The organism is Methanosarcina acetivorans C2A (assembly GCF_000007345.1).
In the GTDB taxonomy this organism is placed as follows: domain Archaea; phylum Halobacteriota; class Methanosarcinia; order Methanosarcinales; family Methanosarcinaceae; genus Methanosarcina; species Methanosarcina acetivorans.
The window spans coordinates 3,633,302-3,863,987 of the sequence record NC_003552.1 but is presented as its reverse complement, the minus strand read 5'-3'; the positions used below and the strand labels follow the sequence as shown (position 1 = coordinate 3,863,987).

Annotated in this window: 200 protein-coding genes and 4 pseudogenes (2 of these 204 cut by a window edge); 92 read left to right on the top strand and 112 right to left on the bottom strand. The window is 42.7% G+C overall.

What is annotated here, in order from left to right:
- On the top strand, positions 1-1,110 hold the 3' portion of the coding sequence (locus MA_RS16260; protein WP_011023047.1) for a cation:proton antiporter. It extends 876 nt beyond the left edge of the window; 1,110 of the gene's 1,986 nt are visible here — the last part of the coding sequence; the start codon falls outside the window, past its left edge; it ends in the stop codon at positions 1,108-1,110.
- Positions 1,111-1,470: 360 nt separating this feature from the next.
- Here the strand turns inward: MA_RS16260 and MA_RS16255 are convergent, their stop codons facing one another.
- The 3 genes from MA_RS16255 to MA_RS16245 form a co-directional block, all read right to left on the bottom strand.
- A complete protein-coding gene (locus MA_RS16255) occupies positions 1,471-1,713 on the bottom strand; it encodes a DUF2795 domain-containing protein (RefSeq protein WP_011023046.1) in 243 nt (80 codons plus the stop codon).
- Positions 1,714-2,241: 528 nt separating this feature from the next.
- Positions 2,242-2,481 carry a DUF2795 domain-containing protein gene (locus MA_RS16250; protein WP_048065613.1) on the bottom strand — a complete coding sequence of 80 codons (240 nt, stop codon included), beginning with the start codon at positions 2,479-2,481 and terminating at the stop codon, positions 2,242-2,244.
- Positions 2,482-3,850: 1,369 nt separating this feature from the next.
- Positions 3,851-4,855, bottom strand: a complete 1,005-nt coding sequence (locus MA_RS16245; protein WP_011023043.1) for a phosphate signaling complex PhoU family protein — start codon at positions 4,853-4,855, stop codon at positions 3,851-3,853.
- 1,031 nt (positions 4,856-5,886) lie between these two features.
- Here MA_RS16245 and MA_RS16240 point away from each other — a divergent pair.
- On the top strand, positions 5,887-6,351 hold the full coding sequence (locus MA_RS16240; RefSeq protein ID WP_011023042.1) for an arsenate reductase ArsC: 465 nt from the start codon (positions 5,887-5,889) through the stop codon (positions 6,349-6,351).
- Between the two features lie 297 nt (positions 6,352-6,648).
- Here MA_RS16240 and MA_RS27315 read toward each other — a convergent pair whose 3' ends face one another.
- The 4 genes from MA_RS27315 to MA_RS16220 all read right to left on the bottom strand — a co-directional run bounded on the left by MA_RS27315 (position 6,649) and on the right by MA_RS16220 (position 14,399).
- Positions 6,649-6,816 (bottom strand): PKD domain-containing protein, encoded by a 168-nt coding sequence (locus tag MA_RS27315; RefSeq protein WP_157860285.1) that lies wholly within the window; start codon positions 6,814-6,816, stop codon positions 6,649-6,651.
- Between the two features lie 772 nt (positions 6,817-7,588).
- Positions 7,589-8,407, bottom strand: a complete 819-nt coding sequence (locus MA_RS16230; protein ID WP_011023041.1) for an A24 family peptidase C-terminal domain-containing protein — start codon at positions 8,405-8,407, stop codon at positions 7,589-7,591.
- A gap of 104 nt (positions 8,408-8,511) precedes the next feature.
- Positions 8,512-12,924 carry a NosD domain-containing protein gene (locus MA_RS24730; RefSeq protein WP_052279190.1) on the bottom strand — a complete coding sequence of 1,471 codons (4,413 nt, stop codon included), beginning with the start codon at positions 12,922-12,924 and terminating at the stop codon, positions 8,512-8,514.
- 365 nt (positions 12,925-13,289) lie between these two features.
- Positions 13,290-14,399, bottom strand: coding sequence for a hypothetical protein (locus MA_RS16220; protein WP_011023039.1), 1,110 nt, complete (start codon positions 14,397-14,399; stop codon positions 13,290-13,292).
- 121 nt (positions 14,400-14,520) lie between these two features.
- Between MA_RS16220 and MA_RS16215 the strand changes: the two genes are divergently transcribed.
- Positions 14,521-15,162: an RAD55 family ATPase gene (locus MA_RS16215; protein ID WP_011023038.1), complete on the top strand. Its 642-nt coding sequence runs from the start codon at positions 14,521-14,523 to the stop codon at positions 15,160-15,162.
- A 248-nt stretch (positions 15,163-15,410) separates the two neighbouring features.
- Here MA_RS16215 and MA_RS16210 read toward each other — a convergent pair whose 3' ends face one another.
- The 11 genes from MA_RS16210 to MA_RS16155 all read right to left on the bottom strand — a co-directional run bounded on the left by MA_RS16210 (position 15,411) and on the right by MA_RS16155 (position 28,644).
- Positions 15,411-16,772, bottom strand: coding sequence for a type II secretion system F family protein (locus MA_RS16210; RefSeq protein WP_011023037.1), 1,362 nt, complete (start codon positions 16,770-16,772; stop codon positions 15,411-15,413).
- Positions 16,769-17,920: a type II secretion system F family protein gene (locus MA_RS16205; RefSeq protein ID WP_011023036.1), complete on the bottom strand. Its 1,152-nt coding sequence runs from the start codon at positions 17,918-17,920 to the stop codon at positions 16,769-16,771. Before MA_RS16205 ends, MA_RS16210 begins: the two co-directional genes overlap by 4 nt.
- Complete coding sequence (locus tag MA_RS16200; protein WP_011023035.1) at positions 17,917-19,779, bottom strand: type II/IV secretion system ATPase subunit; 1,863 nt, start codon at positions 19,777-19,779, stop codon at positions 17,917-17,919. Before MA_RS16200 ends, MA_RS16205 begins: the two co-directional genes overlap by 4 nt.
- A complete protein-coding gene (gene pstA / locus MA_RS16195; protein WP_011023034.1) occupies positions 19,772-20,674 on the bottom strand; it encodes a phosphate ABC transporter permease PstA in 903 nt (300 codons plus the stop codon). The genes MA_RS16200 and pstA overlap by 8 nt, the downstream gene beginning before the upstream one ends.
- Positions 20,671-21,651: a phosphate ABC transporter permease subunit PstC gene (gene pstC / locus MA_RS16190; RefSeq protein WP_157860284.1), complete on the bottom strand. Its 981-nt coding sequence runs from the start codon at positions 21,649-21,651 to the stop codon at positions 20,671-20,673. The genes pstA and pstC overlap by 4 nt, the downstream gene beginning before the upstream one ends.
- A gap of 77 nt (positions 21,652-21,728) precedes the next feature.
- The gene (locus MA_RS16185; protein ID WP_011023032.1) at positions 21,729-22,727 is read right to left on the bottom strand and encodes an extracellular solute-binding protein; all 999 of its coding nucleotides are present in this window, start codon (positions 22,725-22,727) and stop codon (positions 21,729-21,731) included.
- A 595-nt stretch (positions 22,728-23,322) separates the two neighbouring features.
- Positions 23,323-24,198: a formylglycine-generating enzyme family protein gene (locus MA_RS16180; protein ID WP_011023031.1), complete on the bottom strand. Its 876-nt coding sequence runs from the start codon at positions 24,196-24,198 to the stop codon at positions 23,323-23,325.
- Between the two features lie 350 nt (positions 24,199-24,548).
- On the bottom strand, positions 24,549-26,816 hold the full coding sequence (locus MA_RS16170) for a hypothetical protein (RefSeq protein ID WP_011023030.1): 2,268 nt from the start codon (positions 26,814-26,816) through the stop codon (positions 24,549-24,551).
- Positions 26,817-26,888: 72 nt separating this feature from the next.
- Positions 26,889-27,098, bottom strand: a complete 210-nt coding sequence (locus MA_RS16165; protein WP_048065608.1) for a hypothetical protein — start codon at positions 27,096-27,098, stop codon at positions 26,889-26,891.
- Between the two features lie 192 nt (positions 27,099-27,290).
- Positions 27,291-27,728: a hypothetical protein gene (locus MA_RS16160; protein WP_048065607.1), complete on the bottom strand. Its 438-nt coding sequence runs from the start codon at positions 27,726-27,728 to the stop codon at positions 27,291-27,293.
- Entirely contained in the window at positions 27,682-28,644 is a 963-nt protein-coding gene (locus MA_RS16155) for a phosphate signaling complex PhoU family protein (protein WP_011023027.1), read from the bottom strand. The genes MA_RS16160 and MA_RS16155 overlap by 47 nt, the downstream gene beginning before the upstream one ends.
- 1,349 nt (positions 28,645-29,993) lie before the next feature.
- On the opposite strand from MA_RS16155, the gene MA_RS16145 reads away from it, so the two are divergent.
- The 3 genes from MA_RS16145 (at position 29,994) to hacA (ending at position 35,533) form a co-directional block, all read left to right on the top strand.
- On the top strand, positions 29,994-32,678 hold the full coding sequence (locus MA_RS16145) for a disaggregatase related repeat-containing protein (RefSeq protein WP_048066441.1): 2,685 nt from the start codon (positions 29,994-29,996) through the stop codon (positions 32,676-32,678).
- A 436-nt stretch (positions 32,679-33,114) separates the two neighbouring features.
- Positions 33,115-34,014 (top strand): PEGA domain-containing protein, encoded by a 900-nt coding sequence (locus MA_RS16140; protein WP_157860282.1) that lies wholly within the window; start codon positions 33,115-33,117, stop codon positions 34,012-34,014.
- A gap of 244 nt (positions 34,015-34,258) precedes the next feature.
- Positions 34,259-35,533 carry a homoaconitase large subunit gene (gene hacA / locus MA_RS16135; protein WP_011023024.1) on the top strand — a complete coding sequence of 425 codons (1,275 nt, stop codon included), beginning with the start codon at positions 34,259-34,261 and terminating at the stop codon, positions 35,531-35,533.
- A gap of 535 nt (positions 35,534-36,068) precedes the next feature.
- Here the strand turns inward: hacA and MA_RS16125 are convergent.
- The 10 genes from MA_RS16125 to MA_RS16080 all read right to left on the bottom strand — a co-directional run bounded on the left by MA_RS16125 (position 36,069) and on the right by MA_RS16080 (position 47,180).
- Positions 36,069-36,950 (bottom strand): YadA family autotransporter adhesin, encoded by an 882-nt coding sequence (locus MA_RS16125; protein WP_048065604.1) that lies wholly within the window; start codon positions 36,948-36,950, stop codon positions 36,069-36,071.
- 117 nt (positions 36,951-37,067) lie between these two features.
- On the bottom strand, positions 37,068-38,630 hold the full coding sequence (gene flaJ, locus MA_RS16120; protein ID WP_011023022.1) for an archaellar assembly protein FlaJ: 1,563 nt from the start codon (positions 38,628-38,630) through the stop codon (positions 37,068-37,070).
- Complete coding sequence (locus MA_RS16115) at positions 38,627-40,462, bottom strand: type II/IV secretion system ATPase subunit (RefSeq protein WP_011023021.1); 1,836 nt, start codon at positions 40,460-40,462, stop codon at positions 38,627-38,629. The genes flaJ (MA_RS16120) and MA_RS16115 overlap by 4 nt, the downstream gene beginning before the upstream one ends.
- A 53-nt stretch (positions 40,463-40,515) precedes the next feature.
- Positions 40,516-41,304, bottom strand: coding sequence for an ATPase domain-containing protein (locus MA_RS16110; protein ID WP_048065603.1), 789 nt, complete (start codon positions 41,302-41,304; stop codon positions 40,516-40,518).
- Positions 41,305-41,429: 125 nt separating this feature from the next.
- Positions 41,430-41,945, bottom strand: coding sequence for a hypothetical protein (locus MA_RS16105; protein WP_011023019.1), 516 nt, complete (start codon positions 41,943-41,945; stop codon positions 41,430-41,432).
- The gene (locus MA_RS16100; protein WP_011023018.1) at positions 41,945-42,439 is read right to left on the bottom strand and encodes a hypothetical protein; all 495 of its coding nucleotides are present in this window, start codon (positions 42,437-42,439) and stop codon (positions 41,945-41,947) included. The genes MA_RS16105 and MA_RS16100 overlap by 1 nt, the downstream gene beginning before the upstream one ends.
- A gap of 310 nt (positions 42,440-42,749) precedes the next feature.
- Positions 42,750-43,457 (bottom strand): hypothetical protein, encoded by a 708-nt coding sequence (locus MA_RS16095; protein WP_011023017.1) that lies wholly within the window; start codon positions 43,455-43,457, stop codon positions 42,750-42,752.
- A 69-nt stretch (positions 43,458-43,526) separates the two neighbouring features.
- Positions 43,527-44,126, bottom strand: a complete 600-nt coding sequence (locus MA_RS16090; protein WP_011023016.1) for an archaellin/type IV pilin N-terminal domain-containing protein — start codon at positions 44,124-44,126, stop codon at positions 43,527-43,529.
- Positions 44,127-44,572: 446 nt separating this feature from the next.
- Positions 44,573-45,424: a 2-oxoacid:ferredoxin oxidoreductase subunit beta gene (locus MA_RS16085; protein ID WP_011023015.1), complete on the bottom strand. Its 852-nt coding sequence runs from the start codon at positions 45,422-45,424 to the stop codon at positions 44,573-44,575.
- Entirely contained in the window at positions 45,411-47,180 is a 1,770-nt protein-coding gene (locus tag MA_RS16080) for a 2-oxoacid:acceptor oxidoreductase subunit alpha (protein ID WP_011023014.1), read from the bottom strand. Before MA_RS16080 ends, MA_RS16085 begins: the two co-directional genes overlap by 14 nt.
- 437 nt (positions 47,181-47,617) lie before the next feature.
- On the opposite strand from MA_RS16080, the gene MA_RS16075 reads away from it, so the two are divergent.
- Positions 47,618-47,836, top strand: a complete 219-nt coding sequence (locus MA_RS16075) for a hypothetical protein (protein WP_048065601.1) — start codon at positions 47,618-47,620, stop codon at positions 47,834-47,836.
- A 522-nt stretch (positions 47,837-48,358) separates the two neighbouring features.
- Here the strand turns inward: MA_RS16075 and hmgA are convergent.
- Positions 48,359-49,615 carry a hydroxymethylglutaryl-CoA reductase (NADPH) gene (gene hmgA, locus MA_RS16070; RefSeq protein ID WP_048065600.1) on the bottom strand — a complete coding sequence of 419 codons (1,257 nt, stop codon included), beginning with the start codon at positions 49,613-49,615 and terminating at the stop codon, positions 48,359-48,361.
- Between the two features lie 584 nt (positions 49,616-50,199).
- Entirely contained in the window at positions 50,200-50,568 is a 369-nt protein-coding gene (locus tag MA_RS16065) for a DsrE family protein (RefSeq protein WP_048065599.1), read from the bottom strand.
- Positions 50,569-51,382: 814 nt separating this feature from the next.
- Here MA_RS16065 and MA_RS16060 point away from each other — a divergent pair.
- The 19 genes from MA_RS16060 (at position 51,383) to MA_RS27310 (ending at position 70,866) form a co-directional block, all read left to right on the top strand.
- A complete protein-coding gene (locus MA_RS16060; protein WP_048065598.1) occupies positions 51,383-53,380 on the top strand; it encodes a methyl-accepting chemotaxis protein in 1,998 nt (665 codons plus the stop codon).
- A gap of 88 nt (positions 53,381-53,468) precedes the next feature.
- Entirely contained in the window at positions 53,469-53,948 is a 480-nt protein-coding gene (locus MA_RS16055) for a chemotaxis protein CheW (RefSeq protein ID WP_048066438.1), read from the top strand.
- The gene (locus MA_RS16050; RefSeq protein ID WP_011023008.1) at positions 53,945-54,745 is read left to right on the top strand and encodes a CheF family chemotaxis protein; all 801 of its coding nucleotides are present in this window, start codon (positions 53,945-53,947) and stop codon (positions 54,743-54,745) included. The genes MA_RS16055 and MA_RS16050 overlap by 4 nt, the downstream gene beginning before the upstream one ends.
- Positions 54,746-54,763: 18 nt before the next feature.
- Positions 54,764-55,126 (top strand): response regulator, encoded by a 363-nt coding sequence (locus MA_RS16045; RefSeq protein WP_011023007.1) that lies wholly within the window; start codon positions 54,764-54,766, stop codon positions 55,124-55,126.
- A gap of 16 nt (positions 55,127-55,142) precedes the next feature.
- Entirely contained in the window at positions 55,143-56,195 is a 1,053-nt protein-coding gene (locus tag MA_RS16040) for a protein-glutamate methylesterase/protein-glutamine glutaminase (protein ID WP_048065597.1), read from the top strand.
- Positions 56,185-58,833 (top strand): chemotaxis protein CheA, encoded by a 2,649-nt coding sequence (locus MA_RS16035; protein WP_011023005.1) that lies wholly within the window; start codon positions 56,185-56,187, stop codon positions 58,831-58,833. The genes MA_RS16040 and MA_RS16035 overlap by 11 nt, the downstream gene beginning before the upstream one ends.
- Positions 58,826-59,428: a chemotaxis protein CheC gene (locus MA_RS16030; RefSeq protein WP_048065596.1), complete on the top strand. Its 603-nt coding sequence runs from the start codon at positions 58,826-58,828 to the stop codon at positions 59,426-59,428. The genes MA_RS16035 and MA_RS16030 overlap by 8 nt, the downstream gene beginning before the upstream one ends.
- Complete coding sequence (locus MA_RS16025) at positions 59,425-60,087, top strand: chemotaxis protein CheD (RefSeq protein WP_011023003.1); 663 nt, start codon at positions 59,425-59,427, stop codon at positions 60,085-60,087. Before MA_RS16030 ends, MA_RS16025 begins: the two co-directional genes overlap by 4 nt.
- Entirely contained in the window at positions 60,078-60,890 is an 813-nt protein-coding gene (locus MA_RS16020) for a CheR family methyltransferase (protein ID WP_011023002.1), read from the top strand. The genes MA_RS16025 and MA_RS16020 overlap by 10 nt, the downstream gene beginning before the upstream one ends.
- Before the next feature lie 1,400 nt (positions 60,891-62,290).
- Positions 62,291-62,938, top strand: coding sequence for an archaellin/type IV pilin N-terminal domain-containing protein (locus tag MA_RS16015; protein ID WP_011023001.1), 648 nt, complete (start codon positions 62,291-62,293; stop codon positions 62,936-62,938).
- Between the two features lie 11 nt (positions 62,939-62,949).
- Complete coding sequence (locus MA_RS16010; protein ID WP_011023000.1) at positions 62,950-63,522, top strand: archaellin/type IV pilin N-terminal domain-containing protein; 573 nt, start codon at positions 62,950-62,952, stop codon at positions 63,520-63,522.
- A gap of 73 nt (positions 63,523-63,595) precedes the next feature.
- Entirely contained in the window at positions 63,596-64,267 is a 672-nt protein-coding gene (locus MA_RS16005) for a hypothetical protein (protein WP_226990630.1), read from the top strand.
- Positions 64,268-64,351: 84 nt separating this feature from the next.
- On the top strand, positions 64,352-64,825 hold the full coding sequence (locus MA_RS16000) for a hypothetical protein (protein ID WP_011022998.1): 474 nt from the start codon (positions 64,352-64,354) through the stop codon (positions 64,823-64,825).
- Positions 64,826-64,829: 4 nt separating this feature from the next.
- Positions 64,830-65,303: a flagellar protein FlaF gene (locus MA_RS15995; protein WP_048065594.1), complete on the top strand. Its 474-nt coding sequence runs from the start codon at positions 64,830-64,832 to the stop codon at positions 65,301-65,303.
- A gap of 1 nt (position 65,304) precedes the next feature.
- Positions 65,305-66,021, top strand: coding sequence for an ATPase domain-containing protein (locus MA_RS15990; protein WP_011022996.1), 717 nt, complete (start codon positions 65,305-65,307; stop codon positions 66,019-66,021).
- Positions 66,022-66,054: 33 nt separating this feature from the next.
- Complete coding sequence (locus tag MA_RS15985) at positions 66,055-67,908, top strand: type II/IV secretion system ATPase subunit (RefSeq protein WP_011022995.1); 1,854 nt, start codon at positions 66,055-66,057, stop codon at positions 67,906-67,908.
- Positions 67,909-67,919: 11 nt separating this feature from the next.
- Complete coding sequence (gene flaJ / locus MA_RS15980) at positions 67,920-69,542, top strand: archaellar assembly protein FlaJ (RefSeq protein ID WP_048065593.1); 1,623 nt, start codon at positions 67,920-67,922, stop codon at positions 69,540-69,542.
- Complete coding sequence (locus MA_RS15975; RefSeq protein ID WP_011022993.1) at positions 69,539-70,534, top strand: hypothetical protein; 996 nt, start codon at positions 69,539-69,541, stop codon at positions 70,532-70,534. Before flaJ (MA_RS15980) ends, MA_RS15975 begins: the two co-directional genes overlap by 4 nt.
- A 161-nt stretch (positions 70,535-70,695) precedes the next feature.
- Positions 70,696-70,866, top strand: coding sequence for a hypothetical protein (locus MA_RS27310; protein ID WP_157860281.1), 171 nt, complete (start codon positions 70,696-70,698; stop codon positions 70,864-70,866).
- A gap of 973 nt (positions 70,867-71,839) precedes the next feature.
- On the opposite strand, the gene MA_RS15970 is transcribed toward MA_RS27310, so the two are convergent.
- From MA_RS15970 to MA_RS15940, 7 genes are all read right to left on the bottom strand, one after another.
- Entirely contained in the window at positions 71,840-74,449 is a 2,610-nt protein-coding gene (locus tag MA_RS15970) for a valine--tRNA ligase (RefSeq protein ID WP_011022991.1), read from the bottom strand.
- Positions 74,450-75,032: 583 nt separating this feature from the next.
- Positions 75,033-75,686 carry an HAD family hydrolase gene (locus MA_RS15965; protein WP_011022990.1) on the bottom strand — a complete coding sequence of 218 codons (654 nt, stop codon included), beginning with the start codon at positions 75,684-75,686 and terminating at the stop codon, positions 75,033-75,035.
- Between the two features lie 273 nt (positions 75,687-75,959).
- Complete coding sequence (locus MA_RS15960) at positions 75,960-76,838, bottom strand: ABC transporter permease (protein WP_048065592.1); 879 nt, start codon at positions 76,836-76,838, stop codon at positions 75,960-75,962.
- A gap of 1 nt (position 76,839) precedes the next feature.
- Positions 76,840-77,781: an ABC transporter permease gene (locus MA_RS15955; RefSeq protein WP_048066436.1), complete on the bottom strand. Its 942-nt coding sequence runs from the start codon at positions 77,779-77,781 to the stop codon at positions 76,840-76,842.
- Between the two features lie 46 nt (positions 77,782-77,827).
- Entirely contained in the window at positions 77,828-79,378 is a 1,551-nt protein-coding gene (locus tag MA_RS15950) for an ABC transporter substrate-binding protein (RefSeq protein WP_011022987.1), read from the bottom strand.
- Positions 79,379-79,568: 190 nt separating this feature from the next.
- On the bottom strand, positions 79,569-80,480 hold the full coding sequence (locus tag MA_RS15945) for an ABC transporter ATP-binding protein (protein ID WP_048065591.1): 912 nt from the start codon (positions 80,478-80,480) through the stop codon (positions 79,569-79,571).
- On the bottom strand, positions 80,473-81,426 hold the full coding sequence (locus MA_RS15940) for an ABC transporter ATP-binding protein (protein ID WP_226990629.1): 954 nt from the start codon (positions 81,424-81,426) through the stop codon (positions 80,473-80,475). The genes MA_RS15945 and MA_RS15940 overlap by 8 nt, the downstream gene beginning before the upstream one ends.
- Positions 81,427-81,572: 146 nt before the next feature.
- Between MA_RS15940 and MA_RS15935 the strand changes: the two genes are divergently transcribed.
- Together MA_RS15935 and MA_RS15930 are read left to right on the top strand one after the other, a co-directional pair.
- Positions 81,573-82,379 carry a class I SAM-dependent methyltransferase gene (locus MA_RS15935; protein WP_011022984.1) on the top strand — a complete coding sequence of 269 codons (807 nt, stop codon included), beginning with the start codon at positions 81,573-81,575 and terminating at the stop codon, positions 82,377-82,379.
- The gene (locus MA_RS15930; RefSeq protein ID WP_011022983.1) at positions 82,361-83,248 is read left to right on the top strand and encodes a class I SAM-dependent methyltransferase; all 888 of its coding nucleotides are present in this window, start codon (positions 82,361-82,363) and stop codon (positions 83,246-83,248) included. The genes MA_RS15935 and MA_RS15930 overlap by 19 nt, the downstream gene beginning before the upstream one ends.
- A gap of 183 nt (positions 83,249-83,431) precedes the next feature.
- Here the strand turns inward: MA_RS15930 and MA_RS15925 are convergent, their stop codons facing one another.
- On the bottom strand, positions 83,432-84,196 hold the full coding sequence (locus MA_RS15925) for an HAD family hydrolase (RefSeq protein WP_011022982.1): 765 nt from the start codon (positions 84,194-84,196) through the stop codon (positions 83,432-83,434).
- Positions 84,197-84,320: 124 nt separating this feature from the next.
- The gene (locus MA_RS15920) at positions 84,321-85,274 is read right to left on the bottom strand and encodes a phosphotransferase (RefSeq protein WP_011022981.1); all 954 of its coding nucleotides are present in this window, start codon (positions 85,272-85,274) and stop codon (positions 84,321-84,323) included.
- Positions 85,275-85,870: 596 nt separating this feature from the next.
- Between MA_RS15920 and MA_RS15915 the strand changes: the two genes are divergently transcribed.
- Positions 85,871-86,785 carry an aminoglycoside phosphotransferase family protein gene (locus tag MA_RS15915; protein WP_011022979.1) on the top strand — a complete coding sequence of 305 codons (915 nt, stop codon included), beginning with the start codon at positions 85,871-85,873 and terminating at the stop codon, positions 86,783-86,785.
- A 195-nt stretch (positions 86,786-86,980) separates the two neighbouring features.
- Here the strand turns inward: MA_RS15915 and MA_RS15910 are convergent, their stop codons facing one another.
- The 5 genes from MA_RS15910 to ahbC form a co-directional block, all read right to left on the bottom strand.
- Positions 86,981-87,640, bottom strand: a complete 660-nt coding sequence (locus MA_RS15910) for a molybdopterin-dependent oxidoreductase (protein WP_011022978.1) — start codon at positions 87,638-87,640, stop codon at positions 86,981-86,983.
- A 406-nt stretch (positions 87,641-88,046) separates the two neighbouring features.
- Positions 88,047-89,105, bottom strand: a complete 1,059-nt coding sequence (locus MA_RS15905) for a hypothetical protein (RefSeq protein ID WP_011022977.1) — start codon at positions 89,103-89,105, stop codon at positions 88,047-88,049.
- A gap of 194 nt (positions 89,106-89,299) precedes the next feature.
- Positions 89,300-89,476: a hypothetical protein gene (locus MA_RS27305; protein ID WP_157860279.1), complete on the bottom strand. Its 177-nt coding sequence runs from the start codon at positions 89,474-89,476 to the stop codon at positions 89,300-89,302.
- 44 nt (positions 89,477-89,520) lie between these two features.
- The gene (locus MA_RS15900) at positions 89,521-89,748 is read right to left on the bottom strand and encodes a hypothetical protein (protein WP_048065590.1); all 228 of its coding nucleotides are present in this window, start codon (positions 89,746-89,748) and stop codon (positions 89,521-89,523) included.
- 631 nt (positions 89,749-90,379) lie between these two features.
- Positions 90,380-91,579, bottom strand: a complete 1,200-nt coding sequence (gene ahbC, locus MA_RS15895; RefSeq protein WP_011022974.1) for a 12,18-didecarboxysiroheme deacetylase — start codon at positions 91,577-91,579, stop codon at positions 90,380-90,382.
- A gap of 574 nt (positions 91,580-92,153) precedes the next feature.
- On the opposite strand from ahbC, the gene MA_RS29490 reads away from it, so the two are divergent.
- Entirely contained in the window at positions 92,154-92,288 is a 135-nt protein-coding gene (locus MA_RS29490; protein ID WP_282678825.1) for a hypothetical protein, read from the top strand.
- Positions 92,289-93,010: 722 nt separating this feature from the next.
- Positions 93,011-93,238: pseudogene (locus MA_RS27300) on the top strand (hypothetical protein); the annotation flags it as partial.
- Positions 93,239-93,378: 140 nt separating this feature from the next.
- Here MA_RS27300 and MA_RS15890 read toward each other — a convergent pair.
- Both MA_RS15890 and cobA read right to left on the bottom strand, forming a co-directional pair.
- On the bottom strand, positions 93,379-94,218 hold the full coding sequence (locus tag MA_RS15890; RefSeq protein ID WP_011022973.1) for a uroporphyrinogen-III synthase: 840 nt from the start codon (positions 94,216-94,218) through the stop codon (positions 93,379-93,381).
- Between the two features lie 20 nt (positions 94,219-94,238).
- The gene (gene cobA / locus MA_RS15885) at positions 94,239-95,006 is read right to left on the bottom strand and encodes a uroporphyrinogen-III C-methyltransferase (protein WP_011022972.1); all 768 of its coding nucleotides are present in this window, start codon (positions 95,004-95,006) and stop codon (positions 94,239-94,241) included.
- Positions 95,007-95,459: 453 nt separating this feature from the next.
- Here cobA and MA_RS15880 point away from each other — a divergent pair, with 453 nt between their 5' ends.
- Together MA_RS15880 and rnz are read left to right on the top strand one after the other, a co-directional pair.
- A complete protein-coding gene (locus MA_RS15880) occupies positions 95,460-97,343 on the top strand; it encodes an alpha-amylase family glycosyl hydrolase (RefSeq protein WP_011022971.1) in 1,884 nt (627 codons plus the stop codon).
- 139 nt (positions 97,344-97,482) lie between these two features.
- A complete protein-coding gene (gene rnz, locus MA_RS15875) occupies positions 97,483-98,400 on the top strand; it encodes a ribonuclease Z (protein ID WP_011022970.1) in 918 nt (305 codons plus the stop codon).
- 255 nt (positions 98,401-98,655) lie between these two features.
- On the opposite strand, the gene MA_RS15870 is transcribed toward rnz, so the two are convergent.
- Both MA_RS15870 and MA_RS15865 read right to left on the bottom strand, forming a co-directional pair.
- Positions 98,656-98,916, bottom strand: a complete 261-nt coding sequence (locus tag MA_RS15870; RefSeq protein WP_048065588.1) for a hypothetical protein — start codon at positions 98,914-98,916, stop codon at positions 98,656-98,658.
- 646 nt (positions 98,917-99,562) lie between these two features.
- Positions 99,563-100,681, bottom strand: a complete 1,119-nt coding sequence (locus MA_RS15865; protein WP_011022968.1) for an AAA family ATPase — start codon at positions 100,679-100,681, stop codon at positions 99,563-99,565.
- A 737-nt stretch (positions 100,682-101,418) separates the two neighbouring features.
- Between MA_RS15865 and MA_RS15860 the strand changes: the two genes are divergently transcribed.
- The gene (locus MA_RS15860) at positions 101,419-101,598 is read left to right on the top strand and encodes a hypothetical protein (protein WP_162013086.1); all 180 of its coding nucleotides are present in this window, start codon (positions 101,419-101,421) and stop codon (positions 101,596-101,598) included.
- Here MA_RS15860 and MA_RS15855 read toward each other — a convergent pair.
- Positions 101,595-101,870: a hypothetical protein gene (locus MA_RS15855; RefSeq protein WP_011022967.1), complete on the bottom strand. Its 276-nt coding sequence runs from the start codon at positions 101,868-101,870 to the stop codon at positions 101,595-101,597. The two genes, MA_RS15860 and MA_RS15855, sit on opposite strands and share 4 nt — an antisense overlap.
- A 537-nt stretch (positions 101,871-102,407) precedes the next feature.
- Entirely contained in the window at positions 102,408-102,629 is a 222-nt protein-coding gene (locus tag MA_RS15845) for a hypothetical protein (protein WP_011022966.1), read from the bottom strand.
- A 71-nt stretch (positions 102,630-102,700) separates the two neighbouring features.
- Here MA_RS15845 and MA_RS15840 point away from each other — a divergent pair, with 71 nt between their 5' ends.
- Positions 102,701-103,228 (top strand): hypothetical protein, encoded by a 528-nt coding sequence (locus MA_RS15840; protein WP_048065584.1) that lies wholly within the window; start codon positions 102,701-102,703, stop codon positions 103,226-103,228.
- A gap of 119 nt (positions 103,229-103,347) precedes the next feature.
- On the opposite strand, the gene glmU (MA_RS15835) is transcribed toward MA_RS15840, so the two are convergent.
- The 5 genes from glmU (MA_RS15835) to MA_RS15815 form a co-directional block, all read right to left on the bottom strand.
- Positions 103,348-104,541, bottom strand: a complete 1,194-nt coding sequence (glmU, locus tag MA_RS15835; RefSeq protein ID WP_011022964.1) for a bifunctional sugar-1-phosphate nucleotidylyltransferase/acetyltransferase — start codon at positions 104,539-104,541, stop codon at positions 103,348-103,350.
- Positions 104,538-105,842 carry a phosphoglucosamine mutase gene (gene glmM, locus MA_RS15830; RefSeq protein ID WP_048065583.1) on the bottom strand — a complete coding sequence of 435 codons (1,305 nt, stop codon included), beginning with the start codon at positions 105,840-105,842 and terminating at the stop codon, positions 104,538-104,540. The genes glmU (MA_RS15835) and glmM overlap by 4 nt, the downstream gene beginning before the upstream one ends.
- A 108-nt stretch (positions 105,843-105,950) precedes the next feature.
- The gene (gene glmS / locus MA_RS15825; protein ID WP_011022962.1) at positions 105,951-107,807 is read right to left on the bottom strand and encodes a glutamine--fructose-6-phosphate transaminase (isomerizing); all 1,857 of its coding nucleotides are present in this window, start codon (positions 107,805-107,807) and stop codon (positions 105,951-105,953) included.
- Positions 107,808-107,829: 22 nt separating this feature from the next.
- Positions 107,830-109,047 carry a bifunctional sugar-1-phosphate nucleotidylyltransferase/acetyltransferase gene (gene glmU / locus MA_RS15820; protein ID WP_011022961.1) on the bottom strand — a complete coding sequence of 406 codons (1,218 nt, stop codon included), beginning with the start codon at positions 109,045-109,047 and terminating at the stop codon, positions 107,830-107,832.
- Positions 109,048-109,269: 222 nt separating this feature from the next.
- Positions 109,270-110,205, bottom strand: a complete 936-nt coding sequence (locus MA_RS15815) for a calcium/sodium antiporter (RefSeq protein WP_248698051.1) — start codon at positions 110,203-110,205, stop codon at positions 109,270-109,272.
- A gap of 343 nt (positions 110,206-110,548) precedes the next feature.
- Here MA_RS15815 and MA_RS15810 point away from each other — a divergent pair, with 343 nt between their 5' ends.
- The 4 genes from MA_RS15810 (at position 110,549) to MA_RS15795 (ending at position 115,240) form a co-directional block, all read left to right on the top strand.
- On the top strand, positions 110,549-112,387 hold the full coding sequence (locus MA_RS15810; protein ID WP_011022959.1) for a cation:proton antiporter: 1,839 nt from the start codon (positions 110,549-110,551) through the stop codon (positions 112,385-112,387).
- 408 nt (positions 112,388-112,795) lie between these two features.
- Entirely contained in the window at positions 112,796-114,049 is a 1,254-nt protein-coding gene (locus tag MA_RS15805) for a replication protein A (protein ID WP_011022958.1), read from the top strand.
- On the top strand, positions 114,050-114,619 hold the full coding sequence (locus tag MA_RS15800) for an RPA family protein (RefSeq protein ID WP_011022957.1): 570 nt from the start codon (positions 114,050-114,052) through the stop codon (positions 114,617-114,619). It begins immediately after the preceding gene.
- A gap of 399 nt (positions 114,620-115,018) precedes the next feature.
- The gene (locus MA_RS15795) at positions 115,019-115,240 is read left to right on the top strand and encodes a hypothetical protein (protein ID WP_011022956.1); all 222 of its coding nucleotides are present in this window, start codon (positions 115,019-115,021) and stop codon (positions 115,238-115,240) included.
- A gap of 144 nt (positions 115,241-115,384) precedes the next feature.
- Here the strand turns inward: MA_RS15795 and MA_RS15790 are convergent, their stop codons facing one another.
- The 5 genes from MA_RS15790 to MA_RS15770 all read right to left on the bottom strand — a co-directional run bounded on the left by MA_RS15790 (position 115,385) and on the right by MA_RS15770 (position 119,720).
- Positions 115,385-115,933: a metallophosphoesterase gene (locus MA_RS15790; RefSeq protein ID WP_011022955.1), complete on the bottom strand. Its 549-nt coding sequence runs from the start codon at positions 115,931-115,933 to the stop codon at positions 115,385-115,387.
- A 233-nt stretch (positions 115,934-116,166) separates the two neighbouring features.
- Positions 116,167-116,955 (bottom strand): MarR family transcriptional regulator, encoded by a 789-nt coding sequence (locus tag MA_RS15785; RefSeq protein ID WP_193589532.1) that lies wholly within the window; start codon positions 116,953-116,955, stop codon positions 116,167-116,169.
- The gene (locus tag MA_RS15780) at positions 116,955-117,476 is read right to left on the bottom strand and encodes an ArsR family transcriptional regulator (protein ID WP_011022953.1); all 522 of its coding nucleotides are present in this window, start codon (positions 117,474-117,476) and stop codon (positions 116,955-116,957) included. Before MA_RS15780 ends, MA_RS15785 begins: the two co-directional genes overlap by 1 nt.
- 64 nt (positions 117,477-117,540) lie before the next feature.
- Complete coding sequence (locus MA_RS15775) at positions 117,541-118,578, bottom strand: deoxyhypusine synthase (protein WP_011022952.1); 1,038 nt, start codon at positions 118,576-118,578, stop codon at positions 117,541-117,543.
- A gap of 644 nt (positions 118,579-119,222) precedes the next feature.
- Positions 119,223-119,720 (bottom strand): pyruvoyl-dependent arginine decarboxylase, encoded by a 498-nt coding sequence (locus MA_RS15770; protein ID WP_011022951.1) that lies wholly within the window; start codon positions 119,718-119,720, stop codon positions 119,223-119,225.
- Positions 119,721-120,307: 587 nt separating this feature from the next.
- Between MA_RS15770 and MA_RS15765 the strand changes: the two genes are divergently transcribed.
- The 3 genes from MA_RS15765 (at position 120,308) to MA_RS15755 (ending at position 122,745) form a co-directional block, all read left to right on the top strand.
- The gene (locus MA_RS15765) at positions 120,308-120,958 is read left to right on the top strand and encodes a hypothetical protein (RefSeq protein WP_011022949.1); all 651 of its coding nucleotides are present in this window, start codon (positions 120,308-120,310) and stop codon (positions 120,956-120,958) included.
- 80 nt (positions 120,959-121,038) lie between these two features.
- A complete protein-coding gene (locus MA_RS15760) occupies positions 121,039-121,968 on the top strand; it encodes a nitrilase-related carbon-nitrogen hydrolase (protein WP_011022948.1) in 930 nt (309 codons plus the stop codon).
- 150 nt (positions 121,969-122,118) lie between these two features.
- On the top strand, positions 122,119-122,745 hold the full coding sequence (locus MA_RS15755; RefSeq protein ID WP_048065582.1) for a histidine phosphatase family protein: 627 nt from the start codon (positions 122,119-122,121) through the stop codon (positions 122,743-122,745).
- A gap of 260 nt (positions 122,746-123,005) precedes the next feature.
- Here MA_RS15755 and MA_RS15750 read toward each other — a convergent pair whose 3' ends face one another.
- Both MA_RS15750 and fae read right to left on the bottom strand, forming a co-directional pair.
- On the bottom strand, positions 123,006-123,947 hold the full coding sequence (locus tag MA_RS15750) for a hypothetical protein (RefSeq protein WP_048065581.1): 942 nt from the start codon (positions 123,945-123,947) through the stop codon (positions 123,006-123,008).
- A gap of 379 nt (positions 123,948-124,326) precedes the next feature.
- Positions 124,327-124,809, bottom strand: coding sequence for a formaldehyde-activating enzyme (gene fae / locus MA_RS15745; protein WP_048066434.1), 483 nt, complete (start codon positions 124,807-124,809; stop codon positions 124,327-124,329).
- A gap of 388 nt (positions 124,810-125,197) precedes the next feature.
- On the opposite strand from fae, the gene MA_RS25760 reads away from it, so the two are divergent.
- A protein-coding gene (locus MA_RS25760) for an IS1-like element ISMac16 family transposase (protein WP_085984852.1) occupies positions 125,198-125,880 on the top strand; the annotation gives its coding sequence in 2 pieces (ribosomal slippage) (positions 125,198-125,518 and positions 125,521-125,880; 681 coding nt in all).
- Positions 125,881-126,035: 155 nt separating this feature from the next.
- Here MA_RS25760 and MA_RS15730 read toward each other — a convergent pair.
- The 8 genes from MA_RS15730 to MA_RS24715 all read right to left on the bottom strand — a co-directional run bounded on the left by MA_RS15730 (position 126,036) and on the right by MA_RS24715 (position 131,509).
- Positions 126,036-126,326, bottom strand: a complete 291-nt coding sequence (locus MA_RS15730) for a hypothetical protein (RefSeq protein WP_011022943.1) — start codon at positions 126,324-126,326, stop codon at positions 126,036-126,038.
- Positions 126,327-126,606: 280 nt separating this feature from the next.
- On the bottom strand, positions 126,607-127,017 hold the full coding sequence (locus MA_RS29485) for a PGF-pre-PGF domain-containing protein (protein WP_011022942.1): 411 nt from the start codon (positions 127,015-127,017) through the stop codon (positions 126,607-126,609).
- Positions 127,004-127,474 (bottom strand): PKD domain-containing protein, encoded by a 471-nt coding sequence (locus MA_RS29480; RefSeq protein ID WP_282678816.1) that lies wholly within the window; start codon positions 127,472-127,474, stop codon positions 127,004-127,006. The genes MA_RS29485 and MA_RS29480 overlap by 14 nt, the downstream gene beginning before the upstream one ends.
- Positions 127,475-127,629: 155 nt before the next feature.
- Positions 127,630-127,773: a hypothetical protein gene (locus tag MA_RS28865; RefSeq protein WP_226990628.1), complete on the bottom strand. Its 144-nt coding sequence runs from the start codon at positions 127,771-127,773 to the stop codon at positions 127,630-127,632.
- Between the two features lie 1,019 nt (positions 127,774-128,792).
- Positions 128,793-129,584, bottom strand: a complete 792-nt coding sequence (locus tag MA_RS15720) for a helix-turn-helix transcriptional regulator (RefSeq protein WP_011022940.1) — start codon at positions 129,582-129,584, stop codon at positions 128,793-128,795.
- Between the two features lie 240 nt (positions 129,585-129,824).
- Positions 129,825-130,118, bottom strand: a complete 294-nt coding sequence (locus MA_RS15715) for a hypothetical protein (protein ID WP_011022939.1) — start codon at positions 130,116-130,118, stop codon at positions 129,825-129,827.
- Positions 130,119-130,586: 468 nt separating this feature from the next.
- Positions 130,587-130,832, bottom strand: coding sequence for a hypothetical protein (locus tag MA_RS15710; protein ID WP_011022937.1), 246 nt, complete (start codon positions 130,830-130,832; stop codon positions 130,587-130,589).
- 386 nt (positions 130,833-131,218) lie between these two features.
- Entirely contained in the window at positions 131,219-131,509 is a 291-nt protein-coding gene (locus MA_RS24715; RefSeq protein WP_011022936.1) for a hypothetical protein, read from the bottom strand.
- A gap of 89 nt (positions 131,510-131,598) precedes the next feature.
- Here MA_RS24715 and MA_RS15705 point away from each other — a divergent pair, with 89 nt between their 5' ends.
- The 11 genes from MA_RS15705 to MA_RS15660 all read left to right on the top strand — a co-directional run bounded on the left by MA_RS15705 (position 131,599) and on the right by MA_RS15660 (position 141,571).
- Entirely contained in the window at positions 131,599-131,790 is a 192-nt protein-coding gene (locus tag MA_RS15705) for a hypothetical protein (RefSeq protein ID WP_226990627.1), read from the top strand.
- 552 nt (positions 131,791-132,342) lie between these two features.
- On the top strand, positions 132,343-133,380 hold the full coding sequence (locus MA_RS15700; protein ID WP_011022934.1) for a PDDEXK nuclease domain-containing protein: 1,038 nt from the start codon (positions 132,343-132,345) through the stop codon (positions 133,378-133,380).
- Between the two features lie 112 nt (positions 133,381-133,492).
- Positions 133,493-133,909 carry a M48 family metallopeptidase gene (locus MA_RS15695; protein ID WP_157860276.1) on the top strand — a complete coding sequence of 139 codons (417 nt, stop codon included), beginning with the start codon at positions 133,493-133,495 and terminating at the stop codon, positions 133,907-133,909.
- A gap of 292 nt (positions 133,910-134,201) precedes the next feature.
- Complete coding sequence (locus MA_RS15690) at positions 134,202-135,008, top strand: indole-3-glycerol-phosphate synthase (RefSeq protein ID WP_011022932.1); 807 nt, start codon at positions 134,202-134,204, stop codon at positions 135,006-135,008.
- A gap of 205 nt (positions 135,009-135,213) precedes the next feature.
- Positions 135,214-136,425: a tryptophan synthase subunit beta gene (gene trpB / locus MA_RS15685; protein ID WP_011022931.1), complete on the top strand. Its 1,212-nt coding sequence runs from the start codon at positions 135,214-135,216 to the stop codon at positions 136,423-136,425.
- Between the two features lies 1 nt (position 136,426).
- Positions 136,427-137,245 (top strand): tryptophan synthase subunit alpha, encoded by an 819-nt coding sequence (gene trpA, locus MA_RS15680; RefSeq protein WP_011022930.1) that lies wholly within the window; start codon positions 136,427-136,429, stop codon positions 137,243-137,245.
- 25 nt (positions 137,246-137,270) lie between these two features.
- The gene (trpD, locus tag MA_RS15675; protein ID WP_011022929.1) at positions 137,271-138,383 is read left to right on the top strand and encodes an anthranilate phosphoribosyltransferase; all 1,113 of its coding nucleotides are present in this window, start codon (positions 137,271-137,273) and stop codon (positions 138,381-138,383) included.
- On the top strand, positions 138,380-139,096 hold the full coding sequence (locus tag MA_RS15670; protein WP_048065580.1) for a phosphoribosylanthranilate isomerase: 717 nt from the start codon (positions 138,380-138,382) through the stop codon (positions 139,094-139,096). Before trpD ends, MA_RS15670 begins: the two co-directional genes overlap by 4 nt.
- A complete protein-coding gene (gene trpE / locus MA_RS15665; RefSeq protein WP_011022927.1) occupies positions 139,083-140,765 on the top strand; it encodes an anthranilate synthase component I in 1,683 nt (560 codons plus the stop codon). Before MA_RS15670 ends, trpE begins: the two co-directional genes overlap by 14 nt.
- 84 nt (positions 140,766-140,849) lie before the next feature.
- On the top strand, positions 140,850-140,972 hold the full coding sequence (locus tag MA_RS29475) for a hypothetical protein (RefSeq protein WP_281085278.1): 123 nt from the start codon (positions 140,850-140,852) through the stop codon (positions 140,970-140,972).
- Positions 140,969-141,571, top strand: coding sequence for an aminodeoxychorismate/anthranilate synthase component II (locus MA_RS15660; RefSeq protein WP_011022926.1), 603 nt, complete (start codon positions 140,969-140,971; stop codon positions 141,569-141,571). Before MA_RS29475 ends, MA_RS15660 begins: the two co-directional genes overlap by 4 nt.
- A gap of 64 nt (positions 141,572-141,635) precedes the next feature.
- Here MA_RS15660 and MA_RS15655 read toward each other — a convergent pair whose 3' ends face one another.
- Complete coding sequence (locus MA_RS15655) at positions 141,636-142,370, bottom strand: hypothetical protein (protein ID WP_011022925.1); 735 nt, start codon at positions 142,368-142,370, stop codon at positions 141,636-141,638.
- Positions 142,371-143,338: 968 nt separating this feature from the next.
- Positions 143,339-143,938 carry a hypothetical protein gene (locus MA_RS15650; RefSeq protein ID WP_011022924.1) on the bottom strand — a complete coding sequence of 200 codons (600 nt, stop codon included), beginning with the start codon at positions 143,936-143,938 and terminating at the stop codon, positions 143,339-143,341.
- A 110-nt stretch (positions 143,939-144,048) separates the two neighbouring features.
- Between MA_RS15650 and MA_RS29470 the strand changes: the two genes are divergently transcribed.
- The gene (locus MA_RS29470) at positions 144,049-144,183 is read left to right on the top strand and encodes a hypothetical protein (protein ID WP_282678815.1); all 135 of its coding nucleotides are present in this window, start codon (positions 144,049-144,051) and stop codon (positions 144,181-144,183) included.
- A 112-nt stretch (positions 144,184-144,295) separates the two neighbouring features.
- Here the strand turns inward: MA_RS29470 and MA_RS15645 are convergent, their stop codons facing one another.
- Both MA_RS15645 and MA_RS15640 read right to left on the bottom strand, forming a co-directional pair.
- Positions 144,296-145,213: an IS481-like element ISMac4 family transposase gene (locus MA_RS15645; RefSeq protein ID WP_011020628.1), complete on the bottom strand. Its 918-nt coding sequence runs from the start codon at positions 145,211-145,213 to the stop codon at positions 144,296-144,298.
- A gap of 207 nt (positions 145,214-145,420) precedes the next feature.
- Positions 145,421-146,308: a hypothetical protein gene (locus MA_RS15640; protein ID WP_048066431.1), complete on the bottom strand. Its 888-nt coding sequence runs from the start codon at positions 146,306-146,308 to the stop codon at positions 145,421-145,423.
- 1,049 nt (positions 146,309-147,357) lie between these two features.
- Here MA_RS15640 and MA_RS15635 point away from each other — a divergent pair.
- The 3 genes from MA_RS15635 (at position 147,358) to MA_RS15625 (ending at position 150,224) form a co-directional block, all read left to right on the top strand.
- Positions 147,358-147,768, top strand: coding sequence for a hypothetical protein (locus MA_RS15635; RefSeq protein ID WP_011022922.1), 411 nt, complete (start codon positions 147,358-147,360; stop codon positions 147,766-147,768).
- Between the two features lie 15 nt (positions 147,769-147,783).
- Complete coding sequence (locus tag MA_RS15630) at positions 147,784-148,506, top strand: C39 family peptidase (protein WP_011022921.1); 723 nt, start codon at positions 147,784-147,786, stop codon at positions 148,504-148,506.
- Positions 148,507-148,586: 80 nt separating this feature from the next.
- On the top strand, positions 148,587-150,224 hold the full coding sequence (locus MA_RS15625) for a right-handed parallel beta-helix repeat-containing protein (RefSeq protein WP_048065579.1): 1,638 nt from the start codon (positions 148,587-148,589) through the stop codon (positions 150,222-150,224).
- Between the two features lie 47 nt (positions 150,225-150,271).
- Here the strand turns inward: MA_RS15625 and MA_RS15620 are convergent, their stop codons facing one another.
- Positions 150,272-150,472 carry a hypothetical protein gene (locus MA_RS15620; RefSeq protein WP_048065578.1) on the bottom strand — a complete coding sequence of 67 codons (201 nt, stop codon included), beginning with the start codon at positions 150,470-150,472 and terminating at the stop codon, positions 150,272-150,274.
- 25 nt (positions 150,473-150,497) lie between these two features.
- Positions 150,498-150,758 carry a hypothetical protein gene (locus MA_RS15615; RefSeq protein ID WP_011022919.1) on the bottom strand — a complete coding sequence of 87 codons (261 nt, stop codon included), beginning with the start codon at positions 150,756-150,758 and terminating at the stop codon, positions 150,498-150,500.
- 85 nt (positions 150,759-150,843) lie between these two features.
- Between MA_RS15615 and MA_RS28240 the strand changes: the two genes are divergently transcribed.
- Both MA_RS28240 and MA_RS15605 read left to right on the top strand, forming a co-directional pair.
- Positions 150,844-151,071, top strand: a complete 228-nt coding sequence (locus tag MA_RS28240; RefSeq protein ID WP_193589505.1) for a hypothetical protein — start codon at positions 150,844-150,846, stop codon at positions 151,069-151,071.
- Positions 151,072-151,271: 200 nt separating this feature from the next.
- Positions 151,272-151,679: a hypothetical protein gene (locus tag MA_RS15605; protein WP_011022918.1), complete on the top strand. Its 408-nt coding sequence runs from the start codon at positions 151,272-151,274 to the stop codon at positions 151,677-151,679.
- A gap of 13 nt (positions 151,680-151,692) precedes the next feature.
- Here the strand turns inward: MA_RS15605 and MA_RS15600 are convergent, their stop codons facing one another.
- The 3 genes from MA_RS15600 to MA_RS15590 form a co-directional block, all read right to left on the bottom strand.
- Complete coding sequence (locus tag MA_RS15600; RefSeq protein WP_011022917.1) at positions 151,693-152,529, bottom strand: hypothetical protein; 837 nt, start codon at positions 152,527-152,529, stop codon at positions 151,693-151,695.
- A 151-nt stretch (positions 152,530-152,680) separates the two neighbouring features.
- Complete coding sequence (locus MA_RS15595) at positions 152,681-153,529, bottom strand: hypothetical protein (protein ID WP_011022916.1); 849 nt, start codon at positions 153,527-153,529, stop codon at positions 152,681-152,683.
- 351 nt (positions 153,530-153,880) lie between these two features.
- Complete coding sequence (locus tag MA_RS15590) at positions 153,881-154,105, bottom strand: hypothetical protein (RefSeq protein ID WP_048065576.1); 225 nt, start codon at positions 154,103-154,105, stop codon at positions 153,881-153,883.
- A 448-nt stretch (positions 154,106-154,553) separates the two neighbouring features.
- Between MA_RS15590 and MA_RS15585 the strand changes: the two genes are divergently transcribed.
- Positions 154,554-154,799 (top strand): DUF2769 domain-containing protein, encoded by a 246-nt coding sequence (locus MA_RS15585; protein ID WP_048065575.1) that lies wholly within the window; start codon positions 154,554-154,556, stop codon positions 154,797-154,799.
- Positions 154,800-154,937: 138 nt separating this feature from the next.
- Here MA_RS15585 and MA_RS26270 read toward each other — a convergent pair.
- From MA_RS26270 to MA_RS15555, 4 genes and pseudogenes are all read right to left on the bottom strand, one after another.
- Positions 154,938-156,314 (bottom strand): annotated as a pseudogene (locus tag MA_RS26270) (monomethylamine:corrinoid methyltransferase).
- A 19-nt stretch (positions 156,315-156,333) separates the two neighbouring features.
- A complete protein-coding gene (locus tag MA_RS15570) occupies positions 156,334-156,987 on the bottom strand; it encodes a methyltransferase cognate corrinoid protein (protein ID WP_011022912.1) in 654 nt (217 codons plus the stop codon).
- Positions 156,988-157,708: 721 nt separating this feature from the next.
- Positions 157,709-158,059: a Rieske (2Fe-2S) protein gene (locus MA_RS15560; RefSeq protein WP_048065571.1), complete on the bottom strand. Its 351-nt coding sequence runs from the start codon at positions 158,057-158,059 to the stop codon at positions 157,709-157,711.
- Positions 158,060-158,332: 273 nt separating this feature from the next.
- The gene (locus tag MA_RS15555) at positions 158,333-159,787 is read right to left on the bottom strand and encodes a phytoene desaturase family protein (RefSeq protein WP_011022909.1); all 1,455 of its coding nucleotides are present in this window, start codon (positions 159,785-159,787) and stop codon (positions 158,333-158,335) included.
- 377 nt (positions 159,788-160,164) lie between these two features.
- Here MA_RS15555 and MA_RS15550 point away from each other — a divergent pair, with 377 nt between their 5' ends.
- From MA_RS15550 to MA_RS15540, 3 genes are all read left to right on the top strand, one after another.
- Positions 160,165-160,818 carry an HAD family hydrolase gene (locus MA_RS15550; RefSeq protein ID WP_048066430.1) on the top strand — a complete coding sequence of 218 codons (654 nt, stop codon included), beginning with the start codon at positions 160,165-160,167 and terminating at the stop codon, positions 160,816-160,818.
- Between the two features lie 109 nt (positions 160,819-160,927).
- Positions 160,928-161,632 carry a type 1 glutamine amidotransferase gene (locus tag MA_RS15545; RefSeq protein ID WP_011022907.1) on the top strand — a complete coding sequence of 235 codons (705 nt, stop codon included), beginning with the start codon at positions 160,928-160,930 and terminating at the stop codon, positions 161,630-161,632.
- Positions 161,633-162,432: 800 nt separating this feature from the next.
- On the top strand, positions 162,433-163,869 hold the full coding sequence (locus MA_RS15540; RefSeq protein ID WP_011022906.1) for an IS1634-like element ISMac23 family transposase: 1,437 nt from the start codon (positions 162,433-162,435) through the stop codon (positions 163,867-163,869).
- A gap of 126 nt (positions 163,870-163,995) precedes the next feature.
- Here MA_RS15540 and MA_RS15535 read toward each other — a convergent pair whose 3' ends face one another.
- Positions 163,996-164,346 (bottom strand): hypothetical protein, encoded by a 351-nt coding sequence (locus MA_RS15535; RefSeq protein ID WP_011022905.1) that lies wholly within the window; start codon positions 164,344-164,346, stop codon positions 163,996-163,998.
- Between the two features lie 656 nt (positions 164,347-165,002).
- Between MA_RS15535 and MA_RS15530 the strand changes: the two genes are divergently transcribed.
- Entirely contained in the window at positions 165,003-165,521 is a 519-nt protein-coding gene (locus tag MA_RS15530; protein WP_011022904.1) for a 4Fe-4S binding protein, read from the top strand.
- Positions 165,518-167,290, top strand: coding sequence for an aldehyde ferredoxin oxidoreductase family protein (locus MA_RS15525; RefSeq protein ID WP_011022903.1), 1,773 nt, complete (start codon positions 165,518-165,520; stop codon positions 167,288-167,290). The genes MA_RS15530 and MA_RS15525 overlap by 4 nt, the downstream gene beginning before the upstream one ends.
- A gap of 186 nt (positions 167,291-167,476) precedes the next feature.
- On the opposite strand, the gene MA_RS15520 is transcribed toward MA_RS15525, so the two are convergent.
- Complete coding sequence (locus tag MA_RS15520) at positions 167,477-169,036, bottom strand: dicarboxylate/amino acid:cation symporter (RefSeq protein WP_157860275.1); 1,560 nt, start codon at positions 169,034-169,036, stop codon at positions 167,477-167,479.
- 1,265 nt (positions 169,037-170,301) lie between these two features.
- Entirely contained in the window at positions 170,302-172,467 is a 2,166-nt protein-coding gene (locus MA_RS15510; RefSeq protein WP_157860274.1) for a right-handed parallel beta-helix repeat-containing protein, read from the bottom strand.
- Between the two features lie 477 nt (positions 172,468-172,944).
- On the opposite strand from MA_RS15510, the gene MA_RS15505 reads away from it, so the two are divergent.
- Both MA_RS15505 and MA_RS15500 read left to right on the top strand, forming a co-directional pair.
- The gene (locus MA_RS15505; RefSeq protein ID WP_052279173.1) at positions 172,945-173,775 is read left to right on the top strand and encodes a DUF1670 domain-containing protein; all 831 of its coding nucleotides are present in this window, start codon (positions 172,945-172,947) and stop codon (positions 173,773-173,775) included.
- The gene (locus tag MA_RS15500) at positions 173,763-174,512 is read left to right on the top strand and encodes a DUF1670 domain-containing protein (RefSeq protein ID WP_011020881.1); all 750 of its coding nucleotides are present in this window, start codon (positions 173,763-173,765) and stop codon (positions 174,510-174,512) included. Before MA_RS15505 ends, MA_RS15500 begins: the two co-directional genes overlap by 13 nt.
- A gap of 128 nt (positions 174,513-174,640) precedes the next feature.
- Here MA_RS15500 and MA_RS28860 read toward each other — a convergent pair whose 3' ends face one another.
- The 4 genes from MA_RS28860 to MA_RS27285 all read right to left on the bottom strand — a co-directional run bounded on the left by MA_RS28860 (position 174,641) and on the right by MA_RS27285 (position 176,024).
- Positions 174,641-174,832, bottom strand: coding sequence for a PGF-CTERM sorting domain-containing protein (locus MA_RS28860; protein WP_048065568.1), 192 nt, complete (start codon positions 174,830-174,832; stop codon positions 174,641-174,643).
- A 74-nt stretch (positions 174,833-174,906) separates the two neighbouring features.
- Positions 174,907-175,203: a PGF-pre-PGF domain-containing protein gene (locus MA_RS28855; RefSeq protein ID WP_083755946.1), complete on the bottom strand. Its 297-nt coding sequence runs from the start codon at positions 175,201-175,203 to the stop codon at positions 174,907-174,909.
- Positions 175,119-175,538 (bottom strand): NosD domain-containing protein, encoded by a 420-nt coding sequence (locus MA_RS28850; protein ID WP_011022900.1) that lies wholly within the window; start codon positions 175,536-175,538, stop codon positions 175,119-175,121. The genes MA_RS28855 and MA_RS28850 overlap by 85 nt, the downstream gene beginning before the upstream one ends.
- Before the next feature lie 327 nt (positions 175,539-175,865).
- Positions 175,866-176,024: a hypothetical protein gene (locus tag MA_RS27285; RefSeq protein WP_157860273.1), complete on the bottom strand. Its 159-nt coding sequence runs from the start codon at positions 176,022-176,024 to the stop codon at positions 175,866-175,868.
- 405 nt (positions 176,025-176,429) lie between these two features.
- Between MA_RS27285 and MA_RS15485 the strand changes: the two are divergent.
- A pseudogene (locus tag MA_RS15485) lies at positions 176,430-176,804 on the top strand (transposase); the annotation flags it as partial.
- A 62-nt stretch (positions 176,805-176,866) separates the two neighbouring features.
- On the opposite strand, the gene MA_RS15480 reads toward MA_RS15485, so the two are convergent.
- Positions 176,867-178,459 carry an amidohydrolase gene (locus MA_RS15480; protein ID WP_011022897.1) on the bottom strand — a complete coding sequence of 531 codons (1,593 nt, stop codon included), beginning with the start codon at positions 178,457-178,459 and terminating at the stop codon, positions 176,867-176,869.
- 64 nt (positions 178,460-178,523) lie between these two features.
- Positions 178,524-179,468, bottom strand: a complete 945-nt coding sequence (locus tag MA_RS15475) for a class I SAM-dependent methyltransferase (RefSeq protein ID WP_052279188.1) — start codon at positions 179,466-179,468, stop codon at positions 178,524-178,526.
- Positions 179,469-179,674: 206 nt separating this feature from the next.
- Here MA_RS15475 and MA_RS15470 point away from each other — a divergent pair, with 206 nt between their 5' ends.
- Positions 179,675-180,322, top strand: a complete 648-nt coding sequence (locus MA_RS15470) for a TetR/AcrR family transcriptional regulator (RefSeq protein WP_048066429.1) — start codon at positions 179,675-179,677, stop codon at positions 180,320-180,322.
- A 233-nt stretch (positions 180,323-180,555) separates the two neighbouring features.
- Here the strand turns inward: MA_RS15470 and MA_RS15465 are convergent, their stop codons facing one another.
- From MA_RS15465 to MA_RS15455, 3 genes are all read right to left on the bottom strand, one after another.
- Positions 180,556-180,789, bottom strand: a complete 234-nt coding sequence (locus MA_RS15465; RefSeq protein WP_011022894.1) for a MoaD/ThiS family protein — start codon at positions 180,787-180,789, stop codon at positions 180,556-180,558.
- 235 nt (positions 180,790-181,024) lie between these two features.
- Positions 181,025-181,480, bottom strand: coding sequence for a DUF3795 domain-containing protein (locus MA_RS15460; protein WP_011022893.1), 456 nt, complete (start codon positions 181,478-181,480; stop codon positions 181,025-181,027).
- Positions 181,481-181,565: 85 nt separating this feature from the next.
- The gene (locus MA_RS15455) at positions 181,566-182,258 is read right to left on the bottom strand and encodes a TetR/AcrR family transcriptional regulator (RefSeq protein ID WP_011022892.1); all 693 of its coding nucleotides are present in this window, start codon (positions 182,256-182,258) and stop codon (positions 181,566-181,568) included.
- A gap of 713 nt (positions 182,259-182,971) precedes the next feature.
- Between MA_RS15455 and MA_RS29825 the strand changes: the two genes are divergently transcribed.
- Complete coding sequence (locus MA_RS29825) at positions 182,972-183,472, top strand: transposase (protein ID WP_342636700.1); 501 nt, start codon at positions 182,972-182,974, stop codon at positions 183,470-183,472.
- Here MA_RS29825 and MA_RS25735 read toward each other — a convergent pair.
- A protein-coding gene (locus MA_RS25735; RefSeq protein ID WP_085984851.1) for an IS1 family transposase occupies positions 183,469-184,151 on the bottom strand; the annotation gives its coding sequence in 2 pieces (ribosomal slippage) (positions 183,469-183,828 and positions 183,831-184,151; 681 coding nt in all). The genes MA_RS29825 and MA_RS25735 overlap by 4 nt on opposite strands.
- A 114-nt stretch (positions 184,152-184,265) precedes the next feature.
- The gene (locus MA_RS15435; RefSeq protein ID WP_011022889.1) at positions 184,266-185,459 is read right to left on the bottom strand and encodes a hypothetical protein; all 1,194 of its coding nucleotides are present in this window, start codon (positions 185,457-185,459) and stop codon (positions 184,266-184,268) included.
- A gap of 312 nt (positions 185,460-185,771) precedes the next feature.
- Here MA_RS15435 and MA_RS15430 point away from each other — a divergent pair, with 312 nt between their 5' ends.
- From MA_RS15430 to MA_RS15405, 4 genes are all read left to right on the top strand, one after another.
- Positions 185,772-186,239 carry a hypothetical protein gene (locus MA_RS15430; RefSeq protein ID WP_011022888.1) on the top strand — a complete coding sequence of 156 codons (468 nt, stop codon included), beginning with the start codon at positions 185,772-185,774 and terminating at the stop codon, positions 186,237-186,239.
- Between the two features lie 431 nt (positions 186,240-186,670).
- Positions 186,671-186,844: an NUDIX domain-containing protein gene (locus MA_RS28845; protein ID WP_226990626.1), complete on the top strand. Its 174-nt coding sequence runs from the start codon at positions 186,671-186,673 to the stop codon at positions 186,842-186,844.
- A gap of 1,523 nt (positions 186,845-188,367) precedes the next feature.
- Positions 188,368-189,894: a transposase gene (locus tag MA_RS28120; RefSeq protein WP_011022887.1), complete on the top strand. Its 1,527-nt coding sequence runs from the start codon at positions 188,368-188,370 to the stop codon at positions 189,892-189,894.
- 98 nt (positions 189,895-189,992) lie between these two features.
- Positions 189,993-191,546, top strand: coding sequence for an IS1634-like element ISMac12 family transposase (locus MA_RS15405; RefSeq protein ID WP_048065563.1), 1,554 nt, complete (start codon positions 189,993-189,995; stop codon positions 191,544-191,546).
- 173 nt (positions 191,547-191,719) lie between these two features.
- On the opposite strand, the gene MA_RS15400 is transcribed toward MA_RS15405, so the two are convergent.
- Positions 191,720-192,307: a serine hydrolase gene (locus MA_RS15400; RefSeq protein ID WP_157860271.1), complete on the bottom strand. Its 588-nt coding sequence runs from the start codon at positions 192,305-192,307 to the stop codon at positions 191,720-191,722.
- A gap of 275 nt (positions 192,308-192,582) precedes the next feature.
- Between MA_RS15400 and MA_RS15395 the strand changes: the two genes are divergently transcribed.
- Positions 192,583-193,500: an IS481-like element ISMac4 family transposase gene (locus tag MA_RS15395; protein WP_011021141.1), complete on the top strand. Its 918-nt coding sequence runs from the start codon at positions 192,583-192,585 to the stop codon at positions 193,498-193,500.
- 127 nt (positions 193,501-193,627) lie between these two features.
- Here the strand turns inward: MA_RS15395 and MA_RS15390 are convergent, their stop codons facing one another.
- The 3 genes and pseudogenes from MA_RS15390 to MA_RS15375 form a co-directional block, all read right to left on the bottom strand.
- A complete protein-coding gene (locus MA_RS15390; protein WP_011022884.1) occupies positions 193,628-195,457 on the bottom strand; it encodes an ABC transporter ATP-binding protein in 1,830 nt (609 codons plus the stop codon).
- An 853-nt stretch (positions 195,458-196,310) separates the two neighbouring features.
- Positions 196,311-197,420 (bottom strand): annotated as a pseudogene (locus tag MA_RS25730) (IS630 family transposase).
- Between the two features lie 918 nt (positions 197,421-198,338).
- The gene (locus tag MA_RS15375) at positions 198,339-198,680 is read right to left on the bottom strand and encodes a NifB/NifX family molybdenum-iron cluster-binding protein (protein WP_011022881.1); all 342 of its coding nucleotides are present in this window, start codon (positions 198,678-198,680) and stop codon (positions 198,339-198,341) included.
- Between the two features lie 752 nt (positions 198,681-199,432).
- Between MA_RS15375 and MA_RS15370 the strand changes: the two genes are divergently transcribed.
- The 4 genes from MA_RS15370 (at position 199,433) to MA_RS15350 (ending at position 204,054) form a co-directional block, all read left to right on the top strand.
- A complete protein-coding gene (locus tag MA_RS15370; RefSeq protein ID WP_011022880.1) occupies positions 199,433-200,461 on the top strand; it encodes an inorganic phosphate transporter in 1,029 nt (342 codons plus the stop codon).
- A complete protein-coding gene (locus tag MA_RS15365) occupies positions 200,458-201,147 on the top strand; it encodes a TIGR00153 family protein (RefSeq protein ID WP_011022879.1) in 690 nt (229 codons plus the stop codon). The genes MA_RS15370 and MA_RS15365 overlap by 4 nt, the downstream gene beginning before the upstream one ends.
- A gap of 953 nt (positions 201,148-202,100) precedes the next feature.
- Positions 202,101-203,591 carry an alpha/beta hydrolase family protein gene (locus tag MA_RS15355; protein ID WP_011022878.1) on the top strand — a complete coding sequence of 497 codons (1,491 nt, stop codon included), beginning with the start codon at positions 202,101-202,103 and terminating at the stop codon, positions 203,589-203,591.
- 262 nt (positions 203,592-203,853) lie between these two features.
- The gene (locus tag MA_RS15350) at positions 203,854-204,054 is read left to right on the top strand and encodes a hypothetical protein (protein ID WP_048065561.1); all 201 of its coding nucleotides are present in this window, start codon (positions 203,854-203,856) and stop codon (positions 204,052-204,054) included.
- Positions 204,055-204,079: 25 nt separating this feature from the next.
- On the opposite strand, the gene MA_RS15345 is transcribed toward MA_RS15350, so the two are convergent.
- The gene (locus tag MA_RS15345; protein ID WP_011021141.1) at positions 204,080-204,997 is read right to left on the bottom strand and encodes an IS481-like element ISMac4 family transposase; all 918 of its coding nucleotides are present in this window, start codon (positions 204,995-204,997) and stop codon (positions 204,080-204,082) included.
- 71 nt (positions 204,998-205,068) lie between these two features.
- On the opposite strand from MA_RS15345, the gene MA_RS15340 reads away from it, so the two are divergent.
- From MA_RS15340 to MA_RS15330, 3 genes are all read left to right on the top strand, one after another.
- Complete coding sequence (locus MA_RS15340; protein ID WP_011022876.1) at positions 205,069-205,545, top strand: metallophosphoesterase; 477 nt, start codon at positions 205,069-205,071, stop codon at positions 205,543-205,545.
- Between the two features lie 336 nt (positions 205,546-205,881).
- Positions 205,882-206,238 (top strand): hypothetical protein, encoded by a 357-nt coding sequence (locus MA_RS15335; protein WP_011022875.1) that lies wholly within the window; start codon positions 205,882-205,884, stop codon positions 206,236-206,238.
- 386 nt (positions 206,239-206,624) lie between these two features.
- The gene (locus MA_RS15330) at positions 206,625-207,911 is read left to right on the top strand and encodes a transposase (protein WP_011022073.1); all 1,287 of its coding nucleotides are present in this window, start codon (positions 206,625-206,627) and stop codon (positions 207,909-207,911) included.
- Positions 207,912-208,435: 524 nt separating this feature from the next.
- Here MA_RS15330 and MA_RS15325 read toward each other — a convergent pair.
- Both MA_RS15325 and MA_RS27275 read right to left on the bottom strand, forming a co-directional pair.
- Positions 208,436-208,669, bottom strand: coding sequence for a hypothetical protein (locus MA_RS15325; RefSeq protein WP_048065560.1), 234 nt, complete (start codon positions 208,667-208,669; stop codon positions 208,436-208,438).
- A 359-nt stretch (positions 208,670-209,028) separates the two neighbouring features.
- Positions 209,029-209,199, bottom strand: coding sequence for a hypothetical protein (locus tag MA_RS27275; protein WP_157860270.1), 171 nt, complete (start codon positions 209,197-209,199; stop codon positions 209,029-209,031).
- Positions 209,200-209,884: 685 nt separating this feature from the next.
- Between MA_RS27275 and MA_RS28840 the strand changes: the two genes are divergently transcribed.
- The gene (locus tag MA_RS28840; protein ID WP_226990625.1) at positions 209,885-211,870 is read left to right on the top strand and encodes a PKD domain-containing protein; all 1,986 of its coding nucleotides are present in this window, start codon (positions 209,885-209,887) and stop codon (positions 211,868-211,870) included.
- A 51-nt stretch (positions 211,871-211,921) separates the two neighbouring features.
- Here MA_RS28840 and MA_RS27270 read toward each other — a convergent pair whose 3' ends face one another.
- From MA_RS27270 to MA_RS15310, 3 genes are all read right to left on the bottom strand, one after another.
- A complete protein-coding gene (locus MA_RS27270) occupies positions 211,922-212,098 on the bottom strand; it encodes a hypothetical protein (RefSeq protein ID WP_248698050.1) in 177 nt (58 codons plus the stop codon).
- 354 nt (positions 212,099-212,452) lie between these two features.
- Positions 212,453-213,658, bottom strand: a complete 1,206-nt coding sequence (locus MA_RS15315) for a cytochrome-c peroxidase (RefSeq protein WP_226990624.1) — start codon at positions 213,656-213,658, stop codon at positions 212,453-212,455.
- A 355-nt stretch (positions 213,659-214,013) separates the two neighbouring features.
- The gene (locus MA_RS15310) at positions 214,014-214,871 is read right to left on the bottom strand and encodes a nicotianamine synthase family protein (RefSeq protein ID WP_011022871.1); all 858 of its coding nucleotides are present in this window, start codon (positions 214,869-214,871) and stop codon (positions 214,014-214,016) included.
- 308 nt (positions 214,872-215,179) lie between these two features.
- Between MA_RS15310 and MA_RS15305 the strand changes: the two genes are divergently transcribed.
- Positions 215,180-216,130 carry a cache domain-containing protein gene (locus MA_RS15305; RefSeq protein WP_011022870.1) on the top strand — a complete coding sequence of 317 codons (951 nt, stop codon included), beginning with the start codon at positions 215,180-215,182 and terminating at the stop codon, positions 216,128-216,130.
- Between the two features lie 383 nt (positions 216,131-216,513).
- On the opposite strand, the gene MA_RS15300 is transcribed toward MA_RS15305, so the two are convergent.
- The 4 genes from MA_RS15300 to MA_RS15285 form a co-directional block, all read right to left on the bottom strand.
- Complete coding sequence (locus MA_RS15300) at positions 216,514-216,807, bottom strand: ArsR/SmtB family transcription factor (RefSeq protein WP_011022869.1); 294 nt, start codon at positions 216,805-216,807, stop codon at positions 216,514-216,516.
- 69 nt (positions 216,808-216,876) lie between these two features.
- Positions 216,877-217,092, bottom strand: coding sequence for a hypothetical protein (locus MA_RS15295; RefSeq protein ID WP_048065559.1), 216 nt, complete (start codon positions 217,090-217,092; stop codon positions 216,877-216,879).
- A 233-nt stretch (positions 217,093-217,325) separates the two neighbouring features.
- Positions 217,326-217,802, bottom strand: a complete 477-nt coding sequence (locus tag MA_RS15290) for a PepSY domain-containing protein (protein WP_048065558.1) — start codon at positions 217,800-217,802, stop codon at positions 217,326-217,328.
- Between the two features lie 151 nt (positions 217,803-217,953).
- Entirely contained in the window at positions 217,954-218,637 is a 684-nt protein-coding gene (locus tag MA_RS15285) for a hypothetical protein (protein WP_011022866.1), read from the bottom strand.
- Positions 218,638-219,088: 451 nt separating this feature from the next.
- On the opposite strand from MA_RS15285, the gene MA_RS15280 reads away from it, so the two are divergent.
- On the top strand, positions 219,089-219,904 hold the full coding sequence (locus MA_RS15280; RefSeq protein WP_011022865.1) for an alkaline phosphatase family protein: 816 nt from the start codon (positions 219,089-219,091) through the stop codon (positions 219,902-219,904).
- A gap of 42 nt (positions 219,905-219,946) precedes the next feature.
- Here the strand turns inward: MA_RS15280 and MA_RS15275 are convergent, their stop codons facing one another.
- Positions 219,947-221,740 (bottom strand): PKD domain-containing protein, encoded by a 1,794-nt coding sequence (locus MA_RS15275; protein ID WP_011022864.1) that lies wholly within the window; start codon positions 221,738-221,740, stop codon positions 219,947-219,949.
- An 890-nt stretch (positions 221,741-222,630) separates the two neighbouring features.
- Here MA_RS15275 and MA_RS15270 point away from each other — a divergent pair.
- From MA_RS15270 to MA_RS15245, 6 genes are all read left to right on the top strand, one after another.
- A complete protein-coding gene (locus tag MA_RS15270) occupies positions 222,631-223,185 on the top strand; it encodes a helix-turn-helix domain-containing protein (protein WP_011022863.1) in 555 nt (184 codons plus the stop codon).
- A gap of 351 nt (positions 223,186-223,536) precedes the next feature.
- Positions 223,537-225,210 carry an AMP-binding protein gene (locus tag MA_RS15265; RefSeq protein ID WP_048065557.1) on the top strand — a complete coding sequence of 558 codons (1,674 nt, stop codon included), beginning with the start codon at positions 223,537-223,539 and terminating at the stop codon, positions 225,208-225,210.
- Positions 225,211-225,575: 365 nt separating this feature from the next.
- Entirely contained in the window at positions 225,576-225,824 is a 249-nt protein-coding gene (locus MA_RS15260; RefSeq protein WP_011022860.1) for a 4Fe-4S dicluster domain-containing protein, read from the top strand.
- A gap of 22 nt (positions 225,825-225,846) precedes the next feature.
- On the top strand, positions 225,847-226,902 hold the full coding sequence (locus tag MA_RS15255) for a 3-methyl-2-oxobutanoate dehydrogenase subunit VorB (RefSeq protein WP_011022859.1): 1,056 nt from the start codon (positions 225,847-225,849) through the stop codon (positions 226,900-226,902).
- A 2-nt stretch (positions 226,903-226,904) separates the two neighbouring features.
- Entirely contained in the window at positions 226,905-228,347 is a 1,443-nt protein-coding gene (locus MA_RS15250; protein ID WP_048066425.1) for a 2-oxoacid:acceptor oxidoreductase family protein, read from the top strand.
- A 2,136-nt stretch (positions 228,348-230,483) separates the two neighbouring features.
- Positions 230,484-230,686, top strand: partial view of a cytochrome-c peroxidase gene (locus MA_RS15245; protein ID WP_226990623.1) — the beginning only. 865 nt of this gene lie beyond the right edge of the window; 203 of the gene's 1,068 nt are visible here — the first part of the coding sequence; its start codon is at positions 230,484-230,486; its stop codon lies off the right edge, out of view.

The window sequence follows — 230,686 nt, the reverse complement described above, 5'->3', positions numbered from 1 at the left end:
CTGATTCTTACGGCTACGGTCCTGGTTCTTGTCCTGAAAACCTCGGTAAATGCTTTGACCACTTTTTTCATAGGTTTTCCCCTGCATACCATGCTCCTGGTCGGTTTTTCCCTGGCTCAGGTCGGAGAATTTTCTCTGGTCACTGCGCAGGTGGGTTTCGAAAACGGAATCTTTTCCGAGACAATCTACCAGGAGTTTCTTGCCGTTACCGTGCTTTCGATGGTATTAACTCCTTTTATCACGGATCTGGGATATTATTCTGCAGTTTCCAGCCAGCAACTTTCCCTTCCCGGAATTTTGACAACCAACCGCTACAGTCTGCAGGATGAAGGACAGGAAAAAAAGCTTGAGAACCACCTGATTGTAATAGGCTACGGAGTCAGTGGAAGAAATGTAGGAATTGCCGCTCAAAAAGCTTCTATCCCATATATGGTAATCGAGATCAATCCGGAGACTGTCAGGCGGGAAAAACTGAATGGAATAGACATTATTTATGGGGACGCCGCCCAAAAAGCCGTGCTCGAACACGCAGGAATTAAAAATGCCAGATCAATTGTAATAACTGCAGGCAATCCTGTAAGTACCTGGCAAATCATTGAAGTGGCTAAAAGGCTGAATCCTGACATTCATATTATTGCAAGGACTCATTTCCTGGACACAATTGACAGCTTTTATGCTCTCGGAGCTGATGAGGTTATTTCGGATGAATTTGAGTGCTCCATAGAGCTTTTCTCCAGGGTCCTGAACAAGTACATGGTCCCGGTTAAAGAGATTGAAACCATGAACACTCAACTTCGGGCTGATCATTATAGGATGCTGCGCGGGCCTGAAATACAAAGGAAAAGCGTCTCTGCGACGTCTCTTGACTTTTCCGATGTGGAGATCAAGAGCATAAGAGTCGAAAAACACTCCGAAGCTGCAGGAAAAACTCTTGGTGATCTTGATCTCCGAAAAAAGTACGGAGTTACCGTTCTTGCAATTTCCAGAAATCACAGGCTTATGTATGATCTGAGGGCTGAGACGGAACTTAATCCGGATGATATCCTGCTCGTAATCAGTCCTCCAGAACAACTTGAGGAAATTAGGGAACTTTTTGAAAATGGTGCATAACAATACCTTTTTCCTTATTAAGAGTGCTTTCAAAGAAAACGGCTTCAAAAGTTTCACTCCTGGGTTAAGAGGATGCGGGAGAGGAAGAAACGGAAGTTGGGGTCAAGAAACAGGAAGTGGGAGAGGGTAGTAGAAGGGAGAGAGTAGTAGAAGGGAGAGGGTAGACGAAAGAGGATGAGGGCGGAAGAAGTTTTTAGATTAATATTGATTCGGTAAGGGAAATATTTTTTTCCCAGGCTCCGTAGGGTGTGTTTAAAAAAACAATAGAAAAGTACTTAATTGATTTTCGGTTACAGTAATTTCCCAGGTGAAAATTTGAAGTTATTTTTTAACCATTCCTGAAAAAATGAAAAAAATAAGTTACGCTTTTTCGGAGGGGGGCCCCAAGTAAATTATATGAAGTTCCTCGGCGACGTCCTCAGCGCTATTGTATTGTCTGTCCGGAAGCATGCCAAATCCCCGCATTATGTCCGGGATTGCTCCGCTCTTCCTTGCTTGCTCAATAATGTCGTTTCTGTTTACAGGGTAGGCTATATCGTTTAATATTTCCTGAGTTTCCATCGGAAGTTCTGTAATAAATTTGCTTTTACTCTCAGTTCCCATGATATTCCCCCTTTACTTTTGTTCAGTCTCCTTTAAGTTTCCCTTTTTACAGGGAAAATCGATACTTTTTAGAGCTTTCTGAAGGGAGCCGAACTTTTTTGTTAGCATGAATATCAATGATGATTTACTATTTAATCATTAACATGCTCTTTTTAAAATATGTTAATAATTAACACTTTTTGTTAATTTAGTACCGACTTTCTGAGAGAAGGAAGAAAGGAAGAAAAAGAGGTAGGGGTCGGGAAAAGGAAAGGGAAGGGAAGAGAAGAGAAAAGAAAAGAGGAGAAAGATAATAAATTGTGCAAAAGTTGGAAGGTTTGTGAGCTTCTTTTTGACCTCCCGGTATGAGAAATATCGTTTTTCCAGACTTCGCAGAGTACTTTTCAAAAAGCAATAGAAAGAGGATTGTTTTTAAAAAGCAATAGAAAGAGGATTGTTTTTAAAAAGCAATAGAAGAGGATCGTTTTTAAAAAATAAATAGAAAAGGATTGAATTGGTCATCGGTTACTAAAAAAATGAAAAAATTAGTTACGCTTGGGCGGGGACCCCCATGTAAATTATATGAAGTTCCTCGGCAACATCTTCAGCGCTGTTGTATTGCCTGTCCGGAAGCATGCCAAATCCCCGCATTATGTCCGGGATTGCTCCGCTCTTCCTTGCTTGCCCAATAATGTCGCTCCTGTTTACGGGATAGGTTATATTGTTTAATATCTTCTGAGTTTCCACAGGGAGTTCTGTAATAAATCTGCTTTTACTCTCAGTTTCCATAATATTCCCCCTTACTTTTGTTAGTCTCCTTAAATTCCCTGGCGACATCTTCAGCGTTTGTATACTCCTTTTCCGGAGATTATTGCTATTTCACAGATGTCAACCATAACGTTACTATCCTTCGCACTTAACAATATCTTCCTGCTTTGCAGGAAAATCGATACTTGTTAAAGCTTTCTGAAGGACACCTAACTTTTTTGTTAGTATTACTAACATTGATGATCTACTATTTAAATGTTAACATGTTTCTATAAAAGTATATTAAAAATTAACACGTTCTTGTAATTTTGTATCAATATCCCTGATGATGAGGAACGGAAGAAAAAGAGAAAAACGAGGCAGGGACGAGGAAAGAGAAGCGAGAGAAAATGGAGTAAGGGGGGATAAGGGAGTGGAAGGTTTGCGGGTTTCTTCTATCGGTTCGGGATAAAAAGTATCCGTTAATTTAGAGATTGGTGCAAGAATGAAGGGTGAATCAATTCTGGATCTCGTTTTTTAATCTTTTTTCCAAGATCTGTATACCAGGCGCAGTTCAACATCAATACAGTATTTAATTTTTGCGAATTAGAGTATATACTGAATCCTTCTTTTTTCAGAAAAATAGTTCTATTAAAAAAATTATTTATGCATAAAAAGTCAAGGTTTACTGGGGGAAACTGACTGTAATATTTAATTTTCAGACCCTTCGTTTCTCCCGTTTGTGACTGAAAACTATATCGAATCCGGTTCTCCCCTTAGATCTAAACATTGTATGTATTTATCTAGAGATGCACTTCTCATCATCCAAAAAGTTTTTTAATAAGTACGTTATTCTATTACATGGACCAGTTTCAAAACTGAATACTCTCCACCTTCCTTAAATATTCTCCGCCTTTTTTTATTGAAACTGGTCTTATTTTCAATATCTCAAGGTTACTTTCAGCCAGTTTGACGACTTCTTATATGTTTAGGATCTTTTTAACTCTTTAAAAATAAGGTGGTTATTTAATACAGTTTTTTAAAATCCGGTTGTGGTGTTATCAAGCTCAGCTGCAGTATTTTTCTCAGAGCTTAAAAAACAGGGCAACTATGTATGACGTTAAAGCTTTACAGAGGATACAATTTTTCCTGAAAATCAATTCCGTATCTCAAAAAACGCTTTCAGATCCTCTTCTACACTTCAAGCTCTTTTTTCATACTGAATACTTTTTTCTTCAAAAGAACTTTTAACTCACAAATCCATTAATTATTTATATTTCGTTATTTTGAGTTTAAACGCGACATATACTTTTTGTTTGTATCCTCGAAAAGATATCTTCTAATAAGTTTCATGAATGAAGCGAACGAGTATATAAATAAAAAAGAGTCTTGAAACCCAAAATTTTCAGGTTCAGATCTTCTTTACATTCATATTGATTGAAACTTCTGCGATATCGGCGCTATATTCGGCTACCCTGCGCAGGCTCTCCAGAATCATACTGAGTGCAATATCAAGTGTACTTCCATCACCCCGGGACTCCAGGGAAACTCCAAACTGGGAAACATTTTTGGCATCCACAACAATTTTATTGATAGCCTGCAGGTCGTCTTCTGCCATTGAGTCTATTGAACTTTCAAAAACCTTTCGGGAGAGTTCAGCCATTTTAAAGATGGGGTCATCAACGCTTATTCCGGTATCCATTTTCAAGACATTTGAAGCTATCTTGACCGCATGATCTCCTACGCGTTCGATACTCTTTATAATAAGCCTGTATCCCAGGCAATCTTTTGAACTTCGAATCCCTATTTTTTCGGCTAGTTCTACATCATCAAGTGAAGCCTTGAGCTGGCGGACAGCAAGCAGATAAAAGCGATCGACATCATCGTCTCTCTGGATCACGTCCTCTGCAATTTCCATATTGTGGTTGCGAAGAGATGTCATGGAGTCCAGAAGCATGGAAAGCACAAGTCCGTACATGTTTTTGATTACTCTTCCAAGGGGAAGGTCAGTGTAATTAAGTAAACACAAAAAGACAAGTTCATTCCTTGATTCTTCCACAAGTTCGAGGCCTATTAATTTCTGACGCACTGAATCTTTGATAAATTTGCGGTCATAGGCACTGAAACCTTTGCTGGTGGTCAGTTTGAGAGAATCATAACCCGCAAGATAATGAGATATAATAATTCTGAGGTTGTTTTCTGCACTTTCGGTGTGGAGATAATCTATAGATGCCTTAAGGACAGAGCGTTCTTTCGGGAGCACACTTGAGGAAACCAGCAGGGTTTTGTTAGGCATGGATGTAAGGTTCAGTGTGTCTCCAGGTTTAAGCCCTATATCCCGGACCCATTTTATGGGAAGAGACACTATATAGGTAGAATTTCCGGTAAACTGAATTTTTCTTCTATCTTTGGTAATAGATAATCCTCCTGAAGAGGCTCTAATGATTTTAGTATGATCTATATAGACAAGGGCTATATATAAGGTTAACTCTTAGTGTTGTTTTAAATATCTAAAGTTCTTCGTTGTCTATAATCTTTTACGCCGAGAATTTTAAAATAAATCTGGAAGTAATGACTAATTAGCGAATGGTTAACACGTTAAAAGAATATATGAGCGCATACCTGTGTGAGATCTCAAAGTGTACCTTGGGATATGAATTTCAGATATGCGATCAGATTCACGTTAAATAATACCTTTTAGTTTTAAATAGTACTATTTAGAATACCTTCAAAAGATATATAAGTCATGTCTAGTAAGTATGTGTAGGTCAGATCAGCCTCTGATCTCTAAGGATATGAATTGTGGCTTGGCGAGTATAAGTTTGAATGTGAAAACCATATCAACCAATCTACCGACTGTCTTTCTAGGCCTTAATCATAAGTCCTCCCGCAGGCCTGGAAAACCTACTTTTGGTGTCTACTGTAGAACTCTGGATTTTGATATGGTTTCACAGGCAAACTTTGTATTTATGTTCATGAATTACTTTTGAATTTCAACTAAACACAGTTTTACATACCAATTATGGGGCAACTCTTTGTCAGGTTTACCTAAAAATCACTCTTTAGTTCTGGGTAGTACTATTTAGAATACCTTCAAAAGATATATATAAGTTCGCGTCTACTGGTTAAGTGTAGGCCAGATCCGTGGCCTCCACATATGAATCTCGGAATTAAGTGGCTTGGTGAGTATAAGTCTAAAGCGCAAAAACATAAATCCTTACACACTGTCTCTCTGGGCTGCAGGTATAGCTCCCCTTCAGCCTAGAACCTATTTTTTGATGCTTACTGTATAACTTTGGATTTTGATATAATTCCACAGGTAAATCTGTACTTATGATCGCGAATGGTTTCACGAATTCTTATCGTATAACTTCTCAAGAATAACCTAAAAACAGCTTACAGGAAAAGGCATAATGCTGATTTGTTATCATATGCGGTAGTGGTTTAATGACATCAAATAAAAGATCGAAAGAAAAGAAAAAAATTCTATTTCTGTGCACCCACAACTCAGCCAGGTCCCAGATGGCTGAAGGTCTTTTGAGGGCTATTTACGGAGATCGATACGAGGCTTACAGTGCTGGCGTCAAAGCCACAACTGTTAATCCTCACGCTGTTCAGGTCATGAAGGAAATTGGCATCGATATCTCCGGTCAGTACTCTAAAACCCCCAAAGAATTTCAGGATACAATTTTTGACATGGCGGTCACGGTCTGCGATAGGGCTAAAGTGTCCTGTCCTATCTGCAGCACGAATCTGGAACTTCCGACTGAAGCTCCCAGAGCAAGAGAAGTAATTCACAAAAGTTTTGAGGACCCTGCTGCAGCTATGGGATCAGAGGAAGAGCAGCTCAAGGTATTCCGCCGGATCAGAGATGAGATAAAAGACTGGATTTCCCAGACATTTGGGAAATGATGTCAGGGATTTGGCAGCATTGCCTGGCATTTCCTGTTTAAGTATGGCAGGATAAGGGGGACTTCACCAGCATTACCGGTGTTTTGTCTTTTTTCATAAGCATGAGGTTACTTCGTTCGGCACGGATTCGTGAGGGAAGCTATGGAAATTATCCAATTAGAGAAGCATGTGAGTGTTTAAAGGCAATTAATAGAGGTTAAATAAAAATCGTATGATGAGTCTTCTGGCTCAATGGGTCAAAGCCACTCATTTTGTTGGCATCGAAGTCTGCAACAAGTGAAGTTGAAGTGACAGTTATCAACATGTCTTTTGTGGCTGTATGCCCTTTGCCATCACCAACGTTAAGACAACATCGTAACCCTCTGCCCTGGTGAGAACATAGGATGGGTTCTGTTCTGTGGATTTTCCGGAATTGTCTCCGTAGTCCCATTCATAGGTAGTTGCATCGGTTGATGGTAGTTGCATCGGCTGATAAATCTGTGAAAGCTACGGACAACAATGCAACGCCATCTGTGAGGTTAGCTTCGAAGTTTGCTGCAAGAATAACAGGTGTTTCATTGACAGCAGATGTCTTATTAGATGCCGGTATCTCGGTAATGGTTATGGTTATCTCTTTTGTGTCTCCACCTGCAGGACTGTCAGGGTTTGTTACTGTCTGAATAACGTGATAGGTTCCGGGGGTACTATAGATGTGTGAATTGTTTCTATCGCCTCTTGAGCCTTCACTGCTAACCTGAATAGTTATAAATGTTCTATATTGAAAATTGTGAGCAAGAAATATTTTGAATATATAAGGAAATCATGAATCTTAAGAATCGCTGCCTATTTATCAGATCCATAAGGAAAATAACTATTTAGTTAAAGTCATTACTCTATAGAATACTCACAAAAAACATATATACTACTATGTTCATTACTACATCTTGTAGGTCAGTGTAGGTCAGATCCGTAACTGCACTAAATTGGGTTTCGAATAAAACGGTTTAATGCGGTTGTGTGTCTGGATGTGAGAGCTTGTCGACTTTTGAATAGGCCGTTTTTCCAGGCTGCAGGAATCTACTCCCCTGCAGCTAATAAGATCAATTTCGGTTTTTACCATATGTTGACACGAGATTTGTTTTCAAACCTGTGTATTGGACGTTTCATACGTTTCCAGATATAATACGTTTTCATACATTCAGTCTAGTTTTATAAAATAAGACAGTGTAGCCTTCTGTATTCAGATTCAGGATTTAATTCAGCCCAGCATAAGACACATAACAATATAAAATATGAAATCCCCGAAAACAATAGCAGTAATAAATCCCGCTGTAATTGAGAGCATAAAAGGCAGGCCAGGGGTAACCCAGACATCTTTTCCAATAAGCCCTTTTTTCATATATTCTTCAAGTTCAGGTTTTTGATTCGCATCAAAATCAAGGCCTGTCCTTGCAAACCTTTTCATGATACTTCCATGTTCGTCGACTTCAAATTTCTCGAGCAGGGCAAGATATTCTTTGTTTTTCAGGGAAGAGATCTCCGTCCTGTACCCGATGAGCATGTAAAGGGGTTTTTTCAGCATTTCAGGGGAGAAATGAAGGAGGTTGTAACAGAACATTCCGAGAGGGATAAGAGCTGTCAGCAGGAGCGCATTTCCCAGGACTGTTAAGGTAAAAAGCCCTATCAGAGGTCTTCCTAACAGGGGATAGGCCTCTCCCGAGAACTGGAAGATAGGGTACAGTGGGAAAAGGATGGAAAGCACTAGAAGTCCTTTTGCGTCCCCGCCCCCGAAAGCCCCAAGGTGGAAGAGGATATAAACGGAAATAAAAACTACCACTCCAGAAAGGAACAGAGCTTTGAGATAGGGGGTCCCACCAGTAAATAGTTCATAAATTACGAACACCGAACCTGACACCAGCATGTATTTCCAGACCCCGTTTGAGACCCTGCGGGCTTTCAGGTCGGAATAGCACGAGTAGAGCAGAAAGGCCATTGCAAAGAGTATTTTGAGAATTTCAATCATGAAGAACACGTTTAAAATGTTTTTATGAATATTACTCATCTTATTTACGGGCATGCCGAAAAACCCCCGAGGGAGGTTCTTCAGCTTTTTTAGTCTCTCCGGTAGTCCCGTCTTTCGGATTCTTAACGGATTTTTCATCAGGGGGAGTTATCTTCACCTTAAGGCTTCGGTTTATTTAGTTGAGATATAAAATCCCTGTATGACTCTTTTTTAGCTGAAGCTTTCTGTTCTTCAGCAATTCTGTCTATTTCGGATGATTCATCTGATTTTGAAACTGCGGTAGATCCCTGAGCGTTTACCTCCGAGTCCCCTGTTTCAGAGAATTCTCCTTCATCCATTCCGAAACCAAACGATTCTCTTTCTCCGGAAATTATACTTCTGACTTTACCTGTGACTTTGTTCCTGACAGGCCGAACAGCAAGTACCAATCCGATAATTAAAGCCGGGATCGCAAAAATAAAGAGGTTTCTTCCTTTTTCGGAAGGGTTTCCGTTTTCATTTTCTTGAATACCTGCTGCAGTCTCAGGCACTTCATATGCAGACTTTTCTTCCCGGGAAACCGTCTTAATAACGGTTTTAGGCCTTTCATTAAAGGAAACAACTTCTGGCGACTGGAGCTTTTTTTCAGAACCTGTGATTGAAAAAGGCGAAAATCCGGGCGTTTTAGCTTTGAAATAATAAAATGCTCTATCTTCTCTAACCTGGGTTGTAGGAAGTGCAGTCCAGGAACCTTCACCGTACCTGTGTAAAGTGATAGTAGACAGACTTATGTTGTTGTCCCGTATCCAGGCTTTCTCTATTTTAAACTGTATAGACGCATTTCCGATATTATCAGAGGTTACAGCTCCTCCTGAGCCTACCCAGATATTGAGGTTTTTATAGACCTTTCCTTCAGGAAGGGATGTGACTAAAGTTGATTTTCCTTTGAGCATCTCAACGAATGTACTGACCTTGCCAAAAGACCTCCTGGCATCAAGTTCAATAGATGAAACAACGGTCACGCCCCTCGGAAAAGCAAACTTTACATGAGTGCCGCTGATAACAAATTTCTGGCTGAGCTCTTTGATCTCAACGTTATCCTGATCTTCCGGAGAAACACTTCCTCCACCTCCCCCGGAAGAACTCCTACCTGAGGAACTTCCGCCTGAGGAACTTTCACCTGAACTGTCCTCCTCCTCACTTTCTTCTTCGGGTGCCGATGCAAGGGACATAAGCAACGCTACAAAAGAACCTTCGGAAGAGAGCCCTGTGGAAGAAATTCCCGTAAATTCAAAGGACGAATCAGAAGTGTTGCTACCTGTCGTTAACCTTTCTGTTTCCCCATCGCACCAGCTCATAATTATGAATTTTTCAGGGCCACCATCGGTATCGACATAATCCGGAGGGCCGGTCATGACCAGACTTACATCACTTATATCGATCCCTTCTAACCCATTCTTTTCGATGAGAAGGGAGTATGCAACCCTGTTCAGGGAAAGGGACGAGGCATTAAGTGAATCTTGGATAGCCTGTTCTATGCTGCTGTTCGGAGTTCCGGGCACAGGCCCACAGGTAATCCCGGCGTCAGGATTTAAAAGTGCAGAAAGCTGTCCGTTGAGCCTGGCACTGAACGAAAAGCCAGCAGTTAAATTATCCCCGAGTTTTGACGATTCCAGGGTTTTTTCCAGTTTTGCATACTGGTATTTACCTTTCAGGTTGCCGTCTTCATCCTCCTCGAAACCGCTTTCCGAAAATATGTACAGGTTTATTCCTTCAAGCCGGATCAAAACCGTTTTATCCACTACTTCGACATTTTCATACCCGGATTTGATTACGATTTCCTTTGTATCTTCGTCCAGGCTTACAACATATTTTTCTATTGAAAGGGGAGAGACAAAAGGTTCCGCAACAAAGATTCTGGACGTTTTGTATGCAGATGTTTGACCATTGCTAACCGTTAAATTGACGGTATATTCTCCGGCACTGCGGTATATGTGGTCAACAGAGCCGGTATAGGTGCCGTTTATATTATTTTGTCCGCTCTCAACAGAAGTCCCGTCTCCAAAATCCCAGCTCCACTGAACCGGCCAGACTATGCTCGATGAAGACGCCGTAAAGCGAACCGGAAGAGGAGCAAGTCCCCCCGTAAAATTAGCCGAGAATTCAACGTGGGGGGGTACCCCTGCAGGATTGGAAAGTGGAAGATAGTCAATGTTGTTATTGTTGATAGTATATGTCTGTCTGCAGATGTAGTCTTCACCAACATCAGTGCAGGTCTGGCTAAACCCGGTTCCCTCCGGGGTTTCCCAGTAATTCCCGCCAAGCATGGGGCCGCCAATTATGTTTACTCCCGCTGTTGCCGTCGTACTCCAGGTATTCCCGGAATTGTCCGTTCCCAGGTCCACATTGTTGATGTTGTTGAAGTAATTGTTGTAAATCAGGTTGTCCCCGGAAGAACTGAAGCCGATTCCTGAGACTTCATTTTCTGTAATGGTGTTATTGATGACCGTGTTAGAGTCGGAATCGGAAAGGTATATACCCGAGACTTTATTTTCTGTAATGGTGTTATTGATGACCATGTTAGAGTCGGAATCGGAAAGGTATATGCCGTTATTTGCGCTTTTACCGACAGTATTACCGTCCAGGGTGTTTCCGGAAGACGCCTCAAGGGAGATCCCGTCAAAGTTATTCTGGACAACATTATTCAGTATCCTCGAATTTCCGGTATTGTAGAAAGAAATGCCTCTGGGACTGTCCTTCAGGACCAGATCCTTTACTGTAATGTTATTGCAATTGATACAGTATACTGTTCCGGCATTGGAAGAGGAACCGATTTCTACGTCCGATTTTTCACAAAGATAGTAAACGGGTTTTCCTTCAACGGTATTGCCGGTATCGATTTCGTTCTGAAGGGTGCCGCTATCCTTAAAGTTGTATGTATTTGAAGACATACTGTTATTCAGGAGAGTGTTTCCTTCGGAATTGCTCAGGCAAATTCCTACGGAATTTTTTGATACGAGGTTGTTGCCCAGGATACAGTCCGAAACTCCGTCAAGGTAAATCCCGGACGAAGAATCCGTGCCAGTTGCCCCTGTTATAGAAAATCCCCTGATGACCGCCCCGTTTGAGCGCACGTTGAATATATGCGTTTCCGGATTACTTGCAGTGACCACCGTATTTTGGGGCAGTTCTGATATGGCTGCTATGGCAAGTTCCTTTGAAATCTCTACGTTTTCACTGTAAGTTCCCGGATAAACCGCAACCGAATAGCCGCTGGATGAGGCGCTTACAGCGTCCTGAATTCTTGTATATCCTTTTTCACCCGAAGGATCGACTATGACTGTCCGGGCAAGGGGGAGGTAGTCTACATTGCCGTTTGCACCTGTGCCGGTGAGATTGTACTCAACATCAAGGAAACCATCCCCGGTAAGGTCGCGGCTGACCTGGCTGAGCCCCGTACCGTCGGGTCTTGCCCAGAAATTGCCTCCGACAAACGGGCCATCGACTACGTTTACCTGTTCGGCTTTAGTTGTGCTCCAGCTGTTTCCTGTATTCGACCCCTCAAAATAGGTGTTCTCGGTATTACTGAAGTAATTGTTAAATATACGGTTGGAATTGGAATTGCTCAGGCAGATCCCGCGGCTGTTGCTTGTGATCCTGTTGCCTTCAGTCACCCGGTTGTCCCCGGAAGAACTCAGATAAATTCCGTAAAGCGTATTCGAACTTATAGTATTGTTCTTGAGATTATTGCTGTTGCTGGCAGCGCTGAGATAGACCCCGTGACCCCCGTTAGCATCTACTACGTTATTCTCCAGGCTGTTGCCTATGCACTGGTTGTCTAACAGGAAACCCGCTCTGGTATTCGAACTTGCCAGGTTTCCGCTAAGGATATTGGTGTTACTATTGTCTTTCAGCCAGATGCCGTTCCGATAGTTAGAAAAAACCGTATTGTCTGTAAGTTTGTTATTAACCGAACTCAGCAGGCAGATGCCCGTGCCCGAGTTTGAGCTTACCTTATTATTACTCAGAACGTTACTTGCTGAGTTGTCCAGATAGATTCCCGTGTCCGAGTTTGAACTCACCGTATTATTACTCAGGATGTTACTTGCTGAGTTGTCCAGGTAGATTCCATACCAGTTGCCGGATATGATATTGTCTTCTACGGTACAGCTTTTCGCTCTGGTGAGGTAAATCCCGGCGTAAGGAGATTTTTGATTTGCCCCGCTAATAGTAAAACCGCTGATTTTTACATTACTTGCATTCACATAGAAAACGTGGTCTCCCGAAGAAGAAGCTCGGACAACAGTATCAAGAGGATTTCCTGAAGACGACCTGATTGTCAACTGCCTGTAAACGTCCACGTTCTCAACATGAGTGCCGGGATAAACAACTATAGTAGCCCCATCACTCGAAGCGTCGATTGCTGCCTGAATTGTGCCGAAGAACTCCCCTGTATCCAGGTTTTGTACCGAATCGTTGGACCAGGTGCTATTGCTCCCAATATCCGCACCTACGTATTGTACCAGTGGCAGCAACGCCATACAGGTCAGTGCAAATAAAACGAAGTACCTGTTTTTTGCGAAAGAAACCATTAACCATCCACCTACCCATTCCACTGTGTATTTTGAAAGTTTAAGATCAGCATGAAATACAATTTTTTATAAGTCCCATCCCAAATTGACTATATAGTATTATAGCAATTATGAGATCAGTGATAGGTATATATCTTTTAATAAAATATGGCTCTCTATACAAACTAAATCCTTATTTATCACTTTTCTATGGTTAGTTTGATTAAAATATATTGTACTACAATAAGTAATTTACATCTAAATAAATTGATCGTTTCTAACGAAACAAATACCCAGTTGGGTTAATTCTTGAAAAGAAGGAATTTTTTTGAGAACTCAGACCAAAATAAGTAAAAAGCTGTAGGAAACCGATTTACACTAGCAGTTCAGGGAATAGTTATGTTTCCTGAAGTCTCGCTGAGCTTTGAAACCATGCCGGTATCGTCTGTGACTTCAAGGTCAATTGTGAAGGGAGTGTCAAGGAGGTTCAGAGCAGGTCTTACCTTGACCCCTCTCAGAGGCGTATCTCCTTCATCAAAACCATACACCTTTGCACCTGTACCGTTATAGATCGCCCATCCGTAGCCAGTTATAAACCCGTCGGAGTCCGGGTCATAGGAGCCTGAAGCATCGAACAGGAGATACTGATCAACACTGCCATTCGGTCTCAATTCGCTTTTGTACTGTACTTCAGCAAGAGGTACGGGAGGCACAAACATTTTCTTATACACGTTTATCCTGTCCGATATGATTTCAACGGTTATTGGGTCGTTTTTTGACACCTGCATGGGTCCCATGTTACCGTTAAGGAAGGTTGTGTATTCGACGGTATAATTTGTACCGGGTACAAAGCTATCGTTAAGAAGGGTGAGAATAGAACTGTTTTCGTCTACAGTAAAATCGGAACCGTAATTAAAAGAAGCAGTAGAATTGTAAACCTTCACCAGGTAACTGAAGTCTGAGTATGCTTTATCAGGAAAGTTACTTAAAGATACATTTACAGGTGAAGAGGACCCTGGGGTTATATTCTCGGAAGTATGGATACCGCCGATATGTATCTGCCGGGCTTTCCCGGCAGGAATTTCTGCTCTGCGTCTGGAATCAAAGATCATTGGATAATCGGTACCGCTTATCAGGAATGGCTCCATGTTTTCGTCTATGAGGAAATAGTTCATCATATAGTTCCCGTTTATACTGACGGCGCTTACCCTGGAATCGAGGATATCAAGGTTAAGGACGGTAATATTAAGGGAATCCCAGTAGGAAGAGTAGAGAGGGTAATCGGAAGCTTTGGGCTGAATGGATACTATTTTCAGGTTTTCGCTCTCTGAAGCCTCAATTGCGCTCTGCCGATCCATTGCATTTTTTTGTGCCACCGAAATCGAAAGTGCAAGCGCGGATACAACTGTAATTGTCACGAGGATGATGAGCAGCGTTCCGAACACGACAGTTGCCGCTCTCTCGTCCTGAAAAAGCCCTCTACCCTTAAAAGACATGTTTAAAAAAGATATATTTTAAGATTATATATCTTTCCACAATAATCTCTATAGTATACTGAGGTTCTATCATGAATATATGTGAAAAGAATATAAACCAGAAATACATGGAAAAATAACAATGTTGCTCAAAAGTTTAGGATTGGGGGAACTTCCTGACAATTCCTTACTGCTTGTTGAAGAAGACCTTGGAGAGACCAAATCCATCTTTCTTCAGCGGTTAGTACTCGATTACCTGAAAAAAGGACAGAAAGTTCTGTATATTTCCACTAAACGCTCGGCAGAGGAGATACTTGAAGAGATAGGGTTTATCGGGTCGAAAGGTGAGGAAATAGAAGAACTGACTGTTCATGGGGACTTAGAAAGCAGAGAATCCCTTGTTGAGATTTGTAACTCTCTTTCAGCACAGGGTGATGCCGGACCCGTAAATATCTGCGTTGTTGATACATTTTCCTTCCTTTTCATGGAAGAGAGCCTGCACGACCTTATCAATGACCTGAAATTGCTTCTGAAGACGAGCAGAAAATGCAATATCACATTCTATCTCGCTTCGGATATGGGAGTGCTTCAGGGAAGAGAAGAACATATCCTGCGTTCCATGGTAGACGGGATAATCCAGTTCCGGACCGAGTACCCGGCAGGAAAGGTTAACAGGTTCATTAACATCCCTAAAATGAAAAGGGTCCCTCCTATTGAAAGGCTGATACCCTACAAGATAAAAGAGGGCACTATTTCTCCGGATACGAGGGAAAGGGTCGGTTAAGGGTTTACTACCGATGAGGGTTTACTACCAAATAGTTAGGATTTTTTTGCCTTATATGGCTCTTTCAGAAACAAAAAATTGAGTTACAACAATTAAGTTTAAACAAAAGGAGCAACTTCAAAAACTGAAATGGACTGGAAACTGTCCATGCGACGCGGTTTTTGACCACAGTTTTGCGTTATCTTCTCCGTCATTTTTTTTGTCCGGAACTATCTTTTATCTAACTATCTTTTGCCCCTCACTGCACATCAGAGTTGTTGAACTGTCACAGTCGTGGAGTTGTAAGACCTTCCAACCGTGGCTTTAACTATGTAGACTCCTCCCTTTTGTGAGGGGACCGGTTTAACCCTGATTATTCCTTCGTTATTTGTTGTCCCGCTGCTGACCGAACCCGCCGGGGAAATGCTCATTTTGACCTCTACGTTCTTGGCCGGGTTTCCTTCCGTATCGGTGACATTAAAAACTACAGGTTCCCTGGGTGGTATACCTGACATAACTATCTGGTCTCCGCCGGATTCGACTGCAATATTATAAGTCTCAAGAGGAGCCACGGGCAGGATAATCATCACGCAGGCAATATAGCTGGCTGCAAGCAAAAGGTTCGTATGCTTAAGGCCCTGCTTCAGATCTCCTTCGGTGATCATCCCGATAATCATGCCCCCAAAAAGTGCATTAAGGGTGATCATGTGGAAAAAACCCTGCTTGAAGTCAATGTCCGAAACTCCCTGTCCTCCTAGCATTGCCATGCCTGTCCCCTGGATAAGGGGCAGCAGGGAAGTTGAGAGGATGTATACGAGCATGACCATTATACCCTGAGCGAGATAGAAAACTACGGCATACTGCTTCAGGTTGTTTTCTTTTTCCCTTTCAAGCGAAATGACGGCACGCATATCCTCTGAGGTTCTGAAGACAAGGTCAGCTACATTTCCGCCTGTATGTGCTGCTTCGACAATGATATTAATGTACTTCGCAACCAGCTTGCTGCCGATTGCCTCATTCAGCCGGTTCATAGAGTACTCAAGGGAGTGCCCCAGTACCAGAAATGAAGCACAGTCCTGGACTTCCTTTTTGATTGCCCCCAGTTCCCCTCTGGAAAGGGCTATTACTCCTTTGACCGGGTCTATGCCCCCCCGCATCAGCTCGGAAAGTTTGTAGAGGAAATCACTGAAGGCAACTTCCTGTTTTCTAAGCTTTCTTTTTTGCATTAAGACATCAATAGAATAGGGCAACGTTGCAATTATGAAAGCAATGATAAGCATCTGGTCCATATCAGCTTTGGATTTTTCTTCCACAGGCAAAGTTCCTGCTCTCGACACATTTTCTTCCACTACTGCTGTGCTCTCACCATTTTCCTGGGCTTCCATTGCTTCCATTTCTGCTACAAGCTGCTCGTATGCATCCAGTTTTTCCGCAGCTTCCCCGCTTGCAGAACTACCTGTTTCTCCCACAGGAAAAGTGTGCCCTGTAAACAGGGCAAACGAAAGGAAGAGGATTGCGAGAAAAATAGGCAACCCCAGGGTTACATGTTCCCTTTTGATGTTGAACCTGACCTTTGTGACGAAAAGATAACGCTCGATAATCAGTTTTTTTTCCGTGAGATTCAAATTCATACGACACTCCTCGAGTATTTCATCCAGAGCATGAGGATAAACATGAGATTTATGAAAGGCAGTGCGAAGTAGACGAAGAAGTTAAACAACTGGCGCGGGGTCATTATCTTAAGGTCGATCCCGAGGGCGCTGCAGATTACGATCATGAGCACCACAAGCACCACACTCATAACTATGCCGCTGAGGTAGCCTTCCCCATAGATGGAAAGCGAGTCGACAAAAGCCTTCTGGGCCTGCCGGCGCATCTCCATGAGCTCTTTTGATTTCAATTCAAGGTAGGCCTGCAGCCCTCCTCCTGCCTGCATGGCATTGGAAATATCTATGCAGACCGCCCTGAGGTGTTCGGAAGAAGTATTCTGGATCAGGTATGACATCGCAGTATTCCCGTCTTCCCCGAGGGCGTCAATCCTGTACATTACTTTGGAAAGCTCTCTGGAAATTTCCCCGTAGTCCTCCGCAGCTACCCGCCTGATTACGTCCAGAGGAGAGGAACCTCCGCTTGCAAGAACTGACATGTAGCTTAGCGCAAAAGGGATCTCATGCTGGATATTCATATTTTTGTTTGAGACCTTGTTGTATAGAGCAAAAGGAAAACCTCCGAGGCTCAGCCCTAAAGTGAGAAACGTAAGGGAGAAGACGTAAACAAAAGCGTTCGGCATGCCGTAAAACAAAACAGTGGAGATGACGAACATAAAAACCGCGACAAACAGAGAGGTTATGATTGCAAGGGAGATAAACATCCCCGGAGTTATCTCTATGTCTGCCTGATACAGAGACTTTGCAAGGTCAGTATTTGGTTTTCGGTCGAAATAAATCCCGAAACGATAGCAGAAATGTTTATATCTTTCAGCAAGGTTCGGTTTTGCTTTATGGCCTGCAGGCTTACCAACTGAAGTGTTTCCGGTCTGAGATTCCGTGCCTTCGGAAACCCCTTTTTTCTTTTTGATTTTTTTCATGAACCCGAAGGACTTAAAGGGCTTTTTTTGACCTTTTCCCTTGCTTTTTCCGGCATTTACGCCGCCGGTACTTCCAGCGGTGCTTTCAATACCTTCAGAGTGATCTTCAGTACTTTCGGAACTTTTTTCTCCGAAGGCTTCCTTTTCCGGGCCATTTTCGGAAGGGTCGGAAAGTAAACCGGGCTCGTTCACTTCTTATCCTCCTGTGCATTCTGCATCCTTACATAGTCCTTGACTGCACTGGCCACTTTTGCGTAATCTACGATGTCGTTCTCGTGGAGCCATTCAAGCACTCTGGCACGGGTGTACATTTCCTCGACAAGCTCCTCTTCAGGGATCCCGAACTCTTCCTCGATGTCCGCAAACATCGCGCTGCTCCCGCCGAACTCGTACGTATCGTCCGCAGCATTCCACTTGAAGACCGGGTTCGTTACCAGGTCGCCTTTTTCGGGGTCAAGCTCCACGATTTCTACGATGCGCATAACTCTTCTTATGAAGTGCTCCCCGTGCTTGACCATGGCATTGAAGATCACGACGTCCAGACTTGCAAAAAGGTTTCTGGGCACGTTCATTGGCTCGGACTCCACCCTTGAGAGCAGTTCATGAATGCTCCCTGCGTGGATTGTCCCCATGCAGGGGTGCCCAACCGAGATTGCCTGGAAAAGGGTACTTGCTTCCTCTCCCCGGACTTCACCCACGAAGATGTATTCGGGACGCTGCCTGAGGGCGGCTTTCAGGAGGTCATAAAGTTCGATGTCCCCTTTAGCCTTGCCCCCTCCTTCATTTCCTCCGAATCCGATCCTGGTAACGGACTGCGTCCAGTTAGGGTGCATGAGGTTCAGTTCTGCAGTATCTTCTATGGATACTATCTTGTACTCATGGGGAATGAAAATGCCAAGCGCATTGAGGGTGGTGGTCTTTCCCGAAGCCGTCCCCCCTGCTGCAAGGATTGAACGCTTGCGTTCGATAATTACCCAGAGGTAGGCGAGCATGAGGGAGTCAAAGGTTTTGTACTTCATAAGGTCGACACAGGAAATAGGGTTGGACTTAAAACGCCTTATTGTAAAAGTCGAGCCTTTCTTTGTGACCTCCCGCCCAAGGGTCAGGTTTGCACGGCTCCCGTCAGGAAGGGTTGCGTCCCTGATCGGCTGGAGGAGAGAGATGTGCCTTCCCGAAATCTGGGCGATCTTCATGACAAAATTATTGAGCTCTACTTCCTCAAAAGTAACATCGGACTTGATGGACCCGTAGAACCTGTGGTTGATATAAACATAAGTACCGGGCCCGTTGCAGGTGATATCTTCCACATAGGGCTCATTCATAAGGATGTCAATTTTCCCGTACCCCATGTATTTTTTCATAAGGTAGTAGAACATCTTATCCTTCTGGAACTGAGTAAGGTCAAGCCTGTAGATCCTGAGAATCAGCAAAAAACGGTCCTCTAACGCCTTCATCCTCTTTTTTTCATCCACAATCAGAATTTCCGAAGAACTCATCCTCTCAAAGGCCTTTTCGATGATGTCCAGATATTCCTTTTCTCCTTTATTCATAGGGGGTTCGATCCCTTCATGGACGAGCTCCTCTCCATTAAAATAGACCCGAGCATACTGGAAAGGCGCCTTTACCTCGTAAGTCACATCAATTTCCCTGAGAGGGATCCCGTATTTCGGGGTCGAAATTTCTCCCGGATCAAAGCCAGGGTCTTCTGAGTCCTCGAATCCGGGATTCAAAAGCTTCCCGGCACCCTTCTTAAGGTTGACCTCTACCTCCCCAACATCCGTATCAAGCACGACACTCTCAGTCTCGGAGGACTTGCCCTTCTTAGACCCTTTTTTTTTAAACAGGTTTTTCAGACTGAACTTCGGCTTTTTCTTCTGCGAAGGGATACCGGGCTTAATGATTTTTTCGGAAGCTTCCGGCTCAACAGGCTTCATAAGGCCGTTTTCCGAAGAGTCCACAGCCTCGGCTACATCCGAGGAGGTTGAAACTTCCTGGGCAGCAGGCACCTTTTTTTTGAAGAATTTTCCTGCGCCGGCCCCGAAATCAGCCAATCTTTCTCCTCCTCAGAAACATGCGCGTCGTGAAATTGATCAGCATGACTATAAGGATCAATACGAAGGCAGCCCCGAAACTTTCGGAAGGCGATACCATATTCGGGAACTCAAACCCGTGATAAACCGTTATCGGGAGAGCCGCCACAAGGTCCTGGAAAGGATAAATTTTTACCCCGAAGATGAACTTATCATTGGGGACAACTTTCCATTCCGGGAAAAACTGAGAGTAGCCGGCTGTCAGCACAACCACTGCGGACTCTTCGGCAGCCCTCCCGATGCTTAGCAATATACCTGTAATAATCCCTAGGATAGCGTAAGGAAGAGAAATTTTACTGATGGTCTCCCACTTGGTCGCTCCAAGGGCATAGCTTGCATCTTCAAGTTCCAGCGGGACGCTGTCAAGGGCATTTTCAGTTGCTTTTTCCATGACAGGCAGGACAAGTATTGCAAGGGCTATTGTCCCTGAGATTAAAGAAAATCCCCCTGTAAAGTACTTCATCTGGATGGCAAGGAAAAGAAACCCGAAAAGCCCGAGCACAATGGAAGGAGTGCCTGAAAGAACCTCAAGCAAAAAGCTCAGTGAACTGGTAAAAAACCCTTCCTTTGCGTACCTTTTCAGGTAAATTGCAGTCCCTATTGCAAAAGGGATGGCAAGCAGGGGAGAAAGGGTTGATAGCAGGATAGTCCCTACAATGGCATTCCCTATGGCTCCTCCAAAGCCAAAGACTTGGGACTCGGAAGAAAATACAAACTCGGGAGTTAGCGAAGGAATTCCTTTGATTGCTATTATCCCGATTATGAATAAAAGGACCAAGACTACGGTTGCTGCTGAAAAGTAGGATATCCCCATGAAGATATTGCCCTTCAGAATTCTAAAATTCGTGCTGTTCAATACTTACACCTCCTCACAAGTAATTTTGCAAATCCTGCAAGGAGGATTTCAAGCGCAAAAAGGACCGCTGCAATCCCGAAAAGGGCACTCAGGACGTCTGGATTTCCTATATTCTCCCCTACACTTGTTACAATTTTGGTAGTCATGGGGAGGGTGTAGCCAAATATTGAGGACGGGATTCGGTTTATATTCCCAATTAGCATAACTACAGCCATCGTTTCTCCCATAGCTCTCATTATTCCGAGCACGACCGCAGAAAGTATGCCTCCGGAAGCTGCAGGCAGTACCACGTGCCTAATAGTCTCCCACTTCGTTGCCCCTAGGGCAAAGGAGGCTTCCCTATATACTCCAGGGACTGCCCGGATAGAGTCTTCCGAAATTGTAATGATAGTGGGCAATATCATTATGGAGAGTACGACAGAGGATAAAAAGACCCCATCGCCCTGCCCAGGGGTCGTATCTCTCATAAAAGGGATGAAATAAAAAATGCTGCTGATTATGGGGTCTACATGCTTCAGGATGTCTGCAAGGACATAAAGCCCGAATATCCCGTAGACCACTGAGGGAATCCCCACGAGCAGCTCTATAAGAGGACGAAAAACCGAAACTACTTTCGGAGATGCAAACTCTGAGAGGAATATGGCAGTAAAGATGCTGGGGGGCACAGCAAGGATGATGGTAACTGCAGTTATAATGAGAGTCCCCACAATAAAATTTCGAATCCCGAAATTTCCATTGTTCCAGGAGTCTCCGGTAATAAAATTGATTATCCCCTGGCTTTCAAAAACAGGAATTGCAGAGTAAAATATGAAACCAACAAAATACAGGATAAAGACCGCTGTCAGGAGGACGATTCCAAGAAAAAAAGCATGAGGCAGTTCATCAGGAATTTTGTTTCCAGTATATTTTATTTTTTTCTCAAATTTTACGGGAAAGCTATTTTCCGTATATTTTGTTTTTTTCTCAAATTTAACCATTAGAAACCTCAAACAAGTTTTCGGAAAAGAAAAAAAATGGTTTGTGTTCAGTAACACAAACCAGTGGTTTAACAAATTTACTGGTAATCGTATGCGCTGAATGTCCCTGCTTCGTGGAAGAAGTCAATCGCTCCAGGGCTCATGGCGAAGTTGATAAAGCTCTGCTCGGTTGAAGATGGGCTTCCAAGAGTACAGTAGTACAGGTTTCTGCAAAGACCGGTTGGGAAGTCTGCTGTACCTGTTCCGGTTGATTTTACTTTTAATGCAGCTTTGATATTCGTTGGGGTTATTTCAGCCTGTGTGCAGCCAAGACCAATTAAGTGAAGCTCTGTAGAGTCGTCGGAGTTATAAAATCCGTAGTCTACGAAACCGATTGTAGGTGTTGAAGCTGACTTAACCGCGCTATACACATCACCATTTGAAGCTTTGCCGAGTGCTTCTGTACCGTCTATGAATGTTTTGCTACCGTCACCAATGTATTCTGAGAAAGTTTCCTCAGTGCCGCTTGCAGAAGATCTCTGTAAGACTGTCAATGCGGCACCAGTTGAGGCTGTAAGGGTATCGTCATATTCAGCTACACCCTCAACAGCAGCGGTGTAAATTGCTTTCATATTTGCCTGCTGAGCAGCCGCGTCAGCGCCGGGTACTTCAATTGCGGTCACTTCGTTACTACCAATAAGCACCACTGCACTACCACCAATCTCAAAGACCTGTAAATCTGGGTGGTCTGCTTTTGCAATTGCGCTAGAGGAAGAACCAATATCCAGCACTCCTTTCTCTGCACCGGAAACTCCAGCACCGGAACCGCCGCCCTGAACATTGACTTTTATTCCCTTGTGTTCTTCCATGTAAGCATCTGCGAGAACCTCAGAGACTGGCTGGACAGTGGTAGAACCACCAATTAAAAGTTCTGTCGAAGAAGCACCGGAAGTTTCGCCTGCGCTTGCTTCATCCGAGACATCGCTGCTGAATGCACCGAGTAATGCACCGACTGCTGCTGCGCCGATGATTGCGACAACAACCAGTACGAGTGTTGCTACGACTGGAGATACTGCTTTATCGTTCTTAAATACCATAATTTATTACCTATGGGTCCTATTTTTTGATATAATTTTTAGGACTTATGCACTTGAGACCTAAACCAAGCACCTGTGAGTTTTCGAGATATGGTAAATTGATCTGGTTTGGTTTACGTAAATTGAGGGTTTAATGCATTGAGTTCTCAGTTCAACTGCATAGTCCTGAAGGTTCCGTAAGTGTCGAGTTAACAACTGGAGGTTGCTGACCCCCCACTTAGGGAGCTAAATTTTTTGCTCAGTCCTATAATTTTATTGGGTCTATATAACGTTTGCACAAAGGGTATACATAAACGCATTTTTGATATAGAACACACTGATTTCTATATAGGTGTGTATAGGAAGGAATTAGATATGTAAAACAAGAATCCAGAGGCAAAATCAACATCAAAAGAATAGATCATCTTTGGGAAAAAGGGTTTAAAGGCAGGAAAAAATTTGTGTGTTTCATATAGGAAATTCCTGGGGAAATACGGGAAACTCTGTTAAAATTCAGTGGAGAGGGGATGCGGGAAAAAGGCATGAAATAGCCCTTCAACCCACTCCACAAGTAAAAGAAGTTGAAAAATGAGAGAAACATCTTTTCAGATATTTTTCATGCGTTTTTTACCAGGCGGAAACCGAGGCAGCTAACCTTTGCATCTACAGAGTTGCTCCCGCGGAAACTGCTTGTACAGAGGTTGGGACCGTCAAGCCAGCTGCCTCCTCTCCCCACAAAAGCTGTTTGGTTTTTGTCTGACCAGGCGCTGCCGTCGGAGGGAGCACCTTCATAATTGCTGTGCCAGCTGTCCTGGGTCAGCTCCCAGAGGTTGCCGTGCATGTCGTAGAGTCCCCAGGGGTTCGGGAGCTTCTGCCCTACAGGGTGTGAGGTCCCGTTAGCATCATAGCCTGACCAGCCGTATTCGATGAGGTCTTCATTTTCGTCCCCGAAAGAGAAGCGTGTGGTAGTCCCTGCCCTGCAGGCGTATTCCCATTCGGCTTCAGTCGGGAGGCGGTATGTATTCGAGCCTTCTTTGAGGTTTAACTTGAGGATAAACTGCTGTGCTTCGGACCAGAGCACGCTGTCCACGGGCAGGTCTTCGCCCTTGAAATATGAGGGGTTGTAGCCCATGACCTCAGTCCATTCTTTCTGGGTGACCTCATACTTTGACATGTAAAACGGCTCCCGTATGGTCACGTTGTGGACAGGGGAATCGAAATCAAACATTTTTCCCTCATATGAAGGAGATCCCATCCGGAACTCTCCTGCCGGGATAAGTACAAATTCCATGCCGAGAGAATTGGTATAGTTTTTCGGAAGCTCCTGGGGTTCATTATCGATACAACCCGAAAAGCCCACAATACAAACGAAAAGAAGGAAAACCGGAATTAACCTCAATAACTTTCGTTTTGGGGATAAAGACATTGCTTCAACACCTTTTCTGTTGCTATTATTTTGCAGGACCCATATACAGGCACCTGTTAACGTCATGACTCCTTAACCGTCTCCAGAGGCGTAGAGAGCCCGAATAAGAGGTCTACGGAAGCTTCAGGGACATGGATCCAAAAACAAATCAGTTGAATACAAACTAATTAAATCCGAAACTCATCGAATCCAAAACTCATATGTATCTGGACTCTCTGCTATTTATAAAATTTAAAAGTATTTAAAAGTATCAGGTATTATATACTTTTTTATCAATTGTATAGAAAATTCTGACGCGGAAAGGTTTCATACATATAATTTTTCGGCATAAATTTCTTGAAAAAGGAAAAAATAAGGGAAGGAAGGTATGGGAAAGTATACCTTCTGCTCCAGTCCCAGGTTCCGCTCCCTGAGGGTTACTGGGTTTCCCCTTCAGCATCTGTCCCTGTGTCTTTCCCTCCACTAGGTAGAAGCCCTGTAACGAAATTCCTGATTTTAATGATGAGGGGTTCATGCTCGGAAATATCCTCGGTTTCCTCGATGAAGTCTGCAGATTCGGAATTTTCATCCCCGTCGGACAGAATCCCTGTAAGGAAGTCCTTGATTTTATCAAGAGTTGATTTGGGAGCTTCGGGAAGTTCTGCCGGGTAGTCTTCAAGCGTCCCGACAGGTTCGGGCTCTATCTCACTTGCCCAGCGCTTTGCTATGGGGTCCCAGTATTCTTCCCAGTTTTCGGCTGAAGCGTCCCAGTTTTCGGAGGTTACTTCCCAGCTGTTTTCGTAGTAGTTCCATTCCTGTGTGACCTCGGCTCCGGACTTGAAGAAAGAGGAGAAGACAGTCCCTTTGTAGTTATTGCGGTCCTTGAAGTCCACCTCTGCATACGGGAGGTCCATGTTGCTGAGGTTTTCGGGCCGGAGGGAGTATTTCAGGTCATAAGATTCCCCGGGCTGCAGGGGAAAAGTTGTCAGAACGGAGGTAGATTTGTTCTCATCATCGACTTCAAGTTTATACTCTTTCAGAGAAAGAGGAGAGTCCTGCAACGTCTCCTTACGCCATAAACTAACACTGTCCCGGACTAATCCGGCTTCCATGGGGACCCTGTCGGTCAGGCTGGCGGAGGCAACCCTGTCCCCGTCATTCTTAACCGTGACAGCGACATCCACTTTATCTTCCCCGTCCGTTTTCATAGATTTGGTAACAACGATACGGGGGCCGTGTACCGTAAGGGAGATTGCCTCCGATTTTTCAGAAAGGTTGTACCCATAACATTCGGCACTGACGGATAAACCCTCGATCTTATAGGTGCCGGGCCGGGTTGGGACTAGGATATAGTATACATTGTAAGACTCTTTGCCCGGGATGGAGTCGGGGAGGATATCTACGAGCGTAACGGAGTCTGTGTCTTCAGGGATATGGAAAGATACCCTGCCCATGGAGCTTGGTTTATCCCCTGAAATTCTGGCAGGTTTCCCGTTCCTGTAAGCCTCGGCAATTAGCAGGCCCTCCGGTACCGGAGGGAGTACGAAACTCAGGTTCTCCAGGGGATAGCCCTGGAGATTATAGAGTGCTTCTCTGAGCACGCAATAGCCCTTGAGCCCGCGAACCTCGGAGTCCTTTATATACCAGGAACTCATGAAAATTTCCTTATCTTCGGAGAAATGAACGGTTTTTTCGGTGGAATCAGATTTCGATTCCTCCTCGTTGACCTGGGCGACGTCCTCTAGAGTGAAAGAATATGTGTAGAGCTTCCGGACGACGTTAATGTCCGGATCTGGAGAACTGAAAGAATGGGTTTTATTTCCCTCATATTCATACCCGAGAATATCATCACCCGTAGCAATTGCAGTAATGTTACAGGGCTCCATTTCTAAGTGAGAATTAATCTCTTCCCAGGAAGGAGCTCTCACTGTAAAGTTGATTGAACGCTCCTCGCCTTTTGCCAGCCACCCAAGGTCTGCATAGAGGTGGTCACCTTTACTCTGGATGTCCCTTTCCGAAAGGTTCTTCCTGCTGTCCGCAAGGTCGAAGTTTGTAAGGTTCACATCAAGTTTAATGCGTTCAATCCAGGCATCTCCGCTGTTTTTGACCTTGACAACAATTTCCTTTTTTCTTTCCGGGAAATAATCCGCCTCCCCGACAGATACGCCGTCATAAGTCTCGGTGCTTGATTTGATCTCGATTTCCATCTCGGGGTTTCCCCGTTTATAGTATTTTAATTTGGCATAAGGAGTACTCTGGCTGTCTTCGGTTATGTCGGTCAGTTCGATCTTCAGCTCATGGTCAATCTGGCACCAGTTTTCATATTCACCTGTTCCGTCCAGAAAAAGGATCTTATGCACCGGTTTGGCTCCTTCCTCAGCCTGTGCTATGGAGATATCAGCCATTGTACGCCCGAAGTTAAAATCGTTGACCTTAAGGACATAAGGGACAGTCTCATATTCCCCTGACTCGTTAAGGACCTGAACCTCAAGCCTGGTTCCTGAGTACTGGACGAATTCGGTAGTCGTCTTCCAGGCAACTTCCCCGCTTCCGAATTCCACCCATTCTACGTCATCGGCCCCGGAATCTTTCACTGTGTCAGCCGGGGCGTGAGTTTCGTAGGCCGAGACCGATTGTGCCAGCAAAACAGCCACAAATATTAGAACAGGAAGGGCTGAAGCAACCTTTGGTATACAATAACTCATAAGACCAAACTCAACAAAAGTGTGAGTTAATGCAGAATTAATTCAGAGCACAACTATAATTAGCAACTATACTTAAGATACGGTTTCCATAGTCTCTTTTCTCTGAACTCTGTTGGAACGAGCCCTGTACAGCACGAAGACTAAAAGCATGTACATGAAAAGCCCCACAAACACCAGAAGCAGGACGTATGAATAACCTGAATAGGGTGCATACCAGCAGGTAGAGTAGAAAGAGCATAATGCAAGTATTGTTGCAGCTAGCAGACTTAGGATTTTGTTCATCACTTGAAACATATTCTCAGGAAGCTATAAACTTTGCACAAATGAATTTTATAGTGCATAATTGGTTAATTATGGCTATATAGACCTCTTTATTTTCACTCTGTCTCCCCCAAGCTTGATTTAGTTTTATGTAGCACTTTCTCCATTCCCAGGGCTTGATTTAATTTTTATGCAGCACTTTCTCCATTCAGTTCAATTCGCTTTTTTGAGGACTTCGTATCCGAAAGCCAGGAGAGTTGTCAGGACCGAGATCATGGAAAGGGAAATCACGCTGTTGGAATACCAGGGGTTCTGTACATACCAGGAGAGCCCGCCGAGGACGTGGGTTATGCTAATCAGCAGCACTACGGCAACTCCCACAAAGTAAATCTCGGAGTCTATCAGGAGCCTCAACACAAAATACCCGGCAGCATAGTAGAAAAGGACCATTGCTCCCATGTAAGGGACGACAATTCCGTGCTCGACAGCAAAACGCAGAGTCGGGCTGAATTCATACTTGAGGATTAACTCTGTACTTCCCGCAAAATGAAAAGTTAGTAAATAGTCCGTAAGCACGGCTATACAGAGACAGAGGGGGATCAGCTTATAATTGTGATAGATCGATTGTAAGTTTTGCGATATTTCTTGCATAGTCTTTTACCCTGCCAAAGCTGTCGGTAATAATTTCAAGCGCTGGATCGGTTGCAGGTCCGGTCAGTTCAAGCAACTCAGCTCTAAAATTTTCCTTTTCCTGTAATAAATTATTTGCAAGTTCAATATCCAGAAGGCGGAGAGAATTCACACTGTCCTGGACAAACAACCGGGTGAAAAGCCCGAACTCTAAAAGTTTTTCTTTTTCTTCCCCCGAAAAACTGGCTCGTTCAAGGTCGTGCACAATTTTTACTATAAGGTTCCCTATTCTTTCCAGCTCGCCTGCTGCAAGCCTGTAGTAGAAAGCTTCAATAAGCCTGAGGCGGTCTTTTTTCGATGTCTTCCTGAGGTTAAGCCTGGAAATGAAGAGTTTTGAGAGCAAAAAGAATATTTTGTCTACGTCTTCATCCCTTGCTATGATATCCCTGATATTTTCGGGGGTTCTGGTTCGCTGTATCTCCATGAGGTCATTGAACATCAGGAACACAAGGGAAGACATCCTCTTAAACCCGGCTTCAATTGTAAATTCGTCCGTATCAAGGATATCCTGAATCAGGACTCTGGAACCATCGATCTCAATAATCTCAAACCCTATAAGTACCTTGCAGAGCTCCTTGATTTCATTCTTGATTTCCTGTTGATCTCCAATTCCACTTATCTCAAGGAACTGGCAATTCCCCATAATGTAGGTACCTATTATGTTTCTTTTAAGTTCATCCCCACTTTCTTTCATCACCAATCTTCTGGAGGCTGTCGGTTTTCTTATTGTGAGAGGGGAAATCACGAGAGAGCCGTCCTCCTGGTACGAGAGGTTAACTGATGAACCGGCTCCGAGAGCTGATTTCGTTACCCATTTCTTCGGGAGTGTCAAAATATACGTAGACTTCCCTGTGACCTGAACTTTTCTTGTTTCCATGTCCTACCCCTATCCTCAAATTTTTTACATAGAAACTGTCATATTAATTGTATTAACTAATAAAAAATTAACATGTGGATTCCTCTTAATTTCATTTGATTTTCTCTTATCGGTATAAATTTACCTTCCAGATTCCTGAGTAAATTTTGCAAGAATATTCTTAATTCAGCTTTCTTATCACAAAATACTATATAGAACTGATGAAATACATATATAAAGAACATCTTTATATAAAACGATGTCGTATTATTAAATAGTTGGTAGTATCTGAACATAACAGGTATTATCGGCAATTACTGGTAATATCGGGCGGAAATTGTTATTATCAGTAATTTATATATACTTTATTTGTCTGGTAAGCTGAATTTACCCACAACACCAGACAAGTAATTTTTAATGCAAAAACCGATTAGGATGGTTTTTTAATTCAGAGTTCGCAGCAAATCTCTTCGTTTTCAAGGCATTCAATGTTGTAACATGTGATCGGGAACCATAAACCTTTCATCCAAACAGTTATTTATTGGGCTTATCCCATGAATCAAAATTTATTTCTTTCTGCTGGCTGTGGTTGTTACCTCTTTTTCAATAGCAATGCCTCAAAAAAAATCTGTAATTCACCTTTCTCAATCCTGAAAAAGTTTCTCTTTGATGTTTTGTAGTGAAGCAAAGCTTTACTCCATATACTCCCACTTCTGTTTCAATTCTTCTGAGTTTTGGTAGATGCACAACTAAGATTTTTTTTCGCTACATCCTAAAAATATCTCCTGCTATGTCTTGACTTCATAACCGGTTATTGAGTTAGTAGGAGGTACTAAGAAATACTTTAATCTATATACAATTTTTTAATAAAGGTATTTGAAAAAGATTTAAATAGAAAATACTTAAATTAATATTTTAAGCACAAGACTATTATTCTTTGCTATTTCCCCCAAGAATAGGTGAATTTTATGTAGCCCGGCAGGAAAGAGAGTAACAGATTTCAAGGAGGTTAATCTCAACTTTTCCCAGATGTTTTGTTTAAATGAGTTGTGCTGAACTCGGATTAAGTAAAAGTGGAATTCTGGAGTTTGAAAGTCCCCCAACCTCAGATAGAGATTATGGGAGATACACTGTGTATGGGAGACACACTGTAGATGAAAGTCCTGCGCTTGATTGAAGAGAACTTTACTTACGGAATGACTTATTTAAAATTTTGATGACAAAAAAGAAAGACCGCCCTGGCTTTGAAAGAAACAGGATTTTTACCTGTTTTTCGTTCAGAGACTTCCTGGAACAACCTTGTACCCACAAATGAATTTCATTACAGATACATAACCAAAAATCAGATCATTTTAACCCCGGTGAGAGCGATGCTGAAACGGAAACTAGGAACCCTATTCCTGGTAACATGCCTTATTATACTTGGCGTGCCGGCTGTTTTAGGCAGCCCGAGTGCGCCGGTTGTATATGTTTCTGGAGACGGAAGCGGAGACTTCAACTGCGATGGGAAGGACGACCATGTGCAGATAAACCAGGCTCTCAAATATGTCAAAGATAATTCTGCATATACAACTGTTTACCTTAAAGGGCCATTTACATACGTCATTGACAGCCCTCTTCTTATGTATAGCAATACTATCCTGGAAGGAGATTCCAATGCTGTTATCACAATCGAAGATGATAATTCATGGGGGAAGGATATCCCTCTAATAAAACAGGCTTCCCCTAGTAAAACCAACCCCGGTAAAATAATCATTCGAGGCTTTGAAATCGACGGTAACTATGAAGGAAACACTGACAAACCACGCGGGAGCAGTTATCACACTTTAATGTGGTTCTATTATGATGATGTTGAAGTTTACAATATGTATTTACATGATAGTCATAATGACGGACTCAAAATTAAAGAGAGTAACTCTGTCAAGTTCCATGATAACAGGATTTACAAGCTTGGGCATGACGGCTTTTATGCAATCGAATGTGAGAACATTGAGTATTACAACAATACGTGCAGGACTAAAACAAATTCCGCTTGTCGCCTTTACAATTCCAATCACGCAAAAATACATGACAATATAATTTATACTGAGTTTGAGTCGGACGCAGGAGGTCCTGGAATTCAGATACAGTATACTAGAAAAGATGTAGCTCAGCCGATGAATGATATAGAGGTATATAACAACATTATTTATGATACATACGGTCCAGGGATCTGGCTTATAGCTTATGGTAAGTCATACGCAAAAACTGAGGCAGCAAATGTCCACATACACCACAACATATTCTATGGCTGCGGTACAAATCAGAACTACAATTGGGTGTGTGGTATAGAAACAAGCGGGTTTTATGATACCCTTATAGAAAACAACGTTTTTGATGGGAATTACAATGCTGCTATCATGTACATGTATCCGTCTGCCCCCCAGTTCAGCGGGCTTGAGCCAAATGGTATGAGTGATGATTATACAACAATTGTTCGTAATAACATCATTGTAAATACTTTAAAACGTAAGTATAGCTCGGAGGGGACAGGTAAAGGAGTTGTAAACTATTATCCGGAAACTCATAAGTTCATATTACAAAATAACTGCATATATAACAATGCAGGTGGGGCCTACAAGAATGCTGACTCAGACAGCGACATCTATGTAGATCCTCTCTTTGTAGATCAGAAAAACCATGATTATCACCTGAAGTCAACTTCTCCGGCAGCTGGCATGGGCGTATATGCCGGGGCCTCGACCGTGACCGACATTAAGAACACAGTTAACGAAACTCCTGTTACAGAGACTGAGGAAAACGTATCGTTTACTGAGGAGAACGCAACAGGCATTATTGCGGACAACCGCCTCAGGGAAGCATCTCCTTATATTACCTACCAGGAAAAGGCGTATATTGATATAGGAGGCAGGCCCGGAGTAGGAAGATATAGAGACCTGATCCTTTTTGACCTGAGCAAATACGACGATGCAGAGAATATTACCAGTGCAACCCTTTCCCTATACTGGTATTATCCTGACGGACGGGCAAGACCGGAAGATGCGATTGTAGAGATATATAGGCCAGCTGCAGCCTGGGACCCGCAAAGTGTGACCTGGAACAGCAGGGGTGATTGTGTGCCCTGGACATATCCCGGAGGAGACTGGTTCGATAAAGACGGAATTCTTCAAGGAGACGATCCGTATGCCACTATAACCCTGAAAGGATGCAGCCTGCCGGATAACAGGTACTATGAGATAAACGTAACTGAGCTCGTAAAAGAGTACGCCAGCGGCAAGTACGAAAACACAGGGTTCCTGGTAAAAACCCGTACAGAAGATGCGGATTACATAGCATTCTACAGTAACGAGGGAGGGAACGAGTCCCAGAGACCCAGGCTCAACGTAACCAAAAAATTAGCTGAAAGCCCGGTTGAAAACCCAGCTTTAGAAGTAATTATTACCGCTGCAAAGGGCGGCAGCCTAAATGAATGCCACCCTAAAAACATCCAGAACAAGCAGTTTATCGGTGTGGGAGCTATGAGTACTGGAGGCAGGTACAGGGATATAATGTGGTTTAACATGAGTGAATATACAGGTCCGGCAGAGATCGATAATGCTACCCTTTCTCTTTACCTGTTCTATCCTGAAAGCTCAAGGCCCGAAGAAGATACTGTTATTGAGATTTACAGGCCTGCTTCCGCTTGGGACCCAAGCTATGTAAGCTGGAATGGAAAGGATAGATGCACTTCATGGAAAAACCCTGGGGGAGACTGGTATGATAAAAATGGTATACTACAGGGCAGCACTCCATACGCTACATTTACTCTGAGAGCTAGCGACTTATCAGATAACAGCTACTTCGAGCTCAACATAACTGACCTCGTGAAAGAATATGTCAGTGGGAAACACGAAAATACTGGTTTCCTCATCAAAACTCACAATGAAAGCAATGACTATGTAGCCTTTTACAATAACGATGGTGGAGATGGAAAACAGCAACTAACGTTAAGTATCTGTACAAATGGTACAGTTAATGGTACAGTTAATGGTACAGTTAATGGTACAGTTAAATGAGATGAAGGAACAATAAATGATTTCCGTGAACAGAAGGGTGAAAGAAATTTTCACTCTACGTTAAATTTTTGTGATGATGGTTTTAAATAATTTACAGGTAATCTGGAATGATTTTTTTCATTTGATAGTGTCAAACAATATTCTACTGAGTTCTATACATTCTATAAAGGGAAATAGGCATCAATAGACACATTTTTCACCTATTCGTACCCAAAATTTTATATTTACTTACTTATATCTTATACCCAGTCGGCCTGCGCTGCAGGCAGATTTGAGCACAGCCAGAAAGTTCTGGCATCTGAAAATAATCCCTGAGGGAGAAATGAGTATTTACGATACAATCAAAAATGTTTTTACATACACAAAAAAGGAATTAACACCCTCAAAAAAGGTTTTATTGTGTTGTTCTGCTGCCTTATTCCTTTTTCTAATGCTGGTGGCAGCAACAGCATATTACATTCTGCCTATGGAAGCCAGAGGCGGGGCAGATTTTAATTTACGAAGTATCCACCCTCTTACGAGCTATGTGCACAGTGGAGAAATGGTACCTTTAAAATTTAACGTTTTTACCCATTCTCCCGGTCTTTATGAGTTGAAGGTTTATTCCCCCGAGGGGGAATTAGTTTTCAGGAGTCTGAAACCTGTCAGGCAAAGTAATCTGGGAGTCTGGACTGTTACTTCTGAGGTTGAGGTAAGAGAGTTCGGACAGTACGATGTGGAATTGTTTGGACTTTTCAACAAGAATGAAAATAAGTCCTACAGGGCCGCTCTCTGGATAGAAGACCTGAGTAAGAGGCAAGAAAGACTTTCAGAATCTGCAGGTCCCGGACATAATCTTTCCATTTGTACCGTAAATAAATCTTCAGTTTCTGGAACCCTGACCAAAGAGATCGAACCTGCAAGTTTTGAACTTCCGGAAAATAACAGACTGGCACTACTGGGAAATGAATCAGTGTTACCAGCAAAAAATAATTCAACGCCAGCTAAGGGACTCAGCAGTCTTTATATCAACTCAATCCCTGTAGGGAGCACGATCTACCTGAACGAACACGATATAGGAAGAACCCCTCTTACCATCGACGACCTTCCGGTCGGAAACTATTCGCTGATACTTGAGCTGGACGGGTACGAAGCACTTGAGACAAAAGTAGACGTCTTTGCCGGACAAACCACGACGGTTTACCAGCCTTTAGTGAAAATTCAGCCTTCGGATGACAGGAAAAAACCTTTGATAACTGCTCTTCACATAAAAGCTTTCATTATTTTCATGATTGCAGGCTTTTTTGTGTATGTTATAATTGAAATATTGCTAAAAGATGCTAATAAAATCCGATGAAAAGAGACTTTAAGGCGGATTACTGCAAAAACCACGGTATTTGCCTCCTGAAACCTCCTGAAATTACTTTTATAAGAAAGACCTTTTATAAGAAAGACCTTTTGTGATACGGAATAGACGTTCTCTATATATTTTGAATTGACATAAGTGATAACATATTTCTTTATAGTGGGTTCTTTCAGGCATAAAATATATTTCACTATAGTGAGTTCTGAAACCCTAATTTCTTCATCATACCTATTCGTTGTTATTTGATTATCGGAAAGGAGGCTTATTTCTGGGAACAATCAGCGAGAAAATCTTTTCCCGGGCAGCGGGAACAGAGGCAAAAGCTAACGATTTTGTGCTGGCAGATGTGGACTATGCAATGGCGCATGACGGCACATCGGTACTTGCCGTGAATGCTTTTAAGGAAATGGAGATGGAAAAGGTCTGGGACCCTTCAAGGATCGTAGTCCCCTTTGACCACATCGCGCCTGCGAATAATGAGACCTCAGCCACCCTGCAGAGAGAGATCAGGGAATGGGTAAAGGAGCAGGGGATCCCTAACTTCTATGAGGTCGGGGAAGGGATCTGTCACCAGGTCCTTCCGGAAAACGGTTTTGCATTGCCCGGAAAGCTGGTTGTTGGGGCTGATTCGCATTCCTGCACGTACGGGGCTTTTGGAGCTTTTGCAACAGGGGTAGGGGCTACCGATATGGCTGAAATCTTTGCTACGGGAAAACTCTGGTTTAAGGTTCCGGAAAGCTTCAGGATGACGGTTGAAGGGAGCCTTCGGAAAGGGGTCTATGCAAAGGATCTGACTCTTTACCTGATCGGAAAGACCGGAATTGCCGGGGCGACCTATAAAGCAGTTGAGTTTTACGGGCAGGCAATCCGCGAACTTACGGTTGCTGGCAGGATGACGCTCTGCAATATGGCAATTGAGATGGGCGCAAAGACCGGGATCGTCCCTCCGGACGAAAAGACCTTCGAGTTCCTGAAAAACAGGGCAGCAGCTACTTATGAACCTGTCTATGCCGACCCGGATGCTGTTTATCTGGAAGAGTTCACTTATGATGCCGACGATATCGAACCCCAGGTTGCCTGCCCGCATCAGGTGGATAATGTAAAGCCCGTAGGAGAGGTTGAAGGCACTCATGTAGACCAGGTCTTTATCGGGACGTGCACGAACGGCAGGCTTGAAGACCTCGAGGTCGCAGCAGCAGTCCTGAAAGGAAAACAGGTTGCAGTCAGGACAATTGTGATCCCTGCCTCTCGCACCACCCTCCTTGCAGCAATCGAAAACGGGACAATGGAAACTCTGCTGAAAGCCGGGGTAACCCTTGCAACCCCGGGCTGCGGACCCTGCCTCGGTGCCCATCAGGGGGTGCTCGGAGAAGGCGAGGTCTGCGTTTCAACCGCAAACAGGAACTTCAAAGGCAGGATGGGAAAAGGCGGTTTTATTTATCTTGCATCTCCAGCAACTGCAGCAGCCTCGGCCCTGACAGGAGAAATCACCGATCCGAGGACAGTTTGAATATTCAGTCCTTTCCTCTTATATTTTTATTTCCCTTCTCTTCTTTTTTATTTTTTATTTTTTATTTTCTTTCTCTTTATTTTCCGTCTCCTTTTCCGTATCAACAATATGAAAATTCATCTTAAATCCAGCTAAAATTTATACCATGAATTCTATATTCTAAAGCAGGAGGGAATAACTATAACTGAAGAGCTTAGTCACGACAACCTTTCCCATCTAATTGAGCACTGGATCGAACATAACGAAAGTCACATACAGAGTTTTAAAGAATGGGCTCAGAAAGCCAAAAAAGACGGTTTTCTCGAAGCCTCCGAAGATATCCTTGAGGCTGCCAGCAAAGTTGAGGAAGCAAACGAGCTCCTTAGCAAAGCAAAAGAAGGGCTTTTCCATATCCACAGCCACGAATGACTGTAATGGCTAAATGTCCATAACTTTTTCTTAATTATTTATGTGCCGGGCATGTGCCCGCCACCTTTTCTCTTTTGCTTTTGTTTTTTGTTTGCCTCTTCCTGACCTGCTTTATCTCCGGAAGATTTTACCCTGCACGTTCCTCCCGGGTCAGCAGAGCCTTTACATTTTTTAAATCAATGATCAGCTCTTCTACTTCCGGTTCATCCAGATATCTCATAAAACTTTGTTCCCCTTCAGGGTTTAGGTCATCACTATTCAACAGCTCTTCAATCAGATCATTTTCAAGAAGACTCTCTGAGGTGTTATTTTTGCTTTCAGGCTTTTTTTTGTCCCTGGAAATAGGGCTGGAATCCCCGCTGGAAATTATATTTTCATTCAGTTTTGCCGCTGAGAAAGGATAAACATTTTTTCTTTTTTCTTTCTTCTCCGGAAAAGTCTTATCTTTACCTTGTTCTCCTGCTCTGTTTTTCGGGTCAGCTTCTCCTGTTTCGCTTATTATGGTAGTTTCTTTAGTATTGTCTGTTTTCTCTATTATATCTCCGGATTTTTTATCTTCAGAGTTTTTATATTCAGGTTTTTCGACTATTCCCTTGACTACTATCTCCAGTCCCCCGGCTTTTACCTCTGAAACTCCGGGCTCTGCCGCATGAAAAGAATCATTGTTGACTTCAAGAGGTCTGGACATTTTTACATATACTTTTCTGGGAAGCGGAGGGAAAATTTCTTCCCTCCAGGGGAATTCTGATATTTCTTCTATTTTTTCAGTTTCTAATTGCTGGGCCCTCTCAATACGGGCTTCGATCTCCTTTTTTTCTTTCAAAAGTCTTTTGATTTTTTTCTTAACTTCTTTTCTACTTTTTGTCAAATCCTCCATATCCTCGATATTTACGTCAGCTGTTTTCGGCTTGAGTATTAAATCCTTCAACTCGCTCGCTTTCAGGTTCTTTAATCCGCTATCCCTTAGTTCTTTTAACCCCTTAAATCCCAGTTCCTTCAAACTGTTCATCCAATTACCTCCCACAAAGTTTAATTGTTCCAACTTCAATTCTTTTTCAGAAACCTTTTCACAAATTTTTTTGGAAATTTTTCAGAAATTTTTCTTTCTGCCTCAAATGAAAACATTTCATATCTGGAATGTGAATACACTCGATACAACCGGAGGAATAAGGATCATACAGAGTCCTGAAATTCCGGACATCAGGCCCCCATAGAAAAAGAGTTTGTAATCCCCTCCGCCTTCCACGATCTTCACCACAAGCGTGTTTGAAACGGTGAGGATAATTATCACTGAGAAGGTTAACCTGTACAGCATGGGTATGCTTTCGGCTACGTCGAACATGCTCATCCCCATCGCAGAAATTCCTCCTGTTCCTCCTTCCATGGATATATATGATTCGTTCATCTTGGAGACAAGCCAGCTGAATTTGGAAATCATCTCCAATACAAAGACCAAGAGCCCTACCATAACAGCATGCAGGGCTATGGCAAGCCCCCTGAAGCCTGAACTGACCATCTGCCGTTTCATCCTTAGGAGGACGATTGCCAGGCTTGAATTCGAGACTATGTTCCCTATCTCCGCAGGGTCCCCTCCAAGTTCTACTGCATCGGTAAAGATCCTTGAGCACCTGTTGATCAGTTCGGAGCCTGTTTCTCCTATGAATTTTTCCCAACAGAGCTTTGACTTAAACCCCATGGAAAGGCCGGAATGCAGCTCTTCAACTCCTGGCTTAAGACAGCCTATGTTTTCCCTATCAAGTTTTTCCATTGCACTCCGGATAGTGATTCCGGTGGTTCCGGCAAGAGTTCCGAGGGTCTTTATAAAAGTCGGAAAACTACTGTCCCTTTCATTGATTTTTCGATCGTCTTCCATAGCAATAATGCCTATAGGAAGTGTAAAAACGGTCACTCCGAGCAGAATAAATTTCAGTTCAGTTCCGCGCAAAATGAGGGCAATGAGAACAATCGCTCCGATAGGGAGCAGAACCCGACTCAATAGCCTTATTTGCTCCTGTTCCTTTGATTTGAAGCGGAGCGCATGTACCTTTTTTTCGGCAGGAGCTGCCTTATATATTATGTAAAGGGCAAGCCCGCTTATGAAAAAAATTAGAACCTGTAGTAGAAAAGCAATTGCTTCTATATTCGTGACATTATAGATCATGACTGAAACCAGAATTATGGTAACAACGAGGGTTACGGATACCATCAGGGCATTATAGCCGTCGGTCCATTTTTTCAGAGATTCGACACTTCGTTCGTACTCATTGGAGTAGATCTCTTCCCTTATGATTTTCTCCTGCTTCAGGAAATTTTTTTCCTGCTCTCCGGAAGAAAGGATATTTGCCATTCTTACCAAAAATTTTGAAAGATAAACGTCCTTTAATTTCTGAGAAATGTACTGACAGGCTTTTGAATATTCGTACCCCCATTTCGAGGCGAGGATATGGATCTGCCTGAAATATTTCGAAGCTTCGTACTCTTTCTGGCGACCTGCATAATAGAAGATCCTGTCCCTTTCTATATCCGCAGTTGAAATCGCAGCCATGTATATCAGCAGGAAGAGCATATCGTCATTGACTCTTTCAACAACTCTGGTATTTTTCAGCTTTCTGGCAATGTTAAAGTAGCTTTCGGCTCCCTGTTTTGCTGCATTCAGGCTTAAGTTCGGAACTGTTTGCACAAAAGTCATGATATCAGTCCTGCCTCCTCAAGTCGGATCAGGGTATCGAAAATGTCATAAAAATTTGTAATGTTTGCCTGGTGGATCTTCCGGAGGATTTTTGCTCTTCTGTCAAGTTCGGAGTAAATTTTTCGGACCTGGTTTTCAGGAATCCCCATACGAGGAGCAATTTTATGCTCCAGCAGGTAAGAGTTGTTTTTCCCGGTAAACTTGAAGGTATCCGTAGCAGGGTCCCATTTGAAAATGTCCATGAAGTTAAAAGCCTGGCTCTCGGAATCGTAGCCTACGATTTCGTTTATGCTCAGGACTCTTCTTTCAAGCCCTTTTCCCGGGATGTTTACGGCACTCTGGATCAGAACCACATTCAGATTGTCCACATAACTTCTGGGGACATTTATGGAGTCTCCTGTCAACCTCTGGATGAGTTTCTCAACCGAGGCGGCATGGAAGGTGGACATTACAGAGTGTCCTGTTTGCATTGCCTGAAAAGCAATGTTTCCTTCAACCCCCCGGATCTCTCCGATCATAATCTCATTCGGGCGCTGGCGCAGGGCGGCCTTTAACAGATCAAACATGGAGACATCCGAGCCGCTGTCGTCCCTTGTAGTCCTTGTAACCTCCCGGGTCCAGTTCTTATGGGGCACCTGCAGTTCCGGGGTATCTTCAATGGAGACTATTTTGGATTCCGGAGGAAGAAAAGTAGTCGCTGCATTCATCATTGTGGTCTTTCCGGAAGCAGTTCCTCCTGAAATGAAGCAGTTCATTCCTGCCCTGAGCATCATCCACATGTATGCAGCCATTGTGTAGTCGATTGTTCCAAACTCAACAAGTTCGAGGATTGAAATAGGGACTCCCATAAATTTCCTTATGGTAAAATTACTCCCTCGCTTTGATACGTCTTCTCCGAATACGATATTAATCCTTGAGCCGTCCGGAAGCGCGGTATCAACTATCGGGTCCCTATAGGTGATCGGTTTTCCTACTTTTTCGGACATCTGTATGACAAAAGAATTGAGTTCCTCGATTTCCTCAAAAGAGATTGTTGTTTTAAGGGAGGAGAATACCTTATGTTCAACAAAGATCCTGCCAAGCCCACTGCAGCTGATATCCTCTATATTCGAGTCAAGCAGTAAAGGTTCGAGCACTCCCATTCCCACCTTGTCCCTTATCATCATGTATTTGATCGCATCGAATTCCTCAGACGTCACGGGAATTTTCTGCAGTTTTCTCGTTTTGAAGATTTTGCCGGCTTCCCTCAGGCTCCCGAAGATTCCGTTTTTTTCGCTGTAGGTCTCCTCTCCTGGGGAATTTTTTTCTTTCCCTGAAGCGTTTTTCTTTTCCTTTCGTTTTCCTTCCGAGGTCTCGGAATTTTTCTTTAGTTCTTTTCTCACTTCGCAGGTCTTTTCAAGAACTTTTTCGAGGAACCTCTTTTTTTCTTCAGGGTCTTTTGTGGGAATATCCTTGTCATATATCACGTCGATGAGTAACTTCTCTACTTCCTCAAATTTAATATCCAGTTTCTGGAAAAGACAGGGTTCTATGGGAATGTAATAGTTTCTTACGTCTTCCTTATCAGGATATATGTGGACTGCAAGCCCTTTCCCGGCAGGATAAATCAGGTTGGGGTGTTTGATGCTTTTAATGGTTCTCGAAATTCTCGGATAGAATTCCGGAAACCCGATCTCATCCGTCGGAAGCCTGCAGATATAATCAAGGATATGATGGTTTTCTTCCCTGCTGACAAACTCCTGCATTTCCGAAGAAAGGCTGGAGTAAATTTCTTCTCTGGAACGTCCTCCATCCTCCGGTGCAGGCAATGGGTCAAAAGGCAGAGCTTCCATCTCAACTCCTCATTCGGTTTTTTTCTCCAATTGCCATCTTTCCGGATTTTTTCTCAGGCTTTTACCTTTGAAACAGGAATGATCTTCAGTCCGAACTTACTGTCCACATCAAAACTCAGCAAATTTCCTCTAGTTTTCCTGGCACCTCTCAGTTTCTGAATTTCCATAGTCTTTATCCACTGGTCCCCCACCTGCTCTATCCGAAGTTCAAGGCAGACACTGCAAACTGACCTCAGCCTGTAAAGCACGGACTGGGAAAATGCATACCCGTGCACGCTGATAAGAATGGTCTTTCCATTATCGCACAGCTTTACGCATTCGGTAAAGAAGTTTAATACTGCGTTTTCCGAAGCATTCACTGCAAAGATCGTCAGGGAATCTATAAGAATCAATTCTTCTTTACATCTTTTAATGCATTCCAGCAACACCTGAAGCAGGCTCTCACTCAGCTGGGGATTTTCCTCGACATAGCCTGCATTAATTTCAAAGATTTTTGCCCTGCCTATTATGAAGTAGTCCGAAATCCCATGTTTCAGGCTCTCCATCTGGTTTAGAAGTTCTTTTGAGGTCTTTTCCGTTGCTAAAGCAAGGACTCTTTTATCCTGGTTCAAAGCTCCCCACATTATCTGCTGCAGAAAAATAGACTTCCCACTGTCGTTTCCACCTTCTAGCAGGCAGAGCGAACCTACGGGCACTCCCCCTTCCAGTTTCCTGTCTATTTCCAGATTTCCGGAAGATATGAACTCCAGTAATGCTTTTTCTTCCTCTTTCAGGTCGCTGAATACTTCTTCGTAGAACAACTCATTCTTAAACAGTGCTCCTTCGCCCGTCCTTCCTTCCATTTCTCTCTCCGCCCTTCTCCGGGAGTCCCCAGTAAATTCCCATAATTTTTTAGCAGCCGGCCCCCTCTGTTCCGTTTACCGGCCTCTCAGGCTTTTCTTTGATTCCTAATTATCCACCAAAGCAATTATCCACCGAAATACCGTGAAGCCTTTGCTCCGTTGGGAGCAGTTACCATAAGCCAGTTTACACTGGAGTTTCCAATCGGATCTGAGGAATCCAGCCTGACCTGTACCTCCATTTCCTCTCCCGGGTCAAAAACTCCCGGGTTTATAAGGTCCGGAAAAATATCCACTTTTGTCCACCTGTTCTTAGCAAGAATTTCGCTTTCCTGGTAAGGTACCCAGACTGTTTTTATGCTTCCCGATTCACTCTGGTAGGTAACGATTACATCCATGTAAGTGAATTCCCCTATTTTTGTTGAGCCTATGTTCTGCAGGGAGACCAGAATATCCACACTGTCAGTAGAGATGCCTGTGATCTCTATTTCCGTTTTTACCATCTCATTTTTGTTTTCCTGCATCTCAATGACTGAATCTGCAAGCACATCTGCCATGTAGAACCCTCCTTTCGAGCAGACATACGATGCCAGGAGGATGGTTGCGACCGAGATCATTGCTGCAATTATTGACCCGAAACCCATTATGACACCGTGAAATAGGTCTCTTCGGAAACCCCGTTGTACGTACTGAATTTGATAAAGTATTTCTCTCCGCTCACAGGCAGGTCTGCAGGTTTGATTTTTATAAGCAGGGTCTCTCCTTTATCCCAGTCCTCATCTCCGTTCTGTTCTATAAGGTAGCTCCAGCCAGGAACTGAATTTCCATTTTCGTCGTAGGGTATGCGTTCAAAGTTTCCTACCTCCCCGAAAAATAGGTCGGATTCAGGGATCATGCCTGAAGATATTTCCTTGCACCCCACATTTTTTATCCAGACATGAATCTCGGTACCTTCAGCTCCGGTTGTTTCATGCAGGATTTCCATATCTGTCAGGATCTGGTCTCCCATAGCGTCCGATCGGCTCATTATCGGGTCTCCTGCCGAGATTACCGAGGGGTACACCGCTGAAATAAATGCAAATGCACAGATGACGGATGCTGTTGTAAGGATCGCAGAGCTTATCGATTCCCCACTCAAATTTCGACCCCCTCTTTACTTCCAGGTTCTTTCAAACCGGATTAATCGCTGCTGATTTCTGATTAAATAGTTTATCAAATTGGTTAATGTACGATTTTTTATGATCTTATTATGATCTTAAGTTGAATCAAATGAAATAAGTCAGATGATACTCTGATAAAGATGATATTTCCTTATGTATACGATCTGTATTTATGAGGATGATAGTGATTTCTCTTGAATGCGCCAACTATTTTTTCCGCTTAACTCCAGATGACTGGAGGCGGCAAGTTTTGATTTTTCAGTTTTTCTCATTTTTCCCGCTTCAAACTCAGTTGAAGACAAGCCCTGCTTTCTTCTCTTTTTCTTTCCCTTTCCAACCTGAAGAGGCTTCGTAAAATGGCTGAATATTCTTTTTGAAGTCCTCTGGGTTCAGGATCGCACTCAACTGCGAAAGCACCATGATGTTGTCCTTCATACTGACCCCGTCTTCTCCTACGGGCTCTTCAATCGAAAGGTTTGCAATATTTTTTATAATAACTTTAATTTCTTCAGGAAGATGTCCGGTAAGAGTATAGAGGTTCAGCAGTTCTTCGAGGTTGTTGTGTCCTATTGTTCTGACAGCATAATCCACCCAGCGCATAAGTTCAACCAGCGTGAATGTGTCAATTTGTTGGGAATTTTCCGTCTCAGGCCTGTTCATTTCCTGTTTCTGGACATCCTGTACGGGATTTTCCTGACCGGAACTGGCCAATTTTGGAGAATTTTCACTGTTTTTTACATTTTGATCCCCTGCCTCCGAAATTCCTGCCGCAGGCTTCAGTCCGCTTTCTCCATTGCAGGTCACATCTGGCTGCTTATCTACGCATTCTTCTTTTTCCGGTACCTTAAGCTTCAATGCTTCAATGCTCTGGATGTTGCAAAAAGGATTCTCATTTTTATTCACCAGGTCCCTTATGTCCGTGAGTAACTCCTTAATCTCCCCTTTCATTATTTTCAGTTCGGTTTCGATTTCGTTTACTCTTTTGTCCAGCTCCATTCAACCACCTGAATCCGAATATTACTTTTTCCACTAAAAGAAGGAGGAAATATCCCCTTGGATTAGGGATTACTTCAGGTTCATTACAGCATCTATCTGCGGAGGAGTAACTCTGGTAATGGGCACTATTGCACCGACCTTCGGTTTTACCTCAATTCTGAATTCTGTGTTGACTACATCACTTACGGTTCCGCTCTGCAGCTTTGATCCCTCGGGGATCTCGATGGTGATTTGAACTTTTTCGTGCTGTTCCAGTACATCATCCTCATCATTATCTCCTACAAAAGTCTGAGTCCAGACTGTTTCCGGGCTATAGAGAGCGCTGTCGGAATAAGCAATGACCATCATTCCTGCAGTACTGTTAGCTCCTATATCTATCGGAGACTGACCTGCTGTTAATTGAAGGGTAATAGTTATATTATCTACACTAGGGGTATCTCCAGGAGTACCTTTTACAATCACATCCCCTGCAAGTCCAATCGAAGAAGTTGTCTGTTTGACACCTTCATCAATGGTTTTCTTGGCGGTATCAGAGGTAGTAAACCCAGCTCCAAGAACTACATAGGAGAAAACTGCTGCCACCACTACAAAAGCTGTCAGCACTATTGCGGATTCTAGCCCTGTAAAGGCTTTATCGTCTTTTCTAAAGATGCTAAAAATCCCTTTCATTCTGTTTTCACTCCATCTTTTACTTTCGAATGAAAGCATATAGAAAAGTCAAAAGGCTCCATTCCCCAGCGCCTGATTTTCTATGTTTCTGGGTTGTAGTTTGTTATAGGAGATATCTGTTCAGGAGCTGTTGCTTTTGGTTCCTAGTGTAATGACCCCCCTATATACATACAAACAATTTTACAACAGATACTACACTCTTCTAATTTATTAACTTTTACCAAAAAATTTTAAAGTCAATATATTAGTATTTATTTAAAATTTAGCCATAATTTAAACTGCAAAGGTCTCGGGCGGAAAACTTTGAGGAAAAATCAGAATCCATAACTTAGTTTATAAGCTAATAAAAAGATTCTCAGCCCGAATTTAAATATTAAACATGAAAAAATTTTGTACTTTTGTTGGATAAATAAAAAAGAGAGTACAAAACAAAAATTAAGTGAGGTTTAATAAAATTTCTCAATCTCGGACTTTACGTCTTCGATTGAAAACTTTTGCCTCACAAGAGGTTCTTCACGAATTGTCGGGAACATTTCCTCCAGGGTATCTTTATCTTTTTTGTAAAAGATGCCGTTTGGAATCTTTTCTCCCCATTCAAGAACCCTTTCGAAGGCTTTCATGCGGTCGTAAGGGTCGTATTCGGCTTCGAGTTTGTAAACTCTCTCCCGATACCACTTGAAAGTATTCACCTTGTTAAAAGTGACACAGGGCTGAAGAATGTCCAGAAGGGAAAAGCCCTTGTGCGTTATGGCAGCCTTCATCAGCTCTTTGAGATACTCCGGGTCTCCTGCAAATCCCCTGGCTACGAAACTGCAGTCCTGTGAAATTGCCAGAGCAAGGGGGTTCATAGGCTCGGCAGGGACACCTGAAGGCTGGACTTTTGTGCGGGTTCCTTTGGCTGTTGTAGGCGAAGCCTGTCCCTTGGTAAGCCCGTAGATCTGGTTGTCATGCACTATAAGGGTAATGTTCGGGTTTCGGCGGATAGCATGCAGGAAGTGGTTTCCCCCTTCCCCGTAACAGTCCCCGTCCCCGGCAACTGCAATTACGTGCAGGGAATGGTTGGCAAGTTTTGCAGCCGTGGCAACAGGAAGAGTCCTTCCATGCAGCCCGTTGAAGGTGTGGCACTTCATGTAGTGGGGTAGTTTTCCACTCTGTCCGATTCCCGAAACCGCGAGGACTTCCCAAGGCTCTATGCCAAGTTCGACAAGTGCCTGTTTGACGGCCGAGAGGATCTGGAAGTTTCCGCACCCAGGGCACCAGGCAGGGACCTGGCCTTTATAGTCTTCAGAGGTAGGCATCTACTTCCTCCTTCAGGTTTTCAATACTAAAAGGTCTTCCATCGTACTTTAAGATCTGATGGGTAAAATCAAAGCCTGTTTCGGCCCTTACGAGTTTTGAAAACTGTCCTGTGGCGTTATTTTCGATGGAGATGGTAAGCTTTGCCTTTTCAAGAAGCTCGATGTAATCCGATCTGTCCCGTTCGGGGAGCGGGTAGACCTGGCTGAAGTGCATCATGGCAATTTTCCTGTCTCTGGAGAGGATGTCCACCACCTCTTTTATCACCCCGTATGTCGAGCCGTGTCCCACAAGCACTATTTCCGGAGAGGGGTCTCCGTACAGAAGCGGGGCTTCGATTTCTTTTTTTATCAGTGGCAGTTTTTTCAGCAGCCTTTTCCGGACCATTTTAATGCGGGTTTCGTCGTCTTCTATGATGTGCCCTTCTTCATCATGTTCGTCACTGTCTGCCACTACCAGATGTTTCCCTGCTTCTCCGGGGACTGCAAGCAGGGAGATACCTGTATCCGAATATTTGTAGCGTTTGTACTCCTCTACCCCTTCCAGATCTTTTTTTCTCAACCGGTAATCATTATAGATCAGGTGCTCGAAATCGAAGTTTTCAAAAGTCCACTCCGAGTCTCCAAGATACTGGTCGGACTGGATAAATACCGGAATCTGGTACTTTTCAGCAAGTTCGAAAGCCCTGTTCGTGAGATAGAAAGCCTGTTTTGGAGTCCCCGGCTCAAAGATAACCTTTGGGAACTCGCCGTGCCCTGCGTACAGGATGAAAAGCAAATCTGCCTGCTCGGTGCGGGTGGGTAAACCCGTAGCAGGTCCCGGGCGCTGTATTTCGGCAATCACGAGAGGTGTTTCGGTCATCCCTGCCAGGGAGAGCCCTTCCACCATCAGGGCAAACCCCCCTCCCGAACTTCCGGTCATTGCCCTTACGCCTGTAAAAGAGGCTCCTATTGCCATGTTAACGGCTGAAATTTCGTCTTCAGCCTGTTCTACGACAAGGCCGTGTTCTTCAGCTTTTGAAGCAAGGTAATTCAGAATCCCTGTTGAAGGCGTCATGGGATAGGCAGAATAGAATTTGCAGCCGGACATGAGAGCTCCCAGCCCTATAGCCTGAACCCCATCTATGAGCATGAGTTTTTTTTCTTCCGGCTCCATGATTTCAACGCCCTCGCAGCGGGGGCAGTTTGAGAGTGAGTAATTGTAGCCTGCCTCGGCACAGGCTAGGTTTTTCCCAATTACTTCTTCTCCTTTTTTCTTGAAAGTGCTTTTCAGGATTTCATTCAGGTTCTCAAGCCCCAGGTCAAGCAGGCCAAGTACTGCCCCGGTTGCCACGGTATTTGCCATGATACTGCTTTTCCCGACATCCAGGGCTATTTTCTTGAAGGGAACATCTATAAACTCAGGCCTTTCAAACTTCTTCTTTATGGTCTCGGAGTCATACAGGATAAATCCGTCATTTCTTACACTTTCTTTGTGAATTTCGATCGTGTTCAGGTCCAGGGCGAGAAGAATGTCGACCATATCCCTGGAGGCCGATACCTTCCGATCGGAAAAGCGAATCTGGTAGAAATTATGTCCGCCGCGCACCCTGGACATGTAATCCTGGTGTGTAAATACATAGTATCCTTTTCGGGAAAAGATTTTTGCAAGGGCTCCTCCTATTGTCTGCAGCCCCTGTCCTGCCTCTCCCCCTATTCGAAGTGTATAGTCCAGAAACTTTACCTCCAAACTTCCTTTGTGTTTTAGAGTTCCAGTCAATTCCCATATTTCTAATGTAAGTTTAGGATTCTCTAAGAATCATGAGAGTGTACAAAAAACAGAGCTTGCAACCTCTCCGAAATAATTACGGTAAAACAGAAATTCCTTTGATTTTGTTTTCTTTCTTTTCCTATTCTCCCCTGCCTTTTTCAGGCTTTCACTCTCTTCAGCCCCTTAGAAGTATTAATATTAAACCTTAAATAATCTTGCTTCCTGGCCTGATCCTGAAATTCGGTGAAAAATCTGTACTAAAACGTGATATTAAAGTATTAGTAAAATAAGTTCACATATGAGTAAATGAACATAATGAGAGAATCAGGTTCCATGTCCGATGTCTCTCAAATCGATTTTCTGAGAATTTTCTGCTGATCTGAAATGAAGTCTTTAAGAATAAAGTGTTTTTGAAGAATATTTGCACAGGAGAAGGAGCTAAAGTGTTGTCAAATGATGCGATAAAAGACTTCTTTGCTAAAGGCCGGGGTGTTTTGCTGGGTTTTTCCCTCATACTTCTTGGAGCTCTACTGATTACGGTTAATAAAATAATTGCTTCATTCCTGGTTCTCATAGGAATCATTCTCCTCGCACTGAGTGACTATATTGGTGAAAGTGGGGAGACATCAGAATGGGATAGGATAACTGAGGATGAGAATGAATAGGATGGATCTGAAATCTTCGAATTTCAAAACAAATAAAAGATCTTCCCAACGAGAATACAGCCTATTAAAGCGATTCCCAGTATCAATATCTCCGCCTGGAGTAAAGCGTATAATATCAAAAAACAAATTATTGAAGTGACCGCACAGGCCAGAATGTCCACAGGATTGTTCATGCCTGCCTCCATTCTTATTTTAAAAATCCCCTTATGATAAGCATTTCTACTTTTGCTAAAAATTTAATAATAACCTGATGTATAATATTCTATGAATAACTCGTTATCAATAGGCAGTAAAAGTGCTGATTGCGGCTTAATTGCCAAATGATCATTGAAAATCGGAATCAGTATAAACGACGTAAGAAAAAGGCAAAGAAAAAAGAAAAAAGAAAAAAGAAAAATGTGTCCTCACCCTGCTGTTTTCATTAAAGGAGGGGATTTCTGGCTTCGGTGAGATTCAAGGTAGGTTTTTATTTTTCTGAATGGCATGGGTTGAATTTTTCCCTTTGTCTTTCATTCCGGAGCTTCAGAACTTTCCGCGTCCGAGTTGTGCATGTGCGCGTGCCAGGTGTCCGGCTGCCTGTGCCCCTATAAGGGAAATCTCCCCTGCAAGTACTGCAGAGGCCACGATTTCTGCAAACTTTAGCGAGTTTATGCCGGGCTCGTCTCCTGCTCCTGCCACCCCAAGGATATTGAGGCAATCCCTCTGGGTTCCAAGGCCGGTGCCTCCGCCCACCGTGCCGACAGGAAGAGCTGGCAGGGTGACCGAGCAGTGTATCTCCCCGTATTTTGTAAGTTCCATACTCGTAATTGCGGTGCTGCCTTCAACGACGTGGGCAGCGTCCTGCCCGCAGGCAAGGTAAAGAGCAGCGATGACGTTTGCAGCATGGGCATTAAATCCCATGGCTCCGGCTCTTGCCGAACCAAGCAGGTTTTTACTGTAATTCACTTCAAACATTGACTCAGGGGTACACTTGAGAGTCTCCTTGACTATCTCTTCAGGGATAGTTACTTCGGCAACCACGGTCTTTCCTCTCCCGAGAATGGTACTTATGGACGCAGGTTTTTTGTCTGTGCACATATTGCTCGAAAGGGTAATGGGATGCGCGCCAAATTCGTCTTCTATGAGGTGCATCACCGCATCAGTGGCTATGGTCACCATATTCATGCCCATCGCATCTTTTGTGTCATAGGAAAACCGGAGATAGACATACGTCCCGGTAACGAAAGGCTTTACCGAAACCAGCTTGCCAAACCTGGTCGTCTTTTCAGCAACCTCTTTCATCTGCTCGAAAATCTCGGGACGCTTTACCCATTCATAAAATTTCTTGGCTCTGTCAAGGCTTTCAAGCTTGAAGACCGGAGCTCTGGTCATTTCATCTTCAAACACTCTGACATTTGCCCCGCCTGACTTTGTGATGACCGAACATCCGCGGTTTACACTGGCAACAAGGGCTCCTTCCGTTGTAGCCAGAGGGATATAGTATTCGGCGTCTGCATATTCCCCGTTTACTTTCAGAAGGCCGGCAGTCCCCAGAGGGATCTGAACTGCTCCTATCATGTTTTCAATGTTTCTCTTTGTCACAATTTCTACATCTAAAGAGAAGTTCTGGATGTGTTCAAATTCGAGTTTTGCGTACTCCTGAATAGCAAGTCTCCGAATTTTTACGGCTGTTAGCGGCTCTGCAAACTCTTCGATCTTACGAAAGGCTATATCTCCATCAAGAACCTTCTGTAAAAGAAGCTTTTCTTCCTCACCAAGTTCATAATCATTTAAAAACATGAAATCACCGGTTGATCTTTTTATTCTCTTCCTCAAAATTAATGTCCCATATTACAGTAAGAAAGCTAATTCGAATATTTTAACGCTTGAATACGGCGCCTTTGTATTAAGATCCATTTTTATCCTAAATATCTCCATTTTAGCATATAATTCATTCCTCAAAAACAGTTTTCAGACTACCTCACATAGTCCATCAAGATATCCCGGAAAGCATAAAAATTGTTGCCTGTTTTGAAGCAGTAGTTTCCAAAAATAGTTTCTTAATCGTCAGCAGAAATACCCTTCCAATAGAATATAGCTTTAAGAATAATTCCAAATTATTTTTAAAAATATGGTTTTAAAGGAAGGTCTTTGAAAAATAGTCATTAAAAGCTATTTTAAATGATTATTTAAAAAAAATTTTGATAAAATTTGAATAAATTTTAAATGAAGTTTCTGAAATTTCCGGGTATTTTAAGGGAATTTAAGGATTTTATTGTATTTTAAGGGAATTTAAGGGAATTTTGAATGAATTTTATGGTATTTTAAGGAATTTGCCTCTCCCTTTAAGTTGATTTTTGGCTCAATTGGTTCAATTATCAGATTCAGAAGTTTATAATCAACTGGTTTTCCTCTCTGTACGTCAGAAAAAGTTCAGCCACATCTTTTGAGCAGATAAACTCAATCCCCGGGATTAATTCTTCCTTCTTAAGGCCGATCATATCTGAGGCAAGCTGACAGCATCGGAATTCTACTCCCATTTCTATGCATTCCTGGACTGAAGCATCGTACTTGGGTGACCCTCTCGTTTTATCTTTCTTTGCAAGCAACACTCCCATAGGTCCCCACAGAATAACCAGAACGTCGAGCCCTTTACTTCTATAATACTTCGCGAACTTGAGAGTTTCCTGCGGGCTGGTGCTTTCGTACACCATGTTTTTGAGCAGCAGTAATACCTTTTCGACTTTTGTCATAAGAACCCCAGGTCTGAACAATACTTTTCTGAAACAGATTACCTGGATGTATATAAAGTTTCACATTGATACTGCGGTTATATTCATTTTCCCCTGTATTTATATAAATTTGCCAACTCCCTCAGAAACTTGAAAAAATCCATACACTTATACATAATTTAGCTAATTTTATTGCAGTTTTAAAATATGCAGTTGCATTTTAATTCTCAAGGGGTCTGAAATAGGCCCACTCAAAAAATCTATAAAGTCAAATATAAAGTCAAAACACGATTATAGAATTCAAATTTTTAAAGTTCTATTTGGATGATTAGCAGGGCTTATACAGGCTGATTATCTGTTTTTGCATGGTTAATGTTTCATACCGGAGGAATCAGTCCTTGAATAGAAAAGTAAAAACAACAGAAAGGACTTTAAGTATGCATAAAACAGAACTTATGGCTATCTGATAAACACTGAATTATGGCTATCTGATAAACACTGAATTATGGCTATCTGATAAACACTGAATTATGGCTATTTGATAAACACTGAATTATGGCTATCTGATTAGCACTCTTTTTTGTTTCCGAAAATCTCTGCAGGTATCTTTTTTTCTAGCTTTATCTTGCCTTTCCCTGAACTTACTCCTGTGTATGATTTCTAAGTTTTTCAACCGGGCTTACAGGTCTTTTTCCATTCTTTTATGTATATATTTATTTATACAGTATGTGGGATTTTGGCTGGAAAAAAGTCGGCTTTTTTGACCTATAATCTTATATACTTCTTCTAATTATACATAGAGTTATTATATAAATAATTAGAGGGTTGATTGCAAATGTCTTCAATTGCAACTGATTTAGAAACTACAGGTCAAAGGAACTTATCCAAAAATTTAGTTAATGATAGGGGTCCTGAAGCAAAAGAGGTAAGCTCACTTATAGATAACCTTCCCATTACTGTTTTCAGGACATCTGTCGATTCATCCTGGGCGGTCAGGTACATAAGTAAAAATGTAGATGTGTTAACAGGACATACCAAGATGGATTTCATTTCACAAAAAATATCCTGGTCTGATATTGTTTATCCGGAAGATGCTCCACTGATAGAGGAAATCGTGCAGAAAGCTATGAAAAATAGGACTGCCTACCAGGTCGAATACCGAATCAAAAAAACAGATGGCAGTACAGTGTTCATTCAGGAACTGGCTCATCTTGTGAACGATGATGCCGGAAACCTGGCTTATATTGACGGGGTATTTCTGGATGTAACTCCACAGATCCTGCGGAGGGAAGAATCCCAGAGGGCCATTGTTAGCAGCATCCCCCAGCCGTCTCTTGCACTTTACGTAGATGCTTCCGGAAAAATAAAGTATATTAACGATTATTTTGTGAAAGTTTGCAAGTTTAAGAAAGCAGAAGATGCAATAGGGGTCTCTCCTACCGATCTGATGGAGAGCGGTGATAAAAAATCCCTTGCTGAAAAAGTGCTGGAATCCGGAGAAGCTGTATACAACCTTGAACGTCCTCTTAAACTCCGGGCTCTGGATAAACCTCTGCACACCGTGACCTCTTCAGTCCCGATAAAAGACGATTCCGGAGCCATTATCGGAAATCTCACGATCATAACTGATATGACCGAGATGAAAGAGAAAGAAAAGGAAATTGCGGAACTTTTGCATTATACTAACAGCTGTCTGAAGGACCTTGGTGAGGGAATTAGAAGGATTGGTGAGGGGGACCTTGAAGTTCATCTGGAGAAGATCAAGGACGATGATTTCGGCAAAACCTTTGAGGAGTTCAATCAACTGGTCGCCAATCTGAAATCGGTTATTGAAATCATCCTGGCAGACATGCTCACGACCCTTGAAGAAGCCCGGCAGTCCGAAGAGGCTGTCAGCCAGATGAACACGGGTATGCAGCAGATTTCAACTGCAGCCGAGCAGATTGCAACCGGTTCGGAGAACCTCTCCAGGCATGCCGGCACGGCAGCAACTGATGTAAAGGCTTCTCAGGATATTTTCAGAAAGCTCAGCGAATCCTCTACCAAATCTTCCAGCTATGCCTCCCAGGCAGGGAAGACCAGTGAAGAAGCCCAGGAGCTCAACAACATGGCTCTGGAAGGCGTGGAGCAGTTTGTTGCAGAGATCTTCAAACTCGGAAACATTGTCCATTCCCTTGATGATGCCGTTAACAACATCGGAGCCGTTACCGGAAAAATCAAATCTATTGCTGACCAGACTAACCTCCTTGCTCTGAATGCAGCCATTGAAGCAGCAAGAGCCGGGGAATACGGCAGGGGTTTTGCAGTTGTTGCCGATGAGGTTCGGAAACTTGCTGCCGATTCGAGGAAGAGCACTGACGAGATAAATGAAATCGTCACAAACGTCCAGAAAGAGACCAAGAAAGTGACTGAAGCTATAAATGCTGCCGACATCCAGGCTAAAACCGGAAGTAAGAACATTAAACAGGCTTTGAATAAGAGCCATGAGATTGCCGCTGCAGTTGCCACTATAAACTCCATGCTTCTTGAACTGGATAAGCTTGCAGATGACGGTCTGAACAAGATTGATAACATTGAGAAGAGCATCAGTGAAGCGGCATCCACTGCTGAGGAAAATGCAGCGAGCAGTGAAGAAACCTCTGCAGCTATCGAGGAACAGACCGCTGCCATGCAACAGGTAAGCACTTCGGTACAGAACGTGAGCGAGCTTGCCCAGAAAACCGTCGATGCTCTCATTGAAAACTTCAAGGTGTCGGGGGAGCAGACAAACAATCAACCTTCTTTTGGAAAGCCACAGCATTTTGACAGGAAGAAGAGTACGAGAATGTACTGAGTGTTGAATCCGGAGTTGTTTGAATTCGGGGATAACGGGTGCAGCAGTCTGTACTCTGCAATTCCTTAACCCCTTTCAGGTGATGAAAATGAGCTATCATAGTCAGATTGTAAATGTGGATAATACTATTCAGGTGATTGTTTTCAATCTTGGTGAAGAAAGATATGGAGTTGAAATTTCCCAGGTAAAGGAAATTATCCTGCCAACTCAAATTACCAGAATTCCGAACATGCCTGACTTTGTAGAAGGAGTCCTGAACCTCAGGGGGCAAATCGCAGCCATTATCAATCTCAGGAACAGACTTGGTAAGGAACCGAAGAAAAACGATGAAAATACCCGGATTATTGTTGTTGAATACAATAATGCAACCATTGGGATGATGGTTGACAGCGTTAGCGAAGTCAGATATCTCTCTTCCCAGAATATCGAAGAAATCCCCAGGTTTTTGGCTTTGAGAGCCGATTCCAGGTTTTTAAAAGGTGTGGGAAAACTTGAAGACGGGCTTCTCACCCTGATGGATCTTAAGGAGTTGTTCAGCGAAGACGAGCTGAAGGAGATCAGGGGATGACCGAAAAAGTCCACCTTCGAGCTTCTATCAAAACTTATGATGGTGGATGGGTGGATGTAGAACTGGTGGTTACCGATAACAACCTTGTTATAGGCAAAAGGAACATCCCCCTCAAGGAGATAGAGGACCTTGAAGAAGTTGAAGTGGAGGGCATTAGTTGCGTTCAAATTAAAAAAGAGGACAAAGTAATCCTTAGATTTCCTCCTAATCTTCATCAACAGGTTTTCAAATTCATTGCATTCAACCTCAAAGCAGATAAGTTTGCAGTGTTTTTTTTGGAATCTGCTACTGTAGGTGGTGTTGTTTCCTCGAGTGCCAGGTGGGAAAAAGGGTATTTCAGTGTAACCGATGAAGGATTCTGGTTTTTGTCTTCCAAAAACCAGAAGAGGATTCCGATTGAAAATCTCGGGTCCGTTAAAACCGATCTCAGAAATGTCGGCGGGAAACAGAGAAAAGTTCTTGTCCTGTCTCATGTTGAAAAAAGTAGTGTAGTGACAAGCCTTGTCTTCTGCCCGGAAAGTACGCTGGAAATGCTTGAAGGTTATCTGCAAAGACTTTTTGAAAAACATAAACCTGCAATTACCCTGTCTGAAGATGAAATGCAGATTCTCACTCTGATCTATTCCGGATTGGACTTCGCATCAATTGAAAACATTGTCGGGATGTCAACGGATGAGCTGAATACTTATTATGACCGCCTTGTTGATTCCGGCCTGGCTAAGGTTGTGAAAATCAGAAAAGAAATCGAATTGACCCCTTATGGGGTAAGTATGGTTGATAAAATATCCAAGAGATAATTTTTCTGGGGGATACATATGGCAAAAGTCTTGATTGTTGATGATACAGCTTTTATGAGAAAACTTCTTAAAAATATTCTTTTCGGCGCCGGATTTGATATTGCAGGGGAAGCTGAAAACGGAAAGCAAGCAGTGGAAATGTACAAAGGGCTCAAGCCGGATGTCGTGACGATGGACGTCGTCATGCCTGAAATGACAGGAATTGATGCCTTGAAGCAAATAAAGGCCCTTGACAAAGACGCTAAAATTGTAATGTGCACTGCAATCGGGCAGGAGAATATAGTAAAAACAGCTATAAAACTGGGGGCAAGAGGATACATTATAAAACCTTTCCAGGCTCCCAAAGTCATTGAAGAGATAAAGAAAGTAATCGGTGCATAAATTTTGGGGATAGAGCATGATTCGCACTCTTATTGTTGACGATTCTGCCTTCATGCGGATGGCAATAAGAAGCATGCTTGCAAGCAGCCCGGACATAAAGATAGTCGGAGATGCGTGTAATGGAAAAGAAGCTGTAGAAAAGGCAAAATCCTTACACCCTGACGTAGTTATAATGGACGTTAACATGCCGGTCATGGACGGGCTGACGGCTGTTAAAACCATTATGAATACGTCCCCCGTTCCCATCATCATGTTCAGCACCCTGACAACAGAGGGTTCAAAAGAGGCTCTGGAGGCTTTACATCTCGGAGCCATAGATTTTACTGCAAAATCCGAGTCTCACCATGATGTGAATAAGGCCGAAAAAGAGCTTGTTGATAAAATAAGAAATATTCACAGTTCAAATCCTAACCTCTTAAGATTAATAAATATGAGGAAATTCAAAGGGGAGGTAGTCAGGGGGAAATGGAGATGTGCCGGTGACTTTGGAATTCTCATAGGGTCTTCTACGGGCGGCCCTTCATCGCTTGAACAGGTGATTCCAAGGCTCCCCGGCGATTTGCCTGCTCCGGTTTTCGTTGTCCAGCATATGCCTGAAGGGGGTTTTTGCAGGCAGATGGCAGAAAGGCTGAATTTTCTGTCAGAGCTGGAAGTAAAGGAAGCCCGGAATAATGAAAAAGTAACGGCAGGTATTGTTTATGTAGCACCAGGGGGCTACCACATGACCGTTAGAAAGGCTCTGGATGTCACCAGGATCAAACTCATAAAAAGCCAGCCGGTCCATGCCGTAATGCCTGCGGTTGATGTAACTGCCGAAAGTATGCTTGCAGTATATGGAAAGAACATAGTTGCCTCTATTCTTACGGGTATGGGGTTTGACGGGGCTTCAGGGTTTAAAACGATACGGGATGCAGGCGGTTCCACTATTGCGTGCAGCGAAGATACCTGTGTTATTTTCGGGATGCCAAAGGCTGCAATAGAGGCCGGAGCTATTGATGTTGTTAAACCCATTTTTGAGATCCCCGAAGAAATTGTGAAGAGACTGGAGGCGAAGTGCAATGGAAAGTGACATGGCAGCTTATAAAAGCGATTTCCTTCAGGAAGTTTACGAATGTCTCGATGTATTCAATCAATCTTTTGTGGATCTGGAAAATGGAGAAACTGGCGCAATTGATGAAATCTTCAGGATAACCCATACGATAAAAGGAATGGCCGGTTTTCTCGGGTATTCGTTCCTTGAACATCTGTGCCACAGTATGGAAGAGGTCCTTTGTGGCATAAAAAACGGAGACATAAAGATAGACGGGGAACTGGTTGACATCCTGCTTTCGACAGTTGACCGAATCATAGAGATCGTCAAACAAATAGAAAGCTCAGATAACGATTCTGTCAAAATAGACGATCTCCTGAAAGCTTTCGAAAACTACGAAAAAATGAAGGATGATGAGTGGGAGCCACTTTGTCCTCTCTCCTTTGAAAAGAAAAACACGGTTACGATAACTACATCCGTGCTGCAGGCAGAGGAAATTATCGCTCCATATTCCGAATACACTGATAACGGGGAAAGTGGAATTGCCTTCAATCAGGATGCCTGCAATCAGGATGCCTGCAATCAGGATGCCTGCAATCTCGTTCTGGACCTGACCCTCACTAAAGACTGTGTTATGAAGGATTTGAGGGCAGCACTGGTTATGGAATCCCTCAGGGATGTTTGCAACATAGTCCGCACGGACCCCGATGAAAGTGAGATGGATAAGACTTTTGACGGTCACTTAACAGTATATCTTTCAGGAGACAGCTATACAGTTGAAGGGTTGATGGACAGAATTTCGGAGATTGAACAGTTTGATATTTCCGAAATTAAGCCGCCCGGTATTGTCTGTGATGAAGAAATTAAAGTTCATGGTCCTGCATCTAATCGTCCTGTAGCGGAAGAAAAGCTCTCCGATACCCCTTCAACTTTATTCCCTGTGAATGAAGAGCCGGCTGTCCCAACCACAGAAAAATCAAATTCGCTTCACTCCTGTATTTACAGTCTGGCAGCAAGACTGCGCTGCATTCCGGACAGAATAAGCAGATCAATAAATTGTTTCAAAATAACCGAATCCGCAGGGATACTTACAAAGAAAAAACGTAAAGAATCTTCCCCTGAGGTTCCGAAGTCCTGGGAATTCCGGGTTCCGGAAAATGATCCGGAAGCGAGTTATGCGGTTCATGGTCAGGAGTTGCAGCCTGAAGAAGCCAGGATTTCCGAGCAAATTTCCAAACCGGCCTTTGACGGGCCTGTTCCTTATCAGGCTTTTGATGAGCCTGTTCCTGATATGGAAATTTCTGACAAAAGTATTTCTGACGCGGGTCTTTCTGAGAGGGGAATTTTAGATCAGGAGCTGCTGCTTGACAAAGCCCGGCCCTCTGTAGAGAAATCTGAAGCTACCCATATCCCTGGGTCGGAGCTACAGGAGTCTCGGGAAAGCAAAGAGCCGGAAGCCGGATCAAGTCATCACTTCTCCGAATCGGCAGCATCCGCAAAAACCCCACTGGAAACACAGAGGCAGGAAACTATCCGGGTCAGGACCTCCAATCTTGATAATATAATGAACCTTGTCGGGGAGCTTGTTATAAACAAGGGGCGTTTGCTTCAGATCTCCCAGGAGTATAACCTGCCCGAACTGGAGGAAGCGACCGGGGCTCTGGATAAGTCCATCTCAAGCTTGCAGGACGAAGTGATGTTGATACGGATGGTGAAAATTGAGAGAGTATTCAGCAAGTTTCCGCGTATGGTAAGGGACCTGAGCAGAAAATTCGACAAAAATATCGAGTTTGAAATTGAAGGTCAGGATACGGAACTGGACAGGACGATCCTGGACGAAATTAGCGATCCTCTGGTCCACCTTGTCAGAAATGCCGTTGATCACGGTATAGAATATCCCGAAGCACGGGAAAAAGCCGGGAAGAACGAAGTCGGAAACATAAAACTCTCTGCCAGAAGAGAGAAAAACAACGTAATAATTGAGATCGAGGATGACGGAAAAGGTATAGATGTTGAAGTCTTGAAAAAGAAAGCCGTTGAAAAAGGCATATTCTCGGCATTTGATGTGGAAAATCTCAGTGAAGAAGAAATTCGGATGATAATTTTCTCCCTGGGCTTTTCGACAAAGGAATCCCCTACAGAGATCTCCGGAAGAGGTGTGGGTATGGATGCGGTGAAAACTGCTGTTGAAAAACTGGGAGGAAAGGTCAGGGTTTATTCAAAGAAGGGAGAGTTTACCCGAATCAGAATTGATCTGCCTCCTACTGTTGCCATTATCAAATCCCTCCTGGTGGAGGTCGGGCCGGAGACATATGCTATCCCGATTTCCAACGTTGTGAAAGCTCTGAGTGTTGACAGCAGTGATTATAAGCTTGTTAAAGAAACCCCTGTGCTTTACATAAGGGATAAGCTGATACCAACTGCCGAACTAAAAGAAATTTTCCATGTTGAATGTGAAAAATCGAATAAAGAAATTGCCATAATTGTTGAAAAAGAAAATGAAGAAGTTGGCCTTATAGTCGATTCGATTATAGACCAGCAGGAAATCGTTATTAAACCGCTTGGAAACATTTTCTCAAATTCAAAAGGATTTATCGGAGCCACAATACTGGGGGACGGGCGTGTAATTCCGATTATAGATGTTTCAATGCTTATAATGGGTGATACTGATGACTGATTTAGGTAATCTCAGTGAGGTGGAACTGGATGTTTTGAAGGAACTCGGAAATATAGGGGCAGGGCATGCTGCCACGTCTCTATCTAAACTACTGAATAAAGATGTCTACCTCTCAGTTCCGGAGGTCAAGGTGGGAGAAATAAAAAATATTTCAAGCGAATTCATTGGTGAGATTGTTGCAGGCGTGATAATAGCCCTGCAGGACCTCGAAGAAAAAAAATCCGGGTATCTGTACATTATGTTTCCTGAAAAGTCGGCAAGAAAAATTGCAGGCGATTTATTCGATATGGAAGAGCTGGATGAGGAAATGTATGCTTCCACAATTATGGAGGTCGGAAACATCCTGTCCTCGTCTTTTTGTGATGCAACGGCTGATTTTATGGACATAATATTACTCCCGTCTCCTCCAAGTTTCGCAGAAGATGTACCTGCGGCAGTTATCGATTCTGTCGTTTCGCAGATGGCTAAGAATAGCAATCATATTATCTTATTTGAGACCTCTCTCAGCTCTGAGTCGGATATTGAGATTTATTTAGCCCTGCTTCCGGAAGCCTGTCTGCTTGATGATATGATGAAAATTATGGGACAATTATGAGTGACGACATTTTATTCGTCTCGAATGGAAATGGGAAAGCTATTTTCTTAACCAGCAGGGCTGTGCTGGTTAAGTCTTTTTGTTCGCTTTCGAAAACCTGCTCATTTAAGGATTCTTGCCAGTCATGTGAGATCGTTGATGCTGCAAAAAGCTACCTGATGGGCAAGAAATCAGATTTGAACGTCAAAAGTCTGGACGGAGAACTCTCTGCCGGGATAGGTGAATACAAAATCGGGAAAAACGTCCTCTTGAAAGTGATGGGCCTGGGCTCCTGTATTGGTGTTATTCTTTCTGACGTTTCGACAGGTATATGCGGGATTGCCCATGTGCTGCTCCCGGGAGCTTCGAATAGCGGGGAAGCCAAGTATGCCGAGACAGCCATAGAAAATATGTTTGAAGATATGATCAGGATGGGAGCAAGAAAAAACCGAATTACTGCAAAGTTTGCAGGTGGAGCCCAGGTCTTTAAGCACATGAGCCTGGATATCCTCAAAATCGGGGACCGAAACGCCATATCCGTTGAGGAAACTCTGGTTAAAAGAAATATCCCGATTCTGGCAAAGGATGTGGGTGGGGAAGTCGGCAGAAATGTTATCTTCAATCCTGTGGACGGGAGCATGATTGTCAAATATACCAAAGGGGAAGTACTGTGGTTGTAAATTTTGATGAAGACTTTAAATTTCTTATACGAAAAATTTCGAAATCGTCGGGGATTGTTCTTACCGGGTACAGGGATAGTTATCTCAGGAGAAGAATCGACCTGAGGATGAAAGCCGTAGGTGCGGATAACTATGCAACGTACAAGGGGCTTCTGGAAAGAAATCAAAACGAAATGAAGGAAGTTATAAATGCCCTTACGGTAAACGTTACCGAGTTTATGCGGGACAAAACCCCTTTCCTGTTTTTCCGGAAAGAAATCCTTCCCGAAATAATGGAGCGAAAAAATAAGTCCAGAAGCAACATAGTCAGGTTCTGGAGTGCAGCCTGTTCCTATGGGGAGGAACCGTATTCAATCGGCATCTGCTCCAGAGAAGTTCTGCCGGAAGACTGGAGCGTCTCCATCTATGCAACCGACATTGACGAAAAATGCCTGAAGGATGCTTCTCAGGGAATATACCGTAAAGAGCAATTGAAAAACCTTGAACCTTCCATTGTGCGTAAGTATTTTGAACCTTTCGGAGAGAGCTTCAAAGTAAGAAGCATTCCGAAACTCTCGATCCGCTTCCAGAAACATGACCTGACCAGCGAAGCTCCGATTTCAAAGTATTTTGATACAGTATTCTGCAGAAATGTAATGATCTATTTTAATGAGAATCAGAAAATAAAAATGTTAACTGATTTCTATAATTCCCTTTCAGACGGAGGATATCTGGTTATCGGAAAGTCCGAAACTTTACCAGCTGAAATAAGGGAACTGTTTACTCCTGTAAGCGTAAAAGAAAAGGTTTTCAAAAAAATATAATTATCTGTTGATCAAGCCGGTTCCTTACCTTCAGGGCTCTGGATATCCTTAATTTCACAGGATTCCTCATATCTCTTTTTTCTCTGATTTAAGGAGATTTTGAAGTTTTCTCCGGTGTCGTGTCCATCCTGTTCTTTTAATTTTTCCTTAAATCATGGTATTTTGATGGTCTCGTATTAATCAGTTGATCTTATTCAGCTATCCGAAACTGGGACCTTTTGTTTTTTGCTTCTGCTCCTTGCAGGGCTGAACTTTTCTCTTCTTTTACGCAAAAAAGGAACAAGCGAATTTATGTCTTGACCTGGGTGACCTCACTAAAATTCATAGGTAAATATAAGCGCCTCCGCCAGCTTGTCTGGCGGCCTTTCACAAAAAGCAAAAGACGCAGCAAGTTATCATTTTTTCCTGTCACTTTTACATGTTAGTTCCTTGAAGATATTAAAGGTCTATTTTACTTGCAGGCTTATGCGGCTTCTTTTATCTCATCTGGCATGAAAATACTTTCAATTACTTTCGTTATTTCTGCCTGTTATTCGAAGAATATCATGTGTGTTTTTGGAAAGGCCGTTCTCCTGTATCTATTTACTTTATAATTGATTTTGAGTTAGTCCTCTTGAGCGAAGCTCGCTACTGCAATCAGTTGTCCCCTTGAGCGAATTTCACTTCTTGGCCACAAGTTAGTCCTCTTGAGCGAAACAAAGTGGAACGAAAAGGACGGCGGGCTGTTGCAATTACGTCTCAACTCCCACGAAATCTTCGATTTCATGTGATCACGAATCGCAATTTGGGTGGTGCGACTCTGCCGGACAGGAACGACACGGTATAGTGAATAAGGCTGTACTGGGCAGAATTCAGGAGGTTGAGTCAGACTTGTTTTTCTTCAAAAATATCAACCATGTAAAGGTGGATGACCAGTATTTTGGACGATATGTTGCGACATTAATATAAAAATGAATTAGATCCCTCTTTGTGGGTTAAAAATATATGCCTTTCTGATGAATTTGATGCTTCTCTGAATGACCGAACTAGGGGAAGTTTATATACATCAGTTGATTTTTTGCAGTAAACTTTTGTATTTTTTTAATTTATCACTTACTAAATAATATATTAATATTTTTCGGATTTTTCCGTTCATGCTAATACTAACTAACGATATATTTTTTTCTTCATTCATATCATTATTATTCTTAAAAAAGTATCAATAGCACTAAAAACCCTCGGATTTTTCTCAATAATATTTTCCATAAGTTGTCTTCTTTTATACTCAAATCCTTCCAAACTCTCCTCTAAATGTATAAAATTTAATACAAAGTAAACTCTTTAACTGCCGAAAGATTTATAATAATTCCTGATATTATATTTGCTGTTATAATAATCACACAATATTGAGGTGATTCATTATGTGGAACCGATTAATCAAAAATGAAAGAGGGTTTACAGGGCTTGAAGCTGCAATTGTGCTGATAGCCTTTGTCGTCGTAGCAGCAGTTTTTAGCTACGTCATGTTGGGAGCGGGGTTCTATACAACCCAGAAAAGCCAGGAAGTCGTGCACACGGGTGTGACCCAGGCAAGCAGTAGCATTGCACCTTCCGGTGATGTAATTGTTAGAGGAGACGCTTATGGAGGCAATGCAAGTCAGATTACATTTTATGTAACGAATACTGCAGGCGGAACATCTGTAGATCTGGATAAGACAATTGTTTCCTACACGGATGACGATGATTTTGTAACACAGGAATATGCTGTTGACACAACTGCAACTCCTGTTACTAAAGGGCCGGCTGCCATTCCTGATGATGGTGCCTGGGGTGACACATACGGATGGGTGTATAACGGTACAATTGTCACCAATGATGACAACCTACTTGAAAAAGGTGAAAAGTATAAAGTCGTAATTGATTTAGATACATTTCTTGGGACTGGTACTTTACCTACTGTGAATGAAAAATTCAAAATTGAGGTAAAACCCCCAGAGGGTGCAGTTCTTACAATTTCAAGGACATTGCCTGCTGCACTTGTCACGGACAACTATTATCCGGTTTACTGAGGTGATCTGTAATGTGGAACACATTTTCAAAAGATGAAAAAGGATTCACTGGACTTGAAGCAGCAATTGTTCTTGTAGCTTTTGTAGTCGTGGCTGCGGTTTTCAGCTACGTTATGCTCGGGGCGGGCTTTTATACTACCCAGAAAAGTCAGGAAGTCGTGCACACGGGTGTACAGCAGGCAAGCAGCAGTGTCGAATTAAGTGGAGATGTAATTGCCAGAGGTAACACTACTGCAGCTAACCCTGCAGATTATTCAATTGATAGTATTACTCTATGCTTGCAGCTGACTTCAGGCGGTTCATCAGTTGATATGGACAAAACTCTCATAGTTTATTCAGATCCAGATACAGCACCAACTGAATTGACACTTGACGATGGATTCACGATATCCACCAAGTATAACGCTAACACAGACAATCTTATAGACAGAGCTGAGAAATTTGATGTAAGCATTGATACGAGTAGTTACGGGATAGGACCTTACAACGAGTTCCAGCTTGAAATCAAACCACCTCAGGGGGCTTCCTACACCATTCACAGGACTGCACCCGGATCAATCAGTGCAATAATGACTCTCGTCTAAAACTAAAATTCAAGCAATAATGACACTCCTTTGAGTGCCATTATTTCATTTTTTAACGCTACAGTTGGGTGATATGATGAATAGTGGGGAATCCTTTGACCAGTCCATGATTGATAGTATTGTAGCTTCAGCTGAGAGCGACACTATAGAGTCCAGGGTTGCAAGCCTTGAAGAAGAGGTGACCGAGATCAAAGGCTCCATAAAGACTCTTCTCATGGACATAAGGGAAACGATGGGGGTGCTTGAAAATCCTTTCCAGAATATTCAGGGTATTGCTAACATTTCCGGTGCCATAGTAAATCCCAAATCAATAGAAGATCATCCCCCGCCTCATAAATATGAAGAAATTGAAGGAGAGGAGGAGACTGATGAAGTTGGCCTGGAAATGGAGCAGGTTCCAAAAAATCTCTTTGAGGATCTGAGAAAGGCTGCTAAAAAACAGTCTAAAAAGGGTGATTCCAAATTTATCGATCCTATTTCCTTCTACAGGACTATCGTCTGGAGCAAGGACATGGTCGAGAAATATGACCATGAAGCTATAACGGAATTAATTGATGTCTTCTCCCTTCTGGGCTATATTCCCGGGGAGATTAAAGAAATCATTATCAAAATCATTGAGATCCTGAACAAAAACAACAACCTTGATGATGCAGTGATAGATCTGTACAGGCTTTATCATATTCTTTACCCGGAAGACCAGTCTCTTGACTCCAAGGTACTGGGGCATCTCCTCGATGGCAAATAAGGTGGTTGGAGGGGCAGAAGGTCTGTCGCCTGATTCTTTAATACTGCGTTACTTTCTCAACGAAAACGATCTGGTGAAAAACAAATGTCAAAGGAAGTGATAACTTCAGCAATACTCGTAATTGTGAGTGTTATAGCTGCAGTGGCTTTTGTAAATGCCGTCCTTCCTTCCGTATATGGTCTGTCCGAATCTTATAGCTCCGTTGCCCGTAGCATGGAAGACCAGTTTAAAACCGATATCGATATCATCTTCATTTATCCCGATGGGAATGACGTTTATGTCTGGATAAAAAACGTAGGGTCTTCAGATATACCCCTTTCACAGCTGCAGTACTGTGACGTCTTTATTGTATCTTCCTCAGGCTACTGGAACCCCGGACTTGAAGCTGCTTCAGCTCCGTCCTGGGATTACACTCTCGAAAACGGAGACGGAGACACCTGGAATCGCGGAGAAACTATCAAAGTAACAATAGCGCTTGATGCCCTTCCAAGTGACATTTATAAACTTACCTTTTTCCTGTACAATGGGGTATCAACATCAGATACCTTCTCAACGTGATATCATGGGCCTCGATACAATAATCGTAGCGTTCTTTGTAGTCGGAACGATTCTGGTTGTTGCAGGTACTCTGACAATGGGGACCAATACTCTTGTTGAGTCTTCCTATCACGGATACGTTTCAGCTCATCAGACAATGATGGACAGGCTTCAGACCCGTATCGAAGTCCAGAATATAGTCTTCAACGTTTCAACAAATCATACCAGTTTCACTGTTGCAAATACCGGTGAGACCAAATTAAGCAACTTCGATCTCTGGGATGTTCTCCTGGTCAAAGACGGTAAAGTGTCGTATTTGAACGAATCTCAGTACAGTATAACACCTGATACAGATCTCCTGAATCCGGGGATTCTGGACCCGCATGAAAGTATTAACATCGAACTATTAATCGACATCGACTCCAATGACAGTTTCATTGTAAAAATTATCACTGAAAACGGTATCGTCTCTTCCGCAGAGCACGAGGCAGGTGTATAAAATGGGAGCAAGTGAAGATAAAAATAAGATTATTTCAAGCGGCAATGACGAAATTGATAAAAAACTGGGTGAGGGAATCCCTCTCGGTTCTCTTGTGCTCATCGAAGGCGAAAACGATACCGGAAAGAGTGTACTCTGCCAACAAATGGTGTATGGAGGCCTGAACCAGCTTCACAGAATTGCCTACTATTCAACCGAGAATACTATTAAAAGTATGCTGGCTCAGATGGACAGCCTGAGCCTCGATATCTCGGACTTTTACAGCTGGGGTTATTTCAGGATTTTTCCTGTCCATCTCGAAGGTGTGGAATGGACTTCCGAGCAAATGAAAGGCACTCTGCATCTCGTTACAACTCACATTAAAAATATCAGAGAAACAGTTATCATTATTGACTCTCTCACGATGTTTACTACTTATTCCGATGAGGACAACATCCTTGAATTCCTTACAAATTTGAAAAATTTATGTGATAAAGGGTATACAATCTTTATCACTCTGCACCAGCATGCTTTCAGGGAAGACACTCTAGTCAGAATACGGTCAGCATGCGATTGTCACCTGTTTTTAAGAAAGGAACAGCTCACCGACCGCTATATCAGCGTTATGGAAGTCTCGAAAATAAGAGGCGCAAAGAAAAGCACGGGCAATATAGTGAGTTTTGAAGTTCAGCCCGGTTTCGGTTTAAAGATTATTCCAATCTCACAGGCAAAGGTATAAAGAAAACTGTAGCCGGTCACGCATGGGGTATACATGGATAGTATTGAGGAAAAGCTGAGTACTGAGCACGGTTGTGCACTTAACGCAGGAATATATACTAATTTTCCGTTTAAACCGAAAAAGTATGACGGGCATGACCACTCAAACCTGAAAACGTGCAACCTTTACAAGCTCCTCCCTCCGGAAATGAAAGCGGAGGTTGAAAAAAACCTGCATCTCCTGGAGTATCTCCATATCCTGCCCATAGATACGATGGGTATACCCAGATATGTCTCCGGGATTGAGTCAAAACATGGTGAAATAGAGAATCCAAATCTCATATACAAGGTCAATGACCAGATATATGTGCACATTTACCCGAACAAAAACGATGTGAGGAACTTCTATATCCCGATTGAGCCCATACTGCTTACCGGAGTCGGGAGTCTCATCAAAGAGCTGGAAGCCAGACTTGTAGACCACCTTACAGGAATAGAGTTCGACCCTGAAAATCTGGAAGAAAAAGAAAGGATACTTAAAGAAGCTCTCGATGACATTTGCGTAATAGGAAATAAAAAACAGGTTGATATTTCTGCTGCAGGGGTTGATTCCGGGATCAAAAAACTGGGGGCAAAATTTTTTCCATCAAAGGAAGATCCCGGGAAGAATCACATTTATGTAAAAAAAGAACAGTACGAAGCGCTGAAGTACTCGATTATAAGGGATAAAATCGGTGTGGGTTTCCTTGACCCTTACATAAATGACAACAAAATTGAAGATATTACCTGCAATGGTCTCGGGCCCATCTTCATTGAACATAAGGTGTTCAAGGGTCTCAGGAGCGTAATAGAATTCAACGATAATGACGCTCTCAATCAGTACATCGTCAGGCTCGCAGAAAGGATCGGAAAGCCCATCACTTTCAAAAACCCCATAGTGGACTCCACACTTCCGGACGGGTCAAGAATTAACATTGTTTTCGGGGATGATATCAGTAAAAACGGGAGTAATTTTACCATAAGAAAGTTTGCTGACATTCCGTTCAGTATTCTTCAGGTCATAAAAGGCGGAACCTTGGATTACAGGATGGCAGCTTACCTGTGGATCCTGATCGGGGAAGGAATGAGCGGTTTCATATGCGGAGAAACCGCAAGTGGTAAGACGACCACATTGAACGGGATTACAGCGTTTGTAAATCCCGAGTCAAAACTGGTTTCAATCGAAGATACGCCTGAACTGCAGATCCCGCACAAAAACTGGACCCGGGAAACAACAAGAGGCAGTACAAGGGGCGGGGGGATAGGAGAAGGCAGCGGATCGGACGTTACGATGTTCGACCTTCTCAAAGCGGCATTGAGGCAGAGGCCAAACTATATCCTTGTAGGAGAAATCCGAGGAGTTGAAGGTAATGTCGCATTCCAGGCTATGCAGACCGGACACCCCGTCATGTCAACGTTCCATGCTGCAACCGTTGAGAAACTGATCCAGAGGCTTACTGCCGATCCTATAAACATTCCTAAAACGTATGTGGACAACCTCAACTTTGTCATCATCCAATCTGCAGTACGGAGACCGGACGGCAAGCTTGTGAGAAGAGTCCTCAGTATAAACGAGGTTCTCGGATACAACCCGGATAAAGGCGGAATTTCCTTTATTGAAGCCTTTTCCTGGGATCCTGTTACTGATACGCATGTTTTCAGTGCTATGGGAAGTTCGTACATCCTTGAAAACAAAATCGCCACGAGGCTCGGAATCCCTGGCAAGAAAAAGAAGGTAATTTACGATGAAATTGAAAAAAGGGCAAGAATTCTGGAGAGATTGGACAGTGAAGGAATTGTAAATTACTGGGACTTTTTTAACACGGTCGCAAAGATTACAAAGGCCGGGATGCTGAGGATTCAGTTCTGAGGTTGGTTTGGATGGAAAGCTCTGCGATAAAAAACCTTTTCAACAAAAAGTCCGGATCACAGCCCCTTTTAGACCAGCTTGCTCTTAGATTCAAACATTACCAGAAAGAACTCTATATGAGTAACGATATGCTGTTTTCTCTTACTTATATGGCGTCAATCTCAACTGCTAATCTGACAAGGGACAAAATATTCACGAGCATCTCGGACAAGAAGGAATACTGCCCGAGTAAATATTTCAATATGATTAAAGAGCTGGCCCAGCACTGGCACTATGATTACGCTAATGCCTGCGAGCTCATATCCACAAAAGTAACGCATGAGAGAATGCGGGAACTTCTTAACAGGTTATCAAACGCCATAGCGGCAGGAGAACCTGATAGCGAATTCCTCACGAAGGAATGGAAATTATTTAAGACAAAAAGAAAAGACGAGTTCGAAAGAGACCTCGAAACCACCAAAGAATGGTCAAACGCTTACACAGCTCTGCTTGTCTCCACATCTCTCGTAGCTATTATTATCTTACTTTCAGTAATTTTATATAATATGGGGGATCCGGCAGATACGCTTTATTCCACTATGTTCATCATATTTTTCATGGCATTTTTTGGGGTAGGTCTACTTTTTAAAGCTTCTCCGAAAGATTCAAAAGTCCACAGCTTAAGCATAAAATCACAGGAGCAGGTCTACATCTACAAGTGGGCTCCTCTTTCCATTGCCCTGTCTGCCCTGGCTGTTATATTGCTCACTGTTATACCGGCTTTTATCGGTTCAGTCGATTTTTTCATTGACATTAAAGGAGTCGGAATGGTTCTGGCAGGAGTTATTCTGATGCCTGTCGGAATGGCGGCAAATAAAGATATCGATAAAATTAACAAAAGGGATGAATGCTTTACAACCTTTATCCGGAGCCTCGGGTCCATTGTAAGCGGGTCCGGGCTAACGGTACCAAAAGCCCTCCTGAAGATCGATCCCAAAAACCTTGGGGAGCTTAGAGATATGAGCCAGGAGCTTTACAAGAAACTGGCATCCGGGCTGGACCCTGCGCTGTGCTGGGGAAGGTTTGTAGGAGAGACGGGCAGCTACTTGATCTACAAATTGACAAGTGTGTTTGTAGATGCAGTAAATTTAGGGGGCAATGCGGAAGTAGTAGGCGAGCTTGTGAGCTCGTCCAATCTTGAACTGGTTCTTTTGAGAATGAAAAGGGAGCGCATAGCCAAAGGATTTTCCAGCCTCGTCATCCCCCTGCATGTGGCGATGGTTGCCCTTCTTCTATTCATAGGCCAGATCCTGACGATCTTTTCTACTATCATAACTTCCCTTTTTACCCAGTTTGACATCACCGGGTCCGAACTTGAAGGTATACCCGGAGGCATGGGGGGCATGAATCTGGGGATATTTGGCGGGGTCCCGATCGAATTGCTGGGCCAATTCGTTGTGATTGTGACCATTATCCTGACCCTTGCAAATATATTTGCAATTGTTGCGGTGAAGGGGGGGCCGATGTATCTGGCAATCTATTATGGCATGTTTATGTTTACCCTTTCAGGGATACTGATGATTATAATTCCTCCACTGGTGAAAATGGCCTTCTCCTTTGATGGAGTACTTGATAGTCTCGCAGGAGGTGTATGAATCTGGACTTGGTAACCATATATGAAACGAATTTCACTATCTTTGTAGGTATTTTCGTAACTCTGGTCATAATGGGAACAGCAACTCTATATGACAGATATAAAAGTAAAGACGGAACTTCAGTAAATCCCGATGAGTCTAAACTCTTTCCTAACCTGAGCCCGAAAAGAAAAACTTTCAGCTTCGGGGGCCTGAAGCTTTTCCCCTACTCTGTCAAAAAAATTATAAGTTTAATCCCGAAGAGCTCCGGTTCAGGCCGGAAAAAGTCAGGTTCGGGAAGGAAAAAGTCAGGTTCGGTCAAAAAAGCTTCCGGAAAAAATCCTTTTCCCAAAGTGGGAACAGTATTCCTGAAAGCAAAAGGTGCTCTCCAGAGGCTTTTTGCGAGCTTGAACAGTAAAATTTCTCTGCTTTTCTCCGCCCTGCTTCACAGGAATAAAAAAGATGAAGAAAAGCCCGCTTCCTTATCTGATTCTGAAGATGCAGATGAAAAGTTAAGCGAAGCTGAAAAAGTTAACCTGCTTGATAAAGTGGTAGAATCCAAAAGAGAGGAGTTAAATTTTGATGACGACCTCCTAACTAAAATGTCCAATACTGGCACTTTAATGAGCAATAATCCTGTAAGCAATGGTCTTGAAGCAGATACGACAGAGCAATTCTTCGGGGAGATGTCTTCTGAACTCGATTCATCTTTCGATAATGATTTTAATTTCGACGGGAGTGAATTTGCGATTAAAGTCGAAGGATCGGACGGTGAACTTGCCGAAAATGCCTTTACTTTTAACGACAACCCTGCCGAGATAAAGTTCGAGGACGAAAGTGACAGCTTCTTAAATTCACTCAAGAACGATATCATAGTTTCGAATGAGAAAAAGATCAATTTCATGGATGGTATGCAGGGCGAAAATCTGGATTTGAAGTTGATGAAATCCGACCTTGAGGGGGTGCTCAAAGATCTGAAAAAATACAGGCAATTTACGGGTCATAACTTATAAACGGTTTATAAAAACCGTTCATGAGGTGAACCGGAGCTGAATTTACAGTACTCTAATTAATTAATCGGACTGATTTGATTGATCCGATTGATATCTAACCTGAAACAGAAACCAAACCTAAAAAACAAACATAAATTGTGCAACAACATGCAAAGTGAGTGATGAAAAAAATGGTAGACGCAAAATATGTCGGACTTATAGTTTTAGCAGTGTTTTCAGGATCAATGCTGGTATACACCTGGTTGTCTTTGTATGACAGATTTGATCCAAGTGTAATGTTCTATGCAGCGCTTCTTATCCTCTCTTTTTCCCTTATGCTGGTAAAGAGATAAAAACTCGCAAACAAATTCAAAATATATCCCGAGGGTTTCAAAAGACCTGTAAATCCGGAATCCGTTTGTAAATTCCGCCCTCCGTGTAAATTCCAACCGGAATCTGGTGGAACTTAAGGTTACTTGAAATCCTTTCCCACAGTTGGTTCCTGATTAATTGTTGATCTTTCCCGGGGTCCAGGGAAGAATCTTTCAGTTTTTTTCTTTCCGCGCCACACCGGAATGAATCCGGCCAGCCAGCCAGATAAATAAAATTCTTAACGTCGGCACCTGCTTTTTAAATTCCAGCAGATATAACCCAACCTTTCCGCAGTTTTTCCGAGACGTATTAAAAAGGTGGTTCCGTATTAATCAGTTGATATATCCAGATATCCGAAACCGGGCTCTTTTGTTTTTTGATTTCTACTCCTTACAGAGCTGAATTTTTCTCTTCTACAACGCAAAAAAGGAACTAGAGAATTCATATCTTGCCCTGGGAGCCCTCATTAAAATTAACAGATACAGATCAGCGCCTCCGCCAGCTTGTCTGGGGGCCCTTCACAAAATGCAGAAAAAGCAGAAAAAGCAGAGATTAAAGAAAAATAAGACCAAAATTTCTACCTTTTGATCTACTGTTTTCTTTTTCTTATTTTTTGTCATCTTGAGAAAGACCGCTCTCCTGCGTCGAGCGGGATAAGACAGACTCAATATAGCGAGTATGGTTGTAAGGCTCGGACAGACCCATTATTTAGTCCGCTTGGGCGGTACTAACTATAAAAACTCACCAAGTAGTCCGCTTGGGCGAAACTCCAGTGATTTTTACCTATAAAGTAGTCTGCTTGAGCGGAGCGAAACAGACCGCGTACTCCCGAGGCGCAATTCGGGCTGCAGAGCCACAACTCTGCCGAAACAACTCTGCCGAAACAACTCTGCCGAAACGGACGACGGGATGTTGCGATGTAATCGCAACTCCCGGGAAATCTCCGATTTTTGCTTACCTGACAATTACGACGACTGCGCCTTTTACATCAAGAACGTCTACCTCACGGCCTCCGGAGATTACCTCTTTTCGGATTTCGACTGCCTCGGGTTCGAGTTTTACTGCTTCGCCGTTTACGGTAATGGTTATTTTTCCTGAAGCCGCCTGGGCTTCAATTGCAGCAGGGTCTTCTGCCTGGAGGGCTTTTACAACGGCTCCGGCCTCTTTCCTGAAGCGCGGGCCAAGGAAGCCCATGTTGGGCTTTACTTCCACGGGCACATACTCAAATGAGGGAGCCCCTGCCATTAGCTCAACTTCAGAGTTTGTGGCTCCTGCAATATCCCCTGTATCGATCTCTGCATTGTAGATCTCTATTTTCTTCAGCGGAGCATTGAGAGCCATTCCCAGGTCGGACTTGTATCTGCGGACTTCACCTGTGATCTCTTTGATCATTTCACCTGCGGCTTCCGCTTCTTCGCTGATCAGTTTTTCATTGACTGCAGGCCAGGTCTGAGTGTGCACACTTTCCTCGCTGAACCTGGAATACATCTCTTCTGCAAAGAAGGGTATGAATGGAGCAAGCAGGAGGGAGAGGGTCCGGGTTGTGGTGTAAAGCACATACTGGGCGGCTTTCCTGCCTTCAGGGTCTTCTCCGTAAAGCCTGCCTTTCACAAGCTCCAGGTAGTTATCTGCAAGGACTTCCCAGGCAAAGCCCCTGATGGCTTTGAACGTGGAATCAAACTGGTATCCGTCAAGCTCCTTTGTGGCAGTGTCCACAAGTTTGTTAAGTTTGCTCAGGAGCCACCTGTCAATTGTAAGGAGAGCGTCCGGAGGGAAGTTTTCCGCATCTGCAGGCTCGAAGTCCTTTAAATGGGACATTGAGAATCGATAGATACTCCACATTTTCTGCAGGAAGCGAGAGGCTGAGACCACATCTTTCCAGCGGAACATTACGTCCGAGCCTGTGGAACCTCCGACAGCACCCCACTGCCTGAAAGCATCGGCACTATACTGGGTTGTTACCTCTTCGGGGGAGATTACATTTCCGAGGGACTTGCTCATCTTATGCCCGTCAGGTCCGAGCACCATCCCGTTGATCACTATGGAGTCCCAGGGTCTCTTGCCTTCAAGGGCCAGACTCCTAAGGATTGTATAGAAAGCCCAGGTCCTGATGATGTCATGTCCCTGGGGACGGATCTGTGTAGGAAGGCGCATCTCATGCTCGCTTTCCCATCCTGAAACGTGGAGGGCAGTAATCGAGGAGTCCATCCAGGTATCCAGCACATCGGTTTCGGGTTCAAATTCGGTTGAGCCACAGGCACAGGCTTTCTTTGGCGTATTTTCGTTAGGGTCAATCGGGAGCCAGCTCTCTTCGGCAATCATGACTTCCCCGCACTTTTTACAGTACCAGATCGGGATCGGGGTTGCAAAGATCCTCTGCCTCGAGATGCACCAGTCCCATTCCATCGTGCCTGTCCAGTTCTGGAGCCTGACCTTCATGTATTCGGGGTACCATTTAATCTCATCTGCAGCTTTCAGAATGCCTTCGTGATTGATTTTCACGAACCACTGGGGTTCGGACAGGATTTCTATGGGGGTGTCGCAGCGCCAGCAGAGCCCTACATTCTGTTCAAGGGACTTCTGGTCATAGAGGAAACCTGCAGCTTTCAGGTCGGCAATTACAGCTTCTCTGCATTCGGCAAGGGTCATTCCTTCGTATTTGCCTGCGGCTTTTGTCATCCTGCCCTGTTTGTCAAGGGCTTTTACCAGAGGCAGTCCGTATTTTACCCACCAGCGCACGTCCTGCTTGTCCCCGAAGGTACAGATCATCACAGCGCCTGTCCCGAATTCGGGCTCAACAGCTTCGTCAGCAATCAGGGTCACTTTCTGTCCGAAAATGGGCACTGTGATTTCTTTGCCAATGTGCTGGCTGTAGCGCTCGTCTTTGGGGTTAACCGCAACTGCAACACATGCAGCCATCAATTCAGGCCTGGTAGTCGCAATGTCTACTTTATCAAAGTGGACAAAGTTAAGTTTGGTCTGCCTGGACTCATACTCGACTTCTGCAAAAGCGATGGCAGTTTCACAGCGGGGACACCAGTTGACCGGATGGTCTTCGTGATAGATGTGCCCGTCGTTGTACATCCTGACAAAGGATTTCTGTGTCTTTACGAAGTATGAAGGCTCCATGGTAACGAATTCGTTGCTCCAGTCCACGGAAAAGCCCAGACGCAGCATTGTTTTGCGCATCTTTTCGATGTTTCCTGCAGTAAGCTCCCTGCACATCTTGCGGAACTCGGCTCTGGGAACCTGGTTTTTCGTAATTCCGTGGATTTCTTCAACCTTGACTTCCGTTGGCAGGCCGTGGCAGTCCCAGCCCTGGGGGAACATCACATTATATCCGCGCATGCGTTTGTATCTGGCTATATAGTCGATGTAACACCAGTTGAGCGCGTTTCCGATGTGGAAATTGCCTGTAGGATAGGGAGGTGGGGTATCAATAATATACTGAGGGCGGGGGTCTTCTCCCCAGTTGAAGTGGTACATGGAGAGGTTCCACTTCTCCATCCACTTTTCCTCAACCTCGTTAGCATTATATTCTTTTGGAATTTCCGATTCTGTCATAAAGACACTCCATGATTGAGAAATAAGTGTAAGAATTTCTTGGGTTTTAGAGTGCTTGCGATTATTTAAATATATCTGGTTTTGGATGATGGAAATCTCTTCTGCCGGGCAGCTCTCAGGATTATATATTCGAGCTACATCCGATCACTTTTGATCTATATCCTATCTGCATCCGATCTGCACCGAGGAATCTTTTGTCCTGAAAGCAAATAGCCGGCGATCCCCGGAATATCCCTTAACATTGTTCGGCGCAAGGTCTGTATTTATCTGCTTTTTTGTCCTGCTCCTGTCCCGGCCTGGTCCCCTCATTTCGAACGGATAGAAGCAAATATTTCAGCCGTACAGGATAAGGTAATTTTCGAAAATGAAGCCTATCCCGTTTGATTCAGGAGAGCGGCCTTCAACTCATAAAGAAGAGAATTTGATGTAGTGGAGAAGAATTGAAGAGTAAAATTGTAAAAGAGTTGTTGAAGATCTTAAAAATAGTCCAGGCCTGAAAGGATAATATAAAAAGTAAAGTAGGGTTAAGATAAATTAAGTTCGGTTTGAAAAAACTTCTTTCGTCTTTTTCTATGATCTTTTTTTATGCATATCTCCAGGCATCCCGGATATGCATGGCATTCATTCCGAGGCTTTGAGGTGGATATATATCGTTTTCCGGGGTGTCTCCGATAGAGAGCACTTCCCAGGGTTCAAGCCCGAGGCCGTCGAGAGCCATCCTGAAAAGCCGGGTGTCAGGTTTCTTGATGCGGTGGTCCGAAGACATGATTACAAAATTAAAGCGGTCGTACAGGCCCAGGAAGCGAAGCTCCTGTTCCGTAAAAACCCTCTGGGCATTGGAAACAATACATTTGGGTATGTTTCTGTATTTCTCAAGCAGTCGCAGGCTCTGAGGATAAGCTTCCAGTTTCTTTAAAGACGCCGTTCTGAAAACCTTGGCCGTTTCAATTCCAAGCCAGAAGGGATCGATTTCCCTGAAGGCATTTTCGGCACAGATCTCGGCAAAAATCTCTTCTATGCGGATATCAGGGTGCTGCTGACCTGAGTTTCCAAGCCTGCCTATAACTTTCCATCTGTATTCTTCCCGGAGCCGGTCGGGTTCTATCCTCACCCCCTGATAGAGCAACCATTTGCTTACCCTTTCGTTTGTTTCCCGGCCTCCTTCATCTGTTTTGATATCGACGAGAGTTTTATAACAGTCAAAGATTAAACCCTTAATTTTTCCGTTCTGGAGCATAGGGATTCTCCGTGTATTTTTTTGGTATTTTCAATTTTTCTATCTCTTTCTTCTCACAATCTAAATACTATTCTTCAAATATATATTCATTTCGCAAATACTCCTATTAGATTCAATTTTTTGAAGGTATTTCTCTATATCTATATATTTTGCTTCAGGTCTATACTCAGGGCTAAATTCTTGAAAATGATAGGTTTCACAATTCCGAAGGTACTCTGGCTTTCTGGCGAAAAAAGTAATAGAAAAATTGCTCGTAAAGTGTATTCCTTCCAGTTAAAGCTCGATAGTATCAGACCTGGGATCGGCGATTGACCTCAGTTCGGAACCTATGAGATTTGTTGCAAGGACGAAGAGCATGATCATCCCGCCTGCAGATAAGGCCATCATTGGGGCGGTCTGAAGATACACCACTCCGTCTTTCAGGATTGCTCCCAGTTCCGGTGTGGGGGGCTGAATCCCAAGTCCCAGGAATCCAAGCCCGGAGATTGCAACAATCCTGGATCCCAGTCCGAGTGTTGCTATCTCAATGATGGGTCCGCAACTGTTGGGGAGGATATGGCGGAAGAGAATGTATTTATCAGATGCCCCAAGTGCTCTGGCCGCCTCGACGAATCCGCTATTTTTTAGCGAGAGGGTAGAACCCCGGATCATTCGCGCGTACTTTGCCCAGCCTGAAATGGAAAAGGAAAGGATAATACCTGCAGGACTGGGGCCCACAACCCCAACAATAGCAATTGCAAGGACTATATTGGGAAAAGCGAGCAGAATGTCGGTTACTCGCATCAGGAATGCATCGTATCTGCTGAAATAACCTGCATACATACCTACGATAATCCCTATGGTAGCAACGATCAGAGTTGAAATAATTGCGATTGAGAGCGAGGTCTGGGCCCCGTATAATATGCGGCTGAAGATGCATCTGCCAAACTGGTCGGTTCCGAGGGGAAAAGATGCCGAAGGGGAAGATAATCGCTCTTCAAAATGCATTTCTGCAGGGTCATTTGGTGAAATAGTCGAAGCCGTTACAGCCAGCATGGTGATGAGAGTAAAAAGCAGAATCCCGGTTGTAAGCGTTGCGTTCTTTCGCAGAAGCACCAATGTCCGGCTCATGCCGGAAACTGCCCATTTTTTGTCCACGTACGAATACTCCATGTTATTCCCCCTGATCCCTGATTGACGGATCAAGATACAGCTGGGCGAGGTCAACACCGAGATTGATCAGGACGATAATTGCAGCGAAGGTGAGTATACAGCCCTGGACCACCATGATATCCATCGAGGAAACGGATTCCACGAGAAGCCTTCCCAGTCCTGGCAGCGCAAACATACTTTCGATAATAACAGCCCCACCAAAGAGCCATCCAAACTGGGTACCCATATATATTAGAACCGGGATCAACGCGTTCTTGAGCGCATGCCGTTGAATCACGATTCTGCGGCTAAGCCCTTTTGCACGCGCTGTCCTGATATAATCCTGCTCTAGCGTTTCAATCATACTCGTCCGCATGATACGCATTGTTACGGCGGAAAGGCCGATTGAGAGGGTAAGGGCGGGGAGGATAAAGTATTCTATTCCTCCCGTTCCTGCAACCGGAAAAATCCCCAGATAAATGCCCCCCACGAGCATAAAGACTATCGCAACGAAATATTCGGGACTGGAGAGGCTGATGATTGAACTAAGCCTGCAGAGGTGGTCCAGAGGTCCGTTTTGTCTCAGTGCTGCAAGGATTCCGAGTGGAATTGCTGTGGCAGCTGAGAAGATTATTGACAGAAAGGCAAGCTCGAAGGTTGTTGGTAAGGCGTATGCGATTTCTTCTATGGTGCTCCTTTTTGTCTGGTAGGAATACCCCAGGTTGCCATGCAGGACCCTTGAAGCCCATTTCATATAACTTATATACCAGGGGTCGTCAAGGCCCATCTCCTCATGAAGTCGGGCTATCGCCTCTTTCGGAGGACTTTCGGTACCAAGGGTTGCTCTGAGCGTTATCTCGGCCGGGTCTCCGGGAGAAAGGGAGATTACTGCAAAGGTGATGAGGGAGATTCCAATCATCACCGGGACCATTTGAAGCAGCCGGTTCAATATGATTGTATGCATCATCTTGCTCAAACTCTGTATATGGGAGAGGGCATGGAATACCCCCTCAGACAATCGATACATTCTCAAGATAAAGCGAGTACTCTGTCGGATGGAGCCGGTATCCTTCTATATCCGAGGTTGTGACGTCGATATTGACGTAATAGTTGAGATATGCAACCGGAGCTTCTTCGACAATAATTGCCTGGGCTTCGTCATAGAGTTCTTTTCTGACAGCCATGTCGGAAGTCGTTCTGGCTTCTTCGAGCAGTCCATCCACACTTTCGTTGTACCAGCGGTACGCTCCCCAGCCGTCTGTTGATGTACCGCTCGAGTGGTAATCGGTCATCATGATTTCGTCAGGATCCGGTACAAAGAGCAGTCCCCTCCCAACGAGGAAGATATCAAAGTCTCCCTGATTTCGGAGAGAGTTCGCAGCGTCGACATTGAGGACCTGAAGTTCGGTATCAATCCCCACGTTCTTTAGCTGTTGCTGGATTACTTCGGCGATCGAAGGCAGTTCTGCACGCTCAGGGTATGTGATAAGTGTAATTTTCAGGGGATTTCCGTTTTTATCAAGGGTTCCGTCTCCGTTCGTATCGGTCCACCCGGCTTCTTCAAGAAGCGACTTCGCCTTCTCCGTATCATACGTGTATGGAGCAATTTCCTTGTTAGCCCAGTAAAAGCCCGTTGGGAAGAGTCCTGCTGCGGTGGTTCCGTATCCGTGAAGGACATATGTCACTATAGCTTCTCGATCTATTGCGTAATTAACAGCCTGCCGCACTCTCTTATCGTCAAAAGGCTCCCTTTCCGTGTTGAACCCAAGCATTCTTACCCGGGCAATCGGCTGCTGCAGGACGGTATATCCATCCTTTTCCGTATATTCTTCAGCAATCTCAGGTGAAAGGATCATTGCTATCTTAATTTCCTTACTGTCAAGGAGCATTTTTCTCGTAAGTGCCTCAGGCATTATCCGATATATCACCTTATCAACTGAAGCAGTCTGCCCCCAGTAATCGGGGTTTTTGACGACAACGACTTCTTCTTCCGGTTTCCAGGATTCAAAGCTGAAAGGTCCGGTCCCTATGGGCTTTAGCACATTTCCATCTTCATCATAAGATCCGGGGGCAAGGGCAACACTTTCTGCTTTGGAGAAATAGGCCGGCAGTGCGGGGAAGGGGGATTCGAGGCGGATTACCAGAGTCCGGTCGTCCGGAGCCTCAATGGCTGATATGGGAATTTTTTCAAAGATTGACTCTGACCGGACAAGGGACCTTTCGAGAGAGTTTTTCATGATCCCGGCTGTAAAGGGTGTTCCGTCATGGAAGAGGACGTCTTCTCTCAAAATGAAGGTCCAGTTTTTCCCGTCATCAGAGACCTCCCATGATTTGGCAAGGTTTGGGGCGATCTTTCCCTCATAATTGACTCCTACAAGGGTTTCGGCATATCCGAGTCTCTGGGCGATGTAACCTGACTGGTGAGGGTCGATTGTATTTGGACTCCATTGGCCCGAAATCGAAAGTGTCTGAAGTTCTTCTTGTTGTTCCTGTTCCGTACAGCCTGCTCCCATGACCACGAAAGCCAGCAGAATAAAGAGAAATCCCTCTTTTTTTTTCATTTAATTCATCACATCCAATAATTATGTATCAGCTTCAAGTGCCGCAAAAATTCACTTGTCTATAATCTTTGTGCAAATGCATGTAGTAACCGAATGAGGAAATGCATATGGTAATTCCGTGATTTTCCTGTAATTTCTGTCTCATGTCTCCAACCTTCCTCCCCGTAGATCTGGCAGACCTGCATGCCCGTTAAACGTATGAAATGTTATGACATCGCACTTTCCGATCATCATATTTCTTCAGTTCAGGGCTGTGAAGGCAGTTTTTTGTCTTTTCCGGGCAGAACCGGTAGTATACGCATGATCCCGGAATCCTGTTCCCCTGCAGTTCCGGACATTGCAGGGAAGCCGAATCAGGGATTGATGTGAGCTTCCGGGTGAATGGGTGAAGCGGTCTGTCCAGAACATCCTGTCCTTCTTCAACGATCTGTCCGCCAAACATTACAGCGGTCCGGTCTCCTATCGCATGAGCGAGCCCCTGGTCGTGGGTGATAAAGAGGAGAGCGCATCCCAGCCTGTGCTGAAGGGCCTGAAGGAGGCGGACAATAGCCGCCTGTGTGGACACGTCCAGCATTGATGTAGGTTCATCACATATGATAAGGGCCGGTTCCAGCGCGATAGCCCGGGCAATAACGGCTCGCTGCAATTCTCCGCCGCTGAGTTGGTGGGGGTATCGGGCGGCCTGCTCAGGCTCAAGCCCGACAAGCTCGAGAAGTTTTTCAAGCTCTTCTTCCGGCAGCTTCCCGGGAGGTAATACATCGGGATGGATGCGGAAGGGTTCGCAGATGGAGTCAGCTATCTTCCAGCGGGGGTTCAGTGCGCTTTCCGGTTGTTGTGGCACAATCTGGATTTTTCTCCGGATCAGGCGGAGTTCTTTTTGTTTCAACCCTGTCAGGGCCTGTCCCTCAAAGAAAACCTCGCCCTGGGTAGGAGGAATAAGCAGGAGGAGCAGTCTGGAGAGGGTGGATTTACCGCACCCGCTTTCTCCTACAAGAGCAAGTGTTTCTCCGGAATTGATCCGTATGTCCACCCCGTCAACAGCCGTAATCCTGTTCTGTCCTCTCGGGGTGAATATTTTCGTCAGTCCTCTTCCTTCAATCATACAACCAGCACCTGACAGCCGCCCCGTCCGGAAGAGGGATGAGAGGCGGTTCGACCCTACATTTTTCTCCTGCATATGTGCAGCGGAATCGGAATCTACAGCCTCCGTCATATTTGTCCGTCTCTCTTGTCCTGCCTGCTATAGGGTGGAGGCCGTTTTCCGGGAGTGAGCGGAGCATTCCTCTGGCATAGGGGTGAAGAGCCCCTTTAAAAAAGCTCTTTTTTTCCCTGATCTCCATGATCCGTCCGGAATACATGACCGCAATCCTGTCAGCAAGATTTCGGGCAAATGAGAGGTCGTGAGTGATAACAAGCAGGGTGATTCCTTTTTCGCGTACTATCCGAAGAAGAGAAGAGACTGCCTGCCTGTTCATTATGTCTATCCCTTTGGTCGGTTCGTCAGCGATGAGCAGTTCCGGGAGGCCTGCAATTCCCATAGCAACAAGGGACCGCTGGAGCATTCCACCGCTGAAAGAATAAGGGTATGAGTCGATCCGCTCTTCGGGAGGTGTTATTCGGATGAATTGAAGGAGTTCAAGAACCTTTTTTCTGACTATAGACCTGTTCTTTTCCACATGAAGAGAAATAGGCTCTCCGATCTGGGCTCCTATGGTCATTGAAGGATTCATTGCTCCTGCGGGGTTCTGCGGAACCCAGGCGATCTTGCTGCCTCGGATCATTTCAAGTTCGCTTTCAGAGAGTCTCAGGAGGTCTGCACCGCGATATCTTACAGTTCCGGTAGCGGTGCAGTTTGCAGGTAGCAGTCCGAGAAGGGCAAGTCCCAATACTGATTTTCCACTCCCGCTTTCTCCGATGATGGCAAGTGTCTCGGACTGTGTGATGCTGATATCCACCCCATCCACAGCTCGGACGACTTTACCTGATGTTGGGAAGTGTACATGAAGCTGTTTGACCTCAAGAATGGTGTGCATGACTATTTTTTCCATACTTTTGCTTAACTTGTATTACGAAAATCACGGAGTGTATGATATTACTATTTATATTTGTTTTCATATATTCTAAGACAATTGAAAAATAAATTGCTACATATTAACACAAATATATGGCTATATGTGAAACCGGATGAGGTATTATGACTTTACGGATCGACTGGGAGACAGTCTGGGCTGAAGGCATCGGTGAGATGAATCGGCTTTCCAATACGAGTTACTGGAACCGGCGGGCGGAGGATTATTCAGATATGGTTCTGGCAAGTGATTGTAATCACGGCCGGAATATCCTCGGCCTGTTTGAACGGGAAGGGTTGCTGAAAAAAGATTGGCATGTTCTTGATATTGCATCCGGGCCGGGTGCAATAACGATCCCTTTTGCAGAGAGGGTGAGCAGGGTGACTGCGGTCGAACCTGCAGAGAGGATGGCAGCAGCACTTATGTCATCTGCACAGGAAAGGGGACTTTCTAACATCGATGTAATCCCGCAGACTTGGCAGGAGGTGGATGCGGCAGCATATGCGAAGAATTACGATCTGGTCGTCTGCTGTCACGCCCTCTGGCAGTTTCCGGACATTCTCCCCCAGATCCGGCATATGGAGGCAGTTTCCAGGGGTTACTGCTGTCTTGCCCACGGCTTCGAAGCTCCGGCCGAGACGAGCAAACTGCTGGACATTCTGGGGATTGATGAAGGCGACTTTGACCAGTTCATCACGATATTAAACCTTCTCAATGATGCCGGGGTACATCCGAATGTCAACGTGGTCGATTATACTCTTAGCCGGTCGGTTGCCTCCGCAGTTAGTTCTACCAGCAAGCTTGTAGAGAAGCACCGGCCCCTGGATGCCAGTGACAGCGCGTTTATTCGGGACTATGTACAGAGTCGGGCTAAGAACGGCTTATATCAGGTTAGCGGCAGGATGGGGGTTTTATGGTGGAAAGTAGCATGATGGACTGCTCTCTTATATCCGGTATCGATTGGGTCAGGCTTTGGGAAGATAGCTATGATTCCAGGTCGAAAATAATGCGCAGGGACTACGAGATCAATGACTGGACCGAACGGGCGGAGGATTACTCGGAATCCAGGCGGACAAACCAGTACGAGTTTGGAGAGTCAGTCTATGCCGCACTTGATCTCCATGGTGTCATTCCTCCACATGCCAGGGTCCTTGAGGTTGGCTCGGGCCCCGGAACATTTGTCATTCCGTTCGCACGGAGAGTTGACCATGTGACCGCTGTTGAACCTGCTGAGGGAATGATCCGTATGATCCGTCAGAATGCTACGGAAGCAGGAGTAAATAATTATTCCATTATCCCGAAGATCTGGCAGGATGTGACCAGCTCGGAGCTGCAGGACCGGTATGATCTTACCATCACTTCAACCGTTATCTGGATGTTCCGTGATATTATGGCCCAGATCCGCAGGATGGAAGAGGTGACGCGGGGGCACTGTTGCGTGGTCGGGAGCATAGGAACCCGGCAGAGGTTCGAAGCCGAACTCTGGAAGAAGATCATGGGAGATGTCCCTTCTCCGCAGTATTCCGAATTCCCGGTGATATATAACCTTCTATACGAGCATGGAAGGGTGCCTCAGGTACGAGTTATCGATTACACAAGTATGAGGACATTTGAGAATATGTTCAGGATGTACAGGGTTTTCTACTCGATCTATACGGAGATCACGCCTGAGGTTGAAGAGGCAATTCGAGAGGCCCTGTACAGAGATTCCGGTGACGGCCCATGTGTCAGAAAATATCGGTCTGCTGTGGTCTGGTGGGATCCGGCTGTTCGAAGGAAAGAGTTGAAAGGCATCGCCTGAGAATTCGGGCAGGAGTTTTACGGAAGGAAGAGATGTATTGGAGGGTAGGAACGGAAAAAAAGTGCCCGGAAATAGCTGGTCTTAAAAGGCTGAGGAGAGGCTTGTTGATAAGGGAGAGCCCTCAAATGTCCTCATCTTCATTTTTTAAAAACCAACCTGTTATTAAATATCGGCCTTTAATAATCAGTCAGTTATCCCATAATGTTTCCAGGCTTCTTCAATGGTCATTGCTCGCATCCCGAGCTTTCTTGCCGGAAGGATCTCGTTTTCGTAAGAGTCCCCGAGGGACATAACACACCTGGGTTCTAGTTCGAGTTCCATTCTTTTGAGTGCGGTCATAAAAAGCCTGAGGTCAGGTTTCTTGTACCCCACATCGGAAGAGAAAATAACAAAATCAAAGTAGTCGTAGATCCCGAGGAACCGGAGTTCCAGTTCGGAAAAGACCCGCTGGCCGTTTGAGATTATGCACTTGGGGATGTTAATGCAGTGTTCGATTAACTTTATGCTCTGAGGAAAGGGGCGGAGTTTCCGTATCGAAGCCGCCCGAAAGACCCTTGAGGTCTCAATTCCCATGATTTTTTCATCGATTTTCCAGATCGAGTTTTCCCGGCAGATCTCGGCAAAGATCTCTTCAACTCTGACTTCCGGGTATATCTCCTGGGATTCGTCCATCCTTTCCTCTACCTTAAACATGTACGTATCCCACAGCTTTTCCGGCTTTATTTTTACCCCGTGGTAGGCAAGCCATGCGCTTACAGTCTCATAAGTCTCGACCCTGTGTTCTTCGGTGTGGATATCGATAAGTGTTTGGTAGCAGTCAAAAATAACGCCCTTTACCTTGCAGCTCTCAAATGTCTCTTCCCCTGCTATGATAGGATCGGCGGGAACGATTATAGTGCCCTCTTCGGTTTCAGGTTCATTGTTCTTTGAAATGTTCTTGCCTCCCATGTCCCCTTAATAATTGTTTTCAATCCCCTTAATGTTACCCTCAGGCCCTTATTTCCTTTTGGAGTTCTTTTTTCAGAGTCCTTCTTTTCAGAATTCTTCTTTTAGGGTTCTCTCTATTATTCCCTTAATTTCCTCTATTAATCGCACTTAAACATTCACGGGCTTCCCTTATCAGGTAGTTCCTGTACTCGCCCTGGTGAAGCCTTGCCGAACGGAGCAGCCCTACACTCATGAAGAAAGGCAAAATTCTGGTAACGTGGTAAAAGTCCTTTTCTCCGCGGCTGTACTCCCAGAGGAAGTTTCCTATATACGGTTCGGCTTTCCAGCCTCCTCCTTTATGCAATTCGAACTCGTTTTTCAGTTCCGCAGTAAGGATTCCGAGATCCCTTACAGGATTTGCTTCATACCATGAGCTCTCAAAATCAAGTGCATAGGGTTTTCCTTTGCAGAAAATATAATTGGCAGGGGTAACATCCCTGTGGACCATACAGCCCCATTCCCGGTCAATCAAGGAACTGTACCACCATTCTCCAAGGAGTTTGTTGAAAGTATCCCGTGTACCGTAATCCAGTTTCAGGTGATCCAGCACGTCGTGATAGTTCCTGAACTCATTTTCTTTATTATAAGCGTATGACTGTGTATTGTCATGCAGCTGCCGGAGCATATGTGCCACCGCAGCAAGCTTTTCATAAAGGTTCTCTTCGCGTTTAAGGTACCATCTCAGGGATTTTCCGGGTACGTGTTCGGTTACAAGGACACAATTAAAATCCTTATTTATTGCAAGTGGCTTTGCAACGTTTATTACCGAAGCTGCTTTTTTCAGATTCCGGTATTCATTCATCATGCCTCTGTAAGCGTTGTAAGCCTTCAGCTTGCCTGTGGGTTCGGCAAAAAATTTTGCCATTACACTGAAGTGTTCCCCTTTGAACTGATACCTGCAGACAGTGTGAGAGGAATTGTGCTTGAAAACATTCACAAGGCACTTTTTATCGCGAATCCGGTGCCCTACAACTTCTTCAACAAGCCAGTCCCTGAATGGATCCCCAGGATACAAAGTATTAACATGGCGATCTGCCACTTCAAATTACCCCCATTTTTCCAGCCTCAATCTTAACAACTATACTCTTTGCCTCTCAGTTTCTCTTCCTTTTAACAGTAATGCGCTGAAATACAGGCCAGCAAGCGTAGCACTCATGAAGTGTAGCTCTCATGAATCATATAACTCATAACTCACGAAATATAGTGGAACAAAAGGCAGAAATAACCAAACCCTGTAATAACCAAACGTAGCCAGTGGTAGGATTTGATTCTTCGGTCTTGAATCTTCAATACTGGCAGAAGTATACTATAGCCCGGGTATCTTATATTATTATTGGTGTTTCGATATGGACTTTTATCCCTCTCCTTTCTTACTTTGACTTAACGGCGGATGCCTTTCCGGAAGAACGAAGTCCTGAGGCTGGGATGACATTCGGGTTCAGTAGAAAAGGATTTAAATATCGGATGAAATCGATGAGAAGTTGCGATATTATGAATTAATAAAATATTTTTGTTAAGTACAACTGTATAAAGTCATTCGAGAAATTTATATCCTCTTCATCCAAATTTAGTTAATCTTCATCCGAATCTTCGGTGGGTCCATAGCTGGATATTCTATTTTCCAGGAGTGTTCGCGTGATTAAAATCTATAATGAAATACCTGACTCTTGTAATTGGCAAATAGTTGAGGAAATTAATCGAGGATGGTCAAATGATAAGAAATATTATGTCCAAACTACGGACGGCAGAGTATTTTTACTCCGAATATCAGACATATCGCAATATGAGAGAAAGAAGCGAGATTTTCAAGCAATGAAACAGCTTGATAAAATTGACATTTTAATCTCACGCCCGGTTGATTTTGGAATTTGTAATAGCGGTCAGTCCGTATATTTTTTAACAACCTGGATTAAAGGGGAGGCTGCAGAAACTGCTCTTCCGGAGCTAAGCAGCAAAGAACAATACCGGCTTTGTGTCAGAGCTGGAGAAGTATTGAAAATCATGCATCAAATTTCTGCGGCAAAAAACCAGCTGTCATGGTCGGAGCATTTCAATCGCAAAATAGACAGAAATATTACTAATTACAAAGCTTGTGGAATTCATATAAAGGGAGCAGATAAAATAATCGAGTATCTCGAACAAAACCGATATCTGTTAGAAAGTCGTCCCCGGTGCTTTCAACATGGTGACTATCACGCCGGAAATATGATTATTACAAAATCTGGGGAGCTGGGGGTCATTGATTTTGATAGGCTTGATTATGGTGATCCCTGGGAGGAATTCAACCGCATTACCTGGTGCGCAGATATAAGTGCCGCATTTGCTTCGGGACGTATAAACGGATATTTTGATCATGATGTACCTGCTTCATTTTTTAGATTAATGGCTTTATATATTGCAAGCAACCAGCTTTCATCAATTCCCTGGTCAATTTCATATGGACAGGAAGAAGTCCGTACAATGCTCAGACAAGCCGAAGATGTTTTGAAATGGTATGATGGATTTGAAACATACATACCAGAATGGTATATTTCAGGCCCGCCTGAGTGAACATGATGAATACCTTGAGCTCCTCCAAAAACACTTTCCCCAACATTTTCCCCTTTTCCTTTTTAAGATATGTCTGCTGATACAAAGTCTGCTGATACAAATCCTGTGAATCTTTTTCTGTCGGAATTTCTTCCTGGATGGAGTTTCGCGGACTTGGCAGATTCATCAAAGACGGGTTATCTGCGGGTTCTATTTTCATCTTTCAAAGGCAGGTCCCCCAACATCGGCTATGTTATTGTATCCGAATTCTTCCCAGTACCCTCTGTAGGGTGAGTCACTGAGCTCAATTTTTACTATCCACTTCGCCCATTTGTACCCGTATTTGTCTTCAGCTACAAGCTGCAGGGGAAACCCTCTTTCGGGCGGCAGGGTCACATCATTTAATTTATACGCGAGTATGATGTCGCTTTCCAGCAGATAGTCCTTATCAAGGGAAGTGGAATACCCGTCTGCGCTGTAAAAAATAACCGTTGTTGCATTTTCCATAGCCCCTACTTCCTCAAAGATCTCAGCTATCTTTACTCCGGTCCATTTTGCAGTAAAGCTCCAGCCTTCCACACAGTTAAGGTCAACAACTTTAGAAGTTTGAGGCAATTCGGTTATTTCTTCGTAGGTAAAATTCCGGGGGTTTTCCACAAGCCCGTCAACCTGCAGCCTGTAACTCTCTCTGTCGATATACTGGGTACCCTTAATGGCGTTGTTGCGCTGCTGTGCAATAGGGGTTAACGGCTGTCCCTGATAAGAAAGCGTTTCTGTCTGGTTGTCATAGACTCCCGTGCCTCCTCTGTCGGATACGCAGCCTGAAAAGGCTGTAAATACAACTAAAAAAATCAGGAGTAAATAGATCGGTTTCATGTATTTTTCCTGTCTCCCTCAATTCTCCCTCTCTCTTTTCCTTACTACTCCCTTTTTTCCTTACTACTCCCTCTTTTTTTTACGATTCCTTCCTCAAATATGCTAAATATCAATCTCACCTGAATAAATGAATATCTGAAAAAGAAATTCATGGAGTTCTAACCATAAAAAGCAGGAGCAACAATGTGTGTAACTAACAGAAAAGATAAATCAATCAGGACTTATGCAGTTGAACTGAGAAATCAATAGCATTTAGCACCCAACGGCCTAAAATGTAAATTTAATTCACAGTGTTTGCCAATCCTGGTTTTGTATCTCATGCGCGCAAATCCTGTCATAAATCCTGCCATTATTCTTTTTGCTTTGTTTGCACATGCTTATGCATGTTCAGGCAATGAGGTGCGGTTTAGTTGATTACTTGTTCGGCCACCTCTACCTTCAGCAGTGCCCGGACATTTTCAATCTGGTTAGCAATAGTTACTGTACTGGAACCTGCAAACAGCAGCCCAACAGCCACATTATCCAGCGTCGTTATCAGTGAACCCGAATCACCGCCTTCACTCATTGAGGTGGTTATGATCTGGTCTTTAAACCTTGCAACCTTGCCTTGACTATAATTGATATCTACAGTTGCATTGACTGCTGTGATCCTGCCTGTGGTAAAGGCTGTGGTGCGCCCGGTTTTTTTCACAAGATCCCCTACCTTTACGAAATTTTTCTGCTTCCATCCCCGCACTTCTCCGATCCAGTAAATTTCCCGGTCGATATTACAGAACTCCACGAGCGCAAGTGCACAGTCCACAGTGTTGTTCTGAGATTCTCTGGGCTCCGAAAAATCGATGGGTACAAATCTGAACAGCGTACCGATTCTGTCCTCCGGATCTTTCCCTCCATCAAAAGCTCCAGGTTGCAGCACCGCATCTCCGATCTGTCCTGCATTGGAAGCTGCAAGTACGTGGTTATTACTGAGAATGTAGTATTTGGGCGGCATGCCAATCCCTTGTACAGGCGGGCTGACCTTGCCTCCAGGCAGGATATCGTAAACACCTGTAGCGATGGTACCTGCTGTGATATCTTTATGTCCCACGCTGTATCCTCCTTTAGCCGGACGGACGCGGTTATTCAATGCCAGTGGTGAGAAAGCTTCCGATTTTGGTTCACCTCCTGCCATGGGTATGCCTATCGCCATCACATCTGTTTTATGCCCTCCCAGTTCTTCAGGTATTATAGCTCCCGCAGGCAGCATTGATTTTTCAAGTTTTTGTGTGACCAGCACTATCAGAGCAGATTCGCCTGTAGGTTTTCCATCCGTCACCTTGGCACCTACTGCCAGACCTACCACGTTGGGAAGTATTTTATCTGGATGCAGGAATTTGTCAACTTCAGCCCTATGCGCCATCGACGCAGCTTCCGCATCCTTCTCTTTTATCATCCATATATTTGCCGATTCTACTTTCTTTGCCATAATTTATCCCCACTCCTACATAATTTCAATTTTATTTTATCTGTTTTTAATTTTATTCCAAATTCATTTGTTGTTTCCTGCACACCTGATCTTGTATGACTGTTATTGAAACATGGCTGCATTTTCAACAAATAATAAAAATCGATTTGATGTTGGCCGATTCGCTATCTTTATTGATCAACTATTATGAACTGCTACTCAATGCTGTTCCAGTTCCTGACATCCACTACCTGGTGTACCCCATCCCCCACTACCTGGTGTACTCCATCCCCCACTACCTGGTGTACCCCATCCCCCACTACCTGGTGTACCCCATCCCCCACTACCTGGTGTACCCCATCCCCCACTACCTGGTGTACCCCATCCCCCACTACCTGGCGTACACCGTCCTCAATACTTTATGACGCTATCCTTATTACTTGGTGTACGCCGTCAGGTCACCAATCTCTTCGACCTCTACTTCATATCCTTCAAGTGTTTTTGGTATTTTTTCTTCGGGACGGAGTGAGGAATCCAAAACCTTATGTGTAACTCCCACGAAAATCACATCCTTTTCATTTTTTTTACCAGTCCAAACACCCTTGACATTAGGCAGATCCATCAATTTGACCTCGTACTTTTCCCTCACATCCACAATGTCCATTTATATCTCCTACGATAATTTTTTATGTGGTATCCGATCCATCAACCTGTTTAGATTAAGCACTGTAGCGCGGTACTGTAATAATAGCATAGTGTTATTATTTATTGGTCCCGTCCATATCCAGATTAACAGGTTCGCCAGATCTCCTTTGAAACCTTTCATCACATCCTTCAGGTAACCTGTATAAAAACAGCTAAAGAAGAATACACTTTCCCTTCAGGATCTATGGATCCTTGATTTCCAGTACAAACTCAGGCATAACATCAATTTCCCAAATACTCCCCCTGGAGATTTTTGGCACACAATGGTATTTATTACAATACCTCCTGGTGATCAAACAGCGGTACTGAAATACTATTATTAATTTAATATATAATTTTCATTTTCTATATTTCTTCTTAGATATATCCTTCTGAATCTTATTTATAAATCAAATTGTTAGTGATCACATACTCTAAAACGAGTTGTCTGACAATTTAATTATAGAGTAAAAAGATGACAAAAAGAGAGTATTATAATACATTTTTAAAAAAGAAGATTTGTTTATTACTGATAGGAATTGTCGGACAGCCTCTAGGGGTATTCTTTTCCCTTCTTATACAAAAAAGGTAAAGGGCGCCTGAATTATTTTTCAGGCTTCATCGTATCCGATTTCTTCTTTTGTGAGGTAGCAGGCGGGGTCGTCTGCCCAGACGTTTCCGTACACGGCTTCGGCTCGAACCCGGAAGTTTCCGTTGCAGACATCGAACCATTTGCATTTTGCACAACGGTCGGCATTAGCCTGGATAAGGGGTTTCCTGTGCTTGAGCCCGGCCATGAGTTCGTCACTCTGGTCGGTCCAGATCTCACTGAAGGGGCGTTCCCTGACGTTTCCGAAGGAGTAGTGTCTCCAGAACTGGTCGGCGTGCACCGAGCCGTCCCAGGACACGCAGCCGATACCTATTCCGGAAGAGTTGCCCTGGTTCATGGACAGGAGTTCGAACACTTCGGCCGCCCTTTTCGGGTTTTCTTTCAGGAGCTTGAGGTAGATGTAGGGACCGTCGCAGTGGTTGTCCACGGTCAGGACTTCTGCGGGGAAGCCTTTCTTGTGCAAGGCTTTTGTCCGTTCCATTATGAGATCAACGGCTTTCCTGGACTCTTCGGGGGAGAGGTCTTCGTCCACCATTGTCGAACCTCTGCCGGCATAGACCAGGTGGTAGAAGCAGACCCTGGGGATGTTTTCTTCCTCGAGCAGGTCGAAGATGGCAGGGATGTCCCGGACGTTCTGCTTGTTGATGGTGAAGCGGAGTCCGACCTTTATGCCTTCTTCCTGGCAGTTGTGCAGGCCCCTGAGGGCGGCATCAAAGGCTCCTTTCATGCCCCTGAATTTGTCATTTGTCTCCCGGACCCCGTCCAGGGAAACACCAACATAGGAGAGGCCCACGGCTTTGAGCTTTTTTGCCAGGTCTTTATCTATGAGAGTCCCGTTTGTGGAAATTACCGCTCTCATGCCTTTTTCCCGGGCGTAGGCAGCAAGTTCGGGGAGGTCCTTTCGCATTGTAGGCTCACCCCCGGAAAAAAGCATTACAGGGGAGCCAAAAGCGGCCAGGTCATCGATAAGGGCTTTTCCTTCTTCGGTGGAAAGCTCGTTTTTGAATTCCATGTCTTTTGCCTGGGCATAACAGTGGACGCATTTCAGGTTGCATCGGCGGGTCATGTTCCAGACTACTACCGGTTTTTTGTCTTTTGAAAACTGCAGCAGGTGAGAGGGAAGCCGATTAGACTCCCTTCCATAGCGAAGGGCGTCAGAAGGTTCCACGGTTCCGCAGTAAAGTTTTGAAACGCCTATCATATCGATCCGTCAAAATTGAGATTGTTTTACAGAAATTAGTAAATAATTTTAAATTGTTGTTTACTTTACCTTAACTTTCTGATTGTTTTATATTTGCAGAGACAGGGGTGATTATATGGGCATTCACAATTATAAAACTAAGGTCAGAATGCCTAGGCTCGAGGATATGACCAGAAATGCCGAATATCCCTAAGTCAACCGAGAAAAATATTCCCGATTACATATTTTCGATTCGTAAAAGTATCTATTTGCCGATGGCATAAAACCTCTTCGAATTTGATATCTCTTATCGTTCTTTCGACCCTGCATGTATCATACCCTGCTCTATACCCGGCTCTCCGTCTATTTCAAAGTTGTCAATCCATCCGAGAGGCCTGCATTGTTGGGTTATAAGGCGTGTTTTCCATCCTGCTTTCTATTATCCATGATTTCGATTGCTATCGTTTCAGCTAGTTGTCTTCCGGGATCCCGGAGATAATCCTGATAAGGATAAACGGTGAGTGCGGATAGGTAGTATAGAGTTCCACCAACGGCATCTTCAAGTTCAGGCAGGCCGTTAGCCGGGGCATTGAAGGTGATCGCAGGGTACGATATAAGTTCCGGGTTCGACCTGATCTTCGTTATGGTGATGGTGGAGTCTCAGATCGTGACTGATGCAGGAATGGCTTTGAAAATCTTTCTTCCGGGTATTAGCAATGATTCCGGATAAGTAGAGTTTTCTCCTCGGAATGGTCAAAAGCGTGTGTACTCCGCAGGAAAGTTTGAGAATGGAGCATATGTTTGAAAGAGAAGCATAATAAACGAAAGTTGAGGTTTTTAAAAAGACGAAGAGCTTACAAGAAACTTATTTTGAAGTGTTAAAAAGCCTCCTGTCCCGGGACAGTTTTACTTTTCAGGCATCTGAATTCCGTTTCGTCTGGAGAAACGTATTCCATTATCCTCAGGCAAAATCCGTAGGATCTACTGTACATTTCGCATTCTCCACATTTTTCTGGCATCTGGTCCGTTGCTTTTCCCCCATCATATTACATTTCAATTATATTTTTTTCTAAAGTATATAACTTTCCAAAGTTATATACTTTATCCATAATTTTATATTTGTTCGAATTCGTATATTACTATTTTTCATCCCTTTCATGGCGAATTTCAGAATTCCTTAAAGGAAAAGTGCGAGGCCGAATGCAACTTTAACTACACGGATTGAGAGCATTATTCTGAATTCATTCATTTAGACTGTCTCTTAACTGTCTCTTAAATGTAAAAAGTATATGATTTTCACCTTCGGTGTGCTTAATGATGAAAAACGCAGAGACATACTCGTCACCTGACCTGCAAAAAAGTGACTCTTGGATTATAAGGAGCAATCAATAATCATTATACATTTAATAAGTGACGGCACTGCAGCGCTCGCCTGGAAAAGCCCATCATGGTTATGGAAGCAAATTCGGAGCTCACAGGATCAACAAGGATGGTTTATAAGATGTTGAGTTTAAAAGGAGCATTGAAGAACCTGGAATCGAACCCCTATTTTCAAGAGTAAGACATCCCCGGACAAATGGAAAAATTGAGAAATGGTTCTAAACACATCTGTTCTAAGCACATCTATTCTACGCATCTCAAAGGTTTAGAGGAGAGTTTAAATTATTCCAGAAATTTGTATAGTTGTACGTCAAAAGCCCTCATGGGTTTTTAAGTGTTGTTCTTTCGAACCGGTTTTATGAGAAGAGCCATGTTTTATGAGATCGTTCCCATATAGCGCGGCTCTCAACAGATTTCAGTTATATTTTTAGAACAGTTCTTCAGTTACTTTTGAGCTGGTTTTTCATAGTTTTTTTCATAGCCTTTACCAGGGCTTCGAAAGTAAACTCCTCAGGGATTACGTCCGCATTGACTCCATATTTTTCCAGGGTATTTCCCGTAGGAGTTCCGATTGCGCCTACAACGGCTCTGCTGAGGGTCTCTTTTATCGTATCTTTTGCTCCCAGCTTCTCCGCATGCTTCATGAAGCCTCTGACCATCATTGAACTTGTAAAGGCAAAGGCATCAACCTCTCCTGCGAGGGTACGTTCTATAAGCTCTTTTTGGGCTGCCCCTTCAGGGATGCTGAGAGTGTACACATGGGTCTCATAGACGGTTGCTCCGCACTGTTCAAGGCCTTCTATTAAAACCTTGGCCCCAAAAGCGCTCCTCGCAAGATCTATTGTTTTTCCTTTTACCTCCGGGCAGAGAGCTTCTACAATTCCTTCGGAACTATAATCCCCGGGCAGGAAAGGCTTTTCAATTCCGATCTTCACAAGCTCTTTTTCCGTGTTCGGGCCGATTGCTATTACCCTGGTTTTTTTCAGGGCTGCGATGAATTTTTCCTTTTCAGGTTTCGTGAGCTTGTCCAGTGTGAAAGTTATCCCGTTTGCGCTTGTAAATACAACATAATCCGAAGTCCCTTTTACGACTCTCTGCACGAAAGGCTCGAATACTTCATCTTTTAAGCCTTCAAGCTGGATCATGGGGACATAGACGGGCTCAAAGCCGTAGTCCCTGGCAATTGCCTCGGACTTTTCCCTGTAGCTTTCAGGCCTCATGATTGCAAGCAAGGGAATTTTTTCTGCGGTTAATTCTTCTGTCATGCCCTTATTCGTCATACCTTCACCTCTTTGAACCCTCAGAAATCCTTTCCTGCTATCTGCTCGCCAAGAATAGCGTGGAGGTTGACAACGTCGCCTATAACCGTGATGGCAGGAGCCTTTACTTTTCTTTCTTCTGCCAGGTCAGCGATGTTTTCTAGGGAGCCCACGGTTACTCGCTGGTCAGGCCGGGTACCTCTCTCTATGACTGCAACAGGGGTTTTCGGGTCCTTGCCATACTTCATAAGCTCTTCGGTATTCCGCCTGAGCATCTTTACGCCCATAAAGATTACAATGGTCCCGTCGAACTTAGCCAGGGTCTCCCAGTCCAGGCCGCTTTCTTCTTTTGTGGGGTCCTCGTGCCCTGTTATAAAGGTGACCATCGATGTGCTTTCCCTGTGGGTTACAGGAATTCCTGCATAAGCAGGTACTGCGATTGCGGAGGTGATCCCGGGCACGATTTCAAATTCGATGCCTTCTGCTACAAGCACCTCGGCTTCTTCTCCTCCCCTCCCGAATACGTAGGGGTCCCCTCCTTTCAGCCGGACCACCATCTTTCCTTCCTTTGCTTTCCAGACAAGCACTTCATTGATTTCGGACTGGGTCATCGTGTGGTTTCCGGCGTATTTCCCAACATCGATTTTTTCCGCACTTTTCGGCATGGAGCCCAGGATAGATTTTCCCGGAAGCTGGTCGTAGACGATTACTTCTGCATTGTCTATGAGCCGGCGGGCTTTCAGAGTGAGAAGTTCGGGGTCTCCGGGACCCGAACCCACAAGGTAAACTTTTCCGTAATTTTCTGACATATGAAGACGGTTCCTTTATGATTTTTTGATAGAAATGTGTAATCTGGAGAAGGTTAACGAGTTTTTAGAATATATAATATCCTGAAAATCGCGTCAAAAATAATGCATTTGTGTTTCACCTGTTTGTATTATTGTACCTGTTTGTCTTTGTGTTCTAGCTCTATAAATCCTGAATCTCTCTATCATTTTCTTTTTACAACCTGAATATTTCCAGCCTTTTTGTTATCATTAGCTGGAATATGAAGTTTGAGTAAATCATAAGGAGCATTTTTCCTAAATCTTGTTTCGCAAATTATATGGATTCTTATTACTCATTATATGTCTGTATTTTTATTATTATCTCTCTATTATTTATGTGTACAGTTACTCCAGTATATATATCGTGATGCATATATTCTCTAATGTGCATTTCAATTCCTAAATCTAAGCCATAATTTCAATAATAGTTAAGGAGTGGAAAACTTGTCCAATAATCCTAAACTTCTACCTCTCCATAAGCTTGGGGCTCGGGAAGACAAACAGACTTTCGGGAGAATAAGTTTCGGGCTTTTTTTGCCGGGTGTGTCGGAAGAGGGAGAAAATGAACTCTTTGTGAGGGTTATTCATGAAAAGGACCAGTTCCTTCAGGATATACCTCCAGTGAACTTCGGAATGGAACATTCGACGGACCCGGACTATGGGGATTACTGGTCTGCAGCGATAAATATCAAAGCTGAAGATAAGCTCAAACCTTATTCTTCATGGGGAACCCCTGGAAAATATGTTTATAGGTATTGCCTTAAAACCCCAAAAAAGCCGGATCTTATTGACTGGATTATCGATCCCTTCGCCAGAGAATTCGGGGTAGGGAAATTATCCGCTTTCACCCTCGGGTACGAACCCTATGAGTGGGACAAACATGAGCTGGCATGGAAAACCCCTTTCATAAATGATATTGTCCTCTATGAACTCATGATCAGCGAGTTTGCGGATGATATAGAAGGGACGATTGCTCATCTGGATTACCTCGCAGACATGGGAATTAATTGTATAGAACTGATGCCCCTTTCCAACGTTGAGAAAAGGGTGGACTGGGGATTTGCACCGATAGGGTATTTCGGGGTGGACGAACGTTTCGGAAATAGAAAAGGCATGCAAAAGTTGATCGATGCGGCTCACCAGAAAGAAATTGCAGTCATAGTGGATTCGGTTTATGCGCATACAAGCGATCTTTTTCCTTATTGCTATGTGTACAACGAACTCGAATATCCTCCGGAAGAAAACCCTTTCATGGGTTCTTTCGCTGAAAATGCTTTTGGAGTAAGTACGGACTTCAATCACAAATTTACCCGGGATTTCTTTTTGACGGTCAACAACCACTGGCTTGAAAGTTATCATGTAGATGGTTTTAGATACGACTACGTGCCCGGGTACTGGCTGGAGGATTCGGATAACGGTTATACGAAACTTGTACGAGACACTTACCAGCTGGTTAAAGCAAAAAAAGGTTCTTCCGATCATTGGCAACGGTTTTTTGAAGGAGAGTCCATCAACCTCATTCAGTGTGCCGAGCAGCTTCAAAAACCTGTAGAAATCCTGAATAAAACTTACAGTAACTGTACCTGGCAAAACAGGACGCTGTCTGCAGCCCGGGAAATAGCCGGTAATCCTGGAAAGTTGACCGACCTTGGCTTTCTTTTTGGCCTCATTGATTATCCGGCAGAAGTTCAGAACAACGGGGATAAACTCACAAAAACCGCTTTACAGTACCTGGAAAATCATGATCATTCCCGTTTTATATGTACTTTTGGAACAGTTCCCAATGATAATGAACTTTTAAGAGAAGGGGATCGTGTCCTCTGGTACAGGATACAGCCTTACCTTATAAGCCTGCTTACGGCAAAAGGCATTCCCATGTTATGGCAGGGCCAGGAGTTCGGTGAAAATTACTTCCTTCCTCAGGAGGGGTGGGGAAGAGTACTTTTGTACAGACCTGTGCGCTGGGAATATTTTTATACTTCCGAAGGCAGGTCGCTGGTCAATCTTGTCAGGAAACTTGTTAAGCTTCGCAGGAATAACCCTCAGTTTTCCAGAGGAGAGCATTACTTCTACAATGATTATGCCCTCTATCAGTCCCGAAATATCATGCTGTTTTCCCGGACTTATCACGGGGTTTTCAGCTTGGTAGCATTGAACTTCGGAGCCCGGGCGCAGGCAGTGCCTTTCAAGTTTCCATTTGATGGCAATTACCGGGAAGAACTTCACGGGCAGGACAATTTAACGGGAGTTTCTGCGGGAGAGGCCTTCCAGCTTAACATTCCCGGAAACTACGGAAGGATCTGGACATTGGAAACCTGAACATGCCGAAAAAAATGTTTCTGAAGGCGGAGGTTCGACTTAATCGTGTTCGACTTAATCGGTTTGAATACATTATGAATTTCCTGATATTTTTCAGGTGGTAATCAATAAATACCTCTAAAGTGTTACTGAGTTCAGTATGCTTCGCATAACTTTTCTTGGTACTGGAGGTTCTCTTCCAACCCGCAACAGAAATCCGTCAGCAGTAATGATCAACAGAGAAGGGGAGCTTATGCTCTTTGACTGTGGCGAAGGCACCCAGCAGCAGATGATGCGGGCAAAAACAGGGATGATGAGCCTGTCCTCTATTTTTGTCAGTCATTTCCATGCCGATCATTTTCTGGGAATTCCGGGCCTGATCCAGACCATGTCTTTCATGGGCAGAAAAGATCCTCTTATGATTTACGGGCCAGCGGGGACCCGGGAATTTACCGAGCTCTTCAAGGCTCTTGGCTATTTCAACCTTAAATACGAAATTCATGGTATGGAACTGAAACCCGGCGACGTTGTCGAAGGGGAGGGGTATGTGGTCCGGGCGTTAGAGACCGAACACAGCACCCCGAGTCTTGGCTATGCCCTTATTGAAAATCCCAGGCCCGGACGTTTTAACAGGGAAAAAGCGGTCGCACTTGGAGTCCCTCCTGGCCCTCTTTTCTCAAAACTGCAAAAGGGAAATCCAGTGGAAGCGGGCGGAAAGGTAGTAAGACCCGAAGAAGTCATGGGGACCCCGAGACCCGGAAGGACAATCGTGTACAGCGGGGATACCAGGCCCTGTGAAGCCGTACTTGAGGCAAGCAGAGACGCCGACCTCCTGATCCATGACGGCAGTTTCGCCGATGAGATGGCAGAGTGGGCGGAAGAGTCCATGCATTCAACTGCAGGCGAGGTTGCAGCCCTCGCAAAAGAAGCCGGTGTCAGGAAACTGGTCCTAACCCATATAAGTTCACGTTATACCGATGATGTGGAGCCTATCCTGAAAGATTCGAAAAAAGTGTTTGAGAATGTTATTGTAGCCGAAGACCTGATGGAACTCGAGATCCCGTACAGGCCTGAGTAAACAGATCCCGAATATACAAACTCAATAGACCTGTGTAAGCAGATCCAGAAAGCTGAGTAAGCAGACCCCGGATGAATGGATCTGAATTAACGAGCCTGAATGAATCCAATAAAAATACCTTATTGAGTCTTCGACACAGGGCTTTTTGCGGAAAATCTGAAGTTTCCTTCAAAAGCAGGGTTCAAAAATTGGATTAAATTTCTCTACAGAAATCAATCTGTAGAAACAATCTTTATGCAATAAGAACCGGACTCTTCAGACAAGGATCCAGTCAAGTTTTTTGTCTTCAGCGTCGTAGAGGGTAACCCTCATGGTCTTGTCTTCTATTTCGTAGAGAGGTCTGACTCCAAGATAGAATGTGTCTCCAGGGTTGATTTCGATTTCACCGCTGACTCTTCCGAAGTACACCCTTCCTTTTGTATCTTTTTCTTCGACTGTCACACCTTTCCAGGCCAGGTTCTGGATTACGCTTATAACCCTGCATTCAAAGCGATCGACTTCACGTATTTCACTCATGAGAATCCCTTTTAAATCTTGTTTCATATATGGTTGAGACCGTACTCAAATATGGCTTCTGACTCAAATATGGCTTCTGATAGAGAATAAAGATTTCTATACATAAAACTATCCCAGAGGTTTCAATAAGAACGTTTTCTTCAAATTTTCTTACGAATTTTAAGAGTCTGAAAAAAAAGCTTCTTCAGGCTGGAAAATTAGTCTGGAATGTATTCTGCGCGGAAAAAATTATAAAACCTATAGTCGGCAGGTCGACATTAGATTTTAAGTATTTTTAATGATGGCGTTTTTCAAACATTATGTAATATATGTTGGGTTCAAAACTGGTTAACATATGACCCAAATCTCACGGCATATATAAACAATGAGTCGTTTTTGCAATAATGTCTAGTATCAGGAATAATGTGTTTTCTAGCAAAAACGCTATCAGTAAAAATATTGCGAAAAAAACAAGTTACCTGCCGAAAGCAGGATAAAAAATTCAAGTAAACTGATACAGGTCTGTAAAGTGAAGCAATTCAAGTAAAATGACACAAGCCGCGTAAAACAACGCATAACAAAATTATATATAAGAGAGGTGCCCGAAAAACAACTCCTCAAGGGATAAAAAGGCACTTTCTCCGTGTTTTACATATATTTTTCAGGTTTATACATAAAGATGGGTCGGATCCGGAGTGAAATCTTTTCTGCCCAATTTTGCAAAGGCCTTTTCAAAGTCTTTGCCAGTGACGCTTTCCCTGTCATCGATTATTGCCTGATGCAGGGCGGTTTTAAGTATCTTTTCGACAATGTCCCTGCCTGAAAGCCCTTTTGCTTTCTTTCCAAGCGCCTGGAAATCATATTTCTCTACCTGCAGGGGGAAGGTCTTCACATTTGATTCCAGGATATGGATGATTTCTTCTTCTCCGGGAAGGACAAATTCGATCTCTTCTTCGAACCTGCTTCTTACAGCAGAGTCCAGGGCATTGACCCGGTTCGTCGAACAGATGGTACAGACTCCGTCGCGCTCGACTATCCCGTCCATCTCTGTAAGAAGGGCATTTACGATCTCGCTGACGTCTCCTCTGAGCTCCTGAAAGCGCCTGTCGAGAGCTATGGCATCAAGTTCGTCAATGAAAATTATACAGGGGGACATTTCTTCTGCCCGGTCATAGAGCTGGTGGATCTGGCGGGCTCCGTCTCCTACATATTCCCCTATTAGCTGGGTAGCCTTGACCGGAATGATGGGCACATCGGTCTTGTTTGCAAGGGCTTTTGCAAGCATGGTTTTTCCGGTGCCTGATGGTCCGAAGAACAGGATGTTTCTCGGTGCCCATTTCCCGAAACGTTCGGGCTCTTCCAGAAAGCGTTCGATCAGCCTGCACTTCTGTTTTGCAAGTTCCTGCCCTATCACATCTTCAAATATGACATCACTTTTTATCTCCGCAGAGGAAGAGATTCCGTTTTCCTCTTCGGTTACGATAATAGCTGTCGAGTTTCCGATTATTGATTCTGCAGGTTCCACATCTATAATGCGGTATGCAAAGTCAGGAAACATTCTCCTGTCAAAAAGATAATCTCCTTTGCGGGCAACATATCCGTTCCACTGTTCTCGGGCATAGAATTCAAAGACGTCCCTGTTTTCAATGACAGGGTATTCTTCCATCATGCCGCTCAGGGGGTATCCTTCAGGTTTCAGGATCAGAAGTTCGGACGTGGATTTCCCGAACTCGGTACTGTTTTCGTGAGTCTTTTTCGCGTTCACTCTTTGTGAGACCGGTCGCACTTTGTTATCAACTCGAATACTTTTCTAATTCGAATATTTTTCTCTACCTTATAGTTACCTGAAGAGCTAATAAAATTAACCCTATGAGCCGTATGGGGATTCGATTGCGAAAGACTTCTCCTGGTTCAGCAGAAAAAATACCATTTACTGAAAAAGCATTCTTGCTGGGCATTATTTTCCCTGGATTTTATCTGCAAATTTCTGTGGGCACATCTATGGACTTCAGGTACTATTATATATTCAGAGTTTAATGTACGAATGTATAATATATTCAGGTCTTTATCTATAGAAATTTATGTCCTGAAGGACATCTCTCTGATGTAAAATATTTATAGGAGTAAGAATAAAGGTTTATTGTTTAATATTTGCTTGAACAACCGTTTATGCAGGCTTCAACGAATTCTTTGTTTAAATAACGGGGCTTCTGTGGCGGATTCTCTGGCAGATCCCTCTGATCTATTCATTTGAAGTAAGAATGGAGTTGGATTAAAGGGAAAACTAATATATTAGAGGCTTTAATATAGAAAGCTAATATATTAGATATATAATATATATATTTTAATTATAAATTGAAATTATTCTCAAAATAGTTAAAAGCCGGTAATTAATTACCAGCGTACCACATACTAAATATTTTTATACAGTAATGCTGTATAAGTAATATCGAAATATAAATAACGCAAAAGATGTTAAGCATCTAACTAAGTTAGTTCCAGAGTATGATTTATATGTTTACTATGGAGAACACGGAAGGTTTTGACCAGAAAACTCTTGACAAGATGAACGCTGAAGTCAAAAAGACTATGAGCAAACACGACCCAAAGTCAAAAGATTACAAGAAAATATGCGAACAGGTTGAAGACCAGATCTTCGATAAGTACTGTTCTGAGGTGTTCAGACCCTCTCTCAAACTTTAATCTTGCCGCCGGATAAAACTTATCCCGGCAAGTTTTTTATTTTTATTTTTCGATTTTAACTTGATTTTGATATGCTTCCCGAGTTTCGCTTCGCTCAAGCGGACTAAATTAAAAACGACGGTAAAATAAAGAAACATAGGAGAGCGGGCTTTATCGAATAGACGGAAAAAGACAAAGGAGAAAAAGGAGCCTGAAAGCTTTTGGCCATTTGTGAGTTCGAGAGAGAATCCAAAGGTTAAAAGGCAGATATTTCGTTTTGTTTTTCCTCTCAAATCCGCACTTCTTTCTTTTTTTTGATGAATTGCCAGACCAGCTGGCGGTGGTGCTGATAATTATTTGAATTGAAAATAGATTTAGGGGTTAAGGGTCGTATTCTCTCAACCAGAAGGATATTTCTTAAGCACATTTTACTTCTTAATTGCGATATCGCCTTGGTGGTATCTTGTTTCTGGTTGGCAGGGAGGGTCCAGCCCTTTGCGGCGCAGGGAAAGATAACTGAAAAGATTCAAGTACTGAGTCCCGGAATAGATCGAATTGATCAAGGAGCGCCAATAAACTGAAAATTTTAGATTTATTTTTTATATAGATATGTCATTCTTAAGATCATATAATTCCTTTAATTGATTATAATATCGGGGTTTACAACCAGAATCTCGACCTTGCTCCCGGTTTTTTGAAGAGTCTCGTGGGGACGAATAGATCCTTTTTGTCATAGGCCTTGAGAACGGGGAGAGATATACGCCTGGGGCTCCACGGAAGGTGCGGATTTTGTCAAGTTTGAACGACTTGCGGCATTATCCGATGCGGACTCACTCATTAACCGTGAGGAACGATGAGTCTACAGTTCGTTCAATTATTGAATCTAGTTCTAGGTTCAGGAATTCGATGGAGCTCTGAAGTTCGGGAAGGTAACAGTTGAAGATGCGGGCTTGCTTCAAAAGCTCATGCTCTGGGCAATGAAAACAGGGTTCGTTGTCCTGTTTATGTAAGTGTGTGGCTATTCTGTCCCCGGAAGGTTCAATTTTTTCCATTTTTCTCTCTTTTTGCCGGGTTTTTGTTTCTATTGAGAACTTTTTTATATCCTTGCTTCTTATCTTCAATCATGGTTTATTTGAAAAATAGGGCTATGGTTTCTCTTCTGGTTGTTTTTTTGCTTGTTTGTTCCGCAGGTGCGGCTTCAGGTGCGGGTAACATTACAGCAGCTGAAACCTTTTCAACTCCTATTAATTCCAGTACGGAGAACGATCTTTTTTCGGAATTAAGTGCACAATCGGAGCTTTATAACGAGAACTTCGATAACGTGCCTTCACTTGTTAAAAGACTGGTGGCAAGTGAAGAAATTGCAGGAAAAATTGAACTTGAGAATGGTGAGATGCTTTACGTAACCGCACTTATGAGGGGTGGGAAAGTAGGCGAGTTTTACAAATATGATACTCCCAATGATCCCAATTCACAGTTCGGCCCCACCATAGTTGTGGAATCCGACGAAGAAACTGTAAGAGGGATACTTGATTCGGATGATCCTTTAAGGAAAGCTGTAGAACAGATGAATGAAGACTCTCTAGATGTGGAAGTAGAAGGTTTCTTCCGAAAAACAGTGCTCTGGAGCATAAAACAGCTGTATTCCTGAACCCTTTAAAAAAGTTCTTTTTAAAAAATAAAGATTCGTATAAAAAATCTCGGGCTTCCCTTCCTTTCCCCCGGATTAAGGAAGGGCTCCTGCTTCTTTTTCTGACTGTGCTGCCAAGTTCAGTGCTTGACCACTTCTCCGGGAAGTGTGGCTCTTCCTTTGTGCATTACCACGCCAATATTTATGCTGGTATTGATGCCTGTGTGCACATCATCTCCCATGATCACGCCGAGTTTTCTTCTACCGGAGTCCAGGATCCTGCCTCTCAACATTACCTTTATGTTCTTTCCGTCATGGCGGAGGTTTGCAACCTTCGTCCCGGCCCCAAAATTGCAATGGTGGCCTATTACGCTGTCTCCCACGTAACTCAAGTGCCCTACGTGAGTGTCTTCCAAAATAATTGTGTTTTTCACTTCCACAGCATTTCCTATCCTTATATGGTTGTCTATTGCAGTTGAAGGGCGGATAAAGCAGTTAGGCCCTATGTCACAGTTCTCACCTATCACCACAGGCCCCTCGATATAGGACCCGCTTCGGATGAGAGAGCCTTTTCCGATTGAAACTTCTCCTTTTATGATTGCATATGGTTCAACGGTACCTTCGCAGCTGCCTTTGAGGTCTTTTAAAAGGTGTTCGTTTGCTTTAAGAAGGTCCCACGGATATCCTATGTCAATCCACCTACCTTCGAGGGAGCTGTAGCCCACAGGTGCCCCGCTGTTGATAAGCATCTGGATGGAATCTGTTATCTCAAGTTCCCTTCTCACGGAGGGTTGGGTTTTGTCAATGAAGTCAAAAATGGATTCCCTGAAAAGGTAAATGCCGGCATTTGCAAGGTTGGTCGGAGGGTTTTTCGGCTTTTCAATTATCCTGACCACTTTATCATTCTCGGTCTCAAGCACCCCGAAATCAGAGGGGTTTTCTACCTCTTTTACGCAGATAACAGCCTCTTCTTCCCTTGAAACCAGAGCCTTTAAGTCCTCCTGTTCTATTAGCATGTCCCCGTTAAGTACAAGGAAAGCTCCTTCAACATGTCCCCTCGCATAGCCTATCGCATTTGCAGTCCCAAGCTGCTCTTTTTGCTGTACGTACTCAATGCTCACTTCCCATTTGCTTCCGTCCCCGAAGTGGGCTTTTATTTGTTCTTCAAGGTATCCCGTAATGAAGATAAAACCCTCGATACCGGCTTCTATGGCTGAGTTCAGGATATGTTCAAGTATCGGTTTGTTTGCAACCTTAAGCATCACTTTCGGGCAGTCGGAGGTAAGAGGTTCCATCCTTGTGCCTTTGCCTGCTACGAGGACAACTGCTTTCATTTAAGCGCCTCCTTTACGATTTTCTCTGCCATCTCATAGATTTCGTCTACTTTTTCCCGGGCTTCTGCCGTAATCCTTACCTTCGCTTCCGTGCCCGAGGGGCGGACAAGTACCCAGCCATTTTCGAGTTCCACGCGGATGCCGTCAATATCAAGGACTTTTCCAAGGGGTTCAAGTTTCGTTTTTACCTTTTCCATTAACTCGGCTTTCTTTTCATTTGCACACGGAAAGGCTCCCCTTTTTGTGGCATAGACAGGAAGTTCTGCCCTGAGTTCACTTAATTTCTTTTCCCTGACAATCTCAACAAGCTTCGCAGCAGCATATATCCCGTCAGGGCAGTAGGAAATCTTCGGGAAAATCCAGCTTCCTGATGGTTCTCCGCCGTAGATGGCTCCGTACTGCTTTATGCCTTCTGCAACGTAAACATCCCCAACTCTTGTCCTTATGATTTCCGAACCTTCAAGATAATCGTCAACCATCATGGAGGTGTCCACAGGCACGACTACAGTTCCTTTTTCGTCTCCGCACTCAAAACGCCCGAAGATTGCCAGCAGTTCATCTCCGGAGACGAAGTTGCCTTTTTCGTCGACTGCCATCATCCTGTCTGCGTCCCCGTCATGGGCTATTCCGAAGTCGGCTTCGAAAGCCACAACGGCTTTTTTAAGCAGAGAGAGGTTCTGGTCATTGGGCTCAGGATTCCTTGCTGGAAAGTGTCCGTCAGGCTGGGAGTTCAGGGTTATTACCTGGCAGCCGAGTTCCTGCAGGAGATATGGAGTGATTGTACTTCCGGCTCCGCATCCGCAGTCAAGAACGACGCGCAGTTTTGAATCCCTTACTAACCCCTCGATCAGATCCATGTGGTCCCGAATGGCGTTCCCGTTTTCAGCAACTTTTCCTATGAGGTCCCAGGTAACTCGCAAAAAGTTTTCGTTTTCGATAGCATCTTCAATTTCTTCCTGTTGAGCCGAATCAAAAGCCATGCCATCAGGGTTCCACAACTTTATCCCTACATACTCTGAGGGGTTGTGTGAAGCCGTAACCATTACTCCACACTCATATTCTCTGGCTGCGTATGCCAGGGTAGGGGTGGTTACCATGCCCACCTTTGTAACATCACAGCCTGCTGCAGTCAGCCCGGCAACCAGGGCGTGCTCTATCATAGGCGCCGAAACTCTGGGGTCCCTCCCGATAACCGCGGTCTTTTTTCGGCTTCCCAGAACAAGCCCTACCTGTAGTGCAAGTTCGGGTGTAACTTCTTTATTGACTATGCCTCTAATTCCTGAAGATCCGAAGAGTTTCATAAATCCCATTCCATATTTAATGAAGTTCCGTTCTGAAATTCCTATTCTGTTGTTAGATTTATAATTCTGAAAATCCAGTCATAATCCTGAAATTCTCAGTCCGTACAATCATTCGACAGTAACACTCTTTGCAAGGTTGCGGGGTTTGTCAATAGAGCAGTTCCTGGCAAGAGCCGTGTAATAAGCAAGCAGCTGAAGTACGACAATACTCAGCAGGGGAGCCAGCAGTTCGTCGCTCTGGGGTACTCTGAGGACAACATCTACATACTTTGTGATTTCCGTGTCCTTGTTGTCGGCAACTGCTATTACAAAAGCGTCCCTGGCTTTTACTTCCTTTATGTTACTGAGCATCTTTTCATAAGTCTGCCCTCTGGTGGCAATCGCAACTACCGGGGTTCCCTCATCAAGCAGGGCAATAGGACCGTGTTTCAGTTCCCCTGCAGCAAAGCCTTCGGCATGCACGTAGGAGATTTCTTTGAGTTTCAGGGCTCCTTCGAGAGCTATGGGGTAGTTAAGGTGCCTGCCAAGGAAGAAATAGCTCTTTGAGCGGGCAAAGCCCTCAGCACATTCCTTTATTGCTTCCTTCTGGTTTAGGATCTGCTGGATCTGTCCGGGGACTTTTCGGAGGTCCGTAATGAAACTTTTTACGTAATCCGGACTAAGCCTGTCCCTTACAAGAGCGAATTTTACGGCGAGAAGATATAGAAGGGTAAGCTGGGTGGTGAAGGTCTTTGTGGCAGCAACTCCTATTTCGGGCCCTGCACGCGTATAGAGCACACTGTTTGCTTCCCTTGTAATCGTGCTTCCCACAACATTTGTAATTGCAAGTGTAGGGCAGTTGTAAGACATAATCTCCCTCACGGCTGCAAGGGTATCGGCAGTTTCCCCTGATTGAGTAATTGCAATGGCAAGGGTCCCTTCATTCATAACAGGATTTCTGTACCTGTATTCCGAACAGATGTCAATGTCACAGTGAATTCCTGCAAGCTGTTCAAACAGGTATTTCCCGAGCAGGCCTGCGTGCCAGGAGGTTCCGCAGGCGAGAATCTGAACCCTTGCAAGTTTCCTTATTTCGTCTTCACTGAGGTTCAGTTCTTTTAAGTAAATATCTCCTTCAAGTTCAGAGACTTTGCCTGCCAGAGTGTTGTGAATTGCAGTAACCTGTTCGTGAATCTCTTTCAGCATGAAATGTTCGTAGCCTGCTTTTTCCGCAGCCTCAAAGTCCCATTCTATCTTTTCGATCTTCTTTTCCCTGGGTTTCCCTTCCCTGTCAAAGATCTCCACGCTTGTAGGGCTCAGGACTGCCGTCTCAAAGTCGTTTACGAAGACAACATCCCTGGTGTGGTTCAGAAAAGCAGTTACATCGGATGCGGCAAAGTTTTCCCCTTTTCCGAGCCCTATGACAAGAGGGCTGTCTTTGCGGGCAAGCACGAGTTTTCCGGGTTCGTCAGCAGAGAGGATTGCAAGGGCATAGGATCCTTCAATCTCTTTTAAGGCTTCTCTGAGCCCGACAAGAAGTTCGCACTTAGCTTCTTTTCCGTCCGGTTTCCCATAGATGTGTTTGTGCACGAGGTGTGCGATCACTTCGGTATCGGTTTCGGAGTTGAAGACATAGCCTTCTCCGGTGAGCTGCTCTTTCAGTGCCATATAATTTTCTATAATCCCGTTATGTACCAGTGAAATTTTTCCAGGGTTTCCTCCCGAGTTATGAGGGTGGGCATTTTTCGTGCTTGGGCGGCCGTGAGTTGCCCAGCGTGTGTGTCCTATCCCTACGGTTCCTCCGAGGTTCTTCGGGATTTCGACTTCGAGATTTACGATTTTCCCTACTGCTTTGTAAGTTTCAATTCCTTTACTAAGAACGGTAATCCCTGCGGAGTCGTATCCCCTATATTCAAGTTTTTTCAGGGATTCTATAATGACCGGTGCAGCAGCATTTCGCCCTGCATATCCGACAATTCCACACATTTTTAATCTCCTTTTTAAGAGCTCAGAGGACCACCGAATCACGGGGGAGGTCTCTGTAAATGGTGTTTCCGGACTCTACCTGGCAGTTAACAGCAATCATTACTCCGGCTTTCACAAGCACCCTGCCTCCTATCCGGTTATCGTCTCCAAATATGGTACCGAGCTTCGGAGCACTGTGAATCTTGCAGTTTATGTTTATCTCAAGGTTTTCTTTTTCCTCTGCAGTAAAGCCCGGACCAAGGGTATTGTTGCTCCCGATTATGCAATTAGAAATCTGTCCGTGGGAAGAAATCCTGCAGTCATTCATTATGATGCTGTTCTGGATTTCGGTAAAGGACCTTATGGATACATTGTCTCCTATTGTAGTAGAGGGCAGAATTACTACATTAGGTCCTATATCACAGTTTTCGCCGATTACCACCGGGCCTACGATGTAGGTTCCGGCACGGATTCTCGAGTTTTTGCCGATTGCAACCTTCCCGCGAATTATTACCCCTTCTTCAAGTTCTCCTTCTTGTTTGAGGTTTCTGGAAGAGTTTAATACAGTTGAGTTTGCTTTCAGGAGGTCCCAGGCATGAACTGCATCCAGCCATTTGGATTCGGTTGGGATTGAAGTGACGATTTTTCCTTCGTCAATCATAAGCTGGAGAGTATCGGTTATTGCGTATTCTCCGTTTTCGGATATCGGAGTTTTTTCAATTGTTTCAAAAACCTGCGGCGTAAAAATATAAATTCCCGTGTTTACGATATGGCTCAGGTCTCCAGGTCTTTTTTCCAGAATCCTGGTAACTCTCTTATTTTCTTTCAATACCACTCCATACCCCGCCGTGTCCTCCATTCTCACGGTTAAAAGGCTTGCATCTCCCTTATAGTTGTTAAGAAGATCCGCAATGGTTTTTGATTCTACCAGGTTGTCTCCGTTAAGGACGAGGAATTCGGAATCTTCGGGACTTATCAGTTTTTTTGCCTGTTCAATTGCGTGTGCTGTCCCAAGCTGGGCTTTTTGCTCTACATATGTTATATTGACTCCGAAATTCAGCCCGTCTTCGAAATAGTTCATTATGCGTTCTTTTTCATATCCAACTATAAGGATGATCTCTTTTATTCCGTTTTTCTCAAGCGAAGATATGACGTGTTCCAGAATGGGTCTGTTGGCCACAGGAAGCATTACTTTGGAACGAGTAAGCGTAAGAGGCCTGCAGCGCAGTCCTTCCCCTGCTGCGAGGATAATAGCTTTCATAGAGTTAAAGAACCTTTTTTTAGAATTTATACATTGCCTTCAAATGCCATACAATTTAAATATAATACTAAAATTCTTTAAGAAGAACGCTCAAAAACATTAAATGAAATATTAAAATGAGTCACTGGTCTATTTAAAGGGGAAAATATATATAAGAAGTCACTCTTCAAGACTTTGAAGAGTAAAGGACATTCTAATTTTCTCAAAATTGAAATGCAGGATTTATCCATAGAGGATAAAAAGCCCTGCCACATAAAACAGATAAGCTCCGAGAATTACGCCTCCTTCCCATCTTTCCAGTTTTTTTCCCGTGATCCCAAAGACTATAAGGGCGAGAGATATAAAGAACATGAAGGGGAAATCGTATTCTGCAAGCTGTTCCGAAACAGGGAGTACGCGAATCTGGGAGGATACCCCGAGGATCATGGCCACGTCCATTGTGTTTGCCCCGAGGATGTTTCCTATTGAGAGGTCCTGGTGCCCTTTCCTGAGGGAGGCAATTGCAGTTACAAGTTCGGGGAGGGATGTCCCTATTGCAACCGCCGTCAGGGCTATTATTACTTCGGGTATGCCTATCCATTCGGCTATCTTTATCCCGGAATCTACCAGGATCCTGCTTCCTATAACTACGGAAAGGGAGCCAAGAACGAAGAAAGCTATATCTTTGCGGATATCTTTGATTTTCATTTTTCCTCTGCCAGGTTCGTCATCTCCGAATAACACACGTTGGGTCTTTGAAGCATGGAAGAGGAAGGCAAAAAACACAAGCAGAAGTATAATCCCGTCGAGCCGGTTCACATTTCCGTCGCGGCTGACTATGATGAGGATAATTCCTGAAAGGAGCATGAGTCCGCTTTTAATGGGAAAGGTATCGTCCTTCATAGGGATTGCTTTTACGGCGATAATCGAACCCAGTACAAGCCCGGTGTTGCATATGACCGAGCCAACCGCATTTCCTATTGTTACGTCCGTATGTCCGAGATAAGCTGCTGTTGCAGAAACTGCAAACTCCGGAGCTGTTGTTGCAAAACTCACGATCGTGGCCCCTATAAGCATTTTCGGGATTCCGCTTTTGTTTGATATTGCAACCGCAGCTTCAATAAACCAGTCCGAACCTTTGCTTATCATGGCAAGGCTGAGCAGAAAAAGAAAGATCAAAAGCAACTCCATGGAGTCCTTTAAAGAGGACAAAGAATATAACTCAAACGCTCTTGTTTTTTTCAGTTTTCAGAGCTTTCGGATGTTGCAAAAAACTGTTCTTTCGCTTTCAGGGGGTTAACAACAGAGTCAGGGGGTTAACAACAGAGTCAGGGGGTTAACAACAGAGTCAGGGGGTTAACAACAGAGTCAAGTTTATATAAAACAATTGTATGATAATGTATACATCATCAAGTATTATGTGCTTTTTTGGCAATACAACCTTAGATATCTTTCCGTTCAATCTATCTCGGATATTCACCAAATATTTTTGGTAAGTTAACGCATCATTACAGGGAAACTCATGCTTGATCCAATACTCCTACTCGGGCTCGTGGTTGCCGTGCTTGCCATGTCCCTTGTCGCACAGGCACTTAGCTCCTATTTCCGGATTCCTTTCATCATTTTCCTGTTGATCGAAGGAATCATCGCAGGGCCCGAGGTCCTTAACCTGCTGAACCCGGCCCTATATGTCGACGGGCTAAGTACTATCGTGGCAATATCGGTATCCGTGATTGTTTTTGATGGCGGGCTTCATATCGACCTGAAGCATATAAGGATGGTTCAGGAAAGCGTCCTAAAACTGACAACAATAGGGGTCTTTGTGACTTTCCTGGGTACCACGGTTCTGACCAGCCTTCTGATAGAGATCCCTCTCGAACTCGCCGCCCTCTTCGGAGCCCTTGTCACGGCAACAGGCCCGACAGTGATAACTCCCATTGTAAGAAATATCCAGATTAGCCACAAGCTTGGCAAGATTCTGGAGCTTGAGGGAGTCCTGAATGATGCTGCCAGTGTGATCCTTGCGGCTATGGTCTTCGAATGGGTCGCAGCAGAACTTTCCGGGACTGATGCTGTGGTCTTTATCCTTTACAGGCTGGGGATCGGAATTGCACTGGGGTCTTTGAGTGGGTTTGCCCTCCGCTGGTTTTTCACTAGGGGGAAGGCGATCAGCAATCGGACTGCGAGGCTGGTCTCCCTGACCGCAGTATTTTCCTGCTTCGTCTTTTCAGAATATCTGGGCAATGAGTCCGGGATTCTGGCGGTAGCCATCTTCGGGATCATCCTGGGAACTTCGGACTTCCCTTATAAGGATACTATCAAGGAATTCAAGAGCGACATTGTGATTGTGATGCTCTCCTTGATTTTTATCCTGCTTGCTGCAATGATTAAATTCGAATATATTTTGAGAATAGGGGCAAGCGGGGTAGCCCTTGTACTGCTTCTCATATTCGTGATCCGTCCTTTTGCGGTCTTTGTTTCGATGTGGAACTCGCAGATCGGCACGAATGAAAAACTTTTTATTTCCTTTGTCGGGCCCAGGGGCGTTGTGCCGACTGCGGTTGCGACCTATTTTGCAATCAAGCTCGATTCAATGGGCATTCCCGGAGGGCAGACCCTTGTAGGGCTTGTTTTCCTTACGGTTATTATCACGGTCTTCATGAGTGGCAGCCTGTCAAAAAAAGTGGCAGAGGTGCTGGAGGTAATCCCTATGGAAATCCTTATTATCGGTGGAGGAAAGGTAGGCAGGATTCTTGCCGAACGTTTTGACAAAAGAGGAGAAAATGTAGTTGTTGTGGATATTTCCGAGGACAATTGTAAGAAATGCATGGAACTCGGAATCCGGACTGTCCAGGGGGATGCAGGGGACGTAAATGTCCTGAAAAAGGCAGGAATAGAGAATGCCAAATATGTGGTTGCTACAACCAATCAGGATAATACGAACCTTCTCTTCTGCCAGCTCGCTAAAGCTTCTTTTGGATTCAGAGGTGATCAGCTGGTAGCCAGGGTAAACGAGATCGAAAACCTGCAGGCTTTCTGGAACCTGGGGATCCGCTCCATGAGCCCGGCCATGACCACTGCAGTGGTGCTGGACAATATGATCGGAAGACCTCATCTTTTCTCAATGTGTGAGGTGGGAGGTGAAGGGGAAATGATGGAAGTCAAGGTCACGAACCCCAGGGTAATCGGGAAAGCCATCAAGGATATCCAGTTCCCTGAAAAGAGCCTCCTGGTTATGGTTCAGCGGGGCAGTGATTCTATTATCGCCCACGGAAACCTCGTGCTTGAATATGAAGATATCGTAACCGTTATCGGAGAAGGAGACGCAGCCAAACAGACCGCGGCTATACTTCACAAATAACTTTTAGTACATTGCGGAGTATACTCCCTGATAATCTGATAACACACATGCCGAAAATCGAATATCAGAGAAAGTCTCAGAGAAAGTAATTTTTTATCATGGATTCAGGACTTGGGAAGGAAGAGAAATCTTTTCTCTGCTGTGGAAAACATGCACTGAAATGATATTCACTCCGATTTCCTTCTCCCGGACTTTTCCCTGATGGGAAGTGCGGAATGCATGATATCTGAATGTTTTATATCCGAATGTTTTCAACCATAACCGAAAATTTTCATCCGCAACCGAATACTTTCACCTGTGACCGAATACTTTCACCCCGCCTCACTTAGCTTTATATTCTCTGCTGCGGTACTTTAGAGTGCCTCACAATTTGATGAAAATAACCATGAGGCTTGAGGTAGATTAAAGATGAAACAGATTGCAGAATCCATTAGAGACCGGTTTATGAAACTTGGCATCGATGTGCCTGTTGAGGACATCGAAAGCAGACTCGACGAGTTGATCACGAAGTTCAAAGTGCCTTCAAACGAGGCACAGCGCAGCGTAACAAACTATTTTTTGAAGAAATATTCCATTCCTAAAAATGAGTTTTACGTCCGGCAGGCTGAACCCCAGCTCACCAAAATTGTGGATATTACTGAGAACGGGCAGTGGGCAAACCTTAAGGCAAAGGTTATTCAGCTCTGGGAAAATACCCATGAATCCATCTCCCAGGTTGGGCTCCTCGGAGATGAGACCGGAATCATAAAGTTTACCATCTGGAAAAATGCCGAACTTCCTCCCCTTGAGCAGGGAGAGAGCTACCTTCTACGGAGCGTCGTTGTCGGAGAATACAACGAGAGGTTTCAGATCCAGTTTAATAAAAACAGTTCCGTAGAGAAACTTTCCGAACCCATTGAAGTAGGGGGAGGCGATTTCACTCCCGCAGCAAGAGAAGCCGAACTCCGGAACATTGCCGACCTTGTGGGAGACCAGTGGGCTACGGTAAGAGGAAAAGTGGTTCAGCTCTGGGAAAATTCCCATGAGTCAATTGAACAGGCAGGGCTTATAGGAGACGAAACCGGTGTTATTAAGTTCACCAACTGGGCAAGCTCCGAACTTCCTGATATGGAGGAAGGCAAAAGTTACATGCTTAAAAATGTGGTCGTTAACGAGTGGAACGGCAGGATCCAGGTTCAGCTTAATAAATCAAGCTCCATAGAAACACTCGATGAAGATATAGAAGTGGGAACTTCCGCTTTTACATATTTCGGGGCAATGATCGATATTCAGACGGGGTCCGGGCTTATAAAGAGGTGCCCTGAATGCAAACGGGCCCTGGTTAAAGGCGCCTGTGCAGAGCATGGAAAGGTCAAAGGAGAATATGACCTCAGGATAAAGGCAGTCCTTGATTCCGGAACTTCGACACAGGATGCTCTGATTAACCGTGAGCTCACCGAAGAGCTTGCAGGAATCTCCCTTGACAGCGCCATTGCAATGGCTGCGGATGCCCTTGACCCCGGAGTTGTGCTGGATAAATTGAAACATGAGCTTGTAGGCAGGTATTACACCGTCAGCGGACACAGGCTTGACCGCTATATCCTTGTGGAATCGATTACTCCGATGACTTCTCTTGACAGGGAACTACTTAATGAAATGTTTGCTGAACTGGAGGTGGAGTAAATGGCAGGCTTCTTTAGAGAAGTGTCGCGCAGGGTTTTCGCCCAGGAATTGAAAGACTCAAACCTCACATTCAGAGATGAAACCGACCAGTATGCTCCTCAGTATCTCCTTACGCCTACGGGAGCGAAGGTGAACCGCATCTTCATTGTGGGGACTCTTATCGAAAAGGAAGATATAGGTACCGACTCCGAGTACTGGAGAGGCAGGGTTTCCGACCCGACAGGCTCCTTCCTTGTCTATGCAGGGCAGTACCAGCCCGAAGCCGCCCAGTTCCTTGAGGAGTGTGAACTGCCTGCTTTCGTAGCGGTCATTGGCAAAACCAGCACCTATACCACAGACGACGGAAATGTCCTGACCTCTATTCGTCCGGAATCTATCCAGCAAGTAGATGAGCTGACACGAAATCTGTGGGTGCTCGATACTGCAAAGCAGACTCTTGAGAGAATAAAGGCAGTTGATGCACAGGAAGACCCTAACTCAAAGCTTGCAAAGGAGCACTACTCTACCGATATTGCGATTTACCGTGAAATGGTAAAAAAAGCCCTTGAGTCCCTTAAAGATGATCTCTGAGATCAATATCCTGGAAATAATCTCTGAGAATCGTAAAAAACAGCAGTGATAAGTAATCGTGAAATTCAGGGGATTTTACCCTGAATCCACGCTTTCAAAACAGGAAGATCTTTGTGTTTTTTATTTTCGATTAATTCTTTTCTTTTCTCTTTGATTTTTACTTAGTTTTTATTTTGTTTTTTCCTTTTATTTTGCTTTTTCCTTTTTCTTCTTTATTTTCCGGATAGTTTTCCTTCAATCTTTAGCGTACTGGCTCTGTTTTTTTATTTTTTAGGTTCTGGCAGCGTTAAAAGGCAAAATATAGATAAATAAACGAGACATGATATGAAATAAGCAATAAGTGTTTGAATGAGTGTTAATGCTAAAATAAGTTAATGAATAGGCATATGAGATGATCCTGTGAAAACCTATCTTGTGGTCTGGTTCAGTAGTGAGGGAGTTCGCCCGTCAGAGGTCAACCAGAGGCTCTTGTCCCTGGGTTTCGAGCCCATGCAGGGAAGCTACGATTTCGTGTATAACTGGAACAGCAATGTTGACGTTGAGAGGATTCTTGAGTTTGGAGACAAAGTCTACCTGAGCCTTCAGGGAACAGGGGTAATGTTCAAACTGGAGACCATGTGAACTGACAGGAGTTTGTCAGATACGTAAGTTCCGGAGACCTTGCCTAGCGCGGCATGTGCCTGAATTCTGACAATAAAAACCCTTAGCGGGTTCTTATGTCACCTTTTTCAGGCCCTGCCGATATGTCAGGTGATCAGCTTTCTTTTATTTCCGGTTCTCTTCCGTTTTTTGTTTTTCCAGGGCATCCCGGAACCTGATATATTCACAGCTATCCCCTTCAAGAGTAAGAATTCGGCCTTTTATACTTCCTTTTTCAATTATCAGTTCTACAGCGCTCGGCTTTGACATCCTGGGTTTTGTCGGGGAACCCGGGCAGACAAGTATGACATCTTTTTTCTCAATCAAAGGGCGGTGAAGATGTCCGAAAATCAGGACATCCACTCCCATTTCCCTGGCAAGGTAGCCCTGAGCAGTTGTATCAATAACTGATAGCCCCCCTTCATGCACCACTCCTATTTTGACCCCTTCAACCTCAAATTTTAGCCTTTCGGGGAGGAGCTGCCGGAGTTCGAAGGTATCGGCATTTCCGGAAACGGCTTTCAGCTTGCCGCTTGCATTGAAAGCCTGATAAGCTTCTACAGTACTGAAGTCTCCTGCATGAACGATAAGGTCGCAGTCCTTGAGGATATTTTGAAGTTGTGGGGGGACTTCGCCGGTCTTGAGGTGGGTATCGGATATTGCGATCAGCTTCATGGAAAATCTCCGGGTAGACGATTATACAGTATTAAGATAAAAATGTGCAGCGTATCTGAGAGGATTCTCACGGTTAAACCTTAAAATTACAGTAAACTCTATGAATTGCTGTTAAACTCTCAAAATTACAGTTATACCTGACAAAAATCGATGCCTGTTAAGAAAAAAGGTGGTTCGGATTCCGAACCCGAAAGTCCTGAATACTTCGAACCTAAAGCTAAAAGTCAGGAAACTTATTCGACTGTCAGATCCACAAGTTCGTATTCAAGGTTCTCGGTTTCTAACCTGCTCAGGAGCGCAGAGACCTGTTCGTCCACCGACACAACCAGGGAGGAAAGACCGTGGTATGCAGCTTCGATTACCGATTCGTTTGTTCCGAACATGACATTGGGGCTTATACCGATCTTACGAAGAGCGATTAACGATTCTACCCCGATTGCTGCTATATAGGGTTTTGAGGCTGAAAGCGCCTTCAGGCGGTCGAGGTCAACTTTTCTTGACCCTCCGCGTTCGACTCTGGGAACCTTGCAGATCGTAATGGTCGCATTTTCCAGGTCTATAAGGCCCTTGAGGGTTGTTACTCCCACATCTTCTCCCTCGGCTGCGTCGGATATGACAGTGCCTGAAGCCCCGGTCTTTTCCGTGCTGCTTACATAGAGGAGCCCGTTTTTCATTTTCAGGTAGACCTGCTGGCCTTCTTTGAGTTCTTCCTTCGTGATGGCTGTCCAGGTAGAGACATGGCTGATGATGTCCTCCATGACAAAGCGGGCGTACTGTTTCATTTCAGCAGCGTTTTCAAGGACCCATTCCACGCCCTCTTTTGTAATCCTGTATCGGACACGGCCCTCGGTTACAATGAGCCCGTCATTTACAAGCTCCTTGATGTATTCGGAAACAGCCTGAGGGGTTATTCCTATCTTTGCGGCAATCTCTTTTTGCCTGACATTGGGCTGGTGGGCAGCAATCTCAATAAGGACCTGAAATTTGGTGACGCCACTCTTGGTCTGGAGGATCTTAATCATCAATCGTAATTCTCCTCAACATCTTCAATTATTTTTAACCTCTGCCCCATTACTGAAAGCCTTTCGGACCTGCGGGCAACGGCGCAGATATAAAACGGATTTTTGTTAAGAGTCCTTGTGAGGTTGCTCATTGAGGTGTTGCCCTCTTCTACCAGTCTTTCCAGTTCCTCCATTGCATCCTTTACCTCCTCATACGGTTTGAAAGTCAGCATAATGATGTCACTGAGGTCTTCAAAGGAACACTGAAAGTTCACCTGAACCTTTGAATAAGAACTGTGGTATTCTTTTGAGGGTTTTTGTCCTGCTTCAGGGACTCTCCACTGGCTCTCGAGGAGCCCGGCTTTTTTCAGAATATGAAGGCTTCTTGAAGAGTCCGAACCTATGAACTCATCAATTTCTGCCCTTGTCATCCATTTGCTAGAAAGTGCATCGAATATTTTTTTATGGGTTCTTGATCCAAATGTCCTGAGTAATGGTACTAAATATGAAGGATCGTTAATTATTCGAGTTCGTTTACCCATTTATGTCCTCTCCTTCTCGCCTTATATTATCAGTTTTCAAATATGATAAAGATTTGTGATATGATTATTCTTTGTAATCGATAGCAAGCCCTTCGGGCCCGTCCCAGAAAAAAACAGGAGCAATACGTTTCAGATCATGGGTTTTTTCATGCAGGGCGTGGGCAACAATCGGAAGAGCAATGGTAGCGTCCACAAAAACCTGTACTTTCTTTGCCTGAGGAGCGATCTTTCCCCACGAGACGGCTTCGTCAAAAGTGCAGCCTGAGAGCCCTCCCCAGTGTGGAGAATCGGAAGTATACTGGATCGCATAGTCATGTCCGCCAATATCCATCCCGAGAATCGAAGCTATTACTTCGGTCTGCTGGATAAAATTCTTCGGGACTCCTCCTCCTACATAGACGACGCCTGTACGTTCGGATTTTTCCACGATCTGTGTGATTTCATCAACGTCTTTTATCTGGTCTATTTCAAGTTTCAGCCCTCTTCTCCTTGCAATGGTAAGCCCTATTCCTATGGAACTGTCTGACAGTGCAGGTACAAAAATCGGGACATTGTGCCTGTATGCGCTTACAACTATCGAGTCTTCAGCAGCTCCTCTCCTGCCAAGCTCCTTTCCGAGCAGGTACATGAACTCTCTGGAAGAACAGGTAATTTCCCCAATCTCCTGCGCAAAATCCGCAATCAGGTTGTCTGCGGTCCTGAACTCTTCTTCCACTGCAAAGATGTCATAAATCCTGTCCACCCCTTGTTCAAAGAGTTTTTCATCATTAGCCAGATGTGAACCCACATAATGTTTCCTGCCGAGGGCTTCATGGCAGTCATGGAACAGGTTTGCTCCTGTGCTTACGAGACAATCGATCATTCTTTCCCGGATCATATGGGAAATAATCCTGCGCATCCCGGCAGGGACCATGGCTCCGGATAAGCCCATAAACACAGTCGTATTCTTCTCTTTAAGCATGTTATTCCAGGCCTGGACAGACTCTGCCAGCTTCCTTCCCTGAAAGCCGGTCTTGAGCATGCCGTCCATCAATTCACTTACAGACCTGTTTTTTACATCAATAGGAACGGTCGGGTTGTTCGTAAATACATTGTGATGCATGCCATTCTCCATAATAAGCAGATAGCGATACGTTTGCCTGTGACCCCGGAATTCTGTCTGGCAGGTGCCCGGCAATAGACGGTAAGAGACGCAAATGACGTTAAATGATTATATATTTTTTATTAAATATCAATATATGCAGACTCTCTCGCCTGAAGCTTCCTCATAGAGACAGGCTTCTCCGAAGGAAGATTGATTTGCTTTGTTTAAGTTATGAGATGAGGGGGAAAGCTATGTTATGGATAGATAGTTCCCAATAATGACCTGGCAACTTACAACAATGGTTGGATCTGGGTTGCTGATTGATGTTTGATTGTTGATCAGGTGCCGGATTGATGATTAATGCTGAGTTGAAATTGGGTTGATGATTAACGCTGAGTTGAAATTGGGTTGATGATTAACGCTGAGTTGAAATTGGGTTGATGATAAATGTTGAGTTGATGATCGGATGCTAATTATTGTGATCTGGAGAGGGTATGAGAGATAGTATAGGGAAACAGATGATGTAAATGATGTATTGCAGTAAATATGTAATGTCTGTAAACAGGTAAAGTCTGTAATTAATATCTGTAATAGTACTGTAATGTATATTAAACAACAGCATTAACCGCAGTTCCAGCGGAGTTTCGGTATGAAATTCCTCTTTAAATTATAAAAACTGCTGCGGATATTACAGTCATCCAGTCTCCGCTTTCCTGTACTGAAGACGACCTTGGGATGCTGAAGGTTTTGAGGGGAGCTTCATTTGTCCAGGTGCTGTACATGCTTCCTGCAAGTTTTTTGGCATGTTCTCCCACATCCTGTGCGTTTTCTTCGTAAGCATGGTACTCGGAAATATAACCGTGCTTGCTTATATCTCTGGGAAGTGCGCATCCGACGGAGGTGCTTAAGGTCTTTCCCGGCTCATTGGAAGAGATTCTGGACATTACACAGAACACTACCTCTCCAGGACTAAGTTCTTTCAGACCTTCTTCCTTTGTCACAATTTCACAGTTTGGGGGCAGAATCGAACTTACGGTTACAAGATTAAATTTTTCAATACCTGCATCCCGGAGTGAAACCTCAAATGATTCAAGTTTTTCGGAGTGTAAACCAACTCCACTTGTAAAGAATACTTTTCTCGGAATTAACTTTGTGATCATCTTTACTTCCTTGCGAAGTCATCAATTTGAACTTAATTGAGATGGCAATTATCATTTTTAAGCGTTGCCCTTCAATTTCGCTGAAAAGAAGTCAGATTGCTGTTTCTTCAGGCATCAGTGGGGTGCAGGAGTTCATATCTATACTTTTATATTTAAATGTGTTTTTTTCAGGAGTTTTTATGTATATTTTTGCAATCCGAAGTTCTTTTACTCTTATTCAATCTGGTCTACAATTCTTTTTTCTCAAAATTAATCCGTTACTTCAAGAACTTCTTTTGCTTTTACACTTTTTTCCTTCTGGTAAGCCTGAGTTTCCGTTCTTTACCGAAATACTTCAATTTTTTCAGCCTCTATGCAAAACTCTCATAAGCTTTATATCATGCCGGATAATTACATCGTGTGTTACTCCCTGCAATTTTCCTGTTCAGCCTTTTAGTGACAGGAAAAATTCAGTTTTTTTCCGGCAGCTCCCGGAAATGCGGACTTGATTATGTATTATTGAAGCAGGAGATTGTGTTTTTCTGGCCCTTGGCCTGAAGACCGAACTACCATTAATTAACCCTGATGTTAATATAAAGGCAGAGACAATGGTCGAGAAACTCAACCTTAAAGTTATGGAACTGCTTGACGGTAAGCAGCTCTCAATCAGCGGACTTTCGCGGGAACTGAAAGCCGAGGGGATAGAAGAACACCGGCTGGTCCTGACAGGTTACCTCAGGGCACTCCGGGATCTCGAACTTCTGGAGGAAAGTGAAGTTCCCCCTTCCAAAATCTATGCTTTGCCCGAAAAGGACATGGAGGCTCTGCCTGAAAAAGGCAGCGAACCAGGGTCGTCAATCCCTTCTGATTCTGAAGATATTTACCTTATTTTCAGGACCCAGATCCTGAAAATCGATCTTGACTTCAGGATTCCCGTAGGCGTTTATGTAATTTCCAGGCTGTTTGAAAGGCCCTGTTTCCGCAGGGAGTTAAAACTTGCAGGGATCACCCAGAAACACCTCGACCAGTACATGGAAAAACCCGGCATGGTTTGTGAAGTTTCGGACTCTTCCCTGAAAAAAGCCAGAGCGGAAATTACGAAAATTGAGATCCCTGTAGACGACCCTGCATACGAAGTCAGAGAAAACAGGGAAGAAATAACCCGGCTTGCAAACGAAGTGCTTTCAGGGATGATTCGGCATAGGATGGATCTAGAAGGGCTGGTAGCAAAAAGCAAACAAACAACTCTGGTGCCCTGAAAATTTTTTCTTTTTCCTGAAAACCTTTACACAAGTCGGAATCCAATCCGGAATAAAAAAGCAGATATGTTGGTCCGAATATGAAAGTTGCCTGTATCCAGATGGACGTGCTTCAATGCAAGAAGCAAGAAAACCTCGAAAAAGCCCTTTACATGGCCCTCAAAGCCGTTAAGAAAGGAGCCGAGTTAATTGTTTTTCCCGAGGTCTTTACCACAGGTTTTTGCTACGAAGACCTCAACCATGCAGCCGAAAGCCTCCCTTCTCCCACTCTTGAGAACCTTGCATGTTTTTCCGAAGCAAACGACTGTATTATCCTTGGCTCAATTATTCAGAAGGATAGCGGAGAAGCTTACACGGAAGATGATGGAGAAGGCAGTAATGATAAGGGTAGAGATGGTGGAAAAAAAGGTTCTAAAAAAGAAGAAAAGGGGTTTTCCGGAAAAGAAACAGAAATTCCGGGAAGTAAGGCTTTTACGGAAAGGAAAAATTCCACTCTCTACTACAACCTTGGCTTTTGTTTTGAGTCCGGGGTCCTTGCGGGTACCTACCTAAAGACCCACCCTTTCAAAGCCGAAAACGGTTATTTCTCAAAAGGAAGCTCCATAGAGCCCATTTCCCTTAAGAAACAAAATCTGAAAATAGGGCTTGAAATCTGCTATGAACTCCGCTTTCCAGAGGTTGCAAGAAAACTTTCCATTGCCGGATCTGACCTGCTTGTTACCATAGCTGCTTTTCCCAATCCCAGGGCTGAGCACTGGAAAACCCTTGCAAAGGCAAGAGCGATTGAAAATCAGATCCCGCACATCGCCTGCAACAGGACAGGCTCTGTCCCTGACTGCACATACTTCGGAAACTCGATGATTATTGATGCCTGGGGCGAGATAAAAGCTGAAGCAGGCAGCAAGGAGTGCACCATTGTCTGCGACCTTGACCTTACAGGAAAAGAAGAAATTCGAAAGGCTATTCCCGTCTTTGAAGACCGGAGAATTGAGCTTTATTCCGACAATTAGTGCCTTTTCGGAACTTTTTTGAAAAATCATATCAACCTTATTAAGTCTATGTTATTTTTAACTGCGTGCCGCCCGCAATTTGATTGAAACCCGGTTTCTCAGTTCAAATGCGTAAGTTCTTTATTGGAACGATTTAAGGGAAGTAGAAAATTGAAAAATGTTATTACGATTCAGCACACACAATCTGTCCATCATACGAATGGAATGATAGGGGCCTGGACTGACTGGGAATTAACTGCTCTGGGAAAGCAGCAGGCATTTAATATCGGTGAAGCATTGAGAAAAGAAGTAACGGATCAACACTATGTGATGTATGCATCCGATTTATTGCGGACCAAACAAACCGCAGATATCGTAGCTTCCTCACTGGAAATTGTGCCGATTTATAAAAAAGAACTTCGGGAAATTAATTTAGGAAGTGCCACCGGAAAATCAGTTGAGTGGTTACATAAAAATCAGATTAAGCAGGATATGCATATATCTTCTCTGGATTATAAACTCCTGCCAGATGCAGAATCAAAACGAGAGCTATACGATCGACTGCTTCCTTTTTTGCATGAAATACATAATTCTCAGGAAGAAAACATTATAATAGTCTCGCACGGCGGTACATTAAGTATGCTATTTTACATGTGGCATAACCACGATATCAATAATCTGGAAAATACGGAATTTCGGGGCCTACCCGGAGGAGTCTCAGTTTTAAATGAAAATGATAAAGGGGTAAGAATTATACGAAAGTTAAACGATTTATCTTACTTGTCTAACCCCGTTTAATGAAATCTGCTGCAAACTCCGTTTTCTCGAAATTGCAAGAAAAAGGTTCTCCTACAGGCCCTGACCTGTTTGTGATCCCAGCAAAATTTCTCTTTTTCTTCTGTTTTTCTTAATTATCTGCGGCTTTTGAATGTCCAGAAACATGAAAAACTCTAGCGTCGAGTCCGTATCTGGAAAGGTCATCTCCTTCATCAATGCTTATATCAGGTTTAAATCTGCCTGGTTTTAACCGGTCTTATGAATATTCAGTCGTCTAACCCTTAAATACTCTTATCCAGCATCCCTGTGATAAGCTGCAAATCCACTCCTGCTCCACTAATTAGTAAGCGTTCTTTTTTGTTGCCAAGCAATTTCTGTGTCCAGTCAACAAAGCCACCGTCCACAATTTCCACTTCATTTACGCTGAGCTTGAAATTAATTCCCTGATAATAACTATTGTCGATTTCTTCCAGGTTTACTGTAAAATCAATATTGGGATACCTCTCCCGAAGGTGGAGATGGATTCTCTCGATGAAGCCCGTTTTATCGGTATAGCCATTCCTTATGTTAAGAGATACCCGGAACTTATGCCCCAATTTCTCTTCGAAATAGCTTATATAAAACTCCATATGCCTAGCTATTGCTTCCTTTTCGAAGCCATAAGAACCTCTGTCCTTGCCGGAACTGACAAGAGTAAACAGGCTAAAATGAGGGACAAATGCCGTACTCTGAAACATCTGTCCGCGAGTAACCCTGCAGGTTGCGGATAAATGAACCGGACTTTTTGTGTTATCGATGGTTCTGTTTTTTATCCCACTGGCAAGGTATATGGCGAGCATATTGGTGCTGTCTGCAATGAGTTCCAGCCCTCTTGTTGCGGAGATCACGTTGTTCTGGTCAACCTTTGCTATGACAGAGCAGCTTCCTAACAGGCCTGCAGGGGAGAGCAACACAGGTGAAAAACCCGAAGCTTCAGCCATTTCGAGCATCAATAGTTCTACTTGCTTGACTTTAATGGGGTTAAGTCCGGAAGGCTTTACAAACCTGTTGGATTCGTACCTGCTTAAGATATCATTCGGAGTATTTTTGTTCGCCATCTCTTTTGAAAGGGCGAGCAGAAATGTAGTAATCTCTGATTGGGACAGCCTGTTTGTAAGTTCATTTATCAGGTTCTTGTTGCCTGCTTTTTCAAGCACATTTTCAATAATATTTGATTTTTTCATTACCACTCCACTCTTATTACTCCACTTTTATTTCTTGTTCTTTAAAGTGCATTACCTTTCATTCTTTTTTCTCCTGTTTCGGGCATCTCCAGGACAGAAGGTAAGACAACTTTTAAAGCAACTTTTAGGGTAAGACAACTTTTTAGACAACTTTTGGGGTAAGACAATTTTTAAGGCGAGACACCCTTTAAGGTGAGACAACTTTCATAGGCTGTGCAAAAAAGAAGAATTGAGACCCGAAACCTTCAGCTTCCGCAAACCAAACGTTTCCAAAATACGCTTCCTTACAACTTTAAGCTTACAGAAAGGTTCGGTGCGGAGGAAACGCTTTTTAGCGCTTCTACTTTACTCAAACCCTTCACAATCCTTTCCCGTTTTTTTATGCGAAAGGATGTTTTGCGGAGTCCTTTTTGGCCAGTGCTTCTTTAACGGTCGGTTTGTTCCCCATTGCACGGGCTATTGCAAGTTTGGTTGCCTCATAGTTGTATTCGTAGACTTTATCCTTGTCTTTTGCATCCCATTCGATAAAGACCGAAACGATGATAAAAATGTCATCTGCCTGCTCTTCAGGGAGTATTCCGGCAGCTACCGAGTCCATAACAGCTTTTGCAATCGCAGCCTGGGCAGGTCCGAACATCAGGGCAGCCTGTGCTACATTCTTGATCGTTACCTTGTTTACTAGCAGGGTCACAGGTTTTGGCTGGACATTCGGCTCAAGGACAGCAAGAAGAGGGGTATGTCCCTGCCTGGGCATTGCAAGGGAATTCATAAACGCTGTTTCAACAGGTCCGCCTCTTGGCCCGATGATAAGGTCTATATGTGCGATTTCCGGGCCTGTACCGATGAGGGCTTCTCCTATCATGCTTTTTAAAACAGTTTTTACCAAGTTAAACACCTCAAGTCTGTTTCTACAATGGAAAAGTCGTACCAGACCCCTTTCCCGAAGGAAAATTTACTATATTTTGATGATGTTAAGATGGTGGGGGAGGTAGAGAATGAGGCTGTTTCCATATGTAGTGAATAAATTAGCCTGTAATACTCTATAACATACATAAATAATTTGTCCATTCTCTACCTTGCTGCCTGAAACATTTTACCGGGAAAACTCATTCCTGCAACAGAGAGGCTTTTATAAAGGGATAAGGTAGGGGTCCTGAACCCGATCGTGCAGCCCGATAGCAGGAGGTTGGAAGATAAAACGGCATTGGTATTTAATTATAGTTATATATTATGAAAACCTATATTTCTGCATGAACTGCCCAAGATGCAAAAGTTCCAATCACACAAAAAACGGTATAGTTTGTGGACGTCAACGCTACAAATGCCACGATTGTGGATATAACTATTCAGTCGAGCTAAAATCAACTGCTAGTTCTCCTTTAGTTAAGAGACAGGCTTTGCAACTTTATCTTGAGGGATTAGGATTTCGTTCAATAGGACGATTTTTAGGGGTAAGTCATGTTTCTGTCCAAAAATGGATAAAGAAATTTGGTCAGGAGATAGAGGAGCTAAAAAGCGAAAATGAGCTATCTATTGTTGAACTGGATGAGATGCACACTTACATCGGTAACAAAAAAAATATTGCTGGATCTGGATTGCTGTTGATAGAGTTGGGAAAAAATTCATCAACTGCTCTTTTGGTAGCAGAGGAACGAAAACTGGACAACTACTCTGGGAAAAATTAAAGAAGAAAGAGATTGGAGAAGTGATGACTGATCACTGGAGGGCATATGCAGAGTTTATTCCTGAAACCATTCATACTCAATCCAAAGCAGAAACGTATACAGTTGAAGGATATAACGGCATACTAAGGCACTTTCTGGCAAGGTTGAGACGAAAGACAAAGTGTTATACGAAGAGTCTTGAAATGCTAAAGTACTCTGTTCTTCTATTGATGAAAAACAGAAATAAAGAGTTATCTATATTTAATTAAAAATACCGATAAAACATAATTCAGGAGATGAAACATGATTCAGGAGATAACGACACGGTCCCGTAGAAGAGTGCTCCGGGCTTCAAACCCACTTTCGGAAAACAGAATGGCAGAAATTTAGGAAAAAATAGTAATTAAGATTCCTCTCAGAAGGCTCAGAAGGAAATCCCCGAAAGGATCTCAAGCCTTTTGTTCCAGTGGTCGAGCCCTCTTTTTGCCGCATACCAGTCGAAGAAATCACTTTCATCTCCCATGTTTCCGGCTTCGAACTTCGCCTTGAGCTCACTTGAGCTGTACCCGAACTTTGCCTCGAAGTCCTCACAGATTATGGTATACCGCTTGACCTTGTATTTTGCAACATGCTTTTCATGTTCCAGGGCAGAGCGGATAGACTCACATACTTCCTGAGGCGAAAAATCAGTTTCTATATTAAGCGTGAAACTCATATCTATCCTATTAGCAATAGTCTCTGTTTCTATAAAGTAATTATGATAATAAACAATTGGACAGGTTTATTACCCGAAAAATCTCTTTTTCAGCCCTTCCATTTTTATAAACTGTTTCATAACTACCTTATTTTTTATTGTTTCTTCTTATTTTTTATCTTTCTTATTTTTTCTTCTCCGTTATAGCAATCCCTATCAGGAATATTACCATAAACCCGACAAAAACCTTGATGGCTGTGGAAACTCCTGATCAGTCTTTTTCTTTAGCCAGGGGCATGGCTCAGGAAGAAGCGTTCGGCATCTCTTGCCTGCTGTTTATGGAAAGCGCCAGAGGTTCCGACTCTACGGATCCTTCCTCCGTGTACTCTACGGCTTTCTTGCCCGTTATAATTGAAAATGGCGAGAACCCCGGGGTCTTTGATTCAAAATACATGTAATAACTATCTTCTCCCGTTTTACGCGTGGGAAGAGCATTCCGTTTCCTTTCTGAGTACCTGTAGAGGAATACCGTCGGGCCTTCGTTCTCGCTTTCCGTGATCTCGGTCCTTTTTACTCTGAACCCGATAATGGCGTTGGCGATGTTTTCGGGACTTGCAAAGCCCTCATTTTCTACCCAGATGTTCAGGTATTTGTAGATCTGTCCAGAGGGTTCTACCGGGGTCAGAACAGACCTGCCTTTATAGCTGTTCAACTATGGTTGTGACCTTTCCGATGTTTCTCTTTGAATCGAACTTCACGTACATAACAGCAGTGGCATTTTTGGTGAACTCGAACTTTATGCGGTCTCCGATTGTAACGAATTCCTGGGCAAGTTCCTTGACTTCAACATTACTTGCATGCTCGGGAGAACCTCCCCCTCCTCCTGAAGAGGTTCCGCCGGAGCTTCCAGATCCGCTGCTGTCATCTTCCTCCCCGACTTCAATGTAGTCAGTCCAGATCACAGCGTCGTACCCATAGATATTGCTGACATTGAGGGTTGCGGAATAAGTTCCTGAGCCGGTATACTCGTGGCTCGGGTTCTGGGAAGTGGAATTGTCGCCGTCTTCGAAATCCCAGAGCCAGGAAGTAACGTTGCCTGTGGAAGTATCGTTAAACTGAACCGCAAGCGGAGCATACCCTTCCTGAGGAGATACATTAAAGGAAAACACAGGCAACTCTCCCACTGTAATATAGTTCGATTTTATCGTGCTGCCCCTGGCAGTGCCGTTAATGGCGTTCAGGGTGGCAGAATAAGTCCTCTGAGCAGTTACAGATAAAGGGGGTTCTTTTCGGTTGAATCTATTGCTCCATCCGAGTTAAAATCTCATTCCCAGGCTGTGGGAATCCCTGCTGAGTTGTCAGTATACTGTACTGTTAGAGGGGCTTCTCCTGACACCGGAGAAGCTGTAAAATCCGCAGTAACCGTTACGTTTTCACTCTCTGCGGCAGAGCTCAAATCCGAACCCACAAAAACTGATAATATCGGAGATATTAAGAGCCTATCCGAAAAGTGTTGTGACCTACTGTAACTTACCATTAGCAATATGCAAAACCGAAGAGGACGCCCTGCTATTATAGACCTGCTGTAACTTTTCGATCGCATTACCGACTTTTCGGATAGGCACTAAGACTAGAAGTATTAACACCGTTATTTGCTTCAATTAACGCACCCTATTTGCTTTCAGGTTTTCTGCTGACATCTCACTACCCCTTGTCCACTCTGCCTGATATATGAGAGATATCTCTGAGCTGATTTTAGATCCAGGTTTACCTCAAGCTAACATCTACCTTTATTTTAAACTGAAATCCGATGGGTCTTTGTACTGCAAATTTATGTCTTCTGTCATAAACAAGGTCGCTCCATCACTATACCCAAATAAAGTTCTTTCTACTTCCTGGAGAATATTACTTTTTCTAACTTCCTATGGAAAAGTAAATCTCATAAACTATTAAGCTGCCTCTGAGTCTGGAAGACCCTAAGGTTTACTTATAAGACAGAACTCTTCTTCTCTTATGATATATTGCCAATCTTTCTTTACATAAATAAGCTAACATTTTAAATGGAAATTGCTGTCCGAAATACTAAGCTTTTTGATTTAACCTACCCTGGCAGCTTTTTTCCTGATTAAAAACGTCATCTTCCAGGCAGTTGCTTTATTAATGTCTCCGGGCATGGACGACCCTTAACCTAAAGATTTAGCACATACTGTATTCTGTGTATTCAGGGTTGGAAAAACAGATAGTTTCTGAGTTTTTTAAACGTCTTTTTGCCTTTGGTAAGAGTTTATGGCTTAAAGAAAAAGGGAAGTGAGGAAAGACGGTAACAGGGCTTAAGCCTGAGCACTGCAAAGGAAAAATTAGTGGGAGGCAACGGTTAGACAACCAGACAAAAAAGTTATTGATTTTGACCGGTTTGCAGTAATTTATGTCGAGTTAATTCTGTCGAATACGAGTTCAAGAATCTGAAATTCATGCAGGACAGGAAGTTCAAATCTTTTTTATCTGAATTGCTTCTTTTAACATGTGCGAAAAAAGGTCGGTTCCCCACTTAAGGGTTTCAGGTTCGGAACACAGCAGGCTTTCGTGTTCAAAGATTTTCTCTTTGGGGAAAAGCGTGAGTAAAAAAAACCTGTCTGTTACCGTAAAGTCTGCAATTTTGGCGTCCTGCGGGAAGAGAAACACCTTGACATTTTCGTTATTAAGGAAAGTGCACATTTCTTCCCTGAAATCTTTTTCAAACCTCTGGAGCACCGGTTCCGTAAATATCAAAGAAATTTCCACTCCTTTTTTTGCGATTTCCGGGTAGAGAGTGGTAAAAGAAGGGTGGAAATAGGAAGCAAAACCGAGAATATGCGTGGAAAGATGAAGTTTTTCTACGAATTCAGGGTTAAGTTCGAACATATGGCTCACATCCGGAAGGATTAGTTTGCAGTTCTTCAGTTCAAAAAGTCTTTTGCGCAAAAAAGGAGGAATTCCTTCAAGGTTCCTTTTCACCCAGTAGTCAAAGTTTTTCTGCAGAACCTCAAGGGTGTCCAGAAAAGGCGGCATTTGGGCAGCGATCACAAGCCCCATTAGAGAAAGCTCATAATTGTGTCCTTTCTGTACGATAAGGTTACCTTCTTTTAATTTCTTGAGTTGAGGAAGAATTGAAACAGGGTCCGATGAAAGGTATTCCTGAATCTCGGCCATACTCCTGGGCTTATCTTTCAGATAAAGAAGAAGTTTTTTCCTTTTATCGGACAGAAAAACCAGATCTGTTAGTTTGACTTGCTCCCCCATTCCAACACCATTAAAAAAATATTAATGTCAGAACTATGTCAGAACAGTTATTTAAACATTGCTATAAAAGTTAGATACTTTGCGATATGCGGAAAATAATAGGATGAGATAAAAATAAAAAACGAAAAATAGGCAAAATGACAGAAAGACAATTAAAAAAAATTAAGAAAGTATTTTCCAGATCCGGACAAAAAGCTGCAGGAAAGGGTATGGTCCTTCTGGCAAGAGGCATTCTGCCGGTTAGAACCTGACAGCATCAAGGACAGCAAGTCTTTTCTTCCAGTGGTCAAGCCCTTTTTTTGCGGCGTACCAGTCGAAGTATTTTTCATCGTCCATAACAAATTCGCCGGCTTCGAATTTTTGTATGAATTCCGTGGAGATCAGGTCGAACTGGTCTTCATATTCATCGCAGATCATGGCATAGCGGTATACCTTGTATTTCGCAAGATGTTTCTCATGTTCCAGAGCCGAGTGAATAACCTCGCTTGCTTCTTGCAGCGAGTAGTCGGTATCAATCTGCAATGTAAGGTCCATGTTTATCCCATAGAAGATTTGTTGCTGATACTAAAAATGTTGCTGATAGTAAAAATTTATCCTATATCTCTTTTTCTATTTATTAATTAGTTGCATCCTCAAGAGTCTAAAGAATATGTGATGCATGAGGCTAAGATCACAAAAATAAGTATTTTAATCACGCTCATATGATTTAAAAAATTATATGACAGAACTCCCTTCTTTGTTTCCGCTTTCTAAAGAAGCGCAAACAGGTTCTGCTGATCATATTTATCCTGGTCGCTCTGTTTATTCTTGGCATCGTTTTTTAAAAGCAGGCAGCTACGGCTGACAAGAAACATATGGCTAACATGAAAAGTGGCAGATTCGAAAATTGTGTTTGATAAGAACAAAATCCAAAAAAGAAATATCAAAAAATAGGTAAAATAAGATACAGGACAGGTGATAGGTATGTACGCAAGTGTGGATTTGGTTAAATCCACACCGTCATCAGTTCCGAGTTACAAACCGGATTATCCCGGAATTCTCCATGTTCTTATATATGAACGCTGAAGAATATGCAAGCAGCATGAACTTGAAGCCCTGGGCAAAGTCCATCTTCATGAACATCAAAATCATGCCCATGAAGAAGGCAAACTGTATGACACACAGGACCATTCCGGCTGCTGTGAACATTTTCTGACGACTACTATCGCTACTATCACTACTGTCTGAATCATCGGATTCGTCTGACATCTTGTTTCTAACCTCACGAATAAAGGCTCTAAAGAGTGTTTTTTGGTTCTGGTTTCCTTAGTTTTTGTATCTTTTTTGGAATTCGGTTCAGGTAATTTATTTTCAGTTTTCAACCGGCTTAAAAATTAAATAATGCTCCCACTTTTTAAAACGTATAACGTAGCTTGCTTGAAGCCATTAAAACGAGATAAAAAGCTGAAAACTTCAAAAGTTGCATCTGAAGGTTCGTTAGAATTGATCCCTGGGTGCAGCATTACCTGAAAAAACACTCTCCAATTTTAGAGACTTTTATACAATATTACTATTTGAGTGCGATTATATATAAAACTTGCGAGGAAAGGAGGGGTGGTGGTGAGGTTGAAGCTGATTTCTGGTCTTTGGCAGGTTCATATTTCAATTGCCGAGATGATCTTTAAACTTTCGTTCAGGGTATCAAGGCCTTTTTTTACTGCATACCAATCGAAAAAGTCATCGCCGTCTCCAAGCTCACCGGAATCAAATTTTTTCATAGAACGGTCTGAATCCATCCCATACTTTTTCTCGAAATTCTCACAAATACTCGAATACTTTTTTATTTTGTATTTTGCAACACGCTCATTCTGATCAAGCGCTGCACGGATGGCTTCACTTAGCTCCCGGGGTGTGAAATCCCCCTTTATATTAAGAGTGAGAGTCATATCCCTTCCTGCGGCCCACAATAGAGGGAACGTCTACAGGCATAGATACTGTGGACTCAACGATTGTTTTTGTGGAAGATCCCACGAACATGAGTAAAGCAAATTCAGCCATGAATGGCTTCGACAGTGAAGTTTCGGAAATGAACACAAGCCTCGTATATCCGCAGGACATGCTCGACGCTGCAAATGCAACCCTGGGACAGCCTGAAGCCACAACTCCGATACTTGAAGACATGTACAAGATAACAAAGGCAATGGTCACGATTTATGACCACATTTAAGAAGTAACAGGGAGGAGGGGAACCTGCAAGACTTTATGGATTTTTGTGATCGAGTCCCACTTATTCTTTTTTCTTTTTGAGGTTCGGAGAGGTCCTTGTAATTGTGGGCATGAGGTTCTTTTATTTGTGGATATTATCCGGCCGGAGGAGTTGATTTTTGTTGTTTTGTCCCGCGCTGAAGCGCGGCTGGAACATAATTACTTCAAGGAACATAATTACTTCAAGGAACATAATTACTTCAAGGAACATAATTACTTCTAGAAAATAGAAACGCAAATATCGGATTCCATGTAAAAGAAGAGTATCAGAAAATTAAGAGTTTAACACTGAACGACCTATTGAAGACAAAAGTGGAATAGCAACCAACTTTGTGAATTCTCAAATTTGTCACGCGCTGCGTGATGAATTCAGGGTAAGAATATCCTGCAACAGCCAACTTAACAAAATTTTAAATTCGCCAAACACTGCCTGGCGAATTTGATGAAAAGGAAAAATCGTATGTTTGCGGGTCTTTAATGGTGAAAATCGTAATTTTGAAGGAGCTGGGACTTAATGAATGAAGGGCTCTCCAGAGATTTTGAATCAATATATGCCGAAGTAAAAAATATAATAGAACACACAAGAGATAATGTTTACAAAAGTATCAATTCCAATCTGGTGCTTGCCTACTGGAACATAGGCAAAATAATTGTTGAAGAGGAACAGAAAGGGAGCAACAGGGCAGAGTACGGAACATTTCTTATTCAAACACTTGCCGAAAGATTGACTAATGAATTCGGAAAAGGCTTCAACAAGTCGAATTTAAAGTACATGAGAAACTTTTACACAGCATTCCCAATTCGCCAAGCACTGCTTGGCGAATTGTCCTGGACTCACTACAGATTATTAAGCAGCGTAAAAAATGAAGATGCAAGAGGCTTTTATCTTATTGAAACTGCCAAAAACAGATGGAGCACACGGGAACTGGAAAGGCAGATCAATTCCCTGCTCTATGAAAGGCTCGCATTAAGCAAAGACCCTGACGAAGTAAAGAAACTCTCGACCCAGGGCAACCTGATAAAAACCTCAAAAGACCTGATCAAAGATCCCTATGTCCTCGAATTTCTGGGCATAAAGCAGCAGCAAAACTTTTTTGAAAAAGATCTTGAAGCCCTCCTCATCAGCCGCCTTCAGGAATTCCTCCTTGAACTGGGAGCCGGCTTCGCCTTCGTGGAACGTCAAAAAAGGATCACGGTTGACGGAGATCATTACTACATCGACCTTGTTTTTTACAACTACATCCTCAAGTGCTTCGTGTTAATAGACCTCAAACTTGGCAAACTCACCCACCAGGACATAGGCCAGATAGACTTCTACGTCCGGTACTTCGAAAAAGAAGAAAAGCAGCCCGGAGACAACCCCACAATCGGCCTCATCCTCTGCTCAAACAAAAACGAAGCAATGGTAAAGTATACTCTGCTTAACGAAAGCAAGACCCTTTTTGCCTCAAAATACAAACTTTACCTGCCAAGCGAGGAAGAATTGAAGAAAGAACTTACCAGAGAAAGGGAATTGATAGAACAGGAAAAGAGGCTTGCAGATGGAAAATAAAAACGCTGAAGTGCGAATGGGGATAAGAAAACGGAACTGGGAGTGATTCCGGAAGAGTGGGAAATTAAAGGGTTAACTAAAATATCCGATATAATTGATTATAAAGGGGGTCTTGACCTTTACTCACAGCAAGTTCATGGCTTATGTGCCTGCAAATGTTCCTGAATATGACTATCCTCGAATCATACAACCCCTTTTCATCAATTTCTACCACGAAAAAGCGGAAAAGGTTCTCAAACAGAGGGCCAGAAAGTATCTGCTGTATTTTGATGATAAGCCTTCTCTGATAAAGATCCAGACCCTGAAAAACAAGTGGGGAAACTGTTCGAAGACAAATCAGTTGAGATTCAACTGGCGGGTTATTATGGCTAAAATGTCCATAATTGACTATGTGGTTGTCCACGAACTCTGCCATACAAAGTATAAAGACCACTCAAAGGCTTTCTGGAATGAGGTGCAGAAAATCCTTCCGGATTATGAAGAAAGGAAAGCATGGTTAAGAGTTCACGGGGATTTATTGAAGATATGAATGTATGAACAAAATAAATTTGTTTAATTCGGTTATTCTCATCCTACTGAAGTTCATTTTGTCTGTAGCCTTTTTAACTCGGTTCCTGCAATCTTAAAGAATTTATGTGATGTTTTTGTGTGCTGGCTTTTTCTTCCGAATTTTATTTACAGGTATAAATATAAATAAAACTATTATTATTTAATCCTCAAAATTTTATAAAATCAGCAACAGTTTATCCTCATCCAAAAGCTTTTTATAGCAAGTATGGTATTAGACATTGTTGTACACAAATATACACCAGTGATGATTAATGCACGATTCAATCCTCCACATCCTCAATACAACAAAGACCCGGATCCAGAATTTTGGGGCCGACATCCATACGGAAGAAACGCAGCCTCAGTTCCAGAAAAGGGACTTTATCGCAGCTGTTGCAGCTGTAAGGGCAGACGGGCGGATGCCTGTAATTGCGGAAGTCAAACCGGCATCACCGGGGAAGAGTTTCAGGGAAATCCCACCGGCAGAGGCTGCCGAGCTTGCATGGGAGATGGAGGAGGCCGGAGCTGTTGCAATTTCCGTCCTTACCGAACCCGGGGTTTTTCGGGGTTCACTCGAAAACCTGAAACAGGTCAGGAAAACCGTATGTCTGCCTGTGCTCAGAAAGGACTTCATAATTGACAGACGGCAGCTTGAGGAAACGGGAAGTGACCTTATACTCCTGATTGCAGGTATCCTGGGACCGGAGCTCGATGCCTTTGTTGACCTTGCCCTTGAAAAGGGCTTTGAGCCGCTGGTTGAGGTCCACAACAGTGAAGAGCTCGAACTTGCGCTGGAAACCGATACAAAGCTCATCGGGATTAACAACCGGAACTTCGAGACCCTTAAAATCGACCTGGCTACCACAGAAGCACTTGCCCCCCTTATCCGGGAATACGACTTGGACCACGGGACCAGTCACATCATCATAAGCGAGAGCGGGATGAACAGTCCTGCGGATGTAAGGCGCGTGATAGAGGCAGGGGCTGATGCTGTGCTGATAGGGTCTGCACTTATGGAAAGCGACTCTGTTTTTGAGAAAACAAAAGAATTCGTCCAGAGTTTTTGCTGGCGTGAATAACTGCTTTTCTTTGGCTTTTCGGGTTTTTCAGCCTGCAGAAACGAGGTTGAAAAATCAGCTTTCGTTTCAAAACTAAATTCTGTTCATAGATCACAACGAACGAAATCGGGAATCAAAAAATTCAGAATTCAAAACTTTGACTCACGAAATCATGAATCAAGAATCATGAATCAGGACTCAATCAGGATACAAGGGAGTAATCAAATTGACAGAAACTAAAGTTTCAGAATTTCAGCTAAAAGGAAAGTATGGAAAATACGGGGGGCAGTACGTACCCGAAGTCCTAATGCCGGCTCTGGAAGAGCTGGATGTGGGGTATGAGAAGTACAAAAACGACCCCGAATCCCTTGCAGAGCTTGACCACTACCTCAGGGACTTTGCAGGAAGGGAAACGCCCCTTTACTTTGCCCGGAACCTGAGCAAGAAATACGGGACAAAAGTCTATCTCAAGCGGGAAGACCTGGTGCACGGGGGTGCCCACAAGCTCAACAATGCTCTCGGGCAGGCTCTGCTTGCAAAGTTCATGGGAAAGACCAGGCTGATTGCTGAGACCGGGGCAGGGCAGCACGGGACTGCAACAGCCATGGTGGGAGCAACCCTTGGGTTTGAGACCATTGTCTACATGGGAGCAAAAGACATCAAACGCCAGCAGATGAATGCTTACAGGATGGAACTCATGGGGACGGAGGTAAGAGCCGTGGAGACCGGCTCAAAAACCCTCAAGGACGCAATCAACGAGGCAATGCGGGATTGGGTTACCAATATTGAAAACACCCACTACCTGATCGGGTCGGTGGTCGGGCCTCATCCCTATCCCATGATCGTAAGGGACTTCCAGAGCGTGATCGGGAAGGAAGTAAAGGAGCAGGCAATGGAAAAAGAAGGCAGGCTGCCTGATTCTATCATCGCCTGTGCAGGCGGCGGGAGCAATGCCATGGGGACTTTCCATCCCTTTATAGAAGACAGGGAAGTCAAGCTGATTGCCGTAGAAGCCGGGGGAAAAGGGCTGAAGTGCACGGAAAAAGCTGCTCTTCACTCAGCTTCCCTCTGTATCGGAGAAGAAGGAATCCTGCACGGAGCCAGGACAAAGATCCTGCAGGACAAAAACGGACAGATCCTTGAATCAGAATCCGTATCAGCAGGGCTTGACTACTCAGGGGTCGGCCCTGAACTTGCTTACCTTTCGGAAAGCGGCAGGGTTACAGCTCGCTATGTCACAGATGATGAAGCGCTTGACGCTTTTAACGAACTGAGCCGGCTTGAAGGGATCATTCCTGCCCTCGAGTCCTCCCATGCCCTTGCCTACCTGAAAAAAGCCGCAGAGTCAGGAGAACTTGGAGAGTTTGTGGTAGTGAACCTCTCAGGAAGGGGAGATAAAGACCTGGAAACCGTCCTGAGCCTTAGAAGGGGGGTCTGAAATGGCAACTGAACTTAGGGCAACCGAGCATGGAAGGCAAAAAATTTCCGAAAAATTCGACGAGCTGAAGCAGAAAAAAGAAGGTGCCCTCATTGGCTACGTGATGGCAGGAGATCCCTCGGCAGAGGCAACCTTCGGGATTGTAAAAGCCCTGGTAAACGGGGGTGCGGATATAATCGAGCTCGGTTTTCCTTTTTCAGATCCCGTAGCTGACGGGCCGACCATCCAGGCAGCAGGACAGAGGGCACTTGCAGCGGGAATGGATATCGAACACTACTTTGAGCTTGTCAGGGGCCTTGGGGTTGAAGTCCCTCTTGTGTGCATGACCTATTACAACCCGGTATTCAGATACGGCGTGGACAAATTTGTTGAACATGCCGCAGACGCCGGGATAAGCGGACTCATCATCCCGGATATCCCGGTAGAAGAAGCAGCTGACCTGAAGAGCAGCTGTGAAAAGTACGGACTTGACCTGATCTTTCTGGTCGCACCCACAACGACCGATGCAAGGATCCGGAAGATTCTGGAGAGAGGCTCGGGCTTCATCTATCTGGTATCAAGGCTCGGGGTTACGGGGGCCAGAGCGGATGTTTCAGGTTCCACAAAAGAATTGCTTTCCAGGGTAAAAACCGACATTCCGAAAGCCGTGGGGTTCGGGATCTCGACCGGAAAGCAAGCTGCAGAAGTAAGGAAAGCCGGAGCTGATGCTGTAATTGTCGGCTCGGTTTTTGTCAGGATCATCGAAGAAGGAAATGGCGTAAACGAAAAGCTGGAAGCCCTTGCAAGGGAACTCAAATCCGGCATACTTGGAGCAAATTGAAGGAAATTCAAAAGGAGGCAGACGAATGAAAGGAATGAAAGAATACATCAAGAAACTGGAAGAAGGCTCGGATCTGAGTTCGGAAGAAGCCGAAGCCGCAATAGGAGAAATTCTCAGTACAGCTGAAGACGAAGAAATCGGAGCATTCCTCTTAGCTTTGAGGGCAAAAGGAGAAAAGCCGCAGGAGATCGCGGGTTTTGTGCGGGGCATGAAACAAGCCGGAAATACCATCAAACCTGTCACTCCTTTCAGGGTCATTGATACCTGCGGGACAGGAGGAGACGGGCTCAATACGATCAATGTCTCAACAGCAGCTGCAATAGTGACCGCAGCAGCCGGAGTTCCTGTAGCCAAACACGGAAACAGGGCTGCAACCTCAATGTCCGGAAGTTCGGATGTCCTTGAAGCTCTCGGGATCAAAGTGGACCTTACCCCCGGACAGGTCAGGAAGACCATTGAAAAGATAGGGATAGGGTTCATGTTCGCCCCGGTTTTCCACCCTGCAATGAAGCGGGTTGCAGGAGTCAGAAAAAAGCTCGGGGTAAGGACGGTTTTCAATATCCTCGGACCCCTGACAAACCCGGCAGGAGCAAAAGGGCAGGTTGTGGGTGTTTTTGATAAAAAACTCTGTGAGCCGATAGCATATGCCCTTGCCGAGCTTGGGACCGAACATGCCCTTGTGGTGCACGGGGACGGGATGGATGAAATTTCAAACACCGGAGAAACTTTTGTTGCGGAATTAAAAGACGGAGAGGTTTCCACATACACCATCACTCCAGAGGCCATGGGCATGCTGCGGGCAAAGCCCGAAGACATCAAGGGCGGCACTCCGAAAGAAAATGCCCGTGATCTCCTTTGCATCTTTAAGGGACAGAAAGGACCGAAGAGGGACCTTGTTATCCTGAATGCCGCTGCAGCCCTGTACGTAAGCGGGATCGTGGGCTCGATCCGGCAGGCAATTCCGATTGCCGAAGATGCGATTGACAGCGGGAAAGTCATGGTCAAGTTCAACCAGTTTCGAAATTTCACTGCCGAACTTTCCATCCAGGGCAAAAAAGAGGGCTCTTGCCCGGGAGAAGCGTTTCTTGCCTCCTCCGATACATCCGTGTTAAGCCCGGCTTCCGGGGAAAAGGCATGAAAACAAGGCCAAAAACAAGGATAAAAACAAGGGTAAAAATCTGCGGGATCCGCAGTCCGAAAGACATAGAATTTGCAGCCCTCTACGGTGCCGATGCCGTGGGTTTCATCACGGAAGTCCCTGTGGAAAGCCCGAGGAAACTCGATTCAGACACCGCGGCTGCCCTTATTTCAAAAGTCCCGAAATGCCTTGATTCGGTAATGGTAATAATGCCTGAAACTTCCACCTCTGCCCTCGAACTTATCGAGAAAGTAAAGCCGAATATAGTGCAGATCCACTCGGATCTACCCCTTAGCGAACTTAAAGCTGTAAGAGAAAAAGCTGATATTCCAATCATAAAGACCCTTTCCGTGCCCGCCGAGCAGGAGGCTCCCAAACTCCATAACATTGTAACTCGTCTTCTTGAGGAGGTCCGCGAGCTGGAAGAGAGCGGGATTGTGGATAGCGTGCTTCTGGACTCGGGGATTGCCGGAAAAACCGGCGGCACAGGCTGTGTACATGACTGGGACCTGAGCCGGAGAATTGCCGAAGAAACAGAACTTCCCCTGATCCTTGCAGGCGGGCTAAAACCTGAAAACGTGCAGGAAGCTATCAGGTCTGTTTCCCCTTATGCTGTGGACACGGCTTCAGGGGTAGAGACCCAGGGGAAAAAAGATTCTGTGAAAGTCAGGAAGTTTATTGAAGAAGTGAGGTGTACCTATGCTTTCCTTTGATCTTGGAAAAGAAGAATTTCTGGAGCTTGTCTCCGGGCTCGAAAAGCCGGGCCTTGTCCAGCTCTTTGCAAAAGTAGAAGGCTGTTCCCCTGCCTGCTCTCCCCTCGAACTTTACGGAGCCCTGCGGGGTTCAGGGACAACAGGCTACTCTTACCTGCTGGAATCCGTGGAAAAGCAGGAAAGCAGGGCAAGGTACTCTTTTGTTGGAAACGACCCCGATGCCGTGCTGAAAATAAATGACCGAAAAATTTCCCTTGAACTCCTGAACCCGAAAGCTTCTCCTCTCTTTGAAGCGATTTGCACAAAGATGGAGGAAGTCTGCGGCCCGGAAACCGCAGAAAAAGAAAATGAATCAAAGAAAAATGCAGGTCCGGAAAAGTTTACGGCTGCAATTCCCAGAGGAAAAGATGTTTTCGATGCTCTCCGCCTGGCTTTTCCTCCGGCAAACGGGATAGAACTTCTCAATTCCAGGCGTTTTGCGAGGCAGACTTTCCTGGGGGGAGCTATCGGCTATACTGCGTACGACGCAATCTATGACAGCTGGTTAGGAGTCGAGAAGGGCTTTGAGTCCGACATTCCCGACCTTCAGTACCTCCTCGTTTCGAAGAGTTTTGTCCTCGACCACCTGACTGAAGAGGTTTACATAGTTCTCACCCCCTTCGTAAGCCCGGGTTCGGATGCAGAACAGGTGTACGAAGAAGCTCTCTCGGAAGCAGAACGGTTTTACTCCGTAATTAAAAAAGCTACTCAACCGGAAGATGCAGCAAAGGCAGCAGAAGGAATAATTGCATCAGGCACAGATGTTTCCGGTCCGGCAAAAGCCCCAAATTCAAATGTGCAGGTCTGCAGCGTTGATCGGTCGGGATTTGAGGAGTCCGTACTCCAGGCAAAGGAGCATATTTTTGCAGGAGATATTTTCCAGGTCGTCCTTTCCAGGAAATGCGAGTTTAAAATGGAACAGTCTCCTTTCGAGCTTTACATACAGCTCCGGGCAATAAACCCGAGTCCCTACATGTATATCTTTGAGTTTGGGGACCTTGCAATTGTGGGGGCAAGCCCTGAAACCCTGCTGACCGTACACAAACGCACTGTTATAATAAACCCCATTGCAGGCACCTGTCCGAGGGGAAAGTCCGAAGCTGAAGACGAAACCCTGGCTTCACACATGCTCAACGACGAAAAGGAAAGGGCGGAACATGTAATGCTAGTTGACCTCGGACGAAACGATGTCCGGATGGTTTCGGAAAGCGGCTCGGTCAAGGTCTCAGGTTTTATGAAAGTCCTGAAGTATTCCCATGTCCAGCACATCGAAAGCACGGTTTCGGGAACCCTAAGGCCCGAATGTGACCAATTCGATGCCTTCAGGGCGGTATTTCCTGCAGGAACACTTTCAGGGGCTCCGAAAATTCGGGCAATGGAGATTATTTCCGAACGTGAAGCTGTCCCAAGAGGAATTTACGGAGGTGGGGTTGGGTACTACAGCTGGAACGGAGATGCTGATTTTGCAATTGTAATCAGGACCCTGCTTATACAGGGAAGAAAGGCTTCTGTGCAGGCAGGGGCAGGAATTGTTGCGGACTCAGATCCTGCGTATGAGTTCAGGGAAACAGACCGGAAAATGGCAGCAATGCTTACAGCTATCGGCGGAGAAATCCGGGTTGAGAAATGAGCCCGGATCCAGGAAATGGCAAATCCGGGAAACGGCAAATCTGGGAAACGGCGATAAATGAAGATAACTATGGGGGTGAAGTCCGTGGGTAAAAATTTAAAAATTAACAATTCAGGAAAAATGAATTTAATGAAAAGGATTTCAGAGGAAAAAGGAAGTGTAGAGGCAACTCAGGAAACCAAAGCTGCAGGAGGTGTTTTCAGGTGAAAATTGTTTTCATAAATAATAAGGATTCCTTTGTATGGAACCTCGTGGACTACATTTCGTACTTCGAAAAAGATACTCTGGTCCTTCCAAACACGGTTACCCTGGAAGAACTAAGGGAAATAAAGCCTGATGCGCTGGTAATTTCACCCGGGCCCGGGAACCCGTCCGACCCGAAAGACATTGGAAACTGTCTGGAGATTATCCGGGAAATGGGCAGGGAAATTCCTCTTCTTGGAGTCTGTCTAGGACACCAGGCAATCAATGTAGCCTTCGGAGGCCCTGTCAGGAGATGTAAGGTGGGACCGGTACACGGAAAAAGTTCCAGGATCCAGCATACGGAATCTCCGCTCTTTACAACACTTAATGAGCAGTTTGAAGCCGGGCGCTATCACTCCCTGGAGATCGGGGAACCGGCCCCCGGAATAAAGATTACTGCGCGGGCAGAAGACGGAACCATCATGGCAGTTGAACATGAAAAGTACCCTATCTACGGCCTGCAATTCCATCCTGAATCCGTGCTGACCCCCGAAGGATTAAAAATTATAGAAAGATTCCTTGAAATTTCAAAAAATTTTACTAAAAGGCAGCCAGCTGTTTAAAACAGCCAGGAACTTTTTTCTGCCTGACCTTTAATTTTTCCTTTCCAGTAGTTCAGGTTTCAGGTTATTCTTCCTTACCTTCACCTTCTTCTTCAGCTTCTTCTTCGAAGAATTCCTCTTCTGTGAATTCCTCATTGGGCCTGTTGCCCCCATAGCCCGCAGGCTGAAGATTCTGCATATCTGAGAATTGACTTACAGTCTGAGAGATGAGTTGAGGGTATTTTTCGATCTGTTCCCTGGGAACAAACCCGGCTTCTTCGGAAGCTTTTATAATTCCTTCCCTTGCATCCTTTGCTGCGTTGCTCAGATCTTCAAGTTGTTTTTGGCCTGCAAGGTAGGCAATTTCTTCCAGTGACATGGTTGTCCAGAGGGTTACAACTTCCATTCTTTTTTCAACGGCACCTGTTCCGATCATATCAAGAACCTTAACCGCTTTTCCTGCCGACTCCAGCATCGCTGCTTGTGAGGCCCCTTTTCCTATTTCCTGCGCGGCTTTTGAGAAAGACCAGAGGGCATTAGAGAAGTTTTTTTCGATGGAAGGATCCGCAAGAGTACCAATAACTTCTACAGCATTGGATGCAACAGTTTCCATCTGTTTCTGAACGGCTCTGTTGCCTATATTCCTGAGTGAAATCGCAACCCTTTTTAAATCAGTTTCAAAATCTCCGTTGAACAGTTCTTTTCCGAGTTCTCGGAGGTATTCAATATATTGGAGTGCATCATACTCGTTTTGTTCCCTTACTGCCTTTTCTCCAGATTCTCCAAGTTCAATAGCTTTTTGTTCGTTCAATGAGAACATGTTTAAACCCCTTTGCAGTCAAATACTGTAAAAAATGCTGGTTTTAAGAATTAAATTATTTATATAGGAATACTCCGATATTAGTCTTCCTATATTTGTGGAAATTTCTAGAGAGTTTACAGATTTTTATGTTAAAGTTTGGCGCAGGAAAGCAGTCTTTCCCAAAAAGAAGTATAAAGAGGAAAAACAATAGTAAAAAACTGCTGAGGATATCTGCCGGTATCTGACAGATAGATATGACAAAGGAAGATCTAAGGATTAACAAAAATAAACAAAAGGTCAGCAAGGGAAAGAGACCGAAAAAAATTGACGGACATCCGGGAAAAATGGTATTGATATCCTATAAACTGTAGAAAAAACGATTTCCAGAGGTTACAGGAGTATTGTTATCTGGATTGGATAGCGGGTTCAACCCTGCCTGCAGGATGCAGGAAATTAAATATGGGGATTCTTTCAGGATATTCCAAATAATAGTTACCAATTGATAAAAGACTAAATATTAATTTAAAAGTGGGATTGTTTCTTTATACTTAATATTAATGATTTTATAAAGTCATGGGTTTTTATATATGTTTATGTACTCGGTCCTCTGAAAAGGTACCGACCTAATTGATCAAAGCAGATAAACATTTGTATAAATGGAAAAGAGTTATATACATTTCCTGCATAATATATATCATATAATTAAAAAAACTCAACCGGATTCTGGCATATTTACCCGGGTGAGTACAAAAGCAGTGTGAGTACAAACAGCACAATCTCCGGGGCAGGGGAAAGGGTTCTACTCCTACCTTCCCCCTGCAAGAATAAATAATTTTTAAGACTGATATATAAAGTATATATGGGAAAGCCATAAAAACGAAAGAGTACCCTCCGAATTTGCTCTTGAGTTGAAAAAAGATAAAGAGATGCTTTAAAGAATTGTTTTACAGCATCTCGACAGGGTCCCTCGGAGTAAATTCGAAAAATTAGAAATCTTCCATCAGGGCTGCGGCATTTATTGCGGCTTTTTCAAGTCCTGCATCTGCAGCGCACCTTCCGATGTCCCTGATTAAAGAAAAAAAATCTTCATTGAAGGTCCTAATTTCATTTTCCGAATCCATACAAAAATCATGGAGCTCTTTTAAACAAAATTGGCTTGCAATAGCTTCATTTTCCATCTCATGTCTGACAGCCTCTTTTCCGACTTCTTTTAGGGAAATAGCTATCAGTCGAAGAGAAAAAAGAGTTTCCATGTCAGCTGTTTTTTCACCCAGAGCCTTAAGAGCAAGAACAGCCTCCAGCACCGCGTCACCCACTCCATTTCTTGCTGCTTCCTGTCCGACAAGTCCGAGGGAAGCCGCAGAGTTAAGGACGCAGGCTGTCATATTTTCATCAGCTGCTGCCAGCCCCAGGGATTTTATGCACGCGATAGTCTCGCCTGCCACCTCCTGAGGGAGCCGACCGGAAAAAAATCTTACGCCAAGCTCACTCAGCTCATCTATTATCCTGAGAAGCCGAGCCTCTTCTCGAACCCTGACAGCTTCAAGTCCTGGCTCAAGCAGAAGGATTTCTTCTGTTAAAAGCACATTTAGCCTCCAGTTTCACAGCCGTTATTACAAATTATGAATCCGCAGCTTATTACTTTTTCGTATTTTACCGATATCTCTTCATCTTCTTCAAAAGCCGGACTAAAATAATGGGAATTGGGAGAAAAATAGGGTTTAAAATGAGAATCGGTTCGAAAATTGATTCAAAAATCGATTCAAAAATTAGTCTAAAAAGGATAATTAGTCAAAAAGAAAACTGGTTAAAAAGGATTGAATCGATTTAAAAAGGATAATTAGTCAAAAAGAAAGCTGGTTAAAAAGGATTGAATCGATTTAAAAAGGTGTTTTGTCCTGAAATAATTTCGCTTTGAAACTTTTTTCCTCTTGTCCATGTTTTCACCACCCAAACAATCTCACTCCTATTCTGAACTTTGCCTCAACTGGTAATCTATTCCAGAATGCTTCCTGTGGCGATTCTAACTGTTCAAGTTTCAAAGCTCCATGTGGCCTCTTGTTATACCACTGTACGAATTCTTCAAATGATTCAAACTCTCCTCTAAACCTTTGATATGTATCGAACCATTTCTCTATTTTTCCGTTTGTCTGAGGATGTCTTACCCTTGCAAGTATTGGTTTGATTCCAAGTTCTTCAATGCATCTTTTAAAGTCACTATCCCATGAACCATCCTTATTAATCCTGTGAGCCCCGAATTCACTTCCATGATCCATAATGAGCTCTCTTAAAGGGTATATGTCCCAGTACTCTTTGACAAGTTCATCAATCACTTTAATGGTGTTCTCCGTGTTGCAATGAACGTACTCTCCACCTGCAATTATCATTCTTGATGAATCATCAAGAATGGCACAGACTTGCAGTCCTAACAGGGGATTCTCATGCCAATCGATGTGTGCAGCAGACATGCTGTGTTCGCGTTCGTATCTACACCATTTTCTTCTCTGTTTCTTTTTTCGGTTTTCCTTGGCAAGGTCCATGCTAAGTAGGTAGTTATGGATTCTGTTATGAGATATCTTACGATTATATTTGCCTTCGATGAGAATCTCAAGGTAACAGGCTCCAAACTTATAATCAGAGTAAGTTTGGTCAATCAATTCCTGATCAGAGGAGGATAAGGGGTTCTTTGGTCTTCCAAGATTAATGCCAACTTGAGGAAGCTGACCAGTTTCAACGTATTCTTTGTAGATCTGCTGAACTCGACGGGCTGAGATCCCCTGGATCTCAGCTATCGTCGAGGTAGATTCACCTTTCGATTTTTGAGCAATGATCCAACGTATCTTTTTTCCATTAAGTTTCACAAAAGATAAGGGATTACAACCGACATATTTAGCGCGAAATAATTTCGGGATAAAACAATCGATTTAAAAAGGACAATTGGTCAAAAAGAGAGTTAGTTGAAATGGATAGTTGGAAAAAGATAACTGGTAAAAAAATACAACTCAATAAAGGGAGCAAAAATAAGTAAAAAGGAAGGAAAAAGTAGTATTTCTGCGTTTCATCTCAAATTAGAGGTTTGAATAAACCTTTTCTTGAAGCTCCTTTATCTCCTGAAGTTTCTCGGTTTTTTCAATGGTTTCCGAAACTCCCGGGAGTTTAAAGCTATCAAGAGCCATTTCCGTAACAATCGGAGAATTGGTCAGGGCTTTTTCTTCAGCCTGTACTTTCAGGGTTTCGAGCGCCCACTGGCTCTGGAGCACGGCCTCACGAAGTTTTTTCTTCAAAGAAAGTTTGCCTGTATCTTCAATTGAGAGGGCTACTGAACTCAGGGCCTCATCATAGTATTTTTCCGCAGCAAGAGTACCTATTTCCTCAAGCAGCAGAAGGGTGCTGATAGTTTCGGCCTCAAGGCTCTCTGAAGCTACCTTTTTTCCAACTTCTCCAAGGCAGGTTATTGCGTTAAGCAAAGCTTCTTCCATCCCCTGCACTGCAGCAGCAGCCCCTATATCTCTTAAGAGCAGAGAAAAGGCAACCATTTCTTCCTGATCTTTCTTTTCAGGAGGGGAAAGATTCCAGATTTCCATCATGGTGGTAGCAGCGACCTTTGAGCCTGCTTCAAGCGAACCTGCAGCTGCCGTTCTCCCAAGCTTCCCTGTCTCTATCATAGTCCTTTTCAGGATAGACTCATAGCCTTTTTTTGCGGCAATTTTTGCCAGTTTCCCGAGAGCAAGAACTGAGTTGATAGTAACAAGTTCCATTCTTTCCTCTGCAGCTGCCTGTGCGATATCCGAAATTGAGAGGATGACTCTGTCAGCATCTGCCTCTTCGTTTTCAGAGAGAAAATCTTCTGCAATTCCTGTAAGGGAATCCAGGGCCTGGAAAACTCTGCTCTCATTTTTTTCCGCAACTGAAGACAAACCTATGTCGACTGCCTCTGCTTCGTTTAATGTGATCATCTTTTTGCCCCTCTTTATCAGTCTACTTTTGTAATCAAGCTTAAGGCTCGTTTTTCTGAATACATACAATAATTGTTATCCTTTATTGCCGTTTAAGACATTGCCGTTTAAGACCACAGCATAAAACAATTCCACTAATACGATTGATATACAGGACTATATTGCCTGGCTTACTCTATGTGTTAGTTCAGTATCTAATCGAATATAACGTTTCTGAAATTGTTTGGAGATTTACAATACTTCCTGTCAGTATTCGAATAGAGCCAGCATGACTCTGCCAAATGCCGGAATAAAAATTAGGATAGATTTTTTGGGAATTTAAAAATTCAAATCTGAACTATCCAAAAGGTGAAGACATTCCAACAAAAGTATATTAATATATTGCTTTTACGATTTTGGCGTAGTCTGTATGAATAAATATTCACAGAAATAAACGTATTTTTGTCAAAGGCTGGGAGCGAGCCGACCCTACGATGAATAAGATCGGCTAAATCACAACTTTATATTTTAACAGAAATAGAAAAAGTTCCTGTTTTTGCCATCACTTTGTAAAAAACAGGGTAGTTCGGGCAATAATTCTCAAAGTAACAAAGAGGAAATATCCGAAGTGACGAAGTGAGGGGTGTTTTTGGGGTGAAGCAGGGATGACCCGGTCTTCGTGCTATTTCCTTGCCACGGGTCTGTGGGACCTTCACAAATATAATTTAAAATGAACCCATGTCATGCTATTTTCGTTATTATATGATTGCTTGAATGCGAATGGAGGGATGCTCGGATATATAATTTCTGACCACGATCTTTAACAATCAACGTTCGGGGAAAAATTGCAGGCTCAAAATGAGTATGAAAGGTAGATTGTTAATGGGGATGGTCATAAAACTTATAAGGAGTTGGATAAAAGGGATTTATGGAGTTCAAAAGTACTTTCCAGGTTCATACGAACTCCATAAAATACACCCTAAAAGGCAGTGATTATGTTAGCTTTGTCTGTATTTAAGCTTGCCTGATCCTGACTCCTAAGGGAAAAACAACTTTTAGGAGTTAGATGGATGAATAGAAACAAAATGGGAATAGGAATATTTCTTTTGATAATGATGGTTGGTATAGCGCTGATACCAGCCGTGGGTGCACAGAAAGGTACAGCTTTTGAAAGTTTGGATCCCAAACAGGTTACTTTAACACTTGACCAAAAACCTGGAGTTCTATACATTCCTACAAATGATATAAAGATCAATGACTTAAGCACAGAAAACGCCACCAAAAAACAAGCTACAGCGAGTCTGTCAGGCACCATCGATGAGAACAATTTTGTTATTCTTGAAGGTGTAATTACACTTGATGGGAAAAATGTGAAAGTTCAATTATTCGGTGAAGCAACTCAAGTATTCATAGGATGGGATGTTCCAAAGGGAGCCAAACCTATTTACTCTAAAGTAGATAACATGACAATGACCCGTTAAGAAGGTGCAAGAGAGATGTACGCAACGCACGTTGATCTTCAAGATAAAAAGGGAAAATACAACCTACATGGAGAATTCTATGAAGATGGAAACGGATGTATTGTTGGGAAAGTTATAAAGAATGGAGTTGAATGTAATATAGGTCTCTTGGGACCGTCTATCAGTATGTATGAAAATGTTAGTCCAACTGCAACAATCAAAAGTAGTAAGTATCTGACCGTTCCTCAAAGAAGTCAATGGGAAATATATGACAAAGAAGGTGACTACGATGCTGCAAGCCAAGCTTGTGGTGAGGCTTCTGCTGCAATGCTTGAAGAATACTGGTCCGGTAACCATCCAACTATATGGAGCATCTGGAATTATAATGGTTGTGATCCTATGAGTGCTGGAGAAGCTCAAGATTATCTGGATCATCAAGGAGTATCTTTAATCAAAGGTTTAAGAACTGGATCACTCTCCTATACAGTCGATCAAATTGAAGATATGATTGATCGCGGAAGACCGTTCTTTCTTATAGAAGAAAGCAGATGGGGTACTTGCCATGCAGTAGTTCTTAGAGGATACGACTCCGACGGTATAAATCCATACTTCCAATTAAATGATCCAAATACTTGGACTGGATCAAATACGATGTATTGGTATAATTCAATTGATACTACTTTCAACTACGAAGAAAATATCTATGAGTACATAGAATCAAGTGACACCTCCTCAATTGGATATTACTACTTGGGATAAGAGTATGAAATAATAAATTTGGAGTGAACCTTTTGGTTTACTCTTTATTTTTTACCTCTTCAATTAGGAGGTGTTATAATATGGAACTCAAAAATTTATTTACCATATTGCTGATTATTTTTTCAATCAACTGTGCATCTGCCATTACAATTACAGTGGACGCAAATATTGGGAATGATAGTAATTTTTCTTCTATACAGGAAGCGATAAACTTTGCACAGGAAAATGACTCAATCCTGATCTACAAAGGAAACTATTCGGAAACTCTTACTATCGATAAACAATTAAAAATCGGTTCTATTTCTCGCAACCCGGAAGATGTAATTATAAACTCTGAAGTTTCTTCTCTACCGATAGTCCATGTTACATCAGACAATGTAGAAATAACTGACCTGACAATTTCCGGGAACAGTGGCGAAAACCAAGTATCTGGAATCTTATTGGACGGGGCCGGTAATTCGCTTGTTCAAAATAATATCATTTCAAATGTTCAGGATGGTCTTGTTCTAAATGCCTCTTCCGGATGTAGCATTGAGAATAATACTCTATTTGCAAACACTCTGCATGGGATCTATCTGATTAATTCGAAAGACAATGATTTGACGAATAATCTCATCATTGGAAATAAACGTGGGCTTTACCTGAATCTATCAAATCAAAATACTTTAGCCAACAACAATGCCAGTAACAATGAAAACTATGGGATTGCTCTCCGTAAAGCAAATGCCAATAACTTAACAAATAACCAGTTTTTTACGAACAAATACGGGCTTTGTCTAATCGTCTCTCTCGAAAATATAATAGTGGATAACATTGCTGGCAACAACAAACAATCTGGCTTTCTTTTATGGATCTCAGAGTCAAATAACTTAAAAGATAACATTCTCATAGAAAATGGAAACTCTGGTGTCTATCTTCAGGCTTCTGATACAAATACTTTAATTAGAAATTTCTTCTCTAACAATTCCAATGCTATTTCAATGGACTATTCCAGCAATAACCTTGTCATAAACAACACTTTTAGTTCTAATAAGGAGTACGGCATATTCTATTTACACGATTCAAACAAAAGCAACACTATCAAGGAGAATATTTTTTTAAATAATAAAAAAGGAGACGATAACCTCCCTTCTTCCTCCATACCAATTTATATCTTTATTCTTCTGGCAGGAGCCGGCCTTGCATATTACTTACAGAAAAGATCCCTGTTGAAAAAAGCCCTTATAGGCTTAGGCATTTTAACTATAATATCTTTGATTGCAATTGTTGCCTGGTACTTCCCGTTTGAATCTGGTTTTTCCGGGAACAATGTAGAAATTACTGATTTCAGCTGGTATAATTCCTCTAAAATTAATGAAACGCACACACAGGTTACTCTATCGATGGATATTAATTACAGAAATAAACAGGCCTATGACTACAGTTTTGCTGAAAATTCACAAACTGATGTTATCCCAGCCAGAGTCCAGATCCTTTCGAGGGAATATAAACCAGATGTGGACACAGAAATACCTTATTCACTAATTTATGAAGAAGATATTAATCTAACGTACCGGAAACCATTCAATTATGAAGCAACTCTCGATTTAGAAAATGGCATGGAACATGACGTTCAGACGATAATTGTGTTCAAACGAGAATTTGATTATCCGATCCCACATGGGGAAGAAATAAGATGGGAACAACTTGGAGGGTGGCAGCAACTGATATCAACCTGAAAGGTTGATTGCTGCACAAAAAAATCGATCATGCCAGAATTTAAAAATCAGCGTAATTTATTGAGTAAATCTTCCATCTTATTCTTGACCATATATTCTTCCACGATTTGCCTTGCCTTTTTGGGAAACATGGACAGTTGACTTATTTTTTTACCTGTTACTTCTTTTAAATCTTCCTGGATCTCAGAATTTGATACTCCCTGTAAAGGAATGGTTAAAACATACTCCGCTCCTCCATATGGAGTCATAGGCCCAATATGTAGAATAAGATCTTCATGTACTCCAGGTTCTACGTAGAATAATGATATCGTCAATCTTTCTTTCCAACGTGTTGATCTTTTCTATAACAGGTTCTGCTGGTACCACATTTACAGTTGGAATCAACCCGATGACAATAGATAGAGTTCTATACTGTTTTGCAAGGTCTTTTTCATACATTATAGATTCAATCATATCAAAAATTTCTTTGTTTCCAGGAATATGAGATATTTTTGATTTGAGAAGTAGAACGATATTTGATACGGACCAGCTCATTTCTTCCTGACTACCAATTTCCCATCTCTGAACTCATTCACATATAGAGTATGCAATTTCTTCTTGACTGCCAATTTCCCATTTTTTGACTTCTCGACTGACAGCGCATGCAATTTCTTGTGTTGGGGTGCCTGAAGACAGCAAGGAAGGAGATATCCTGGATATTACTATTGACAGGGATGTGCAGGAAAAAGAGGATGCGAAGGAAAGGGTAAATCATACTATCCTTGGTCTGATCGTCCAGTCTTGGGCTTGCAGATGGCTTCTAAACGTTAAGAATAAAGATATATTTGAAGTCCTGTCTCGATATTAGCCCAATAGCCAATCAACTATATATATTTGAAAGGATATCGCCGGAAATATGGCAAAACTACAGAAAAACAATACCAATGGCAGCTATTGGCTGATCATCCCAAAATCGATCGTGGAAGCCAAAGGATGGGCAAAGGGCGACGAATTCCTACTCTCTGACGAACCCAACGGTGTCAAGTTCACTCGCGGGGAAGTGATAGTATGAAGCTTGAAACCTTGAGCGGAATCAGAATGAAGCCTTCCTTCGATCCCAAGCTCATTGCAGCCTTCGATAAGATTTGGAATGAGACTTTTCACAAGAAGTGGCAGCCCATCTACAAAAACGATCTGAAGCTTAACCAGAGCTATGACTTTATTAAAACTATCGTCAACAGAGTCAAGCTGTACAACGAAAGTTATGATATGACCATAGTCAGTGACAGGGGTCTTGGAAAGTCTGCCTTTGGTCTTGGCGCAGCCCAGCTAATTCACAGGTATTGCCACAATGATCAGAACGCTCAGTTTCCTTTGAATCAGGTCTGCTTTGACGTCGACAGCTGGATTGAAACAACTGATCGTCTGGCGGGTATTGGCGGAGTTGTAATTCTCAACGAAGTCGGTACAGAGTGATCTCTTTCCGAACTCATTCAAAAGATTCGGCTTCGTGTATGTACTCAGAACCATTAAAGGTCTCAATAGAAAGCTTTGACACAAGCATATAACTTACCAGAAACTTTTCTTTTGGCTCAAGCATTATCGTTCCGAGGGCATCAGCAGCCTTTATAATAACATTTTCGAAATTTCGGAGATCGGCATTTGGAAACTGTTTCTCGGCATAAACAGGAAGATACTGGAGAGGATGAATCTCTCCTCTGTGTTCCGTAAGGAAGCCCAGAGTACCTTGAAACTCATCAGATAAGAATTGCTCATCTTTACCCTGAGGAAGAGGCAGCGGTATACTTGATACCGGAGATAGAAGACCTCCGTCCTCCGGAACCTTTTCATTCTTTTGCCGGAACATTTCTTTTCCTATCACTCCTATCGCAAGAGAAGATACTAGAGATTCCCTTTTCATCCTGTGCAGGGATGCAGAGCTTGCAATCTCTCCGAGGTAGGCAACTGCGATCCTGACTGCTGCCTCCATTTCCTGTCCGACGGCAGACTTTCCGACTGCACAGAGGGAGTAAATGATACTGAACCCCGTATCGGACATTTTCTGTTCTCTTGCAGCCTCAGCCATCCTCCCCAGCGAAATGAGGGATATTAAAACCCCAAGCTCCATTTTTTGAAGGGCGGCTGCATTTCCGATGTCTCTTATGCTGATTATAGCTCTTTTTGCATCGAGTTCAAGCCCTTGATTTATATATTTCGTCCCCTGTTCTGTCAAAAAATCTATAGACCTCAGTACACCCAGTTCATCGTTTTCCTTAACCGAGCTTAAGCCTAGGTCTATTGCCCCATTTTCGTTTAAAATAGACACTTAAACACCCCAATTTTTTTATCCCCGGAAAAACGTCTATGTCTCAGACGGTCTAGCCGGCATTCAGGCCTCTTCCATATTAGAAGCAGATGTTGCATAGTTCAGGCATTTGAGTTTTTACCTGGAATTCATTTAAAAGGCTCGAAAAAACTTATAACTCAATGTCAGGAAACTTTCTCTTCCTTCTCCAATTTTTGTTCAGTTTTTCTTCCAGTTTATCGAGACCTAAATTATCAAAATCCATGAGAGCCACTTCGGCTATGAGAGATGCACTCACAAGATAGCGGTCCTGAGCATCAAACTTGATGGTTTCAAGAGAATAAGCTGCCTGGAGCAATACCCTTTCAAGCCCCTGCATGTCGGCAGTCCTTCCAATGTCCCCGAGTAAACGCACACTTGAATCAGCAGTTTCTTTCAGGTTCTTTTCAATTGCCCCTGTCCCTATTTCCTGTAACAGAAGTTCGGCGTTTAAGGCTGCATCCTCGAAGTTCTGGTTTACTGCAACTTTCCCCGTTTCCCCGAGTATAGTCACCGTGCTATTTGCGGCGTCTCCCAGGCTTTGATTCGTTACGCTTTTTCCAATCTCCCCCAGAGCGAAAATAACTGCTATCGTTTCTTTCCTGGTCCTTGTAAAGGCTGCAGTATTGCCCATCTCTCCAAGGCAGGAAGCTGCAATCTTTGCGGGAACCTCCATTTTCTGCCCTCCGGCTGCCTTTCCAATTTCACCAATAGCGAGGGCAATACTGACAACGGCATTTTCCAACCCCTTTCTGCAAGCTTCTTTTGCAACAGGGGAGTAAAGAAGAAGGGTATTTGTAACAACCAGTTCCAATCCAGAAAGCGCTGACGCTATTCCTATCTCCTTTATACGTTCGATTAATCTTTTGGTATCACTTTCCAGTCCTTCTCTTGCATATTTTACTGCAAGCTCTGACAGGTAGTAAAGTATCTCTAATATACTGGCTTCGTCTTTTTCCTCGACTGAAGCCAGCCCTATCACTAACGCTTCGTCTTCATCAAGAGGTAGAATCCTGCATGCCCCCAGATTCTCTCTTAATTAAGTATGGATATGTGAGGATATTAGCTTTGTTATGGAAAAGATAAGAAAAGTGATCTGAAGAATTCTCCCTATTTTTCTTTAGAAATAAGAATATTTTCAAACAAATCCGGGATCGATTTCGGGTAGCCCTAAACTGGAATAACTGCAGCAACACCAAAAATTATATATATGATTGTACGGTAGTAAGATACCGGTTGCTTGCGAGATTATCAAAGCCTCATTTCACACACACACGAGAATCGAAACGATTACTCTAGAAGGATAGGTTTCATCCCTTCTTCCTGTCCGTTCCTAACGTGGCTCGTGAGCAACTACCCTCTCATCTTCCATTTCTATTTCCTTGCAGTCAACTTCTTTGTCCGCTTCCCCTATAGTTGCCTCCTGCTTTGTTTCTCCCGGTCCCTTTCCTTTCCCATCCAATCCCCTGCTACCTTCCTTTTCCAGTTGGTTCCTTCCATCCTTCCTTCCTTCCCGACCAATCCCCTGCTCCTTCCTTTTCCAGTTGGTTCTTTCCAACCTTCCTCCCTACCAATCTCCGATAACCTTTTTCTTCAGTCAATCCTGAAAAATTTCCTTTGTCCAATTTTGTCGATACCTAATTCAATAATCCACATTCCGCAGTATTTTTTCAAAAATCAATATTTTCCCTGATAGCGTTTTTGAAACAAATCAAATTAATTTGGACTTTTAATTGAACTTGGTGAAAATTGAATGATATCGTTTTTTGTCTCTATGATACACCATATAGCTGCTTTACCTCCTGCATAAAAGTCCAATAAATCCACGTTTTATTGAAAATCGATAGCAGGAAAAAATGTGAATATGCGAAAATTTACTGCGGAAAGTGGGAATAATATTCAGGATAGGTATTTTAGAAATAGAAGACAATATTACAACAGAGTAATTCTAAGCTTCTGAACCTTAAAGCAGGGAAGTGGAAGCTTCTTGAAGAGGGGGGAACCATATGGATGAAGAAACGCATATTCCATCAATTGCTGAACAGGAACAAATGGTCACATTAATGTGTCTCTGTCCTGAATGTCCTTCCTGGGTTGAATGTGGGGAAAAGGGTGGATTTTGCTTTGAAACAATAGAAAAAAGCAGCTGTATAAACGAAGAAAATGGATGCATATGCCCGACATGTCCGGTAGCAAGCAGCATGGGGTTAGAAAACATGTATTACTGTACAAGGGGTTCTAAGAGCACATAAAGACTTAAGCCCTTGAAACTGAAACTGAAACTGAAAATTTGACTTGACCGATTGAGCCGATTGAGCCGTAAGAAAAAAGATCCAGGAATAGAACTCCCGGACCTTAATTTTTTGAAGATAAATTATTCAATTTTCGGCTTAGAATACAAGTCCTAGTTCTTCGAGCTTCTTCCTTGCTCCGTCATAGATCTGCATGTACTCTTCAGTCGGGGTTACTGTCTTCACGTCGTAGCACTCCTGGAAGGTCTTTCCAGCCGGTGCGCTTGCGTAATTCTTCTCGTAGAGGGCTACGAGTTTGTCGAGGATTTTGTTAATCTCTGTGATTTCCGCACCTGCAGTTGCCCTTGCAACTTCTCCCATCATCCTGGCTTCCATACCCGTGGTCTTGTCAGTAACAACACCCTTTGCTGAGGCAACACCGGAGAGGATTTCTCTTCCTGATGCCGTGTCAGTGATGGACTGGGCTGAAGCCTCGAGGAGGCACATCTCCGTACCGGGCCCTGCACAGGGGTAGTACTGGTTGCCTGAGAGCATATCCGTAAACTCGGAAATAGTTGCACATGCCCAGCCTGCGATTGTAAGGGTTTCTCTGGTGTTAGTTGAACCCCAGCGGATGTGGACCGGCCCGTCCAGGTGCCAGCTTGCATTGCTCATGACAAAGGCGTTGATATGAGTTGCAACGTCTACAATTGTGGTTTCTTCAATGCCGCCTGCGTATCCTCCGAAGATCGGCATCTGTTCGTCCATAATGATGTCGCTGTTTGCATTATAGTGGGCAATAACGGCTATTGCGTCCAGGTCAATTTTAAGTTCGTTAAGTTGCGAGACCTCGTGGCTGTCAGTGCTCTGCATCCCGCCTGCGCAGTCGGCTGAGATGTTTCCCTGAGCGGACAGGGAGGTCTCTGGGCCCTAGACAGCCATGCCAGGCCTTCCAGCCATGGCGCATGCCTGTTTAATAAGTCTGGTTTCTGTCTTTGCTGCAAGGACCTCATACGGGCTTTTTGGGACCGGAGGTTTCCCGCGAACCGAGGTCATTACACCGTTAACGATTGTGTCTACTTCCTTTTCAAGGGCATAGCTCATGTGGACTGGCATGAACACATCTTCGGAAATCGGAGAGCCTGTGGGACCACCCTGTACAATTGGCTTTCTCTTGTCCCCGACACTTCTCTTCCTTACGTTTACTGCATCCCTGCCGGTACCGAGGGTGAATTCCTTCTGGACGTTGTTGATTGCGTCCCAGATTTCGTCTTCTGTATACTTTACAATCCTGTGTGTGTCGGTACAGTATATACCGCACTCAAGCAGCATTTCAAATCCTGCCTGGAAGAGCTTTTCCATCATATCCCTGTCTGTCGGGACGAATTCTCCCTTGAAGTCAAGCCCGTACTTCTGCTTGAGCTCCATCGCCTTCATGGGGATTTTCATAAGGTCCCAGTCATCCTGGGTGCACTTCTCTCCTACTTTGGCCCTGTCGTAAAAGTCATAGCAGTCAAACGATTTTTTGAATGTCATGTGCTTTTGCCTCCCAGGCTTATTTCATTATGTTAAGTGCAACTTTTGCAGCTTCGGCAGCGTTTTCTGCGGTAGCGTCCGCCCCGATCTCCTCGATCCATTTACTGGATACAGGGGCTCCTCCGAACATGCACTTTAAGCTGTCCCTGAGCTTTTCTTCCCTGAGCCTGTCCATGAGGTCTTTCTGGCCGAGCATGGAGGTGGTCATAAGGGCCGAGCCAACGAGGATAACCTTTTGCCCTTTGTGCTTTGCAGCCTCTTCCACAACGTTTTCATTGAGGACATCGACCCCAAGATCAAGGATTTCAAAGCCGTTTGCTCCGAGCATGGTTGTGACAAGGCGGTGTCCGATGTCGTGGATGTCTCCTTCTGCAACGAAGGTGATTGCAAGCCCGGTTTCTTCTCCTTCTACTTTGCTCTTTTCAAGTTCTGGAGTAAGTATTTCCATTGCACTGCTCATGGCTTTTGCAGACATCATGATCTGAGGCAGAAAGATCTCTGCGGCTTCGAACTTATCCCCGATGATCTTCATACCCGGGGAGAGGCCCTTTGTGATAATGTCAATAGGCGGAATTCCTGCATCCAGGGCTTCCTGGGTTAACTGTACACAGCCTGCGATGTTTTGAGTTACGATCGCGTTGGTTAGTTTTTCAAAAATTTCGGTATTTGTCATCCCATCATCACTTCTTTCTGTTTTATGACTTTCGTCCGGTACAGGAAACCTGCCCTGTTTGCCGGCTGACGGAATCTTCTTACCTATCTAATCTATAAATAACTTCCTATCAAATAAAACTGATATATATATAATTTGCCCGAGAATAATTTAAAAAAAAGGTTTAAATATAAATAATGTTTGGTAAAGCTCCTAAATGAAATCCAAATAAATATTTTAAAAAATAATATTCAATAGAAAACTAAAAAGCCTTCAGTAGAGAGCAAATTCAATTCAAAGTAAAAAATGTGAGAACAGGGCTTATCTGAAAAAGACAAGAAACAGAACGAATGATGCCAGATTCAACAGAAAGCCAAACACACTTGCTGTCAACCCTGCTTTTGCTGTTGAGTCTGGACTTTTTTTGAGACGGGACCTGGCAAGGACAATACCTGCAAGGGCGAAAGGTATAGCAAATGACGTAAAGAACAGGCTACCAATCCCTAACCAGAAAGAAAGAGCAAGAAATACACTGATCAGCCCGAAAAAAAGGCTCAAAACTCCTTTAATATCTGAATTTCCGTTAATCCTGTCTCCTCCTGTTACTAATGTAGTTTTTAATCTGCAGATATAGTTTTTTAACTGACAAATCCTTTATTAACAGATTCCCGATTCATGTTTTCGAGGCAAAGGTTCATGTCAAGATCAGTATTTGTTTTTCACTCTCAGCCGCGTTCCGCTTTTATTCGATTTTCACCCCAATCTTTCCGCCCTCAAGTTTCCACTTATACCGTTTCAACTGTAGCGAATCATTGAGGCACTCCCCTGTCCTTACATCAAATCTCCTGCCGTGGCAGAGGCATGTTAACGTAAATTCTTCCAGCCTGCCCCTATCCATAGGGCACCTTGCATGAGGACAGATGTTTGTGAAAGCATGGATTTCCCCTTCAGTCTTAAGGAGCAAGACATTTCTTCCCCCGGGTTCAACGTGCAGAAGTTTTCCTTCTTTCAGGCTGTTCTCGTCGGCTGCATAAAACCAGGGAGGTTCAAAATCAGGATTCGAACCCTTTTCAGGCACTTTTTCAGAAGACATTTTACCAACCACCAGAAACCGGAATTATAAGATTAAATTTATTCCGGGTCCGCTCTTGATTCGGAACTTCTTTTTGTTCTATTTTATCATTAGGCTGGCTGTCTGTATAAGTTTTGCTGAAATCAGAAAGAACGAATACAGGAATGAAAAGAGAATAAAGGATCAAAAGGACATGAAAAGCGGATAAAAAAGAGAAAAAAATGAGATAAAAAGAGAAAGAAGAGAAAAAGGAAGTAAATTAGGGAATCTCGATTTTTAGTTTGAATTTAGTGCTCAATGGAGCTTTCCATCCTCATTGAGGATTTTTAAAAGCTCGATTATCGAGTACGATGCCCTGGTAATCCCCATGCTGCGTTTGTCCGTATCCGTGCCTGCAATGTAGAGGTTTTTGATCGGAGTCCGGATATCTGCGAATTTGCCGTTAATTGTGACTGCGGCTTTTTCGGGCACCATAATCTGCTCGTGCTGCATATCAATGTATTTTTCGATGTTTGGAAGGGCACGGAAAATGGTGTCATAGGCTTTTTTGAGCTCGTGCTCTTCGGTCCTATCCGCATTTATCACAAAGGAAAAACCTACCAGCTGCTTGTCCTTCGGGGCAAGGGACGGGTCATAATTGCTTATGGGCATTGCCCAGTAGGCAAAGTCTTTAAACCAGATTTCTGAGCCCGTATAGTTGAACTCGGGGAGCTCTTCTTTCAGACCAAGCCAGATGGTCAGACTTTTTGTATGCACGATTCCTTTAAGCTCTTCATTATAATCCGGCGGCAGGTCCTTTATAAGTCTTGGGAGATCGGTTGCAAAGCCCGTATAGATAACAAGATCCGCCGGATAGATTTCGTCAGCCTCCACACCCGAGATCTTCCCATCCTGTACCAGGATACTTTTTACTTCGCACTCAGCTTTTATTTCTACCGTGTCAGGAAGGGAATAAAGGATGGCATTCAGCAGAGCCTTCAACCCTTTTCTCGGATAGCCCTGGGAATAATTTACCTTGTTTGTAGCAAGTCTTTCAAGCGAGGCAAGAGGCTGGGCAACTCTGTCCATACGGGACTGAAGAGAGGCATGGAGATGGTACGGGAGCACCGACGAAAGAATTGACTCGGTTGATTGGCGTTTTTTTGGCTCCAATCTTCCGATCATGGCATCAAACTGCTCCTGTGTAATGCTGTCCCTGACAAAACTGCTGCCAGAAAGAATACGCTGGGCAGAGGTCTCTTTCATTGACTTTCCCGAAAGAAAACCTGAGATCGTGTCCACGAAGTCATAGGTATCTTTGCAAAGGTTTTTCGGGAGGAAGTCATACACCGACTGGTCCGACAGGTCTATCCCGAAAGAAGAAAGCGTAAGAGCTTTCGTAAGGGTCTGGGAAAGGATAAGCCTGTCCTTTCTCGGAAGCGCGTCAAAAGTTACAAAATCTTTCAGGTTCGAAGGAACTTTGGTAAAGGCATTTTCAGTCCTGACATAGTAGTGCCCGTATTCCTCAAATACAGGCAAAAAATCAAAGTAATTATCCATCAGCCTTGGAAGAGGGCCTTCAATCAGATGGGTTATCGCATGTGCCCCTGTATCCACCTGATACCCATCTACCATATAGCTGTTGCAGTTTCCCCCAAGATGCCGTTCTTTCTCAAGAACAAGAACCTTCTTCCCATGTTTGGAAAGTGTCAGCGCAGCCAGAAGCCCGCTTACGCCAGCCCCGACAACAATTACATCATATTTTTTCATTCCCTAAACTACCTCTATTTTTTCCAGTGAATCAGGTTTTCAATTAATGGAAATCATGCATCATATAATCTTAACTCACAACAGACAGGATTTCATATGTGTTGGATATATCTTAACAAAAATTACATTCTAAAACATAATGAAGTACTTAAAACATTGGATATGTGTGGAATTATTTTTATATGTAATTTATGATCAGCATTATGATCAACAAAAGTTGTCTTCAAGGTCTCTTCCCATCTGCAGGTAGTATAGAGAAAAAAATAGTATTTATAACTAATAGTCCTCATGGTAAAGACTCCCAAAATCTTAATTTCCGGAAGAAAAGGTGCTGTAAAATATGCTGTTTCAGTACCGAAGAACCAAGAGTGGAAGAAATGAAATATAACACCATAATTTTTGATTTTGACTACACACTTGCCGATGCAACGGATGGTATTGTATCGAGTTTTAACCACGCTTTTAGTGAGCTGGGCCTTGCCGGCTGTGATATTGAAAGCATAAAAAGGACTGTCGGTTTATCACTGGATGAGGCGTTCGTACAGCTGACGGCGAATAAGGATAAAGCCCTTATAAGTCGTTTTAAAATATTATTTAAGGAAAAAGCCGATGAGGTCATGTCAAAAAACACCGTTCTTTTTGATGACACTATTAGCACACTGCGGCAGTTAAAACATGATGGACTCAATACGGGGATCGTAACTACAAAATACCACTACAGGATCGTGGAGACTTTAAATACGCACGGCATTTCAGATCTTGTAGACATTATTGTTGGAGGAGAGGATGTTAAAACGCCAAAACCATCCCCAGAAGGCCTTTTACTCGCAATTGACAGCCTTAATGCACAGCAAAATAACGTGCTGTATATCGGAGATAGTCTTGTAGATGCCAAAACAGCCCTGGCAGCAAATGTTGATTTTGCGGGAATTACCACAGGAACAACAGACGAAAAAGAGTTTTCGCAATATCCGTGCATAAGGATATTTAAAAATTTATCCGAGCTTGGATTTGAACTTCCTAGTTTTTGATTTGAGCTTCTGAAATTTATTCCATGCAAGAACAAGCTTACAAATTATTATATATTTCCTGACTTGACTAATTTTTATTAAAAAACATATCAAACAGAAGGAATTCAACATGAAAATCCACTGTATCCAGCACGTAAATTTTGAAACTCCCGGGACCATTACCGAATGGATAGCACAGAAAAATCATTTCCTGTCAACTACCCACTTATACGAAAACGAAAGTTTCCCGAAAATCGAGACTTTCGACCTCCTCATAGTCATGGGAGGGCCCATGAATATTTACGAGTATGAAAAATACACCTGGCTGAGGGAAGAAAAAGCCTTTCTCGAAAAAGCCATTACAGGAGGAAAAGCAGTGCTTGGGATCTGTCTCGGAGCCCAGCTGCTGGCTGATGTCCTGAAGGCGGAAGTATTTAAGAATAATTATAAAGAGATTGGGTGGTTCCCGGTATCTGCGGAAAGAGCTGAGAAAGCCGAAATCCCGCTCCTCGAAGGCATTCCTGAGGACTTCCCTGCGTTTCACTGGCATGGAGACACCTTCAGCCTGCCGGGTGGGGCCAAGAGGCTCTTTGAAAACGAAGCCTGCAAAAACCAGGGGTTCATTTATGAAAACAGAGTAATCGGGTTGCAGTTTCATCTGGAAATGAGCAACCAGACAATCAAAAACGTAATTGAAAATTGCAGAGATGAACTCATTGAAGGAAAATACATCCAGAAAGAAGACGAAATGCTGAACAGAACCGATTTCCTTAAAGAATCCAGAAAATTAACGTTCAGGTTGCTGGACAACCTTGAAAAAACAATTACTCACTGAAGCATGTCCTTGAAGCATGTCCTCAAACAAGAAATGGATGAAAAAAAGTAATACTGTATACTAAAGAAGTTAAGAGAAGAAACTTCAAGCCATGAGTCTATTACAATTATTCTGAAGTTAAAAAGTTGCTAAGAAAATAAGATACCTTCAGGACATCAGGAAAACAAAATGTCCTTGAATCCTTTCATAAAGGATATTAAACAACCCTAAAACTCCTTCTTTCGACAACTTCTTCAGCAGAAGCTTTCCAGATACTCAATTTGTAGGGAAAATAAATACATAATTTCAGGATAGGCCCCAAAAAATATCAGGCCAGATCGTTTCTTGTTGTCGATTTTAGGATATGCCAGAAACCGTCGTTAAAACACCATGGGGAGTTAGTTTTATACCAACAGCATGGCGATAGCCACAACTAACATAAACATCAGGGTATACGTGCCAACTATCACATTGTTCTGCTGCATGGGAAACCTTCCATATAGAGATTCGTTAAAATCTCCGATAGTGAATTTATAATTATAAAAATCAGAATCTTCAGTATTATTTATGTAAGATTAGGATAAATAGCTTTCCATTTTAATTTGTTAAGGAATTTTTTTACGTAGTAATCTTATGTGCAGGAGTAGAATAAGCTATTTTTTTCAGTGTCGAAACCTGAAATATTTTTCTTGGAAGTATTGTCTCCAAAAAAAGTGGCCATGAAATACATAACCCTAAAAATAAATACATTAATACATACAGTTTTAAAACCTTAGTTTGACATTTCTATAAAAATAAATACTCTTATTTTCGTTATTGGTTTGATGAATCTAAAAACAAAAATAAGAGCATTCCCTACTATTCCTAACAAGAATATATGTGTTCCTATCGGCTCGATGCTTGCTGTCCAATACTTTTATGAAAAACTTAATTTCTCTGATGTTTTTGGTAAGCATAAAAGCCGAGGTTTAGATCTCAATAGTTTATTAATAGGCTTGGTGAGCTACAAGCTCACCGAGAATTTTAGCATTAAAGAAGCTGGCAAATGGTTAAATCAGAAAGAAATTCTCGAGATTTTGAATCTCGAGAGTTTTCATGAAAAGGTTCTTTACAGAACACTTGAGATCCTGGGGCGCAACAAAGAGGAGATTCTTTCTGATATTTTAGGCAATCTATTTTCCGTTTATGATTTTGAAGAGACAGATATAAACCTTGACTGGACAAGTATAACTCTTTACGGCACAAAATCCAAGCTTGGAAAGTTTGGATATAGCAGAGATCATAGACCTGATAAGCTTCAGATAACAGTTGGAGTAAGCGAACTCAAAAAATCAATTAACATACCCATTGGAGTTACAGTAAACAAAGGAAATGTTCTTGATCTGAAACATTTTCCTGAGACGTATAACAAGGTAAAAAGTAAACTCAAAAAAGGATCTCTTATTGTTTTTGATAAAGGCGCTAATACAGTTGAAAACATAAAGCTGATACAGGAAGATAAGATGACATATCTTACTTCCATGAAACTGAATTCAAGTGACGATAAAATCATTGAGAAATTTGATGTAACTAAAGCAGAACAGATAGATTCTGAGAAAGGAATTTATGGGATAAAAATAGTCAAGCCAAATAGCATTAAGTATTTCTATTTATCAGAATCATTACAAGAAAAACAATTGGAAGCAAAGGCAAGAACTGTTCTGAAGAAGTTACAGGAAGCAAAAGAGATACAGGAGATAATTGTCAAAAATAAAAAGCTTCCCAAAAAATTCAGAATAAACAATGAGTTGATTGAGATTGACTATTCTTTTAAGACTAAGCTCGAAGAGCTTAGTGATGATGAAGCGATAGAACTCCTAAAGAGTTCCATAATTAATGGAAGAGAAGGATTTTTCTGCCTTAAATCAAACAAGAATTTGACACTTGAAAAGGCACTGGAAATATATCGAGAAAAGGACTCTATAGAGAAAATATTCAACTCGCTTAAAAACGAAATACAGATTAAGCCGTTAAGGGTTTGGTCAGAAAATAGCATTCATGGAGCTATTATACTGGGATTTATTGCTCAATTATTCATATCGCTGATGCGATATGAATTTGAGGAAATCAAGCACAAATCCACAAAATTCATCAAAAAAAGCTTGAAAAATTTGACACTTACAATAAAGTTCGTGAAAAATGGACTCAGAAATTATATTTTTGCTAATTTTGATAAGATCAATAGTTTAATTGTAACAAAAATGGGCACTATTCCATAGAATTTATTATAAAATTAGATGGATTCATAACCTTGTGTCAAATTAGTTTGAGCTAAGAATAGGATAGATTTTCAATATCAATTAGTGGATACTGTCAAATTAAGGTTAAAATACAAAAACAGTCCGCTATGAACACCTCCAGTACTCAACTACAGTACTAAAAAAGTTATACTGTTTGAAGAAAAGTAAACTAGAATAATTTATTCGAAAAAAAGTAACCCTGAATCCGAGAGAAACTAAGTTTCCCTTCTTGTCTCCCTCGTCGTTCAGGGCCTCTCCACGATTACTCTTTTGCAGGTTCACACACCCTGCACTTCCTGTCTTTTCACCTTTTTCCAGGCCTTTCCAAACCCCTCTTACAACAACGTCTTCTTCTCGGGCTTCTTTTCCGGGCCTGTTATAAAGTGTATGATGGGTCATGTTCCGCTGTTTGAGCCAGGGCCATTTTTCTACAACGTCCTCTGCCGGGCCGGCCATAAGCTGGAACAGTTATCAACCTGTACGCCCTCCAGGGAAAATCAAGGGCACCTTGGACTCCCTGAGGACCAGGATGAACTCTAGGTACTGATCGGAACCACAAAAAACCCGGTTCCATTTCTAAAACGATTTTTGGATCTGAGCTTCACGGGAAACAATATCAGGTATGCCCGAAGAAAGCTTTTTTTTCAAAGAATTGAATCCTTGCTTCCTTAATGGACTCCTATCCCTTTGCCACAGGGGATTTGAGTTTGATCCAGTCCAGTCAGATCCAGTACAAACTGACTAGCGCTAACAAAATAAAAAGTACGCCGAAAGTACCAATTATCACTTTATTTTGCTGCATCATTTTGTTTTGCTGTATCATTTCGTCTTGTTGCATGCGAATCATCCAGACCAAATATCTCCGATAACTATTTGTTCGACGATTCAACAAACCGGAATCCACTATCCTACCTATGTGATCTCACAATAAAGACCTTTCTATTTACATTCAAATAATAGGTTTTTTCAAGCAGCTATTCTGGAAAAGAGATCCTTGCCATTTTTCAAATATTCAATAAATTCTGGATCCGGTTCCTGTTGCATTTCAATACTACATTATATAAACCGAGGGAACCTATTTTTTGTAAAAGGGAATCCGGAGTGGGAGTGCCATGGCAAAAAGGCTAAAGGTTGCAAACCCGGCCCGCTGCATAGGCTGCTATTCCTGTATGATGGCCTGTGCAAGGACCTGGTACGATACCATATCTTTGAAAAACAGCAGAATTAACATCCAGACTCGTGGCGGAATCGAAACTGCTTATGCTATGATTGTCTGTCACGCCTGTGTTGACCCTCCGTGCATGAGAGCCTGCCCTCTTGGTGCGCTGACTAAAAGGAAAGGGGGAGGCGTTACTCTTAACAAAGAAATCTGCGACGGCTGCGGAAACTGTATCGAAGCCTGCATAGTTGGGGCAATTCATCTGGATGCAGAAAAAAAAGCAGTCATCTGCAAACACTGCGGGGTCTGCACAAAGTTCTGCCCGCATGATGTCCTTGAAATGATTGAGGTCGAAGACAGCGGGGAATTAAAGGTCACGGATACGAGCCCTGTTGAAGATACGAGCCCTGAAGGCCCTACTGCTTCCCATAAGGAGCTTTACGGGAAAAAAGAGCCTGAGGTGAAAAAATGACAACAGAACAGTACGCTATTCCGGGTCTTAAAAACGTGCTTTACATTGACCTGACCAATCAGACTTATCACATTGAGGAAAGACCGGACCTCTATGAAAAATACCTCGGAGGCATAGGAGTTGCCACAAATCTCATGCTCGAAGAATATAAAGAAGGTACAGAACCTCTTGACCCCGAAATGCCGGTAATTCTCAGCACCGGACCTCTCTCAGGCGTGTATCCCACCTGTACCAAAACCGTAGCGCTTTTCCGCTCCCCCCTTAACGGGGAACTTGGAGAGTCCTATGCGGGAGGGCACCTTGCCATGTCCCTGCGCTATGCAGGATTTGAAACAATCGTTATCAAAGGCTCTTCCAAATATCCTGTGTATGTGACGGTACACGATGACAAGGTTGCTTTCAGGGACGCATCCTCCATATGGAACCTCTCTTCTGCGATCGATGTGGGGCAGATCCTCCGCAGGGTGGAACCCGGTGCAGGAAGGCGCAGCATTATCAGGATAGGGCCTGCAGGGGAGAAAGGAGTTACGTATGCAAGTGTAAACGTTGATACCTACAGACACTTCGGGCGACTCGGGCTCGGGACAGTTTTCGGAGCAAAGAAACTCAAGGCTCTTCTTGTTGCAGGACACCAGGAACTTAGAAGCCCTGACCACAATGCCTACAAAAAAATGTACGGAAACCTTTACGAGACAATTGTGAAAACCGGGCTGATGGAAAAATACCACAACCTTGGCACAAGCGAAAATATCCTGGTCTTAAATGAACTCAAAGGTCTCCCTACACGAAACCTGCAGGCAACCTCAATCGAAGGGGTAGAAGACATCTCGGGAGAGAACTTTGCGGAAAAGTACCTGATCCGTAGGGTTTCTTGCGCCGGATGTCCCATAGGCTGCGTCCATGTAGCCATGCTGAAGCGTCAGTTCTCAAAAGCCCATGAATATGAAACCCTCAACATTTCCTACGACTTTGAATTAATCTACGCTCTTGGTTCTAATCTTGGCGTTACGGACCCTGAAGCCGTACTCGAACTAATTGACGCTTGCGAAAAAGCCGGGGTGGATATAATCAGCATGGGAGTTATACTTGCCTGGGTTACGGAGATGCAGCAGCGTGGGAAGATTTCCACCAGTGAGACCCTGGGACTCAAATTTTCCTGGGGTGACAAAGCAACATACCTTCGAGCAATAGAGCTGGTAGTCCAGGCCCCTAACGAATTTTATTCAGACCTTGGAAAGGGGGTGGATTATGCCTCCAAAAAATACGGGGGAGAAGATTTTGCAATCCGCTTGGGGGGGCTCGAGATTCCCGGCTACCACACAGGGCTTGGAAACATGCTTGGGCTTTCGGTCGGAGCCCGGCATTCCCACCTGGACAGTGCAGGTTATTCCGCAGATCAGAAAGCGTTTAACCAGCCTGTATCGGATGAGAAAATTGTCGACTATATTATCGATGAAGAAGACCGCCGCAGCGTCCTGAACTGCATGGTTGCCTGTCTCTTTGCCAGAAATGTCTATACATACGAAAACATGGTTCAGGCCCTGAAATGCATAGGGATAGAAAGAACCGAAGAAGAACTCAAAGAACTTGGAAAGGACATCTTCAGGAAAAAATACGAATTAAAAAAGAAATTCGGTTTCAAGTTCGAAAACCTTACTCTCCCGAAAAGGTTTTTTGAGACAGCCTCAACTACAGGAAAGCTCGAAGAAGCAAGGGTCAGGAAAGCAATTGAAATGTATGTAGAAAAAAGAGGAGTTAAGGCTCTCTGAAGCTGCCGCAGCCTCAGAGTCTTCAAATCTATTTAAAATCTCCAAATATATTTAAAAGTCCTTAATCTATTTAAAATCCCTGTTAAAAAAATTAAAATCCCTGTTAAAAAACCCTGAAATTATTTTCCAGGGTATTCAGGGCAGAAAAAGTTAAGATAAAGTTAGAAAAAAGGATTTTTTGAGAAGTTAAGTATTTGAGCTTTCAGATGCTGTAATATCTTTATTTGCCTTAGCTTTGTCCTCAAATTTATCTTCAGGGACTTTTTCAACTTTTACTTCAGCTATTTCACTGGCCTTTTGTTCAGCTGTTCTTCCTCCGCCCAGGCGATTCATAACCTTGCATGCCACAAGGTCGCCTGCTACATTCACTGCGGTCCTGCTCATGTCAAGTATTCTGTCGACTCCCATTATAAGAGCTATCCCGCTCGTAGGAATCCCCACGCTGTTGAGAATCAGGGCAAGGACAACAATTCCTACCCCCGGAATCGAAGGCGTACCAATGGATGCTGCAACAGCCATAACCATTACTACAAGGAGCTGGAAAGGCCCGAGCTCTATCCCGAAAACTTCAGCCAGAAAAACTGTAGCTACACCCTGATAAAGCGCAGTCCCGTTCATATTGACCGTGGCTCCCAGAGGGACTACGAACTGTGAGATCGAAGGTTTTACCCCTAACTTTTCTTCTGCAGTCTTGATAGATAAGGGCATAACTGCAGCCGAACTGGACGTGGAAAAAGCGAGGAGCATAACATCCCTTATGGCTTTAAGGAACTTAAAAGGATTATACCTTGCAACAACGGAGACAATAAGGAGGTTCAGGCACATGAGGAGCAGCAGGCTTGCAAGTACGGTGCCCACATATACCATCATTCCGAGCAGGGCTTCGATGCCCAGTTTGATAGTAAACTTGGTGAGTAGCCCGAAAACTGCAATAGGGGCAAGACTCATGCTCCATTTGACCACAGTCATACAGACAGCCTGCACAGAGTTAAGGACACCAACCATTGGAGTTGACTGTTCCTTATTCAGAGACACAAGAGCAATACCTATGATTATTGCAACGATCACAACCTGCAGCATTTCCCCACTAGCCAGAGCTCCAAGGGGATTCGAAGGGAGAAGCCCCCCGATAAGCGATGCGGGGAGGGTCAGAATCGAAGTATCGATATTCAAAGCAGACGTATCTACCTGAACCTCACTTCCCATTGCACTTTCAATAAGGTCCCCGCTTATAAACTGCCCGGGATGGATGTAAAGCGCCATTCCAAGCCCAATAGCAGCTGCGATTGCAGTCGTAATTACAAAATAAATTGCTGTTGAAACTCCTGTCTTTTTTAGGGCGCTCATGCTCTGGCTTGAAGCCACCCCAAGGATAATGGAGGCAAAAACGAGAGGGACCACAATCATCTTCAGAAGCCCGAGGAAGATATAACCCGGAATGGCAATCCATTCACTTATAATCTCTGCATAAGCGGGATCGACGTACCCTCCAAAAGGCCCGAGAAATAGTCCCAGAAAGATGCCGAGTCCCATGCCTATGAGAATCTTTAGCCAGAGTTTCTTCTCAAGTAAATCACGGAGCTGGTTACTCAGGGTTTTCAGGGAATTGTTGCGCCTGAAATCCAGAGGGTAATAAATGCGCATGATTCCGCCAGTGATTTCATGGCGAAGCGTTCGTGTTTCCTCTGCAATTTCCTGAGCGAACTCCCTCGGGTTCGGAATATAACGGTTGTCCTTATCTTTCATGGGGGATCACAATAAAAAAATCGTTAGGGAATTCAAAAGTTTACATCCTTTTTTTCAGGAATTTGGTTTAATTGAATAGGGTTCAATTGTAAATTTGATTCAATTGTAAATTTGATTCAATTGTAAATTTGATTCAATTGTAAATTTGATTCAATTGTAAATTTGATTCAATTGTAAATTTGATTCAATTGTAAATTTGATTCAATTGTATGTTACTTTCACATTAAATTATATAAAAGCTTAGAAAAATACGTCAATTTATCAAGTTGAGCTGACTCCACAAACAGGAATCTCTCCATTAAATAGTTGTATGAAGAATACAAACTGGTCTAAAGACAGAAAAAGAACCAGCGATAAAACTGGCATGAAGCAGTAGTTTTCAATAAACATTTCTGTAACATCGTAAAACAAAAGGGTCGCTTTCGGATATTCTTAATAAATAGCCGATTAATCAGGCCCAGTATCCAGAAAACAGGATTATTGAATCCGAAGGTAGCCTGGCTTCCTGCAGCAACCCTTTTCTGGGCAGTGTCAATACCTATGACTTCGGAACTTACACTCGATGGAAAGTAGCTGATAGAGCTGTTATGTTTGGTTGTGGAAGTGGGGACAATTGTAAGGGGCAAATAATCAAAGGTCCCATTTTTGATTTCATATGAAGAGTCTACAATTCCGTCCTTATAAGCATCCGTACAGTTTTCGGAAAAGCCTTTCCCGTTGGGGTTTGCCCAGTAGTTGCCTCCCAGGTAAGCTCCTCCTTAACAGTTGCTGTCTAGACAATAGTTTCGGTAAAACTAGAATTTGAACTGTTAGATCAAAGCTTGGAAAAAAGAGAAGAGAGCAAAGAAGTTATTGCTCCCAAATTTAATCACCTATTCAACCTACCGAGAATGGGATGATCAGAATACGCCATTAAGGACTGAAAGCTCAGATAAAGTAAATCCGCCTATACGGATAACCAGCTCATCGTCCTCGATGGTAATATCCACATTGAACTTTTCTTCTCATGGCTCGGTTACTGTTGTAGTTATACTATAAGAGTCGGTGTCTGTATCAGGTGTGACTGTATAGTTACCTGCTTCACCGATATATATGTCGGGTTCTGTTCATAGGAGATTCCTATAAAGTCGGCACCTTCTCGCACTATAGTCCATTCATAGACAGTGGCATTAGTTGACGCATCTGTAGAGTTGACTGTTAAAGGTGCCGCTCCTGAGGTAACATCAAAGGTGAAGTATGCCTCATCAGTACCTTCATTCTTCCTCTCACCAGACATTAGGTTCGGATGCCGTGGAAGTTGGAGTCACTCCGTAGTATGCTCCTGTGCTACATCCTGTTATGTAGTTACTGGTGGCATTTACATCCATGTAGGCAGATCCTATGTAGTTGAGAATACCATACCCAGTAACACCTAACCGGTATGTTGGGTTGGTAGCAAGTGTGTCGTAGACGCCTACTATGTTGTTCTCGTACACGTCCATTGTACAACCTGAGTAAGCGTTGTAGACCAGGATACCTGCTCCGTAGGAGTCATTGATCTGGTTGTGGTAGATGGTTAATCCATTGCCCCAATTCCAGACTGAGATAGCACCATTGTACTTTGCCCAGGTACATATCCCACTATCGTGGATTGTGTTGTTGTAGATGAGGACTGTCTGGGCAGTTGTTCCAGCTGTGCCTAATGCATCCATCAGCTGGATAGCATCAAGTCCGCCTTGGATATCGTTGTCGTAGATGGTGATATTGTTGGTCAGTCGGCTGATGGCATCCTGATTACCGATCTGAATACCTTCACTACCATACTTGGGTGCACTGGTTGTGCCTGTGTAGTCTCTTAGGATGTTGTCGTGGATAATTGCATCTTCTGAGTTGTCGAACCTTATACCCGCATTGGTAATATGCTCGATCTCATTATCATAGATGTCTGCTCCTAAGACCTGAGCACAGTAGACGGTAGCATGCTGCATATTCTCCGCTTCGTTTGCATAGTATGTGAAGTTTCTTGCATTGAAAATTCTTGCCGAATCTCCCATGCCATCATAGAAGTGGTTATCATGGATTGAGATGTTGTATGCAAAGTTTGCTTCTGAAGTCCCTCCTCTGATATAGATTGCATTGTAGAAACCCTTACCCCATTTTCTTTCGAGGTTATTGCTGTCGTAAGTTCCAAGGTGTGTAAGGTTTGCTTCATTACAATCGAATTCCAGGCCACAGATCTCTACGTCATGGGTTGCTGTATAAGTACCATCCAACTGACCAATCACAGGCACCATGGAGTTCCACATACAATCATCATTCAACCTAATGACTGCACCCGTAGTACTGATCAGTCTAGTATTATCTCCAATGAGAATAGTTTCCGTAATATCATAAGTAAAAGGACCTACAAGCTCAACCGTACCTCCACCGAGTGCATCTACTGCAGCGAGTGCTTGATTAATCTGCACCTGATCATCATCACCGTCAACCGTATAGTTACATCCGGACGGTCCTATTGTCAAATAAGTTAAGTTTCCTGTCCCTGGTTCTGTTTCCTCAAATGTGTAGAATACGCTGTAGTTACAGGGTTCTTCCCAGTCCCCGTTCACGTATGCGCTCACTCTCCAATAATAGGTGGCATTCTGTTCTACAGCCACATAATAGTAAGTATTCGTGGTTGTCCTATCCCTTGTTAAGGTATGGAAGTCAGAATACCTGGACACTTCAAGATGGTAATTTGTGGCATCTTCAACTTCTGTCCAATTAAAAGTTAAGGAGTTACTGGCATCCAGGGTTACATATTCATCAGCAGATGGATATATTAGCGTGGGAGCTGGCGGTTCTGGTTCCTCAAATGTGTAGAATACGCTGTAGTTACAGGGTTCTTCCCAGTCCCCGTTCACGTATGCACTCACTCTCCAATAATATGTAGCATTCTGTTCTACAGCCACATAATAGTAAGTATTCGTGGTTGTCCTATCCCTCGTTAATGTATGGAAGTCAGGATACCTGGACACTTCAAGATGGTAATTTGTGGCACCATCAACTTCTGTCCAATTAAAAGTTAAGGAGTTACTGGCATCCAGAGTTACATATTCATCAGCAGATGGATATATTAGCGTGGGAACTAGCGGTTCTGGTTCCTCAAATGTGTAGAATACGCCGTAGCTACTGGGGTTTTCCCAGTTCCCGTTCACGTATGCGCTCACTCTCCAATAATAGGTGGCATTCTGTTCTACAGCCACATAATAGTAAGTATTCGTGGTCGTCCTGTCCCTTGTTAAGGTATGGAAGTCAGAATACCTGGACACTTCAAGATGGTAATTTGTGGCACCATCAACTTCTGTCCAATTAAAAGTTAAGGAGTTGCTGGCATCCAGGGTTACATATTCATCTGCAGATGGATATATAAGCGTGGGAGCTGCCGATCCGATGGCTACTATTCCATTCAAAACAAGAGCTATAAAGATAGTAATCGTAAATAATCGCAAATAACATTTTTTAGCAAATATGTTCATTTATTAATGTCACCTCTCACATGAATTATGTCCTTTGCAAGCTAAGTTTAATTTTATTTCAGATAAAACATGTACTGAATTTTTACAGATTGCGCATTATATCTGCATTTATTGTATAAATAATGTGAGTATGAAAAATCCTGCTTGCAAATAGATGAGCGTGGATGTGTAAGGCTGATCAAACTTAAAAACTTGTCATATAGGGCAGGGTTCAAAGCTTCAAAATTCCTTAATTTTAAAACACTAAGATGACTAAAAATTTTTTTCCACGATTAAAAAATGACCTTTCAGGATAAAAAAAGACAGCTAAAAAACAAAACAGTTAAAAAGTGTACGTAAAATAATGGAAAATACCCCCTTCTGACCGATTGTTTATCTACTCTTGTCACCAAAACATTGTTGGTGGCACTAATGGTCTTGAAAATCCCAAAAGAATATCTCTCAACTTTTAATCGCCAATTACAGACTCAACTTTACAATGAACTGATGCAGGATTATTCCTTTCCTCGTGCTGTTTGCAGATCTCTGTCTGAGCTCTTCATTTCTTACATTGACCTATATTTCAGCAGTCAGCGCAAAGAAGGCCAGATTATCTTCCATGGAGTTTCCAAAGACGTTCCTCCTGGCGTACCAGTTAATGAGATGAATCTGGTTTCTGTCATTATCACTATCTACGACCCTGAAGACTGCAAAGTTAAGAACCAGCGAGAGCTGCTGGATAAACGGATCATGCGCATAAGTAATGAAGCACACACTCAGGGCGCTTTGCTCACCCAGGCTGACATCGCAATTCTTCTGGGAGAGAGTACAAAGACAATTTCACGACATATAGAAGCGCTGGAAGAGAATGGAGAACTGGTTCCAACCAGAGGAAAATGGAAGGATATAGGTCCCGGAGTAAGCCACAAAAAACGGATTCTGGAGCTATATCTTAAAGGGTACGAATATACTGAGATCGAGAGAAAGACCCAACATAGTGGCGAAGCCATAATGCGTTATGTAAAGGATTTTGCAAGAATACTGGTGCTGACTGAAGAGGGATTCGAAGATGAAGAACTCAGGATCATAACAGGGCTTTCTGAAAAAACAATTCAGGAATACAAAGAGCTGATTGAGACTTATTCTACCGAGGAATATCAGGAACGTTTAGACCAGCTTCATAGCATTTTTGGAAAAAAAGAGATCAGCAGAATGAACACGGAAACAGGTCCAAAAAACAGTTCGGGGAGATGGAGAAGATGAAAGTACCTTCAATGATTGAAACAAAGGTAACAAGCTCCCTGAAAGGTTCAGTTCTGGATCTGATACAAAATGATTACCAGTTTATTGCAGGTGACAAAATTCAGGAAATGTTTGCCAATGATCTCGTGGAAGTGGTGAGGAAATCTTATAGAGAGCCATGGAAACTAGAAGTTGGACAGATTTTGTGGTATGGAGCAAAGGCTTCAGAGAAGCCGAATTATGGTAAAAACAGTAAGAAAACACCATTAACACCAATTGTTTTGACCTTGATTTCCAAAGATGACCTGGAGATGAAGAAGGAAGGGTATTCAGATAGAGAAATAATGGAAACAAAAGTGGTTAGGATATTTAAAGAGGCATATGAACAGGAAGCACTGCTAACACATTCTGATATGGCATATCTGCTAAATGTTTCCACGGGTACGGTAAGCAAACAGGCAAAGGAGTATATGCAAAGAACAGGCGAGATATTGCCAACAAGAGGAATCATACATGATATTGGTAGAGCAGTCACTCACAAGAGGATTATACTAAACTTGTACATAAAAGGATATCAAACACCGGATATTGCAAGAATGACAAATCACACGCAGGAAGCGTGTGATAGGTACATTAAAGCATACAAGAAGGTAGAAAAGCTTAGCAAAACGATGAAAAGTGAGGAAATTGCACAAATTCTGGGAATGGGAAAATCCCTAGTAGAAGAATACATAAGAATTTTAAATGAGGAGGAATGAGTGATGGGCGAAACAAACTACGGCAAGTGTGAGTGCCTATCGGTCAAATGGGGGTTTAGAAAAAAGAAGGGAATGTAAAGTGCTTCTCTGCTTTTCCAAATTGTTAATCTCTTTATGTTTCGGACTACTTATTTCATGATTCTCTTGTTTGCAAAAAATACCGAAGCAAGGACCCCAAGAACCGCAAAGGCACTTTCAAATCCTGGTGCTTTCTCATCACCGTCAGTTGTTTGCTCATCTCCGGTGACTGTCCTGTTTTCTTTCTCTTCGGAAGGAGTGATTATTTCAGTGCTGAGTTTATCCCCGTAACCGCATATCAAGAGAAGCCAGGAGTTTCTGCAGTGAAATCGTAGTACTCATCATCTTCTCCGGTCATTTCCGTAAGAAGCGCATTTCATTCATCGTCATGGTACCTGTTTATCGTTATTGTGGATACGTCGACATCGTTTTCTTCGATCCAGCTCTTTGATACCCTGAAGTTAAGGGATGCTCCGTTGATGTTGCTTTCACTTTCAAACCTTTCGTTTCCTACAAGAATATTCATCTGCTGGTAGATTTCTCCGTCAAGACCAGCTTCGGAACTTCCATTATCATGAGTTTCAATCCTTATGATGACATTTCCGAAGTACTGAAGTGGAGTGAAACTGATTCCCAGTATGCCGGAAACAGGATTATTGAAGCTAAAGCTGATCTGGGTTCCTGCAGTAACCCTTTTCCGTGCACTGTCAACGCCTGTGACTCCGGAACTACCACTGGACGGGCATAGTTAGCAGAACTTTTGTGTTTGGTTGTGGTCGTTGTGGTTGTTGTGGCCGGAATCTCCGTTAGTGGCAGGTAGTCAAAGGTTCCGTTTTTGATTTCATAGGTGGAGTCTGCAATTCCGTCTTTGTCAACGTCCGTACAGTTTTCGGAAAAGCCTGTCCCGCTGGGGTTTGACCAGTAGTTGCCTCCGATATAAGGACCTCCAACTATACTTTCCCCTGAAGTTTTGCTGCTGTTCCGCTTAAAACAAGAAAAAGAAAACACGTAAGTGTTAAAAATTGTAACTGAGTTTTTTAGGTAGTAATGCCATTTTTTCAGGTCTCCTTAAAACTAAATTTAACCAGCAGTACATGAAGTTTAATTTTATTTCAGATGAAATCTCTACTAAATTTTTATATATTATATGTTATTTATGTAATTGACAGTACAAATATTTCGATCTTGATGGAGACCGCTTGCTAATAAATGGACATCGCTGTGCAAAAACGGTCTTGGAAATAGTATAAAAAATCGGGAAAAATGGAGATTTTCCTTCCTGGAAAGAGGAAGAAATTACAGCCTTTGAAAAGCTACCTGAATATTTACGATATCTCAAAATTTCATATTCACGGTACCTTTGGAAGTAACTGCTTCATCTTCAGGGCTTAAAGTAAGGATTTCACAGACAATCTCGTCAAGAGAAAGCATAAATTCATTCCTGATCCTTGAGATCATTGTACACTTTGGATCTGGAGACTCCACTTGCTTCATAAATTTTCCTTGAATTTACTTTCTCTAAATTGCAAGAGCAGCATGGATTCTGGCTTCTTTTTTCAGTAAAGCTAAATTTCTGCAGTTTTTTAATGGGTTTCTTAAAGAAATGATTAAAATATTGAGGGTAAGATCCCTTGCCCCGGAATAAGCTCAATTCCTTAGTTTTTTCGACTCTTTTTATTTTCGATTCTTTTTATTTTTGATTCTTTTTATTTTCGATTCTTTTTATTGGCTCTTCGCTATTTTGTGTGGATTGAAAATAATTACTCAGTTAGAAAGTAGCTAGGCCAAAACGAGAAACATCGATCTTGAATGTGATTTTCAACCATAAATGTTTCTAAATTTTAGATATGCTGCTTCGACATTTTAGAGATGAATGTAAGTTACCCACTCGAAACAGCGAAAAGCCAAGAAAGGTTTCTAGCTCTTAAGAGTCAAAACCTGAAAACGGTAAGAGCATATAATGTAAAGTTAAGTCTTCAAGAGTTTTGGGATTCAAAAAATAGGAAAGAAGCTACACAATATCTCAAAAAATGGTATTTCTGGGCAACTCATAACAGATTAACTCCAATAACTGAAGCAGCAAATACTGTTAAAAAGCATTGGAATGGAATACTGAACTATTTTGATTCAAAGATAAATAATGGAATACTCGAAGGAATTAACAGTATAGTACAGTTGCAAAAAAGAAATGCAAGAGGATTTAAAAACGTACAATATTTTATTAATATGATCTATCTAAAATTAGGGAAACTTGAATTTGAGTTACCCACATGAAATAGCGAAAAGCCTTTTTATTTTTCTCTCATATTCATAACTTCCAGGATTCCGGGCCGGATTTACTCTTTCGTATATACCTGCTTACCTGCTGCCCAGGTTTCAGCGACAACAGTAGGATTTTTTGAGTCAAGGCTGCCCTCGAGGATTACAAGATCCGCGACCATACCTTTTTTCAGTATGCCACGCTCTTTTTCCTGCCCACCGGCGTAAGCACCACCGGCAGTGTACATCCAGAGCCACTGCTCAAAAGGAAGCACCTGATCCGGGAAGATGACATTGCCTTCTCCGTCGCTCATAGTTGATCCCATCACAGAGCCCTTAATCGGGTCACGAGCATCCATAAATCCCCCGGGATCATCACTGCTGGAAGCTACAATTACTCCACCCTTTACAAGGTCACCGTAGGCGTACCACTTTCCATCTTCTAACATAACCTGCTTTGTATTTTGCGCCCGGGACAGAAACTGAGGCTGAATGCATGCACATCCGCCCATGGAAGCAAGGCGTCTGATCTGCAACGCGTTTATGAGGGTCACGTGTTCCAGGCGGGGTCTCATTTCAAATCCGGCTGGGGCTCGAAGAGCGGCATTCTCAAATGCCGTAAGCACTGCATCGGTTGTTGCGTTCCCAAATGAGTGGACGCATACCCGGAATCCCTTTTCTGTCGCTGCAAAGAGCATCTCCTCAAAATCATCTCTGTAGCATCCACTGTTTATGGTCTGCCCTCCGATTTTTAGAGAAAAGGCTACTGTTTCCGCTGTTGCTCCGTCAGCGAATAATTTGATAGGGCCCACACGCAGCCTTTCGTCTCCTGTCCCGGTGACCTGTCCTTGAAGCCGATCTCTCAGCCGATTATCAAGAAGGGTCTCTCCATGAGGCATCATCAGCACCGAGACAGGAAGCCGTCCTTCGGCGTGGAGCTGCCTGTATGCCGCCTCTGCAGCCGGGGTGGCGCCAGGGTCGTGAATGGCAGTGATGCCAAATTGGAGAAGCTCTTTAGCACGTGCCTCGATGAGGTCTGCAAGTGTTTCCGTGTCAGCTTCCATCACCAGTTTGAACACCGGAGCCTGGGCATACTCTACAAGCACTCCTGTCGGCGTCCCGTCACTTTCCCGAAAAATAATCCCGCAGCGTGGATCAGGAGTCGATTGATTGATGCCCAGAAGCCCCAGTGCCCGGGTATTTACTACGCTTTGATGGAATGTAGTCTGGATGAGAAGAACCGGCCTGTCGGAGCTAACCTCGTCCAGATCTTTTTTTGTCAGGTCGGCTCCACCCATTCTGGCATCGAACCAGCCGAAGCCGACAATCCATCCTGTTCCCGGTTCTTTTCGGACCTGCCTCCGAATGGCCTTCAGTATGGCTTCTTTTTCCGTTAAACCTATCAGGTTCGCCCAGGTAGGGAAAAAGCAACCGAATGAGGACAGGTGGTTATGGGAATCAATGAAAGCAGGAAGTAAATAACGGTTTTTGAGGTCACGAATTTCTGCATCGGGAAAAGATTTCAGGATATACGTGCCACCAACTGCGGCAATGCGGTCCCCTCTAATGACTACGGCCTCTGCGTATTTTTGCTCAGAGTCCATAGTGAGTATCCGGCCACCCGTGAATGCAATAGTTGAATCTTTTTTTGCATCAACAGTGTTTTCCATAATTAATCTCCTAAAAGTTTCATTTTTTATTGTTTACTGGTCCCTGGCAACAGCTGATAGGATCTTACTCAACCATCGCATGGACAAAATACGATAAACAGCATACTGGCCGTTTTTCATTGATTCCCCGGAAGTAGGCTTTTTTATAATCCTCACTGGTTACATTGCAAACCCGGGAAAATCCGCGTTTGGTTATGAATGCCTCAATCATTCCTTCCTTAATGCCGAACTTATAAGGCTCTCCCTGCTGTGCCATGTCGCTTGCGGCACTCTTTATTGCCTGCTGATCACATGCCGTACACTGCACGCCGCATATTCCGTCCGTTCTATCGATACTGGATTCGTGGACATAATCAAAGATAATAGCGCTCCCGGTGCCCGAATTTTTTGCGATAAAGGCCAGCATCTCATCAACTGCTTTCGGCGGGAGGTAGTAGATGAGCCCTTCCATGATGAAGACAGTCTTACGTGACCTTCCGTATCCGTGTTCCAGCAACCGCTGACCGAAGTCTTCGGTCTCGAAATCAACTGAAACATATTCGACATGATCCGGGAGAGAGCCGAAAATATCTTTTATCTTTCCCATTTTCACGCTTTGAGTTTCAGGGTGGTCTATCTCAAAAACTCTAACCTTATCCTTCAGTCCTTCGATCCTGTATGCCCGGGTATCGTACCCTGCACCCAGGATTACCAGCTGCTCAAGCCCTTCGTCAATAGATCTTTTTACAAAATCATCAAAATATCTGACTCTTGCCGAAAGCGAATTGTGTACTCCGGGAAACGGGATTCTGGAAGGGTCACGAGCTGCCAATTCCATAAACATCAAATATTGCTGGCTAAGAAATCGGGAGGCATACGGGTCATAACAGATACTTTCGCCTTCTGGTTTGCAAGATTCGAGAGCTCTAACGAAAGCTACATTCTCGGCTGTAATACTTGATCTTTTTTTCTTCTCGCCAGTTTCAAAATTTTTGTTTTCCATGTTTTCCGTGTTTTCCGGTTTTTCCATAAAATTTCATCCTCTCTGAACTTGATTCTGTTTTCCTGATCCTGATTTTCCCAATTTTTTCTAACTTTTTTCATCATAGTTAGCCGGCTATAGTATCAATAATACTTGATAGTAGTTAAAGTTACTTATTGGTAACTTTAGTATTCCATTAGTAAGTTATATATGAGTTAACACTAAAGTTTGAGAAGGTGATTGTGTTGTCAAAAATGCTTCCTGAGTACAGGGAAGAAGCAAAAAAAAGAATTGTTGAAGCAGGGCTGGAGGTAATGTATGAGAAAGGATACTGTAACACTACGATGGAAGATATTGCCCGCCGCCTTGATGTCAGCAAACCCGCACTCTACCGTTATTTTAAAAATAAGGATGAGCTGGTTATAGAAAGTGCAAATTACCTCCAGACGCAGTATCGTGATATAAAAACAACCCGGAACTCGGATTTATGCCCGGTTGATTCGTGGATAGAAACCTTCGATCAAATTATGTCACCTGATATTAAAATACATGCATTATACTTTGAAATTCTCGGGATGACAGTACGCAAACCTGAAGTCCAGAAAAGGTCGGTCGAAGGCATGAAGCGCGGGCTTGATCAGCCAGCCCTTGAAATTGCAGAACAGCAGCGGAAAGGCCTTATTCCGTCCGGGGCAGATCCGCGTACCCTCGCAGTCGCTATTGTGTCGATGTTCAACGGAATGCGGGTTCTTATTCTTCTGGGCGTTGATTGGGAAGAAGTCCGTTCTCGCTGGATCGAGATACTCCGGAATTTATTCGGAATGACGGGAAAGGGAGAACAGGCAGAGTGCCCGAGAGATTGTAAATGGTTTGAGGATTGCAATACTGCACCGGAAGCATAAATGTAATATTCAGCAAGAAAAGTTTCGATCATTCCTTTCGGAACTCCAAACTTAAGAGTTTCTCCCTGCTTGCTATGCTATCCAGATGAAAAAATAGAGCCGGAAGTTTGATAGGAAAACCGAGCGACTGAAGGGCAGCAGTGGAGGAAAGGACGTTTATTTATACATATTTCAAGTGTGTGAAGAGAACGTAAAAAAAGCCAAGAAAAAAGGGATTCTGCCTTTTATGGAGGTCAGCCCCCTGAAACAACTCTCATGACTGTAAGTTTGTCGGAACTTATTATCCCGTCAAGGGGAACAGCATTACCTTCGTTTAATACGATTACAGTTCCATCATTTATTCCCAATATATCGAGCAGATTTTCGTAGGTAAGGTTCTCACCGATTTCTACGGTCTGCTCAGAAATCTCTTCCATGGCCCCACAGAGAGCTCCAGCCTGGATTCGTACATGTACTTTTTTACTCACCCAATCACCGCCGCTTACCGGAATTTAATCTACGCGCTCATCCCAAAACTCAGAAGTACGTCCCTAAATCTCGAATTTGAAACGATCAACCTATCTTCTTATTGGGAAAATCGTTCTGAAACTCTTATTGATGTGGAAATAAAATTGGTTTTGGGATGAATTCTACAATTTCTTTCATATGCCCATATGCAGTTTAGCAGAAAAACACTGAATTAGGTATCAAATTTCTATAACTCTAAATGTCGAACTTATGATTGAAGTATGTCTCCCTGACAGACTTTGCTTTCTCTTGAGCCCATTTCTCCAGGCCCATCTTCCTTATCAGCGCCAGATTATACACCTTTGTGTTATGCGGGACCACCGATGCAAGGTCTGCCCAAGGATGAAGGTTGTCGCAAGGAAAATCCGAACAGTCGGCACACGACTCAATGTCTTTGAGACTGATGCACTTATATACTTTGCACAGTCCCAGCTCATGCGTACGACGAATAGGGATGAGGCCGTTTTCCCTTCTACATCCTTTACAAACAGCTTCTCCCTCTGACAGGGTATATCCGCCTGATAAAGCCCCAGCCTGTATTTGTTTTCGGAGCTCTTCGTTATCATTTGCCAGATAAAAAGGACAATTAAAGCAGTCCAGACCGCATGGTGCGGTCAATTCTTTCAATTCTTTCAATTCTTCCAAACCCATAAAGTTACCTTCCTATACCTTAGTGTTCTCGTATTCGATCATCTGAGTCCTGAAGCAGTCATTGCTTCGACTATGCTATCCCATATCATATATCGGAACCTGACTTTCTGGAACGGATATTTTCATCCCCCTCTTGGATATGCATGACCATGCGGTACGCAAGATCTGCAACTTCCAGATTGAATTGTTGCGCAGTAATCCCATGAGTTTCCATGAACGTTTTTATAGAGGGACTCATGTGCGGAATACCTATGCTGATCAAGCCAATTAAGACAGCCGTCAAGAGTGGATTTGCATCTGATCTAAAGGTCCCATCCTCGATCCCGTTTTTTATTATGGAATGTATTATCCTGTAGTTCTCACAGGAGAACTCAATGATCTCTTTTGCATCAGGACTCAAATCTTTGTCATTCGACAGATCAAATCTTCCTGACCAGAAATGAACATGGGCTTTAGCATAGTCGGGATATTCCTGATTAAACCGGGCTGTTGCCAGGTTTATTGCTCCGACCTTGAGACCACTGGTCTGCGAGTTTTTCAATTCCTCCGTGGTAATATCACGGAAGATTTTGACTCCACGGTTAACGACAGCAAAAAAAAGCGACTCTTTATCTTTGAAGTAATAATACAATGCAGGCTTACTCAACTCAACTTCGCTTGCAATCTCGTCCATTGAGACGTTATCGTAACCTCGTGAAAAGAAAAGTTTTTCAGCTGCATTAATGATATCTTCACGTCTCTGATCTCTTTCTCGCTGTCTTCTTTCTGCCAGTGCCATTTTACATCACTTTGTTCATCTGAAATTGATATACCCGTAAATTTACTGATAGTATATAATTTACTCAAGGTCTATTTTTTACTATGAGTCAAATGATGATAAATGTTTCGATTGTCGAATTTATGGGCAATTTTCACACTGAAATCGAGTCATATATCGAGATTAAGCCACACTATATAATCCAGAAAAGATTGTTTGTATCAACCGATACTTTATAGGATCCTATTTCTCAGCTCGATTATGCAAATCCAATACATCAAAGGCTGGGAGGCTAATTGCATCGGTTGTACATAATTCAATTTTCACCCAAAAATATATAAAAATAAGATTGTAAAAATGTTCCTTATTTTTTGTCCCCACAAAAAACGAGGAGCAATTGCTATTGTCATCAAATGAGTATATCAATTTTATTGATCTCAGTCTTAAAATGGTTCAGTCTTCCAGACTGAACCTTTACTCCTGTAAATATTCCAAACATGTTTATACTCAATATCAGCTTCTTGTTCTTGTTTTATTGAAAGAGTATATAGTACAGATTATCGTGATTTTGTAGAACTTATTGACCTCATGAACATTAATAAAGGAAAAATTTGACATTGATAAGATTCCTCATTACACTACTCTTCAAAAGTTTCTATCCAGAATTCTTTCGTCATTATTTAACATAATTTTGTCAAGAACTCTAAAGCTATATTATTCACTGGAGAAAATGAATCGATCACAGCAATCGATGCAACTGGATTTACGAGTTCTTATGCAAGTCATTATCATTCTCGAAGAATAGGGAAGCTCGAAGGAGCTTCCTGAAAACTTCAATATCAGTAGACATTGATAAAAAAGTAGTATTAGGATGGAAAATTAGTCAGAAAACAGATCATGATGTCAAACATGCAAAAGCTCTGATAGGACAATCAAATAAGTCAAGAAAATCTGAATGTTATGTGATGAATAAAGGATATGATTCTGAAAAAATTCATGTCTTAATTAGGGAAGAAATCAAAGCAGACTCAATCATACCTTTAAGAGTAAGAAAGAGAAAGAAAATCAAAGGAAAATACAGAAAACAATTGAATTTAAGATTTGATAAAATTAAATACAATAAACGGAACATAGCGGAAACAACGTTTTCTGTTGTCAAAAGGAAGTTTGGAGAAGCACTAAGGGCGAGAAGGTTCTTTAATCATGTCAAAGAAATAAAAATTAGGTATTGTTAATTAAATATAGATAACTCTTTATTTCTGTGTTTCATCAATAGAAGAACAGAGTACTTTAGCATTTCAAGACTCTTCGTATAACACTTTATCTTTCGTCTCAACCTTGCCAGAAAGTGTCTTAATATGCCGTTATATCCTTCAACTGTATACGTTTCTGCTTTGGATTGAGTATGAATAGTTTCAGGAATAAACTCTGCATATGCCCTCCAGGGATCAGTCATCACTTCTCCAATCTCTTTCTTCTTTAATTTTTCCCAGAGTAGTTGTCCAGTTTTCGTTCCTCTGCTACCAAAAGAGCAGTTGATGAACTTTTTCCCAACTCTATCAACAGCAATCCAGATCCAGCAATATTTTTTTTGTTACCGATGTAAGTGTGCATCTCATCCAGTTCAACAATAGATTTCTCATTTTCGCTTTTTAGCTCCTCTATCTCCTGACCAAATTTCTTTATCCATTTTTGGACAGAAACATGACTTACCCCTAAAAATCGTCCTATTGAGCGAAATCCTAATCCCTCAAGATAAAGTTGCAAAGCCTGTCTCTTAACTAAAGGAGAACTAGCTGTTGATTTTAGCTCGACTGAATAGTTATATCCACAATCGTGGCATTTGTAACGTTGACGTCCACAAACTATACCGTTTTTTGTGTGATTGGAATTTTTGCATCTTGGGCAGTTCATGCAAAAATATAGGTTTTCATAATATATAACTATAATTAACTACCAATACCAAATAAAAAAGTTATAGAAATAATTTGCATCAAATTAAGGATTTCTACAGAGCCAAAAACCTATTTACTTAAGTGGTTTCATGGGAAAAACCCATGGGAAAATATCATAGACGTGATTTTTTATCGGGCTGAAGCTGCTGTCTGATAGATCCTTATAATCAACACCTTCCCCATTCCCATAGTCAACACCTTCTCTATCACCTTCCAGTTTAACCAACCAGGCATTTTCATTTTTAACGCCTGCGGCTATGTACCCGCCGTCTGAAGTCTGCTGACCGGAATAGAGCGTGCAATTTGGAAATACTTTTATCCACTCCTGATTACCTTCGCTATCCGTTTTAAGTATGAAAGCAGAACCATCTATAACATAAGAAAAAGAATCATTATATCTTCCGGTCAACACATAACCATCGTCTGAAGTCATCGAAATCGAGATTGCAGCATCATCTCTCGGTCCGCCAAAGGTCTTATTCCACTGCTCCTTACCATATTCATCGGTCTTGATAAGCCAGATATCATCGTTTTTTGTTTCACTTTGATATATTGAGCCGGCAATTACGTATCCACCGTCAGGGATCTGCTTAGCAGAACCTGAGAATTCAGAACTATTCTTTTTACCAAAAGTCTTATTCCACTGCTGGTTTCCGTTTATGTCATATTTAGTTAATCTAATATCGCTCTCAACAATCACTTCGTAATTATTTTCAATCTCATACTCAACCGTATCTACAATTATGTATCCCCAATCCGAGGCACGTTCAGCCTTATATTTGAGATAATCCTCGTGAGTGATTTCATCTGAGACCTTGTTCCAGACCTCATTTCCATTACTGTCGGTCCTGACCAGCCAGGGTTCAGCATAGCCGGAAGGAAACGTATAGCCTGATAACACATAACCGCCATCCGAGGTCTGGCTGGCAAAGTATCCCTCATCAAAATACGTCCCTCCGAAAGTTTTATTCCACTGCGGATTCCCCTTTTCGTCAACCTTGATAAGCCAGGCATCCGGATAACCTTTCGTACCTTTGCCGTATGAGGAGCTTATCCCTGCAACGATATACCCATCGTCTGAAGTTTGTCGAACACACCAGGAGCTATCTTCACCATCTCCGCCAAAAGACCTGTTCCATTGTTCTGCAGGTGCTGCTGCAACGGCTACATTCGAAAACTGCGAAAACAGAATTAAAATAAGAAGTATCCGGAACATTCTATACCCTGCATTTTTCTGAAACATTCTATATCCTGCATTCTTAACCATTCTATCACCCCAAAAATATATACGCTTCTGGGTTATATTCGACGATCTTGATTGAGGCTCTCAGCCTTTATCAGCAGCAAAGTCGATTTCTTGAACTGGTTAAACTTATTTTTATTAATTTCTTATAAGTTTTCTGACCATAATCTCTAACAATCAAAGAAAGGGAGAATTATGAAGTTTAAAAGGAGATTAAAAAAGCCATTTTGTGAATCTGTCCAGAAAAAGCCTATAACTATTTATCAATAAGTTATTAATTTCTGTTAAATGTATTAAGCCAAACCTGATTTTAACTCCATAAATCGGAGGCTAACCGTGAGAAAAATTATAAAATATGGAATTTTTCTGGTTGGGGTTCTTTCTTTGTTGATATTATATGCTTTAACTTTGTCCGATCCTTCAAACTACGGTACCAAACTCGAAAACAATAGCAATGAACCCCTTGGTCTTAACATATATATAGACTTCATATGGTATACCCATGAGGAGCTAAGAGACCACTTCGATACTATTGTAATTGGTACAGTTAAAGAAATACTTCTATCCAGGTGGAACACAGCAGACGGGAAACAACCACTTAAATTACTTAATAAATTTGAATATCCTGACGACATCATTTACACTGACATTGTGATAAGTGTTGATGAATACCTGAAAAATCCGTCATCGTCTGGAGAGCTTATAGTAAGAGTCACCGGTGGGACGGCTGGGGATTTCAGAATGACTACAGATGCTGATCCAAGTTTCAGCACCGGCGAAAAGGTTTTGCTCTTTCTGAGATAAGACACTAACCCGCATACAAAGGATATTGGTCCTGAACACTTCATAGTTACGGATTTTTACTGCGGTAAATATACATTAACCGAGGATGGGAACGCTATAACCCCTGCTGAAACGGTTACTCTGGAAGAATTGTTGAGTACAATAAATCAAACCAAATAACACAGGCGATACCAAAGCATCAGGTAATAAAGAAACAGCAGGCAAACAGGAAGGAGTCGGTTCTACGATCCAGTCAAAAAGAATTCCTTTCATGAATTTATTCTGGACGCTTGGAGCAGTGCCAGGAGCAGTTCTGATTGTAAGACACAGTGTAAGACACAGGTAAAAATAAGGTTATTTCAGATCTCATTTAATGGCTACTCTGCTTCATTAAGAAGGTATCACGAGTTTATTATGACGCCGGATCAAAATGTTCTGGAGAGGGGAGAAAAATGAGTACATATAGCAATGGCATTCTTTTATTCAGGTTCAGGGATGAGAGACTCGAAGTAATGCTGGTTCACCCCGGTGGTCCAATCTGGGCAAAAAAAGACCATGGTGTGTGGTCGACACCCAAAGGGTTGCCCGAAGAGCATGAATCCCCTATTGATTCGGCGAAAAGATAATTTAGAGAAGAGACGGGTCTTGAATCTGACGGCGAATTTATTGATCTGGGGGAGTTAAATCAACCTAATAGAAAAATAGTTCATATATGGGCTCTTGAAATGAATCTATGTAATATATAGGGGTTAGTAAATACTCTGAACGTTCTTAGCTGGGAAATAAACCTTAATAAGCCTTCTTTTTAATTCACTGTTCAAAAAACGTAGATGAAGTAACATGCATTGTAGTTTTAAATTTATTTCATATGATTGTATCACTCAGAAAAAAATTGTAATATATTATATCACATTTCAAAAAAAATCATATACATGAGGTTTCATTTTTAATTGGTGGTTAAATGAATGAAGTGCAAATATTGTGATGAAGAGATGTATCTGGCGTTTACCGACGAACGGGTCTGTAAATGTGGTAGAAGATATGAGGTTAACGGCTATTTTATTTCTCATTGAAAAAATAACTAAATAAATGTTAAATTTTTAAATTTTTATTTTCGTAAATTCTGTTTTCAGGGTATGGTGATAATATGATAAACTATAATGACAAAGAAAATCCAAATCAGATGCTTGTTAAAGCATTTATTATACCAATTGGTGTGACGATAATAACACTCGTGGCGATGTTTTGTGTAGAGGCTATCAGTGAATCGTTTGCGGCAATATTGTTTTTTATTGGTCTCCTGATTACGTCCGGGTTCGCGGTTATGTATTGGGTAGCAGCGTGGAGGGTATTGACCTATAAAAATCGCAGCCATTGGTGGTATATATCAATGTTGGGTGGCGGGTTAGTCGGTCTAATTGTAATCACATTGTTGGGAAACAGGAGTGATGACCCTAATTATGATGAACACTAGATGAACACTAATCAAAACTGCGGTTTTATGTCCGTTCATTAAAATATGGTTGAATCTCAGGTGATTTGCGGGGCTTATAGGGTGGGTTGGGATGTTTGTACCTTCCTGCCTGTCATATGTAAGCATCTAGTACCATGAAAACTTAATTATGGATCATCAATTTAGATCAAAACAATATCATCTGATGGTAGTCATTAAAATATATGTTCAACATTTGGTTTTTCACGATACTAGTACATCGATTCCAAATTATGGGAAGAATTGGACTTTGAAATCAGCACTGGTCAATGTTTTTTCTATGAGAAAACCACAAGCGGACAAGAATAAACACGAATTGAAAATATTTGTGTTCACTTGTTTTTATTCATGGTTTATTGAGGATATATGGAATCGATGTACTAGTGTTTCATCAAAGATTCTTCTTGAATCTTGGTCAATCTGGGAGGGCCTCCATCTCCTTGGGGATGTCAAAACGAGAAATAAAGTTATCTGAGGTTTTACCATTTTTCTTTAAATTACTTCTTTTTTTAAAATAACAATAAAAAAAGATTATTTCATCGAAATATTATTTATTGGTCTTTAAAATACTATTTCAAATCAAATAATAAGGATTATACCTAATTAAACCTATTTTAAGGTACCAATCTAAAAATAAACCTTAATAAGGTATAATCCATGATAAAAATTGTTGGTAAGGGATATAAGTATTTTTTGCTTCAGTTGAGTGACTTTTTAGAGATTACAAAAACAATAGTTGTAAGCTTGAAGAGTGTTGAAGGCAGGAAAAAATATGAAAAGATATTTGGAAGAAAATTCGAAGACAAAAAGGATAATTCCAGAATCCTTACCGTTCACGTTAACCAGTCAACGCTTGCAAGCTTTATAGGTAATTTTTTTGAAAAAACGATATGTATCACCACTTTCAAGGACCATTTTCTTTTTAAAAATTCAAAATTTAAAATTATGTTCCTGAAGAGTGATAAAAAGAATAAGAAAAAAGCAGAAAACAGTAGACTTTGTGTCATATCTACGTATCAAAGAGTACTGTCTGATTTCTTTGAGGGCATGATAAATGTCCTCAAACGGAAAATTAATGTCCCTTACAAGGTTAAACCTTTAATTGTGAAGAGTAAGGACTATATGGAGAATGTTCTTCCTCTGAGTCAAATACTCGCTTTTCAAAATCTTAAAAAATTTAGAGGATATTTGAGGAACATTTTTGAATTAAACCCTTTGCTTGGTTCTTATTTTAATGACATTCAGGTATCAATGGTGTATAAACCTCAACTTGAAGAATTATCTTTCAATAATATTTTCAAGCTAGAGTTATCAAGATGCAAACTTGGATATTCTAATCTTGAATCATTTATCAGAGATTACAACCAGAACCAAGCTCTAAGGAATGAATTAAAAATCAAAAGCGGAGAAAAGATTACTCTTTCTTCTTATCGACGAAACCTAAAAATAATTTATCCTTATCTGGACAGATATGCAGAATTACTGATCCAAGAATGTAGAAATCTTAACCTTATTGGTGACAAAATCTGGATTTGGGATCGAAGATTTTTTGAGTGTAATTGCAGTGGTTTGAAAAATAAAGAGACTGGACAGCTTTCCGATCCAGATGCTGGACATTATGTCAAGAAAACAGGTAAATTTAATGTATTATCAGGAACAGGATACACTGATACATGTATTGTTGATAGCTGGTGGGGTTTACCTGTTTATTGGGATGCAGTAAATGCTAGCAAAAATGACAACACCATATTTCAGGATACAATAAATCAATGTATGAAATCAGCAACAGAAAAACCGTTTTTTGTGATCGCTGATGCAGGACCTGATAGTCATCTTTCCAATGAAACAGTAATTGAGAAAGGGGTTATTCCAGTCATAGCTGCAAGAGCGAACAGTGTTGGAAATATCTTGAAAACAGAAAAGGGGAACCACTTCAGAGCTCAATACGTCCCAAGAATTTATCATAAATTGCTTGGAAAATTGTACAATATAAGAACCACTGTTGAAAGGAAAAATTCAAACGATGTTGTTGGATACAATAGATCAAAAACACCAACCAGAGGAAGTGAATGGGCTAAAATCTATGTATCGATAAGCAATATTGCCGCATTACTTACGGCACTTACAGCTTTTAAAGTTGGAAGACATGATCTGATAAGAGCACCAGGAGCTTTTAGAACCTGACTTCCCACTAATTTAGGCACAACTCCTCTTTTTGCTTTATTTTCAGTGCCCTATCTATCGAAAAGTATATATTTTTATGTGCCTAATTGTTACGCATAATGAAGCCATTTACAAGAGTCAAAGTAATAAAAGGAATTGAATACCTCTATGAGATCACTCCTTATTACGATCCTGTAGAAAAGAAAATCCGACAGAAAAGCAAGTATCTTGGGAAACTTGTGAACGACCAACCAATAAAAGTTCGCTCTCAAAAGAAACCACTGATATCTATCCCTGAAAAGGTACTCTCCTATGGAGAGTACCTTCCCCTCTTAAAAATCATAGGAGAGTTAAAACTTGATCTGCTGCTTAGCAAAAGCTTCTCAGAAAAACAAGCGTGGTCGATCTTAACTCTTGCGATGAATCACATAATAAAACCGCTAGCTTATGATCACATTGAAGAATGGTATGAAGGTACTGTTCTCTCTAAGGATCATCCTGAACTACCTCTTTCCTCTCAATCCATTTCAAACCTTCTGGACTCTATTGGAAATAGTGCTGTACATATTGATTTTGCAAAGTCCTTGATAAAAGAGGTATGCACTTCCAATACTCTCATTTATGACATCACCTCCATTTCGACCTATTCACAGATGATTAGCCTGCTGGAGTACGGTTATAACAGAGATAATCTCGATTTGCCACAAATAAATTTCTCGATGATCGTGGATAAGGAAAAAGGGATTCCTGTGATGTACGATCTGTATCCAGGAAGCATATCGGATGTAACTACATTAAAAAACACGATCAAGAAGCTTCAGGAGGAAGGAGTCCATGATTATACTTTAATCATGGACAAAGGCTTCATTTCAACAGCTAACATAGAATCACTTGTGTCCAACGATCTTTCTTTCATAGTCCCACCTTCACAAACGATTAAAAGTGTGAAGGAAAAAACGTCCGAGATACACAAAACGATATATGACCCGCAAAATCTCAATGTCTACGAAGGTGAACCTATATTCACGATGCAAGTCGACATTAACGTTGGAGAGTTGAACGTAAAAGGTTATGCCTATTACGATCAAAAGCGAGAACATCAGGAAAGAAATAGTTTTTTCAAAGGTCTGCATGCAACGCTTGAGATGCTTGAAAAGGTAGATTTAAGACGTTGGATGGATCTTAAAATGGTGTTTATTAGTCTGGCAAAGAGATATGCTTCTTATTTGACATGGAAAGTCAAGGACAATAAGTTTGAAATTAAAGTAAAGAAGAATGCAGTGTCACAACGAGTAAACAAGATGGGAAAATTCATCCTGCTGTATAGGGGAAATCTGGAGTGGGATGAGTGCCTTTCACTTTACAGAAGCAAAGATATAGTTGAGAAAGGATTTTATTTCCTTAAAAATTACATAGAAGTTCCACCGGCAAATGTCAAGAAAAACAGCACTTTAAAAGGGCATCTGTTCATCTGCTTTGTTTCTTTGATCATTAGAATGAAGCTGATGAAGGAAATGAAAGAGGCAAAACTCAACAAGAAGTTCTCTGTTGAAAGCTTGATCGTGCAACTTGAAAAGAACAAAATTCTCCTTCTGTCAGAAGGAGAACAAATTGTCATGGAAAGGACAAAAAAGCAAAAAGAAATATTAGATGCGCTTGGAATATGTGCCTAATTCGATGGGAAGTCAGGTTAGAAGGTTGAATATCTGAGCAAGTAAAAGCAATTTTTTTAAAAAAAAGGAAGTTTAGTGCTTTTAATTTGATTTTAAAGCATTAATAGTGAAATTGGCAAAGGCTCAGTTATTTCTCCTTTCCGGATTTTAAACTTTTTTAAGGGCCCGGCGTGCTATATGCACAGGTAGGCAGTTTTTCCGTCTTCTCCAGGCACAAGCACGAATTCCACAGGCTGCTGCGTAAGCGGGTGATATGTGGCGAAACGATGCTCTCCGACTTTTTTGACAGGGGTTTCAAGTTCGCCCAGTTTCAGGAAGATCTGGCCGTCTTTTCCTACAAGTTCCAGGGAAAGGTTCGGGGTGTTGAAATAGCTGCCCTCATAAGAGGCCATCTCTTCTTCGCTTATCGGGAAAGATGCGACTGTTTCTGTATCTTCCGGCCTGTCTGCCGGCGTTTCCGTATCCAGGGGCAAGAAGAGTTCCATTGCTTGTTCAATACTTTCGTGAAGTTCGGAGCCGTAGGTATTGGTCATGACGATCACTGCAAAAAGGTGCTCCGGTACCATTAAAAACTGGCAGGTAAACCCTTCCAGGCCTCCCTTGTGTCCCACTACATCCACACCGCGGTGCTCGTAAAGGTAAAGCCCGTAGCCATAACTTCCATTATCATAGCCGCTAGGAACCGGAGTGCGGGGGGTGGAAAGTTCCCGGATAAGCGAAGGTGAAAGCACTTTTTTCCCTTCAAGTTCTCCTTCATTCATAAAAGCTATCGCAAATTTAGAAGTTATATTTTCATCATTCCTCAGCATTTTGAGTTATTAAAAGCTGGATTAAAACAGTTTCAGGGATTGTTTCCGGTCCTTTATAATTCGCAGGAACAGGTCAAGAATAACGAAAATATGAAATTCTCACTCCATCTCGTTTCTTTAGGCATCAACCTTTAAAACAACCTTTAACAAATACTGAGCGAAGAATTTTTTGTTTTATCCCGAAATTATTTCGCGCTAAATATGTCGGTTGTAATCCCTTATCTTTTGTGAAACTTAATGGAAAAAAGATACGTTGGATCATTGCTCAAAAATCGAAAGGTGAATCTACCTCGACGATAGCTGAGATCCAGGGGATCTCAGCCCGTCGAGTTCAGCAGATCTACAAAGAATACGTTGAAACTGGTCAGCTTCCTCAAGTTGGCATTAATCTTGGAAGACCAAAGAACCCCTTATCCTCCTCTGATAAGGAATTGATTGACCAAACTTACTCTGATTATAAGTTTGGAGCCTGTTACCTTGAGATTCTCATCGAAGGCAAATATAATCGTAAGATATCTCATAACAGAATCCATAACTATCTACTTAGCATGGACCTTGCCAAGGAAAACCGAAAAAAGAAACAGAGAAGAAAATGGTGTAGATACGAACGCGAACACAGCATGTCTGCTGCACACATCGATTGGCATGAGAATCCCCTGTTAGGACTGCAAGTCTGTGCCATTCTTGATGATTCATCAAGAATGATAATTGCAGGTGGAGAGTACGTTCATTGCAACACGGAGAACACCATTAAAGTGATTGATGAACTTGTCAAAGAGTACTGGGACATATACCCTTTAAGAGAGCTCATTATGGATCATGGAAGTGAATTCGGGGCTCACAGGATTAATAAGGATGGTTCATGGGATAGTGACTTTAAAAGATGCATTGAAGAACTTGGAATCAAACCAATACTTGCAAGGGTAAGACATCCTCAGACAAACGGAAAAATAGAGAAATGGTTCGATACATATCAAAGGTTTAGAGGAGAGTTTGAATCATTTGAAGAATTCGTACAGTGGTATAACAAGAGGCCACATGGAGCTTTGAAACTTGAACAGTTAGAATCGCCACAGGAAGCATTCTGGAATAGATTACCAGTTGAGGCAAAGTTCAGAATAGGAGTGAGATTGTTTGGGTGGTGAAAACATGGACAAGAGGAAAAAAGTTTCAAAGCGAAATTATTTCAGGACAAAACAGTTGTAGAATTTTTTTAATTAATATAAATATTATTCACTTGAAATCGGAAACAGTAATGGCAGTTTTTGTCCATTAACATATAACTTTAGTTGATAAATCAGGAGAGCTGCTAGAAAATATAGGTGCCTTGTTATAAAGGTTATAATACTCACCCTTTAATTCAAGCAACTCATCGTGTTTTCCACTCTCAACAATCTCTCCTTCTCTTAGTACATAAATTACATCCGCATTTTTTACCGTGGACAACCGGTGTGCGATGGTTATTACTGTCATATCCTTTGAGATTCTATCAATTGATTCCATCACACGCTGTTCAGCTATGTTATCAAGTGAACTTGTTGCTTCATCCAGGAGCAAAATTTCAGGCTTTCGCAAGATTATCCGTGCAATTGCAATACGTTGCCGTTGTCCTCCTGAAAGTTTGATGCCCTGGTCACCAATAATTGTCTCGTAACCTTCAGAAGTCGACATAATGAATTCATGGGCATCGGCAAGTTTTGCAGCTTCGATAATTTCGTCATCATTGCAATCCAGACCAAACCTGATATTTTCTTTGATGGAGTCGTGATAAATAAATGTCTCCTGCCCGAGATACCCCAATCTCTTTAAATAATCCGAATGTTTAAATTCATTAAGATTTGTTTCATCGATGATGATTTCTCCGGATGTCGGCTGATACAAAAGCGCTAGCAGGTTTGCAATTGTAGTTTTTCCGGCACCGGAATTACCTACGATTGCAGTTTTTGTGCTTTTTTTAATTGTAAACGACAAGTTCTTGATAGTATATTTTTGAGTGTCATTGTATCTGAAAAAGGCATTTTTGAAAATAATCGAGTTTTGGAACCGGAATTCTTTCTTCGGCACATTATTAAGATAAATGCTCTCACTATTGTTCTCCTGCAGAAAATTGTATACGGCTTCAATTGCAGGAAGCTGCTGTACTATTGTACCAAACTGTGACTGGCAAGCGTTTAGGGCGGGTATTGTCCTGTAAAGAGCAAGCAGGAGCGTTCCAAATATTCCTATGTATGGTAAAAAATGACCATCAGTTATATAATAAAGCCCTGCAGCCCCAAGTGCAATAATCTGAAAAATTAGAAGGTTATTTGCTGCGCCTGGAAGTCGTTGAAGAATCATAGCAAATACGTAACTTCTTCTAATATTATATACCGCTTTATTATAATTGCCGGCCCAAAAATCGATTGAATCGGTAATAAATATTGTTTTAATTCCTGAAATAAACTCGTTATATATGACCGATTTTGCACGTGCGAAGCGGTTCAAAACCAGTGAATGTTTGTAAATCCTCGAAAAAATAATGTTTTTCATGAAAAAAACATAAATGGCTCCGAGAATCAGCATTAAGGTACTGATCTTAAAGGACAAAATAAAAATAAATGAGAGGTAGAACAGACAAAACAGTATATTCTGAAGAAACCCCACCACATTAAAAACAGCAAGTCCTGTCTGTTCAACTGCCTGTTGCCCGATATATAGAATATCACCCTGCTTATGGCTGGCAAAATATTCATATGGCCGATTTTTCAGTTTATTAAAAACCGAGCGATCAGTTGTATCTCTTACAGTAGCAAATGTTTTGCTCCCAAGATATGAAACGCTTACTTCTACTCCTGCAATTATTATACTTATAATACTGAGCACAATAGCATATACAAGAAATGGATGAAGATTTCCAAAGCTAACAGACTGATAAATCCTGTCAATTAAAGTGGAATTCTGATTAATGTTGAGCCCATAGTTAATAAGCGGATAGATGAGAAACACCCTCAAAACATCCAACAAGCTGAAGACAAGAAGACTTACGAAATAGATGCCTAACAGTTTCCTATGTGGCCTGAACAGGAAATAGAGTATTTGAAGCGAATTATTCTTACTGGTCATTAGAACAAATTCCCTGGAACGTTTCTGAAATTACATTTTTCTCTTTTTTTAAAGTTGATAGACCCAATCATCTATTATATGAGCCTTGAAGCACTATTAATGTTTGAAGTCCGCTTCGTCCATGACTCAAAAGCGTAAACTGTTTTTTAATTTACTGGAAGAATCAGTGTAAATGTATGGACGTTGACTATATATACTTATCTATTGTTTCATTATACGTACAAATTAGCCTGATTCTCCTGCTAATTTATTTTGCACAAAAAACTCTGAGAAATCTAAAGGATTAAAACACAACCAGTTGGCACATTAAACGCTGAAGCTCCGGCAGAGATATTGTTTTATGTGGGTACGGAGAATTCAAATGTTAACATCTTTGAGGTGTGTTGAATGTATTGCAGATATCTCATAACAGTGAATCCAGATTCCGATAACGAATTCTACACATGTGAAGTTGCCCCAAAAAAAGGTAAGTTACCTGCTGAAGTGATATCGAAATACTGCAAAGGTGATTACCAAGAATGTCAAAGATTTGCATATCGTTCACGTTTGATGGGTAATAAAAAGATTTAGGTTCCTATAACCCTTGACCTGACTGTTTTTCTGTTTTTGTATCATTTCTTCTTCGTTTTTTGTAGATTTGTCTGGAAAAAATATCAAAAGTTATGGGAATGGTCTCCCTCAAAAAGCAGACTAAGTATTTCATTCAATATGCGAAGATTGTCGAGATATATCAAAGGCGATGAGCTTAAGATACTTTTCGAAAGGGTTCGTGGGTTCGAATCCCACCCCTCACACTAATTTTTTGGGACATAGTAACTTGAATTTTTTGTACGCTAGTGTCATGACCATTTAATTATTTCACATAATACTTTGACATTTTCTCATCCGCATTCTTCCTTGTAAACTTCCATTCAATTTTCTTTTTGTGCTCATTCCTTCTTTTTGTCCATGCACCCACTTCATGCTTAAGCGTCTCTATATCGCCGATTCTTCTCTCTGTACATTCTATATCCATCGCATTGATCTCTATTTCTGCAGCATTAAGCCAACTTGCATGTTTTGGTGTGTAATGGAATTCTATCTTGTCCAGAATCTGGTTTGCTTCCTCTTCGGAGAATGTTTCGTAAAATGACTTTATTTATGGATATTGAGGTTATCCGTAACCAGTCTGATAACTTCAGCTTCAGAATAATCCTCGGTAACGAGAATTTTGACGAATTGTGCAAAATCCTTCATTGTTCTATTTTTTGTTACCTGAGTCACCTTTTTCCTGCTTTGAACTCTACAGCCATAAATATGTTTGCTGTTCCATTCCTGACATACTCATAATCATATTTTTCTGAGCTTCCAGATTTCATGGGAATGCTCATTCTCTTATCCATAAGCAGCTGCTTCGGCTTTTCATCAAGACAGATAAGAGGTTTTTTAGGATCGTAATCCTCTTCGTACAGATCAAGAATGTCATACATCCTGTATCTATATTCAGAATCAATTGTCTGAATACACTATATCCTTCTTAACCAAGGTTTAGTTTTGCTTTTTTCAAAATAAGCCTGACACTCTCTTTTCCTATTGTTTTAAATCCTTCTTTTTTCCTTAGTTCTTCAGTAAGCAGGGAGAGAGACCATCTCTTGCTTCCATCAGGAGAACTGCTGCAGGCTAAAGCGATTACTTCTGCAACATGTTTTTCAGTATATTTTACAGATTGACCAGATCTTGGTTTATCCGAAAGAGCACTTGGAAGACCTTCTTCAAGGTATCTTTTCCTTATATTCAAAGTAGTATTCCTAGAAACATCTAATGTTTCTGTTATCTCAGTAACTCCTTTTTGCTGGTTTGATAGAAGGAGGATACTGGCTCGAGTTAGTTCTCTTGCATTTTTATGCCCTTTTCTTACAAAGTTATGAAGGAAATTTGCCTCATTATCTTCAAGTTTAATTTGTGTCGGGTAAGTCGGGAGGATTACTCCTCCTTTCTCCCCCAGGAACCGTACGTGAAAGTTTCCCTTCATACGGCTCGAGTGTTTTCAAACCCTTTCTGTATCAGGCATCAGTTATTTTGCATAACTGATTTTGTGATTCTGGATAACAGCCCACTAACATTAATGTCTGTAAGCCTCTCACCTACTGGTGTCTTTGAGTATCTTACATTCGTGAGTTTGTTTCCGTTCACACAAGAAAACACCATCAGTAAGTCTGCATCCTTTCGGATCAGGGCAAAGTTTGAACCCCTATCCAATCCATTAAAGATTGGCATTCGCTTTTTACTGAATCCTCTACCCTCTTTGTCGTTGTTGCTCCTTACGAAGTTTCTACCCTTTTGAAGGGAACAAATAGGGCTTACCAAGTTCTATGTCATGAATAATTATGGGTTCTTTAGGGGCCATCTATAAGCCGGAAACCGTTTGTCCATTTGCTTGAACGTCATGCCAACCGTTAAAGCCTGATTTCGTACCATTTTGGTCCAAGCGTATCAATCCAATTTCGCTTGCCGTACTTTACGACTCTTACGATGGTTAACTTTACGTTCCCCATGGAACTCTTACCCTAGCAAATTATCTGAACTGGATTTTCAGAGGTTCTCACATTGTCCCAGAAGCTCTGCACCCCATCATTACTGATGACGCACATTCTGGTAGGGTTACCCCAAATGGAAAGGGCAGCATCTTAGCAATTCATGACATAACTTCTTGTCGCACGGTATGATTGTACATAATGTGAGTATGAAAAAATCTACAATGATTGTACTTCTTTTTGATCTTACATCCACTATAGGTTGCAGGACTGCCCACGAAACCTTCCGGAACCAGGCGTGATGGAGATTTCATGCAAAATAAATGCATTATGGATGGAAAATTCGGGACTCTGTTTAGACTCTCTGTTTATTCACCGGTAAGGATATTGTTTAAAGCTTCATCAATCAAATATGGAGCTTCTATTGGTTCGATCCCTTTTTTCCTTAATTCTTCCTGCGGCTTGCTCCCGATCCTGGCGCACAGTAAAGCTTCACAGTCTAAAATCACAGAAATTGTTTTATTCAAAACCTCCTCCGGATTCCCGTAATCTGCCGAGCCGCATAGAGGTGTGCACTCTCTTACTTCCAGGAATTGGATTTTGCCCTCGCCGATCTCAAATATGTAAAAACGGGATGCTTTTCCAAAATGCTGATTGATAACCTTACCGTCAGTTGAAATAACAGCGACTTTCATTGCTTTAATCTCCATTTTATCCTGTTTACGGATAAATAAAAATTGACTTTTTGTAATCTTACGCGGCTTGTTATGTATTATTCGATGAATATGTATTAGTAAGATCTGCGTGTAGAGAATGGTCAGGACTCTTATTCAGGCATTAAGCACTATAATTAAAAATATTCTTAATATAATTAAAAATGCCCCTTATATAATTAGAACTTACGCAGTTGCCAGCTTTGCAGGCAACTTTTGAATTTTCTAAATTTTAAATCAGGGTATAGTCCCGATTTCTTAGAAATTGATTAACGGCATTTCTTGCAATGCTCCATTTTGTTTCAAACTATGTAATACAGGTTCTTATTCTTTGCATTTCAACTCTGAGAGTTTCCTTGCCTTACAGCATTTGCTCCACAATACACTTCCTGTAAAAATGAAATGTATACCTGAGGGATCAGTTCCTTATATCGAACTCAAGCGCTGATATTGTAAACAAGCTCGTTGAAGGTCAGACAACTTATTGAGGGATTTCTGTAATCGAAAAGAAAAGTAAGAATATATTAAAAATAGTCATATATAGATCTATAGATTATATAGAGCACTCTAAAATATATGGAAAACATAAAATATAATGACATTGTCTGGAATACCATAAGAGACATTGATGAGACATGGATTTAGGAGAACACGTTGAGACTCCGTAAATCAAGCATGAAGTTGAAGAAATCACAAAATCCTCATAATTATAACAGTTTTGGAGTTTAAAATCTCGGAGCAAGAAAAAAATGGATTTACTTGTCATAGCAATTATCCTTGCAGGCTTATATATGGCCTGGAACATAGGGGCAAACGACCTCGCAAATGCTATGGGGACTTCAGTAGGAACGGGTGCCCTAACAATTAAGCAGGTCATTGTCATTGCCGCTGTGTTCGAATTCCTGGGTGCCGTGTTCTTCGGAAAACGGGTTACATCAACAATTGCAAAGGGAATCGTTCCCATTGATATGATCAGCAGCATCCACCCGGATATCGTGGTGCTGGGGATGCTGGCTGCAATTCTTGCCGCAAGTTTCTGGGTAACTCTCGCAACTTTTTACAATCTTCCCGTTTCAACCAGCCATTCTATTGTTGGTTCGGTACTCGGCTTCGGGCTGGTTGCAGCTTATAATGGTAGCATCTCTTTTTCTGACATCCACTGGGGAGAACTCACGAGAATTATTGCCAGCTGGTTTATATCACCGGTTCTTGGAGCTTTTCTTGCGTTTCTGATCTTTACTATGATAAGGAGCCTTTACCTGCACAGAGCATCGGATCTGCCTAGCGTCGAGAAAAAATTCATATTCTTACAGCTCATAACTGCCTGTTATATCGCATTTGCGCACGGGTCAAATGATGTCGCAAACGCTGTAGGTCCTCTCTCTGCCGCACTTAACGTGATGGGAGTAACAGGAACCGAAATCCCTATCTGGGTGCTTGTAATGGGCGGTCTCGGCATGGTAATAGGTATGGCAACCTGGGGCTATAAGGTGGTTGAAACCATAGGGTCAAAGATCACGGAACTCACCCCGACGCGCGGCTTTTCCGCACAGTTTGCAACCGCGTCGGTTGTCCTGCTCCACAGTTACAGTTCCCTTCCGATATCAACCACACACACCCTTGTAGGTTCGGTAATCGGCGTGGGGCTTGCAGGAGGTATTGCAGCCGTTGACCTTGGCGTAATCTGGAGGATTATTTCTTCCTGGATAGCAACAGTCCCCATAGCTGCCCTTACATCGGCAATAATCTTTGTAGGGCTCGAGGTGATCTTTTTATGAAAGACTACATCCGTTCCGTACTCGACGTGGTCGCAGAATCTCCCTTCGTCCCCCTCGAAATGCACGCCAGAAAAGGGGTGCTTGCCGTTGAAAAGCTCGCTGAAGCAATGGAAGCTTACTGCAACGGAAATCAGGCCCTTCTTGATGAGCGTACCGAAGAAATCGATATTCTGGAACATGAAGCCGACAAAATCAAACAGAAAATCAGGGCCAGTATACCCTCCTCCGTCAGGCTGCCGGTTAACAAGAAAGACCTTCTTTCTTTCCTCAAGCAGCAGGACTCTATCGCTGACTTTGCCCAGGCTTCAGCCTACTGGATGACCCTGCGTCCCTGCAAAAACCTCCCTGATGAAATTAAGGAAGGCTTTCTGGAACTCATGGCAACTTCCCTGAAAACCGCCAGGGTGTATGACAAGCTTGTGGGCGAACTTTACAAGCTTCTTGCCACTTCCTTCAGCAAAGAAGAAATCAAAGAGACCTTGCAGATCGTCCCCGAGGTCGAAAAGCTGGAGCACGATGTGGATGTACTTGAGACAGCCCTCTTAAAAAAGATCTTCGAACACGAAGATGAGATCGGAGGGGCAGGCGTCTGCCACCTTATGGGGCTTGTCGAAAGGATAGGAGGAATTGCCGATAAGTCCGCAAGCGCAGCCGACCGCCTGAGGTCCATGATCCTCAGAAGGTAATCCCACATTTTTATTTCATCTTCTTTTATTTTATCTTCCTTTTTTATTTCATCCTTTTTCGCAAACTCTGCAGGTCTGGTGATTAATAAGTATATCTGGTCCGGCCCGATGCTGGCAGTCTTCAGTTTCTTTCCCTGCGCCGCGCTGATTCCTGACCAGCCAGTCTTCTGGAGAATAAGCGCCTGATAAAATTGCACTGCAATTAAGAGAGTACTTTCCCCAACTCCGGAAACTGGTTTTCAAATCAAGTAATTATCAGCGCCTCCGCCAGCTTTTCTGGAGTCTCTGAAAAAATAAACAAAAAAAGCAAAAAAGAAACAGAAGTTATCATTTCTTGATCACTTTTACATGTTAGTTTCTTACAGATGCCATCAGTCGTTTTTGCTTTCGACTTTTTTCTTATCTTTCTTCTCCTTCTTTTTTGTCTTTTTGGAAAAGACCGCTCTCCTGCGTCGAGCGGAGCAAGAACGACACGAAGAGGTGAATAATGTTGTATGGGTAAAAAATATTGTAATTAAATCTTCTTGAGCGAGAGAAACGAATGAAACGGGCCTCTTGCTCTTAAAGTGAAATTCGGGAAGCGAAATTCGGACGGTTGACAAGTACAGTTGAGGAAAACACAAGAATACCTCCTTCAAGGATGCCTGCTGAAAGGGCAATTCTGAGGAATGCCAGATCAAAAAAGACTCTTTATCTGGTTTCTTGAATTGTCCTGATTAACTATCCAGGATTTTGACTTCAACGGGGAATTAAAATAATTGGAGTTAAAATAATGAAAGGATATAAAATTAGAAGGTAAAATTAGAAGGTAAAATTGGAATCAAAAATGAAACGGAACTAAAATAATGGGAAGGTAAAGCTGAATTCTTGAGAAGGGACCTGCACTTGCACCTCACCGTTCATAAATCATTCTTTGTAAAGCAGGGGCAAAGAATCAAAAAGGGAGATCTGTTATGAATAGTAAAATTTTGATTTTCAGTGTCTTATTAATTGTTACTTTAATGTGTCTCGGATGCATCTCACAACCTGATAGTTTGCAAGAAGATGGTCTGTCTGGAGAAGAAATCGGAAACATTGAAGAGGTTGAAGGCCTCTGGATGGGAAGTCTGGAGGTTCAGGGAGGACTCGAATTAAGACTTTTGTTCAACATTTCCACCATGCTTGATGGCTCTATTAATGCTACTATGGACAGCCTTGACCAGGGAGTTAGTGGCATCTCTGTAGATACAGTTACTTATAAGGATGGAAATCTGCGCCTGGGAGCGAAATCTGTTGGGGGAGTTTTTGAAGGGACACTTAAAGAGGACGGAAAAACTCTCGAAGGAGAATGGAAGCAGGCCGAATTAACCCTTCCTCTTGTGCTTGATCGTATTGAGGAAAAACCTGACACTCGCAGAGAACAGGACCCTGTTAAACCCTATCCTTACGATGAAGAAGAAGTCGTTTATGAAAATACAGCTGCAGGAGTAACGCTGGCAGGGACTTTAACTCTTCCCAGATCGGAGGGACTGTTTCCGGCAGTAATTCTCATAACGGGTTCAGGTGCCCAGAACAGGGACGAAGAGATTATGGGACACCGCCCGTTCCTTGTGCTTTCGGATTATCTGACCCGCCGGGGAATTGCCGTCCTCCGGGTTGATGACCGGGGTGTTGGAGGGTCAACCGGAGGCTTCTCGCAGGCCACTACCGAAGATTTTGCAGGGGATGTGCTCTCCGGGATTGAGTACCTGAAAAGCCGCGAAGAAATAGACCCTTCCCGGATCGGGCTTATCGGGCACAGCGAAGGAGGCTTGATTGCCCCGATAGTGGCTGTGGAGTCACCTGATGTTGCATTCATAGTGCTTATGGCAGGTACGGGCATTCCCGGAGAAGAGATTCTGTACCTCCAGAATGACCTTATTTCCAGGGCAGAAGGGGTAGACAATGAAACAATAGCCCAGAATATTGCTCTTATGAAAAGCATGTACTCTGTGGTAAAAGAAGAACAGGATGATACCATTGCCGCAGAAAAACTTCGGAAGCTTATAATGGATGAAGTGGCAAACATGAGTGAAGAAGAAAAACAGAATTCCGGCTACTCTGAAGCTTCCTCTGACACCTGGGTTAACGCTTCGGTCCAGACTCTGCTCTCTCCCTGGATGCGCTTTTTCCTTACATATGACCCAAGCTCGACCTTAATGCGGGTGACATGTCCGGTACTTGCGATAAACGGTGAAAAAGACCTCCAGGTGCCGCCTGGAGAAAATCTGAAGGCAATCGATGAAGCCCTCAAAGCAGGAGGGAATGAGGACTACACGGTAAAGGAACTGCCAGGGCTCAATCATTTATTCCAGACCGCTCAGACAGGGTCTCCTTTCGAGTACGCGACTATTGAAGAAACAATCTCTCCGACTGCTCTAGAAGTGATAGGGGACTGGATTTCGGATCACACACAGGAAAAGTGATCCCAAAAGTAACCACAAAGGTGACCTCAAAGGTGACCCTCTGAAAAAGAAGTGTTAGAGAAGTGTTAGTGTGCAGGAGGAAATGAAGGCTCTTTATTGCCACGAAATGTCATTTTCCTTCAACATTTTTCCCTGTATCTTTCCTTCTCCTTTCCTTTTCCTTATTTCTCCTTTCCTTTATCCTTCCTTCTCCTCATTTTCTTCCATCCTTAAATTCATCAATGAAAGGTAATCTTTAGATTTAAATCAATGGGGAATTTAAATGAAAATCTACTGTGCATCCGATCTTCACATCGGTTACGAAGATACAAACTGCCCGAAAATAAAAGAGTTTTTTGAGCTGGTGAAAGCAAACGCAGATGAACTTATCATCTGTGGGGATGTCCTGGATTTGTGGCGCTGTCCCATTGAAACTATCGAAAGCACGGAACCTATGTTTTGTCCTGAAATAATTTCGCTTTGAAACTTTTTTCCTCTTGTCCATGTTTTCACCACCCAAACAATCTCACTCCTATTCTGAACTTTGCCTCAACTGGTAATCTATTCCAGAATGCTTCCTGTGGCGATTCTAACTGTTCAAGTTTCAAAGCTCCATGAGGCCTCTTGTTATACCACTGTACGAATTCTTCAAATGATTCAAACTCTCCTCTAAACCTTTGATATGTATCGAACCATTTCTCTATTTTTCCGTTTGTCTGAGGATGTCTTACCCTTGCAAGTATTGGTTTGATTCCAAGTTCTTCAATGCATCTTTTAAAGTCACTATCCCATGAACCATCCTTATTAATCCTGTGAGCTCCGAATTCACTTCCATGATCCATAATGAGCTCTCTTAAAGGGTATATGTCCCAGTACTCTTTAACAAGTTCATCAATCACTTTAATGGTGTTCTCCGTGTTGCAATGAACGTACTCTCCACCTGCAATTATCATTCTTGATGAATCATCAAGAATGGCACAGACTTGCAGTCCTAACAGGGGATTCTCATGCCAATCGATGTGTGCAGCAGACATGCTGTGTTCGCGTTCGTATCTACACCATTTTCTTCTCTGTTTCTTTTTTCGGTTTTCCTTGGCAAGGTCCATGCTAAGTAGATAGTTATGGATTCTGTTATGAGATATCTTACGATTATATTTGCCTTCGATGAGAATCTCAAGGTAACAGGCTCCAAACTTATAATCAGAGTAAGTTTGGTCAATCAATTCCTTATCAGAGGAGGATAAGGGGTTCTTTGGTCTTCCAAGATTAATGCCAACTTGAGGAAGCTGACCAGTTTCAACGTATTCTTTGTAGATCTGCTGAACTCGACGGGCTGAGATCCCCTGGATCTCAGCTATCGTCGAGGTAGATTCACCTTTCGATTTTTGAGCAATGATCCAACGTATCTTTTTTCCATTAAGTTTCACAAAAGATAAGGGATTACAACCGACATATTTAGCGCGAAATAATTTCGGGATAAAACAAAAGCACGGAACCTATGAAAAGTACTTATGAAGCGTTACTTTCGGTAGCAGAGGTCGTTCCCACCACGATCGTCTGGGGAAACCATGATTATAAGCTGTGGAAAAAAGTAAAAATTCCCGTACTGGTTACCGATAGTTTTGTTTCAAACAACATTTACTATTGTCACGGCTGGCGCTTTGATTTACAGCAGATGTTCGGGCACTGGCTGTACGGCTGGCTTGTGGATAAGTTTCCTTACCTGTATCAAAAATTAATTAAAACTCCTTTTGAATTAAAAATTGAGGGCAAAAATTACCGCCAGCGTATTGAGAAGATCCATGAGAAAGCAAGAGAATTCGTCAACAAAGAAGGGCTGGATTACCTGATTATGGGGCATACCCATGAGCCGGTAGGAGATGACGGTAAACTCTTTGACTGCGGGGACATGATTGACAGCCTGACCTACGTAGTGATTGAAGATGGCAGACCCAGACTTGAACGGATGCCCTGAGGAGACTAAAAACGACTCGAGATCGCTAATTCTGGTTTTCGGAAGCAGATTTGGGATTTCTAGCCGGATCAATGCTTTTTATTCAAAAATATCAACCCTGCAATGGTAGATGACACCACTATCGGATCTGGAGAGTATATAGCACGATCTACGTTAATTTTGAATTTAGAGTGTTATAACGTTTTATGGCAGAAATTAAAGTATGATCAAGCTTTAAACCTTTTTTATTCACTTTTTTTTGGATCTTTATTATAAGAATCTTTATATTTTTACACACTCTATAATTTTTTGATTACGAGTATTCTCGTATCAAAGTAAAAATGAGGAGGAAAATATATGGATTTCAAGATAAAGCCAACTAAAAAGATCGTAGCATCCGGTTTTATTTTCTTGATGCTGTTAGCTCTGCTCGCAACAGGAGCCTCTGCAGCGGATCAGCTCAGGGACAGGGACCAGATCAAGGACCCGGATCAGGATCGCCTTAGAGACGGATCCTGTCAATCCAGCGCGGTTTCCACCTGCATAGGCGACTGTGACCAGACCCAGGACCGCCTTAGAGACGGATCCTGTCAATCCAGTGAGGTTTCCACCTGCACTGGCGATTGTGACCAGACCCAGGATCGGGATCAGGATAAAGATCAGACCCAGGACAGAGCCAGAGACCGCGATCAAGATGGGTCCTGTCTCGAGTAAGCCTGATAAAATACAATTGGAAATTCCGAAAATCCCCGTAGATCCAGCATGTAAGTAGCATGTAACCTATCAATAAAAATCCGGGGTTTTTCGGAATCTGCTTCAATTTTACTCTTTTTTCCTGGCACTGATGAAGTGAAATTTTAAATTAAATGAAAATCTGGCCGCGTACATTAATTACTGAAAGCCGTTAAATGAGACTTTCTTTAAACTGGGGATAAATTTGCAGACTGTCTACGTTTCTCAGAATTGACCAATAATTCATGTACACGAAATATTAACCATCAATAAAGAAGAGACTTTTTATTATTTTCTGGTTTTTCGTTTTCCCTCTATATCGTGCAAAACAATAAAATTTTAATTATATTGATATATTTTTTCTATTTATGGGAAAAGGAAACATTGCAATAGATAAATCAATGATAAAAACAATAGTTGACGGCAAAATAATAATTCCTTTGCCAAAAGTTTTGGTTGAAAATCGATACTATCCTATGTTCTCTATATTCTCCCCTACTCAGTGTGATAGTTGTGGAAGTAAATTACATGTTAACTCTCATCACACTCGTTTTATTATATCACGTTACGGCACTATATCTCTCAATGTTACATACTGGCTTTGTCCCACTTGTAAGAAACATTATCATGATCAGGTTATTGGTGTTCAGGGTTCTGCAAATTACAGTTCTGAATATTATGATACACAAATAAATGTCAGATACGATGGACGATGCAGTCTGCACAATTCTCGGCGAATTGGGGAAACATATACAGAAGGAGTAATAAATGTCTGTGGAAGAGCTCCTTGTCCCACTTCATTGTGGTTATATGAACAGAAACTAGCAAAACTTTCAAAGCAAGAACTTTTGAACCAAGGAGTTAGCTTTGAAGAAACATTGTATGTTGATGGGAATTGGATCAAGAATGGATGGAAAAAAAAGCTTGAAGAATTTATTGGAACGAAACTCACAAAGAAAGAATGGAAAAAAATGCGATATAAATCTGTTTACGTTGTTGCTACCAAAGAGAAGGTCATTTTAGATTTTGAAGTAACTGAGAGGTTACCAACAATTGAGGCTCTGATGCCTCTTTTTATACGAATAAAGAACCGATTTCCTGAAGATAAAATCAAAAAGATTGTTTCTGATGAGGATAAAGCGATCATTGGAGCCGTAAAAATGGTCTTTCCTGAAGTGACTCATTCTTTTTGTGTGTTTCATCAATTAAAAAACGTTAGTAAGAGGTATTATGAGGAATTCAGTTCTATTGAAGAGATTCCAGATAACGATAAGATTACCTACAATGAGATATCTCAATTGATACTTTCTGATACGGTTATCAGTGCTGTTGCGCATATTCAGAAGATACGAGAATTTAACTCTGATCTTGAACTTTCTGAAGCGTCTCATAAAGCGATTTCTTATGCCGAAGAGATTTTCAGCAAGAATGTGAGCTTCTTGAAAAAAGGTTTTACACCTGAGACAGATAATACAATGGAACAAATATTTTCTTTGATATGTGATATAGTAGACAAAGTAAGGTCATTCAAAACCGATAATGGACTAACTAATTTTTGTTACAATCTATTTACTTTTTTCAACAAACGGTGTTTCAGCACTGGAAAATGGAAAGGTTTCTCACCTTTAATGAGAGCAAGATTCCAATATGGATAATGCTAGAATTGGAGAATAATTAGTTCTTAAACTTGATGGCTTATAGCTGTAGCTGTCGGAAATTCCCACAAAAATAGTTCCACAATTTGGAAAATTTTGGTGAATGCTTGTGTAAATGAATCAACATTTTTAAATGAGTTAATTGATTTGCTCAAATTGGGATGAAATTTTGTGGTTGTCTTGAAATTGAAGAAAAACCAGAAAAAATTAAAAAGACTCATAAAGAAAATCTTTAAGCTTTTGATTTATTCCAAGCATGGTATAACTTTATAAAACTCATAAGTCTCTATTAAAATAAACTCGGAAAATAGAAAATGGTTTCAAAGAACTCCAGCAATGGCAGAAGGAATAACTGATCATATATGGAGTTTAAGAGAACTATTAACGTTTAGAATTCCCATTCAATAACTTGGAACACGACCGAAAATTTTTCCTGTTTTCTAAGTATTGAACATCATTATTTTTCTTTCACATAGAAAACAGGGCGATTGCCCACTCAGCTGTCTGTGGCAGGCGAATGAGACTTAACCTTTCAGCTTCTGCATTTTCTCAGTTTTTTCCGAGTCTAACCCCTGTTGTTCCGGAGTTGCTGTTCGCCAGCCTTCAGTAGGCCAGTATGTGGCCGACTCATTGACTGAATCCGATTTGTTGCCTGAATCAGGAGTCTCAATACAACCAGAGGCTGCGAGCATGACCCTCAAAATGACCACTAGAAACACCAGTAAGCCGACAAATTTCGAATTTCCAATGCCTCTCATAAGTTCTACCCCAGTAGTTCTACCCAAATACCCGATAAACTTCAGATTTCTTGTACCCCTCGTGAATTTATTTTCCTGTTACATTCCCCCTGTTAGTATCTCATCTTCTCATTAAAAACCTGTTTTGATTCTGGTTCAGAGAAGATGAGATTGTAGTTACGATATCTCCTTTTCTGAGGGTCTGTCATTTATCCATGAGCTCATCCCAAAACATATTTTATCCCTGCATCGGTCAAAATTTCAGAATTATTTTCATTATCTGTGACGCTATTGACATTTCAGATTCAAGATCCTGAGAGCAGATTTTGAGTTTTGGGATAAGCCCAAAAAAAAGTGGGCCTCTTGTTATTGAATTTGATTTAAAAATACATGTTGTAGACTTTATCATCCTTAATTTCTACGTAACAAAGTTTTTTATCTTCCCCAAAACCCCAGATGCCTGTATTGGCAACTTTTTTATTTAATGGTTCACGCGGATGTTGGGTGGGATAATGGGCATGTCCGTAGATCAGAAATTGATCTGGTTTCATTCCTCAAGTTTTCTTTTTTTCCAGGAGCTTGACTGCAGCATATTTTTTCCAATTTGTGCTACTTTTCCATATTCAGTCTTAAATATAATTGTTTAAGTAAAAGTTAAGTGGTAGTTGAAAACTACTGACCAAAATCACAAAAACTACTTTCACTTTTTCTTAATCTAAATAATGTATTATAAGTATCAAAGTTAAGTAAGACATAGCATTCTTGATAAAAAAAAGACGAGCTTCCATAAGATGTATGAAGTTATAAAATCAATCTTTAGGTTTACCAAATACATTTTATTCAAGACAATATGAACTTCCAGTCTCTTATTACGTTCGGTTACTAGATTATGTTTTGTTGATCCTTTTTTAAGGTCTTGAAATACGTTATAAAAATATGTTCTTGATATATATTTACAGAGGCTGGGCGATTGACTTCAAAGCTTTTATTATTATAATATCCTTATTTATATTTCTCTAATTATTATATCATATCGATATAATCTTTTTCTGATGCAATTTGAAAAAACACTTTCAAACGGCCATACTAATTGTATTGAACTTTAGCAATAATTTTTGAAAGTTGGTATGGGTGACGAGTTGTAAAAAATATTTATGTAGTGAATCTGTCGGACGGGAGTGTCAAAGAACCAGTTTAAAATTGTATCAAACTTAGAAAAATCTGGAGTGTATGCAAATGGGGAAACAAAAATTTGACCGAATACACAAGATATTAAGTATTTTCACAGTGACTTTTTTTTTAATATCAATAACGGCTGCGTCGGTAAGCGCACAGACAGGGTCTAATGAAACAGAAACAGTAACACCAGAGCCGGCCGAAACAGAGACAGAACCATTAGAAGAGCCATTAGAAGAGCCCACTGAAACGGAAACAGAACCATCAGAACCTGCCGAAACAGAAACAGAACCATTGGAAGAGCCATTAGAAGAGCCCACTGAAACGGAAACAGAACCATCAGAACCTGCCGAAACAGAAACAGAACCATTGGAAGAGCCATTAGAAGAGCCCACTGAAACGGAAACAGAACCATCAGAACCTGCCGAAACAGAAACAGTACCTGAGGAGAACATAACGGTACCAGAGGAGAACATAACAGTACCAGAGGAGAACATAACAGTACCAGAGGAGAACATAACGGTACCTGAGGAGAACATAACGGTACCTGAGGAGAACATAACGGTACCTGAGGAGAACATAACGGTACCAGAGGAGAACATAACAGTACCAGAGGAGAACATAACAGTACCAGAGGAGAACATAACGGTACCTGAGGAGAACATAACGGTACCAGAGGAAAATGTAACAGTACCTGAAGAAAATGTAACAGTACCTGAGGAAAATGTAACAGTACCTGAGGAAAATGTAACAGCACCTGTGGAAAATGTAACAGCACCTGAGGAAAATGTAACAGTGCCAGAGGAGAACGTAACAGTACCTGAAGATAATGTAACAGTTTCAGAGGATAATGTAACAGTACCAGATGAAAATATAACAGTACCAGAGAATTTTACGACACCAGACATCATATCACCAGCAATCGAAACTAACGGTACTTTCACTATCGTTAACGAAGAGACAAATAATACAACCACATTGAATGTGGGCCCCGACACTGGAGGAATTGCAGTCAATGGAACATATGCGTATGTAACCAACATTAACAACAACACTGTCTCTGTAATTAACACAATAAACAATAATGTTACAGCCACAATAAATGTTGGAGAATATCCTTCCGGAATTGCATTTGCAGGAGGAAAGGCATATGTCACGAATGTTAACAGCAACACAGTCACTGTGATTAACACAATAAACAACAACGTTATAGGCACAATTAATGTTGGAGAGCGTCCTGCTGGAATTGCAGTCGCAGGAGAAAAGGCATTTGTCACGAATGTTAACAGCAACACAGTCACCGTAATCAACACGATAAACAACAACGTTATAGGCACGATTAATGTTGGAGAGCGTCCTGCTGGAATTGCAGTCGCAGGAGAAAAGGCATATGTGACTAATGCTAACAGCAACACTGTCACTGTAATTAACACGATAAACAACAACATTATAGGCACAATTAATGTTGGAGAATATCCTACTGGAATTGCAGTTGCAGGAGAAAAGGCATATGTTTGTAACGCTAACAGCAACACCGTTACCGTAATTAACACGATAAACAACAACATTATAGGCACAATTAACGTTGGAGAATATCCTGCTGGAATTTCAGTAATAGGAAAAGAAGCATATGTGACTAACCTTAACAGCAACACAGTCACTATAATTAACACGATAAACAACAATGTTATATCAACGGTGCCTGCAAAGAGCACTCCTGTTCCTTCCTCTGGACAATGTGTGTGTGTTATTCCAGTACCAAAACCACCATGTCCTACGTGTCCATGTCCTACGTGCCCTTCAGTACCAAAATGTCCTGTTGCAAAGTTCACCAGCAAGCCCGTTTATGTAGTGAAGTTTACGGACTTATCAAAAGATGCGACTAAATGGTACTGGACCTTTGGAGACGGGACAAATTCAACTAAGCAGAACCCTCTGCACGTTTACAAAAAACCTGGGAACTACAGGGTTAACCTGACTGTAAGCAATAAAAACTGTACAGTTATGAAAAGTTCTATAGTTAATGTCTGTACCCGTTCCAGGTAACAGAACAACTCCTGTAATGCTCCAGAAACCTGGAGCAATTACTCTTTTTTTTCAGAAATTCTTCTTTTCCAGAAATACAACTGTATTGTAGGCAGGAGGTCCGGGCTGGATTCTCTGCTCCCTGAAGCCTTCAGGAAAACTAAGCAGAAAATCTCTATTTAGCAGTTTCATCAGGCCTTTCTCATAAATTCCGTAAGAAATCCTGCACCCTGCAGGTGCTAATTTCAAGAGATAATCAAGAATTTCATTTTTTAGAGAGAGTCACGAATATCCCGTCTTTCAGGTCGGGGATGAAGTGAATCCTCGCCTCTTTTTGTTTTTGATTTAAATATCTAAATTGTTGTTTCTTTGTGAAATGATCAAAAATCGGATGGGGATTCGATAGCAGAGTTTCAATAACTTGGATCGAGGAAACCTCGTTAAAGGACTCTGTGAATTATTTCCGAGTAACCGGACGAGCGGCCCGAAGTATACCCCATCCTTTTAAGGTGGAGTGGCCGCATGCAATTTGATTTTTTTCCATCAAGCCCCAAAAAAATTAAGTGCACGCATTTATGATAAGCGTGCACGTTCGAGATTCGGTTATTCAGGGACGTAGTAGCCGTCCGAGAGAGTTTTCAGGAAAGCAACAATCGCCTTTTCTTCCGAATCGTTCAGACCTAGGTCGCCCATTTCGTCAGTATTTACATTTTCTGGAACTTCAGGCTCTGGCCATCCTTCTGATGCTACATCCCTAGTATTATAGAAGTGGACAATGTCTTCCAGGCTCTTGAAGTATCCGTTATGCCCGTATGCTTTGGGGAAAACATTCCCAGGCTGCTGGTTTACGTTCCTCAGTGTTGGGACTTTATGTTTGCCCTTATTCTCATCGGCAAGGTCTTCCCATTCCGGCACTGTTGCCAGGAAACCTCCAAGCCCCGGGTCAACCCAGTTCTCTCCGTCAGGGTTGATCGGAGAGCCGTCATCAAGGTAGACCGTATCCATATCGTAGAAAGGATTATCCGGGTTCTTGGGAATACCAAGGTTATCGTAGGTGAAATCCGTGAATAACGGATAATCGCTATAGGGACCGGATTCACTTGGATGACACGCACTACACATGGCTTTACCGTTAAACAGTTCAAGGCCCCATTCTTCTTCCTCTGTTAACTCGACAATACCATCCTGATAGGCGTCATATTTGGAAGAAAACTGGTTTACCTCACTCGAATTCTCATAAGCTGCAATAGCCAGAGCAGTCCTATTATAATTAATATCTATCTCTTCTGGGGTCGCATAGCTTATAGGTTCACCCCAGACACTTTCCCAGAGCCCGGCATATCTTGATGTGGCTATCTGTTCCAGGACAGCTTCCTTACTCGGATTGTTCTGTTCCACCGGATTCAGAAACGGACCCATAGCCTGGTCTGCGGCGGGATTTCCAAGCATTTCACCTGTGGCTCTTCCGTCCCAGAAATTCCCTCCTACAAACAGTCCTTCATCCTCATCATAATGGAAAATCGGGCTCAAAGTGGCATACGCAGCACTTGGCGGTTTACGGTTTCCAAAGCGCTGAGGCACAGCACCGCGATATACGGAACCTTTGATGTTAATACCGGCGATAGGTCCGGTAAATCCGTATTGCGGAGAATGACAGTCGGCACAGGACATGCTGTCAGGATCTGAAATCTTGTCAAAAAATATTTTTTTCCCAAGCTGTTCCTCGCCAATTAATTCTGCAGAAGCTGACCCAACAAGAACTGTCAGGAGCAGAACCAATAAAAGTGTCCATAGCTTTATTTTTGTCAAACAAATCCCCCTTGTTATTCTGGTTTATCCCGGAAAAATCAGATGATGCAAACCGTTGAGTAAAGACGCCACCAACCATCATCCCCGGCAAAGAATTCCACAAGATACTTTTGCGAAATTTGTACATTATATATGGACTGTATTAATAAAAACATTCCTGTAGTATGATTTAAAATATATAATATGAGATATTATCCAAAGAAAAAACAAACGTTATTGTCTTCAGAATATTATTGAAAAACGAGCATATAAAAATAAAAATCTGGTGTCATTTTTAGCACAGGTTTTGTTAAAAAAGTTCAGAAAACAATATGCAAAAAACTAAAAGTGTAAAAAGCACAGGCTGCTAAAGCTTTTATCTTTTTTTCTCAAGGAAAACAACAGTATTGTAGACCGGAGGTTCGGGGTCTACTCTTGCCTGCTCCTCAAAACCCTCAGGAAGGTCAAAAAGGCAGTCCCCATTCAGCATCCTGCGTAACCCTTTTTCGTAAATCCTGCAAGAAATCCTGCTTTTTGCAGGCATGACCGCCAGAAGGTACTCGAAAATCTCTTTCTTGGGTTCAGCCTGGGCTGCTATCATCAGGGCTTTAATCCCTGCATCCGGACTCAGCGCAAAGCCTTCCCCATTCAGTGAAAAATGATTTCCGTTAATTATTGTGATAACTTCGGAAAGCCCGAGCTTTTCCAGCACTTTTTTTGACAGGTTTGCCCGGGTGGGGTCCTGTTCGATCCCCGTGCTTTTCACTCCATGCTGCTGGAAAAAGACGATCAGGGTCAGGGGAAGCGGACCGCTTCCTAGGAAGAAAACCCTGTCCCCCAGGGAAAGCTCGAGGCCTTCATATTCCGTGCGAACCAGTTTGAGATAATTCCCGTAAAAGGGAAAGTTTTCCAGGACAGCCCAGGGTGAGTCACTCACAAGGATTTCGTTTGCGTGATCGGTTTCGAGTTTCACGGTGTAGAGGTTCCTGAACCTGCTGATCTCGGCAAATACAGGCTCCAGTTCTTTCTTTTGAAGGATATTCCATGCAATACCATCTTCAATTTCCAGGTTAATCAGGGAGTCCAGTTTCTGAAAAAGTTCTCTGTTTAGGTCCGAGGTCCCGTAAAGGATTTCTTCATCGGACAGTTTCCTGATATCCCGATACAGACCGAGAATTTCTTCAACAATGTACTCTGGCGAAAGCTCGAGTTCCTCACTAACTTCGATTGACATAATAACCCCATTAATATCTGCACATCCTATGATATATGCCTATTTAAAAATTATTTTAATATAGAGATTTGAAGGCTTCAGGGATCTGGGGTGTTAAATAGTATGAGGTTCGGAAGGGAGAACATACGGATTTTAATATTTTATCCTATTTCTAAGAAATACTAAGGAGTTACGGACAGGCAGCTTCGGAAAGCTAATTTTTTTGAATTCCTGGAATACGCAACTAAACCGTTTCACTTAACTTTTATATATGAAAAAAGTCAAACTGTTGAACTGTTAGTGATTTCAGTTCTTAAAAAGGTGTACCCATGAATCCGCTAAAAAAAATAAGTTTTGTTCTTTTTTTACTTGTCTGTGTACTGGTATCTGCAGGATGCGTTTCAGAGAAATCTGCAGCAAATGATGAGAACAACTCGCTGGCTGAGGATGTAAGCGGGGCAGCTGCCGAAGAACAGGTAGGAAACCTCCGGGATGCTCCGAGTGAAGTTCTGCTTCAGAAAGAAAACATCACTTCTAAGGTCCAGGCTGCTGCTGCCCTTATCGAAGAAACGGGAGAAGAATCCTTCCCTGAATTCAGGCAGCCTGAGAGTGAGTGGTTCATAGATGATTTTTACGTTTTCGTCTGGAAAACAGACGGTACACGCCTAGTATATCCTCCTGACTTGAGCGGGGAAGGAGAAAACATGAGCGAGCTTCAGGACTTCATGGGAAAGCCTATTGGTAAGCTCTTCATAGAGACAGCTCTCAGTGACGGAGGAGAAGGCTGGGTTTCATACTACTGGCCAAAACCCGGAGAAAACGAACCTTCCCTTAAATACACATTCATCAAGGGCGTTTCGCTGAACGGCGAGGACTGCCTTGTGGGCTCAGGGTTCTATGCCGATGACTACATCCTGACAAAAAACCTTGACGAATGTGAGCACTTCAGCCGGGAAGGAAACATTTACATTACCAATCTCTTTCACCCGGATCTGTATGATAGGGATGTGTATCTCAATTACAGCATCGCCCACACTATCCTCGCGCCTGGAGAAGCTCTTGCGCCTCACAGGATGAAAAACCCTGAAATCCACTACCTCCTTGAAGGAGAAGGAGTGATCTACATCGAAGACCTGCCTGTCGACCTCAGGCCCGGGCAGATGGTATACATCCCTGCAAATGCAACCCAGTCAACCCATAATATCGGCAGCGTGAACCTTACCTTCCTTGCAATAAACGAGCCGGCCTGGAGAGTGGAAAACGAGGAAATCCTCGAGTGACCTGCAAGAGTTTAAAGAATTCGTTCATGCGTCTTCGGTTAAGTGAGGAATCGTGATAAATTGCCTCCATTCTCACAACAGTTGCAAATAATTTTAATGCGTTGTGGACTGGAATTGGGTATCGATTTCATGTAATAAAGCCAAAATTTAAGACAGCCTTTTGGTGCAAAATCGATAGCTTTCAGGCAAGAAAATTCCTTAACCGATGACCAATGAGAATTCGTTTGAAGTTGGAGGTCACGTTTGAAGAATAGTAAGCTTCAATCCTCTTTCAGCTTCTTTCGGACACAGCTCCACAACAAAATGAAAAAATATCTGTGTTCCGTGCCGGGAACCGTGGGGTCAAAAACCCGATTCCTGCAAGCCAATCATTCAAAAACCAATTATCCGAAAATCTTATCCAGGTCTTCCATGCCAAGGGAGACATCAAACTCTTTTAATCGATAGAATTTCTTGGCCCGCATGTCATCATCTTCGAGCCGCAGGTCACTCTCAACAAATCCGGCTTTTTCAAGGCGCTTCAAGTGCAGGTTAACCACCTGCCTTGAGAGTTCCAGATCCTTGGCAAGCTCGTACACATACCTCTCCCTTTCGGCCAGCAGGTAAAGAAGCTTTAAACGGATCGGGTGGGACAGGGCCTCGCCTATATCCACAATCTGTTGAAGTGATTTTGTCATCCGGTATACCTTCGTATTTTAGGAGTAAGGACCTGAAACATTCCTTAATTTCTCTTCCCGTATTAACGTTTAGATTTCTTCCAGTTTGGACTTTATTTCTTCCACCGTTTTCTTTATATCTTCAATATCCTTTTCGATTTTCACAAGCCTTTCATTACCCGGGGCTGCTGAGTACCCTGACCTGTTCAGAAGCATCACCACAGCCCCCACTATGATAAGGATGATGAGGATATTCAGTAAGAAACCCCATACCGAACCATACATGCCATAACCCATACCGTTCAAAATATACACCTCGAAAAGAGTCAGACTTTCCTTCTTTATCTTTTTTCTTGTTTTGCAGTTTTTTTGTCCCGTTTTTTCTTATTTTTCCTTAGATACTGATTTCAACCATAAATATAAAAAATACCCGGTATAGGGGGATCTATTAAGAATAAAACATAAGAATAAAACTGTAATATCAATCTGAAGAATTAAAACAAATAAAAAGAGGATGGGAGGATGGGTTATAGTCGGAATTAGTTGCCATACTCCATGCAGTATCCGAAGCCACGAGCGTATCCGGCTCCTCGGCCAAACCTACCGCCTGTCTGATACCCTGCCGGAACATCGTACCCGGTATATACTTCACCGGTGACCGCGTCGATTCTTGCCTGCGTGTAGACTCCGTCTTCATCCTCATAAGAGACAATCCACCAGCGGTTCAACTGGTATATGTCGTCTTCGGTGATATCTTCATCAATTTCATCCTGTGCGATTTCAAGAGCCTCATCTATGTTTTCAACTTCAAGCTCTACGGTTCCATCTGCGCTGTAGTAAGGGCAAGCAGCGTAATTGCCATACCCTGAGTCCGTATATCTAGCAGCCCATCTGTGCATGAACCCGGGTCCGTAGGTTGCTCCAGTATCATCCGAAGCAACTGCACTGACAACTGCTGCCCCGAAAGCACCTATCAGCAGTATGGCCAGGAGAATTGCGGTTATACCTTTCTTCATTTTTTCACCTTCGATTTTTGCTTGTTGTTCACGTTTTTGTTTACATTTACCCTGTAGGTAGACATTCCCACCATATGTAGTGGTTATACTACATATGTGGTGATAATGCGATATATATCTTATGGTCACTACTGCTGTTTTTGCTTGAAATTCAGCGGTACTTCTCGTTCAACCACCCAACAAGGGGCGGGACCCAGCAGAGATTTGCAGCAATGGTCTCAAGGGCTGTGAAGGTCTGGGTTGTCGGGCTGAACCCCATAATTCTTGCTCCAAGCAGTCCTATGGGGACAATTATGATTACAAAAAGACTTGCAAGCATTACCGGATGGCGGAAATATCTGGAAAAGCCCGCTTTCCATGACCCTTCGGTACGTTTGAGGAAGAGAATGCCTGAAATATTGGCTCCTATCTGGTCGCTGAGGGCATAGAAATACGGAATATAAAAGCCTTCAATTCCGTAAACATCTACCCCTGCAAGCCTGCTCCCAAAGTCAATTATCCAGGGGATGGCAATCCCGAATAATTTTCCCCAGCCGTAAGCTTCTGCCATGCTTCCTTCAGCTTTTCGGAGTCTCTGACGGATGGAGAAGATTCCCTCAAAAATGCTTTCTCCTTCACCTGCAAGAGTCCTGACAAGCCACTGCCCTGCAGCGCTCCGCTGGTAACCCTGAATATCCAGAAAAATTCCTGCAAGAAGTCCTAAAATATAGCCCGGAACTGTATATTTTATTAGTTCGGAGAATTCTTCTCCCGGCGATTCCTCTTCAGGATATTCTTCAGAAGAAAGGTCTTCCCCAGCAGGTTCTTCAGAAAGCTCTTTAGTCGTTGTGCTCATTTTATTCCCATCTCAAACTTCTTTCCCTTCTATTCAGAGTGTTTTCATATTCTTTGTTACAGATTGATATTATTTTCCAGTATCTGAAAATGCTTCATTTGTCCCGAAAACAGTTTTTCAACCCGAATGGAGCGGCTCTGTATCGTGAATACGGTTGTGCAGGTTAGAGAAATCTTAATAAGTCCGTCTAAGTGAATCCTGCTGCTCTAATCCATAAAGTAGTCCTCTTGAACTCAACTTCTGATTTTACCTGCAAATTAGTCTGCTTGAGCGAAGCTCAATTCCTAACCCATAAGTTAGTCCTCTTGAGCGAAGCGAAAAGAACCACGGGCTGTTGCGATTACATCGCAACTACAAGAAAAATCATAGATTTTTCTGTCCCGAAGCGAAACTCGGGAAGCAGTTCAGAAAATGAGTATAAATGTCATGCCATATCATATAGAGAAGATACATGAAAGTTCTGGAATGCAGTACCATTGACATTGCACCTACAATCTCGAGATTGCTGAAAATTCCTATGGTTCCGCCTTCGGGAAGGCCGATTCCTGAAGTCGAAAATTATGCGAGCGAGAGAATTTGCAAGAGGGCAGTAATTATAGTAGTTGACAGCCTTGGATATTCGCTTTACCGGTACCTCTCTCCGGTAATGAAAAACCTGCATGAATTTGCCGAAAAAGGGCTCCTGTTTAAGTGCAGGTCCCCGGCAAACATCACATCTCCTGCAATCGCCTCAATCTTCACGGGATACCTTCCTGAGGAGCATCACATTTACTCGACCGCGGACATATACATTGAGACTGCAAAAAATTCTGATAACCCGAAGCTCAGAAGCATCATGGAATGGGCTTACAGGGCAGGGATGAACGTTGCGGCTGTGATCGAGACCGAAGGAGCCGAGAGTTTCAGGGGCAGAATAAAGGACTTTTACGGGGTCCCTAACTCCGAAGATATCCTTGACTATGACAGCCGAATAACGGAATATGCATTGCAGTCCCTCAGGGAAAAACCCGATATCCTGGCTGTGCATCTCAGGACCCTTGACCGTTACTCCCACAGGGCAGAGACCTGGAAAGAAATGAAAAAAGCCGCAAAGGACATAGATGAAAACCTTGAAGCAATCTTTCGGAATGCCGAAAAAGGGACCATTTTCTTCATTTGCGGGGATCACGCTGTTCACGGGGGAAAAAAGTGGTTAAAAAATGCCACGCATGAAGAAATCAAAAACCATGAAGATAACTATGTTGCCCTGATCGTGGGTTGCTGTTGAAAATGCTATTCTTTTCTCAGGTGATATCACTTCTAAGGGATATCACTTTTGTCTTCTTCTTCTGCCTCTTTTCATTACAGAAACAATGAAGATTACTCCGGCAAGTCCGAGGAAGGAAGGAATCCAGGGGGCGATTCTCTGCTCCATCTCAGGTAAAGAGTCTCCTACGGATTCTGGTAAGGAATCGTCAACAAAATCTTCTACATTTTTCTGAACCTTGAGTGTTTCATTTTCCAGAGCCCGTTCAGTTTCCTTAAGAATATTAGAGCTGGCAGTGGAGATAACGGAATCTTTTATGGCTTCGAGTTCTTCCCTGTGGATAATTCTGGCAGTTCCTGTTCCCTCGCCTCCGCCGTTAGAATCTGATTCGGAGTTTTCAGTTGCTTCTGCATTAATACTATTCTCAGCATCAGCAAATTTATCTGTAGTATCGCTGGCATATTCTATAATAGAATTTCCGAGACTATCTGTGTTTTCCGACCTTGTGATAAGTTCAGGGTCCCCTGCTTTTTCTGATGCATCCGCATCTGTTTCGTTAACGATATTACATGCATTATTTTTATCAGAACCACTCCCTGTGTTTGCAGAGTTTTCCGTATCCTCCGAACTTTCCACACTTTCGGCAGGCAGGACGTTTACGACTATAGATGCCGAAGAGGTTCCATTTTCATTTATAGCTGCAAGGGAGACTGTGTAACTCCCGGGACAGCAGAAGGTATGCTCGGGTTCGGGGCAACAGGAAGTCTTACCATCCCCGAAGTACCAGGTAACGCAATCTGCATTCTCGGAAATATCAACAAATTTTATAACAAGAGGGATATGTCCGCTTGTTGTATTATAAATGAATTGGGCTTTCGGAAGCATGGGGCCGGCCAGTTCGGAAGCATCCCGAACATATACCGTTACCGATGCCGAGTCACTTCCGTTTTCGTTGCTGACAGTAAGGGAGACAACATAAGTTCCTTCATTTAAATAAGTGTGCTGCGGATTCGGATAACTTGAGAAATTCCCATCTCCAAAGTCCCAGAGTCTTGAGGCAGCATCTTCGGAAAAATCCTTGAACCTGACTACGAGGGGAGCATAGCCTTCGGTCACATCTGAAGTGAAAAGGGCTTTAGGAAGTATCGGAGCTTCCTGACTGTACTCTATTAAAGGTCTGTAGTCCATACTTCCGACTTCAGGGTTGATGGCATATGGAGTATCTCCGATCCCGTCTCCGTTTTCATCCGTCCCTCCATAATCACTCCAGTAGTTGCCTTTGCTATTATTCCACACATTAAATCTATTATCCCTGGCATTTTCTACGTTGTCGAAGTAGTTGCCGTATATTATGTTCTCCGAAGAAGCCAGCAGTTTGAGCCCGCAATCTTCGTTTGAATATACCATATTATTGGTTAACAGGTTATTTCTGGAGTTGAGCAGGTAGATCCCTGCTTCCTGATTTGAAATTTTGTTGCCGTTTATCACGCAGTTTTCAACATTGTTCAGAAAAATTCCACATCGGCCATCAGTTATTGAAAAAAAGTTTATCTTTACATCGTTGGCAACAACTTCAAAAACGTAACTTATGGGAGTATCTCCCGCAATAAATATATCATCGGGGTTTCCGGAGGCTGACTCAATAGTTAAATTTTCCTTGTTAACGCGGATACTTTCGTTAAATTCTCCGGACTCTACAAGGATGATATCTCCAGGAGACGCTGAATCTACGGCATCTTGGATAGATTGTCCCGGCCAAACACGAAATTCTGACGCTGTTCCAATCCCTGAAACTGAAATCAAAATAAAAATTGCCAGTAAAAAGCAGGTTCGTCTGAAAGTTTGTGTTTGTGCCATTTTATACCCCACGATTATCCGGGAATTTACTTATCAAGTTTTTATAAGGAAAGGATATAAAATTATTGGTTTAAAGAAATATTGGAAAAAAGAAATTAAAATTAAAATGAATAAAATATTAAACAGAATAAATAATCAAATAGGATAAAAAATAGTAATCAATAAAATGTGAAATGAAGAATCTGTTTTTTCTGCTATATATCTGTATAGTTTCAGGACTGTCCAGGCTACAGGTTATATAACTACATAGTTATTGGGCTTAAAAGCTATATAGATTAAAGGATTTGACAGATTACTGAATTATTAGGCTACAGGTTATATAACCTACATGTTTGTTATGATACAGATTGTATAAGCTACATACTGGGCTATTATATTGTTATGTTGCTGTATTATTAGGCTAATGTATTGTAAACTATTACATTCTTAGATTATTATATTGTGAACTACTGTGTTGGTAAGCCAGTCTGCTGTAAATTGCTACATGCTTAGGTTATTGTATTACAAACTACTGCATTGCTAGGCTAATGTATTGTAAACTACTACGTTCTAGGCTGCGAATTGGATGGGTATGGTTGCGTAGGCTATTGGGCTTTATGGATTTATTGTCCCATGATCAAAGTTTCCTTCGTGGTTGATGTTTTCACATCGGGGTTTATGATTTCATAATTATTTATTGGGTGAACATAAACTGTTTTCCGTCCAATCAAAAAGAATCCAGAGTCCTTGAACTTTAGTGACAAATGGTAATGTATATTAATGATAATTTTCAATGGTTCTGGAAGAATTTTCTTCCTACAGGTTCAGGTAAGCCTGGGTAGAGCGCAAAGGTTTTTATGTAAATATTCAAGTTAGGTTTCTTAAAAAATCCAGCCGGAGAAGATTTCATTATGCAGGAAAAAATAAAAGAAATTGCAGCCCGAGTCCGTGAACTGCGGGAACTGTCGGAAATCTCTGTCGAAAAAATGGCAGAGTATCTTCAGGTCTCACCTGAGACCTACGAGAAATACGAAAGCGGAACAGAGGACATTCCGGCAAGCATACTTTTTGAAATTGCACACAGGTTGCAGGTAGACATGGCTACTCTTCTGACAGGAGAAGAGCCTCGGATGAATATTTTTACCGTCACAAGAAACGGAAAAGGGGTAAGTGTCGAGAGGAGAAGACAGTACAAATACCAGAATCTGGCTGAAAAGTTCATCCACAAAAAAGCTGAGTTCTTCATTGTTACGGTCGAGCCCAAACTTCAGGAAACAAAACCTGAAACCAACTCCCATCCGGGACAAGAATTCAATTATGTGCTTGAGGGAAGCCTGAAGGTCTACATCCACCATAATGAGATCATTCTCAATGAAGGGGACTCTATTTATTTCGATTCCAACTATGAACACGCTATGGAGGCTCTGGGTGAAGAACCCGCAAGTTTCCTGGCCGTTATAATGTAACTGTACCATAATGCAACCGTACTCAAAATGCAACCGTACTCAAAATGCAACCGTACTCAAAATGCAACCGTACTCAAAATGCAACCGTACTCAAAATGCAACCGTACTCAAAATGCAACCGTACTCAAAATGCAACCGTACTCAAAATGCAGCCGTACTCAAAATGCAACCGTACTCAAAATGCAACCGTACTCAAAATGCAACCATATTACACAGCTCTGAACACTTTGCAAGATCTGCAGAATTTCAACATGAAGGGAAAAATCTTGAAATTTTTTTGAAATCTAAATGCAGCCTCCCGAATCCTGACGACTATAGAAATGAGAAAATTAATTAAAACGGGTGTCCAGAATGACTTCCTTGCTGAGCCAATTTGTTTCCAAAACCGATTTCGAATCCTACGAGGATTTCCAGGAAAACTTCAAAATCCTGGTCCCTGAAAACTTCAACTTTGCCTATGATGTGGTCGATGTCTATGCAAGAGATTCTCCTGAAAAGCTTGCCATGATCTGGTGTGACGATTACGGGAATGAGAAAATCTTCACTTTCAAAGATCTCAAGTACTACAGCGATAAAGCTGCAAATTTCTTTGTAAAGCACGGCATAGGCAAAGGCGACTATGTAATGCTTACCTTAAAGAGCCGCTATGATTTCTGGTACTGCATGCTGGGGCTACACAAGCTCGGAGCAATAGCCGTGCCTGCAACCCACATGCTGAAAACCCGGGATATAGTATACAGAATCGAAAAAGCCGGGTTGAAGATGATTGTCTGCATCGCCGAAGACGATGTTCCGGAACAGGTAGATGAAGCCCATGCCGAATGCGGGGATATCCCTCTCAAGAAAGCCAAGGTAGGAGGAGATGTCCTGGAAGGCTGGATTGATTTCAGAAAGGAACTTGAGGAAAGTTCCCCGATTTTCGAGCGTCCGACAGGCGAGGTTTCAACAAAGAACGAAGACATCTGTCTGGTCTACTTCTCCTCCGGAACCGCCGGTTTCCCGAAAATGGTAGAGCACGACAACACCTATCCACTCGGCCATATCCTGACCGCAAAATACTGGCAGAATGTGGAAGACGACGGGCTGCACTACACCGTTGCAGACAGCGGATGGGGTAAATGTGTCTGGGGCAAGCTCTACGGGCAGTGGATAGCTGGTTGTGCGGTCTTTGTCTATGACTATGACAGGTTTGAAGCCAAAAATATGCTTGAAAAGGCCTCCAAGTATGGAGTTACGACTTTCTGTGCTCCACCCACGATCTATCGTTTCCTGATCAAAGAAGACCTCTCCCATTATAATTTCAGCACTCTGAAATATGCGGTTGTTGCAGGCGAACCCCTCAACCCTGAAGTCTTTAACCGCTTCCTTGAGTTTACCGGAATCAAACTTATGGAAGGTTTCGGGCAAACCGAGACCGTTGTTACGATTGCGACCTTCCCCTGGATGGAACCCAAGCCCGGATCTATCGGAAAACCCACCCCTGGATATAAGATCGAGCTCATGGACAGGGATGGCAGGCTCTGCGAGGTCGGAGAAGAAGGGGAAATCGTCATCAACACAATGGAAGGAAAACCTGTGGGACTTTTTGTCCACTATGGAAAGGATCCTGAAAGGACAGAGGAGACCTGGCACGACGGCTACTACCATACCGGAGATATGGCCTGGATGGATGAAGACGGTTATCTCTGGTTTGTGGGAAGGGCTGACGATATAATCAAGACCTCAGGATACAAGGTCGGGCCCTTTGAAGTGGAAAGCGCTCTTATCCAGCACCCGGCTGTGCTTGAGTGTGCTATCACGGGAGTCCCCGACCCTGTCAGAGGTCAGGTCATTAAGGCGACCATTGTACTTACAAAGGATTATACGCCGAGTGACTCCCTTAAAAACGAGCTCCAGGATCATGTGAAAAATGTCACGGCTCCTTACAAGTATCCCAGGATTATTGAATTCGTTCCCGAACTACCGAAAACCATCAGCGGAAAAATCCGCAGGGTCGAAATCCGTGACAAGGACCAGAGCCAATGAGCTTCGCTCCAGAGGGCTAATTTGTAGTTCTAACTGTAGTTTTTGTTAAAGAGGACTGAATGACAGAACTGCAGTTTTTCCTTTTTCCTCCGTGTAAGGAGGGAATCCTGATCAAATCAGAAAAAGGAAAAGAAAGAAAAGAAATAAGTACTTTAAACTTTTCCTGAAAAGTTTGCTTAAGGAAGAGATAACTAGATTTACTTTTAAAATGATGCTGTAATTCAGGACGATACTCTAATTCAAGAATAGAAGAGATTCAAGAAGATCATAATTCAGAAAGCCCCTTAAAAATGATAGGCTCTCCTGTCTGCCATAATACCGGCTGGAGAAAAACAGGGACTGGAAGAATAGCGTGAGGATTCTATATGGCAAAAAATGATGAAAAAGAACCGTACCCTGTTATCAACATTCTGGAGTGCAAGGCTTGTGGGCGCTGCCTTCTTGCCTGCCCGAAGGATGTGCTTTTCATGAGTGATAACCTGAACGCCAGGGGTTACCACTACGTAGAGTATAAAGGAGAAGGCTGTTCAGGCTGTGCGAGCTGCTACTATACCTGTCCTGAACCCCTTGCACTGGAAATCCATATTCCCCTGAAAAAGGAGGAAGCCGACTAAGGCAGGATAAGGAGGGAAAAAGATGGCAACACAACTCGTAAAAGGCAACTCCGCAATAGTCGTTGGCGCACTTTATGCCGGATGTGACTGTTTCTTTGGATATCCCATTACTCCGGCAAGCGAAATTCTGCATGATGCATCCAAATACTTTCCCATGATAGGAAGGAAATTCGTGCAGGCCGAGTCAGAGGAGGCTGCAATTAACATGGTCTTCGGGGGGGCATCAGCCGGGCACAGGGTAATGACGTCCTCCTCAGGCCCAGGAATTAGCCTGATGCAGGAAGGGATCTCTTATCTTGCAGGCGCAGAGCTTCCTTGTGTGCTTGTCGATATAATGAGGGCAGGCCCTGGACTAGGGAACATCGGACCTGAACAGGGTGATTATAACCAGGTAGTAAAAGGTGGAGGGCACGGGAATTATAAAAATATCGTACTTGCCCCCAACTCCGTGCAGGAGATGTGTGACTTTACCATGAAGGCTTTTGAGCTGGCCTTCAAGTACAGGAACCCTGCAATCGTGCTTGCTGACGGAGTGCTCGGGCAGATGATTGAGTCCCTTGAGTTTCCGAAAAAAGCCCTTACTCCTGAAATCGATGCAAGCTGGGCAGTCAACGGTACAGCCGAAACCAGGCCTAACCTGATAACCTCTATCTTCCTTGACTTCAACGAACTCGGGCAGTTCAACGAGAAACTGCAGGCAAAATACGAGCTGATAAAGCAAAATGAGGTTGACTACGAAGAATACATGACCGACGATGCCTCAATCGTGCTTGTCTCTTACGGCATAAGCAGCAGGATCTGCAGGTCAGCTGTAGACCTTGCCAGAAAGGAAGGCATAAAGGTGGGGCTCTTCAGGCCAAAGACTCTTTTCCCATTCCCGGAGGCGCAGTTGAAAGCCCTTGCAGATAAGGAAGCTTCTTTCATCTCCGTGGAGATGAGCAACGGGCAGATGATAGATGACATCAGGCTTGCAATCGACTGCTCACAGCCCGTGGAACTGGTAAACCGCATGGGAGGCAACCTGATCACCCTTGACCAGATCATGGACAAAATCAGAAAGGTAGCAGGGGAGGCATGAAAATGGCAGCAGAAATTATTGACGGAGAAAAGGTTATCAAAAAGCCAAAAGCCCTGTACTCGGAATACCCGCGCAAAGGAGGTGCAGCTCCAACAGCCACCCACTATTGTCCTGGCTGCGGACATGGGGTTTTGCACAAGCTCATTGCCGAGGCAATTGACGACCTCGGAATCCAGGACAGGACGGTTATGATCAGCCCTGTGGGATGTGCAGTTTTTGCTTATTATTACTTTGACACAGGCAATATCCAGGTTGCCCACGGCCGGGCTCCTGCTGTTGGAACAGGTGTCTCAAGGGCTGAAGAAAACGCTGTAGTTATCTCCTACCAGGGCGACGGAGACCTTGCTTCGATCGGCCTGAACGAGACGCTGCAGGCGGCAAACAGAGGAGAAAAGCTTGCAGTTTTTTTCGTAAATAACACCGTATACGGCATGACCGGCGGACAGATGGCTCCAACAACCCTTATCGGGGAAAAGACAACCACAACCCCTGAAGGTCGCGACCCCCGCTTTGCAGGCTACCCGCTCCACATGTGTGAGCTTCTGGACAACCTGAAGGCTCCGATTTTTATCGAAAGAGTCTCGGTTTCCGATATCTCTCATATCCGAAAAGCCCGAAAAGCCGTTCGAAAGGCGCTCGAAGTCCAGCGTGATGGCAAGGGCTATGCTTTTGTGGAAGTCCTTGCAGCCTGCCCGACCAACCTTAGGATGGATGCAGAGCAGGCTATCCAGTTCATTAACGAGCAGATGGAAAAGGAATTCCCGCTCAGGAACTTCAGGGACAATTTCGAATCTGCCGAACCCCTTCACCGCGGGATCAGTGACTTTACAACTGAGTCCCTTGAAAAGCTTTACGGAATTGAAGCGGAAACCGGAGAAAAACCCTCAAGGACTGACTTTGCTCCGATCCAGACCAAGATTGCAGGTTTCGGAGGACAGGGTGTCCTGAGCATGGGCCTTATCCTTGCCCAGGCAGGAGTCAAAGCAAACCTCAATGCTTCCTGGTTCCCGTCTTACGGCCCGGAACAGCGCGGCGGAACCTCAAACTGCTCGGTCGTGATTTCAGGTCAGGCTATAGGCTCGCCTACGGTCTACACCCCAGATATCCTTATAGCCATGAACCGTCCCTCCCTCGAGAGATTCGAAGGGGCAGTAAAAGAAGGAGGCTTCATCCTCTACGACTCTACAATCGGCGAAGCCGAGACCCCTGCAGGCGTAAACGCAATTGCAGTCCCTGCAACCGAAAAAGCAAAAGAAGCAGGTGATGAGAGAGCCGCAAACTCCTTCATGCTCGGAGTCCTTCTGGGCCTGAACGCAACCGGCCTTGAAGAAGAAGCCTTCAAAGAAGCCCTTGCCGAAAACTTCACAGGCAAACCCAAAGTTATTGAGTTTAACCAGCAGATGCTCGAAGCCGGGGCAGCATGGGCAAGAGAGTATAAGGTATGAGGTAAAGAGGTAAAGAGGTAAAAAGGTAAAAAGGTAAAATAAGGTGTACGTGAAGGAAAATACTTCTGTAAAAGTAAATTATTTCACCAATAAGCAGGCGGATAAAGAAGATAAATCCGCCTGTAAATACTCTTTTTTAGACTACTTCTTATTTTTTTAATGGCGGGTCTCTAATTTGCTTTTTAGATGGCAAGTTTCAATCAGGTTGACTCTTTACTTATTGCTCTAACCCGTTCAACCATATTCGCTATATCGGGGTCGTTCCTGTCCCGTTGGAGTTGCGCCAGCAGAGCTGCGTCAGCAGAGTTGCGTCAGCAGAGTTGCGGCTCTGCAGTACGCTGTCTGTTTCGCTTCGCTCAAGCAGACTATTTGTGGGAAAAAATGAGCTATCTTAAAGAGGACTGACTTAAAAAAATGATAAAATAAAGAGATGCAGGAGAGCGATCTTTCCTGCAAAAAAGAAGAAAATGAAGAGAAAAAGGGAAATTAAAAAATACTGGAGACACTTTTGAGCTTAAAAAGAGTATAGCGGTCGAACCGGCAGAAATTTCAGTCTTATTTTTCATTCAAATCTGCATTTTTTTCTTTTTTATGAAGGGCCGCCAGACAGGCTGGCGGAGACGCTTATATTTATTTGTAAATTTATGTTCGTTTCCCGGGATTAGGGAAGTATTCTTCTCGCAAAGGGAAAACTGTTCCGATTTCAGTGTTTTTTGATGAAGAATATGAATTCGTCTGTTACTTTTTTGCTTTGAAGAAGAGACTTGAACTCTGCAACGGAAGGGAAAAAACAAAAGATTCCGGTTTCGGATATTCGGATAATATCAATCGATTAATCAGGGACCGTAATTTATTGTGATTTAAGTATCTATCCAAATGCTGTGATTTTGGGAAAAGGACTATGAACAGAAAAGAAGTCCTCCTGATTTGAAAAACATTGGCATTTGATTTTCTCTGTTGCTCTCTGGATTTCCTGTCTGTTCTATATAACGGGATCGGACCGTTAAAATGGAAAATTTCGATATTTTTTCTTTTGTCTTTAATCTTTCTGGTGGTAACAGGACTAAAGGAAACATTAAAATAGTTGCGGAAAGTCGTAATTAATGTAGAACGGCAAAACCAAATTCATCACCTCTCCAGCTTTATTTTGCCGTTCTTTAATCTCTTTCTATAGTATGCTTTTTTTCAAGTTTTTATTAGGGCAGATGCTCAGCGGAACGTAACTGAAGGGATAGGATGTTCCGCAGCCTGCCGGCTTACTAATGAAAAAAAATCAGAAATTTAGGAACGATCATAAGGTTTATTTAAAATAAAAACATTATAAAAAAGAGCAAGTCTTCATAAAAATTCCTTTAGAAGTAAACGAATTTAAAGAATTTAGCGAGAATATGAATTTAACAAAAAATCATAATATTAAATTATGGTTTATATTAAATTGTAGTTTAGAAGTAGATGGTAGGGGTCGAGTCCCTATTCTCGAGATCCCTACCTGCGATCCAACCCTGGATTGAGAGGAAACCCTTACTCTCAATCTCCTATATTTTATAAGGACTCGGTAATATATATCATAACCGATCCAAAAAACTTTTTTTAATTCAAATTTTTAAATTGGACATATTTTTTTGTCTCAATTGAACTTTTAACGCCATTGAAAATTTCAACATATATATAAAAAACAAATTATTGAAAAACAAATTATTAAAAAACGAATTATTATATTATCCCTCAAAAATACACTATTCAAAAATACTCTATTTTTAAGCTAAAGTTCGAGAGCTCAACTTATCTTAAAATTTTCGATACTATTATATAAGGTAGATATGATATCTATTGTAGATTTCTTATGGTGTAATGACTGTATGAGATCTGTCCTGAAGAGTGAAGGAGTTTGAGGATTGTCGATATCTCCTTAATTTTAGCTATGTCATGAAGTTAATATAGTCCGTAACCAGTGAGCATAAAGAAAGTGATATGCCCGCAGCGGGGAAACAATTCTAGGAAACACTTAACATAATCAGAGATAGTAAATCCTCTTTCAAAGCCTGTTCTTCAGGAAATTTCTGAGAAATAAAGGGGGATTTTTTACTGATTAAGATAATGCGAATTGGGACAACAACACTAATTTCAATTTTATTTTTGACAGCGCTGGCTGTAACTGCCTCAGCAGAAGAAGTTCAGCTGAGTCAAAAAGAGGAACTAGGGAAGCTTCTATTCTTTGATGAAAGCTTATCAATGCCCAGAGGACAGTCCTGTGCAAGTTGCCACGATCCTGATTTTGGTTTTACTGACCCTGATCAGGACATTCCTGTTTCACAGGGTGTAATACCAATACTGTTCGG

Excerpts from the sequence above, each read along its gene's own strand:
- MA_RS16255 (WP_011023046.1), bottom strand. The coding sequence starts at position 1,713 with ATGGGAACTGAGAGTAAAAGCAAATTTATTACAGAACTTCCGATGGAA.
- MA_RS16250 (WP_048065613.1), bottom strand. The coding sequence starts at position 2,481 with ATGGAAACTGAGAGTAAAAGCAGATTTATTACAGAACTCCCTGTGGAA.
- MA_RS16240 (WP_011023042.1), top strand. The coding sequence starts at position 5,887 with ATGACATCAAATAAAAGATCGAAAGAAAAGAAAAAAATTCTATTTCTG.
- MA_RS27315 (WP_157860285.1), bottom strand. The coding sequence starts at position 6,816 with ATGCAACTACCATCAACCGATGCAACTACCTATGAATGGGACTACGGA.
- MA_RS16230 (WP_011023041.1), bottom strand. The coding sequence starts at position 8,407 with ATGCCCGTAAATAAGATGAGTAATATTCATAAAAACATTTTAAACGTG.
- MA_RS24730 (WP_052279190.1), bottom strand. The coding sequence starts at position 12,924 with ATGGTTTCTTTCGCAAAAAACAGGTACTTCGTTTTATTTGCACTGACC.
- MA_RS16220 (WP_011023039.1), bottom strand. The coding sequence starts at position 14,399 with ATGTCTTTTAAGGGTAGAGGGCTTTTTCAGGACGAGAGAGCGGCAACT.
- MA_RS16215 (WP_011023038.1), top strand. The coding sequence starts at position 14,521 with ATGTTGCTCAAAAGTTTAGGATTGGGGGAACTTCCTGACAATTCCTTA.
- MA_RS16210 (WP_011023037.1), bottom strand. The coding sequence starts at position 16,772 with ATGAATTTGAATCTCACGGAAAAAAAACTGATTATCGAGCGTTATCTT.
- pstC (WP_157860284.1), bottom strand. The coding sequence starts at position 21,651 with ATGGTTAAATTTGAGAAAAAAACAAAATATACGGAAAATAGCTTTCCC.
- MA_RS16185 (WP_011023032.1), bottom strand. The coding sequence starts at position 22,727 with ATGGTATTTAAGAACGATAAAGCAGTATCTCCAGTCGTAGCAACACTC.
- MA_RS16180 (WP_011023031.1), bottom strand. The coding sequence starts at position 24,198 with ATGACGTTAACAGGTGCCTGTATATGGGTCCTGCAAAATAATAGCAAC.
- MA_RS16170 (WP_011023030.1), bottom strand. The coding sequence starts at position 26,816 with ATGAGTTATTGTATACCAAAGGTTGCTTCAGCCCTTCCTGTTCTAATA.
- MA_RS16165 (WP_048065608.1), bottom strand. The coding sequence starts at position 27,098 with ATGAACAAAATCCTAAGTCTGCTAGCTGCAACAATACTTGCATTATGC.
- MA_RS16160 (WP_048065607.1), bottom strand. The coding sequence starts at position 27,728 with ATGCAAGAAATATCGCAAAACTTACAATCGATCTATCACAATTATAAG.
- MA_RS16155 (WP_011023027.1), bottom strand. The coding sequence starts at position 28,644 with ATGGAAACAAGAAAAGTTCAGGTCACAGGGAAGTCTACGTATATTTTG.
- MA_RS16145 (WP_048066441.1), top strand. The coding sequence starts at position 29,994 with ATGCTGAAACGGAAACTAGGAACCCTATTCCTGGTAACATGCCTTATT.
- MA_RS16125 (WP_048065604.1), bottom strand. The coding sequence starts at position 36,950 with ATGAACAGTTTGAAGGAACTGGGATTTAAGGGGTTAAAAGAACTAAGG.
- flaJ (WP_011023022.1), bottom strand. The coding sequence starts at position 38,630 with ATGACTTTTGTGCAAACAGTTCCGAACTTAAGCCTGAATGCAGCAAAA.
- MA_RS16115 (WP_011023021.1), bottom strand. The coding sequence starts at position 40,462 with ATGGAAGCTCTGCCTTTTGACCCATTGCCTGCACCGGAGGATGGAGGA.
- MA_RS16110 (WP_048065603.1), bottom strand. The coding sequence starts at position 41,304 with ATGGAAGGAAGGACGGGCGAAGGAGCACTGTTTAAGAATGAGTTGTTC.
- MA_RS16105 (WP_011023019.1), bottom strand. The coding sequence starts at position 41,945 with ATGGGTTTCGGGTCAATAATTGCAGCAATGATCTCGGTCGCAACCATC.
- MA_RS16095 (WP_011023017.1), bottom strand. The coding sequence starts at position 43,457 with ATGGAGCTGGACAAAAGAGTAAACGAAATCGAAACCGAACTGAAAATA.
- MA_RS16090 (WP_011023016.1), bottom strand. The coding sequence starts at position 44,126 with ATGAAAGGGATTTTTAGCATCTTTAGAAAAGACGATAAAGCCTTTACA.
- MA_RS16085 (WP_011023015.1), bottom strand. The coding sequence starts at position 45,424 with ATGCCTACCTCTGAAGACTATAAAGGCCAGGTCCCTGCCTGGTGCCCT.
- hmgA (WP_048065600.1), bottom strand. The coding sequence starts at position 49,615 with ATGTTTTTAAATGATTATGAACTTGGTGAGGAAGAAAAGCTTCTTTTA.
- MA_RS16065 (WP_048065599.1), bottom strand. The coding sequence starts at position 50,568 with ATGACAAAAGTCGAAAAGGTATTACTGCTGCTCAAAAACATGGTGTAC.
- MA_RS16060 (WP_048065598.1), top strand. The coding sequence starts at position 51,383 with ATGTCTTCAATTGCAACTGATTTAGAAACTACAGGTCAAAGGAACTTA.
- MA_RS16055 (WP_048066438.1), top strand. The coding sequence starts at position 53,469 with ATGAGCTATCATAGTCAGATTGTAAATGTGGATAATACTATTCAGGTG.
- MA_RS16050 (WP_011023008.1), top strand. The coding sequence starts at position 53,945 with ATGACCGAAAAAGTCCACCTTCGAGCTTCTATCAAAACTTATGATGGT.
- MA_RS16045 (WP_011023007.1), top strand. The coding sequence starts at position 54,764 with ATGGCAAAAGTCTTGATTGTTGATGATACAGCTTTTATGAGAAAACTT.
- MA_RS16040 (WP_048065597.1), top strand. The coding sequence starts at position 55,143 with ATGATTCGCACTCTTATTGTTGACGATTCTGCCTTCATGCGGATGGCA.
- MA_RS16035 (WP_011023005.1), top strand. The coding sequence starts at position 56,185 with ATGGAAAGTGACATGGCAGCTTATAAAAGCGATTTCCTTCAGGAAGTT.
- MA_RS16030 (WP_048065596.1), top strand. The coding sequence starts at position 58,826 with ATGACTGATTTAGGTAATCTCAGTGAGGTGGAACTGGATGTTTTGAAG.
- MA_RS16025 (WP_011023003.1), top strand. The coding sequence starts at position 59,425 with ATGAGTGACGACATTTTATTCGTCTCGAATGGAAATGGGAAAGCTATT.
- MA_RS16015 (WP_011023001.1), top strand. The coding sequence starts at position 62,291 with ATGTGGAACCGATTAATCAAAAATGAAAGAGGGTTTACAGGGCTTGAA.
- MA_RS16010 (WP_011023000.1), top strand. The coding sequence starts at position 62,950 with ATGTGGAACACATTTTCAAAAGATGAAAAAGGATTCACTGGACTTGAA.
- MA_RS16005 (WP_226990630.1), top strand. The coding sequence starts at position 63,596 with ATGATGAATAGTGGGGAATCCTTTGACCAGTCCATGATTGATAGTATT.
- MA_RS16000 (WP_011022998.1), top strand. The coding sequence starts at position 64,352 with ATGTCAAAGGAAGTGATAACTTCAGCAATACTCGTAATTGTGAGTGTT.
- MA_RS15995 (WP_048065594.1), top strand. The coding sequence starts at position 64,830 with ATGGGCCTCGATACAATAATCGTAGCGTTCTTTGTAGTCGGAACGATT.
- MA_RS15990 (WP_011022996.1), top strand. The coding sequence starts at position 65,305 with ATGGGAGCAAGTGAAGATAAAAATAAGATTATTTCAAGCGGCAATGAC.
- MA_RS15985 (WP_011022995.1), top strand. The coding sequence starts at position 66,055 with ATGGATAGTATTGAGGAAAAGCTGAGTACTGAGCACGGTTGTGCACTT.
- flaJ (WP_048065593.1), top strand. The coding sequence starts at position 67,920 with ATGGAAAGCTCTGCGATAAAAAACCTTTTCAACAAAAAGTCCGGATCA.
- MA_RS15975 (WP_011022993.1), top strand. The coding sequence starts at position 69,539 with ATGAATCTGGACTTGGTAACCATATATGAAACGAATTTCACTATCTTT.
- MA_RS27310 (WP_157860281.1), top strand. The coding sequence starts at position 70,696 with ATGAAAAAAATGGTAGACGCAAAATATGTCGGACTTATAGTTTTAGCA.
- MA_RS15970 (WP_011022991.1), bottom strand. The coding sequence starts at position 74,449 with ATGACAGAATCGGAAATTCCAAAAGAATATAATGCTAACGAGGTTGAG.
- MA_RS15965 (WP_011022990.1), bottom strand. The coding sequence starts at position 75,686 with ATGCTCCAGAACGGAAAAATTAAGGGTTTAATCTTTGACTGTTATAAA.
- MA_RS15960 (WP_048065592.1), bottom strand. The coding sequence starts at position 76,838 with ATGGAGTATTCGTACGTGGACAAAAAATGGGCAGTTTCCGGCATGAGC.
- MA_RS15955 (WP_048066436.1), bottom strand. The coding sequence starts at position 77,781 with ATGCATACAATCATATTGAACCGGCTGCTTCAAATGGTCCCGGTGATG.
- MA_RS15950 (WP_011022987.1), bottom strand. The coding sequence starts at position 79,378 with ATGAAAAAAAAAGAGGGATTTCTCTTTATTCTGCTGGCTTTCGTGGTC.
- MA_RS15945 (WP_048065591.1), bottom strand. The coding sequence starts at position 80,480 with ATGATTGAAGGAAGAGGACTGACGAAAATATTCACCCCGAGAGGACAG.
- MA_RS15940 (WP_226990629.1), bottom strand. The coding sequence starts at position 81,426 with ATGGAAAAAATAGTCATGCACACCATTCTTGAGGTCAAACAGCTTCAT.
- MA_RS15935 (WP_011022984.1), top strand. The coding sequence starts at position 81,573 with ATGACTTTACGGATCGACTGGGAGACAGTCTGGGCTGAAGGCATCGGT.
- MA_RS15930 (WP_011022983.1), top strand. The coding sequence starts at position 82,361 with ATGGTGGAAAGTAGCATGATGGACTGCTCTCTTATATCCGGTATCGAT.
- MA_RS15925 (WP_011022982.1), bottom strand. The coding sequence starts at position 84,196 with ATGGGAGGCAAGAACATTTCAAAGAACAATGAACCTGAAACCGAAGAG.
- MA_RS15910 (WP_011022978.1), bottom strand. The coding sequence starts at position 87,640 with ATGAAACCGATCTATTTACTCCTGATTTTTTTAGTTGTATTTACAGCC.
- MA_RS15905 (WP_011022977.1), bottom strand. The coding sequence starts at position 89,105 with ATGGCAAAGAAAGTAGAATCGGCAAATATATGGATGATAAAAGAGAAG.
- MA_RS15900 (WP_048065590.1), bottom strand. The coding sequence starts at position 89,748 with ATGGACATTGTGGATGTGAGGGAAAAGTACGAGGTCAAATTGATGGAT.
- ahbC (WP_011022974.1), bottom strand. The coding sequence starts at position 91,579 with ATGATAGGCGTTTCAAAACTTTACTGCGGAACCGTGGAACCTTCTGAC.
- MA_RS15890 (WP_011022973.1), bottom strand. The coding sequence starts at position 94,218 with ATGACGAATAAGGGCATGACAGAAGAATTAACCGCAGAAAAAATTCCC.
- cobA (WP_011022972.1), bottom strand. The coding sequence starts at position 95,006 with ATGTCAGAAAATTACGGAAAAGTTTACCTTGTGGGTTCGGGTCCCGGA.
- rnz (WP_011022970.1), top strand. The coding sequence starts at position 97,483 with ATGCTTCGCATAACTTTTCTTGGTACTGGAGGTTCTCTTCCAACCCGC.
- MA_RS15870 (WP_048065588.1), bottom strand. The coding sequence starts at position 98,916 with ATGAGTGAAATACGTGAAGTCGATCGCTTTGAATGCAGGGTTATAAGC.
- MA_RS15860 (WP_162013086.1), top strand. The coding sequence starts at position 101,419 with ATGGAGAACACGGAAGGTTTTGACCAGAAAACTCTTGACAAGATGAAC.
- MA_RS15845 (WP_011022966.1), bottom strand. The coding sequence starts at position 102,629 with ATGGAAAAAATTGAACCTTCCGGGGACAGAATAGCCACACACTTACAT.
- MA_RS15840 (WP_048065584.1), top strand. The coding sequence starts at position 102,701 with ATGGTTTATTTGAAAAATAGGGCTATGGTTTCTCTTCTGGTTGTTTTT.
- glmU (WP_011022964.1), bottom strand. The coding sequence starts at position 104,541 with ATGAAAGCAGTTGTCCTCGTAGCAGGCAAAGGCACAAGGATGGAACCT.
- glmM (WP_048065583.1), bottom strand. The coding sequence starts at position 105,842 with ATGAAACTCTTCGGATCTTCAGGAATTAGAGGCATAGTCAATAAAGAA.
- glmS (WP_011022962.1), bottom strand. The coding sequence starts at position 107,807 with ATGTGTGGAATTGTCGGATATGCAGGGCGAAATGCTGCTGCACCGGTC.
- glmU (WP_011022961.1), bottom strand. The coding sequence starts at position 109,047 with ATGAAAGCTATTATCCTCGCAGCAGGGGAAGGACTGCGCTGCAGGCCT.
- MA_RS15810 (WP_011022959.1), top strand. The coding sequence starts at position 110,549 with ATGCTTGATCCAATACTCCTACTCGGGCTCGTGGTTGCCGTGCTTGCC.
- MA_RS15805 (WP_011022958.1), top strand. The coding sequence starts at position 112,796 with ATGAAACAGATTGCAGAATCCATTAGAGACCGGTTTATGAAACTTGGC.
- MA_RS15800 (WP_011022957.1), top strand. The coding sequence starts at position 114,050 with ATGGCAGGCTTCTTTAGAGAAGTGTCGCGCAGGGTTTTCGCCCAGGAA.
- MA_RS15790 (WP_011022955.1), bottom strand. The coding sequence starts at position 115,933 with ATGAAGCTGATCGCAATATCCGATACCCACCTCAAGACCGGCGAAGTC.
- MA_RS15785 (WP_193589532.1), bottom strand. The coding sequence starts at position 116,955 with ATGATTAAGATCCTCCAGACCAAGAGTGGCGTCACCAAATTTCAGGTC.
- MA_RS15780 (WP_011022953.1), bottom strand. The coding sequence starts at position 117,476 with ATGGGTAAACGAACTCGAATAATTAACGATCCTTCATATTTAGTACCA.
- MA_RS15775 (WP_011022952.1), bottom strand. The coding sequence starts at position 118,578 with ATGCATCACAATGTATTTACGAACAACCCGACCGTTCCTATTGATGTA.
- MA_RS15770 (WP_011022951.1), bottom strand. The coding sequence starts at position 119,720 with ATGATCACAAAGTTAATTCCGAGAAAAGTATTCTTTACAAGTGGAGTT.
- MA_RS15765 (WP_011022949.1), top strand. The coding sequence starts at position 120,308 with ATGGTCGAGAAACTCAACCTTAAAGTTATGGAACTGCTTGACGGTAAG.
- MA_RS15760 (WP_011022948.1), top strand. The coding sequence starts at position 121,039 with ATGAAAGTTGCCTGTATCCAGATGGACGTGCTTCAATGCAAGAAGCAA.
- MA_RS15750 (WP_048065581.1), bottom strand. The coding sequence starts at position 123,947 with ATGAAAAAATCAAATATTATTGAAAATGTGCTTGAAAAAGCAGGCAAC.
- fae (WP_048066434.1), bottom strand. The coding sequence starts at position 124,809 with ATGATAGGAGAAGCCCTCATCGGTACAGGCCCGGAAATCGCACATATA.
- MA_RS15730 (WP_011022943.1), bottom strand. The coding sequence starts at position 126,326 with ATGAGTTTCACGCTTAATATAGAAACTGATTTTTCGCCTCAGGAAGTA.
- MA_RS15720 (WP_011022940.1), bottom strand. The coding sequence starts at position 129,584 with ATGGGGGAGCAAGTCAAACTAACAGATCTGGTTTTTCTGTCCGATAAA.
- MA_RS15715 (WP_011022939.1), bottom strand. The coding sequence starts at position 130,118 with ATGGACCTTACATTGCAGATTGATACCGACTACTCGCTGCAAGAAGCA.
- MA_RS15710 (WP_011022937.1), bottom strand. The coding sequence starts at position 130,832 with ATGTCAGACGAATCCGATGATTCAGACAGTAGTGATAGTAGCGATAGT.
- MA_RS24715 (WP_011022936.1), bottom strand. The coding sequence starts at position 131,509 with ATGACTCTCACTCTTAATATAAAGGGGGATTTCACACCCCGGGAGCTA.
- MA_RS15705 (WP_226990627.1), top strand. The coding sequence starts at position 131,599 with ATGAGTAAAGCAAATTCAGCCATGAATGGCTTCGACAGTGAAGTTTCG.
- MA_RS15700 (WP_011022934.1), top strand. The coding sequence starts at position 132,343 with ATGAATGAAGGGCTCTCCAGAGATTTTGAATCAATATATGCCGAAGTA.
- MA_RS15690 (WP_011022932.1), top strand. The coding sequence starts at position 134,202 with ATGCACGATTCAATCCTCCACATCCTCAATACAACAAAGACCCGGATC.
- trpA (WP_011022930.1), top strand. The coding sequence starts at position 136,427 with ATGGCAACTGAACTTAGGGCAACCGAGCATGGAAGGCAAAAAATTTCC.
- trpD (WP_011022929.1), top strand. The coding sequence starts at position 137,271 with ATGAAAGGAATGAAAGAATACATCAAGAAACTGGAAGAAGGCTCGGAT.
- MA_RS15670 (WP_048065580.1), top strand. The coding sequence starts at position 138,380 with ATGAAAACAAGGCCAAAAACAAGGATAAAAACAAGGGTAAAAATCTGC.
- trpE (WP_011022927.1), top strand. The coding sequence starts at position 139,083 with ATGCTTTCCTTTGATCTTGGAAAAGAAGAATTTCTGGAGCTTGTCTCC.
- MA_RS15655 (WP_011022925.1), bottom strand. The coding sequence starts at position 142,370 with ATGTTCTCATTGAACGAACAAAAAGCTATTGAACTTGGAGAATCTGGA.
- MA_RS29470 (WP_282678815.1), top strand. The coding sequence starts at position 144,049 with ATGGGAATTGGGAGAAAAATAGGGTTTAAAATGAGAATCGGTTCGAAA.
- MA_RS15640 (WP_048066431.1), bottom strand. The coding sequence starts at position 146,308 with ATGATCACATTAAACGAAGCAGAGGCAGTCGACATAGGTTTGTCTTCA.
- MA_RS15635 (WP_011022922.1), top strand. The coding sequence starts at position 147,358 with ATGAATAGAAACAAAATGGGAATAGGAATATTTCTTTTGATAATGATG.
- MA_RS15630 (WP_011022921.1), top strand. The coding sequence starts at position 147,784 with ATGTACGCAACGCACGTTGATCTTCAAGATAAAAAGGGAAAATACAAC.
- MA_RS15625 (WP_048065579.1), top strand. The coding sequence starts at position 148,587 with ATGGAACTCAAAAATTTATTTACCATATTGCTGATTATTTTTTCAATC.
- MA_RS15620 (WP_048065578.1), bottom strand. The coding sequence starts at position 150,472 with ATGACTCCATATGGAGGAGCGGAGTATGTTTTAACCATTCCTTTACAG.
- MA_RS15615 (WP_011022919.1), bottom strand. The coding sequence starts at position 150,758 with ATGAGCTGGTCCGTATCAAATATCGTTCTACTTCTCAAATCAAAAATA.
- MA_RS15605 (WP_011022918.1), top strand. The coding sequence starts at position 151,272 with ATGAAGCTTGAAACCTTGAGCGGAATCAGAATGAAGCCTTCCTTCGAT.
- MA_RS15585 (WP_048065575.1), top strand. The coding sequence starts at position 154,554 with ATGGATGAAGAAACGCATATTCCATCAATTGCTGAACAGGAACAAATG.
- MA_RS15570 (WP_011022912.1), bottom strand. The coding sequence starts at position 156,987 with ATGACAAATACCGAAATTTTTGAAAAACTAACCAACGCGATCGTAACT.
- MA_RS15560 (WP_048065571.1), bottom strand. The coding sequence starts at position 158,059 with ATGTCTTCTGAAAAAGTGCCTGAAAAGGGTTCGAATCCTGATTTTGAA.
- MA_RS15555 (WP_011022909.1), bottom strand. The coding sequence starts at position 159,787 with ATGAAAAAATATGATGTAATTGTTGTCGGGGCTGGCGTAAGCGGGCTT.
- MA_RS15550 (WP_048066430.1), top strand. The coding sequence starts at position 160,165 with ATGAAATATAACACCATAATTTTTGATTTTGACTACACACTTGCCGAT.
- MA_RS15545 (WP_011022907.1), top strand. The coding sequence starts at position 160,928 with ATGAAAATCCACTGTATCCAGCACGTAAATTTTGAAACTCCCGGGACC.
- MA_RS15535 (WP_011022905.1), bottom strand. The coding sequence starts at position 164,346 with ATGGCCGGCCCGGCAGAGGACGTTGTAGAAAAATGGCCCTGGCTCAAA.
- MA_RS15530 (WP_011022904.1), top strand. The coding sequence starts at position 165,003 with ATGGCAAAAAGGCTAAAGGTTGCAAACCCGGCCCGCTGCATAGGCTGC.
- MA_RS15525 (WP_011022903.1), top strand. The coding sequence starts at position 165,518 with ATGACAACAGAACAGTACGCTATTCCGGGTCTTAAAAACGTGCTTTAC.
- MA_RS15520 (WP_157860275.1), bottom strand. The coding sequence starts at position 169,036 with ATGAAAGATAAGGACAACCGTTATATTCCGAACCCGAGGGAGTTCGCT.
- MA_RS15505 (WP_052279173.1), top strand. The coding sequence starts at position 172,945 with ATGGTCTTGAAAATCCCAAAAGAATATCTCTCAACTTTTAATCGCCAA.
- MA_RS15500 (WP_011020881.1), top strand. The coding sequence starts at position 173,763 with ATGGAGAAGATGAAAGTACCTTCAATGATTGAAACAAAGGTAACAAGC.
- MA_RS27285 (WP_157860273.1), bottom strand. The coding sequence starts at position 176,024 with ATGAAGCAAGTGGAGTCTCCAGATCCAAAGTGTACAATGATCTCAAGG.
- MA_RS15480 (WP_011022897.1), bottom strand. The coding sequence starts at position 178,459 with ATGGAAAACACTGTTGATGCAAAAAAAGATTCAACTATTGCATTCACG.
- MA_RS15475 (WP_052279188.1), bottom strand. The coding sequence starts at position 179,468 with ATGGAAAAACCGGAAAACACGGAAAACATGGAAAACAAAAATTTTGAA.
- MA_RS15470 (WP_048066429.1), top strand. The coding sequence starts at position 179,675 with ATGCTTCCTGAGTACAGGGAAGAAGCAAAAAAAAGAATTGTTGAAGCA.
- MA_RS15460 (WP_011022893.1), bottom strand. The coding sequence starts at position 181,480 with ATGGGTTTGGAAGAATTGAAAGAATTGAAAGAATTGACCGCACCATGC.
- MA_RS15455 (WP_011022892.1), bottom strand. The coding sequence starts at position 182,258 with ATGGCACTGGCAGAAAGAAGACAGCGAGAAAGAGATCAGAGACGTGAA.
- MA_RS15435 (WP_011022889.1), bottom strand. The coding sequence starts at position 185,459 with ATGGTTAAGAATGCAGGATATAGAATGTTTCAGAAAAATGCAGGGTAT.
- MA_RS28845 (WP_226990626.1), top strand. The coding sequence starts at position 186,671 with ATGAGTACATATAGCAATGGCATTCTTTTATTCAGGTTCAGGGATGAG.
- MA_RS28120 (WP_011022887.1), top strand. The coding sequence starts at position 188,368 with ATGATAAAAATTGTTGGTAAGGGATATAAGTATTTTTTGCTTCAGTTG.
- MA_RS15405 (WP_048065563.1), top strand. The coding sequence starts at position 189,993 with ATGAAGCCATTTACAAGAGTCAAAGTAATAAAAGGAATTGAATACCTC.
- MA_RS15400 (WP_157860271.1), bottom strand. The coding sequence starts at position 192,307 with ATGAATGAAGGAGAACTTGAAGGGAAAAAAGTGCTTTCACCTTCGCTT.
- MA_RS15390 (WP_011022884.1), bottom strand. The coding sequence starts at position 195,457 with ATGACCAGTAAGAATAATTCGCTTCAAATACTCTATTTCCTGTTCAGG.
- MA_RS15375 (WP_011022881.1), bottom strand. The coding sequence starts at position 198,680 with ATGGAGATTAAAGCAATGAAAGTCGCTGTTATTTCAACTGACGGTAAG.
- MA_RS15370 (WP_011022880.1), top strand. The coding sequence starts at position 199,433 with ATGGATTTACTTGTCATAGCAATTATCCTTGCAGGCTTATATATGGCC.
- MA_RS15365 (WP_011022879.1), top strand. The coding sequence starts at position 200,458 with ATGAAAGACTACATCCGTTCCGTACTCGACGTGGTCGCAGAATCTCCC.
- MA_RS15355 (WP_011022878.1), top strand. The coding sequence starts at position 202,101 with ATGAATAGTAAAATTTTGATTTTCAGTGTCTTATTAATTGTTACTTTA.
- MA_RS15350 (WP_048065561.1), top strand. The coding sequence starts at position 203,854 with ATGAAAATCTACTGTGCATCCGATCTTCACATCGGTTACGAAGATACA.
- MA_RS15340 (WP_011022876.1), top strand. The coding sequence starts at position 205,069 with ATGAAAAGTACTTATGAAGCGTTACTTTCGGTAGCAGAGGTCGTTCCC.
- MA_RS15335 (WP_011022875.1), top strand. The coding sequence starts at position 205,882 with ATGGATTTCAAGATAAAGCCAACTAAAAAGATCGTAGCATCCGGTTTT.
- MA_RS15330 (WP_011022073.1), top strand. The coding sequence starts at position 206,625 with ATGGGAAAAGGAAACATTGCAATAGATAAATCAATGATAAAAACAATA.
- MA_RS15325 (WP_048065560.1), bottom strand. The coding sequence starts at position 208,669 with ATGAGAGGCATTGGAAATTCGAAATTTGTCGGCTTACTGGTGTTTCTA.
- MA_RS27275 (WP_157860270.1), bottom strand. The coding sequence starts at position 209,199 with ATGAAACCAGATCAATTTCTGATCTACGGACATGCCCATTATCCCACC.
- MA_RS28840 (WP_226990625.1), top strand. The coding sequence starts at position 209,885 with ATGGGGAAACAAAAATTTGACCGAATACACAAGATATTAAGTATTTTC.
- MA_RS15310 (WP_011022871.1), bottom strand. The coding sequence starts at position 214,871 with ATGTCAATCGAAGTTAGTGAGGAACTCGAGCTTTCGCCAGAGTACATT.
- MA_RS15305 (WP_011022870.1), top strand. The coding sequence starts at position 215,180 with ATGAATCCGCTAAAAAAAATAAGTTTTGTTCTTTTTTTACTTGTCTGT.
- MA_RS15300 (WP_011022869.1), bottom strand. The coding sequence starts at position 216,807 with ATGACAAAATCACTTCAACAGATTGTGGATATAGGCGAGGCCCTGTCC.
- MA_RS15290 (WP_048065558.1), bottom strand. The coding sequence starts at position 217,802 with ATGAAGAAAGGTATAACCGCAATTCTCCTGGCCATACTGCTGATAGGT.
- MA_RS15285 (WP_011022866.1), bottom strand. The coding sequence starts at position 218,637 with ATGAGCACAACGACTAAAGAGCTTTCTGAAGAACCTGCTGGGGAAGAC.
- MA_RS15280 (WP_011022865.1), top strand. The coding sequence starts at position 219,089 with ATGAAAGTTCTGGAATGCAGTACCATTGACATTGCACCTACAATCTCG.
- MA_RS15275 (WP_011022864.1), bottom strand. The coding sequence starts at position 221,740 with ATGGCACAAACACAAACTTTCAGACGAACCTGCTTTTTACTGGCAATT.
- MA_RS15270 (WP_011022863.1), top strand. The coding sequence starts at position 222,631 with ATGCAGGAAAAAATAAAAGAAATTGCAGCCCGAGTCCGTGAACTGCGG.
- MA_RS15265 (WP_048065557.1), top strand. The coding sequence starts at position 223,537 with ATGACTTCCTTGCTGAGCCAATTTGTTTCCAAAACCGATTTCGAATCC.
- MA_RS15260 (WP_011022860.1), top strand. The coding sequence starts at position 225,576 with ATGGCAAAAAATGATGAAAAAGAACCGTACCCTGTTATCAACATTCTG.
- MA_RS15255 (WP_011022859.1), top strand. The coding sequence starts at position 225,847 with ATGGCAACACAACTCGTAAAAGGCAACTCCGCAATAGTCGTTGGCGCA.
- MA_RS15250 (WP_048066425.1), top strand. The coding sequence starts at position 226,905 with ATGGCAGCAGAAATTATTGACGGAGAAAAGGTTATCAAAAAGCCAAAA.